General features: G+C 61.8%; 189 protein-coding genes, 3 tRNA genes, 1 pseudogene and 1 riboswitch (2 of these 194 cut by a window edge). Of the genes and pseudogenes, 81 read left to right on the forward strand and 112 right to left on the reverse strand.

Annotation, left to right across the window (positions count from 1 at the left end):
- The 5 genes in view from GBB11_RS02005 to GBB11_RS02025 are tightly spaced (at most 4 nt apart) and all read left to right on the forward strand, a layout consistent with a single transcriptional unit that may run on beyond the window.
- Nucleotides 1-92 carry the 3' portion of a polysaccharide biosynthesis tyrosine autokinase gene (locus tag GBB11_RS02005; RefSeq protein WP_151550446.1) on the forward strand. 1,327 nt of this gene lie to the left of the window's left edge, so 92 of the gene's 1,419 nt are visible here — the last part of the coding sequence; the start codon falls outside the window, past its left edge; the stop codon is at nt 90-92.
- 4 nt (nt 93-96) lie between these two features.
- Complete coding sequence (locus GBB11_RS02010; RefSeq protein ID WP_151548830.1) at nt 97-1,368, forward strand: polysaccharide pyruvyl transferase family protein; 1,272 nt, start codon at nt 97-99, stop codon at nt 1,366-1,368.
- Nucleotides 1,369-1,371: 3 nt separating this feature from the next.
- On the forward strand, nt 1,372-2,889 hold the full coding sequence (locus GBB11_RS02015) for a hypothetical protein (protein ID WP_151548831.1): 1,518 nt from the start codon (nt 1,372-1,374) through the stop codon (nt 2,887-2,889).
- Entirely contained in the window at nt 2,886-3,698 is an 813-nt protein-coding gene (locus GBB11_RS02020; protein WP_151548832.1) for a WecB/TagA/CpsF family glycosyltransferase, read from the forward strand. Before GBB11_RS02015 ends, GBB11_RS02020 begins: the two co-directional genes overlap by 4 nt.
- Before the next feature lie 4 nt (nt 3,699-3,702).
- Complete coding sequence (locus GBB11_RS02025) at nt 3,703-5,145, forward strand: Coenzyme F420 hydrogenase/dehydrogenase, beta subunit C-terminal domain (RefSeq protein WP_151548833.1); 1,443 nt, start codon at nt 3,703-3,705, stop codon at nt 5,143-5,145.
- A gap of 8 nt (nt 5,146-5,153) precedes the next feature.
- Here the strand turns inward: GBB11_RS02025 and GBB11_RS02030 are convergent, their stop codons facing one another.
- Complete coding sequence (locus tag GBB11_RS02030) at nt 5,154-6,455, reverse strand: hypothetical protein (protein WP_151548834.1); 1,302 nt, start codon at nt 6,453-6,455, stop codon at nt 5,154-5,156.
- Nucleotides 6,456-6,534: 79 nt separating this feature from the next.
- Here GBB11_RS02030 and GBB11_RS02035 point away from each other — a divergent pair, with 79 nt between their 5' ends.
- Entirely contained in the window at nt 6,535-7,080 is a 546-nt protein-coding gene (locus tag GBB11_RS02035) for a hypothetical protein (protein WP_151548835.1), read from the forward strand.
- Between the two features lie 136 nt (nt 7,081-7,216).
- On the opposite strand, the gene GBB11_RS02040 is transcribed toward GBB11_RS02035, so the two are convergent.
- Nucleotides 7,217-9,019, reverse strand: coding sequence for a DUF262 domain-containing protein (locus tag GBB11_RS02040; protein WP_151548836.1), 1,803 nt, complete (start codon nt 9,017-9,019; stop codon nt 7,217-7,219).
- A gap of 38 nt (nt 9,020-9,057) precedes the next feature.
- Nucleotides 9,058-10,143: a redox-regulated ATPase YchF gene (gene ychF / locus GBB11_RS02045; protein ID WP_151548837.1), complete on the reverse strand. Its 1,086-nt coding sequence runs from the start codon at nt 10,141-10,143 to the stop codon at nt 9,058-9,060.
- Between the two features lie 122 nt (nt 10,144-10,265).
- On the opposite strand from ychF, the gene GBB11_RS02050 reads away from it, so the two are divergent.
- The 3 genes from GBB11_RS02050 (at nt 10,266) to GBB11_RS02060 (ending at nt 14,255) form a co-directional block, all read left to right on the forward strand.
- The gene (locus GBB11_RS02050; RefSeq protein ID WP_151548838.1) at nt 10,266-11,663 is read left to right on the forward strand and encodes an AI-2E family transporter; all 1,398 of its coding nucleotides are present in this window, start codon (nt 10,266-10,268) and stop codon (nt 11,661-11,663) included.
- A gap of 36 nt (nt 11,664-11,699) precedes the next feature.
- Entirely contained in the window at nt 11,700-12,863 is a 1,164-nt protein-coding gene (locus GBB11_RS02055; RefSeq protein ID WP_151582259.1) for a DNA recombination protein RmuC, read from the forward strand.
- Nucleotides 12,864-12,950: 87 nt separating this feature from the next.
- The gene (locus tag GBB11_RS02060) at nt 12,951-14,255 is read left to right on the forward strand and encodes a DUF6542 domain-containing protein (protein WP_369408534.1); all 1,305 of its coding nucleotides are present in this window, start codon (nt 12,951-12,953) and stop codon (nt 14,253-14,255) included.
- A gap of 84 nt (nt 14,256-14,339) precedes the next feature.
- Here the strand turns inward: GBB11_RS02060 and GBB11_RS02065 are convergent, their stop codons facing one another.
- Nucleotides 14,340-15,341 (reverse strand): 4-hydroxy-3-methylbut-2-enyl diphosphate reductase, encoded by a 1,002-nt coding sequence (locus tag GBB11_RS02065; protein WP_151548841.1) that lies wholly within the window; start codon nt 15,339-15,341, stop codon nt 14,340-14,342.
- A 167-nt stretch (nt 15,342-15,508) separates the two neighbouring features.
- Here GBB11_RS02065 and xseA point away from each other — a divergent pair, with 167 nt between their 5' ends.
- Entirely contained in the window at nt 15,509-16,753 is a 1,245-nt protein-coding gene (gene xseA, locus GBB11_RS02070) for an exodeoxyribonuclease VII large subunit (protein WP_151548842.1), read from the forward strand.
- A gap of 19 nt (nt 16,754-16,772) precedes the next feature.
- Nucleotides 16,773-17,015 carry an exodeoxyribonuclease VII small subunit gene (locus GBB11_RS02075; RefSeq protein ID WP_151548843.1) on the forward strand — a complete coding sequence of 81 codons (243 nt, stop codon included), beginning with the start codon at nt 16,773-16,775 and terminating at the stop codon, nt 17,013-17,015.
- Nucleotides 17,016-17,025: 10 nt separating this feature from the next.
- On the opposite strand, the gene GBB11_RS02080 is transcribed toward GBB11_RS02075, so the two are convergent.
- Nucleotides 17,026-17,607 (reverse strand): DUF4245 domain-containing protein, encoded by a 582-nt coding sequence (locus GBB11_RS02080; protein ID WP_151548844.1) that lies wholly within the window; start codon nt 17,605-17,607, stop codon nt 17,026-17,028.
- 273 nt (nt 17,608-17,880) lie between these two features.
- Between GBB11_RS02080 and glpX the strand changes: the two genes are divergently transcribed.
- Nucleotides 17,881-18,888 (forward strand): class II fructose-bisphosphatase, encoded by a 1,008-nt coding sequence (gene glpX / locus GBB11_RS02085; RefSeq protein WP_151548845.1) that lies wholly within the window; start codon nt 17,881-17,883, stop codon nt 18,886-18,888.
- 161 nt (nt 18,889-19,049) lie between these two features.
- On the opposite strand, the gene GBB11_RS02090 is transcribed toward glpX, so the two are convergent.
- Together GBB11_RS02090 and betT are read right to left on the reverse strand one after the other, a co-directional pair.
- A complete protein-coding gene (locus tag GBB11_RS02090) occupies nt 19,050-20,639 on the reverse strand; it encodes an aldehyde dehydrogenase family protein (RefSeq protein WP_192796285.1) in 1,590 nt (529 codons plus the stop codon).
- A 131-nt stretch (nt 20,640-20,770) separates the two neighbouring features.
- Nucleotides 20,771-22,861, reverse strand: a complete 2,091-nt coding sequence (betT, locus tag GBB11_RS02095) for a choline BCCT transporter BetT (protein WP_255441551.1) — start codon at nt 22,859-22,861, stop codon at nt 20,771-20,773.
- A gap of 421 nt (nt 22,862-23,282) precedes the next feature.
- On the opposite strand from betT, the gene betA reads away from it, so the two are divergent.
- Nucleotides 23,283-25,049 (forward strand): choline dehydrogenase, encoded by a 1,767-nt coding sequence (betA, locus tag GBB11_RS02100; protein WP_192795881.1) that lies wholly within the window; start codon nt 23,283-23,285, stop codon nt 25,047-25,049.
- Between the two features lie 85 nt (nt 25,050-25,134).
- On the opposite strand, the gene GBB11_RS02105 is transcribed toward betA, so the two are convergent.
- The 7 genes from GBB11_RS02105 to GBB11_RS02135 all read right to left on the reverse strand — a co-directional run bounded on the left by GBB11_RS02105 (nt 25,135) and on the right by GBB11_RS02135 (nt 43,699).
- Nucleotides 25,135-27,498, reverse strand: a complete 2,364-nt coding sequence (locus GBB11_RS02105; RefSeq protein ID WP_151548848.1) for an ATP-binding cassette domain-containing protein — start codon at nt 27,496-27,498, stop codon at nt 25,135-25,137.
- On the reverse strand, nt 27,495-28,427 hold the full coding sequence (locus GBB11_RS02110) for an ABC transporter permease (RefSeq protein WP_192795857.1): 933 nt from the start codon (nt 28,425-28,427) through the stop codon (nt 27,495-27,497). The genes GBB11_RS02105 and GBB11_RS02110 overlap by 4 nt, the downstream gene beginning before the upstream one ends.
- A gap of 98 nt (nt 28,428-28,525) precedes the next feature.
- Nucleotides 28,526-30,064, reverse strand: coding sequence for an ABC transporter substrate-binding protein (locus tag GBB11_RS02115; RefSeq protein ID WP_151548850.1), 1,539 nt, complete (start codon nt 30,062-30,064; stop codon nt 28,526-28,528).
- 90 nt (nt 30,065-30,154) lie between these two features.
- Complete coding sequence (locus GBB11_RS02120) at nt 30,155-39,049, reverse strand: type I polyketide synthase (RefSeq protein ID WP_192796284.1); 8,895 nt, start codon at nt 39,047-39,049, stop codon at nt 30,155-30,157.
- Nucleotides 39,046-40,170, reverse strand: coding sequence for a class I SAM-dependent methyltransferase (locus GBB11_RS02125; RefSeq protein ID WP_151548852.1), 1,125 nt, complete (start codon nt 40,168-40,170; stop codon nt 39,046-39,048). Before GBB11_RS02125 ends, GBB11_RS02120 begins: the two co-directional genes overlap by 4 nt.
- Complete coding sequence (locus GBB11_RS02130) at nt 40,167-41,933, reverse strand: ABC transporter ATP-binding protein (protein WP_151548853.1); 1,767 nt, start codon at nt 41,931-41,933, stop codon at nt 40,167-40,169. The genes GBB11_RS02125 and GBB11_RS02130 overlap by 4 nt, the downstream gene beginning before the upstream one ends.
- Nucleotides 41,930-43,699 (reverse strand): ABC transporter ATP-binding protein, encoded by a 1,770-nt coding sequence (locus GBB11_RS02135; protein WP_192796283.1) that lies wholly within the window; start codon nt 43,697-43,699, stop codon nt 41,930-41,932. The genes GBB11_RS02130 and GBB11_RS02135 overlap by 4 nt, the downstream gene beginning before the upstream one ends.
- A gap of 89 nt (nt 43,700-43,788) precedes the next feature.
- On the opposite strand from GBB11_RS02135, the gene GBB11_RS02140 reads away from it, so the two are divergent.
- Together GBB11_RS02140 and GBB11_RS02145 are read left to right on the forward strand one after the other, a co-directional pair.
- Nucleotides 43,789-49,593: a non-ribosomal peptide synthetase gene (locus tag GBB11_RS02140; protein WP_151548855.1), complete on the forward strand. Its 5,805-nt coding sequence runs from the start codon at nt 43,789-43,791 to the stop codon at nt 49,591-49,593.
- A gap of 78 nt (nt 49,594-49,671) precedes the next feature.
- On the forward strand, nt 49,672-50,727 hold the full coding sequence (locus GBB11_RS02145; protein ID WP_192796282.1) for an NAD(P)/FAD-dependent oxidoreductase: 1,056 nt from the start codon (nt 49,672-49,674) through the stop codon (nt 50,725-50,727).
- On the opposite strand, the gene GBB11_RS02150 is transcribed toward GBB11_RS02145, so the two are convergent.
- Nucleotides 50,724-52,157, reverse strand: coding sequence for a YeeE/YedE thiosulfate transporter family protein (locus GBB11_RS02150; RefSeq protein ID WP_151548857.1), 1,434 nt, complete (start codon nt 52,155-52,157; stop codon nt 50,724-50,726). The genes GBB11_RS02145 and GBB11_RS02150 overlap by 4 nt on opposite strands.
- 334 nt (nt 52,158-52,491) lie before the next feature.
- Here GBB11_RS02150 and GBB11_RS02155 point away from each other — a divergent pair, with 334 nt between their 5' ends.
- From GBB11_RS02155 to GBB11_RS02165, 3 genes are all read left to right on the forward strand, one after another.
- Nucleotides 52,492-53,889 (forward strand): class II fumarate hydratase, encoded by a 1,398-nt coding sequence (locus GBB11_RS02155; protein ID WP_151548858.1) that lies wholly within the window; start codon nt 52,492-52,494, stop codon nt 53,887-53,889.
- Between the two features lie 203 nt (nt 53,890-54,092).
- Entirely contained in the window at nt 54,093-54,695 is a 603-nt protein-coding gene (locus GBB11_RS02160; RefSeq protein ID WP_192796281.1) for a TetR family transcriptional regulator, read from the forward strand.
- A 2-nt stretch (nt 54,696-54,697) separates the two neighbouring features.
- On the forward strand, nt 54,698-56,389 hold the full coding sequence (locus GBB11_RS02165) for an MDR family MFS transporter (RefSeq protein WP_151548860.1): 1,692 nt from the start codon (nt 54,698-54,700) through the stop codon (nt 56,387-56,389).
- Nucleotides 56,390-56,472: 83 nt separating this feature from the next.
- Here the strand turns inward: GBB11_RS02165 and GBB11_RS02170 are convergent, their stop codons facing one another.
- Nucleotides 56,473-57,063 carry a GNAT family N-acetyltransferase gene (locus GBB11_RS02170; protein WP_151548861.1) on the reverse strand — a complete coding sequence of 197 codons (591 nt, stop codon included), beginning with the start codon at nt 57,061-57,063 and terminating at the stop codon, nt 56,473-56,475.
- A 69-nt stretch (nt 57,064-57,132) separates the two neighbouring features.
- Complete coding sequence (locus tag GBB11_RS02175; RefSeq protein ID WP_151548862.1) at nt 57,133-57,828, reverse strand: LysR family transcriptional regulator; 696 nt, start codon at nt 57,826-57,828, stop codon at nt 57,133-57,135.
- On the opposite strand from GBB11_RS02175, the gene GBB11_RS02180 reads away from it, so the two are divergent.
- Nucleotides 57,827-58,219 carry a DUF5997 family protein gene (locus tag GBB11_RS02180; protein ID WP_151548863.1) on the forward strand — a complete coding sequence of 131 codons (393 nt, stop codon included), beginning with the start codon at nt 57,827-57,829 and terminating at the stop codon, nt 58,217-58,219. The genes GBB11_RS02175 and GBB11_RS02180 overlap by 2 nt on opposite strands.
- Before the next feature lie 72 nt (nt 58,220-58,291).
- Here the strand turns inward: GBB11_RS02180 and glyA are convergent, their stop codons facing one another.
- Complete coding sequence (glyA, locus tag GBB11_RS02185; RefSeq protein WP_151548864.1) at nt 58,292-59,590, reverse strand: serine hydroxymethyltransferase; 1,299 nt, start codon at nt 59,588-59,590, stop codon at nt 58,292-58,294.
- Nucleotides 59,591-59,790: 200 nt separating this feature from the next.
- On the opposite strand from glyA, the gene coaA reads away from it, so the two are divergent.
- The gene (gene coaA, locus GBB11_RS02190) at nt 59,791-60,717 is read left to right on the forward strand and encodes a type I pantothenate kinase (RefSeq protein ID WP_151528453.1); all 927 of its coding nucleotides are present in this window, start codon (nt 59,791-59,793) and stop codon (nt 60,715-60,717) included.
- A gap of 53 nt (nt 60,718-60,770) precedes the next feature.
- Here coaA and GBB11_RS02195 read toward each other — a convergent pair whose 3' ends face one another.
- The 4 genes from GBB11_RS02195 to mca form a co-directional block, all read right to left on the reverse strand.
- Nucleotides 60,771-61,277, reverse strand: a complete 507-nt coding sequence (locus GBB11_RS02195; RefSeq protein ID WP_151548865.1) for a flavodoxin domain-containing protein — start codon at nt 61,275-61,277, stop codon at nt 60,771-60,773.
- Between the two features lie 2 nt (nt 61,278-61,279).
- Nucleotides 61,280-62,071 carry an isoprenyl transferase gene (locus GBB11_RS02200; protein ID WP_151548866.1) on the reverse strand — a complete coding sequence of 264 codons (792 nt, stop codon included), beginning with the start codon at nt 62,069-62,071 and terminating at the stop codon, nt 61,280-61,282.
- Between the two features lie 153 nt (nt 62,072-62,224).
- Nucleotides 62,225-62,497, reverse strand: a complete 273-nt coding sequence (locus GBB11_RS02205; protein WP_151528450.1) for a hypothetical protein — start codon at nt 62,495-62,497, stop codon at nt 62,225-62,227.
- A gap of 5 nt (nt 62,498-62,502) precedes the next feature.
- Entirely contained in the window at nt 62,503-63,363 is an 861-nt protein-coding gene (mca, locus tag GBB11_RS02210) for a mycothiol conjugate amidase Mca (RefSeq protein WP_151549010.1), read from the reverse strand.
- 236 nt (nt 63,364-63,599) lie between these two features.
- On the opposite strand from mca, the gene GBB11_RS02215 reads away from it, so the two are divergent.
- The 3 genes from GBB11_RS02215 to GBB11_RS02225 all read left to right on the forward strand — a co-directional run bounded on the left by GBB11_RS02215 (nt 63,600) and on the right by GBB11_RS02225 (nt 65,148).
- Nucleotides 63,600-64,049 carry a DUF4307 domain-containing protein gene (locus GBB11_RS02215; protein WP_151548867.1) on the forward strand — a complete coding sequence of 150 codons (450 nt, stop codon included), beginning with the start codon at nt 63,600-63,602 and terminating at the stop codon, nt 64,047-64,049.
- Nucleotides 64,050-64,139: 90 nt separating this feature from the next.
- The gene (gene greA / locus GBB11_RS02220) at nt 64,140-64,664 is read left to right on the forward strand and encodes a transcription elongation factor GreA (protein ID WP_151528448.1); all 525 of its coding nucleotides are present in this window, start codon (nt 64,140-64,142) and stop codon (nt 64,662-64,664) included.
- 16 nt (nt 64,665-64,680) lie between these two features.
- A complete protein-coding gene (locus tag GBB11_RS02225; RefSeq protein ID WP_151548868.1) occupies nt 64,681-65,148 on the forward strand; it encodes a hypothetical protein in 468 nt (155 codons plus the stop codon).
- A gap of 95 nt (nt 65,149-65,243) precedes the next feature.
- Here GBB11_RS02225 and GBB11_RS02230 read toward each other — a convergent pair whose 3' ends face one another.
- Together GBB11_RS02230 and GBB11_RS02235 are read right to left on the reverse strand one after the other, a co-directional pair.
- Nucleotides 65,244-66,671: an HNH endonuclease signature motif containing protein gene (locus GBB11_RS02230; protein WP_151548869.1), complete on the reverse strand. Its 1,428-nt coding sequence runs from the start codon at nt 66,669-66,671 to the stop codon at nt 65,244-65,246.
- Nucleotides 66,672-66,987: 316 nt separating this feature from the next.
- On the reverse strand, nt 66,988-67,857 hold the full coding sequence (locus GBB11_RS02235; RefSeq protein ID WP_151548870.1) for a Bax inhibitor-1/YccA family protein: 870 nt from the start codon (nt 67,855-67,857) through the stop codon (nt 66,988-66,990).
- A gap of 208 nt (nt 67,858-68,065) precedes the next feature.
- Here GBB11_RS02235 and GBB11_RS02240 point away from each other — a divergent pair.
- Nucleotides 68,066-68,139: transfer RNA gene (locus GBB11_RS02240), tRNA-Leu, on the forward strand.
- A 63-nt stretch (nt 68,140-68,202) separates the two neighbouring features.
- Here the strand turns inward: GBB11_RS02240 and GBB11_RS02245 are convergent.
- The 6 genes from GBB11_RS02245 to GBB11_RS02270 all read right to left on the reverse strand — a co-directional run bounded on the left by GBB11_RS02245 (nt 68,203) and on the right by GBB11_RS02270 (nt 73,385).
- Entirely contained in the window at nt 68,203-69,168 is a 966-nt protein-coding gene (locus GBB11_RS02245; RefSeq protein WP_151548871.1) for a Ppx/GppA phosphatase family protein, read from the reverse strand.
- Nucleotide 69,169: 1 nt separating this feature from the next.
- Entirely contained in the window at nt 69,170-69,724 is a 555-nt protein-coding gene (locus GBB11_RS02250; RefSeq protein ID WP_151548872.1) for a DUF501 domain-containing protein, read from the reverse strand.
- 33 nt (nt 69,725-69,757) lie between these two features.
- The gene (locus tag GBB11_RS02255) at nt 69,758-70,369 is read right to left on the reverse strand and encodes a septum formation initiator family protein (RefSeq protein WP_151548873.1); all 612 of its coding nucleotides are present in this window, start codon (nt 70,367-70,369) and stop codon (nt 69,758-69,760) included.
- Nucleotides 70,370-70,484: 115 nt separating this feature from the next.
- A complete protein-coding gene (gene eno / locus GBB11_RS02260; RefSeq protein ID WP_151548874.1) occupies nt 70,485-71,762 on the reverse strand; it encodes a phosphopyruvate hydratase in 1,278 nt (425 codons plus the stop codon).
- Between the two features lie 252 nt (nt 71,763-72,014).
- A complete protein-coding gene (locus GBB11_RS02265; RefSeq protein WP_192796280.1) occupies nt 72,015-72,803 on the reverse strand; it encodes a lytic transglycosylase domain-containing protein in 789 nt (262 codons plus the stop codon).
- 6 nt (nt 72,804-72,809) lie between these two features.
- Entirely contained in the window at nt 72,810-73,385 is a 576-nt protein-coding gene (locus GBB11_RS02270; RefSeq protein WP_151548875.1) for a MazG nucleotide pyrophosphohydrolase domain-containing protein, read from the reverse strand.
- Nucleotides 73,386-73,458: 73 nt separating this feature from the next.
- On the opposite strand from GBB11_RS02270, the gene GBB11_RS02275 reads away from it, so the two are divergent.
- On the forward strand, nt 73,459-74,967 hold the full coding sequence (locus tag GBB11_RS02275; RefSeq protein ID WP_151548876.1) for an amino acid permease: 1,509 nt from the start codon (nt 73,459-73,461) through the stop codon (nt 74,965-74,967).
- 93 nt (nt 74,968-75,060) lie between these two features.
- Here GBB11_RS02275 and mfd read toward each other — a convergent pair whose 3' ends face one another.
- Together mfd and GBB11_RS02285 are read right to left on the reverse strand one after the other, a co-directional pair.
- The gene (gene mfd / locus GBB11_RS02280; protein WP_151549012.1) at nt 75,061-78,828 is read right to left on the reverse strand and encodes a transcription-repair coupling factor; all 3,768 of its coding nucleotides are present in this window, start codon (nt 78,826-78,828) and stop codon (nt 75,061-75,063) included.
- Nucleotides 78,829-79,064: 236 nt separating this feature from the next.
- On the reverse strand, nt 79,065-79,841 hold the full coding sequence (locus GBB11_RS02285; RefSeq protein ID WP_225979097.1) for a TetR/AcrR family transcriptional regulator: 777 nt from the start codon (nt 79,839-79,841) through the stop codon (nt 79,065-79,067).
- A 580-nt stretch (nt 79,842-80,421) separates the two neighbouring features.
- Between GBB11_RS02285 and GBB11_RS02290 the strand changes: the two genes are divergently transcribed.
- Nucleotides 80,422-81,279, forward strand: a complete 858-nt coding sequence (locus tag GBB11_RS02290) for a GDSL-type esterase/lipase family protein (protein WP_192796279.1) — start codon at nt 80,422-80,424, stop codon at nt 81,277-81,279.
- A 120-nt stretch (nt 81,280-81,399) separates the two neighbouring features.
- Here GBB11_RS02290 and GBB11_RS02295 read toward each other — a convergent pair whose 3' ends face one another.
- The 4 genes from GBB11_RS02295 to GBB11_RS02310 all read right to left on the reverse strand — a co-directional run bounded on the left by GBB11_RS02295 (nt 81,400) and on the right by GBB11_RS02310 (nt 87,849).
- A complete protein-coding gene (locus GBB11_RS02295) occupies nt 81,400-82,359 on the reverse strand; it encodes a nucleoside hydrolase (RefSeq protein ID WP_151548878.1) in 960 nt (319 codons plus the stop codon).
- Nucleotides 82,360-82,413: 54 nt separating this feature from the next.
- Nucleotides 82,414-83,211, reverse strand: coding sequence for a MetQ/NlpA family ABC transporter substrate-binding protein (locus GBB11_RS02300; protein ID WP_151548879.1), 798 nt, complete (start codon nt 83,209-83,211; stop codon nt 82,414-82,416).
- Nucleotides 83,212-83,215: 4 nt separating this feature from the next.
- Complete coding sequence (locus tag GBB11_RS02305; protein ID WP_151548880.1) at nt 83,216-84,265, reverse strand: isopenicillin N synthase family oxygenase; 1,050 nt, start codon at nt 84,263-84,265, stop codon at nt 83,216-83,218.
- A gap of 158 nt (nt 84,266-84,423) precedes the next feature.
- Entirely contained in the window at nt 84,424-87,849 is a 3,426-nt protein-coding gene (locus GBB11_RS02310; protein WP_151548881.1) for an exonuclease domain-containing protein, read from the reverse strand.
- 311 nt (nt 87,850-88,160) lie between these two features.
- Between GBB11_RS02310 and GBB11_RS02315 the strand changes: the two genes are divergently transcribed.
- The 3 genes from GBB11_RS02315 (at nt 88,161) to GBB11_RS02325 (ending at nt 92,042) form a co-directional block, all read left to right on the forward strand.
- Nucleotides 88,161-89,423 (forward strand): MFS transporter, encoded by a 1,263-nt coding sequence (locus tag GBB11_RS02315; RefSeq protein ID WP_151548882.1) that lies wholly within the window; start codon nt 88,161-88,163, stop codon nt 89,421-89,423.
- A gap of 144 nt (nt 89,424-89,567) precedes the next feature.
- A complete protein-coding gene (glmU, locus tag GBB11_RS02320) occupies nt 89,568-91,040 on the forward strand; it encodes a bifunctional UDP-N-acetylglucosamine diphosphorylase/glucosamine-1-phosphate N-acetyltransferase GlmU (protein ID WP_151548883.1) in 1,473 nt (490 codons plus the stop codon).
- A 24-nt stretch (nt 91,041-91,064) separates the two neighbouring features.
- Nucleotides 91,065-92,042 carry a ribose-phosphate diphosphokinase gene (locus GBB11_RS02325; RefSeq protein WP_151530107.1) on the forward strand — a complete coding sequence of 326 codons (978 nt, stop codon included), beginning with the start codon at nt 91,065-91,067 and terminating at the stop codon, nt 92,040-92,042.
- A 147-nt stretch (nt 92,043-92,189) separates the two neighbouring features.
- On the opposite strand, the gene GBB11_RS02330 is transcribed toward GBB11_RS02325, so the two are convergent.
- The 9 genes from GBB11_RS02330 to GBB11_RS02370 form a co-directional block, all read right to left on the reverse strand.
- Nucleotides 92,190-93,044 (reverse strand): alpha/beta fold hydrolase, encoded by an 855-nt coding sequence (locus GBB11_RS02330; protein ID WP_151548884.1) that lies wholly within the window; start codon nt 93,042-93,044, stop codon nt 92,190-92,192.
- A gap of 76 nt (nt 93,045-93,120) precedes the next feature.
- Nucleotides 93,121-93,537, reverse strand: a complete 417-nt coding sequence (locus GBB11_RS02335) for a PaaI family thioesterase (RefSeq protein WP_151548885.1) — start codon at nt 93,535-93,537, stop codon at nt 93,121-93,123.
- Nucleotides 93,534-93,857 (reverse strand): hypothetical protein, encoded by a 324-nt coding sequence (locus GBB11_RS02340; RefSeq protein ID WP_151548886.1) that lies wholly within the window; start codon nt 93,855-93,857, stop codon nt 93,534-93,536. The genes GBB11_RS02335 and GBB11_RS02340 overlap by 4 nt, the downstream gene beginning before the upstream one ends.
- Nucleotides 93,850-95,493, reverse strand: a complete 1,644-nt coding sequence (locus tag GBB11_RS02345; RefSeq protein WP_151548887.1) for an AMP-binding protein — start codon at nt 95,491-95,493, stop codon at nt 93,850-93,852. The genes GBB11_RS02340 and GBB11_RS02345 overlap by 8 nt, the downstream gene beginning before the upstream one ends.
- The gene (locus GBB11_RS02350; RefSeq protein ID WP_151548888.1) at nt 95,490-96,320 is read right to left on the reverse strand and encodes an SDR family NAD(P)-dependent oxidoreductase; all 831 of its coding nucleotides are present in this window, start codon (nt 96,318-96,320) and stop codon (nt 95,490-95,492) included. The genes GBB11_RS02345 and GBB11_RS02350 overlap by 4 nt, the downstream gene beginning before the upstream one ends.
- Before the next feature lie 30 nt (nt 96,321-96,350).
- On the reverse strand, nt 96,351-96,908 hold the full coding sequence (locus tag GBB11_RS02355) for a 3-phenylpropionate/cinnamic acid dioxygenase subunit beta (RefSeq protein WP_151548889.1): 558 nt from the start codon (nt 96,906-96,908) through the stop codon (nt 96,351-96,353).
- Between the two features lie 30 nt (nt 96,909-96,938).
- A complete protein-coding gene (locus GBB11_RS02360) occupies nt 96,939-98,156 on the reverse strand; it encodes an NAD(P)/FAD-dependent oxidoreductase (RefSeq protein ID WP_151548890.1) in 1,218 nt (405 codons plus the stop codon).
- Between the two features lie 53 nt (nt 98,157-98,209).
- Nucleotides 98,210-98,554, reverse strand: coding sequence for a non-heme iron oxygenase ferredoxin subunit (locus GBB11_RS02365; protein WP_151548891.1), 345 nt, complete (start codon nt 98,552-98,554; stop codon nt 98,210-98,212).
- A gap of 51 nt (nt 98,555-98,605) precedes the next feature.
- On the reverse strand, nt 98,606-99,931 hold the full coding sequence (locus tag GBB11_RS02370) for an aromatic ring-hydroxylating dioxygenase subunit alpha (RefSeq protein ID WP_151548892.1): 1,326 nt from the start codon (nt 99,929-99,931) through the stop codon (nt 98,606-98,608).
- A gap of 498 nt (nt 99,932-100,429) precedes the next feature.
- Between GBB11_RS02370 and GBB11_RS02375 the strand changes: the two genes are divergently transcribed.
- Nucleotides 100,430-101,227, forward strand: a complete 798-nt coding sequence (locus GBB11_RS02375; protein ID WP_151548893.1) for an IclR family transcriptional regulator — start codon at nt 100,430-100,432, stop codon at nt 101,225-101,227.
- A 144-nt stretch (nt 101,228-101,371) separates the two neighbouring features.
- On the opposite strand, the gene dmpG is transcribed toward GBB11_RS02375, so the two are convergent.
- The 4 genes from dmpG to GBB11_RS02395 are packed head-to-tail and all read right to left on the reverse strand — an operon-like array spanning nt 101,372 to nt 105,032.
- Nucleotides 101,372-102,376: a 4-hydroxy-2-oxovalerate aldolase gene (dmpG, locus tag GBB11_RS02380; RefSeq protein WP_151548894.1), complete on the reverse strand. Its 1,005-nt coding sequence runs from the start codon at nt 102,374-102,376 to the stop codon at nt 101,372-101,374.
- A 17-nt stretch (nt 102,377-102,393) separates the two neighbouring features.
- The gene (locus tag GBB11_RS02385) at nt 102,394-103,299 is read right to left on the reverse strand and encodes an acetaldehyde dehydrogenase (acetylating) (protein WP_151548895.1); all 906 of its coding nucleotides are present in this window, start codon (nt 103,297-103,299) and stop codon (nt 102,394-102,396) included.
- Nucleotides 103,299-104,087 (reverse strand): 2-keto-4-pentenoate hydratase, encoded by a 789-nt coding sequence (locus tag GBB11_RS02390; protein ID WP_151548896.1) that lies wholly within the window; start codon nt 104,085-104,087, stop codon nt 103,299-103,301. The genes GBB11_RS02385 and GBB11_RS02390 overlap by 1 nt, the downstream gene beginning before the upstream one ends.
- A 9-nt stretch (nt 104,088-104,096) precedes the next feature.
- Nucleotides 104,097-105,032, reverse strand: a complete 936-nt coding sequence (locus GBB11_RS02395; RefSeq protein ID WP_151548897.1) for a 3-carboxyethylcatechol 2,3-dioxygenase — start codon at nt 105,030-105,032, stop codon at nt 104,097-104,099.
- Between the two features lie 192 nt (nt 105,033-105,224).
- On the opposite strand from GBB11_RS02395, the gene GBB11_RS02400 reads away from it, so the two are divergent.
- Both GBB11_RS02400 and GBB11_RS02405 read left to right on the forward strand, forming a co-directional pair.
- On the forward strand, nt 105,225-105,617 hold the full coding sequence (locus GBB11_RS02400; protein WP_151548898.1) for a (deoxy)nucleoside triphosphate pyrophosphohydrolase: 393 nt from the start codon (nt 105,225-105,227) through the stop codon (nt 105,615-105,617).
- On the forward strand, nt 105,614-108,463 hold the full coding sequence (locus GBB11_RS02405; RefSeq protein ID WP_151548899.1) for a DEAD/DEAH box helicase: 2,850 nt from the start codon (nt 105,614-105,616) through the stop codon (nt 108,461-108,463). The genes GBB11_RS02400 and GBB11_RS02405 overlap by 4 nt, the downstream gene beginning before the upstream one ends.
- Nucleotides 108,464-108,467: 4 nt before the next feature.
- Here GBB11_RS02405 and GBB11_RS02410 read toward each other — a convergent pair whose 3' ends face one another.
- Nucleotides 108,468-108,899: a bifunctional 3-phenylpropionate/cinnamic acid dioxygenase ferredoxin subunit gene (locus tag GBB11_RS02410; protein ID WP_369408526.1), complete on the reverse strand. Its 432-nt coding sequence runs from the start codon at nt 108,897-108,899 to the stop codon at nt 108,468-108,470.
- 131 nt (nt 108,900-109,030) lie between these two features.
- On the opposite strand from GBB11_RS02410, the gene GBB11_RS02415 reads away from it, so the two are divergent.
- The 10 genes from GBB11_RS02415 to pth (GBB11_RS02460) all read left to right on the forward strand — a co-directional run bounded on the left by GBB11_RS02415 (nt 109,031) and on the right by pth (GBB11_RS02460) (nt 120,681).
- Complete coding sequence (locus GBB11_RS02415; protein ID WP_151548900.1) at nt 109,031-109,864, forward strand: fumarylacetoacetate hydrolase family protein; 834 nt, start codon at nt 109,031-109,033, stop codon at nt 109,862-109,864.
- A 243-nt stretch (nt 109,865-110,107) separates the two neighbouring features.
- The gene (locus tag GBB11_RS02420; protein ID WP_151548901.1) at nt 110,108-110,764 is read left to right on the forward strand and encodes a 50S ribosomal protein L25/general stress protein Ctc; all 657 of its coding nucleotides are present in this window, start codon (nt 110,108-110,110) and stop codon (nt 110,762-110,764) included.
- 145 nt (nt 110,765-110,909) lie between these two features.
- Nucleotides 110,910-112,418 (forward strand): ABC transporter substrate-binding protein, encoded by a 1,509-nt coding sequence (locus tag GBB11_RS02425; RefSeq protein ID WP_151548902.1) that lies wholly within the window; start codon nt 110,910-110,912, stop codon nt 112,416-112,418.
- A gap of 456 nt (nt 112,419-112,874) precedes the next feature.
- Nucleotides 112,875-113,525, forward strand: coding sequence for a class II aldolase/adducin family protein (locus GBB11_RS02430; RefSeq protein WP_151530097.1), 651 nt, complete (start codon nt 112,875-112,877; stop codon nt 113,523-113,525).
- 427 nt (nt 113,526-113,952) lie between these two features.
- Entirely contained in the window at nt 113,953-115,710 is a 1,758-nt protein-coding gene (locus tag GBB11_RS02435) for an L-fucose isomerase (protein ID WP_151548903.1), read from the forward strand.
- Between the two features lie 73 nt (nt 115,711-115,783).
- Complete coding sequence (locus GBB11_RS02440; RefSeq protein WP_192796278.1) at nt 115,784-117,124, forward strand: rhamnulokinase family protein; 1,341 nt, start codon at nt 115,784-115,786, stop codon at nt 117,122-117,124.
- Between the two features lie 11 nt (nt 117,125-117,135).
- On the forward strand, nt 117,136-118,482 hold the full coding sequence (gene fucP / locus GBB11_RS02445) for an L-fucose:H+ symporter permease (RefSeq protein ID WP_225979099.1): 1,347 nt from the start codon (nt 117,136-117,138) through the stop codon (nt 118,480-118,482).
- 66 nt (nt 118,483-118,548) lie between these two features.
- On the forward strand, nt 118,549-118,977 hold the full coding sequence (locus tag GBB11_RS02450; RefSeq protein WP_151548905.1) for an RbsD/FucU family protein: 429 nt from the start codon (nt 118,549-118,551) through the stop codon (nt 118,975-118,977).
- A 99-nt stretch (nt 118,978-119,076) separates the two neighbouring features.
- Nucleotides 119,077-120,072 carry a LacI family DNA-binding transcriptional regulator gene (locus GBB11_RS02455; RefSeq protein WP_225979119.1) on the forward strand — a complete coding sequence of 332 codons (996 nt, stop codon included), beginning with the start codon at nt 119,077-119,079 and terminating at the stop codon, nt 120,070-120,072.
- Nucleotides 120,073-120,138: 66 nt separating this feature from the next.
- A complete protein-coding gene (pth, locus tag GBB11_RS02460) occupies nt 120,139-120,681 on the forward strand; it encodes an aminoacyl-tRNA hydrolase (protein ID WP_151548907.1) in 543 nt (180 codons plus the stop codon).
- On the opposite strand, the gene GBB11_RS02465 is transcribed toward pth (GBB11_RS02460), so the two are convergent.
- Together GBB11_RS02465 and GBB11_RS02470 are read right to left on the reverse strand one after the other, a co-directional pair.
- Nucleotides 120,678-122,174 carry an FtsX-like permease family protein gene (locus tag GBB11_RS02465; protein WP_151548908.1) on the reverse strand — a complete coding sequence of 499 codons (1,497 nt, stop codon included), beginning with the start codon at nt 122,172-122,174 and terminating at the stop codon, nt 120,678-120,680. The genes pth (GBB11_RS02460) and GBB11_RS02465 overlap by 4 nt on opposite strands.
- Nucleotides 122,171-122,917 (reverse strand): ABC transporter ATP-binding protein, encoded by a 747-nt coding sequence (locus tag GBB11_RS02470; protein ID WP_151548909.1) that lies wholly within the window; start codon nt 122,915-122,917, stop codon nt 122,171-122,173. The genes GBB11_RS02465 and GBB11_RS02470 overlap by 4 nt, the downstream gene beginning before the upstream one ends.
- A gap of 130 nt (nt 122,918-123,047) precedes the next feature.
- Between GBB11_RS02470 and GBB11_RS02475 the strand changes: the two genes are divergently transcribed.
- From GBB11_RS02475 to GBB11_RS02490, 4 genes are all read left to right on the forward strand, one after another.
- Complete coding sequence (locus GBB11_RS02475; RefSeq protein WP_151548910.1) at nt 123,048-123,812, forward strand: sensor histidine kinase; 765 nt, start codon at nt 123,048-123,050, stop codon at nt 123,810-123,812.
- Complete coding sequence (locus GBB11_RS02480) at nt 123,809-124,462, forward strand: response regulator transcription factor (RefSeq protein ID WP_151548911.1); 654 nt, start codon at nt 123,809-123,811, stop codon at nt 124,460-124,462. Before GBB11_RS02475 ends, GBB11_RS02480 begins: the two co-directional genes overlap by 4 nt.
- 22 nt (nt 124,463-124,484) lie before the next feature.
- Nucleotides 124,485-124,985 carry a thiol peroxidase gene (gene tpx, locus GBB11_RS02485; protein ID WP_151530087.1) on the forward strand — a complete coding sequence of 167 codons (501 nt, stop codon included), beginning with the start codon at nt 124,485-124,487 and terminating at the stop codon, nt 124,983-124,985.
- A 414-nt stretch (nt 124,986-125,399) separates the two neighbouring features.
- On the forward strand, nt 125,400-126,881 hold the full coding sequence (locus GBB11_RS02490) for a sodium/glutamate symporter (protein ID WP_151548912.1): 1,482 nt from the start codon (nt 125,400-125,402) through the stop codon (nt 126,879-126,881).
- Nucleotides 126,882-126,982: 101 nt separating this feature from the next.
- Here the strand turns inward: GBB11_RS02490 and GBB11_RS02495 are convergent, their stop codons facing one another.
- The 3 genes from GBB11_RS02495 to GBB11_RS02505 all read right to left on the reverse strand — a co-directional run bounded on the left by GBB11_RS02495 (nt 126,983) and on the right by GBB11_RS02505 (nt 129,958).
- On the reverse strand, nt 126,983-128,437 hold the full coding sequence (locus GBB11_RS02495; RefSeq protein WP_151548913.1) for a glyceraldehyde-3-phosphate dehydrogenase: 1,455 nt from the start codon (nt 128,435-128,437) through the stop codon (nt 126,983-126,985).
- 187 nt (nt 128,438-128,624) lie between these two features.
- Nucleotides 128,625-128,804, reverse strand: coding sequence for a hypothetical protein (locus GBB11_RS02500; RefSeq protein ID WP_151548914.1), 180 nt, complete (start codon nt 128,802-128,804; stop codon nt 128,625-128,627).
- Nucleotides 128,805-128,956: 152 nt separating this feature from the next.
- Nucleotides 128,957-129,958 carry a nitronate monooxygenase gene (locus GBB11_RS02505; protein ID WP_151548915.1) on the reverse strand — a complete coding sequence of 334 codons (1,002 nt, stop codon included), beginning with the start codon at nt 129,956-129,958 and terminating at the stop codon, nt 128,957-128,959.
- Between the two features lie 31 nt (nt 129,959-129,989).
- On the opposite strand from GBB11_RS02505, the gene pth (GBB11_RS02510) reads away from it, so the two are divergent.
- Nucleotides 129,990-130,655, forward strand: coding sequence for an aminoacyl-tRNA hydrolase (gene pth / locus GBB11_RS02510; RefSeq protein WP_225979101.1), 666 nt, complete (start codon nt 129,990-129,992; stop codon nt 130,653-130,655).
- Nucleotides 130,656-130,671: 16 nt separating this feature from the next.
- Here pth (GBB11_RS02510) and GBB11_RS02515 read toward each other — a convergent pair whose 3' ends face one another.
- A complete protein-coding gene (locus tag GBB11_RS02515) occupies nt 130,672-132,060 on the reverse strand; it encodes an anaerobic C4-dicarboxylate transporter (RefSeq protein ID WP_151548917.1) in 1,389 nt (462 codons plus the stop codon).
- A 591-nt stretch (nt 132,061-132,651) separates the two neighbouring features.
- Here GBB11_RS02515 and GBB11_RS02520 point away from each other — a divergent pair.
- Nucleotides 132,652-132,795, forward strand: coding sequence for an excalibur calcium-binding domain-containing protein (locus GBB11_RS02520; protein WP_151548918.1), 144 nt, complete (start codon nt 132,652-132,654; stop codon nt 132,793-132,795).
- A gap of 33 nt (nt 132,796-132,828) precedes the next feature.
- Here GBB11_RS02520 and GBB11_RS02525 read toward each other — a convergent pair whose 3' ends face one another.
- Entirely contained in the window at nt 132,829-133,779 is a 951-nt protein-coding gene (locus GBB11_RS02525) for a Sir2 family NAD-dependent protein deacetylase (protein WP_192796277.1), read from the reverse strand.
- Between GBB11_RS02525 and GBB11_RS02530 the strand changes: the two genes are divergently transcribed.
- A complete protein-coding gene (locus tag GBB11_RS02530; RefSeq protein WP_151548919.1) occupies nt 133,778-135,412 on the forward strand; it encodes a peptide chain release factor 3 in 1,635 nt (544 codons plus the stop codon). The genes GBB11_RS02525 and GBB11_RS02530 overlap by 2 nt on opposite strands.
- Before the next feature lie 303 nt (nt 135,413-135,715).
- On the opposite strand, the gene GBB11_RS02535 is transcribed toward GBB11_RS02530, so the two are convergent.
- Nucleotides 135,716-136,099, reverse strand: coding sequence for a DUF4282 domain-containing protein (locus GBB11_RS02535; RefSeq protein ID WP_151548920.1), 384 nt, complete (start codon nt 136,097-136,099; stop codon nt 135,716-135,718).
- A gap of 444 nt (nt 136,100-136,543) precedes the next feature.
- On the opposite strand from GBB11_RS02535, the gene GBB11_RS02540 reads away from it, so the two are divergent.
- Both GBB11_RS02540 and pnuC read left to right on the forward strand, forming a co-directional pair.
- The gene (locus tag GBB11_RS02540) at nt 136,544-137,599 is read left to right on the forward strand and encodes a hypothetical protein (RefSeq protein ID WP_151548921.1); all 1,056 of its coding nucleotides are present in this window, start codon (nt 136,544-136,546) and stop codon (nt 137,597-137,599) included.
- A gap of 36 nt (nt 137,600-137,635) precedes the next feature.
- A riboswitch (FMN riboswitch) is annotated at nt 137,636-137,761 on the forward strand.
- A gap of 149 nt (nt 137,762-137,910) precedes the next feature.
- Entirely contained in the window at nt 137,911-138,618 is a 708-nt protein-coding gene (pnuC, locus tag GBB11_RS02545) for a nicotinamide riboside transporter PnuC (protein WP_151548922.1), read from the forward strand.
- Nucleotides 138,619-138,786: 168 nt separating this feature from the next.
- On the opposite strand, the gene GBB11_RS02550 is transcribed toward pnuC, so the two are convergent.
- From GBB11_RS02550 to GBB11_RS02580, 7 genes are all read right to left on the reverse strand, one after another.
- Nucleotides 138,787-139,875, reverse strand: a complete 1,089-nt coding sequence (locus GBB11_RS02550) for a 3-hydroxyisobutyryl-CoA hydrolase (RefSeq protein ID WP_151548923.1) — start codon at nt 139,873-139,875, stop codon at nt 138,787-138,789.
- Between the two features lie 178 nt (nt 139,876-140,053).
- On the reverse strand, nt 140,054-140,956 hold the full coding sequence (gene ppk2 / locus GBB11_RS02555) for a polyphosphate kinase 2 (protein ID WP_151548924.1): 903 nt from the start codon (nt 140,954-140,956) through the stop codon (nt 140,054-140,056).
- Nucleotides 140,957-141,062: 106 nt separating this feature from the next.
- Nucleotides 141,063-141,389: a putative quinol monooxygenase gene (locus tag GBB11_RS02560; protein WP_151530073.1), complete on the reverse strand. Its 327-nt coding sequence runs from the start codon at nt 141,387-141,389 to the stop codon at nt 141,063-141,065.
- Between the two features lie 41 nt (nt 141,390-141,430).
- Nucleotides 141,431-143,227 (reverse strand): ABC-F family ATP-binding cassette domain-containing protein, encoded by a 1,797-nt coding sequence (locus tag GBB11_RS02565; RefSeq protein ID WP_151548925.1) that lies wholly within the window; start codon nt 143,225-143,227, stop codon nt 141,431-141,433.
- Nucleotides 143,228-143,291: 64 nt separating this feature from the next.
- Nucleotides 143,292-144,239 carry a 4-(cytidine 5'-diphospho)-2-C-methyl-D-erythritol kinase gene (locus GBB11_RS02570; protein ID WP_151548926.1) on the reverse strand — a complete coding sequence of 316 codons (948 nt, stop codon included), beginning with the start codon at nt 144,237-144,239 and terminating at the stop codon, nt 143,292-143,294.
- A complete protein-coding gene (gene rsmA / locus GBB11_RS02575) occupies nt 144,236-145,156 on the reverse strand; it encodes a 16S rRNA (adenine(1518)-N(6)/adenine(1519)-N(6))-dimethyltransferase RsmA (protein ID WP_151548927.1) in 921 nt (306 codons plus the stop codon). The genes GBB11_RS02570 and rsmA overlap by 4 nt, the downstream gene beginning before the upstream one ends.
- 143 nt (nt 145,157-145,299) lie before the next feature.
- Nucleotides 145,300-146,439 carry a resuscitation-promoting factor gene (locus GBB11_RS02580; RefSeq protein WP_151548928.1) on the reverse strand — a complete coding sequence of 380 codons (1,140 nt, stop codon included), beginning with the start codon at nt 146,437-146,439 and terminating at the stop codon, nt 145,300-145,302.
- A gap of 457 nt (nt 146,440-146,896) precedes the next feature.
- Between GBB11_RS02580 and GBB11_RS02585 the strand changes: the two genes are divergently transcribed.
- On the forward strand, nt 146,897-147,769 hold the full coding sequence (locus GBB11_RS02585; protein ID WP_151548929.1) for an HAD family hydrolase: 873 nt from the start codon (nt 146,897-146,899) through the stop codon (nt 147,767-147,769).
- On the opposite strand, the gene GBB11_RS02590 is transcribed toward GBB11_RS02585, so the two are convergent.
- The 5 genes and pseudogenes from GBB11_RS02590 to rsmI form a co-directional block, all read right to left on the reverse strand.
- Nucleotides 147,754-148,578: a TatD family hydrolase gene (locus GBB11_RS02590; protein WP_151548930.1), complete on the reverse strand. Its 825-nt coding sequence runs from the start codon at nt 148,576-148,578 to the stop codon at nt 147,754-147,756. The genes GBB11_RS02585 and GBB11_RS02590 overlap by 16 nt on opposite strands.
- Before the next feature lie 4 nt (nt 148,579-148,582).
- Nucleotides 148,583-150,415, reverse strand: a complete 1,833-nt coding sequence (gene metG / locus GBB11_RS02595; RefSeq protein WP_151548931.1) for a methionine--tRNA ligase — start codon at nt 150,413-150,415, stop codon at nt 148,583-148,585.
- Between the two features lie 96 nt (nt 150,416-150,511).
- The gene (locus tag GBB11_RS02600; protein ID WP_151548932.1) at nt 150,512-151,774 is read right to left on the reverse strand and encodes an alpha/beta fold hydrolase; all 1,263 of its coding nucleotides are present in this window, start codon (nt 151,772-151,774) and stop codon (nt 150,512-150,514) included.
- Between the two features lie 124 nt (nt 151,775-151,898).
- The gene (locus GBB11_RS02605; protein ID WP_151548933.1) at nt 151,899-153,779 is read right to left on the reverse strand and encodes a BCCT family transporter; all 1,881 of its coding nucleotides are present in this window, start codon (nt 153,777-153,779) and stop codon (nt 151,899-151,901) included.
- Nucleotides 153,780-154,100: 321 nt separating this feature from the next.
- A pseudogene (gene rsmI, locus GBB11_RS02610) lies at nt 154,101-154,976 on the reverse strand (16S rRNA (cytidine(1402)-2'-O)-methyltransferase); the annotation flags it as partial.
- Between the two features lie 140 nt (nt 154,977-155,116).
- Between rsmI and GBB11_RS02615 the strand changes: the two are divergent.
- Nucleotides 155,117-156,787 carry a dolichyl-phosphate-mannose--protein mannosyltransferase gene (locus GBB11_RS02615; protein WP_151548935.1) on the forward strand — a complete coding sequence of 557 codons (1,671 nt, stop codon included), beginning with the start codon at nt 155,117-155,119 and terminating at the stop codon, nt 156,785-156,787.
- Here GBB11_RS02615 and GBB11_RS02620 read toward each other — a convergent pair.
- The 12 genes from GBB11_RS02620 to GBB11_RS02675 all read right to left on the reverse strand — a co-directional run bounded on the left by GBB11_RS02620 (nt 156,784) and on the right by GBB11_RS02675 (nt 167,662).
- Entirely contained in the window at nt 156,784-157,497 is a 714-nt protein-coding gene (locus GBB11_RS02620) for a zf-HC2 domain-containing protein (RefSeq protein WP_151548936.1), read from the reverse strand. The genes GBB11_RS02615 and GBB11_RS02620 overlap by 4 nt on opposite strands.
- Entirely contained in the window at nt 157,494-157,898 is a 405-nt protein-coding gene (locus GBB11_RS02625) for a DoxX family protein (RefSeq protein WP_151548937.1), read from the reverse strand. Before GBB11_RS02625 ends, GBB11_RS02620 begins: the two co-directional genes overlap by 4 nt.
- A 106-nt stretch (nt 157,899-158,004) precedes the next feature.
- The gene (locus tag GBB11_RS02630; protein ID WP_151548938.1) at nt 158,005-158,784 is read right to left on the reverse strand and encodes a fructosamine kinase family protein; all 780 of its coding nucleotides are present in this window, start codon (nt 158,782-158,784) and stop codon (nt 158,005-158,007) included.
- Between the two features lie 76 nt (nt 158,785-158,860).
- Nucleotides 158,861-159,247: a hypothetical protein gene (locus GBB11_RS02635; protein ID WP_151548939.1), complete on the reverse strand. Its 387-nt coding sequence runs from the start codon at nt 159,245-159,247 to the stop codon at nt 158,861-158,863.
- Between the two features lie 318 nt (nt 159,248-159,565).
- The gene (locus GBB11_RS02640; RefSeq protein WP_151548940.1) at nt 159,566-159,985 is read right to left on the reverse strand and encodes a hypothetical protein; all 420 of its coding nucleotides are present in this window, start codon (nt 159,983-159,985) and stop codon (nt 159,566-159,568) included.
- An 11-nt stretch (nt 159,986-159,996) separates the two neighbouring features.
- Nucleotides 159,997-161,238 (reverse strand): Na/Pi symporter, encoded by a 1,242-nt coding sequence (locus tag GBB11_RS02645; RefSeq protein WP_225979103.1) that lies wholly within the window; start codon nt 161,236-161,238, stop codon nt 159,997-159,999.
- Between the two features lie 737 nt (nt 161,239-161,975).
- Nucleotides 161,976-162,260: a hypothetical protein gene (locus tag GBB11_RS02650; RefSeq protein ID WP_151548942.1), complete on the reverse strand. Its 285-nt coding sequence runs from the start codon at nt 162,258-162,260 to the stop codon at nt 161,976-161,978.
- Nucleotides 162,261-163,140: 880 nt separating this feature from the next.
- A tRNA-Ala gene (locus GBB11_RS02655) sits at nt 163,141-163,213 on the reverse strand.
- Nucleotides 163,214-163,248: 35 nt separating this feature from the next.
- Nucleotides 163,249-164,415: a gephyrin-like molybdotransferase receptor GlpR gene (gene glpR / locus GBB11_RS02660; RefSeq protein WP_151548943.1), complete on the reverse strand. Its 1,167-nt coding sequence runs from the start codon at nt 164,413-164,415 to the stop codon at nt 163,249-163,251.
- A gap of 208 nt (nt 164,416-164,623) precedes the next feature.
- Nucleotides 164,624-165,193, reverse strand: coding sequence for a GNAT family N-acetyltransferase (locus GBB11_RS02665; RefSeq protein WP_225979105.1), 570 nt, complete (start codon nt 165,191-165,193; stop codon nt 164,624-164,626).
- A 169-nt stretch (nt 165,194-165,362) separates the two neighbouring features.
- Entirely contained in the window at nt 165,363-166,655 is a 1,293-nt protein-coding gene (glp, locus tag GBB11_RS02670) for a gephyrin-like molybdotransferase Glp (protein ID WP_151548944.1), read from the reverse strand.
- 80 nt (nt 166,656-166,735) lie between these two features.
- Nucleotides 166,736-167,662 (reverse strand): UTP--glucose-1-phosphate uridylyltransferase, encoded by a 927-nt coding sequence (locus GBB11_RS02675; protein ID WP_151548945.1) that lies wholly within the window; start codon nt 167,660-167,662, stop codon nt 166,736-166,738.
- Nucleotides 167,663-167,731: 69 nt separating this feature from the next.
- Between GBB11_RS02675 and GBB11_RS02680 the strand changes: the two genes are divergently transcribed.
- The 3 genes from GBB11_RS02680 (at nt 167,732) to mscL (ending at nt 169,813) form a co-directional block, all read left to right on the forward strand.
- The gene (locus tag GBB11_RS02680; protein ID WP_151548946.1) at nt 167,732-168,334 is read left to right on the forward strand and encodes a 5-formyltetrahydrofolate cyclo-ligase; all 603 of its coding nucleotides are present in this window, start codon (nt 167,732-167,734) and stop codon (nt 168,332-168,334) included.
- Between the two features lie 68 nt (nt 168,335-168,402).
- Nucleotides 168,403-169,089 carry an SAF domain-containing protein gene (locus tag GBB11_RS02685; RefSeq protein ID WP_151548947.1) on the forward strand — a complete coding sequence of 229 codons (687 nt, stop codon included), beginning with the start codon at nt 168,403-168,405 and terminating at the stop codon, nt 169,087-169,089.
- Nucleotides 169,090-169,345: 256 nt separating this feature from the next.
- On the forward strand, nt 169,346-169,813 hold the full coding sequence (gene mscL, locus GBB11_RS02690; RefSeq protein ID WP_151548948.1) for a large conductance mechanosensitive channel protein MscL: 468 nt from the start codon (nt 169,346-169,348) through the stop codon (nt 169,811-169,813).
- A gap of 112 nt (nt 169,814-169,925) precedes the next feature.
- On the opposite strand, the gene GBB11_RS02695 is transcribed toward mscL, so the two are convergent.
- From GBB11_RS02695 to GBB11_RS02725, 7 genes are all read right to left on the reverse strand, one after another.
- Entirely contained in the window at nt 169,926-170,186 is a 261-nt protein-coding gene (locus GBB11_RS02695; RefSeq protein WP_151548949.1) for a hypothetical protein, read from the reverse strand.
- Nucleotides 170,186-170,785 (reverse strand): molybdenum cofactor biosynthesis protein B, encoded by a 600-nt coding sequence (locus tag GBB11_RS02700; protein ID WP_151548950.1) that lies wholly within the window; start codon nt 170,783-170,785, stop codon nt 170,186-170,188. Before GBB11_RS02700 ends, GBB11_RS02695 begins: the two co-directional genes overlap by 1 nt.
- A gap of 45 nt (nt 170,786-170,830) precedes the next feature.
- Nucleotides 170,831-172,273 carry a S1C family serine protease gene (locus GBB11_RS02705; RefSeq protein WP_151548951.1) on the reverse strand — a complete coding sequence of 481 codons (1,443 nt, stop codon included), beginning with the start codon at nt 172,271-172,273 and terminating at the stop codon, nt 170,831-170,833.
- 95 nt (nt 172,274-172,368) lie between these two features.
- Entirely contained in the window at nt 172,369-173,946 is a 1,578-nt protein-coding gene (locus GBB11_RS02710) for a HAMP domain-containing sensor histidine kinase (RefSeq protein WP_225979106.1), read from the reverse strand.
- Nucleotides 173,943-174,635 (reverse strand): response regulator transcription factor, encoded by a 693-nt coding sequence (locus GBB11_RS02715; RefSeq protein ID WP_151548952.1) that lies wholly within the window; start codon nt 174,633-174,635, stop codon nt 173,943-173,945. The genes GBB11_RS02710 and GBB11_RS02715 overlap by 4 nt, the downstream gene beginning before the upstream one ends.
- A gap of 287 nt (nt 174,636-174,922) precedes the next feature.
- Complete coding sequence (gene rpmF / locus GBB11_RS02720; protein WP_151530045.1) at nt 174,923-175,096, reverse strand: 50S ribosomal protein L32; 174 nt, start codon at nt 175,094-175,096, stop codon at nt 174,923-174,925.
- A gap of 15 nt (nt 175,097-175,111) precedes the next feature.
- Nucleotides 175,112-175,378, reverse strand: a complete 267-nt coding sequence (locus GBB11_RS02725; RefSeq protein ID WP_018019288.1) for a type B 50S ribosomal protein L31 — start codon at nt 175,376-175,378, stop codon at nt 175,112-175,114.
- A gap of 646 nt (nt 175,379-176,024) precedes the next feature.
- On the opposite strand from GBB11_RS02725, the gene rpmB reads away from it, so the two are divergent.
- The 6 genes from rpmB (at nt 176,025) to GBB11_RS02755 (ending at nt 178,821) form a co-directional block, all read left to right on the forward strand.
- Nucleotides 176,025-176,261 carry a 50S ribosomal protein L28 gene (gene rpmB, locus GBB11_RS02730; protein ID WP_151530044.1) on the forward strand — a complete coding sequence of 79 codons (237 nt, stop codon included), beginning with the start codon at nt 176,025-176,027 and terminating at the stop codon, nt 176,259-176,261.
- A 3-nt stretch (nt 176,262-176,264) separates the two neighbouring features.
- The gene (gene rpmG, locus GBB11_RS02735) at nt 176,265-176,429 is read left to right on the forward strand and encodes a 50S ribosomal protein L33 (protein WP_151530043.1); all 165 of its coding nucleotides are present in this window, start codon (nt 176,265-176,267) and stop codon (nt 176,427-176,429) included.
- A 3-nt stretch (nt 176,430-176,432) separates the two neighbouring features.
- Complete coding sequence (gene rpsN, locus GBB11_RS02740; protein ID WP_151530042.1) at nt 176,433-176,738, forward strand: 30S ribosomal protein S14; 306 nt, start codon at nt 176,433-176,435, stop codon at nt 176,736-176,738.
- A 13-nt stretch (nt 176,739-176,751) separates the two neighbouring features.
- Nucleotides 176,752-176,997 carry a 30S ribosomal protein S18 gene (gene rpsR / locus GBB11_RS02745; RefSeq protein WP_026161376.1) on the forward strand — a complete coding sequence of 82 codons (246 nt, stop codon included), beginning with the start codon at nt 176,752-176,754 and terminating at the stop codon, nt 176,995-176,997.
- Between the two features lie 259 nt (nt 176,998-177,256).
- Nucleotides 177,257-178,150, forward strand: coding sequence for a putative nucleotidyltransferase substrate binding domain-containing protein (locus GBB11_RS02750; protein ID WP_192796275.1), 894 nt, complete (start codon nt 177,257-177,259; stop codon nt 178,148-178,150).
- Nucleotides 178,150-178,821 carry a TetR/AcrR family transcriptional regulator gene (locus GBB11_RS02755; protein WP_151548954.1) on the forward strand — a complete coding sequence of 224 codons (672 nt, stop codon included), beginning with the start codon at nt 178,150-178,152 and terminating at the stop codon, nt 178,819-178,821. The genes GBB11_RS02750 and GBB11_RS02755 overlap by 1 nt, the downstream gene beginning before the upstream one ends.
- Here GBB11_RS02755 and GBB11_RS02760 read toward each other — a convergent pair.
- The 4 genes from GBB11_RS02760 to GBB11_RS02775 form a co-directional block, all read right to left on the reverse strand.
- Nucleotides 178,818-179,669 carry a CoA ester lyase gene (locus GBB11_RS02760; RefSeq protein ID WP_151548955.1) on the reverse strand — a complete coding sequence of 284 codons (852 nt, stop codon included), beginning with the start codon at nt 179,667-179,669 and terminating at the stop codon, nt 178,818-178,820. The two genes, GBB11_RS02755 and GBB11_RS02760, sit on opposite strands and share 4 nt — an antisense overlap.
- 93 nt (nt 179,670-179,762) lie before the next feature.
- A complete protein-coding gene (purH, locus tag GBB11_RS02765) occupies nt 179,763-181,349 on the reverse strand; it encodes a bifunctional phosphoribosylaminoimidazolecarboxamide formyltransferase/IMP cyclohydrolase (RefSeq protein ID WP_151548956.1) in 1,587 nt (528 codons plus the stop codon).
- Between the two features lie 82 nt (nt 181,350-181,431).
- Nucleotides 181,432-181,983: a phosphoribosylglycinamide formyltransferase gene (gene purN / locus GBB11_RS02770; RefSeq protein ID WP_151549018.1), complete on the reverse strand. Its 552-nt coding sequence runs from the start codon at nt 181,981-181,983 to the stop codon at nt 181,432-181,434.
- Between the two features lie 60 nt (nt 181,984-182,043).
- Entirely contained in the window at nt 182,044-183,582 is a 1,539-nt protein-coding gene (locus GBB11_RS02775) for a DUF6350 family protein (RefSeq protein WP_151548957.1), read from the reverse strand.
- Between the two features lie 471 nt (nt 183,583-184,053).
- On the opposite strand from GBB11_RS02775, the gene GBB11_RS02780 reads away from it, so the two are divergent.
- The gene (locus tag GBB11_RS02780; RefSeq protein ID WP_151548958.1) at nt 184,054-184,770 is read left to right on the forward strand and encodes a M23 family metallopeptidase; all 717 of its coding nucleotides are present in this window, start codon (nt 184,054-184,056) and stop codon (nt 184,768-184,770) included.
- Nucleotides 184,771-184,893: 123 nt separating this feature from the next.
- On the opposite strand, the gene pcrA is transcribed toward GBB11_RS02780, so the two are convergent.
- Nucleotides 184,894-187,389 (reverse strand): DNA helicase PcrA, encoded by a 2,496-nt coding sequence (gene pcrA, locus GBB11_RS02785; protein WP_225979108.1) that lies wholly within the window; start codon nt 187,387-187,389, stop codon nt 184,894-184,896.
- A 134-nt stretch (nt 187,390-187,523) separates the two neighbouring features.
- Here pcrA and GBB11_RS02790 point away from each other — a divergent pair, with 134 nt between their 5' ends.
- Nucleotides 187,524-187,823, forward strand: a complete 300-nt coding sequence (locus GBB11_RS02790; RefSeq protein WP_151548959.1) for a chorismate mutase — start codon at nt 187,524-187,526, stop codon at nt 187,821-187,823.
- Nucleotides 187,824-187,966: 143 nt separating this feature from the next.
- Here the strand turns inward: GBB11_RS02790 and GBB11_RS02795 are convergent, their stop codons facing one another.
- A complete protein-coding gene (locus GBB11_RS02795; protein WP_151548960.1) occupies nt 187,967-189,448 on the reverse strand; it encodes an NAD-dependent succinate-semialdehyde dehydrogenase in 1,482 nt (493 codons plus the stop codon).
- Between the two features lie 262 nt (nt 189,449-189,710).
- On the opposite strand from GBB11_RS02795, the gene GBB11_RS02800 reads away from it, so the two are divergent.
- From GBB11_RS02800 to GBB11_RS02815, 4 genes are all read left to right on the forward strand, one after another.
- On the forward strand, nt 189,711-191,762 hold the full coding sequence (locus tag GBB11_RS02800) for a fructose-specific PTS transporter subunit EIIC (protein WP_151548961.1): 2,052 nt from the start codon (nt 189,711-189,713) through the stop codon (nt 191,760-191,762).
- 143 nt (nt 191,763-191,905) lie between these two features.
- Nucleotides 191,906-192,628: a DUF1707 domain-containing protein gene (locus GBB11_RS02805; protein ID WP_151548962.1), complete on the forward strand. Its 723-nt coding sequence runs from the start codon at nt 191,906-191,908 to the stop codon at nt 192,626-192,628.
- Nucleotides 192,629-192,883: 255 nt separating this feature from the next.
- Nucleotides 192,884-194,524: a glucose-6-phosphate isomerase gene (pgi, locus tag GBB11_RS02810; RefSeq protein ID WP_151548963.1), complete on the forward strand. Its 1,641-nt coding sequence runs from the start codon at nt 192,884-192,886 to the stop codon at nt 194,522-194,524.
- A 167-nt stretch (nt 194,525-194,691) separates the two neighbouring features.
- Nucleotides 194,692-195,924 carry an MFS transporter gene (locus tag GBB11_RS02815; protein WP_192796274.1) on the forward strand — a complete coding sequence of 411 codons (1,233 nt, stop codon included), beginning with the start codon at nt 194,692-194,694 and terminating at the stop codon, nt 195,922-195,924.
- Here the strand turns inward: GBB11_RS02815 and GBB11_RS02820 are convergent.
- Together GBB11_RS02820 and GBB11_RS02825 are read right to left on the reverse strand one after the other, a co-directional pair.
- Nucleotides 195,921-196,748, reverse strand: coding sequence for a DNA-formamidopyrimidine glycosylase family protein (locus GBB11_RS02820; RefSeq protein ID WP_151548965.1), 828 nt, complete (start codon nt 196,746-196,748; stop codon nt 195,921-195,923). The two genes, GBB11_RS02815 and GBB11_RS02820, sit on opposite strands and share 4 nt — an antisense overlap.
- 109 nt (nt 196,749-196,857) lie before the next feature.
- The gene (locus GBB11_RS02825; RefSeq protein WP_151548966.1) at nt 196,858-201,744 is read right to left on the reverse strand and encodes a DEAD/DEAH box helicase; all 4,887 of its coding nucleotides are present in this window, start codon (nt 201,742-201,744) and stop codon (nt 196,858-196,860) included.
- Nucleotides 201,745-201,778: 34 nt separating this feature from the next.
- Here GBB11_RS02825 and GBB11_RS02830 point away from each other — a divergent pair, with 34 nt between their 5' ends.
- The 4 genes from GBB11_RS02830 to GBB11_RS02845 all read left to right on the forward strand — a co-directional run bounded on the left by GBB11_RS02830 (nt 201,779) and on the right by GBB11_RS02845 (nt 204,263).
- Nucleotides 201,779-202,537 (forward strand): 3'(2'),5'-bisphosphate nucleotidase CysQ, encoded by a 759-nt coding sequence (locus tag GBB11_RS02830; RefSeq protein WP_151548967.1) that lies wholly within the window; start codon nt 201,779-201,781, stop codon nt 202,535-202,537.
- A 105-nt stretch (nt 202,538-202,642) separates the two neighbouring features.
- Nucleotides 202,643-203,443 carry a thymidylate synthase gene (locus tag GBB11_RS02835; protein WP_151548968.1) on the forward strand — a complete coding sequence of 267 codons (801 nt, stop codon included), beginning with the start codon at nt 202,643-202,645 and terminating at the stop codon, nt 203,441-203,443.
- A gap of 24 nt (nt 203,444-203,467) precedes the next feature.
- Nucleotides 203,468-203,971 carry a dihydrofolate reductase gene (locus GBB11_RS02840; RefSeq protein ID WP_151548969.1) on the forward strand — a complete coding sequence of 168 codons (504 nt, stop codon included), beginning with the start codon at nt 203,468-203,470 and terminating at the stop codon, nt 203,969-203,971.
- Between the two features lie 46 nt (nt 203,972-204,017).
- On the forward strand, nt 204,018-204,263 hold the full coding sequence (locus tag GBB11_RS02845) for a mycoredoxin (protein WP_151548970.1): 246 nt from the start codon (nt 204,018-204,020) through the stop codon (nt 204,261-204,263).
- A 77-nt stretch (nt 204,264-204,340) separates the two neighbouring features.
- On the opposite strand, the gene cobF is transcribed toward GBB11_RS02845, so the two are convergent.
- Nucleotides 204,341-205,093: a precorrin-6A synthase (deacetylating) gene (gene cobF / locus GBB11_RS02850; RefSeq protein ID WP_151548971.1), complete on the reverse strand. Its 753-nt coding sequence runs from the start codon at nt 205,091-205,093 to the stop codon at nt 204,341-204,343.
- 14 nt (nt 205,094-205,107) lie between these two features.
- Nucleotides 205,108-205,389, reverse strand: a complete 282-nt coding sequence (locus tag GBB11_RS02855) for a hypothetical protein (protein ID WP_151530022.1) — start codon at nt 205,387-205,389, stop codon at nt 205,108-205,110.
- 399 nt (nt 205,390-205,788) lie between these two features.
- Here GBB11_RS02855 and GBB11_RS02860 point away from each other — a divergent pair, with 399 nt between their 5' ends.
- A complete protein-coding gene (locus GBB11_RS02860; RefSeq protein ID WP_151548972.1) occupies nt 205,789-206,604 on the forward strand; it encodes a hypothetical protein in 816 nt (271 codons plus the stop codon).
- Between the two features lie 134 nt (nt 206,605-206,738).
- Here GBB11_RS02860 and GBB11_RS02865 read toward each other — a convergent pair.
- From GBB11_RS02865 to GBB11_RS02895, 7 genes are all read right to left on the reverse strand, one after another.
- Nucleotides 206,739-206,811, reverse strand: a tRNA-Arg gene (locus GBB11_RS02865).
- Between the two features lie 135 nt (nt 206,812-206,946).
- Entirely contained in the window at nt 206,947-208,305 is a 1,359-nt protein-coding gene (locus GBB11_RS02870) for a cation:proton antiporter (protein WP_151548973.1), read from the reverse strand.
- 158 nt (nt 208,306-208,463) lie between these two features.
- On the reverse strand, nt 208,464-209,309 hold the full coding sequence (locus tag GBB11_RS02875) for a hypothetical protein (RefSeq protein WP_151548974.1): 846 nt from the start codon (nt 209,307-209,309) through the stop codon (nt 208,464-208,466).
- Nucleotides 209,310-209,458: 149 nt separating this feature from the next.
- The gene (locus GBB11_RS02880; RefSeq protein WP_151548975.1) at nt 209,459-211,123 is read right to left on the reverse strand and encodes a cation acetate symporter; all 1,665 of its coding nucleotides are present in this window, start codon (nt 211,121-211,123) and stop codon (nt 209,459-209,461) included.
- Nucleotides 211,124-211,138: 15 nt separating this feature from the next.
- Complete coding sequence (locus GBB11_RS02885) at nt 211,139-211,498, reverse strand: DUF485 domain-containing protein (protein ID WP_151548976.1); 360 nt, start codon at nt 211,496-211,498, stop codon at nt 211,139-211,141.
- 332 nt (nt 211,499-211,830) lie between these two features.
- Nucleotides 211,831-214,245 (reverse strand): HAD-IC family P-type ATPase, encoded by a 2,415-nt coding sequence (locus tag GBB11_RS02890; protein WP_151548977.1) that lies wholly within the window; start codon nt 214,243-214,245, stop codon nt 211,831-211,833.
- A gap of 157 nt (nt 214,246-214,402) precedes the next feature.
- Nucleotides 214,403-215,251, reverse strand: a complete 849-nt coding sequence (locus GBB11_RS02895) for an aldo/keto reductase (protein ID WP_151548978.1) — start codon at nt 215,249-215,251, stop codon at nt 214,403-214,405.
- 163 nt (nt 215,252-215,414) lie between these two features.
- Between GBB11_RS02895 and GBB11_RS02900 the strand changes: the two genes are divergently transcribed.
- From GBB11_RS02900 to GBB11_RS02910, 3 genes are all read left to right on the forward strand, one after another.
- On the forward strand, nt 215,415-216,332 hold the full coding sequence (locus tag GBB11_RS02900; protein WP_151548979.1) for an ABC transporter ATP-binding protein: 918 nt from the start codon (nt 215,415-215,417) through the stop codon (nt 216,330-216,332).
- Entirely contained in the window at nt 216,329-217,495 is a 1,167-nt protein-coding gene (locus GBB11_RS02905; RefSeq protein WP_151548980.1) for an ABC transporter permease, read from the forward strand. Before GBB11_RS02900 ends, GBB11_RS02905 begins: the two co-directional genes overlap by 4 nt.
- A 282-nt stretch (nt 217,496-217,777) precedes the next feature.
- Entirely contained in the window at nt 217,778-219,256 is a 1,479-nt protein-coding gene (locus GBB11_RS02910) for a carboxyl transferase domain-containing protein (protein ID WP_151582261.1), read from the forward strand.
- A 107-nt stretch (nt 219,257-219,363) separates the two neighbouring features.
- Here GBB11_RS02910 and fkpA read toward each other — a convergent pair whose 3' ends face one another.
- Both fkpA and GBB11_RS02920 read right to left on the reverse strand, forming a co-directional pair.
- Complete coding sequence (gene fkpA, locus GBB11_RS02915) at nt 219,364-219,723, reverse strand: FKBP-type peptidyl-prolyl cis-trans isomerase FkpA (RefSeq protein WP_018019335.1); 360 nt, start codon at nt 219,721-219,723, stop codon at nt 219,364-219,366.
- A gap of 336 nt (nt 219,724-220,059) precedes the next feature.
- Nucleotides 220,060-221,361, reverse strand: a complete 1,302-nt coding sequence (locus GBB11_RS02920; RefSeq protein ID WP_192796023.1) for a citrate synthase — start codon at nt 221,359-221,361, stop codon at nt 220,060-220,062.
- Nucleotides 221,362-222,308: 947 nt separating this feature from the next.
- Between GBB11_RS02920 and serC the strand changes: the two genes are divergently transcribed.
- The 3 genes from serC (at nt 222,309) to GBB11_RS02935 (ending at nt 225,491) form a co-directional block, all read left to right on the forward strand.
- Nucleotides 222,309-223,424: a phosphoserine transaminase gene (serC, locus tag GBB11_RS02925; protein ID WP_151548982.1), complete on the forward strand. Its 1,116-nt coding sequence runs from the start codon at nt 222,309-222,311 to the stop codon at nt 223,422-223,424.
- Nucleotides 223,425-223,553: 129 nt separating this feature from the next.
- On the forward strand, nt 223,554-224,453 hold the full coding sequence (gene sepH / locus GBB11_RS02930) for a septation protein SepH (protein ID WP_151550501.1): 900 nt from the start codon (nt 223,554-223,556) through the stop codon (nt 224,451-224,453).
- A gap of 6 nt (nt 224,454-224,459) precedes the next feature.
- Nucleotides 224,460-225,491: a hypothetical protein gene (locus GBB11_RS02935; protein ID WP_225979314.1), complete on the forward strand. Its 1,032-nt coding sequence runs from the start codon at nt 224,460-224,462 to the stop codon at nt 225,489-225,491.
- Here the strand turns inward: GBB11_RS02935 and GBB11_RS02940 are convergent.
- From GBB11_RS02940 to GBB11_RS02950, 3 genes are read right to left on the reverse strand one after another with little or no spacing between them, the layout of a single operon-like run.
- Nucleotides 225,488-226,336, reverse strand: coding sequence for an RNA methyltransferase (locus GBB11_RS02940; RefSeq protein ID WP_151550354.1), 849 nt, complete (start codon nt 226,334-226,336; stop codon nt 225,488-225,490). The two genes, GBB11_RS02935 and GBB11_RS02940, sit on opposite strands and share 4 nt — an antisense overlap.
- Nucleotides 226,337-226,355: 19 nt before the next feature.
- The gene (locus GBB11_RS02945; RefSeq protein WP_151550353.1) at nt 226,356-227,009 is read right to left on the reverse strand and encodes a LysE family translocator; all 654 of its coding nucleotides are present in this window, start codon (nt 227,007-227,009) and stop codon (nt 226,356-226,358) included.
- 6 nt (nt 227,010-227,015) lie between these two features.
- Nucleotides 227,016-228,509 (reverse strand): NCS2 family permease, encoded by a 1,494-nt coding sequence (locus GBB11_RS02950; RefSeq protein WP_151550352.1) that lies wholly within the window; start codon nt 228,507-228,509, stop codon nt 227,016-227,018.
- A gap of 548 nt (nt 228,510-229,057) precedes the next feature.
- Between GBB11_RS02950 and GBB11_RS02955 the strand changes: the two genes are divergently transcribed.
- Nucleotides 229,058-229,675, forward strand: coding sequence for a hypothetical protein (locus tag GBB11_RS02955; RefSeq protein WP_151550351.1), 618 nt, complete (start codon nt 229,058-229,060; stop codon nt 229,673-229,675).
- 27 nt (nt 229,676-229,702) lie between these two features.
- Here the strand turns inward: GBB11_RS02955 and GBB11_RS02960 are convergent, their stop codons facing one another.
- The gene (locus GBB11_RS02960) at nt 229,703-230,320 is read right to left on the reverse strand and encodes a DUF3027 domain-containing protein (RefSeq protein WP_192796403.1); all 618 of its coding nucleotides are present in this window, start codon (nt 230,318-230,320) and stop codon (nt 229,703-229,705) included.
- Between the two features lie 221 nt (nt 230,321-230,541).
- On the opposite strand from GBB11_RS02960, the gene GBB11_RS02965 reads away from it, so the two are divergent.
- Nucleotides 230,542-230,686, forward strand: the start of a protein-coding gene (locus GBB11_RS02965) for a glutaminyl-peptide cyclotransferase (RefSeq protein WP_192796402.1). It continues 707 nt past the right edge of the window; the window shows 145 of its 852 coding nt (coding positions 1-145); its start codon is at nt 230,542-230,544; its stop codon lies beyond the right edge, outside the window.

Below are 230,686 nucleotides of genomic sequence, written 5' to 3' on the forward strand. Positions count from 1 at the left end.
ACCACTACTACGACCGCGTGGACGAGGCGAAGGACACGGCAGAATCCAGCAAGGAATCCTCCGAGTCCGCCACCACGAAGACGGAAAGCTAGGCCTGTGGCATCCACCAAAGACCGCATCATTAGCGTGCTGCCCCAGCCCGTATTCCAGCTGCTTCGCCGTGGCCGAGCCACGGCGCTGAACTTGCGTGATCACGACCGGGCCCTGGCCAGCTATAGTGCCAGTGATCGGCGCGTCTTGTCCGCCCACCAGGCATGCGCATCGCAGCAACACCGGCGCGGCACCGTACTCATCGCCTCGACGGGTGTGGCCAATATTGGCGATCAAGCCATGCTCAACGCCGCCCTGCAGACAGTGCCTGGCCCAGTGACTGTGGTGGCCAAGTCGGAGTCCACCTACACGATCGAGCGCGAGGACGTCACCGTCGTCCACGCTGCCGAGGCCTTCTATGGCTATGGCGGCGCCCGCGCCGCCGCGGTGGAGACTCTCGCCGAGTACATCGCCCAGGCGAACCACCTCTGCATCATTGGCGCCGACATCATCGACGGCGGCTACCAGCGCGGCGTGGCATATAAAACATGGTCGCTGGCCCGCGCCGCCGCCGAGGCCGGCTATGACACCCGCATTCTCGGCTTTAGTTGGGGCACTGCAGTAGACGAGCAGGTTAGCTCCATCGCCCGCGCCGCGCTCGCAGCCGGCGTACAGGCCTGCTGCCGCGACAGCATCTCCTATCAGCGCTTCCGCGCCGACACTCAGGAGATTGGCGACTGCGACCATGTGGCCGATGTGGTCTTTACTCTGCCCACCGCCACTGCGCCGGCAGCTGCCGCACCCACCCAGCCCTATACGCTCATTAATGTCTCGGGCCTGATTTCTCATCGCATGGATCAGGTGCAGGATTATCTGCAGGTATGCCGCTATCTATCGAGTCACGGCCGGGAGCTCGTCTTCATCCCGCACGTGGCAAATCGCGGTGGCGACGACCGGCAGGCTATTCGCGAGGTCACCACGGTCCTAGACACCGAGCACATCCCTTATCGCGTCCTGCCTGATCTTCTCTCTCCCGCCGAAGTGGCGCAGTGGGCAGCCGGGGCAGAGAGCGTGGTCACCGGCCGGATGCACCTCTCAATTCTCAGCTTCTCCAACCTCACTCCCGCGGTAGTGCTTGGCACCCAGGGCAAGGTGGAGGGCTTGGTTTCCGACCTCGAGCTGCCGTGGCTGCTGGTGGAACCGCGCCCTGGTATGGTCGGAGCCATCTGCGCCGCTCTGGAGCGCATTGCCAGCGACCCCGAGGCTGTCCACGAAACCCTGCGCACCACGGTGCCGCAGCTACGAGAGCGAGCGGCTGAGAATTTTAGGGGGCTATAGACTGTGGCCCAGCACACCTCCGTACTCGTGAACCGCGAGGAGCAGAACATCACTAGCGTGGTGGCGCAGGAGCTGCTCCGCTTTGGTGGCTCCCTCGCGCTCGTTCTGGTGCTCTACGGGGTACCGATGCTGCTGTTCGCTAACGGAACCATCATCGAGTCTGCGGTGATGTCTTTGCTCTTCGTCAGCATTGTCGCGCTGATTCTCTCGCTGCTCTCGCCGGTGACGGCGCTGCTGGTGGCCATTTTGGCCGCGGTGTTTCAAAATGCCATTCTGGGAATGATGCACAACGGCTCCGGCAATATCACCGTAGTGATCAGTGAAACCAAGACGATCATTGCTTTCATCTTGGCTGGGGTGCTGCTCCTCAAGGCCGTCTACCTCCAGCGCTCCACGATTCCGCTCTTCATCACCGCTGTGGTGTTCGGGCTGTACACCATCGGCCACAACGCGGGCCTCGACGCCAGTTTCGCAGCCAATGCCCGCAATTTCCTCGGACCTGTTCTCCTCATGCTCGCCCTAGCCACCTACACCCCCGTGGCCCGAGCGCTGCCGCGCGTGCAACTCTATGTCATGGTCTGCACCCTGTCGGCGGTGCTGGTGCTCGGATCACTGTTGGAGTACGCCATCGGCTCGCGGCACTGGAAGGCGCTGCTCAATGTGGAGCACATCGCGGGACTGAACGCGCTATCGGAGCAAACTATTGTCTTCGGCCGCACCGCCACCCGCGTCGGAGGCTTCCTCGTGGAACCCATCAACGCCGGCTATGTAGCCAGCTTCGTATTGATCTTCGCGCTGATCGAAATCATCCGGCAACTCTTTGTCTGCGAACACCCGAACGGGATGGCCGTCAGCGCGCTGGGAATCTCCGCAGTGTTTTTGATCATCACCATTTCTCTGGCCGCCACCAAGAACTCCATTCTGGTGGTCGCCACCGGCATTATCACCTATGTGCTGCTGCTCTGGTGGCGCAACCACCGACACTGGGCTTTTTGGGCCTCGGTGGCTATTGGTACAGTTCTCACCTTCGGCTACACCACCATGGTCAAAGGCCCCTCCTACATCGTGAATGTGTGGACGAACCCGGTGGGCACCTCCGGTGGTGAATCCTCCAGTATTCACATCGCTGGGCTGCTCAGCGGGCTGTACTCGATCGCCGATAATCCCCTCGGTTTCGGTGTGGGCAGCGGCGGTAATTTCTACCGTCTCTACCATCCCGAGATCCCCCGCCAATTGTGGCTGGAATCCGGCGGCGAAAGCGCCATCGGCACCTTAGTGTTCCAGATGGGCGTCATCGGCCTGCTCCTGCTGGCCTACGCGATCTATCTCGTCCTGCCGCGGCTGGATACAACCGGTGTTGCAGTACTCGCCGCGTGGTTTGCCGCCGCGCTCTTTTCCGAGGCCACCTTCGGTTCTATCGTGACCGTTCCGGCACTCGCCTTCGCCGCCTATCTGTCGGCCCACTCTGATCCCGCCCTTCCACAGGGCGCATCCACAACGCAGAACGGAGATCCAGCATGACCGTCCTCCGCCGCCTTTGGGAGCGTATTCCGCGCGTTGCCGTCGATAAGCGCTCCGAGCATTCCCCCAGCATCAACGGCATCGCTGTGTTCCGCGGCGATCTGGCCGCGGCCACCACGATGCTTCTCGACGCCATCCGCCCCTCTTCTCCCCTGCTGGCGATCACTCCCAACGTGGATCAGCTCAACCGCCTGATCACCGATGAGCACTGGCGCGAGGAATTTGGCTCCGCCGATGCGCTCTTTGTCGACGGCGCCCCGCTGCTCGCTCTTTTCCGCCTCCTCAAGGCCCATGACGTTTACCGCGTTACCGGCGCGGACCTTTTGCCCGCGGTGGCTGCTGCGGCCGCCACGCAGGATCGCACCATCGCCGTACTTGGGGGACGTGATGATATCCGCGAGGCCGCGGTGCGCCAGCTTCGTGCAGATAACCCAGGAGCGTCGATCCATGGCGTCTCTATTCCTTTTAGCGAGGATCTCACCGCTAACCCGGCCACCATCGCCACGCTGCGCGAACTCCAACCGGATGTGTCTTTCGTGTGCTTGGGCAGCCCGAAGCAGGAGCGCTGGGTGCTAGCCAATATCGAGCAGCTGCCCGCCGGCTGGTATGTTGGCGCGGGCGCAGCCGTGGACTTCGCGGCGGGCACCACCCAACGCGCCCCACAGCTGCTGCAAAAACTCGGCCTCGAGTGGGCCTATCGCCTCTCCCAGGAGCCGCGCCGCCTAGCGAAGCGCTACCTGGTGGTGGGCCCACTCTTCCTCGTTGTTATCGCCCGTGCCCTTGTCCAGTCAGCCCGAAAGAATAGCTAAATCTATGTCTACGCCCCGCACAGCTTTTAGCATCCGCGATGTCACCCAACGCGACTTCTGCATCGGGTGCGGCGGCTGCTCTATCGCCACCGAGGGCAGCATTCCCATCACGCTGTCTCGCGATGGACAGTATCGAGCAGGCGATCTCTCCGAGCACGCTGAAAATGTATCCGGGGTGTGCCCCTTCAGTGATGACTCCCCCACCGAGGACGATCTCGCCGCACCGCGCTATGCGGAGCACTGCAGCTACACCACCGCGATCGGCTATCACCGCGCCCTCTACGCCGGCCGGGTCCTCAGCGATGATTATCGCCTCGGTTCCTCCTCCGGCGGGCTGGTGTCTTTTGTCGCCGGCGCGCTGCTGTCTGCCGGCGCTGTCGATGGCATCATCCACGTCAAACGCACCTCCACAGACGAGGCGGATCAACCGCTCTTTGCCTTCGGGATCTCCACCACCCTCGAGGAGCTGCGGGCCCACCGCAAGTCTGTGTACTACCCGGTGGAGTTTTCCCAGGCGCTCGCCAGCGCCCAGCGCGCCGGCGGCCGCTATGTGTTCATTGGTATTCCCTGCCACGTGCGCGCTTTGAGGCTGCTCCAGCAGCGCGATCCGGAGCTGAGTGAGCTTGTGCCCTACACCATCGGTTTGGTGTGCGGGCATATGAAGACCACCGGCTTTGCCGAGTCGCTGGGCTGGCAGCTCGGCATCGAGCCGGCGAATCTGCGGGCTGTGGATTTCCGGGTAAAAGATCGCGTCGGCCCAGCCAATCGCTATGCCACCTCGGCCACCGATCGCGCCGGCCGCACCCGCACCAAAAAGACCTTCGAAATGCTCGGCACCAACTGGGGCCATGGCTTCTTCCAGCCCAAGGCCTGCAATGTCTGCGATGATATTTTCGCCGAGACCGCCGATATCGCCTTCGGCGACGCCTGGCTGCCCCGCTATGCCTCGGATCCGCTGGGCCACAATGTGGTGGTGGTGCGCAACCCTGAGCTCCACGAGCTGCTCCTGCGCGCCGAACAGACCGGCGAGGTGTTCTTAGAGGAGCTCTCTGAGGAGGACACTCTCAAAACCCAATCCGGCAATGTGCGCCACCGTCGCATCGGCGTGGAGGTGCGCCTCGCCGACGATATCGCGGCAGGGCTTCCCGTGCCCCACAAGCGGGTCGAGCCAGGCTATGAGCACGCCGATGACAAGCGCGTCGCCCTCATCCGTCGCCGCCGCGCGCTCAGCGAGCTCTCCATTTCCAGCTTCCGAGAGGCCCGCGAGAAGAACTCGTGGCGTCACTTTCTCGCAGCCATCGGCCCCAGCGTGAAGGCCTATGATGCCCAGGGCGCACAGTCGCGGCTGGCCCGCATTCTGGCGCCGCTGCCGCTGAGCATGCAGCTGCGGCTACGCACAGTATTAATGGGTACGCGCACCCTGATTTCTCGGTTTCGCCGTAGGTAGGTACGCCGTTAGCGGGCACCCTTGCGGTGCTTCGGCTGGTAGCTCTCCGCGCCGGAGAGCTTGTGGATTGCCCGCCAGTACAGCACGGCGGTGGTAACACGGCTGAGGAGCCGACCAATGAGCACGCCCACCACGCCGATGACGCTAAACAGCCCGAGGCCCACCACCACCATCACGGTGATGGAGACCAGCGAAGCGGGCACAAAATAGCGCTGCCCGTTGAGCATCACCAGCAGGCGCATGGCGGCAAAGACGTACACGATCGGCAGCGTGGCTACCAGCAGCACGGAAGAATAGGCGGCGACCGAGCCCACGGCCTCTGGGCCAATTCCACTCATGGCCACCACGAGGGCCACGCCCGCCCCCGGCAGGGCAATGGCGGCGACGGCGGCGAGGAGGCGTCGAACATCGCGGGTAAAACGCGCATAGGCCTCGCGATAATCCGACTGCCCAGCGGCATCCGCCCACCGCTTCATGCGCGGCAGAATCCCCAGCGCATAGGCTGCCTGGATGATGATGTAGGCAATCTTGTCCGCAAGCTCATAGAAGGTGATAGCGCCCTGGCCGACAGAGGAGATCACCGAGCGCTCGATCAGCACCGATGCTTGAGTGATGCCATTGGAGCCGAATTGCTGATACAGCGACAGCGCGCCACCTGTGGCCTGCGGGGAAGAATCGGTGTTGTCGAGCCCAGCGGCTGTGGCCCTATCGATGGGTTCATCGGCGAGGAAGCGTCGTTGCGCTAGGGCGAGGACCACGACACGTAGGATTTCCCCGAGCAGGAAGAACACCACCAATTCTCCGCCCTCGAAAGGCAGTACCAGCACCGCCACGATGAGCACGAGATAGCGCAAGCCCTGCGTGCTGAGGGGAATATAGCTGCGGTCTTCCAAGATCAGACACGCCGACAGCGGGCTGGCGAAACAGGCCACCAACACCGCGATGGCCACCACCAGCAGCCACACGCCCTGATCAGCGGGCAAACCACCGGTGAAAAGGAAAGCGATAAACGTCACCGCAGCCACCACTGTCACGCCGACCGCGGCGGGCACCGCCAGCGCCCGCACACAGCGCAGTACCGCAGCGCGCACCGTCGCCCCCGCGGTGAGAGAGCGGGACAGCTCCGCCACGGCATAGGCTTCCGCGGCCTGGGTGACAATAGCCGTGCCCAAGATGCTCACGGTGAGCAGCACAATGACGCGGTCCGAGTCCGCGGCGTCGAGGCGCAGCGCCAAGATAAAAGGAAGAAGCAACCCGGGGCCGAGCCCAAGCCCCATCGCGATGAGCTGGCGGAGCTTAGAAACTGTCACTGCGTCGCCTCGCTAGTCGCCACGTCTGCATACCTCCACTACTGCTGGCCGCATTGAAGAGCCGTGTTCTAATAGGCCTATGACTCTCAAGATTCTGACAGTGTGCACCGGAAATATCTGCCGTTCCCCGTATATCGAGTATCGCCTCGCCCACGCGGCCGCAGCCGCCGGGCTCGAGGTACAAGTAGATAGTGCGGGCACCCAAGCAACTAATGGTACCCCCTATCATCCGCATACCTTAAGCCTGCTTGAGAAGCAGGGAATAGACGCCAGCCAGGGAAGCTCGCGGTATCTCACGGCAGCCATTGCCAGGGACTATGACCTCGTTATCGCCGCAGCTGAGGACCATATTCCAGCCATCGCACGCACCGCGCCGGCGGCGTGGCGGTCCTGCATTACCTTGAGGCATCTCGCGAGCCTCAATCCGGAGGAGATCCGCCCCAGAACACCCATCATGGGCCAGCCGGAGACGAAACGAGTAGCCCAGAACGCCTCGGCTGGATCATTCAGCATCAGCGACCCCATCGGCCAGCCCCTCGCTGCTTTCGAGGCCATGGCCGCGAGCGTCGACGCCGCCCTCCCCCACGCCCTGCGGGTGATCGAGAAGCTAGCCGCGGAAAAGTAGAGCGGCATGGGAGCGGGCGGGGGCGGCTGAGGTGTGCTGGAGTTCCTCGGCGATCGGGACGGGAGTTCACACGCGCGGCGAGGCCGCCAACGAGATCGGCTGCATATCCGCGGCCAAGGCACACATCGGCAGCCTCCTAAGAGGTTGCTTGGCCCCTCCCTTTGGGAAGTGGGAAGCGCTCCAATGCCTTCAACGCCAATTCACGGGTGCGTTGTTCGATGTCCTCACCGGTCCACGAGTCCCGGTCCTTCAAGTCGGCGTTCAGCGCAAGCCCATTTTTGTAACCAATGGGGCGGTCCTTGGCGTCCGTGCGATCACGCTTTTCCACGAATGACTTGTTGCCAAGGTTGCTGTTGTATGCGGTGATAGTGAGATTTCCCAGCCGGTGTTTGTGAAGTTCCTGCTTTTCGGCAGCACGTTCCTTACCACCGAGCATCTCCGTCCACGACGCCGGCAAATTCTCCCCTTGCGGAAGGATGTGCTCGATGGTCCACACGAAGTGGGTTTTATCTTGACGCCACAGATCAACCCACGACTCTCTGGTCATGGCATCCTCGGCTAGTGTGGCCAAGATAAATCGTGCGACGTCAGTATTTTCCTCATAAATGCGGCCTAAGAGCCGTTCATGGAAATCTGTGTCGGAGGCCGAAACCGCTCTGATTTTCTCACCGATAATCTCAAGCACATCATTGCCTCTAGCATCACCGATCTCAGAGATGGTTGCCATGAACAACCTCGCTAGCGCGTGGGTGGGCGGGTAACCAGTGAGGTTTCGGCGGATGAAAAAGTTCGTGAGCACATCCACGACACTCTCGAGCTGATCATCACTGAGCTGCAGTTCATCCTGCTTCGTCATGAGCCACAGCAAAAGAACATAGGACGGTGCGCCTTGCGCACGCATGAGCCGCTGGAACGCTCGGTCCAAAGATGTTGACTCCTCAGGCACAGCAACGCAGTTGATGCGGCCGTACACCTTGCTGGCGTTGACGAGAGCATCAACAACAGGTACGAGATCCTGCTCTAAAATTTTCTCGTACACCCGTATCAAGTTGGACTTCATCGCAACGTACGCTTTGGGCACCTCTGGGAGGTCCTGTTTGAAGGCGTTGTAGTAATGCCTGAGGAAACGCTCCTGAGTGGAGTAGCTATCGCCAAGATTGACCAGCATCTCGTTCCAGCGCTTGAAGGCCTTATCGACATCCATGATCTTGCGCTTTTCGGACTCAGCTAAGAGTTGATTTTTGATCAAATCGACGGGAGAAAGCGGCAAGCCACGGTTATTCAGTGACTCGAAGAGAATGAATGCATCGGCGTTGCTATCAACCTCGATTTTTACGATGACTGCCTGGAGTGCTGCCTCGCGCAGCTGAAGCGCCGCCGTCGTTTCACTCAGTCCTTCCGTTTCGGCGAGCTTCTGAATAGCCGAACGAAAGTACTCCCAACATTTAGAGATCCTGCGGAGGCGGTAATACGGTTCCTTGTGGCTCTCAACTGATAATCCAGCGTCCGAGAGAACCTGGAGAAAATCAGCGAGGTTATGGCCCTGTTTCTGGGGCGTGACCCGCGGATGCTCGTCGGCTTTACGCACCAACTGGCGACGGAGATTATTAACGTCGGTCCGAGCGTCCTCGTCGAGCTCGTCGATGTGTTCCTTGAGAACCGAGTAGACCGCCGCTAGAAGCAGCGTCAGCGTTGTGAGTCGCTGTTGCCCGTCGACCACTTGGAGAATGTTTCCCTCAAGGGCGTCCGTAGTTTGGTCGAGCGTAATGATAGTGCCGAGGAAGTGTGACCCTTCGGCATTGATCAAGTCTTCGAACAAGTCCTCCCAGTGGGCCTTGCTCCATGAATACTCACGCTGATAAGGCGGAATTTTATAGAGCACATTGCCCTCGTGACTGAAGAGACTATGCACCGCATACTGGCTAGCTGACTTGATCATTACAACGGTTCCTTACTTGTTGCTGCGAGCTTCACGCCCTACACGTTGAACTTAAACTCCACCACGTCGCCGTCAGTCATGACGTAGTCCTTGCCCTCTTGGCGCACCTTGCCGTGAGCACGGGCTTCTGCCATCGATCCGGCGGCAGCGAGGTCCTCGAAGGAGACGACCTCAGCCTTAATGAAGCCCTTTTCGAAGTCGGTGTGGATCACGCCAGCGGCCTGGGGCGCGGTATCGCCCTTGTGGATGGTCCAGGCGCGGGCTTCCTTCGGGCCGGCAGTGAGATAGGTCTGCAAACCAAGGGTCTCGAAGCCGGCGCGAGCCAGCGAGGCCAGGCCCGGCTCGTCTTGGCCGACGCTTTCGAGCAACTCGGCTGCTTCTTCCTCATCGAGTTCGAGAAGCTCCGCCTCGGTCTTAGCGTCAAGGAAGACGCAATCGGCGGGGGCGACGAGCTCGCGCAACTCCTGCTTGCGGGCGTTATCGCTGAGCACGTCTTCGTCGGCGTTGAACACGTACAAGAAGGGCTTAGAGGTCAAAAAGTGCAGCTCGCGGAGAAGGGAGAGGTCCACATCCCCAGATACGGATGCGGCGAAGAGCGTGCGGTCATCCTCGAGGATCTCCTGCGCCTTCTTCACCTCGGCCACCATCGGGGCCTTGTCCTTATCCTTCTTGGCTTCCTTCTCCAGACGCGGCAGGGCCTTCTCAATGGTCTGCAGGTCTGCCAAGATCAGCTCGGTCTCAATGACGGAGATATCCGAGCGTGGGTCCACTGCACCATCCACGTGGATCACGTTCTCATCGGAGAAGGCGCGCACGACCTGGCAGATGGCGTCGGCCTCGCGGATGTTCGCGAGGAACTTATTGCCAAGCCCCTCGCCCTCAGAGGCACCCTTGACGATGCCGGCGATGTCCACGAAGGACACCGTGGCGGGGAGAATGCGCTCGGAGTGAAAAATCTCCGCGAGGGTGTTCAGGCGTGCATCGGGAAGCTCCACCAAACCCACATTGGGCTCGATGGTGGCGAAGGGATAGTTCGCAGCTAGCACGTCGTTGCGGGTCAGGGCATTAAACAGCGTGGACTTGCCCACATTGGGCAGGCCGACGATTCCAAGTGTAAGGCTCACGAGGCCTAATCCTAACAGCCGCGAGGCTGGGTCTTGGTGAGGTGTGCGTCGATAAGCCTGCTCCACCACGGGCTGAGCGTTCGCGGTTTCGCACGAGAGGTTTTTTGGGCAAGATAAATGACGTGAGCACTTCCACTAACGACGGCAGCGACTCCGCCCGCCCAGAACAGGACCGCGCGGCGGAAACCACCAGCCTGAACGATGAGGCGTCCAGCACCTTCGAAGCACTGGAATCCGATCCCATCGATCGCTCCGTGGTGATCTCGGATCTGATTAAGGACTTCGCATGGTGGTGCGTGCGCATCCTCATCATCTTCGCCACTGCGCTCGGGGCGGGCTGGCTGGCCACACAGTTCTGGAAAGGCCTGCTTCCCCTCATCCTCGCCCTGCTCGTCTCCTCGGTGCTGGTGGGGCCCACGAAGCGGCTCCGCAAGCTCGGGGTGCCCGCCGGGCTGGCCGCGATTCTTGTGTTATTAGCGGCGGTGGCGCTGCTCGCCGCGATTGTCTCCTTGATTGCGCCGTCGATGATTCGGCAGTCCCAAACGCTGTATCTCCAAACCTTGGAAGCGGTGCAACGCTTCCAGCTCTGGCTACAAGGGCCGCCACTGAACCTGCAAGAAAAGGACCTCACCGAGGCCTTTCAGTCCGGAACCAAATGGCTACAGGAGCAATCGGGCAATATCGCCGGCGAGCTCTTCGCCGGGCTGGGCGCGGCCGCATCCGTGATGCTCACACTCGTCGTGGTGTTGGTGCTCACCTTCTTCTTCCTCAAAGATGGCGAGCGCTTCCTGCCCTGGATGCGTAGCTTCACCGGCCGGCGCGTGGGCTGGCATCTCACAGAACTGCTGTCTCGTATCTGGGTCACGCTCTCCGGCTATATCCGGGTGCAGGCGGTGGTGTCCTTCATCGACGCCTTCTTCATCGGCCTCGGGTTGATAGTGGTGGGCGTTCCGCTGGCGCTGGCCCTTGCCGTGCTGACCTTTCTGGCCGGCTTTATCCCCATCGTGGGTGCTTTTGTCGCCGGGGCGCTCGCCGTTGTGGTGGCGCTGGTCTCACTGGGTATCAAGCAGGCCATCATCATCCTCATCATTGTGCTGGCAGTGCAGCAGCTTGAGGGCAATGTGTTGCAGCCGATGCTGCAGTCCAAGGCGATGAACCTGCACCCGGTGATCGTGCTGGTATCCGTAACCATTGGCGGTAGCCTATTCAACATTATCGGCGCCTTCCTCGCCGTGCCGTTCGCGGCAACCGTGGCCGTTATTTTGCGCTATATCTCGGATGTGGTCTCGCTCCGCTCCGGCGAGAAGCGGGCCGAGGATATTTCCTTCATCACGCAGCAGGGCTCTATCTCCGGCAAGCACACCGAGAAAGAAGCCCGCGAGCGACACACCCGCCTGCTCCTCCCACTGCGCTTCAGCAGCGATGCTGGCAGCGACAACGCCGACGACGACGCGAAGCGCTCGCACCGCGACGCCCCGAACTTTATCGCTAATTTGTTCGACAATCGCTCTAAAAAGTAGGCCCCGTGTCCGGCTCTGCCTCTAAGGTGGGGAGCCATGACTAGCTTTGCCGCGATCCTTCTTGCCCTCATTGCGCTCGTGGTCGGCCTGGTGCTCGGCTGGATAGCCCGCGGCAACGTTGAGCGGGGCGCAGATGGGCAGGCGCGCCCGACGGATCCCCAAGCACTCGAAGCACAAGACCAGCCGGCACTCTCCCCTGCCCCAGCCCTAGAGTCTCATCTGGCGTCGCTGCAGGCCACGATGTCTGCGCTCAACGAGCACCTCAACCAGATGGAGCGCCGCCAAACCCAGGCCCATGCCGAGTTCAGCGGCCACCTCCACACCATGTTGCGTACCTCGGCACGGCTCTCGGATCACACCTCCAAACTCGTCACGGCATTACAAAACCCCACGGTGCGGGGCCGCTGGGGCGAGGTACAACTCGAACGGGTGGTGGAACTTGCCGGCATGGTGAAGCATGTGGACTTCGATACCCAAACCACCGTGAGCGCACAGGGCAGCCGCGTCCGACCAGATATGCTCATCCACCTCTCCGGTGGGCGGCACATCGTGGTGGATGCCAAGGCCCCTTATAGCGCGTATTTGGATGCGCTTGAAACCACCGATCCGGAAGAACACGCCGGCTATCTCCGGCGGCACGCGCATCTGCTGCGCAGCCACGTCACTGCCCTGTCCAGCAAGGACTACCAGTCAGCGTTTCAGCCCACTCCCGAATTCGTCGTGCTTTTTGTTCCCGCCGATCCTTTCCTCGACGCCGCCCTCGGCGCCGATCCGGAGCTGCTGGAATACGCCTTTTCCCGCGATATCGTGCTCGCCACCCCATCGACATTGATGGCGTTGCTGCGCACTGTGGCGCTGGGCTGGCAACACTATGAGGTCTCTGAGCAGGCCGCCGCCATCCAGCAGCTCGGCGATGAGCTCTACCGCCGCCTCGGCACAATGACCGAGCATTTCACCCGCATGGGCGCCAGCCTCGAGAAATCAGTAGACACCTATAACGCGGCCATGGCCTCCCTCGACTCGCGGGTATTGGTGAGCGCGAGGAAGCTAAAAGAAACATCCTCGGTTGGTGGCACTGCACGGCCGATCACTGCCCCCGCTGAGATCCGCACCTCCCCCGCCCGGCCGCGGCACGCAGCTCAGCCAGATTATCCTCATGCGCAGGGGATGCGCGCTCGGCACGAGGGGTTGACAGACTAGATCGCCGTATTCTGAGAAGCCTGAGAACACCGCCGCGGCGGCGTTCCTCGTGGATTAACACATGGTGAATAGGTAAGATATCGGTTCGTGCCAACCCAGCCACGACATAATCCCTCAGCTCACCGCCATTCGTCACCGCGCGGTGGTTTTTCGGGTTTGCCCACGTGGTCCTCCACCTCGATCCTGATCGCATCCCTTTTCACCGGGCTTGTGATCAGTCTCAATCAGCAGTCCTTGGGCGCCTTATACCTCATGGCCTTCGCCGTGGGTGCCCTTGCGACGGTGCTCTGGGTGGAACCCCGCGGCCTGACCCTCACCGTGGCGCAGATTCCTGTGATCTTCGGTATCGCCACCCCGTGTGCGGCGCTTTTGCTGGGCAAGTCCAATTCCGTCAACGGCGGCGATGGGCGATTATCCAAGACGGAGCTTTTGACTCTGATCTATCCGCTCGCGCAGTTCTTCCCCACTCTCATCGTGGTCACCCTCAGCGCTGCGGCGATCGCGGTGCTGCGCTATCTGCATCATCGCCGCACCAATGTGAAACTCGAGCGCAAGCTCAGCGCCCAGCGCAAACGGGCCAGCGATTCGGATCGCCGCAATCTCAGTACCACGGCCCGCGCCCGGGAGGCGGCCAACCGCTCCCGCCGCTATCGCGGCGAGTCGGGCAATTCCGAGGTCACCGTCGAAGACTTGTTGGAGCGCAACCGCGGGGATCGTAAGCGCTCGAAGAAGCGTGGCTTCCCGCGGGAGCACAAGCCGGCCAGCGAGCACTCTAGTCCCCTCGAACAGGGCGCGCCTCACCATCCCGAGGCACCGGCCCGCCCCGAGGCGCCGACCCGTGCCGGCGACTATGAGGAGATCCGCTCCCCGCGTATTCCTCGCCCGCACACGCCGAGCGCACCGCAACCGCCTGCTCCCACGCCCGGCGATCCCGCTGCGGCGGCACCCCGCGGTAGCGCCCAGCCGCACACCGGCCCCCGTCCGAAGGACACGCCCCGCCCTGGTGCCTCGAACGACGGCACATACCCGCGCCGTGCAGATGCACAGCAGCATCGCACGCCACGCATCCGACGGCCGGACCACGAGAACCGTTTCCGTCGCCTCAAACGCGATGAGCGCGGCCGGCTGAGCGGCCGCCTGGACTCTCGGGGGATGCGCGAGCCACGCGCCTCCCGCGACTTCAGCACGACCCGAGGCGGCGATATGCCCCCGCGCACCCACACGGAAGGCTATCGCTCAGAGCAGCGTGGCGCGCAGGACAAGCAGCGCAGCTATCGCGGCTCCCGCGCACCCCATAATCCGCGCCGCGAGCCCCGGCGCGAACCCTTCCCTGGGCGCCCCGACGATCCCGACTCCTACGGCTTTCGTACACCTCCCCGCCGCGGGTACTAAACGCCCACACAGAGCAGAAGCACAAAGAACAGCGCGGTCCCGACACCTCCGTCGGGGCCGCGCTGGCCGCTATCTCGTCGTGCGTTAGCGCTTCTTGGTGCGATCGCTGGGACGCAGCACCCGCGGCAGAGAAAAGACGATCTTCTCCTGCGCGGTGGTTACTTCCTCGGCATCCCCAAACCCGTATCCCTCGAGGTACTCCACCACCTCTTGAACCAGGATTTCCGGCACGGATGCACCGGAGGTAATGCCCACCGTGCTCACGCCCTCTAACCACGCGGGATCAATTTGGTTGGCGTAGTCCACCAGATAGGAGTTGGCGGCACCGGCATCGAGGGCGACCTCCACTAGGCGCTTGGAGTTAGAGGAGTTCTGTGAGCCCACCACGATGATCAGTTCCGCTTGTTCGGCCACCTTCTTCACCGCCACCTGGCGGTTCTGGGTGGCATAGCAAATGTCATCGCTCGGCGGGTTCTCGAGATTGTCGTAGACCTCATGGAGCTTGTCGACGATTTCCATGGTTTCATCTACCGACAAGGTGGTCTGCGATAACCAGATGAGTTTTTCCTCGTGCAGAAACTCGGGCAGGGCCTCGATTCCTTCGAGTCCATCCACAAGGTGCACCACATCCGGGGCTTCGCCCGCGGTGCCCTCCACCTCCTCGTGGCCTTCGTGGCCAATGAGGATGATGTGATAGCCGGACTTGGCGAAGCGCTTGACTTCGTTGTGCACCTTCGTCACCAGCGGGCAGGTGGCGTCGATGGTGTCGTGGTTGCGCTCCGCGGCGGCCGCGTGCACCGCCGGGGACACGCCGTGGGCGGAAAAAACGAGGTGGGCGTTGGGCGGAACCTCGTCGGTGTCGTCGACGAAGATCGCCCCCGCCTTAGCTAGGGTTTCGACCACGTATTTGTTGTGCACGATTTCTTTGCGCACGTACACCGGAGCGCCATATTTCTCCAGCGCACGCTCAACGGTTTCGACTGCCCGGTCCACGCCCGCGCAATAGCCGCGCGGCGAGGCCAGCAGAATTTTCTTCACGCCAGCGGCGTGGGGGTTCGTCGCAGTTGAGGTAGCAGGTGAACTCATGCGCTCAACAGTACTTGCCTTGCGTGCATGCACACCACACAGCCATGCCTAGCCCGCTAGACTGAATGTCTGTTCTTTTCCTCGCCGCATCATCGACGCTCAGGGCGCTGCCCATGCGGTGAATGTGTGGGGAGGCGACGTCGATAAGCGCATAGGCAAAGAAGACTATGAATCAACAAGCGGCAAGCTCGGCAGAGAGCCCCTGGTCCGTCAGTCTGTTGAACTCCAAGGTCAAGGGCTGGATTCAGCGGCTGGGGCACGTGTGGGTGGAAGGCGAGCTCGCACAAATTAGTACGAAGCCCAGTTGGAAGCTGTCCTATCTCACGCTGCGTGATGTGGAGAAAGAAACCTCGGTGCAGCTCACTGTGCCCACGCAGATGGTGCTCAACCATGAACCGCCGCTGACCACCGGCGACCGGGTGGTGTGTTATGCCCGCCCCGCGTTTTATGAGGGCCGCGGCTCCTTTTCCCTGTGGGTGACGGAGATCCGCCACGTCGGCATCGGCGAGCTGCTGGCGCGCATCGCCCAGCTGCGGGAGACGCTGCAGCGCGAGGGGCTTTTCGCCCCAGAACGCAAGCAGACGCTGCCCTTTTTACCCAACCGGATTGGGCTGATTACTGGCCGCGGCTCGGCCGCCGAACGCGATGTGTTGGCAGTGTCGAAAGACCGCTGGCCCGAGGTGGATTATCGGGTGATCAATACCGCCGTTCAGGGCTCGCGCGCGGTGCCGGAGATTATCGACGCGCTCCGCACCCTCGACGAGGACGAGAGCGTGGACGTGATCATCATTGCGCGTGGCGGCGGCTCGGTGGAGGATCTTCTGCCCTTTTCTGAGGAGTCGCTGCAGCGCGCCGTCGCCGCGGCCCGCACCCCTGTGGTCTCTGCGATCGGACACGAGCCAGACACCCCCATTCTGGACAATGTGGCCGATCTGCGCGCCGCAACCCCCACCGATGCCGCCAAGCGCGTGGTGCCCGATGTGGTTGCCGAGCGCCAGCTCTTGGCCGAGGCCAGTAGCCGTTTGGCCCAGGCGCTGCGGGGCTGGGTGGCCCGCCAGGAGGAGGCGCTGCAGGCGCTGCGCAGCCGTCCGGTGCTCGCCGATCCTTATCTGCCGATCACCCAGCGCGAGGAGCAGATCACACAGGCGCGCGAGCGGATTCGCCGCACCATAGAGCACAGTCTTTCTCGCGCCGAAACCCAGACCTCCAGCCTGCGCGCCCAGGTGACGGCGTTGGGACCGGCCGCCACTTTAGCCCGTGGCTATGCGGTGGTGCAGGCGCTGCCTCGGGATGGCTCTGATCCGGAGGTGGTCACCTCCATCGAGCAGGCTGGCCCAGCCACCAATATGCGCATCAGAGTGGCCGATGGTTCCATCGCCGCAGTGTCCATGCAGACCTTCCCCAAAGACTAAAAATTCCAAGGAGATTTCCATGTCCAACCCCAACACCTATGGCCACGGCACCCCAAATGATGACAGCTTCACTCCCATCGAGGAGTTGAACTACGAGGCCGCGCGCGACGAGCTCATTGAGATCGTGCGCATCCTGGAGCTCGGGCAGATGTCGCTCGACGAGTCACTGAAGTACTGGGAACGCGGCGAGGCCCTCGCCAAGCGCTGTGAACAGCAGCTGGCGGGGGCCCGCAAAAAAGTAGAGGATGCGCTCTCCGAGTAGCGCTCGCGCATTAAGGCTTATCGACGCTGACCTCAATCGGTGTTGCCGCCGCATAGGCTTCAGCGAGCGTGGCAAAATCCTCGGCATCGGCGCTACCGGCTAAGACTATGCGCACGTCTCCGAGATCCGCTCCCCAGAGGTCACGCCCGTGGCGATCCTCCTTGATATAGGTGGTGAAATCCATGCCGGCCACGCTCACGGGCTCGCCCTTGGTTTTTAGACCCGAGTCATTGGCTCGCAGCACATCCTCCAAAGGCTGATTGCTCTGCATCAGCTGAAGATAGGCGCCGCCTGTGGTCACCCATCCTTGAATCACCGCGGGCTGGCCATTGACGCTGCCGCGGCGCGCCGAATTAGTGATCCAGCCCTCGGGGTCAGCGGGCTGGCGCAGCTCAAAGTCCACGGCCCGCGCCTCCATGTGCAGCACGGTGGAGGCATCGACTTCCTGCACCGGGCCGTTTTCCGGGGCGCCGGTATTAAAGGTGCACAAACCGGTAAACGCCACCGACGCTGCCGCGATGCCCATGATCACCAGAAGGGTCATGCCGATATCTCGGCTGTCTTGGAACAATTTGGGTTTTTCGCTCGCCACGGGCTCAAGTATGGCAGAGACGTAGAGGCCACTCCCAATTGCTCCGGCCGACGAATGCCCGCTTGGGCATGACAGCCGCCACAGAGCCCCATTTCGGGTGCATAAATCGCCGCACGCGCTGCACAAGAGTGCAACAATAGACAGTGTGGGTTGTGCAGCTGGGTTCTCATTCCCACTCGGTGGTTATGCGCCACCGCCACCCACGCTCACCTAACCGGCTCTCACATGATGATGTGAGCGAAGCGCTACTTGCCTGCAGGAGGCTTTACACCTATGTCTAACCATTCTTTGGAGATCCCCGATCGGAACCTGGCGTTGGAGCTTGTTCGCGTGACTGAGGCGGCCGCGCTTGCCTCCGGCCGCTGGGTTGGTCGCGGCCAGAAGAAGAAGGGCGACGGCGCCGCTGTGGACGCCATGCGCAAGCTCATCAACTCCGTGCAGATGCGTGGTGTCGTGATCATCGGTGAGGGCGAAAAGGATGAAGCCCCCATGCTGTTCAACGGCGAAAAGGTGGGCACCGGTGAGGGCCCTGAGGTGGATATCGCCGTCGACCCGGTGGACGGCACCACCCTGATGGCCGAGGGCCGCCCGAACGCCATCGCTGTTCTCGCCGCCGCCGAGCGCGGCACCATGTACGATCCCTCCGCAGTGTTCTACATGCGCAAGATCGCCGTGGGCCCCGAGGCCGCCGGCACCATTGACATCGAGGCGCCGGTCAAGCACAACATCCACGCCGTAGCCAAGGCCAAGGGCATTGATCCCACCAACGTCACCGTGGTGGTGCTGGACCGCCCCCGCCACAACGATCTGATCCGGGATATCCGCGAGGCAGGCGCCAAGGTGCGCCTCATTCGCGACGGCGATGTGGCCGGCGCCGTGGCCGCCGCCCAGGACACCAACTCCGTGGACATCATGATGGGCACCGGCGGCACCCCCGAGGGCATCATCACCGCCTGCGCCATGAAGTGCATGGGCGGCGAGATCCAAGGCATCCTGGCCCCCACCGATGACGCCGAGGTACAAAAGGCCAAGGACGCCGGCTTGGAACTCGATACCGTGCTCACCACCGACGATCTGGTGTCCTCGGACAACTGCTTCTTCGTGGCCACCGGTGTGACCAACGGTGACATGCTGCGTGGCGTGAGCTACCGCCGCAACGGCGCCACCACCCGTTCGCTGGTGATGCGCTCGAAGTCCGGCACCATCCGCTTCATTGAATCCACCCACCAGCTTGCCAAGCTGCAGGAGTACTCCGTGGTGGACTACACCAAGCTGGACTAAGACTCACCCCACTGCTGCCCTCTACGGACGACTGGGGTAAACAGACACCACCCCTCTGGCGGGAAACTCGGATGATCATCCGGTACCGCCAGAGAGGTGGTGTTGTCTGGTGTGCGGGCTGCGCCGGCGCTACCGAGCGCTAGTCGGCTGCTGACTGGACACTACTCGGCGAACCAGCCAGTCACTGCGGGAGCAATGTTGTGATACACGTGCTTCTTTTCCTGGTACTCCTCCAAGCCGGTCGGCCCCAGCTCGCGGCCGATGCCGGACTGTTTCATCCCGCCCCACTCTGCCTGCGGCAGATACGGGTGGAAGTCATTGATCCAGATGGTGCCGTGGCGCATGCCGCGGGCTACCCGCTCGGCGCGACCGGCGTTGCTGGTCCACACCGCACCAGCCAAGCCATAGGTGGTGTCATTGGCAATGCGTACAGCCTCGTCTTCCGTGGTAAACGTCTCGATAGTGGCCACGGGTCCGAAACCCTCATCGTGTACGCAGTCCATGCTCTGATCGCAGCCGGTGATGATGGTGGGCAAGTAAAAATAGCCCGCGGCGAGATCGGTGGCACCAGTGCCATTGCCTGCGGAGGAATCCTCCGCGGTAGCGCGACGGCCACCGCAGGCGATAGTGGCGCCCTGTTCCTTGGCGCGGTCCACATAGGCGGAGACCTTGTTCAGATGCTCCTCCGAAATCAGCGCCCCAGTTTCGGCGGCCTCATCCCGCGGGCCACCGAGCTTGATGGCGCTGGCGCGCTGCACCAGCGCCTCGGTGAAGCGCTCGGCGATGGATTCCTCCACGATAATGCGGGCACCTGCGGAGCACACCTGACCGGAATGGACGAAGGCGCCATTGAGTGCGTTATCCACGGCGGCGTCGAAGTCCGCATCCGCGAAGATCACATTCGGGTTTTTACCCCCCAGCTCGAGAGCGATGTTCTTAATCGTCTCTGCGGCGTTGCGGGCGATGAGCTTGCCGGTCTGCAGCCCGCCGGTGAAGGAGACCATATCGACATCGGGGCTCTGGGATAGCGGGTTGCCGCAGGCCGCACCGGCGCCGGTGACCAGATTGGCCACCCCATCGGGAAGCCCGGCCTCCCGCAGCACTGCCATAAGCAGCATCGCGGTGTGCGGAGTGAGCTCGGCGGGCTTGAGCACGAAGCTATTGCCGGCTGCCAGCGCCGGGGCCACCTTCCACGCCACCTGCAGCAATGGGTAGTTCCAAGGAGTGATCAGGCCACAGACACCAATGGGCTCGACATCGACGCGCGAGCGCACATTCTCATTTCCTGGGTCCACTACCCGACCCGCATCATGCTGTGCCAAGGTGCCGAAGTACTCGAAGCTGGAGATGATGTCATCCATATCGGCCTCGGCCTCCACGACGCGCTTGCCAGTATCGGCAGCTTCGGCGCAGGCGAAGGTGTCCTTATTGTCACGGATAGCGGCAGCAACGCGCAGCAGCAGGGCGCCGCGCTCCACCGCGGGAACCTGACTCCACACCTGGGCGTCGAAGCTCTCGCGCGCAGCAGCGATAGCCCGCTCCGTATCCGCATCGGCGGCTTCCGAGACGTCTCCTACGACGCTGCCGTCTGCCGGGCAGCTGATCGTGCGGGTCTCGCCGGACGCTGCTGGCTGCCAGCGGCCGGCAATAAACAACGAGGCGGGTCCCTCAGCCCCGTGCACTCCCTCGAGGAGAGCGCAGGTGGTGGGGTCGAATACGGGCTCGGACGGGGTTGTGGCCACGTCGAACACACTCCTTTTTCATCGGGGAATATTTCAGAATGGTTTATGCCAACAGTCCACGCTACCTATCTTGTTCCGGTGGCGTAGGGACGCGGACTATCGGACACTGTGGTGCGCCTGCCCAGCGGGCAGGCTCGTGGCTAGTTCTCTTCCCACACACGGGCAGGGGCGGCCCCATCGGAGACGTCGGTATTGCCGCGGTTTCCTTCCTGCATGTGCAGGAACTCTAGGTGACGTTCGAAGAGATCGAGCACGCTATTAAGAAGCTGCTCTTCGCTATAGCCGTAGACGTCATAGCCCAAGGATCCCTGGAGGTCGTGCACCTCGAGCCGGTAGTAGCACTCGGAGTCCGCGGTGGCCTTGCCGGCATAGGAGGGAACCTCGCCCACCACTGGGTAGATCTGGAAGCGGAAGTCCTTCTCTTCGCCGAAGCTGACGGTGAGATCCAGCTGGCTGACCTCGGAATCGGGAACCTCGGAGTACAGCAGCAGGCTAGCGAAGCCGAGATGGCGGATTTCTTGTGTCACCTTCTCCATGGCCGGCTTCGCCACATCCACCATGTAGCTTTGTGCATCCTCGGCCGAGGGCCAGTTGATGGCCCGCTCGAGGCGGCCCTGCCAGCCGCCACGGCTGCGCAGGCGGCCCGACATCGCGGAGTGGATGGCCACCATGCGCGCCTCAGATTTATAGGCCTCGATGCGCAAGGACTTCCACAGGCTGTACATGATCAAATAGATCACCACGGTAAACGGCAGGCCCATCACGATGGTGGCTGATTGCACGGTCACCACTCCATCGATGGCCAACAGCACGAGGGTGAGCACACCGACAATGGCCGACCACACGATGCGCGACCAGCTGGGGCCGTCTTGGCGGCTATTTTCGATTTTCGAGGTGAAGTTCGACAACACCAATGCCCCCGAGTCCGCCGAGGTGATGTAGAGCAGCAGCCCCACAGCGGTCACCAGCACCACCAGGATCATGCCGGCGGGATAGGACTGGATGAGGTCATAGAACCCACGCTGGGGTTCCGCCATGGCCACGGCGCCAAACTCGTCGTCTCCACCGATGATGCGATCCAAGGCGGAGTTACCGAAGAAGCTCATCCACATCACGATGAAGAGGAACGGGATGGTGAGCGTACCGAACACAAATTGGCGGATAGTGCGGCCACGGGAGATGCGAGCAAGGAAGAGCCCCACAAAGGGCGCCCAAGCCACCCACCATGCCCAGAAGAAGAGAGTCCAGGAGGCTAACCAGTCGCGGGTAGCCTGCGGGGTTTCCGAGAAGGCGTAGGTATCAAGTGTCCAATCCACGAAGTTCGCGGCGTAGTCCCCCACGTTCATCACGAGCGAATCGAAGAGGAAGGCGGTGCGCCCCGTGAACACCACGAAAAACATGAGCACCAGCGCGATGACCACGTTCAATTCGCTGAGCCGCTTAATGCCGCGATCCACACCTGATACGGCGGAGACGGTGGCGACCGCCACGGCGATCGTGACCAAGATGATCTGCGCGGCGGGCCCTTCTTCGATGCCAAAGACCATCTTCAAGCCGTAGTTCAGCTGCACCACGCCGATGCCGAGGGAGGCCGCGATGCCGAATACCGTTCCGAGGGTGGCGGCAATGTCTACCGAGTCGCCGATGGGGCCATGTATGCGGCGCCCGATGAGCGGATAGAGCGCGCTGCGCAAGGCCAGCGGCATGTTCAAGCGATAGGCGAAATAGCCAAAGGCCATGCCCATAAGCGCATAGAGGGCCCAGCCACTAATGCCGTAGTGGAAGAGCGCGAACACCACCGCGTCCTCTGCGGCCTTGCGGGTTTCCGCATCCCCTACTGGCGGGTTGTAGTACATGGTCACCGGTTCGGCGACGGCGAAGAAGATGAGGTCCACGCCGATACCGGCGGCAAAGAGCATTGAGGACCAGGAGAAGAGACCAAATTGGGGGCGCGAGTGATCCGGACCGAGGCGCACCGTGCCGGTGCGGGCGAGTGCGATCACCAGAACAAACACCACCGCCGCGGTGGCGGTGAGAATATAGAACCAGCCGAGATTCACCGAGATCCAGGCGGTGATCGATCCCAGCGCGGACTCGGCGGACTCCGGCGCGAGAGCAGCCCACAGCACCATGGCGAATACGCCCAGCACAGAGATGGCGAAGACCGGCATGTTCACCTTTGGCTTCTGCGCGATGCCGTCGCTGGTGCTGCGCTCTTCTGCGGCTGCCACGCCAGACGAATCCTCGGCTTGGCGCTCGTCACTTCTTTCTTTTCTATTTGTTGATCTGGACTCTAGGCTCACGCTCTCACTTCCTTAAAAATATGTTTGTCCACACACGTACTTATGAAAGGGAGTTAAACATGAAAAAACCTTCCACGTGCTTTCGAGGGTGCATTAAACTTCCCCAGAAAACAACCGACTAAGCCCCCTTGTCGAGGTATTCCCCCGCCCCTCCTGCCTGCCGAATCGACACTCATTACTCCAGCGTAGGGCACTGTAGGACGCCGCTGACATGCTACGGAACACTGTGTGGTAGCCAGCGGGACACGAAAGTCATTAGCATTAGTTCGGTAGGTTGTGATCATTTGTCAGACTTCTGTCAAGAGGAGGATTGTTCATCTTGGGTTTTAGCGACAGCCTGAAGAACGGTGTGAAAAAGCGTCTCGGGCTCGCCGAGGACACTGTGGAATTCGTGCAGGAGAAGCGACGCGATGTGATTGTGGTGGGCGGTGGCTCCGCCGGTTCCGTGATTGCTGCCCGCCTCAGCGAGGACGCCGATACTGATGTGCTGGTACTCGAGGCCGGCCGCATGGATTCACTGTGGGATCTCTACGTGCATATGCCTGCCGCGTTTTCCTTCCCCATCGGGAACAAGCACTATGACTGGCAGTACGAGTCCGACCCCGAGCCGGAGATGAACAACCGCCGCATCTACCACGCCCGCGGCAAGGTGGTGGGTGGATCGAGCTCCATCAACGGCATGATTTTTCAGCGCGGCAACCCCATGGATTATGAAAAGTGGGCGGATTCTGAGGGGATGCAGGACTGGGATTATGCCCACTGCCTGCCCTATTTCAACCGCATGGAGACTGCCCTCGCGGCGGATGAGGATGATCCCCGCCGCGGCCACAATGGCCCGCTGAAGCTCACCCGGGGCCCCGCCCAGACCCCGCTGTTCCAAGCGTTTTTCCGCTCTGTGCAGGAAGCCGGCTACACGCTGACCAATGACGTCAACGGCTACCGCCAGGAGGGCTTCGCCCCCTTCGACCGCAATATTGTTGGCGGCACTCGTCAATCCGCGGCTCGCGCCTATCTGCACCCCGCACTCGACCGAGACAATCTCGAGCTGCGCACCCGCGCCTTCACCCGCCGTGTCCTATTCGAGGGCACCAAGGCCGTGGGCGTGGAATATGAGTGGAAGGGCCATACCCGCCGCGTGTACGCCGACAAGGTGATTCTGTGCGGCGGCGCCATCAACACTCCGCAGCTGCTGCAGCTCTCGGGTGTCGGCCCGGCGGAGCTGCTCCAGGAGCACGGCATCGACGTGGTGGCCCCGTTGCCTGGCGTGGGCGAGAATCTGCAGGATCACCTCGAGGTCTATGTGCAGTACAACGTGACCAAGCCGGTGTCGATCATGCCGGCTCTGAAGATGTGGAAGCGCCCCTTCATTGGGGCGCAGTGGCTGGTGTCCAAGAAGGGCCCGGTCTCCTCTTCCCACTTTGAGGCGGGTGGCTTCGCGCGCTCGAATGAGGGGGAAAAGTATCCCAACTTGATGTTCCACTTCCTTCCGGCGGCGATCCGCTACGACGGCACCACTTCCGGCGCCGCCCATGGCTTCCAGTTCCATGTGGGCCCGATGTATTCCGATGCCCGCGGCCACGTGCGCATCACCAGCGATGACCCGCACGCCAAGCCCAGCATGTTGTTCAACTACCTGAGTACGGACCAAGACAAGCGCGAGTGGGTAGAGGCGATCCGCGTGGCCCGCGAGCTCTTGGACACCGAGGCCATGCGCGAGTACACCGACGGCGAGATCTCCCCCGGCCCCTCCGTCCAAAGCGACGAGGAGATCCTGGAGTGGGTGCGCAACGACGGCGAGACCGCGCTTCACCCCTCTTGCACCGCGAAGCTGGGGCCCGCCTCCGATGAGATGGCGGTAGTCGATCCGGAGACCATGCAGGTCCACGGCACCGAGGGGCTGTATGTGGTGGATGCCTCGGTGATGCCCGGTATCACCAACGGCAATATCTACGCGCCGACCATCATGATTGCGGAGAAGGCCTCCGATCTCATCGCTGGCCGCGAGCCGTTGGCGCCCAATAACGCGCCCTTCTACCGGGCCGATGCGGACATGCCGCTCTACGCTGAGGGCGAGGTAGCGAAGGACCACACGGACACTCCCCGCGGCGGGATTTAATCGCCCCGAGATGGCGTCGATAAGTATCGTGCTTATCGACGCTTTTCTCTGTCCTACCGTGCTGCACGGGGTGTATCTGCAGCGTCTAGGAATCCACGCTCCAACGGCTGACGTCGATCACGTGATCGGCGCGGTGCAGCACAGTGGGATCGTGGGTGATCGCCAGCACCGTAGTTCCCTGCTGCGCCAGCTGGTCGAGCAGATCCACGACTTCCGTGGCGTGCTGTGCGTCGAGGCCGGTGGTGGGCTCATCGACCACCAGAATGGGCCGGCCGGCGGCGAGAGCACGGGCAATGCTGGCGCGCTGGCGCTGCCCGCCCGAGCATGCGGCTGGCTTGTGATCCGCCACCGCGCTCAGCCGCACCGAGGCAAGCAACTCGTCCGCGTACGCCTGCGGATTCGGGTGCCCGCCGCAGACCGCGGCGCGCCGAACCTGATGCCGCAGGCTAAACATAGGATGCAGCGCCTGGGCGGCGTCTTGGGCGGCGTAGGCGCACTCCGCGCGAATCGGGCCGGGTCCGAGAAGCCCCAAGATATAGCGGATGAGCGTAGTTTTCCCGCAGCCGCTCGGGCCGCTCAACACAGTGAAGCTGCCGGCGGGCACGCGGAAGTGGACGTCGTGGAGAAGCAGCTCCCCCTTCGCCGTGTACACCTCCATGCCCTGCACGCTCAGGCCACCATGATCTTGGAACACAGTGCCCTGCCCCGCCTCCCGGCGCGGCGACACCTCAGCGGAACCGCTGCCCGCATGTGGCGGGTGTTCGTGCCGCTCTGCTGTGTCTCCGCAGGGCAGTTTAGCCACGGTTGAGGGCCTGATGATGGTGCGTGTGTCCTGTTCTTCCACCACCACAACCTGATCGCACACTCGCCGCAGAAAGTCCGGGTCGTGGCTGCTGAGAACAATGGCAACCCCGCGGGCTGCCGCATCCTCGAGCACGCGCGCCACCGCATCGACGGCGGCGGAGTCAAGACCAGTCGTGGGCTCGTCCAAGACGAGAATCTCTGGCGCATGGGCCAGGGCACGCACTAGTGCCAAACGAGTGCACTGCCCGCCGGACATGCGCGCCAAGGAATCAAACTTTTCTGGATCGAGGCGCACGCTCCGAGCAACCGCATCCACCGCTTCCCTATCGATCGCGCGCCGAGGCCGGCCGTCTCGAATAATCGACCATTGGGAACGAGCCGTATCCACGGTAGTGGCCGCGTCTTGCTCGACGAGACCGCAATGCTCGCGGCGCCAGCGTCGCCACCACCTACCGCTGTGCTCGCTTGCGTGCGTATCAGTAGGAAAGCGCCTACCGCCCAGCCACACCTGGCCCGTCACCTGCAGGGCGGGTGCGGGACAGGCGGCGAGCAGCGAGAGCAGCGTGGATTTTCCACTGCCAGAAGCACCACTGATCCCCAGGATCTCGCCCGGTTGGACACGCAAGGACTGCACCTCGATGGGCGTAGAGCCCGGATATGCTAGGCGCAGCTGCTCCACCGCGATGCGCGCAGAGGGCGCGGTCTCGTGTGCTGCCGCAGGCCCGTGTTCCGGCGCCGCGGCGGCCGCAGTGTTGGTTCCGCGACGCTGCGGGGTGTGCGCAGAGCGCAGAGTTGGCGGCTGCACGGCATTGACCAGCACATCGAAAAACAAGACGACGACGAGTAGCAGCGCAACGATAGCGCAGGTCGGGGCAATAACCGCTGCTGGATTCAGCATGACCCCAGAGAGATTCTCTCGGATCATGAGCGCCCAATCTGCCGTGGGAGCCGTGGGCCCCAGCCCGAGGATATGAACGCTCACCATCAACTGCATCGCGGCCAGACACCGCACTGCGGCATCGGCAACGATGAGGGGAAACAACGCCGGCACCATCTCCCGGAGAGCAATAGCGGCGGTGCTTTCGCCGCGCACCCGAGCAGATTCGATAAAGCCCGCGGTCGTTAGCGGCGCCGCCGCCGCGCTGAGCTGGCGCATGCCCTGCGGCACCCCGAGTAATAACATGGCCGCTGATACCGCGATCCACGCCGGAAAGATACTCGCCGCCGCAAGCACCACCACCATTGCCGGGATCGCTAACAGAGATGTGGACAGACGGTTGGCCACCCGTCTCCACCGCGGGCGTTGCACAGCGAGAAGGGACAGCACAGTGATGAAGAGGGTGGTCACAGCACCAATCGGCAGCGCCACCAAAAGACGAGCACCGCCTGCCAATAATCGCTGTCCCACGTCACGACCCAAGGCGTCGGCGCCCAGCAGCCCCACCTGTTGGTCATAGGGAAACGACACTGGGTGCACCGTATCGCCGGCCCGCACTGGCCCGTAGAGCACCAGCGCGCACACCAGCGCCATCAGCAGGCTGACTACTACAGCTGCTATCCGGGTTCCTGGCCACCGCCTGCTGCGGCGGGACTCGGCGCCGGCCACGCTGGTGCGTGGCTGCTGCCGCATTCTTTTCCCGCTCATCGCTTCACCCGCCTCTCGAGGGCAACGCTGAGCACATCAGCGCTGGTGTAGACCACGACTGCGATGCAGGACAGCACCAGGGCGATTCCCTGCACCACCGGCATGTCGCGTGCCCCGAGGGCGCTGGCGAGCAGCCCGCCCACACCGGGATAATTCAGTAGCGCTTCCACCACCACACCAGCTCCCAGCAGACCGACGGCACTAATCGCCGCAGTGTGGAGCACCACGGGTGCCATCCGGATTGCCACGCAACGCCAGAGCCGCTGCAGCAACGGCATGCCGCGTCGTTGGGCCGAGACATACAGGGGCAAAGCGAGCAGCTCCTCTGCGGGGCCGCGCAGGATCCGCGCCACCCAGGCAGCAACGGGGATGGCCAGCCCGAGCACTGGGAGCACGAGCTGCTCGGGCGATCCCCACGGTGATTCCCCGAGAGGGATCATGGTCACAGCCGGTAGTAGCCGCCACTTCACCGCGAAAAGCAGGACGAGCAGCACCACCACAATGGCCTCTGGGATCGCAGCGCAGGCCGCGACGAATGCGCTGAGCACAAAAGCGCTCGGGCGACCGCGCAGCACGGCCTGAATCAGTGCCCCACCGATACCGAAGGTCATCGCCAAGATCCACGCGGGCAGCACGACGGCAGATGAGGCACCCAATCGATGGGTGACAGTACTGAACACATCGGTGCCCCCGATCCAACTCGTTCCCAAATCGAGCTGCAGGGCGCTCCACCACCAGCTAGCCAGCCGGTACACCAACGGCTTGTCGAGGTCATAGTGGGTGCGCAGGCGCTCGGCGGCATCCTGGTTCGCCCCAGCGAGCTGGGAGGCGAAGTCTCCAGGAAGCCACGCAGTAATCAGGAACACGATGCTCACAACGACCAGCAAGGTCACAAATGCAGAGCCAACATTGCTCAGCACACGGCTCATCACCGCTGCACCTTTCGGCGCCCTGCTATCGGCGGTGGGTGGGGCTTTTTTCATCGCGGCTCCTGTTTAGCTGACTAGCTGATTAGCGTCGTGCGGAATTAGGCGGTTTCGACCCCATCGAGGGTGTAGCGGGCGGAGCCATCCCGCCAGCCGCTGACTCCATCTGCCATGCAGTCCAAGCCGCTACCGAAGCCCCACACGACCCAGCCGCCTTCTTCTGCCATACGGTGGTGCAGCTTGCCGAGGGCCTCGTTACGCTCCTTGTCGTCCTGGATGCTCATAGCGTCAGCGAAGTCCTTGTCGAACTCTGGGTCCTTAAAGCCCGTCTCGGAGAAAGCAGCGGAGGAGAGCACCGTCTGGCGCACGGTCACCGCAAAAGGAGTGTTGGTGTACATGCCCACAGTGAAGGGCTCCACGGTGTAGGCGGTGGACCAATAGGTGTCAGGGGCGTGCTCTTCGATCGTGACGCGAATGCCCGCCTCTTCCAGTTGCGCTGCGGCAACAGTAGCGGTTGTCATCATCCCGGGGTAGGACTGGGTGCTGTGCAGCGTCAGATCCAGGCCATCCGGGTGTCCCGCCTCGGCCAGCAGCTTCTTGGCCTTCTCCACATCGCGCTTGATGGGGGTGACATCCTTCGGCACCGAGGGATCGTTCTGCTTGATCATGTCATAGCCCACAGATCCATAGCCTAGGAAGACCTGCTCAACGAGCTTCTCTCGGTCCAGCGCGAGCTTGATGGCGTCTCGAACTTCCTTCTTGTCGAAGGGGGCAGTATCAACGCGGAGCAGCAGCGGATAGGTCTCGTAGCCGGGGCGCTGCCGGATGGTGTAGCCGGACTGCTGCTCGAGAGACTTCGCGGCTGCTGGGGCGAGCGAGGAGGCAACCATGACTGCGCCGGTGGATACGGCGTTTGCCATCGCCTGCGGATCGCTGAAGCCGTTGATCTCCACTCGTTGTGCCCGAGCATCGCTACCCCACCAGTGCTCATTGGGGCTCAGGACGGCATTGGTGCCTTCCAGCGCATCCTGCACGAATGGGCCGGAAGCGATCGGCGAATCGAATTCGGTCGTTCCGTCCTTGACCACGAGGATGAAACCCGCCAGCATGCGCGGCAGCTCCGCATCCGGCACGGAGGTCGCCAGCTCGATGGTGTAATCATCGACAATGCGCGAGGCCTTAATGTCCACGGTGCCCAAGCGCACACCGTTTTGTTCCTTCATTTCGTCGATACGGTTCAGGCTGTAGAACACGTCTTTCGCGGTGAGCGGGGAGCCGTCCGCGAATTGGGCGTCCTCGCGAAGATCGAACACCCAGCGGGTGGAGTCCTCGTTCGGGGTCCACTTCGTTGCAAGGCGCGGCACGAGGTTTCCGTCATCGCTGAGGAGCAGCTGATCGTACACGCAGCTGAGGCGGAACCAATCGGACTCGGAGAACAGCGAGCCATGGGGGTCGATGGAGGCTTGGCTGCCTGCAGCAACGGAGGCGAAAGTCAGGGTCGCGTCCGCGGAATCGGCGGCACCGGAGGACGAGGACTGTGCACTGCTGCTGTCGCTGTTATTAGAGCCACAGGCTGCGAGTACGGCACCGGCGATGCTTAATCCGGTGACAGAGAGGAATCGGCGGCGGTTCATTGCCATGTCAGTCTCCTATGAGAGTGGGCTTTCGCGCTCGGGCGAAAGGATAGGTGATGAGAGGGATGGAATGTGCTAGGCACGATCAGCACCCCATCAGGGAGGCTTATCGCCTTCTGCAGCTGCGGCGGCGCGCGAGCACCGCGCTCGTCCCGTTGTATGGGTTCCCGTGGCGTGGGTGCGCACTGCTTGCGAGAGCAGCGTGGCCACTCGGGCTACCTGTGGTTGCCGAAGAATCGAATAGTGGTGTGCCGACACGCCATGTACCTCGAAGGGGCCATCGATCCAGGAATCCCACCCGAGGTGCTCGTCCGTGCAGTCGTCGACGCCCATACCTTCCCCGCTGTTTCGGGGGGAGCGCTGATCCGCCCGCACCAGAAGAACAGCTACTTCTTGGTCCAGCAGGTGCGCATGATGATCATAAAGCGCATGAATATGGCGAGAAAATATGTCGTTTCGCACTTGTAGCGCCTTCGGGGACACGTCTACACCGTGCGCTTCGAGTTTGTCGCACAACGTGTCTACATCGGAGTCGGGGCCGCTATCACCGTCGAGGCCAAGATAGGCTTCGATAGAACGCAGCTGCCGCAACATCATGCGATTATCGCTACACTCTTGACGCTCTTCTTCGCTCAGAGACCGCGCTTCGCCTTGATTGAGAATATCGATAATTCTTTCTGGAGAATTAGAATCCACCATCCACACAAGATCAACCGAATCCCCTTGCTTGCGAAGAGCACACGCGATTTCGTGAGCCAATGTTCCTCCCATTGACCAACCGCCAATCGTGTAGGGGCCATCCGGTGATATTTTTTTGATCAAACTATAATAAAGATCAACCATCTCAGCGATACTCGCGCCGAGAACGTCGTGTCCGGCAATCTGCGGATCCATAATCGCCACGCATGGACGATCCGTCTCTAGGCGTCTCGCTAATTCTAGATAGCACAATGCGTCGCCTCCAGAGGGGTGAATGAAAAATATTGGCCTTCCCTCGCCTCGGGTGAGATGCAGACAACAGTCTCGAACCACACTCGCGATATCAATCTCTTTTACCCGAGCCGGCTCTGCAGACACGTTGTGCGAATCTGCGGCGCTTTCATCGCCGTCGGAGGTTCCTTCTTCCCCCTGCGCAGCGGCAGATATATACGCCTGCGCCAGTCCTTCCCGAGTGGGGTGCGCAAAAAACTCTGGGGCCACTTCTGCCATTGATAGCTGGTGGCTGTCCACGCACTCCAGCGCTGTGGAACACAACCTTTGTATAAGTTGCACGGCCAGCAAGGAATCGCCTCCGGCCCTAAAGAAGTGTTCTTCGCTTGCAATAGGAACGAGCTCGTTCCACAGCTTTTCAATGCACTTCTCTAGCTCAGCGGGGATCTCACGCACGTGTTTCTGCGGTGAGTTATGAGAATTCTCATTCTCCCCTGCCGTGAGATAATCGCTCAGAGCCATGCGCTCTTGAGGGATCTCGACAGTTTTGTGCCATGCGGATTCGCTGCCCAGTTCCAATAAGAGCTCATGTACTCGATCGAGAATCAACGATGGCGCATCCCCAAACCGCTCCGGGAGAGCGGCCATGGACAACACACATTCCCCGTAGAGCTCGAAACAACGCAGTTCAAGCTCCACCTGAGGCGTGCGAACCTGCTGGAAGTACTCCGAGATATCTATCGTTCCCAAAGGGCCAGCATTGGTACTCAAGTCACCGCCCAACGCTGCGTCCATTCCGAGTGTGGACTGGAATACAATTGGCGCCACAGATCGCGCGCGGCCCATGTTCTTCAGCAGCATTCGGCTGATGTCCACTGCGCTTATGAGGTTGTGGGACAAGCACTCACCAGATTGAGCAGCAATTGACCGTGCCACTTCTCGCATCGTCGGCTGCGCGCCAGAGGAATCATTCCTCCCAAGTTCGAGGGACACTAAAGCTGTGCGCGAGAAGGGTCCCATCAGGTTCATCACATCTGGGTGTATGCCGTGTCGATTGTGCTGCAGCGTATTGAGTAGCATCGCACCACGGTGAGTGCGCTCTGCTAAAGCAAGCGCGAAAGCCGTCATTGCTGCCGTGGTAGCAGTAACACCTTCTTTACGTGCCCGTTGGCAGATGCGTGACCACGTCTCTGCAGAAATCCTGCGTTCTAGCATGAGCATCGAACCAGCGCTGTTAGCCACAGTGGCAGAACCATCTGCGGGGTTAAGCACTGGAGGCGCAGGAAGAGTGGGAAGCCGTTCGCTCCACCATTGCCGGTCCGTATCCACGGCATCTTGTTCATACTCCTGCACAGAAAGCGCGTAATCCGCGAAAGTAATGTCGAGTTCAGGTAGCGGCTCTTCACTACACAGTGCCTTCAGGAGTGCCCGGTCAAATAGTGACGCAGACCAGCCATCGAGAACGAGGAGGCTGGAGGAGACGAAGAAGCGACCATGACCGCCAGGCAGAAGTAGTGCCCCGACTATCGCGGTAGCTCCACCGTTTACTGGATTCGGTCCTTGGTGAGTCATAGTGTGGCGGTGCTGCTGCAGGGCTGCCTCGAGTTCTTCCGGCGCAGTCAGCCCACGCATATCGACAACACGCACCTCCACGCATGAATCGATAACGTCTGCCGACGTTGGCCGGAAATATTGGAGTGAGTCTTCATCAATGCTCACACGCAGCATTGGGTGCGCCACAGCCACACGGCGGCAGGCAGAACGCAGGATTCTCGTCACCTCCGCTGGGTCGGTGATCTGCATATTCCACAGCGGAACGTCGGTATAGACGTGCGCGGTCGGATACGACACGTCGAGCGCCTGCGTCTGGCCCACAAAATATGCCTGTTGGAGAGACATCAGCGGGAAACGCTGCTGAGGATCGGCACGCTTGAGCTCGATGCTGGCTTGGCCTTCTGGGTGCTCTGCTGGGGACGGTGCGAGCAGCTGTGCGAGCTTGTCCACTACCTCGCTGACGGTGACATCTGCCCTCATCAGTGGCGCCGGAAGGGTGCACCCCAACTGGGATTTCAGGGTGTTCGCGATACGAACAGCCAAGAGTGAGTCTCCCCCGATATCGAGGAGGGTGGAGTCTCGTTGAATGGACTCAGCAGGCACGCCGACAAGATCGGCCCAAGCCTGACGCACGACCTCTACAAGGTCAGTGGCATCGCCGCTGAGCTGTTCCTCCTCCGCAACCGAGGATGCCTGCTCGTCCGCCGCGGTGTCCTTGGACGAGGAGGATTCGAGCCGGTCCTGATTGTGCTGCTGGCCGTCCTGAGCTTGCTGCGCTGTGATGTCGGTGGTGCCGCCGAGGATCCGAAGATACTTCTCGAAGAAGATTTCTGCTTCATCGATGTCCACGACATCAGCAACATCCCATTGCAGTACAAGCTCACCGCGATGAAAGAATGCCTGGTGATCCAGCCACACCTGCGGAGTTTGGGAGATACCGGTGACATACTCGCCCAGCCAACTGTGGTCATGGTCTTGTTCGAAGTCGACCATGCTGGTGAATACCACCGGAACGCTGACGACGTGTCCGCGCGCACGAGACAGCGCATGAAGCACTTCCACTCCGGACATCGCGCGATGATCCAAGGCATCAAAAAGTTCTCGGTTGGTCGCTCTCAGTCGATCGTCCTGCAACGCTTCTCCAGCATCAGCGTGACTGCGCAGGAGCAGCATGGAGGAGAATTCCCCGACCACCGAGTCGACCTGCTCTGCCCATTCGGCAGGAAGCGCACTCCGGCGATCAAAATGGGTCACCGAGACAGCAATATCTTCTTGCTCTGCATAATCGTGAAGCACGTGGGTATAAGCGCTGAGTAGCAGGCTGGTGAGCGACACTCCCGCTTGCTGAGCACGCTGACGCAGTTCTGCCAGGGCTTGGCCCTGGACACGGCCGCTCAATCGTGTGAAGCGAGGCGCACCATGAGCGGGATGGCGCGCAATAGCAGGTGCGTCAGGGAATCCGTCGAGCTGAGAGTCCCAATAGTCGCGGGCTCGCCGACGCTGTGCGGTCTCCGTCGGTTGGCTGGCGTGGAAACGCTGAATATCCTCAAATGTCAAGGGCAGCGGGTCCAGAGCTACCTCGGGGTGCTCGTAGTAGTGCTGCACACAGGAGTCGACGATGAGCCATGATGCGGAATCCACCATGAGCACATCGACCGCGATCATTACATGATCGCCGGCATCGGTGCGCACAATTTCCACCAACACTGGGAAATCTACGGCGGGATCAGACACTCGGCGCGAAACGCGCTCGCGGGTGCGTTCCACGAGCCTGCGCTGCGTCTCAGCCGAAGTGGCTCGTGCATCATGCACGTCGATCGTGGGAGCTCGGCGATCACGAATGCACTGCTCTCCGCTTTCCACGACGACAGCGCGAAGCATGGGATGGTGTGCCACTGTGGCATCCCATGCCGCCTGATACCGCGCGATATCGAGCTCCTGCGCACGATACTCGAGGTAGAACTGGCACGCCACCCCACCAAGTTCATAGCCATCGCCTCGGCCCACCCAGTAGGCGTGCTGAATACGGGTCAAGGGAAATGGTTCGTGAGCAGTGCCGAGGGTGGAAGCCACAGCTTCCGTGGGGGCTGGGTCCGGAGCATGCGCGTCGCGCTTATCGACGCTATGTTCCCCGTGGTCGAGGTGGTCTGCGAAGGTCCGTACCGTTGGATAATCGAGAAGATCGCGCAGCCGGGCGTGTATGCCGTGCCGCTGTTGCAACAACGAGAGCACTCGGGTCGCGAGGAGCGAGTGCCCGCCCGCGGCGAAGAAATCGGTGTCAAGATTGAGGTCACGTGCACCTAGAACCTCCGCCCACACTTCTGCTACTGCGCGTTGCTGAGTTGTCCATAGTGCAGCTTCTTCTTGCTGCTCCATGCACGCTGGCGTGGTCGATCGACGCGTGACCAACGTGCGGGAACGAGCGTTGAGCTCACCAGTGGATAGCGCGAAGTGTAATCCGGTGTCAGACGTACTTTCTTCCCGCACAACCTTGTCAATGACATTCAAAGCATCATCGATATCGATAGCGTGACGCAAAGAGACTTCCGAGGCAGCGGTGTTTTCCTCTTCACTTCCCAACCGGAAACGATCGAAGTCGATCACCGTCCATCCTCGGGCGGTAGCACAGGTATCAATGAAGGCACTGGCAGCAACATATCCACCTAGCCCGAAACCACCGATAGTTACTGCTGCAGAGGACATCACGAGGACACGTGGGCTGCTGCCGCTGTCTTGAATGGCTGTGGCCAAACACTCCAGACCTGCAATCTTGGCCGACATGACGCGGCTGAGCCCGTCCTCATCCATCTCTTCAAAGGTGAGCAGATCAATCTCCGCCGGAGCGAAAATGCACACGTCGTAATCTTCGTGGGCCAATATCTCCTGCACCTTGGCTTCATCGGTGACATCTGCGGCTTCCCACCGCAGCTCCCCGGCAGCGATCGCCGCGGCCAGCCGAGCTTGATGCCCCTGTGCCGTCGGCGCCGTACGCGAGCACACCGTTACCTCGTGGCCGTGGCCGAGTAGGTGCAGACACACGTTGCTACCGACACGGCCTGTGCCACCAAGCACTAAGACCTGCAGCGCCGGGGCCGACGCTGCAGCGCCGTCGGTGTGCGTGTCCTTGTGCAGCACAGCATCCAACGCTGGATTATCTTCGGCACTAACCCAGCTTCGTTGGAGCAGCACACCACCGCGCTGCGCATAGTGGAATCCACCGCCCGCGCTGCGGTTGAGCATCCTCGCGAGAAGATGTGGGTGTGCCTGGGTTCCCAGCGGTTCCTCGAGATCCACGGTGGCCCAGGCGATCCCGCCATGCTCCTGAGCGAATACTCGAGCGGCCGCTATCGTGGCCGCGCGATGAGCTTCGGGGCTATCTGCGGAAGTGACTGCGGCGCTGGCGTGAGAGACAACGAGCAGCGCTGGACCACTCTGCTGAGACTCTGACGGCTGGCTCCATAGCTTGTGCAGCTCAACGTAGGCCATTAGCTCCGCTCGCACCCGATCGAGTGCGGGCGCAGTCTTCTGCGTGGACAGCAGCGTTGGGAAGAACACCACACCATCGAGGTCGGCCCACGATGCGTGGTCCTGTGCACCATAGTCCACCCACTGCACACTCGGATCGAGTGTGGCAGCCTGGTGGCGAGCCTCAGGGGGCCAATAAGCGAACACGTACGAGCGTTCGGTGTCCCCAGCCTCGGGCGTATCGACCAAGCAGTACTTGGGAATTTGGGCCTGAACCGTGCGCGATCGGCGGCTGGCCTGGGTGCTGCTGTGGCTCGGTTTCACCGTCGGGGTGCGTCGATAAGAAAACCCCATCTCTGCCACTAAGTGGGGAGCAAAGCCCTCGTCTGTGACGAGTTCGGAGGCTGCAGAGTCGCGGCCGGCCGCCCACACATGTCCGCGCACCAGCTGGTGTGGAGTAATACCTGGGTTCTGCTGTGCTGGGGCAAGACTGAGACTCGCCTTGCAGATGGGCCTCCGGGCGACCATTTTCGCAAGCCCCAAACCGGGCCCGATATGGCAGGCGAGTACACCGTCATATCCTTGGCGCTCGAGTGCGTCGATGGCTGTGTCCACCGCCGCATCGAAACGCACCGGCTGGCGCAAATGCTGCACCCAATACTCGGGGTCAATCTTCTCCCCAGCACCGTGGACCTGCGTGTCGAGACAGCTCACCATGGTTCCTTGCCCAGTGGGTGATCCGACAGTGGTGGCTACCTCGCGAAACGCCGCCAGTTCTCCTTCGATGAGCCGAGAATGGCTGGCTGCCGCAATACCGACATTTCGGGTCGTTGCGCCCGCTTCTTCCACAGCGTGTCGAAGCACAGCGATGTCCCGACGCGGCCCACTCAGCACCACGGCATTGGGCGCATTGATTGCAGCAATATCGCAGGCCTGAAACGCTGCACGAACAGAAGCGTCGGTGGCGGAGTCACGACAGAGTTCCTCTAGGGCTGTCGCGCCCAGCCCCACGCTGAGCATCTCTCCTTCTGGTGCGTTCTCCATTGCTTGTGCACGGGCGCACACCAGTGAAACGGCGTCATCAACCGAGAGCGTGCCTGCGATCGTTGCCGCAGCATACTCGCCGGCACTATGACCAAGCATCACGTCCGGCATGATCCCTTCCGCCTGTGCGGCACGGGCAAGCGAGACGCTGTAGGCGTAGAGAGAAGACAAGAGGAGAAGGGGTGCAACAGGCTCATGTTGGGCCTGCTCGGCAGCAACGTCCTCGGTCAAAAATGCGAGACAATCTGTGCCGGTTTTTTCGTGAAAGCGCTGGCACAAGTCATGCAGGTGCGTCCAGAATTCTTGCTCACCGGCATGCCCTAGCTCGGCACGATGCAGCCCCGCTGCAGCTCCCCGCAGTGGCACACCAGCACCGGGGAATACCCACAGTAGGGCGGGGTTATTCCCACTATCGACAACGGTGGGCTCGGCGATGGCATCGTCGTGTGTATCGGATGCACGTGCACGCAGCTGGGAAAGGGAATAGACCGCCCGATAGCGTCGCTGCAATCGATGCACGGCCAGCATCCCAGCGAGTTGATGGCTGCAATCAGGATGAGTAGCGAGAGTGATTCCAACACGCCGCGCCATGTCTCGCACGCTGTCTGCGGTATGCGAACTGAGCAAAAATAGAGGATCTTCCTGCGGTTTCAGAGAAACACTGTCCCGCTCCGCCTCAGTGTTTTGCACCGGCGTGCAGCGCTCATCATATCCGGCGATAACGTGGCAATTCACGCCCCCGATGCCCAGTGCACTTACTCCTGCCCACCGTTGCGCTGCATCCCACGTACGCGGGGAAGAAAGGAGCTTAAGGTTCTGTGTGCGCGCAAGCGATGGGTGTGGCGAATTCGCGGTGTGCGCAGGCGGCTGAATACCAGTAGCCGCGGCCTGAATCGAAGCAATGAGGCTAGCGATGCCCGCTGCACTATCAGTGTGACCAATGTGGGCTTTGATCGAACATAGAGGGAGGTCATCGTCGTGACGTTGCCCGTATGCTTGGGAAAAGGCCGCAATCTCTACGTCGTCGCCTAACACCGTAGCTGTGCCGTGACCGTGCAACAGCCCAATATCTTGTGTTTCAAGACCGGAGACTGCCAAAGCTTCTTCAATGGCGGCGACGTGCCCTTCTACTGATGGGGCGCTAAAGCTGGCTCGGCCATACCTACCATCATTAGATACAGCGGAGCCTGCGATCATTCCCAGCACGGGCTGGTTCGCACGCAGCGCGTCTGTCGTTCGCCGCAATACGATAACGCCCGCGCCTTGGGTGAACACGGTTCCATCGGCGTCACTGCCATAGGAGTGGGTAAAGCCAGACGGCGAGTATGGCCCATCAGGAACAGCGACATAGCCGCCCAGATGCGCCCCCACGTCTTTCAGGCTCACGCCAACGACGATGGCGGTATCACACTCATGCACGTGCAAGCTATTGAAGGCTTGATGAACAGCCACCAAAGACGATGCACACGTTGCGCCGATACTCATCGTTGGACCAGTGAGGTTGTACCGGTACGCAATGCGTAGAGGCAGATAATCCGCAACGTTGCGGGAGTGCAGATCGAGGCTGCGGACAGGATCCGTGCCGCCCCTCGGATCGAAATCATCAGAAAGGTTGTCGTGGAGATATACCGATTCTGCGCAGGAAGAAAAAACACCGGTAACTCCCCACTCTTCTTCCCCTGTAAAACCGGCAAGATCAAGCGCTTCACCAACCAATTCCATCGCCAGCAGCATTTGCGGGTCAGTAGACTGCGCGGCGCTCTCACTCAATCCGAGTGCCTCAACATCGAATGCGTCCATGTGGCTGAGATCGCCGACGACGGGAACAAAATGCGGATGGCGATGTAGTGCGGAGGCACCTGCGTCCTGCGACGGTGTGCGGCGACCATAGCCGAATTCACCGTCTACTTGGAGGCCAAGGAGTTGCGCTGGGGTGTCGGCACCGGGGTACCTGCACGTCATAGATACGACGGCGATAGCGGGGTTAGCCCGAGTCACGAGACTGATTCCTCCTTGATGAGCTCTAGGCTGAATTGGTCCAGCCATTCCAGGGGGTGGTGTTTTTCTGGGTACCGGCTTTTAACGGTGAGACCCGCTGCCGTGGCTGCCTCTACCCATTCCTCACGGTTGAGAAAAATGCGTCCGCTGCTTCCGCGGGCATCCTGAAATTCTTGGCGCGGCCCATTCGGATCTGGCGCCATCAGAAACCTCATCGAGATCTGCAGGGGAAGATGTTCTGTTCCTGTCTCGATGAGATACATGCTCCCTTTCGGCCGCAGTTGTGCGGACAACTCCGAGAGCAGTTGCACAGGCCTCAGTGCGTTATGGGCAACGTTTCCACAGGCGATTACATCGAACCCCGAGCCTGAATGGAGGGAATCCAAAGCCTCACCAGGGGCATCATTGATATCGACGATGCCGAAGTTCATACCGGGACGTCCTGCGTAGCGCAGCTTTGCACGATGCAGGAACCACCGCGAGACGTCGCTAAAGGTGTAGTCCACGTGTGTGTTCCGGAGAGCATCAAGAACTGGGTCAGTGAGCGCGCCTGTACCCGCGCCTATCTCTGCCACGGCGAGCCTGGATGGGCAGCGCGCTGCGCGGGCAGCAAGCTGGGTCGCCACGTTGGTATTGATGGCACTACTGATCGGGTTGTTCTGATACATAGCCGACGCGGCACTGAGTGCATCGTTGTCGAAAAGTATCTGTCGCACGGTGTTTTCTCCCACAATGAGCGACTCGAGTTCGGCATCACAGGTGGAGAAAAATGCGTCAAGATTTTTTTGATTGTCGATGGTGCTCTCGTCCCACCCAGCTTCGGAAAGTAGCTCCTCGCCACGCACGCGGACTTCGGCCCACGAACATGACTGGGGCACGTCACCGGCGTCCTGAGCAAGCAATTCCCTCCATCGTTTCTGCTGGGCGTCGGGGTTCGAGGTAATGCTTTCCCAGCGGCGCAGAATCGGTGTGAGATGCGCCGGTACGTGAGCGTGATCGACATTCCTCAGCACTCGAGATATCGAGTCATATGCGGCCTGCTCTCGGTAGACATGGTGCACTTTTAACGCGTGGACGCGCCCGGCTGTGAGATCAGGGGAGACTGGATCCATACTGGTCATGACCGGCTATCCCCTCCTCGCTCCGCAGAAGACGAGTGCATCGCTTGGAATGTGGAACAGCGCGACAGCAGTTCGCTGTAGGTGCCGGCATCGACGATGCGTCCAGAATCCATGACGACGATGCAGTCGGCTGACACGACTGTGCTCAACCGGTGTGCCGCCATCACAACGGTGGAATCTTGCCGCAGCTGCTCGATGGCCTGCATGATGATCCGCTGCTGGAAGGCGTCGAGCGCGGAGGTGACCTCATCAAGCAACACCACGGGTGCTTGTTTGAGTAGAGCGCGGGCGATGGCCACACGCTGTCTTTCTCCACCCGAGAGCCGCTCGCCGCCTTCGCCCACGACGGTGTCAACGCCATCCTCAAGATGCCGCGCGAGATCCTCTACCCCGCACATGTCCATGACGTGCTCGATCTCTGCAGCGCTAGCGCTGGGTCGAGCAAGGACAATGTTGTCACGAATACTGGTATTGAGCAGGTAGGTGTCCTGAAAAACCACGCTGACGTGAGCGGAAATATCCTCGACGCTCATCCCGCGCACGTCCCGCCCCATAAGGTGCACTGTTCCGGAATCAACATCCCCGAAGCGTGCCAGCAGGGACAGCAGGGTGGTTTTCCCGGATCCTGACGCGCCGACAACCGCAACCAGACCCGGTCCGTCGAAGTCCAGGGTGAGGTCATCGACCCCAGAGGTGGAGCTCGGGTAGTACATGCTCGCGTGTTCCAGCGAGAACGCCGCGGGCTTTCCCGTCTCGGGGTTGATTTTGGGTGGCTGAGCAGCACGCTCAGGGTCCTGCTGTAGTTGTGGGGTAGCGAAGAAATCCAGCAGCCGCTGCACTGCATTCCGGGCCATGCGCAGCGCTGCTGCGAGTTCAGCGACACCGCGTAGAGGTTCGATACACCTCAACAGCAGCAGAATGTTCAGCACAATTGCTATACCGCTCTGCCCACTGTGAACTCCGTGCACAACGGCCACCACCAGGCTCAGCGCAATGGTGAGCTGCACCATGAAGGCGAATACAGTCACGCCTGGCAGGACCAAGCGGATCATGCGTGCGGTGTCGTCGCGAACGCGATCGAGTGCGGTATCGATGCGCTGCCGGCCGAAGCTTTGGGCAGAAGCCAAGCGCAGAGTCGGTTGCAGGCGAGCAAACTCGATCACCGCGCTAGCGGCTAGTTCTTGGGCTTCATGCAAGCGACCGTCGCTGGCGGCCACCATAGCGCGCCCCCATACTGCCGCGCCCCAACAGAAAAGCAAGAGCACCCAGAGGATCCCTCCAAGGAGGAGATCACGCGATGTCAGCAGCACTGCCAAGGAACACGGCACGATCACCGCTGGAATGAGACGCGGGAGAAGATGCGCTGGAATCGACATGGCCTGCATCACGTCCCCCGTGGTCAGAGTCGCGAGATCGCCCCTGCGGTCCGTGCGGAACCAGCCATAAGGAAGCGAGATGAGAGTGCAGCGCACCCGCTCTAAGAGTCCTTCGGCCAAGGAATATCCTGCGCCCCTACTCGCCATGACGCCCAGACTGGAGACGAGCACCCACACCGCAGCGAGCAGAAACGCCGGCCACAGCGGAGCGTCCTCGGTCAGTGCCACGGTGGCCATGACTATTGCCGCGACCTCCACCAGGCTGGCAGCGGCTACCACGCCGATCGCTATCCCGACGCGGCGGCGATCACGAGCGTCAAGAGAGAGCACCAGTCCGCGAAATGTGGACCGTGCTGCGGCATTCGAATGTGTGCTGTGAGTACTCATCTCGGACCTACAATCCCCGCACAAAGCTGGCTGAATACCGAGTCGCGCTGGGCGCGTAAGTCCGCCGGACTACCATGTTCGACAATGCTGCCGCGGTCCATCACCCACACCTGTTGCGCCTGTGTGGCGAAGGTGAGTCGGTGGTCAATCCTGATAATGGTGACTCCTTGTTGGTGGTGTTCTTCCAACCCCTGATCGATGCGTCGCTCGCCGAGCACATCAACTGCAGCGGTAGGTTCGTCGAGAATGAGTACGGGCTTTCGCTGGTAGAGAGCGCGGGCGAGAGTGAGCCTTTGGCGTTCACCGCCACTAAAAGAGGCTTCCCGGCCAAGAATGGTGTGCGTGCCCTCTGGCAGGGCGTATACCCGCTCATCGAGTTGCGCCTGCTGCAGACAGGAATCGATGCCGGCGCTGAGTGCTTCGCGCCCCATGGTGACGTTGTCTGCGATGCTCGCCTGCAAAATTCCTGGGTGTTGGCCTACGAAGGCGACATGCGTACCGATTGCTCCCAGCGGTAGTTGCGTAATGCTCACCGCTCCCGAGGGGGCATGGATGATGATGTCGCCCTCATCGAGGGAATACAGCCCCGTGAGGACCTGCGCGAGTGTTGATTTTCCGCCTCCAGAAGGTCCAACTATGGCCACGCTTTCCCCGCGATGGATGATCCCGCTTACCCGGTTGAGGACGCGATGCCCCTGCCGCGAACAACTCACCTCACGCAGCTCGATGGACTCCCAGTCTTCAGGCCACTGGCTGTGTACGCCGTGAGTCTCATCGCGGGGGCTGTCCGTTGCGCGTTGTCCCAGCGCCGCATCTAAGCGTTGCGCTGCGGCCAGCCCGGCGCTGATGTGTTGTGCGGCATAGGCCAGCGGCAAGATGGGAGCTCCCACCATCGGCGCGAGCAAGGCGGCATAGGCGATCGCCGCAGTGCCGACGTCGAACAGCAGCCCAGCCCCAATGGCGGTCACAAAAGCGGGAACGGGGCTCAGGAAGATCTCCGCCGCCGTCATTTTGCGCCCTACATCCATCGCCCATGCGTGGACGAAACGGCTATAGCGGGTCGCAGCCTTCCTGAATTGATCGGCGGATGCCGTCTGATCATCAACAGTGAAAAAGACTTTCGAGACAGCAACACCTTCCACGGCGGCGACACTTGCACTGTCGAGGGCGGAAACGTGTGCGAAATACTCGTCCATCTTCGCCATCGCGGTTCGTCCGTGATGGAGTTGAATGCCGGCCCCGATCAGAGCTGGAACACAGGCGATAAGTCCAGCTTGCGGGGAGAGAACCGCTAGGGCGATAAGAGCGAATACTGGTGTGAGAATCGAGGCGACTGCGTCGATAAGAGCATGCGCGACGACGTTGTGTAGGGCCCCGACATCATCTGTCAGCATCCGTTTTACTGCCGCTGAGTCTTTTTCAGCGAACTCGTCCATGGGCTGCCGTTGGAGATAATCTGCGATATCCCCGCGCAGCTCACGCTGGAGAAAAGTATCGGCTAGGTGACTCACCGTGGTTGCCGCGCCCAGAAAGATCGCTTGGCCGAGGAAACCGAGGATGGCTCCTATCAACAGGGGCCACGGAAGAGACACAGTCCCGACTTCAGTGACCAGCCATCCAGCCAGTGCCCCGGCGCAGAGCATTCCCGCCACAGCGCTGAACGAGGACAGCGCCTGCAAGACAGAAGCGCACAGGAGACGGCGACGGATTGGGGCCACGATGCGCACAAAAACTCCATAGTCCACGCGCCCTCCAGAGCTGCTCATCGTGAATCTTTTCCCTCCATCACGCTTCATTGGGAAGAACTTTTAACGAAGCCTAGGCAACCTTCAATCTTTAAGGTAGAAATCTAACTATGAATTCTCTAATTGGCAACGTTGCCCATTACGCACTGAGATCCCTGCTCACTGCCCTCGACAGTGAAAACCTCACTGAGAACGTTGGTGCACTGCCCAATCCCGAACTCCTCACACTGCGTGAATGCGGAGTCACATCCTTTCAGGCCCTTAAAATCCAACAAACCTTGCGCCAGGACTTAGGGATACAGATCCCTCTCAGCGAGCTTCTTGGCACACTCACCTTGGGCGAGCTCGCACGGCGCTACCACCCCCAAATGGGAGCAGACTCCAGCGCTCAGGTGCAGGCCGAAGATTCCTCACCCCTTCCTTCCTCCGCGGACGCTGCCGAAGAGATGCCACTCACCGCTCTTCAGACTGCGTATTGGGTTGGGCGCTCCCACGAGTTTGAACTTGGTGGGGTGGGATCCCATTGGTTCAACGAGTACATTCTCGATATCGACGCCATCACCCGCAGTCCCGCAGCCCGATATCTCTTAGATGACGCGCCGGATACCACCCCAGCTGAACTCGCAATTGACGTCCTTGACGTCGCCTTTCGTCGAGTGCTCGCCTCAGAAATCACTCTGCGTAGCGCGGTCACAGCTGAGGGCTGCCTGCGGGAGGCGGTGATCGACTGCCGCGATTTTCGGATTGAACGCGTCGACCTACGTGCCAGCGATCAGCAGACTGCGCAGGAGCGCTTGATGATGCTGCGCCGCAGCCATTCGCACCTTGTCTTCGACCCGATGCGCTGGCCGATGTTCGCGATCACGGCGGTCCTCTTGCCTGACCACACCGTGCATCTTTTACTCAGCACGGATGCAGTTCTTCTCGACTATGCGTCTTTTACCACCCTACTCACACGCTGGAAGGAGGCAGTGTATATGCCGTTTTCTGAGATGAGCGCTCACGATACATTTCGCCAGCACTCTCCCTTGCCGGAGTCGCACGATGCCCAGGCATGGTGGGAGAAACAGGAACTTAGTCCCCCACCCACCTTGGCTGTCGCTCCACAGGACGCCGCAGACACCACTACTCGATACCAGCGTCGCATTGATGGGAAGACCTGGGCGCGGATAGTGGAGCAGTGCGAACGTCACCATGTCTCCCCCACGGGATTGCTCTTGACGGTATATGCAGTGCTCTTAGATAGATTCCGGGTGAACGATGAGGATTTCTCCATTAACCTCACCGTCTATGATCGTCCTCCGGGACAATCGGATGTCATTGGCGACTTCAGCAGCAATGCCATCTGTGATGTTCCTACGTTGAACTACACCGTTCCTGCAGAGCACACGATTAAAGAAATCACCGATCGGCTGTGGGAGTGCGTTGATCACCGCGCCTACCCTGCCAGCGCCGAGCGCAAGCGTCGGAAGCTGCACGAACACGCTTCGCCTTTTAGTGCAACCGATCCCATCGTGTTCACCTCTACTCTCGGCGTAGGAACAACTGATGCCGAAGAGTGGCTTGGGAACAAGCAGCTCGGATTGTCTCAAACTCCGCAGGTTTTGGTCGACCATCTCGTATTCACCGCAGGTGATGACCTCGTGCTCGTATGGGATGTGCGCGACGGAGAATGGCCAGAGGACATGTGGGCGAGCTTCGCAGATTCTTCTCTCCGAGCAATGTCCCAATTCGCCACGAGCGATGCGTGGCATCGACCGAGTCTAGGATGGATGCCTTTCCACATCGAGATGGATGCCCCAGCAGATGCCGGTGTCCCCGAGGACGACGGTCTGCTCCATACTCCTTGGATGCGAGCCGCCAAGCGCTATCCAGAGCGTCCCGCAATCATCACCACTAGCACTACTCTGACGCACAGAGAGCTAGAAGAGCGCGTCTCCGCACTGCGCACGACCCTTGGCACACAGGTCAATGCTGGTGACCGTGTCATCATCGCTATGCCAAAGTCAGCCGCTCAAGTGGTCTCTGCGCTGGCTGTATGTGCCAGCGGGGCGGCCTATGTGCCCGTTGACCCCGCGTGGCCAGCAGCTCGAATCGAGGCAGTCGTGAAGCGGGCGACACCATCGACGATCCTCACTCTGTCCGATGAATCTGAAGCTCTCCGCGCCCTGGCAGAGACCTATTCGCTGAGTCAGGTCGCGCTCCGCCACGACGGGACGCTGGACACCAGCTGCGCTACTGCTCTAAAGGAAGAACACTCTTTAGCGCCAGCACCGAGCCACACCAGCCCCGACGATCTGGCCTACATCATCTTTACCTCGGGTTCCACAGGAGAGCCCAAAGGTGTCGCAATCGAGCACCGTCACGCCCGCGTAACCATTGATGACGTTAATGACCGATTCAACATAACCGCAGATGACAGCGTGTTGGGGGTGTCGTCGCTCAGTTTCGATCTGTCTGTGTACGACGTGTTTGGGATGCTCGGTGTCGGGGGATGCGTGATCCTTCCAGATCCCCACGAGGCCATCGACCCCACCTACCTCGCCACGCTCATCGAGAAGCACGGAATCACAGTGTGGAATTCCGCTCCCGCCACCTTCGAGCTCGTTATCGATGCACTGGAAACCAACCCTCAGCCACCGTCGATTCGCAGCCTGCGGCATGTACTTCTCTCTGGTGATTGGCTTCCCATCACGCTGCCCACACGTATGTGGTCTCTCAGCCCCTCTACCTATATTCATAGCCTTGGTGGCGCGACCGAAGCGGCTATCTGGTCCATCACCTATCCCATCACAGCGGTGCACGAGTCGTGGAAGAGTATTCCCTATGGCCGTGCCCTCCGTGGCCAAGAGTTCTTGGTGCTTGATGAAGACGGCCTACCCTGCCGAGTGGACCAACCCGGAGAGCTACACATTGGTGGACACGGAGTGGCCCGCGGCTACCTAGCGGATGAAGAAAAAACGAATGACCGCTTCATCATTCATCCCGTACTGCAACGACGTTTCTACCGCACAGGCGATATCGGTAAATGGCGGAGTGATTCCACCATCGAATTCTTAGGTCGAAATGATCGCCAAGTAAAAATTAATGGTTTCCGTATCGAACTTGGCGACGTCGAAGCAGCACTGCAACGCATGCCCAATGTTCGCGGTGCTGTCGTCACCGCAGTTCGAGGACCAGACAATCGGCAAAGGCTGATCGCCTATGTTGCGCAACATGACAACTCAGCCGCCTCTGACTATTACCAGCAGCTCAAAGACTCGCTGCCCAACTACATGGTGCCGCACCGCATCGTCACACTAGACGCCCTGCCGTTGACCGACAATGGAAAGGTTGATTTCTCCGCACTACCCGATCCCTTCAGCACCTCCCGAAAGAAAAATGCGGCGCCAACTCAGCACTCCTCCACGGGAGAGGTGTCCACGGAGAGCGAAAAGGAATCGCCTGCCCCCGCAGAGAGCAACCTCAGCACGGCGACCGCGGTGGATAGCGCAGCCCACTGCACCCCACGACCTATCCGTACGGAAGAAGAGACAGAAGAACAGAGCGAAAGCCCAGATTTCGACGATGCAGTGCATGCATTCATTTCCGCCCGTACTGACCACGAGCACTGGAAGAACCTGCCCTTACTCGCTCTCGGTTTCGACAGCGTCGGCCTCGTCCAGCTAGCGCTGCTCATTGAGGAGCACACCGGAACGCGCCCCTCACTCACGACGTTGACCAAGGCTGAAACGACAGGAGCGCTCATAGAATCTCTCAGGAGTACGTCCTCTGAGACTGATACGACGACTCCAGAGGATGCACCACGCCCTCGTCATTCGGCCGACAGCCCCTTACAACACCCATCAACGGTGGACTCACCCCCAGAGCGCAGCGTCCTTTACTCGCCTTCATCGAACAGCGAGCACGCGGAGGAAGGGGCGCAACGTGGCCAGACGGCGGAACCACTGTCGGTACGTATGCACCGTATTGCCGATGCCTTAGCACGCATCGAAGAGTGTGTTTCTGCTGTCGACCAACTAGAGCAGCTCCTTGGTCTCAAGAACGCGGAAAACCCGCAGACATCTGATCGGACTGCGTGTGCCCCAGCGCCGCAGAGCACGATGGCGGAGTTGGTCGAAGTGGACGACGCTGCGCTCGACGCTATCGGTAGAACAACTCCTCCCAGTACGGCGCGTGTAGACGCTCATGACGCTGACAACTGTGATGTGCCGTTTAACGAGATGCAACTTGCCTATTTCATCGGCCGTCAAACACCGTTTTATGGTGCCAAGACAGCCGCGCATTACTACACAGAGCTTCACTGTTCGGAGCTAGACCCGCAACGGCTCCAGGCGGCGTGCACACGCACGGTGGACGTCTTCGACTGCCTTAAGCTGTACGCAACGGCCAACGCAACGGCCCGCCGCGACCCTGATGCTGGAATCGACGTCGCTACCCTTGACCTCAGCGATCTCTCCGAAAACGAACAGCAGCACCGACTCTCGGGCATTCGCGAGGAGCGTGCCACTCGGGTTCTTGACTCCAGGCACGCGCCTTTGATCGAGGTGCTTGCCATCCACACCGGTCACAGACAGTGGCGAGTGATTGTCGATGTGGATCTCTTGTTCTTCGATGCGCCCACTGCCCTACGCATCACCCGTGTCATCGAGCAGGAGTATCTTCAGCCTGGGTGCACACGGGAATGGGATCGTGTCCCCCTCCCCGCCGCGGCTGCCCCCATTCGGCAGGCGGAACCGGGAGCCCCCATTGCGCCATCACCGGCCCTACCCCTCACCGCTGTCGGTGCCGCCTCCGAACCAACGGACCCACACCACCCGGCGGGAAGTCGCCACTGTTGGCACAGGCTACGCCATGTTGTACCGGCACACCTGGCCTCCACATTGGAGGAGGACGCGATGCACCACTCTGCCTCTTTGACCCAGTACATCATCTGGTGTGTCGCCCAGACTCTTTCTCCCGAGGAGGACTGCAGTCTCATTGTGACGACAAACCCTGCAGCTATCACGGATCCTGATGGCCCAGCGGGAGAACTCACCCATACCGCAGTTCTGACGGTGCCGTGTAGCCAAGGCGAAGCGGCAGCGAAGGCGGCATTGCATACGCAGTATTGGGAGAGCATGGATGCGAGAATCAATGCGCCACACGGCATGGCCCATGGCAATGACCAATTGCGCGCTGCCAGAAACGCCGGTGTAGCTCTGCCTGTCGTTTCGATATCGAGTGCGTTGGGCAGCGCCCCTGGTGACGCCTCGCAGCTGTTCACCGCTCTCGGCGAGACCGTCTATGCCATCTCTCAAACCCCTGGGATGTTGCTCGATGTCCAGGCGTTCCGTACAGAAGAGCAGGGAGATCTCGTAATTAACTGGGATTTTGATTCCACCGTCGTCGACGCAGCTACCTTGGGTCGTCTCTTCGATACTTTCCTCTCGCTGCTGAATCGTTCGCACATCACACCAGAGTCCAGGCACAGCGAGACTAGTGCGCAGCGGTATCCCGACTCTGCGGCAATCCGGGAGCTTGTGCACTCCACACTCAGCGACACCGCGAGCCTCGACGATCTTGATCCACAGCGTCCCTTCTTCGAGCAATCCATCACTTCGCTGGACTTAGTTGCCGCGCAGCAACGATTGCAGGCACAGGGCATGAATGTCACGGTCGTGGATCTACTTACCAATCCCACAGTCGATGCGCTCGTAGCGAAGATCGTCGATTCTTCTTCAGCATCCGAATCCAGCACCGCACCTGATGCTCGGCGCCTCGTTGCCGACACAACGAGCAATCACACGGTCACTGCCGACAGCCCCACTCGAGCAGAGCGCGGAACTGAGCAGGCTCCCCGGCGCGAGAGCCTCTCGCGTCGGGCCCGCGGGCACCGGCGTGCCGCTATCCTTGCGAACTATCACGATGCATAAACCCCATCCATACCTAGGCGAGGACGAGACTCGCATGCCCACGATGAACACTGCACTCACGCTATGGAGGTACACACGATGACAGACACCACCCAGCTGCCCGCTATTGACGCCGAGGTGATCGTGGTGGGAGGAGGGCCTGCGGGCATGACCGCGGCGCTGCTGCTCGGCCGGCAACAACGGCTCACCATCCACATCGATTCCGGCGATTACCGCAACGCCCCCTCCCCTGCCATTAATATGCTCGCCGCGAACAACGGGATCGCTCCCACCGACTACACCGCACAGGCGCGCGCGGCGGTCGCTGCCCTCGACACTGTGATTGCCCTACAAGGCCACGTGCGTTCCGCCCGCACCCTTCGCGCGCTCGACGATTCCGGCGAGGAAGTCGATGCCGTGGAAGTCACCCTCAGCAATGGCCGCACGATCACCGCCCAGCGCCTCATCCTTGGCACCGGCCAGCATGACCACCCCAATCTGCTGCCCGGCGCCGCCGAGCTGTGGGGCACCGAGGTGTTGCATTGCCCCTACTGCCACGGCTACGAGGCCAAGGATTCCGCCATCGCAGTGGTGCACATTCAGCAGCCGGATACCCCCATGGCTGGGCTTCTCGCCTCCTACCAAGCGCTCTATCTGCGTCAACGTCTCAGCGATCGCGTCACCCTCATCACCGAGGAGCTCCCACCCGCGGAGCATCGCACTGCTCTCGAGGCGCTGGGAGTGCGGGTGTTTCATGCCCGGGCACAGCGCCTTCAGGCCGGCGACACCGGCGGTTGTGTGCTGCACACGGACGCTCTCGACTCTTCCTCAGACGAGCTTGCGCAGGAGGAGCATCATCTCGATCACGTCTTCTTCCAGGCCCCCACCAGCGCCAGCCTGGATCTCAGCGCCGATCTCGAGTTGGAAACCCAGGGCCCCTACATTCTCGTCGACGCCCAGCAGCGCACCAGCAATCCTCTTGTCTTCGCTGCGGGCGATACTGCGCTTGCGCGCACGATGCCGCAGCCGCTGACCTTCGTCGCCCAAGCGCAGGCCCAAGGCCAGACCGCCGGGTTGTGGGCGGATCAGGATCTCTTTTTCGCCCACCCGCACACCCCGGCCCTGCCCACTATGTCGGATCCTGAGTCCGACTAAGCCTTCGGCGCGCCTACGTGCAGGGTGATCTCCCACTCTGCGGCGCGACGTTGCACGAAGTCGAGTACGCTATGGCCGTTTTCCGCAGCCCACGCAGGAATGGCATCAGTTGCTTGGGTGCAATCGAAGGTGATCGTGATCTGGTCGCCGGTATGAAGCTCAGCAACCGCGTTTTTTAGTTTGAGCAGCGGGAAGGGGCACACGTCGCCGCGGCTATCGAGGGCGTAGTGCCCCTCGCCGATCGATTCGACAGTGCGGGTGGACGTTGCGGCACGAAGCCCCACATCGACCGCTGTGAAACGGGGTGCGGGACGGGTAGCGAGGGCTACCTGCCCGTGCCCAGCGTCGACAAGCGGAGCGGAGAGACGCTCAGAGGTGGCGGGGAGGGAATCCCCACTGGTGGCTGGTGCCTGCTGTGTGGGGGAAGTGAGATAGAACTTCGCTGCCAGCCATACCCCGAGGGTGGTGAACAGAAGCGCGACCCAGCCTTGGTAGCTGAACAGGCTGGTTTGCACCATGCCATTGCCCACGGTGCAGCCCCCAGCCCAGCTGGCGCCCACACCCATGAGCACACCGCCAGCCAGGGAAGCCACGGCGGTGCGACCATCCGGCACGCGCACGCGGAACTCGCCACTGAGAGACGCGGCGATAATCGAGCCGAGAAGAATGCCGAGCACGAGTAGCGCTCCCCAGTCGAGGAAGGCGCTATCGCCAGTGACGAGATAATTCATCACGTTTTTGGATGGGCCGGTGATTCCCAGACCATCATTGCGCCCGGCGGCAGCCGATAAAGGCCACGCCACCACTCCGATGAGACCGACCAGCACGGCCGCGCGATAGACCGGAATGGGTGCAGACAGCACGCGCGTCAATCGCGGTGTATCAGTACGTACGGCTCGGGTCGGCTGCTGCGTCGTGGTCGAGCAGTAGTGCCAAACAAGGACGGCGGTGACGACGCTGAGTCCCAGGGCCAACACCCACGTCGCAATGTTGAAGTCTTCGGCGATGGAAACATGCTCAGTCTGCAGGCTCCGCCCCCAGTCGTTCAGTCCACGCAGGGCGCCCGTTTTCATCGCTGCCGCGGACAAGGCATAGGCGATGAGTGCAATCCATGATCCCACCAGCCCTTCGCCAGCGCGGTACCAGGTACCGGAGGCGCAGCCGCCGGCGAGAACAATGCCGATACCGAATAGCAGGCTGCCCACGATCACCGCCACCGGCGCGAAGGGATCAAATTCGGGCTGGATGAACCCCATACTGGTGAGAAGCTGCACTCCGAGGGCTTGCACGCTGATAACAACCAGCAGTGCTACGAAAGGACGGAACGTGCGCCGGAGGTAGATATCTCGCAGGAAGCCGGTAACGCAGAAGCGTCCGCGCTGCAGAACTGCGCCAAGAAGTGTGCCGAGCGCAAGGCCAGTGATGATCATGGTCGAACCCCTTGTGTCTATAACTGGTGTGCGGTGAACGCACAGCGGATGAGGTACTGCTTTTCTCCCGCGCATGCCACGACGGCACTACGGGCGATAGACCACCCGATAGTAGACATATCTGTCTATAAATAGTAAACCGCTCTGTACGTTAGTGAAGAAGCTCACATAAGCTCGGGGGATTCTTGGCGGCCACAGACCTACCCGCGGCAGAAAAATCAGTCATACTTAAAAGCAGTGCCTGCACTACCCCCTGCCCCGCGTCTGCGTGTGGCTGAGGTACCGGGCAATTCGCACGACTGACACATTGTCACCAACTTTTAAGGTGGTTTTTATGACTGAGTACCGCATCGAACACGACACCATGGGCGAAGTGAAGGTCCCCGCCGACGCTCTCTGGCGCGCCCAGACCCAGCGCGCAGTGCAGAACTTCCCGATCTCCGGCCGCGGTCTCGAGTCCGCTCAGATCCGCGCCATGGGCCTGCTTAAGGCAGCCTGCGCCCAGGTGAACAAGGACTCCGGAGACCTCCCGGCCGAGCAGGCCGATGCCATTATTGCCGCCGCGAAGGAAATCGCCGAGGGCAAGCATGACGCCGAGTTCCCGATCGATGTCTTCCAGACCGGTTCCGGCACGTCGTCGAACATGAACACCAACGAGGTCATCGCCTCGATCGCCAAGAACAATGGCGTGGAGGTGCACCCCAATGATCACGTGAACATGGGCCAGTCCTCCAATGACACCTTCCCCACCGCCACCCACGTGGCCTCCACCGAGGCGGCCGTGAAGGATCTCATCCCCGGCCTGAAGGTGCTGCAGGAATCCCTGGAGAAGAAGGCTAAGGACTGGGAAGAGGTCGTCAAGTCCGGGCGTACCCACCTGATGGACGCTGTTCCGGTCACCCTGGGCCAGGAGTTCTCCGGCTATGCCCGCCAGATCGCGGCCGGCATTGAGCGCGTCGAGGCCACCCTGCCCCGCCTGGGCGAGCTGCCGATTGGTGGCACCGCCGTGGGCACCGGCCTGAACACCCCGGCCGACTTCGGCGAGAAGGTCACCGCCGAGCTGGTCAAGCTCACCGGTGTTGAGGAGCTGCGTGAGTGCGTCAACCACTTCGAGGCTCAGGCTAACCGCGATGGCCTGGTGGAGTTCTCCGGCGCTATGCGCACCATCGCCGTGTCGTTGAACAAGATCGCCAACGATATCCGCTGGATGGGCTCCGGCCCGCTCACCGGCCTTGGCGAGATCCACCTGCCGGATCTGCAGCCGGGCTCGTCCATCATGCCGGGCAAGGTCAATCCGGTGCTGTGCGAGACCGCCACCCAGGTCGCCGCCCAGGTGATCGGTAACGACGCCGCTGTGGCATTCGGTGGCGCCCAGGGCGCCTTCGAGCTCAACGTGTTCATCCCGATGATGGCCCGCAACGTGCTCGAGTCCGCCCGCCTGCTGGCCAATACCTCCCGCGTCTTCGCCGAGAAGCTGGTGGATGGCATCGAGCCGAACGAGGAGCGCATGCAAACTCTCGCGGAGTCCTCCCCCTCCATCGTCACTCCGCTGAACTCCGCTATCGGCTACGAGGCTGCCGCCAAGGTAGCCAAGACCGCGCTGAAGGAAGGCAAGACCATTCGCCAGACCGTGATTGATCTCGGCTACGTCGATGGCGAGACGCTCACCGAAGAGGAGCTGGACCGTCGCCTGAACGTGCTCGATATGTGCAACACGGATCGCGACTCCTAAAACACTCCCTTCTCACATCACCCACAGGCGCGCCTTCGGGCGCGCCTTTTGTGCGCCCCCATGTCCGATGCAATGAGGACGAACGATAAGGCGCGGGGGCTAGAGGTTGGCGTCGACAAACGCTCCAGCTCTGCCGCAAGCCGAGAAAAATGCGTGAGGTGCAAGTTTGCACCGAGTGTATTTTTAGGAGTTAAATGGCGGGCATGACACACGAAAACCTCAGAGACAAGAAGCGCCGCGAAACTCTGGCGGCCATTTATTGCAGCGCGGCGCAGCTGGTGGCCGCGCGCGGCTTTGATGCGGTCACGGTGGACGAGATTTGTGCACAGGTCGGCATCTCGAAGCGCACCTTTTTTAATTACTGCGACTCCAAGGAACAGGCGGTGATCGGCCCCGGACCACGGCCGCTGTCAGCGGAGGAACGGGCCAAGTTTCTGGCCGCGCCCCATAGGAATCTGCTCGCCGATCTCCTCGAGCTGCACCTCAGCACCGTCATCGACGGCATGGGGGCGGATGAGGATGCTTTAAGGCGGCACCGCAAACAAATTATGCACCGCAATCACGATTTAGCCGCCCAGCGCAGCGCCCAAATGATGGCTGCCCTTGGATCGCTGACCGAACTCACCCGCGAGGTACTAGGTTGCGAACAAGAACAGGCGGAGGCCACCACCGCCTTGGTATCCACTTCCCTGTATTTAGGGCATCACCGCTGGCTGCAGCGTCCGCACGCAAACTACACCGCACTGCGTAAGGAATGCGCCCGCGCATTAGAGCAACTCGCCGGAGCCATGAAGGAGTACGCCTAACCATGAAGAAACCCCAGAAAGAACGACGACCCTCATCACTTTCTCCTGAAGAGCAGAAACGCGTCTGGTGGGTGCTGTCCGCACTCATGGTGGCAATGTTGCTCGCCAGCTTGGATCAGATGATCTTCGCTACTGCCCTGCCCACCATCGTCGGCGAACTCGGCGGGGTGGACCACATGATGTGGGTGATCACCGCCTATCTGCTCGCAGAAACCGTAATGCTGCCCATTTACGGCAAGTTGGGCGATCTCATCGGCCGCAAACAGCTCTTTATCGCGGCACTCATGATCTTTCTCCTCGGCTCTGTCATGGGCGGGCTGGCCACCGGCATGGCTGTGCTCATCGGCGGACGTGCGGTGCAAGGCATTGGCGCCGGCGGCTTGATGATTCTCTCCCAAGCGATCATCGCCGATGTGGTACCGCCCCGCGAACGCGGCCGGTATATGGGCGTCATGGGAGGCGTATTTGGTCTCTCCGCGGTGCTGGGCCCGCTGCTCGGCGGTTGGTTCACCGAAGGCCCCGGCTGGCGCTGGGCATTCTGGATGAACCTGCCCCTCGGCGTCATCGCGATCGTGGTGGCCGCCGTGGTGCTCAGGCTCCCCGCACGCTCGACGACGCTGCGCTGGGACTATCTCGGCACGCTGTTCATGGTCAGCGCGGCCACCACGCTGATCCTCTTCACCACTTGGGGAGGCTCACGCTATGCGTGGTCCGATCCGATCATCGTGGGACTGATCATCGCTTTCTTGGTCTCCGCCCTTGCGCTGATCGCCGTGGAGCGACGCGCCACCAACCCGCTGGTGCCGCTGGAGTTCTTCGCCAACCGCAACTTCGCGCTCACCACCACCGTGGGCCTCGTGCTGGGCATCACCATGTTCGGCGTGCTCGGCTACCTGCCTACCTACATGCAGATGGTGCACGGCTTCAACGCCACTGAGGCCGGCTTCATGATGATCCCCATGCTGGTATCCATGCTGAGCGTCAGCGTCTGGACCGGCATGCGTATCACCCGCACCGGGCGCTACCGCATCTACCCCATCCTCGGCATGATGATCGTGCTCGCCACCCTAGTGCTCTTCCACTCCATGCAGCCCAGCACCCCGGTATGGCAGATCGCCACCTACCTCTTCCTGCTCGGCTTCGGCCTCGGGCTTTCCGTGCAGGTGCTGGTGCTCATCGTGCAAAACACGCTACCCGCCGCCGTGGTGGGCACGGCGACCGCGGTGAATAACTTTTTCCGCCAGATCGGCTCCGCCTTGGGCTCCGCCCTCGTCGGCGGGATCTTCGTTGGCAATCTCTCTTCCCTCCTCGCCACTCGAATCCCCGAGGCCAGCCGACAATTGTCGCCCGAACAGCAAACTGCGCTCGCCCAGCACGAGGGTGTGGACACCAATGCGATCACCCCTGGGATCGTCGGAAACATGCCGGGGCCGGTACGCGAGGCCTTCATTTCCAGCTACAACGACGCCCTCACCCCAGTCTTTATGTACGTGATGCCGATGGCAGCGCTGTCCTTGCTGCTTCTGCTCTTTATTAAGCACGAGAAACTGCGGGAGACCCTAGACGCTGACAGCGATGCTGGGGCTGTCCCCACCGTTGCGACGCAAGCGCCACCGAGTACCCGCATCGTCGAGCACTCCGAGCCAGCCAACAAGTCCGAAAACACCCCTGAGCCTGGGCCCGGCTCGCGCTAGCTGCGACACACTGAGCCAATAAAAACAGCCCACCGGATGCGCTACGCGTGTACCGGTGGGCTGTATGCGGTATGGCCGTCGTATTAGGCCTCGGTGTCGTCGTGATCGAGGCGGTCGAGGGTTTCGTGGGTGTGATTGTCCGGATCATAATCCTCCGGCTTATCCAGCAGCCGCTCGTAGAGATCCACGTTGCGCCACTGCCCCTTGAGCTCCCCATAGGTCATGCGCCCCATGTGGTGCATAGTGCCCACGCGCTCGAAGCCGCGGGACTCGTGCAGCCGCTTGGAGCCTTCGTTCTCGGGGAAAATCCAGGCGTGCAGCGACCAATAGTGCAGGCTGTTGCACACATCGATGAGCTTATCCATCAGCGCGCCGGCGATACCGCGCCCCACGGCGTCCGTGCCCACGTAGATCGAGTTTTCCACCACGCCGTAGTACACCGAGCGCGAGGATGCCGGTGCCCCGGACACCCAGCCGAGCACCTTCTCATCATCGTCTTCTTCCACCGCGACGAAGCAGGTTTTGAGCAGCTTCTTCTGTGCGAATTCCTCCCACGTAGGACCGCTGGTCTCGAAGGAGGCGTGACCGCTGTCTAGCCCCTGCTCATAAATCGCGCGGGCCTGCGGATAGTCGGCCTTCGTCATCGGCCGGATACGGAAATCTCGCTGTGCCATGCGCATTATCTTCTCTCATTGCGGAATTGCGCCGCAAAATATGTCTGTGAGCTTGCGCTTTTCTCGCGCTTATCGACGCTTTCTCGCACGCCGTGCTCCCTTTCTTTTGGCAGCAGCCCCTGGCCGCTGTCCACGCCGCTGCTGCTTGGCACGTGTTTTTTCCCGGGCCGAACGCTTCTTCTGCTCCCCAGCAGCAGAATCCTGGCGGGTACTGCGCGGGGTGCGGCCGCGGGTGATGCCGATGAACTCTTGGATCTCTTCGCAGTCATCTTCCTTTTTCCATATGACAGCGATCTTAGTCGGATCTCCGCCACGGAAGTCGCGGTGCGCACAGGACTTGACGTTGAAGGAACGCAAGAGCGGCCGCGGGGCGCGGGCTACGCCCACATTCGCGCCGACCACATCGAGGGCCTGTTTTACTGCGGCGACATCCACCACGCCCTGCTCATCAGGGGCGGTAATGGTGATGATCTCCTCGGCGATGTCCTCGGCGTCGATCTCATCGAGCAGGGTGAGCTCGGAATCCACCGGCACGGCGATGCCGGGCTGCTCCTCGTAGAGAATGACCACGTGGTAGGGGTCGAGACTGGCGGGCGGGGTGGCGTCAACAAGCCGCGCCAGCGCCACGGTGGCCTCGCCAGAGGCGACGTCGGCGAGCGCATCATAGGATTCGAAGGAGCGGAAGCTGATATCGGTGCGCTCCCGCATGCGGGCAAACCATTTTCCGGGGGCGGTGCCCTTCACATACGAGATCACGAGTTCCATGACGATAAATGCTACCGTGAACCCTGTGAACGAAGAATCTGCACGCACCCCGATCCAGCCCTCCGGCACAGCAATGAAACCGGAGACTGCCGCCAAGAAGCTGGGAATCTATTTTCCCGCCTGCCCAGAGGAGTTCCGCATGACCGCGATCACGCACGCGGAGCTGAAGGCCCTGCGCACCACCCCACCCGCGTGGCTCAACGAGTTGCGCGAGACGGGCCCGCATCCGCGCCCGGTGGTAGCGGAGAAGCTCGGCATCACCATCGCCGCGCTCAAGCGCCATGACATGGACGCGGCGCTGACCACCGCCGAGATCGAAGAACTGCTCTCGACCATGCCCGCGTGGCTGGCCGAGGAGCGCGAGAAGTTCCAGGAGAATACGAACTCCTAACCCCCGAGCACACAACAACCACCATCTCAGCCCAGCGTGGAGCGAGATGGTGGTTGCGGCGTTTCGCGGCGTTTAGGCGAGCTTCCAGTCCTCGAGGCCGTCATAGAGCGGATAGTTCGCGGCCAGGGCATCGACGCGCTGGCGCAGCGCCTGCACATCGGCGTTCTTGCCGGCCGCCAGGGCGCTGCCGATGATATCGGCGACCTCGGTGAAGGCAGCGGCATCGAAGCCGCGGGTGGCCAATGCCGGGGTGCCGATACGCAGACCCGAGGTGACCATCGGCGGGCGCGGATCGAAGGGCACAGCATTGCGGTTGACGGTAATGCCCACCTCATGCAGCAGATCCTCGGCCTCCTGGCCGTTGAGCTCGGAATTGCGCAGATCCACCAGCACCAGGTGCACATCGGTGCCGCCGGTGAGCACATCCACGCCGGCGGCGGCGCAGTCCTCGCCCATCAACCGCTCGGCCAGGATCTTCGCGCCCTCAATGGTGCGGGCCTGGCGATCCTTGAACTCGTCGGTCTGGGCCACCTTGAAGGTCACGGCCTTGGCGGCGATGGCGTGCATCAGCGGCCCGCCCTGCTGGCCCGGGAAGACAGCGCTGTTGATCTTCTTCGCATAGTCCTGCTTAGCCAGGATCACACCCGAACGCGGCCCACCCAGGGTCTTGTGCACCGTGGAGGAGACCACATCGGCGTGCGGCACCGGGCTGGGGTGCAGCCCCGCGGCCACCAGACCGGCGAAGTGCGCCATATCCACCCACAGCTTCGCGCCCACCTCATCGGCGATCTCGCGGAAGGCCTGGAAGTCCTGGTGGCGCGGATAGGCGGACCAGCCACCGATGATCACATCGGGGCGCTCGGCCAGGGCCTGCTCGCGGACCTTATCCATATCGACGCGGAACGTCTCCGGATCCACCTCATAGGCGGCAACCTCGTAGAGCTTGCCGGAGAAGTTCAACTTCATCCCGTGCGTGAGGTGACCACCGTGGGCCAGAGACAGGCCCATGATTTTGTCCCCTGGATTAGCCAAAGCCATGAGCACCGCGGCATTCGCCTGCGCACCCGAGTGCGGCTGCACATTGGCGAACTCGGCACCGAACAGCGCCTTGACGCGCTCCCTCGCCAGGTCCTCGATAATGTCCACGTGCTCGCAGCCGCCATAGTAACGGCGCCCCGGGTAGCCCTCGGCGTACTTATTCGTCAGCACCGAACCCTGCGCCTGCAGCACCGCACGCGGCACGAAATTCTCCGAGGCGATCATCTCCAAGGTGTCGCGCTGGCGGCCTAGCTCGCCGCCAATAGCGGCAGCCACATCGGGATCGAGCTCGGCAAGTGACTGGTAGCGGATGTCCGGGGTATTTTCGCTCATGAAGGTCCTTCCCTATCACGGTGATTGTGCGGCAGCGGGGTGGCGTCGACAAGCCAGTAGTGCCGCGAGCGTACTTCTAACCGTAGCTAACTCTCGGGGCGAGACTAAAGCCACATACATCTAGTACCCTACTCCGATCACACGCCTAGACAGCGGGGTTGATGTTTTCGCCACGCCGCCAAGAGGGCACAATAGAGACTATGGTCCGCGCCAACGATTCCAGCCCCTATCTCGACTTCGACCGCAACTCATGGCGCACGCTGCGTAAATCCATGCCGCAGGTGTTGACGGAAAAAGAAGTCATTCAGCTGCGCGGTATCGGCGAATCCATCGACCTGGACGAAGTCGCCGAGGTGTATCTGCCGCTCTCGCGTCTCATCCACCTGCAAGTCGCCGCCCGACAGCGCCTACACCAAGCCACCGCCGAGTTCCTCGACGACCCCTTCACTCGGGTGCCCTATATCATCGGCGTCGCCGGCTCCGTCGCCGTCGGCAAATCCACCACGGCCCGCCTGCTGCAAGTGCTCCTCTCCCGCTGGGACAGCCACCCCCGCGTCGACCTCGTCACCACCGACGGTTTCCTCTACCCCAGCGCCGAACTCCACCGCCGCGGCCTGATGAGCCGCAAAGGATTCCCCGAATCCTATGATCGGCGGGCGCTGCTGCGCTTTGTCACCAATGTCAAAGCCGGCAAAGCCCTAGTCCAGGCGCCCGTTTACTCCCACACCCTCTACGACCGCATCCCTGGCGAAACCATCGACGTTGAACGCCCCGACATCGTCATCCTCGAAGGACTCAACGTCCTCCAAACCTCCCCCACGCTCATGGTCAGCGACCTCTTCGACTTCTCCGTCTATGTCGACGCCGCTACCGAGCACATCGAAAGCTGGTACATCGAGCGCTTCCTCAAGCTTCGGCACTCCGCCTTCCAGCAACCCAACGCCCACTTCTCCCATTACGCCAACCTCGACGACGACTCCGCCCGCGACGTCGCCCGCGAAATCTGGCAATCCGTGAACCTGCCCAACCTCGTGGAAAACATCCTGCCCACTAGGGTGCGGGCGTCGCTGGTGCTCCGGAAGAATATCGATCACTCCGTCCAACGAGTGCGGATGCGTAAACTATGACAGCGATCGCGGTATGAACATGGTTCAGTGAAGGCCGTGGCTCTCGCCTCGTGCTAGTTGGCGCGCAGCCACGCCTCGATCGGGGCAAGCTCGGAGAAATCTATGTGGGAGATGTCCTTGCCGTAGCCATCGACAATCGCCTGCTCAGCAATACTCAACGACGGCTTCGCCCGCAGCAGCTTCGTCATCGTCCACATCGTCGCCCGATGCACCCGCGACAGCTCCGAATAGGCCAAACGCCCCGGCAAATAAAAACGCGCAATCTCCGAGCATTTGACGACGCCGCGCAGCTGGTCCTTCTCCCGCGCCTGCGGCAGCGGAGTCATCCCCACAGCAACAAACGCCGTCGCAATCCCCTGCTGAGACAGCGAACGTGCCCACTCGACACCCCGGAACTGGCCGCCAAAATTCGGCGACAAGACCACCACACAGCCGGTGTGCTCACCGAGCTGGGAGGTGGCGTCGTCAAGCGTCATGCAGGGGGCAGCAACGCGAGCAGCAAGCTCGCGGGCATAGCGCTCAGTGGAGCCATAGGTGGAAGAAAAAACGATCGCAGCCATACTCACTTCCCAAAACGACGCGAACGCGAAGAATACTCACGCAACGCCCGCAAGAAATCGATACGGCGGAAAGCCGGCCAATAGGTATCGGTGAACCAAATCTCCGAATAGGCCGCCTGCCACAACAAAAAGCCCGAAAGACGCTGCTCGCCAGAAGTACGAATCACCAAATCCGGATCCGGCTGGCCCTTGGTGTAGAGATGCGTAGAAATAGCATCCACCGTGACCGCCTCCGCCAACTGGTCACTCGGGGTGCCGGCAGCGAGCTCATCGCGAATCAACGCCTGAACAGCGTCCACAATCTCTTGGCGGCCGCCATAGCCCACCGCCACATTGACCACCACGCCCGTGTGCTCACTCGTCCGCGACTCGGCCTCCCCCAGCGCCGCAGACAGCGAATCCGGCAACAAATCCGTGTGCCCCACCAAACGCACCCGGCAATTAATATCAGGATCCGACAACTCGCGCGCCACATCCGCCAAAATCTCAAAGAGCTGCTCCAGCTCCGAGGAGGAACGCGCCAGATTCTCCGTGCTCAGCAAATACACCGTCACCAAGGTGATACCGAGCTCATCCGCCCAGCGCACCATCTCAGCAATCTTCTGGGCCCCCACCCGATGGCCATGGCTGACATCAGAAAAACCCGCCTCGCGCGCCCACCGGCGATTACCATCCGCCATCACCGCGATATGCTTCGGCAAACGGGCGCCGCGCAGCTCCTTCGTGATACGCCGAACGTCCCGCTCGAGACGCTTCTCATAGAGCGGGTACAAAACCTTCGGCACAATCCTCACAAAACCCTAGTTTATCTCCACGAGACAGCGATCGCGATTCTCCGCGCCCGCTGTCTCCAACAAAAAGCCGCTGCCGTGGGACCACGACAGCGGCGGCGCACCCGCGGGCCCGGCGAATGGGGCCGAGAGGTGTGCGTCGATAAGCGAAAACAGCTAAAACCAAGTGCGCTTGGCTTGGTCGTAAAGGCCAGCCTCCTTGAGGGCCTTATCGATCGCCTCCGTATCGAAAACATCGAGGCCATTGTCCTCAGCGAAACGCTGACGACGGTTCAACCGAGCAATGCGGCGCGACAGGCGCCAACCAATGAACAACACCGCCACCAGCGACACAACCAGCACAAACAAGCCGATCGGCGAAGCTTTACCGAATTCGGGGCCGAGCGGGCCCTCCAGCTGGTCAGCCTGGGCGAGAATCTCGTACAGCACGTCAGTTAATCCTTATCGATCCCAGCGAACAAATCATCCTCTGGTAGTTCAGTCTTCACCCTCGTACGGGCCAATTCAAATTCCTCCGTGGGCCACAACTCGCGCTGCAACTCCACTGGGGTCGCAAAGAACGTGCCCGCCGGATCAATCTGCGTCGCATGCGCGCGCAACGCATCATCACGGCGCTCAAAATACTCCGCCGCATGCACCTGCGTCGTCACCCGCGCCAACGTATCGCCCCTATCCGAACGCAACCGCTCCAAAAAACCACCATAAGGCGACGGGCGGCCCTCCGCGACCAGACGATCATGGAACATCTGCAAACGCTGTCGGATAAAGCCGTGGGTGTAATACAACTTCAGCGGCGTCCACGGCTCCCCCACCTCCGGATAAAAGTTCTCATCACTAGACAGCGCCCACGCTTTCATCGACACCTCGTGCACCTTCAGGTGATCCGGGTGGGGGTAGCCGCCATTCTCGTCATAAGTAATGATCACGTGCGGCTTAAAATCACGCATCACGCGCACCACCTCGCGGGTGACCTCATCGCTGTCAGCGAGAGCAAAGCACCCCTCCGGCAACGGCGGCAAAGGATCACCCTCCGGCAAACCAGAATCCTCATAACCCAACCAGATATTAGAGGTGCCGAGCGCACGCATCGCCGCCGCCATCTCCTCGCGACGCACCTCGGCGATATTCTCCAACACGCCAGAGCGGTTCATATTCGGGTTCAAAATGCTCCCGCGCTCACCGCCAGTGCAGGTCAACACCAGCACATCCGCGCCCTCATCCACATAACGAGCCATCGTGGCCGCGCCCTTACTCGACTCATCATCCGGGTGGGCATGGATAGCCAAAAGACGCAAACCCTCCTTGGGGCGAGGCCGCTCAGCAGCGGCAGCACGATCCGTGCCCGGCTCAGATACAGCATCCGAAGGAATAGTCACGTGACAGTCACTCCCGTAAACGTTGAGAAAATAAAATTCATTCGCCTGCGCTAAGGCACAAGCATCCCACCATCGTAATAGCTGAAGCCAACAAGCTAGAATGACAGCGATCAACATTTTGATATCGAAGGCCTCGACACCCCAGAAAGCACGCCATGCCCAGCCCCACGTCGCAGTCGCACAACCAGAGCACAGAGCCCACCGCCACCTATGACAGCAAGCGCGGAACGATCTCCGGAAAGATCATCGCTGTCGGCGCGGTCATCTTCGCCATCGTGACTGTCATCGTGATCGTGCAATACTCCCAGAAACTGCAGGCGGGAAGTGTCGACGGGCAAATCACCAAGTTTGAACGAGTCGAGGACAACATGATTGCAGCGACGGTGGATATCACGCGGGATGACGTCGATAAGCCTGCATACTGCATAGTGACAGCGATGAACTACGACGCCGTGGAAGTGGGGCGGCGCGAAATCTACATCCCCAGCGGCGGCGAGCACACCACTCGGCACAACACCACAATCACCACCCGCGACATTCCCGTGGTCGCCGACATCTACGGATGCTCCAACACCATCCCTGACTACCTCAAAGGCGAAGACTAGGGCGTCTGATACTATGGCGACCTAGAATTTCTCGCTGACAGCGATGCACCCAACCCACCACCCAACGACGGGAAGGTATAAAGGCTAACTATGTCTGACGCCCGAAAGCAGTACATCACCCCGGAGACCAAGGCCAAGCTCGAAGCCGAGCTCAACGAGCTCATCGCGCACCGCCCCGTCGTCGCCGCCGAAATCAACGAGCGCCGCGAAGAAGGCGACCTCAAGGAAAACGCAGGCTACGACGCCGCCCGCGAGATGCAGGACCAAGAAGAAGCTCGCATCAAGCAAATCTCCGAAATTCTCGCCAATGCCACCACCGAGCGCTCCGCCGTCGAAGAAGGCGTCGCCAACGTCGGCTCCGTCGTGCACGTCTACTACAACGGCGACGAAAACGACAAAGAAACCTTCCTCATCGGCACCCGCGCCGCCGCCAGCGAAAACCCGGACCTCGAAACCTACTCCGAGCAGTCCCCCCTCGGCGCCGCAGTCCTCGGCGCCACCGAAGGCGAAACACGGGAATACACCGCCCCCTCCGGCGTGAGCATCAGCGTCACCGTGATCTCCGCGGAGCCCTACAACTCCGAGAAGTACGCCACCCTGCGCAACCAACGCTGACAGCGATCCACTTTTCATGCGTTCAACGATCCTCGCGATCGCAGTGACCTGCACTGCGGTCGCGCTTTCGGCTTGCACGCCCAGTCTCGAGCAGGACTCACCACATAAAATCGCCACCCCAGACAGCGATGCGATTCCGGTGAACCTGCCGCGCTATATAGACTGCGTCTCCACCCCAGAAATACGGCCCAAGCGGATTTCGCTCAACTGCGCTACAGACAGCGACTACGTAGACGACATCACGTGGGAGGAATGGCTCATTGATGGCGCCACCGGAACCGCGAGACTGCATACCGCATCGCTGTCTAGTAAAAAGAAGCGTACTGAGGCCGCCCGTAAGCAGCGCGGGCGCACGCGGGACTCTGCTGATCGCTCAAAAAAGGAAGTAAAGCGCGTCGCTGTCACTCTTGGCGATCCCGTGCACACTCCTTTTGGGCTCGCTTTTACGTCGCTGTCTATCGATGGCAAGGAGCAATCGCCCTAAGGGGCTTCCACCACGACTTCTAGCCTGGTCACCTCTTCTGGTGGCCAGGCTTATGGTGTATGCCGGCGGGGACTAGCGCTGTGTGGGGCTCGACGCTAGGGGTCGTCTCTTGTCGGTGGGGCGCTGTCGGGCCAGTGTTGGCGGCGGATTTTTGCCGCGGCTGATTGTTGGGAGAAGGTGCTTCTGTTGAAGCGTTTCTCTGGGTAGGGTTCTTCTGGTGTGGCGGCTTTGGTGTGATAGACGATGCCGCTGTCGGGGTCTCGTTCTGCGTGATATTTGTGCGGATGGATGCCGCTGTCATCTGTGTCCGAGTGGTGTTGCGGGCACATGAGTGTGAGGTTGTCTAGGTCGGTGGGGCCGCCCCGTGAGAACGGGTCGATGTGGTGGACGTGGCACGCCGTGACCGGTTGGTTGCATCCGGGGTGGGAGCACACCAGCTCGGTGGCGAATAAGGCGATGCGTTGGGCGACATCGGCGAAGCGTTTTTCGGTGCGCAGGGCTTTGATTTGGCCAGAGGTAGCGTCGTGAAGCGCGACGTGCCCAGTGGCGTCGATGCCGAGGAAGCTCAGGTCTAGGGCCGAGAGTTGAATACCGCAGGTGGTATGGAAGAGGGCGTTGGCGCCGGCGCGGGGTGGGAGTTCGAGGTCCTTGGCAGACAGCGACACGAGAACGTGGGCCAGCGGGTGTTTCGGTTCCTGGGATGACGCGGGGCGGCCGAGGATGGCGAAAAACGCGTCGGCGAGGCGTTGGCGCTTGGTGCGGTGGCAGGTGGTGTCGGTGCGGAGGGGTCGCGCGGTGGATTGGGCGACATCGAGTTGGGTTTTGAGCATGGCGAGGGCGTAGGGCGGGATGTAGCCGCCGATGCGGGCACCACCATCGCTGTCTTGGGGGCCGATGAAGAAACCGCGGTTGCGGTGGGCGCGCAGGGTGTCGCGGGGGAGCTCGTCGTTGCGTTCGTTGACGAGGCTCATCACGAATGCCTTGAGATCCTCGACGCTGCAGTGGGCCGCGCGCTCGACAGCGCGGAGGCGGATCGCTTCCCGCGGGACCGCGGCCTTGGATCGCAAGCACTTCAGGCCGCGCTCGATGGTGAGGCGCTGCTCGGCGGTGAGGCCCTGGCGGTTGGCGAGGTCCCGGGCGCGGGCGCGAATGCGTTCTGCTTCTTCCCGCCGCCTAGTGACAGCGATGCGGTTGTCGTCTGTGCTTGCGGGCTCGTCGATAACGCTGTCGTACCAGCCGCGGCCCTGAGCTCGCAAGTCCTTTGCTTTGGCTTTGGACCAGCCATAGGACTCAGTGAGGTACAGGGTGGATTTGTTCGAGCCGCAAAGCTCGGTGGTGCTGCAGGTATCGGCGGCGCGGGCGAGCTGGAGCTCGAAACGGGCGAAGGCCGTGAGCACGGATTTGAGGCGATCACGATGTTGATGAATCGCGGCGAGCTCGATGTCGCCGGATTCAAGGCTCGCAGAGTGGTGTTCGAGCCATTGCGCAGCGCTGTCTAGCGCGTGCTGATCCCCCGAGTACATTGATTTTCCCCCGAATAAAACGTACTTCTGTTCAACCAGCCCCCACTTTAACCCCTCCCCCGCCCGTTGCGCTCGCTGAAACTGCACGTCTTGGCGTGCTTCTTTGGCGTGCGATCCGGGCTCTGATGGGTTATGGGGGCTTTTCGGGGCCGCGAAATCTACCGCTGCCGGGCCTCGCTCAAACCCAGCCTCAAACACAGCCTCAAACTCAGCCACCCACACCCCAGCCCCACAAGCCCAAACCAACCAATCACCCCCACTAAGGCACGAAAAAACCCACACATGACGTCGCCGCCACGTGTGGGTTGGGTGTGTCTTAGTTACGGAAGTAGGACAGCAGGCGCAGGATCTCGGTGTAGAGCCACACGAGGGTGACGGCGAGTCCGAGCGCGACGCCCCAGGCCATCTTGGCGGGTGCGCCTTGGCGCACGAGCTGGTCGGCCATGTTGAAGTCGTTGAGGAAGGAGAAGGCGGCGAGCCCGATGCACACGAGCGAGAAGATGATGGCGAGCGGGCCACCGTCGGTGAGCGGGTTGTTGCCGGTGAACATGTAGAGCAGCATGTTGCCGATGGCCAGCACGACGACACCAATGAGGGCGCCGGTCATGATGCGCTGGAACTTCGGGGTGACCTTCACTGCGCCGGTTTTGTACACGTAGAGCATGCCGATGAACACACCGACGGTGCCGATGACGGCTTGGCCGATCATCACGGCGGCGTTGGTGTCGGCGACCACCATGTTGGTGAACATGAAGGAGATGCCGCCTACGAAGAGGCCTTCGAAGGCTGCGTAGGTCAGGGTAATGGGGGCGGAACCGTATTTCTTTCCGAAGGCGGAGATCAGCACGGTGATGAGGCCGCCGATGGCGCCGATGCCGGCGAGCATCATGGCGAGGCCTGGATTAGCAACACCGATCGCGTAGGTGATGATGGCGCCGACGATGATCACGCCGAGGGTGATGCCGGTTTTAGCGATGACATCGTCGACGGTCATGGGCCGCTCAGCGCCTTGGGCGGTGGCTTGGTTGAAGCTGGGATCTTGGTAGTAGCCCTGCATCGCGGCTTGCTGTGCCGCCTGCTGGCCGCGATAGCCCTGCCCATAGGGGTCGTTCTGATAACCGGGGGCTTGGCCGCCTCGCTGTCCCGATTGGGTGAGAGAGCTAAATACTGGATTGCTGCTACGCACTAGTTTGCCCGTGTCCTTTCATGGCTTTCTTAGCTTCGTTTATCTGCGATTGTTGTGTCACGTTATCGCGCTTACGTCCTATTCAACGTTTCCGCCCCCGTGTTAGTTCCCTCGGACCCCACTTTCCTTTCCCGACCCGCGGGCAGGGCAAATTCGCTCGCTGTGCGCGCGATGTTTTACACTGGTTCGAGCGCGCGCAGCGCGTGAGCCCCCTATAGCCCAATTGGCAGAGGCGGTGGACTTAAAATCCATTCAGTGTCGGTTCGAGTCCGACTGGGGGGACGTTTTTCTGTCTCCGCCCCTTCGCGCTTATCGACGCCACCTCCCCGCCGCTGCAGCGCTTCTTTATTCGAGTTCCCCGCGCTGCCGTGCGAGCTCATTGATGATCCCGTCGAGGATGTCTTTTTCGGAAATCATGATCTCGTGGACCTCTGTTTCCTCTTCGATCATGGTGGTGATGCCGTCGACGACCATCGCCCCGCCGGAGATGACATCGGCGCGGCCTTCGTGGATCACGGGGTGGGCGGCACGCTGGGTGGAGGTTTGTGCCAATAGGTCCCCGCAGAGCACGCGGAGGGCGTCGAAACGCAGCGTGCTGCCGTGGATCGCGGTGGCTTCATAGGCTTCGAGTCCTTGGGCGAGGGCGGAGAGCGTGGTGAAGGTGCCGGCGCAACCCACGAAGGTGACGGCGTCGCTGATGGGCACGATGGCGCGTACTTCGCTGAGGCGTTCGCGCACATAGTCGGCGGCGATGTCGATTTCGGTGCTGGTGGGCGGGTCGGAGCGCATGATGCGTTCGGTCAGGCGCACACAGCCCATCTGGCTGGAGTGGGAGCCGAGGATCTCGCCGTCGCTGGTGCCCACCACGAATTCTGTGGAGCCGCCGCCGAGGTCGATCACGCAGTAGGGCCCTGGGAGTTCTTTGAGGTCGCTGACTGCGCCGCTGAAGGAGAGCTGGGCTTCTTCTTCGCCGCTGATTACTTCGGCGCCGCGGTTGGGTGCTACCTGGTTGAGCAGCTTGCTGGTCATGGTGAAGAACTCATTGCGGTTGCCGGCGTCGCGGGTGGCGGAAGTGGCCACCATGCGCACGGCTTCGACGCGCTCGATCTTCATGATGTCCACGTAGCGCTCGAGCACGATGCGGGTGCGTTCGAGCGCCTCGGGATCGAATTCCCCGGTGGCGTCGACGCCTTGGCCGAGGCGCACGATTTCCATGCCGCGGTAGATGTCGCGGACGTGGCCGTCGCGGACTTCGGAGATGAGCAGGCGCAGGGAGTTGGTTCCGCAATCGACGGCGGCGAGGCGGGTCATGTTATTTCACCTCGGCGTTGGAGAAGTCGAATTGCTCGAGGTCGATGCCGAGCTCGGCGCAGGTGGGCCAGTCGGCGGGGATGGCGGTGCCGCGCAGTTTCCCGTGGTCGGCGGCGATCGCTACGGCCTCAGTGCCGAGGCGCACCCGATCGGGACCTTCCGATAGCGCATAGGCGATGAGCACGTGGACGCACTTGACGCGATCGGGCATGCCGCCGCCGGAGAAGTCGGTGCCGAGATCCTCGATAGCGTTGCGCTTGGCGAGATAAAACTCGTGGGCGCGGCGATAGTCCGCCGCGAGGTCAGCGTCGCTGTCGAGCCGCGCGGTCATCCATTTCATCACGTGCGCCACCTCGAGCCGCGAGGCCTCTGCGGTCAAGCGCGGGTCGGTGAGGTAGTACAGGGTGGGAAAGGGAGTGCCGTCTTCGAGTCGCGGCGCGGTTTCGATGACCCCGGGGGCGCCATCGGGGCAGCGGTAGGAGACGGCGCGCACGCCGCGGGGGCGGCGGCCAAGCTGGGTCTGGATCTCGTCTAGATCTGCATCGCGTACGCTCATGCGCTCTAGTGTCTCACGATCCAGGGCGCGGAGTTAATTCTGTGGCGGTGCGGCGGGCTCGGCGTCGGCGGGCTGAGGTTGTTGCTGTGGTTCGAGGGGTTCAAGCGGCAAATTAGAGATATTGGGCTCGTCCGCGCGATCGCTGTCTACGTCGTGATTGAGCTCCACTAGGGTGGCGCGGGGGTCGGTGACGCTGTGCCACAGATCGGTGTACCAGGTGTGGTTCTCGGCGCGCTCTTCTGCGCTTGTCGACGTCACCCCGTCGCTGGGTGTGATGGAGGGATCGAGAATACGGAAGGGTGTTTCCCCTTCTGCGATGGCGCCGAGGCGGCGGCGAATCTGCTCGTCTTGGTAGGCCGGAGAGTTGTTTTTCTCCAATTCGTCAAGCAGGCGCTCCTTTTCGGCTTGTTTGGCCGCGATGGAGGAGTTGAGATTGGAGATATCGGAGCGCTGGTCAAAGTAGGTGCGCAACGGCAGCACGATAAGCCAGAGCGCGAGCAGCAGGGCGACGACGAGCACGACGATCCCGACAGGGCTCATGCCGCGGGTCACCGAGGTGCGGGGCAGGCTGGCGCTGCGTGTGGGGGTGGCGAAGTGTGCCTTGTTTTTCACCGGTACCGATCGCGGGGTATCTCCTGTGGCCATAATGCGCCTAAGTTTAGCCCCACACAGCACACCGCGCCCCACGCGACACCCAGTGTGGGTGCCGGCCGTGGGGCGCGGTGGTGATCAGCGCGGGTGAGCGCGCGCTCTGCGGCGTTTATGCCTGGAAGCGCGGGAAGGCGCTGGCGCCAGCGTAGACAGCGGCGTCGCCGAGGATCTGCTCAATGCGCAGCAGCTGGTTGTACTTAGCAACACGCTCGGAGCGAGCCGGGGCACCGGTCTTGATCTGGCCGCAGTTGAGGGCCACAGCCAAATCGGCGATGGTGACGTCCTCGGTCTCACCGGAGCGGTGGGACATCATGCAGCGGTAGCCATTGCGGTGGGCCAGCTCGACAGCGTCGAAGGTCTCGGTGAGGGTACCGATCTGGTTCACCTTCACCAGCAGCGCGTTGGCGGCCTTCTTGTCGATGCCCTCCTGCAGGCGCTGCGGGTTGGTGACGAAGAAGTCGTCGCCGACGACCTGAACCTTCTCGCCGATAGTGGCGGTGAGGTTGGTGTAGCCCTCCCAGTCGTCTTCCTGCAGCGGATCTTCGATGGAGACGATCGGGTACTGCTCGATGAGCTCCTCGTAGACCTTGGCCATCTCCTCGGCGGTGTGCTCGCCGCCCTCGAAGTGGTACTTGCCGTCCTTGAAGAACTCGGAGGAGGCAACGTCCAGTGCCAGGGCAACGTCCTTGCCCGGGGTGAAGCCGGCCTTCTCGATGGCCTCGACGATGAGGTCGAGGGCAGCCTTGGTGGACTCGACGGAGGGAGCGAAGCCGCCCTCATCTCCCAAGCCGGTGGACAGGCCCTTCTCCTTAATAACCTTCTTCAGAGTGTGGTAGACCTCGGCGCCGATGCGCAGGGCCTCGGAGAAGGTCTCGGCACCGATCGGGGCGATCATGAACTCTTGGACGTCCACGCCGGAGTCGGCGTGAGCGCCACCGTTGAGGATGTTCATCATCGGCACGGGCAGAACGTGGGCGTTCGGGCCGCCGACGTAGCGGAAAAGCTCCAGCAGGGAGGAGTCAGCGGCAGCCTTAGCCACTGCCATGGACACGCCCAGAATGGCGTTGGCGCCTAGACGGGACTTGTTGTCGGTGCCATCGAGCTCGATGAGGGTCTGGTCGATCAGGCGCTGGTCATCGGCCTCGAGACCAGCGAGAGCGTCAGCGATTTCCTCGTTGACGTTCTCCACTGCCTTCTGCACACCCTTGCCCAGGTAGCGGTCACCGCCATCGCGCAGCTCGTGTGCCTCGTGCACACCGGTGGATGCACCCGAGGGCACATCGGCGCGACCGTGCGAGCCATCATCCAAGATGACCTCGCACTCAATGGTGGGGTTACCGCGGGAATCAAGGATCTCGCGTGCAAATACGTGCATAATCTCAGCCACTATGGCCTCCTAAGCCGTTAGACAGATTGCTGGGGTGTGGAAATGCGTGTGCGATCTTTCCACCAACATGCCCGATTCTAGCGCATTTTTGTGACATACGGACCCAAAACCACATGTTTGATGTCCGATAGCCAACATTTCTGCAGGATAGGCTGCGAGATGGTTGCGAAAGTCACGCTTCACCGCTCAATTGTGGCACGAAATGCGCGCCCCTGCCGTCGCAGGCGGCAATGTGGGAACAAACTCACACCGCTAGAGCGCCGGCTGCCCCAAGGCATAGGAGGCGGCGGCATCGCGCACCCGCACCAGATAGTCATTGGACATGTTGTAGGAGCGGATGCCATCGACCCAACCCTCTGGGGTGGCCAGATCGCGGCCATTCGAGCAGAGCAAGGTGGCCGAGCCGAGAGCGGCGTCGTCGATCTGATGCGGATCCGCTACCCCATCGCCATTGGCGTCGCGCCCATAGCGGCCCCAGGATTCGGGAATGAATTGCATCGGGCCCACGGCGCGATCCCACTGGGCATCGCCGTCGATCTCGCCCTGATCGGTATCGGGAATCTCCGCGAAGCCGGGCGAACCATCGAGCGGCACGCCGATGATCGGCGGGGAGACCACGCCATCATCGCCGATGCTGGAGCCGCCGAATACCTTGCCGGAATAGGTGCCGTGGCGGGTCTCCACAAAACCGATACCGGCGAGGGTATTCCACTTCAGGTGGCACTCCGGCCAAGAGGCGGCAGCGATCAGCTCCGCATTCGCATAGGCGCGCAGCGCCGGGGCGGGAATGGACATCTCCGCGGCCAGCGGATCGGCCCAGTAGCCGAGCTTGTCGGAGGTGCGCCCGGCATCATCGATATTGATGGCCGGCACTTCCGCCCCAGCGGCCGGCGGGACGTTATCGGGCACGGGCCGCAACTGGCGGATGGGGCTGGCACCCTCCAAGAGCGATAGCGCCCACCCCACCACGGCGATCACCATGATGATCGCCAAAACCGTGCTGCAGCCGCAGCCGAGCGCGCGTCGTCCTCCAGTAGCCATGGACGTTTAATATACAGAATCGCCCCGCTCGCGGCGCTGCTCCGTCTGCTTACCCTGCTCCCACAAGTTCTTCTGTTCTTCCACGGCAACGATCTCGGTGGTGCCATCGAAGAGATAGGGGGCGCGCCCCTGTAGTTTCTCCACGAAGGCCTGGGCTACCTCCACCATGGAAAAATCCCCGCGGCGGCGGGCCAGCTCGGCGTGGAACAGGACTTGGAGGTAGACATCGGCGAGTTCCTTCTTTAACTCCTCCGCGCTGGCCTCGCCACGCTCCCAGGCGACGACCGCGGCGATGAACTCCTCGCTTTCCTCCCGCAGATAGGGCACCAGTGAGCTATGGCTTTGGCTGCGCTCCCACTCTCCAATATCGAGCGCCCGCTCCATCACGGCCATGGCGTGCGTGCTGGGGCTGGCGCACACCCGCACCGGCGCCTCCGCTGCGGGCTCCGCGCCGAGGGCGCAGAGCTGGGAGCGAACGCTGCTGGGCAGATGTGCGTCGATAAGCACCGGCCCTTTCAAATCTGCGATGTACTCCAGCGGTACAGCAAAACCATTATCGGCATCGAGAACAATAGTGCGCATGGCCTCACCGTACCGCGTTACCCCCAGACGGAAACCCGATGCTTCTTAGTTTTCCGGCAGCGTGTTTTAGGGTATGTGCGTGACCAATACATCTCAGCCCGTGGTCTCGGGCACGAACTCTCATCGGCCGACCGTGCGCGTGTGGACGCTCGTGTCGCTCATTATCGGCTCCACGATCGGAACCGGCATTTTTGCTCTGCCGCAAAATGCGGGTTCTGTTGCGGGGCCCGGCGCGATGCTCATCGGCTGGGCAATTGCGGGCGTGGGCATGCTCTCGATTGCCTTTGTGTTCCAGATTCTGGCCGTACGTAAACCACATCTTGATTCAGGCGTGTATTCCTACGTGCGTGCCGGTCTCGGCGATTTCGTCGGCTTCGCCTCGGCATGGGGATATTGGCTGGGCTCCGTGATCGCCCAAGTGGGTTACGCCACGTTGTTTTTCTCCACGATCGGCCATTACGTGCCGATCTTTAATGATGAGCACCGGTGGATTCAAGCGGTGGCCGTATCCATCATGACCTGGGTGATCTACTTCGCCCTCACTCGCGGCATCAGACAGGCAGCGGTGCTGAATATGGTGACGACGGTGGCAAAATTGCTGCCGATTGCCGCTTTCATTCTGCTGGTGGCGTTTGTGGGCTTTAGCTGGGACACCTTCACCCTCGATATCTGGGCACGCGAGGGCTCGGTGGGGTCCACCATGGATCAGGTCAAGGGCATCATGCTCTTTACCGTGTGGGCCTTCATCGGCGTCGAGGGCGCCAGCGTCTATTCCAAACAGGCCCGCACCCGCTCTGATGTGGGCAAAGCCACCGTCTTCGGCTTCTTCACGGTGCTCGCCCTGCTAGTGACCGTAGCGACCCTCTCCTATGGCGTGTTCACCCAGGAGGAACTGGCGGCGCTGCCGGATAACTCCATGGCCAGCGTGCTGGAGGCCGTGGTGGGCCCGTGGGGTGGAGCGCTCATCTCACTGGGACTGTGTCTGTCGGTGCTGGGCGCCTATGTGTCGTGGCAGATGCTCTGTGCCGAACCGATCGCACTCATGGCCACGGACGGGCTGCTGCCCAAAAAACTGGGCGCTGTCAACGATCAGGGTGCCACGGTGTGGGCGCAGCTCGTATCCACCGTGGTGATTCAAATCTCGGTGGTTATCTTCTTCGTTAATAAGACCACCTACGTGTCCATGGTGCAGCTGGCCACCATGATGTACATGCTGCCCTACGTGTTCTCGGCTATCTATTTGCTGCTGCTGACCACCCGTGGCCGCGGCGTGGCACACCCGCAGGCCGGTATCCGCTTCGATGATTCCGGGCCGGATATTGCGGCACACGCGAACAGAAAACATCGCATGGTGGCGCTGATTGCCACCGTGTATTCGCTGTGGCTGTTCTATGCCGCCGATGTCACTTACGTGCTCTTCGGCGCGCTGCTCGTCATCCCTGGGCTGGTGCCGTATGTGTGGACCCGAAAAGCAAGCGGCGATCGGGTGTTCAACCCCGTGGAATGGGTGATTGTGGCGCTCGTTATCACCGGTGGCGCAATCGCCATCTACGGGCTGTCCACCGGCAGCCTTTCGCTCTAGCGCTGCCCCACCGCGCTTATCGACGCCTCCCCGCAGGAACACATATCCTGCCGGGGAGGCTTTTCCCTGCTGCCGGTGGCGCGGCGCCGCTTCTCAGCGCAAACGGTATTTCCGCCGCCTAGCTTCGCGCTTATCTTCGATATCCATCTGCTCATCGATCTCGGCGGCGGTGCGCGTGCCGCCCCGGCCCGCCCGGCGCCGCCGCGTCCCGGCCGCGGGGGCACCGCTACGTGCAGCACGGCCGCCCTCTGCGGTGGAGCTGCTCACCACCGGAGCGACGGTCTCCATGGCGGATTCCACGCCTGTGCTCACATTCACCCGATCCAGCTGGAACATGGTGGAAAGGAAATCCGCCACCCATTGCACAAGCTCGACATCGCGCAGCTGCGGATCGGTGATGGTGCGCCCCGCCTTGGGCAGCGGCACCATCACGGCCTTGGCGGCGGCGCGATAGGTAGAACCACCATAGAGCCGCTTGAGCCGCACCTGCTGGGAGTCTTTGAGTTCCACGGGGTGAATCTTGATGCGATTGCCCTGGACCACGATATCGGCCACCTGCGCACGGGCAGCCACCCGGCGCAGCCGTGCCATGGTGAGCAGGCGCTGGACCTCCACCGGCGGCTGGCCGAAACGATCGCTCATATCGTCTACGGCGCGGCCCAGCTCCTCCTCGGTGTTCGCAGCGGCAATAGTGCGATACATATCGAGACGCAGCCGCTCGGAGTTGATATAGCTATCGGGGATGTGGGCATCCACCGGCAGGTCGATGCGGATTTCGGTGGATTCCTTCTCGGTAGCGTCGAGGGGCTGACCGGAGGCGAGAGCACGGAAGGTCTCCACGGCCTCGCCCACGAGCCGCATATACAGATCGAAGCCCACACCGGCGATATGCCCGGACTGTTCGGCGCCGAGCACATTGCCCGCGCCGCGCATCTCCAGATCCTTCATCGCCACGGCCATGCCCGCACCTAGGTCATTGTTGTGGGCGATGGTGGAGAGCCGGTCATAGGCGATCTCAGTGAGCAGTACTCCCTTGGGGTAGAGGAAGTAGGCATAGCCGCGCTCGCGGGAGCGCCCCACACGCCCGCGCAGCTGGTGCAGCTGCGACAGGCCCATATGGTGGGCGTTTTCCACGATGAGGGTATTGGCATTGGCGATATCGAGGCCGGTTTCCACGATCGTGGTACACACCAGCACGTCATAGTCGCGATTCCAGAAGCCCTGCACGGTTTGTTCCAGCAGCTGCTCGCTCATCTGGCCGTGGGCAACCACGATCCGCGCTTCGGGCACGAGATCACGCAGCTCGCTGGCGCGCTTATCAATATCTTTGACCTTATTGTGCACGAAGAACACCTGCCCATCGCGCAGGATTTCGCGCCGAATCGCCGCCGCGATCTGCTTGTCCTCGGCCGCGCCCACATAGGTCAGAACTGGGTGGCGATCCTCGGGCGGGGTGAGGATGGTCGACATCTCCCTGATGCCGGCCATGGACATCTCGAGGGTGCGCGGGATCGGGGTGGCAGACATGGTGAGCACGTCCACGTGGGTGCGCAGGCCCTTGATATGTTCCTTGTGCTCCACGCCGAAGCGCTGTTCCTCGTCCACGATCACCAGCCCGAGGTTCTTCCAGGTCACACCGGTCTGCAGCAGGCGGTGGGTGCCGATCACCACATCTACCTCGCCGCTGGCCAAGCCGCTGATGATCTCCTTCGCCTCCGCGGTGGAGGTAAAACGCGATAGCCCACGGATGGTCACGGGAAAGCCCGCCATGCGTTCTTCGAAGGTGGATAGATGCTGCTGCGCCAGCAGCGTGGTGGGCACCAGCAACGCCACCTGCTTGCCATCTTGCACGGCCTTGAAGGCGGCGCGCACCGCCACCTCGGTTTTGCCATAGCCCACATCGCCGACGACCACACGGTCCATCGGCACCGGCTTTTCCATGTCCTCCTTCACCGCCTGAATGGCTAGCATCTGGTCCTCGGTTTCGACGAAGGGGAAGTTATCCTCCATCTCCTTTTGCCAGGGCGAATCTGGGGCGAAGGCATAGCCGGGGGCGGCCTGGCGCTTGGCATAGAGCTCAATGAGTTCGCCGGCGATCTCGCGCACCGCGGCGCGCGCCTTGCGCTTGGTGTTCTTCCAGTCCGAGCCGCCCATCTTCGACAGCGTCGGGGTCTCCCCGCCCACATACTTACTCAGCAGGTCGATGGAGTCCATGGGCACATAGAGCTTATCGGCCGGCGCGCCCCGCTTGGAGGAGGCGTATTCCAACACCACATACTCGCGCCGCGAGGTGCCATCGCCGGTGGTGATAGTGCGCTCGGTCATCTCCACAAAGCGGCCGATGCCATGGGTGTCATGCACCACATAGTCGCCCTTTTTCAGCGCCAGCGGATCCACCCTATTGCGCTTTTTCGCTGGACGACGCTTCGCCCCAGCAATATCCCCCACGCGGTTACCGGTGAGGTCTGTCTCCGTGATCACCACCAGATTCGGGCCGTCAAAGACCACACCGTTATGGGCGAAGGCCTGATAGAGCGTCACCTCGCCATCGCTCGGCTGCCAGCCGGGGGAGGCCACGGTGGTGCGGATTCCCTGCTCCTTAAACCGCTCCCGCATGCGCTTAATCGCCCCCTTGGCCGGGGCAATATAGGCGACCTTACCGCCGGCGAGGGTATGCGCCAGCAGCTTTTTCATCATGGACTCAATCTCTTTGAGATCACCCCGCGGCTGCGGCGGCAGCGACAACTCCACAGGCAGGGTGAGATCCTCGCTGGCCTCCAAAATCCCCGGTTCTGCCGCGGTCCAGTGCGGCTGGGAGTGAGCGAGCATGGCGTCGTGAAGCGCATCGATGCCCACATAGGAGCCTGCCGAGAGGTCCAGATCGGCGCTGGCCACCGGTGCTGTGCCGCCCATTGCGGCCACCTCCCACCCGGCGGCCAAAAACTCTTCATCCGTGGCGATGAGATCGCTGATACGGGCCATGATTTTCTGCGGCGCCAGCTCCAGCACATGCCAGCCACTGCCCAAGACCTGCGGCAACGGCACTAGCTCATGCGGGCTAAGCACCGGCAGCAGCGCCTCCATGCCATCGGCGTAGGTGTGGGTAGAGATCTTATCCAGCAGCTCCCCGAGGGCCGGGTGATGCGCATAGGTGCGCGCCAGCTCACGGGCACGACCCGCCACCGCATCGTCGATGAGCAGCGTGCGCGCGGGATAAATCGAGAGCTGCTCGAGCACGCGGTCGGCAATGGCGCGCTGATCCGCCACCGCGAACTCGCGCATCTCGCTAACCTCATCGCCCCAGAACTCGATGCGCACCGCCTGATCGGCTGTGGTGGGAAACACATCGATAATCCCGCCGCGGGTGGCGAACTCGCCGCGGCGAGAGACCATATCCACATGCGAGTAGCCGAAAAACACCAGCTGGGTGCGCAGCTGCTCAAAATCGCATTCCGCATCGGCCTGCAGGCGAATCGAGCGCTGCTCGGTATTCAGCACCGGCTGGCAATAACTGCGCGCCGGGGTGACCACCACGCGATAATCCTGCAGGGTGTCTAGGGTGTGGGCGCGACGGCCCACGATGTCCATCCCGGGGCTCAAGCGCTCGTGCGGCAGCGTCTCCCAAGAGGGCAAAAAGGCCACCTTCTCCCCCAGCATGGCCTTTAGCTCAGCGGTGAGATCCTCGGCCTCGCGGCCATTGGCGGTGACCACCAACAGCCGTGCCTTGTGCGCCAATGCCGCTATCGTCCACGGCCGGGCCTGATCAACGAGCGAGAGGTGCAGGCGCGGATCGCCCACATGGGTGAGTAATCCAGCGAACTTCTTATCCTCTGCGGCCGTGCGGGCCAAGCCGCTGAGCATGGGGGTGGATGATGCGGACGCCTCGTGAGTCACGGCTGGGCGATGCCTTCCTAAAAACGGTGGATGAATTCTACACAGCGCGGTCGCCGACGAGCGCCGCCGTGGGCGCGGCAGGCCAGTCCCCTGCGCTGCCGTGCACCTTACCGCGCTGATACTACTCGTAGGCGAGGTGTGGGCAGCAGCAGAGCCGGCGCGACAGCGCGCCGGTAGCAGGGGGGGGAGTTTCAGGTATCGGGTTAGTCCGCAGCTGGGGTGGAACCTGCCGCAGAGTCTCCACCTGCCGGATTCTGGGCGCCATCGCTGTGGGTACTGTCGTCCTGGGCGGTGCGGCGGCTATGGGCGCGCTGCAGAGCCTCGGGGGTTTCGGTGGGCTGATAGTACTTGGCGTTTTCGCCGACCGTCTTCAGCTCCGGATCGCGCAGGCTGGGATCAGCCACCATGCCGGCCAGGCCATTCCAGCAGAGATTAACGATGTGCGCGGCCACCACTTCTTTACTGGGCTCGCGCACATCCAGCCACCACTGCGCCGTGGAGGAGGCCATACCCACCAGCGCCTGGCCGTAAAGTACCGCCACATCGGGGTTGAGCCCCGACTTTTCGAAAGCACCGGCCAGAATATAGGAGACTTTGCCCACGGTGTCATTGAGCAGCGTGGAATAGGTGTTGTGCTGCTCGGGGTCCACATCGCGGGTAAGGATGGTGAACTCATCGGTGTGGTCTTCCACGAAAGACAAGAAGGCCATCACCGCGGATTCCACCCGGCGGCGGTAGCCGGAACAGTTCAGGGCATTTTCAATCACCGAGCGCATCAGCTGCGTATCGCGGTCCACGACCTCGGCATAGAGCCCCTCTTTACCACCAAAGTGCTCGTACACCACCGGCTTGGACACCCCTGCGCGAGAGGCAATCTCCTCCACGCTGGTGCCCTTGAGCCCGCGCTCAGCAAATACTGTGCGTCCTACTTCTACTAGTTGCTCGCGGCGCTGCTTGCCGGTCATCCTCCGCTTAACCATGCCGTAGAGCCTATACGCTTATGCATCTCTCAGTCTCATCTTTCCCCTCATACCTCCCCCACCAACGATTGGCACGCCCCCGACGCTATGTTGTAGGATTTCTAGCGCACGGCCGTAGGGCATGTGCGTTTCCCCATGGTGTAATTGGCAACACTACGGTTTTTGGTACCGTCATTCTAGGTTCGAGTCCTGGTGGGGAAGCTTTTTTATTTCCCCACCTGAACTGCACATAGTCCGCCAGTCGGAACACATTATGCACCCCCGATCGAGAGGGTTTACCCCCTTTCTTCGCAGAGCTGCTGCACTGCTGCCTTTAGCCGGTGACAGGCTCGATACCTGCCCGGCATGCCCGCGCGGTCCGCACCCCCACGGGCACCACTCACCCATCCCCCCATTCGGGCATAGCTCCCGCTCAGCATCGAGACATATTTTTGCGGCCCTACACACCCACTCTGTAACCTCTGTGACAAGAGTAAAGTCTCATTGAGGTAACACCTGATAAGCTCCCCAGCGATATAGATCAGTGATGCCGCCGACGGGCGGTGCTGATGTTTTCCGTGACCCGATTGGAAAGAACTTCATGAAGTCTGCATCTCAGACCCGCACTAAGGTGCTGTCTCTTGTGACCGCCGCCGCCGCTGCTATGGGAATCTCCGCCGCCCTGCCGGCCCCCTCCCACGCGGCCCCCGGCAATGTCGTCGTGGTTGGCGATTCCATGCCCGCCAATCCGAGCATCGAGGACTTCGTTGCCTCCAAGCTCCCTGAGCAGGCTCGCGTCATCACCCCGAACGCCCACCTCAACCAGGTGGGATGCGGCAGCGATGGTCTTTTCTCCGGCACTTATGCCCGCGTCTCGAACAAGCCCGTGGATGATTTCACCTGCCCCGGCGCCAGCTTCATGAGCGGCGGCATGCGCGTGGACTTCGCCATTGACACCGCGGCACGGCGCGGCAAGCTCAACAACGGCACCTCCGAGGTGGTCATCTTCGCCGGCGGCAATGACACCTACTCGCGGATGAGCAGCCAGTCCCTGCCCGATATTGAGCGCGATCTCTACGGCGCGATCCGCCACTCCATCGCCAAGGCCAAGCGCTTTGCCCCGAATGCCCGAGTGAAGGTCGTCGGCATGCCGCATGTGGCCAATGCGGAAGGCGGCGTGTGCCTGATCAACGTGATCCCCAATGTGCCGCTGGGCATTCCTGCCCGCACCGTCAATGACGTCGAGCGCCACCTGCAGTGGGCACAGGTGAACGCCTCCCGTGATGGTGGCGCCACCTTCGTAGACACCAAGCCGATCTCCGATGGCCACGAAATGTGCTCCAATGATCGCTGGATCACCGGCATCGTGGACACCACCGCCCGCAGCCCGCACAAGCTCATGTTCCACATGACCGATGCCGGCCTGAACGCGGTCGCTAGCCACACCGCCCGCTCCTAATACCCGCACCGGCCCCGCGCGGGCTACGGGTTCTATACACACCAACGCCCAGCCTCTCCCCTGCTCTATCGGGGCGAGGCTGGGCGTTGGCGTATCTTGCAGGCTGCAAGCGCCGAGCGGCTAGAGCTCGGGCTTGTCCTCTACGGCCGCGATGGCCTCGGTAACCAGCTGCCAGAAACGGCCATGGTCCAAGGTGGTCGCGACCTGGGTGGGGCACTCGGGGCCGGCGGGGGCACGGAAATCCACCACGGTCATGCCGGTGGTGAGACTGCCCTGCAACTCGACGTCGATGGGGGCACGGCGGGTGGCCACACACTCGGGATCGATGAGATAGGCGATCGTGCAGGGATCGTGCACCGGCGGATCGTCGAAGCCTTGGTTTTCCCTATAGGCCTCGCGGAAGAAACCGCATAGATCCACCACCAATTGGGAGCAATCGGTGCCCAGCTGCGCGATCTGCTGCTCGACCTCGCGGGTCGCGAGCGCCTGGTGGGTGAGATCCAGGCCCACCATGGTCACCGGCCAGCCGGCGTTGAACACGATATGTGCGGCTTCCGGGTCCACGTAGACATTGAACTCGGCCCAGGCAGTGCGGTTTCCGGTGTGATAGCCGCCGCCCATGAGCACCACCTCGCGGACCTTGGGCACAATGCGCGGCTCTTTGCGCACCGCGAGAGCGATATTGGTCAGCGGGCCGGTGGGAACGAGAGTGATCTCGCCGTCCTCACTGGCCATGATGGTGTCAATGATGAAGTCCACGCCGTGTTGCTCGCCGAGCGGCACCCGCGGCGTGGGCAGGGTGGCCCCGTCTAGGCCGGTCTCGCCGTGCACATCGGCGGCGACGCTCAGCGGCCGCACCAGCGGGCGGTCGCAGCCGGCATAGACCACGGTGTCCAGCCGAGCCGCGGTGGCCACGGAGCGGGCGTTGTGGGTGACCTTCTCTAAGGTCTGGTTGCCGCCGATGGTGGTAATGCCCACCAGGTCGATGGCGGGGTTGCCGCCGGCGAGGATGATGGCCACGGCGTCATCGTGGCCGGGATCGCAATCGAGAATGATTTTCCGTGGGGTATCTGCGCTCATAGTCTCCAGTGTAGGAGTCCCCGCTGCCCCGCGCGGGCGGCACGGGCCACAGTGTTAGTGCGCGGGCAGCACTGCGCTCTGGTACTCGGCGCGGATAAAATCGGCGACTTCGTGGGACTCAAGCGCCTGGGCGAGGGCCTGTACCGCCGGCGAGTCTGCCTTATCCTCCGGCGCCACCAGAATATTCACATAGGGGTTATTCTCCGGCTTCTCTGAGGCAAGACCATCCTCTGCGTAGTTCAGCCCGGCTTCGAGTGCGAAGTTGCCATTGATCACCGCTGCGGCCACATCCTCATCCTCGAGCGTCTGCGGCAGCAGACGGGCGTCGACGGGCGTGATGGTCAGATCGCGCGGATTAGCGGTGATGTCCTCCACGGCCGTCTCGGCGCCGCGATCATCCACCTCGATCAGCCCAGTATCGGCAAGTAGCGCCAGGGCGCGGGCACGATTCACCGGGTCATTGGGGATGGTCACCGTGGCGCCGTCGGGCAGCGCCTCGAGGGAATCAATGCTGGTAGAAAACAGCGTCAGTGGCTCGAGGTGGACGCTAGCGACACTGCGTAGGCTGTGATCGTCGTTTTCCTCGCTCCATTCCTCTAGGTAGGGCTGGTGTTGGAAGAAGTTGGCGTCGGCATCGCCGTGGGTGGTCACGTGATTGGGGTCGATTCCCCCTTGGATCACCTTCACATCCAGCTCCACTCCCTCCGCGAGGCCCTCGTCTGCGATATATTCCAGAATCCGGGCATGCGGCTCGGGCGAGGCGACAACGGTGAGTGTGTTCTCATCCGGCTGGGCGCTACAGGCGCTGAGGCCCAGGACGCACACTGCGGCGGCGGCAATCTTCTTAATCATGGTTTTAGGCTGCTTTCTTGTGCTTATCGACGATATCCGCGAAGTTATCCGCGAGGTATTGGTGATATTTCTGGGTCACATCAGGGTGGGCGCGCAGCCGAGACTTCAGGGCGTTTAAGCCATTGGTGCTATAGATCTGCTCGCCATCGAGATCCACGCCCACCTCCGTGGGGGAGTCACGCAGCTCCGGCGGGAGGCTGATGCGGGGCACCTCGGCATCGAGCGCGGGGCTATAGAAGAAGGGAATGGAGAAGCGGTCCGTGCCCGGCGCGGAAGGCAGCACCCGGTGCGGGGTGGCCTTAAGGTAGCCGCCGGTGGCCACGCTGAGCAGCTCGCCGATATTGACGATGAGGTAATCCTCCACGGCGGGAACATTCACCCAGCTGCCGTCGACAAGCACCTGCAGGCCGCGCGAGCCCTCCTCCACCGTGAGCAGAGTGATAAAACCGGCGTCGTGGTGCGCGCCGACGCCCTGGCGGGTGGCCGAGAGATCGTGGCCGGGATAGTGCACGATCTTCAGCAGCGAGTGCGGGGCGCGGAAGGCCTCGGCGAAAAAGTCCTCCTCCTCGCCGAAGGCCACCGCCCATGCCCGTAGCAGGCCGGCGCCGATCTGTTCGAGCTGGGCAAACCACGCCAGCGCGCGGTCTTTGAGCTCGGGTTGATCCGCAGGCCATTGATTGGGCCCTTGCAGGATCTTCCACGGCTGCTCCGGCACCTTCTCGAGCTCGGCGGGCAGCTCAGGGCCGATATCCAGCTGCTCGCGCCAATCGCGCAAGCCCTGGGTGCGTTCGGTGCCGGTGGCGGTATAGCCGCGGTAGTGCGGGGAATGTATTTGGGAGATGCGCCGCTTTTGCGCTGCGGGCTGGGCGAAAAAGGATTGAGCCTCGGCCAAGAGCCCCTCGCGGGCGCGGGGGGCAATGCCGTGGTTGGCAAGGTAGAAAAAGCCCACCTCGTGCGCCGCCTGGAGCAAGGCATGAAGCTCGTCTTCATATCCGGGATGCTCTGGGTTGCGTAGCCGAGAGAAGTCAATGACGGGAATAGTTGGTGTGTGCATGCCGCCATCATAGACACCTCTGTCTATTTATTTCGCGCACTACCCCCGATAGATGGCCATCATATTGGTTTGATAGTGCGCCTAGCTGGCATTTTGAGATAGACCGCTCGGTACGCGGGGGAGGCTCGGGGCGGTACGGACAGAGCGTCCCTGCGGCCCTAGAAGGTGCGGACCAGCTCGGCCAGCTCATCATCGCCGCGATCCCGCAACCGGCGCACGGTTTTCCGGCGAGCACACTCCGCCGGCAACCCCATCGCGAGATTGAGCGCGGCGATCACCACCTCGGGGCACGCCCAGTCCACCAGCGCACCATCGGCATCGAGGAACTCCTCGTCGAGGCCGATGCGGTTGATGAGCAGCACCAAGCCCTCGGCGTCCTCGCGCTCGGCGGGGGCGCGGGTGATGTCGAAGCTCTCGCCAAAGCGCAACCACATGCGCTCGCCCTCTTCGAGTCCGAGATCCTGAATAAAGCGGGAGATCGTGCCCAGCGAGGCAGTGGTTTTACCCCAGGTCAGGCGCTGCTCCCCCAGCCGGCTGGGAATCATTCGCGTCTCACCGAAGGCCACATCATAGATGGCGAGCACGCCGAGGCCGATGCCGGTGCCGGAGCCGCGCACGTGATCGTGACTCACGCGCAGCAGGAGATTCCACTCGCCGTCGCGGAGGTAGAGCCCCTTGGTCTCCTCGGGCAGGACGTGATTGACCAGCGCCTCCTCCTCAGTGCGGTAGCGCACCTGGCCGTGCTCGACCACGAAGTCGCCGGTGGCGGCAAAAGCCCGCACCGAGTTTTCCGCCACCCCATATCCGGTGGCCTCGGCGATAAGCTCCCGCAGCGGCACCGATGTGCGACGCTCGGGATCGGCCGCATTCGCCTGCGCCAGCCGCGCCCCGATGAAATCCGAGATCGTGGTCCACTCTTCTTTACCCCACTCGCGCAGCGCCCATGTGCGCGCCCCGCAGCGCTGCACATGCTCGGCACTGGATAGGCTGCCATCGATAGAGCGGCTACTGCGATCAGACAGCACCGCGTGCAGCTGCTCCGTGCTCATGGGCTCGCCCTCAATGCGCAGCACCGCACTGGCCCGAGCGACCACCGATCCGGTGTCGCTGAGCACATGGTCTTTATAGAGCGCATAGGGGGTGTGGGTGTCTATCCACTCCCGCATCAAGGCAGTATCCGCACCCACGGCATTCGCGAGTTCTTCTAGTGTGAGCACGCCATAGTTATCGGCAGCGGCGGCAATGGCCTTGTCCACCGCGGCGGCAAAGCCGGCCCGGACAAGCCAGCGGCCGGTGCCCGCGCCTGCGGACTCGGAGCCGTCAATACACTCCAGCCCCCATGATCCGGGCGCACCCACCATGGGCAGGATTGTCAATAGGTCCGTCTCCACTCCTGCGGGAACGGAACACAGCGCGGGCAGCAGCCGATAGATCTCCTCTACCGGTCGCGCGATGCCCACGCGCTCGCGCACGGCGGCTTGTACCAGCTCGCACACCGGCCCGATAGCGCCAAGCCCCGCGCAGAGCATGCTCTCGAGTTGCCGGACTCGCTCACGGCTCACCCCAAAGCGATCCCCTAAGGTCTGCAGGGACGCCGGTCCGGCTAGGCGTTCATCGAGAATTGGGGCAAAGCGCGCATCAGCGGCCACCACCTCCGCGATCTCCACGCAGGCAGCCCATGCCACGGTTTCTGTCCGTCTATCCAGGGCGGCCGCCGCGGCTGTGACGCTTTCGGGAATATTCTCCTTTTCTCCCAAGAGGTCCGCGGCCGTGCCAGTCAACGCCAACCAATCCAGCAGCACGGAGGCATCGCCCTGGGCAGGATCCTCATAAAGCAGCTGCTCCACCGGATGATCAGCGACCGTGGGAGCCTTATCGTCTTCTGCTTCGTCCTCCGATCCGCCCGTCTCATACTCATCCAGCGCTAGGAGCACCACCTCATTCAGCAACTTCTGCAGGCGCACCCGCCCAATCCCGGGCAGATCCGCCAGCTCCTCGACGGTAAGCTCGGTGATACCCACCTCGGACGGAATGCCCAGCCGCCGCCGCACTTTTGTCCACAGCGCGCTCTCCGGCACCAAACCGGGCCGAAGATAAGGTGAGAGCTGCCCCAAGGCGGTGGTGCTCCCCCGCCCCAGCCAGGCCTCCACCACAGCCATCGTGTCTGGCGCATCGGCGGCATTCGCCGTATCCAGCCAGGGAAACACTGCCGCTACAAGCTCCGCGTGGCCGTGGGCCTCGGTGTCCTTTTCTGTGGCGTTGATCGACGCCGTCATAGCCGCCAACGACCGCGCGAAGCTTACCTCATCAATGATCTCCACGCCGAGGGCACGCGCTTTCTTCGCCTTGCCGGACATGGTGTGCACATCGGCGGCCACCACGAGCCGCGAGGATGTGATCACCCCGCCCACACTCAATCCAGCCTCGCGGGCCCGCGCCTCCCAAGTTTCGCGCGGCAGGGCCATGGCCCCGGTGAAGGTGACACGATCTCCCGGCGCGAGCGCGCACACTTCCGCCGCCACCGGGGCCTGCCCGTCCTGGCCCTCCTGCTCATCTGGCTGGGCGAGCAGCTGCCGAAAGCGCGCGTGCTCAATGCTCAGCTGTTCGGCGATACGGCCAAGCCAGAGGCGCTCGCGCTCGGTGACCACCCCATCGGCCCAGGCCTCAATCACCAGCTGCTTCAGATAGTGCTCATGCAGTTCGCTGATGTCCTCGGCCTCGAGCCCATAGCTCTGCGCCACCCGACCCAGCTGCTCGAGCTCTTCCCTAGTGAGCCGCCCGTCCACCATCGCCTGTGCCAGCGCCGCGCAGTAGCGATCGGATTGCGCATCGCCAGTGGAGGGCATGGCGGTGGTCAGCCGCCGCAGCCACGCGGACTCCGCAGCAAAGGCGGCGTCTGCACTCACCGCAGCCCACTCGCTGATCGGGCCGGAGGGTGCGCTGCCGAAGAGCCCGTCCACCCGAGCGATGCACGGAGCAGGCGACTCCGGCAGGGCGTCCAGCTGCGCAGCAGTGAATACCAGCGGTGCGGCATCAGCACCCAGCTCGGGGTGCCGGCGCAGCAGCTCAATAAAGAGCTCGGTGGTGGCGGCGGCATCGGCGAGCGCGGTGTGGGCGGCGAGGTTATTCACACCAATCACCTCAAGACAGGCAGATAACTTGCCCGGCGCCCCAGGCAGCAGCCGGCGCGAGAGGACGCAGGTATCGAGTGTCCACGCAGTGCCCGGCAGCTGCACCCCTACTCGTGCGAATTCATCGCTGAGAAAGCGGCGTTCAAAGGAGGCGTTATGGGCCACCACAATGCGCCCCTGCAGCACCTCGGCGAGGCGGCCGGCCAGCTGCTCGAAGCTAGGGGCATTCAGGAGATCCCTAGGCTCAATGTGGTGAATATGGGAGTTGTCGAAACCACGATTCGGCTGCACCAGGCTACGCCAATAGCGTTCGGGCTGCGCCTGGGTATCGAGCACAACGATGCCGATCTCGAGGATCCTGTCGCTGCTGCGCACCCCCGTGGTCTCAAGGTCGAGGACGGCGAAGCCGCGGAATGCCTGATCGGTCTCTGTGTTCCTGCTCGGTGTGCTCATACATGTCTCCCTGCGCGCTGCTGCGATACGTCTGTAGTACGTCACTTAGTCTAACGACGCCACGGACACCTCCACTGCACTTTTCGCACACTCTTTCCCCGCTTTCCCAGCGTCGACAATTCCCCTCTGAGCTGCATAAAAAGCACGTACCACTTAGTACAGCCGCATTTTTGACAGTGCGGCCTTAGCGCTGCGGCGCTATAGCCCAGGGCTTAGCATCACATGAACTACTACCTCGCAGCGCGTGGATGTATCCCGCGCTCGCAGCCCGCACGGCTACCCCGCCCCGACGCACCACAGGGAGAACCACGATGTCCACGCAGCGGACTGAGGACGCCACAGCAGCGTCCGCGCAGGAAAAGGCCAATGGTCGCCGCCTCATTGCCGCCAACAGCCTGCAGAATGTGGGCGATCAATTCGTGGCGGCTAAGACCGTGCTGCCGTGGCTACTCGCCGCCGCCGGCACTCCCGCGTTCTTTATCGCGTTGCTGGTACCCATCCGCGAGTCGGGGCCGATGCTGCCGCAGGCGCCGCTGACCCCGTGGGTGATGCGGCACGAGCAGCGCGCCGGTATCTGGGTGGCGGGCGCACTTGGCCAAGCGGTGAGCTCCGCCATCATCGGCCTAGGCGCCCTGCTGCTCGATGGCTGGGGGCTGGGGTTGTGCGTGATCCTCGCGCTCATCGCCTTTGCGCTCTCCCGCTCTCTGTGCTCGATCGCCTCCAAGGATGTGCAGGGGCGCACCATCCCCAAGGGCCGCCGTGGCCGCATCAACGGCACCTCCACGATGATCGGCGGCATGGTGGCCATCGCCGTCGGTGGCGAGGTGCGGCTCATGCGCGATCGCGCCCCCGACTGGATATTGGCGGCACTTATCCTCCTCGCCGCCGGGCTATGGCTGATCAGCGCGCTGGTATTCCACCGCATCCAAGAGCCTGCGGTTGCCGCCGATCAATCCCAGCGCCCCACCGCCGGCTGGTTCAGCGATGTGCGCACCCTCCTCAGTGGGGACCGGGACTTCCGTAACTTTGTGATTCTGCGCTCATTGCTCTTGGTCTCCGCGCTATCGCCGGCGTTCATTGTGGCGCTCTCCGAGGAAAGCACCGATCTGCTTGCCGGTCTCGGATCCTTCCTCGTGGCCTCCGGGCTGGCCGCGGTACTCGGTGGCCGGATCTCGGGGGTCTGGTCGGATCGTTCCTCCAAAAGGGTGATGACGCTCGGCGCCGCCGTCTCCTCGCTGGCCTTGGTGGCTGTGGTCTCCTGCTATTGGTGGGCGCCCACCAGCTGGCACCCCTGGCTATTTCCCGCACTGTTTTTCGTGGTCACCCTCGCCCACACCGCGATCCGCGTCGCCCGCAAAACCTACATCGTGGACATGGCCGAGGGCGATGTGCGCACCCGCTATGTGGCCGTGGCCAACACCACCATGGGCATCATCTTGCTGTTCACCGGCGTGATCTCCGGGCTATTCGCCTACTTCGGTGAGGAGTGGGCGCTGGTGTTCCTCGCGGGCTTGGGCGCGCTGGGAGTGCTCTTTTCCCGCAGGATCGCCGATGTCTCCAGCCCATCCTCCTAGCCCCGGCAGTCTCCTCTCGCTTGTCGACGCCGCCACGCCGACACCACACCCCAGTGCCTCGAAGTCACCCGTTTCTGGGCTCAGCTAATGGTACTTTTAGAGCCGTACACGAAACGCTATCGAGACAAAGTTGCCTAATCTTTTATGTCAGATACTTCCCATACTTCCGCCGCCACCGCAGTGATCATGCTCGCTGCGGGCGCTGGCACCCGCATGAAGTCCGCCACTCCGAAAATGCTGCACCATGTTGCCGGCCGTTCCATGCTGGCGCATGGCCTGCACGCCGCGGCGGGCATCAACCCCGCCCATCTCATTGCTGTTGTCGGCCACGGCCGCGAACAGGTGGTCCCCGCCATTGAGGCCGAGACCCCGGCCCTGCCGCACTCCCCGACCGTGCACACCGCGGTGCAGGAGGAGCAAAACGGCACCGGCCATGCTGTCGGCGTCGGCCTAGAGGCCCTGCCGGCAGACTTCGCCGGCACCGTGGTTGTCACCACCTCCGATATCCCAGCGCTTAATGCTGAGACCCTGCAGCAGCTCGTGCGCACGCACACCAGCGCCCCGCAGGCTGCGGTCACCGTGCTGACCACCGCGGTGGATAATCCCCACGGCTATGGCCGCATCATCCGCGATGAGGATGGGCGCGTCACCGAGATCGTGGAGGAAAAGGACGCCACCGACTCCCAGCGTGCCGTCACCGAGATCAACTCGGCCGTCTACGCCTTCGATGCCGCGCTGCTCCGCCAGGCGCTCACCCAGCTGGACACCAACAATGCCCAAGGCGAGCTGTATCTCACCGACGTGATCAAGATTGCCCGCACCTCCGGCAAGCTGGTGCGCGCCCACAAGCTCGCCGACCCCTACTACGTGTCGGGAGTCAATGATCGGGTGCAGCTGGCTGCGATGAGCAAAGAATTCAACCGTCGCCTCTGCGAGGCCGCCATGCGCGGCGGCGCCACCATCGACGATCCCGCCACCACCTTCATCGACTGCACCGTGCAGATCGGCCAAGATGTGACCATTCACCCCGGCACCCAGCTCAAGGGCAGCACCACCATCGCTGATGGCGCCGAGATCGGCCCCGACACCACGCTGAGCAACGTGGAGGTGGGCGAAGGCGCCCAGGTGGTGCGCACCCACGGCTTCGACTCCCGCATCGGCGCCGGCGCCTCCGTAGGCCCGTTCACCTATCTGCGCCCAGGCACCGATCTCGGCGAGAACGGCAAGCTCGGCGGCTTCGTCGAGTCTAAAAACGCCCAGATTGGCCGCGGTTCCAAGGTTCCGCACCTCACCTACATCGGCGATGCCGAGGTGGGCGAGGACTCCAACATCGGCTGCTCCTCGGTGTTCGTCAACTACGACGGCGTGGACAAGCACCGCTCCGTCGTTGGCAGCCATGTGCGCCTCGGCTCCGACACCATGATCGTCGCTCCGGTGACCATTGGTGACGGCGTGTACTCCGGGGCAGGTACAGTAATTAAAGATGATGTACCTGCAGGTTCGCTCGTAGTCTCGGGCGGCAAACAGCGCAACATCGAAGGGTGGGTAGAGCGCAAGCGACCAAACACCCCAGCTGCCGACGCCGCAGCTGCCGCCCGCAAACCCAAGCAAGCATAAGGAAAGGTAAGGCATCGAATAACGATGACTGGCCAGTGGACAGATAACCAAAAGAACCTCATGGTGTTTTCCGGCCGGGGCAACCCGGCCCTCGGTGAGGAAGTGGCACGTGAGCTGGGTACCGAATTGACCCCCACCACCGCCCGCGACTTCGCCAATGGCGAGATCTTTGTGCGGTTCGAGGAATCCGTACGCGGCTGTGACGCCTTCGTGATCCAGTCCCACACGCAGCCGCTGAACAAGCTGCTGATGGAGCAACTGATCATGATCGATGCGCTCAAACGCGGCTCCGCCAAGCGCATCACCGCGATCCTGCCCTTCTACCCCTATGCCCGCCAGGACAAGAAGCACCGCGGCCGCGAGCCCATCTCCGCTCGTCTGGTGGCTGATCTGCTCAAGACCGCCGGCGCGGACCGCATCGTGTCCGTGGACCTGCACACCGACCAGATCCAGGGCTTCTTCGACGGCCCCGTCGATCACATGCACGCCATGCCGATCCTCACCGACTACATCAAGAGCAACTACGAGCTCAACAACATCTGCGTGGTTTCTCCCGACGCTGGCCGCGTGAAGATGGCCGAAAAGTGGGCCAATATCCTCGGCGACTCCCCCATGGCCTTCGTGCACAAGACCCGCTCCGTGGACGAAGCCAATAAGGTCACCGCGAATCGCGTGGTCGGCGACGTCGAAGGCCGCACCTGCGTGCTGCTCGACGACATGATCGACACCGGCGGCACGATCTCCGGTGCCGTGAACGTGCTCAAGGAAGCCGGCGCCGGTGATGTCATCATCGGCTGCACCCACGGCGTGTTCTCTGACCCCGCCCGCGAGCGCCTCTCCAAGTGCGGTGCCAAGGAAGTCATCACCACCGACACCCTGCCGCAGAACCCCGAGGGCTGGGACAACCTCACCGTGTTGCCCATCGCCCCGCTGCTGGCCAAGACGATCCACGAGATCTTCGAAAACGGCTCGGTGACCACCCTCTTCGAGGGCGAGGCCTAAACCCGCTCCGGCGTCTAGGACGGCCGTCTCCTCACTTTCGAGGCGACGGCCGCTTCTGCGCTTATCGACGCCGTCTGCTGCTGGTCCAGACACAACAACTCGCCCCGCGCCGAAGCGCGGAGCGAGAAGTGAGAAGGGCGATCCGTCCTAGAGACGTTCAGCGAGCCACTGCTTAATTACTCGGTTGAACTCATCAGCACGTTCCACCTGCGACCAGTGACCACACTGGGAGAAGATATGCACATCTGCATGTGGCACAACATTCAGCAGGTCCCAGGTGCGCGACACGGGAATCACCTTGTCCTGGGTGCCGTGGATCAGCAACACCGGAATGTCCAGTTCAGCGAGTTTGTCGAAATCTAGCGGCAACTCATTACGGTCACGATCACGGGCAGCAACAACCTCCTTGAGACGGTCGCTGGCTGTGTCATTGAGTGCGGAGTTGTAGCGCAGTTCCACAAGTTCCTCGGTGATCAGGCTCTTATCCACCACGAACAGTTCGAGGGTGTCACGGATGCCTTCCCGGGTCAGGGTGGGGTTCGAATGCCCCTTGAGTGCACCGGTGAGCTTGGCTCCCCCGGTACCCATGGAGATGATTCCAGCGAGGCGCTCCGGATGATCGATAGCGAATTGGAAGGCGAGCCAGCCGCCCAAGGAGTTACCCACAATCCAAGTCTTTTCAATGCCCAGTGCATCGAGAACGCGGATCGCATGCTCTACCCATTGACGAATGCCATACTCGGTGCCCTCTGCCACCACGGTTTGGCCATAGCCAATCGAGTCGATCGCGATGCAGCGGCCAAACTCGGCGATCTGAGGGAGGTTAAGCCACCAGTTCGCGGCGGCGGTAACCCCGGTTCCGGAGCCATGCAGGAAGAGGATCGGGGTGCCCTCACCAAGCTCGTGGTAGTGGGTGATCTCACCTGGTGCGGTCTCAAGCCACTTATCTTCCAGACCGAAGAAGGGATCTGTCTTAAAATCAGGGATCTGTGTCTCAGTCATAGCGGTTACTGTATCCTTCATCACATTCTTTAGGTGGGTGTATGTTCCGCTGAGCGGGACAATCCGGTGTGGAGGATTAGTCCCGCGGCCGCGGCACCGAGTAGGTGGTCAGGAACTTTCCGAGCAGAGTGCCATCCGCACTGGAATGAACCTCGGTATCGGTGACGATGATCGTCTTCCCGGCGCGGACGATCCGTGCGGTGGCAATCGCATCGCCCTTCCTGGTGTTCGCCACGACGTTCACCGTCGATGACACTGCAAGAGGGAACACGCCTTCCGCCACGTTGTGCATCGCCAACCATGTGGCGGTGATATCCGCGAGGCCAAAGAGCGCGGGAGCGGCGAACATTCCGGCCGGCTGCGAGACTTCCTTAGTCAAGGGCATCCCCACCTTGACGCACTCAGCCGAGCCTTCTATCGGATAGAGCCCGAGGGTGATGGCGATGTCATCCACACGGGAGTAAAAGTCGTTCCACTTTTCTTCAAATGTCATGTCAGCTCCAATGAGTCAATATCTGTAGCTTGCTGCTTCACCCGGTCGGGTTCGGCGACCATGAGATTCAGCTCCTCGCCGTCACGAGTCTCGACATCCACGACGAAATGCATCCCCGCCGCTTCGCATGCTCTCACCCCATCGAGATCGTCGATAGCCACTCCCACAATCACGCGGCGGCAGCGGGGATTAGCTCGAAAGGCTTCCGCAATGCCTGCCCGCATACGTTCCGTGGTGCCCAGCGACATCTCGACATCGTCCGCGCCATAGGGATACGTGTGCTTCAAAGACGAGCGAACAATGGGCGTGATCTTAAGCATCGGCATCCTCTCGTGTCGCAGCTGCGTCTCGAGCACGTTCCACCGCAAACACTTCTCGCACGTGTTCCCGGATAGCGATTTTGTTTACCTTGCCGGCTGAGTTGCGGTCGATGGCGTCGACAAGCACCAGCTTCTTCGGCAGCTTGTAGCGAGCAAGGTGATGCTCGCAGTGCTCCCGCAGCTGCTCAATCGTCAGGGTCGCACCCTCATCCAGCTGAACAACCGCCACCACAATTTCGCCCCAATCGGGATCAGGGTGACCAACAACCGCATTGGCCAGCACTCCCTCGGCTCCAGCGATCACACGCTCAACCTCTGCCGGATACACATTCTCGCCACCGGAGATAATAAGGTCCTTGAGACGATCCACCACGTAGTAGAAGCCGTCTTCGTCGCGAATACCGATGTCCCCAGAATGGAACCATCCCGCGGTATAGGCGGTATTCGTGACTTCGGGGTTATTCCAATATCCTGTGGCCACATTAGGTCCGCGCACCCACATTTCACCCGAAACGCCGGGCTCTTTCACCTCTTCCCCGGTGTCAGAGTTCATGAGCTTCACCTCGGTATAGGGCATCGGAATGCCACAGGAACCGATTTTGGACACAGTCATCTCTGGCGGAAGGTAGGTGGCAAAAGGCGAGGTTTCTGTGAGCCCCCACGCCTGCTGAATATTGATCCCTTTGTCCATATAGCGATGGATCAACACGGGCGGAACCGGCGCTCCGGCACAAATCGTGGCCCGCATCGAGTGCAGATCCGAGGAACCGAAGTTCGGGTGCTTGTACATGGCCTCTAGTTGGGCGGGCACAAGAAACGATGTGGACACAGAGTACTTCTCTATATCCTCCAGCACTCGGCCCGGATTGAATTGGCGGTGAATCAACACGGTATTGCCACGCACAAGAGACCGGATGGAAAAGGAGTTCAGCGCACCCACGTGGAAAAGAGGTGCCGTGGCCAGCGTGACATCACCTGGGCGCACATCCACCATGGAGTCCACGTTGATCTGGTTCCACCAGAGATTGCCGAAGGTGAGCTGCGCCCCCTTGGGCAATCCGGTTGTGCCGGAGGTGAAGAGCAACAGCGCAAGATCCTTCATCCCCATGGGCCGAATCTTTGGCGCGGGATTGGTCTCATCCGGGCTGATGAAAGCTGACGTGGAATGCCAATAAACAGGGACCGTCTTATCCGGTGGGCTGAGCTCATCATCGTCGACGGCCACAATATGCTGCCGCTCGATTCCGTAGACCGTCATGGCCTTTCCCACATATTCGCCTTCGACAACGACTGTGTGCGGAGTCCCCTGCATCAGCAGCTTTGATATCTCCGGCGCTGAGAGCCGGAAATTGAAGGGCATGAACGTCGCGCCCAACCACCATGTGGCGAGCATGGTGTAGAAAAAGCTCGCGGAGTTCACACCGACATAAGCCACACGATCGCCCTGACGCACACCTGCCTCATCGAGGTGCAGAACCCAACGCTGCAGAGTCTCGTGTAGCTCCGCGTAGGTGATATTTCTGTTTTCATAGACCAACGCTACGGCGTCGGGCCTGTACTGGGCATGCCGTGCGATCTGTGACACGGGGTTGATGTCCAGGGAGTCCGGATTGTGGACTACGCCGGTAATCATCATAAGGAATCGCCTCCTGCGGCAGTCTGGAAGCCGCGCGCGGCGATGCCTCCGTCGATCTGAACTACCGAACCAGTTATGTTGGCCCCGTCCTCGCGATCTGCGAGCATGATGTAGGGCCCAGTGAAACTGCTTGGGTCTGTCGAAATGTCGTGCAATGGGATGTAGGGGTTGCCGCCTTCTGGTCGGCGATCAATGGTGTCCTTGAAGCTGCGGCTGTCCAAGCCCGCGGCCGCCGGGCCACGAAGGTCAGTACGCATTCCACCGACCGCCACGCCATTGACGCGGACCTTTGGTGCCAGTTCGTGTGCGAACTGAAGCATGAGCCCTCTATCGGCGAATTTGGCTGCGGTGTACACCGGACCGCCGCCGGCAGCGTAGAAGGAGGCATTGGACAGGGTCATAATGATGGAGCCACGCGATTTCACAAGTTCTCGCCACGTGGCCTCAACGGTGAGGACATAGCCCTTGACATTGATGCCGAAAACTTCGTCGCATACCGCGGCTAGTTCCGCTCCGTTGAGCTTCGTGAGCGAGCGGTTGTAGTCCCAGATGCCGGCGTTGGGAATCACGGTGTCGATCCCGCCGAAGGCACGGCATGTCTCCTCCACCGCGGCATGGAGTGCTTCCGGCTGTCGCACATCGGCGCTGCAGGCCAACGCCCGGGATGTTCCTAATTCATCAGCTACTGCCTGTGCCCGCTCCAGCGACACATCGACCAAGGACACATTCGCGCCCTGTTCGTGGAATCGACGCGCGAGCGCTGCTCCCAATCCGGAACCCGCACCGGTGATAAAGACTGTCTGATCGTGAAACCTCTGTTGCGCCATAATGAATCCTCTCCTGTCCGTGGCTGCCAGCTAGAAGAACGTCGAAATGTTCTTCGAGGTCAAGACGTTGATGTCCAGGAGAATGCGCCGATCGAAAATCTTGTATCCCTCGTCAGTGGAACGAATGAGATCCGTCCGGGTACCAGCGAAGACATCCTTTTCTTCTTCCAACCGAGTACGCCACACGAGAAAGTTGCTGCGGGCTTCAATAACTTCCTCGCCGTCGACCTCTGCGTGTCGGAACACGAGATTGGTGATCAGATGCCTCGTGCGTGAAGGCGGGTCTTCGGCCCACGCCATGCCCGAGTCGAAGCGCCGGATTCTCCATGCCAGCGATTCTTTGGTTTCGTCATAGAAGGCTGCCTCCCCATAAGCGGCGATCGACAGCGCCTGCTGCCGCCGCAGGCGGTTAGATCGGGTTGGCGCCCAATACAGCAAGTCATCATCGAAGCGCTCCAACCAATCGGTGTAGCGGCCATCGTCCAGGAGATCCGCCTCACGATAATAAAAGTTCTGCAACTCATAGGCGCGCTGGATGTCCACCAGCTCCCCCACGACCGCATCGTCCCTGCGTAAATAGTCAGTCATTACATGTCTCCTCTTACAATCCCCGGCTACTTATCGAGCCAATTTCTTGAGATTCTCGCCGGGGTCGGCGAGCTTGTCCGGATCGGGGCTTAAGCCTCGATCAATCATTCGTCGTGCTGCACGCACCGCCATCGAGTCATCAACGGCAGCGGCGCCAACGACGCGACCGTCGTTAGTGATTCGGAACGCCACCGCGGGATGCCCGTTGCTGTCCTTGCGAACGACCGTGCTTCCAGGAAGGCTCATGTCCCCTACTCCCTCGACATGAACGCCATAGCGATCCGACCAGAACCAGCCCGCACCATGCTGCGGAAGATCCGTCCCTGCAATCGCGGCGGCGGCAGTCTGTGCAGTGTGTACCGCGTTCTCCCAATGCTCATGGCGCCGTTCGAGCGCTCCATCCTCGCGCCGTGTACGAGCACAATCACCGATAGCCCAGATCCCCGGCACGCTGGACTGTTGTGCTTCGTCCACCAGAATGCCGTTGTCGAAATCAAGCTCTGCTGAGCGAGCAAGCGCTTCCTCTGCGGTGATTCCCACTGCGACAACGACGACATCCGCGGCCAGGGAGTCGTGCCCCTTGATCTTCACGGTGAACGCGTGATCACCATCGTCGTGGTAGTTGATCTCTTCAGTAAGCCCATTGATATAAGTGACGCCATGATCGTCATGCATGTTGTGCAGGCGAGTAGCGATCTCTTCGCCCACCGCTGGCACCAGAGCAACGGGTGCTGGGTCAATAAGCGTGACCTGCGCTCCCAGATCGACAGCAGATCCAGCGAGCTCCGCACCGATCAAACCCGCGCCGACGATCGCGAGATCAACCCCCGGGCTAAGCCTGCTCTTGAGAGTCTCCGCGTCCTCGATGGTGCGCAGAGAGAGAATCTCGGGGTGGTTGAAACCAGGCAGGGGCAGCACCCGGGGCACGCCACCGGTGGCGATAACGAGATTGTCGTATCCGAGTTTCTGCGAGTCCTTCAGCGTGACGGTCTTATTGACGCCGTCCACGGCAATAGCTTCTCCTTGGACTACCTCAACTCGGTTTTCCTCGAACCACTCAGCCGGGGCGAGCAATAGATCGTCATGCTTTTTCGTGCCCTGCATGATCTCCTTAGACAGAGGCGGGCGATCATAAGGCAGGCCATGAGGGTCCACGATGGTGATGAGCCCATCCCACCCCAGCTTGCGCAGCGACTGAGCGAGGCTGAACCCGCCGATTCCGCCGCCGATAATGAGTGTGTGTGCCACGAGTTCTCAGCTCCTTGAGTATGAAGACAATTCTTTATGCCGATGAGCGGTATCTACTCAGCGGTAGCGGGAGTACCGGGATAGATCCAGATCTCTTCTCCGCGCAGCTCGAGCTTGTGGCTTGCCACATCTTCGGTAGCAGGCATACATTGCACCGCACCCGTTTTCAGGCAGAACTTCGCAGTGTGAATTGGGCACTCCACTTCGCAGCCTTCAATCCAACCGTCGGCGAGCGAGGCGTCTTCGTGGGAACAGGTGTCATTGAGCGCGTAGAACTCATCATCCTCAGTGCGGAACACTGCGATGGGCTCCGAGAAACCGGTGACATCGGTATCGACGACGATGGCCTCTTCAGGCTCGATATCGTCCATGACGGCGACTTTTACTGCTTCAGACATGGGTGAACCTTTTCTAGTGACATAGATAGTGGTGGGTGAACCGGCGCGGTCTTAGTTTTCGTGCCAGGCCGGGGTGTTCATGAGTTCCTTCCAGCGGCGGTAGAACCCTCGACCGGCAGCATCGGAATAGAGCTCCGAGGTGGTGCCGGGGAAGCCTTCGTTGTGCTTCTCGGTACCGATTCCCATCTGGTAGTTCAGAGCAGTTCCCTGAATCATGAAGCCATGGGCGTTCGCCTGTACTTCCGACCAGTTCTCTCCGTCGTCCTGCTCGAAAATTCCAGATGGCCCGAAGGTGCGAAGGTTATACAACCGCTGGGCCTTTTTGACGTCCTCCGGCATCGATTTATCCAGTACCGTCCACGCCCATACCTCCATCTTGTTTGGCCCCTTGGGGTGCCACACCCTGATCGAGCCGTTGACGGGAAGATAGGAGAAGTTAGGAAATACGTTGCCGTGCCCATTGGTCATCGGACCCGTGACTTGTTCCGGCGACAGGCGATCGCGCAGGAACTCGTAGTCGTAGTACTCGTGCACGGGTTGGGCATCAAAGCGGTTCTTCGGATGCACCGGGAAGCCGGCACCATGGCCTGCCTCGCTGGTGAACTGCTTGCCAGTTCGCTCTGCGATCGCTTTCTTCGGCCCCTTGCCCGATGGCGACATCACCATCAACGCCGAGGCGTGGGACATATTGACGTGGTACCAGTCCGTGGCGAATTGCTCCGCCGCGAGCTTCCAGTTGCCCTCGAGGACCCACTTGGTCACTCCCCCAACAACGCAGGTGCCTTCTGGGTCGCGGTCGAGAAAAGCATCGAGATACCAGGTGAGATCACCCAGCGCTTCTTCGAGCGGCTCTGCATTTTCGTCCCAGTTAGCGAAGATGAGTCCCTTGTAGGACTCCACGCGAGGCGCGGTAACTAGTCCCCAGTCGGCTGCGCTGAAGGAAGAGTCATAGTTGTCCTTACCAGGAAGGTTGATGAGCTCGCCGTCGAGATCATACGTCCAGCCGTGATAAGTGCAGGTGAAGTTTTTCGTGCGCCCATGGTCAGCACGGCACACGCGCGCACCTCGGTGGCGACAATTATTCAGCAGGACCCGGATCTCCCTCTTTTTGTTCATCGAGGCGATCACCGGATCCTCTCCCATGTAGGTCTGGAAGAAGTCGCCCGGCTTTTCGAACTGGTCCTCGTGTGCGATAAACAGCCACGAGCGTGCGAAAATCCGACGCATCTCCTGCCGGTAAATTTCTTGGTCGCTGAAAATTCGGCGATCAATCAGTCCTGCGTCCGGGTCGACCATTCCGCCAATGTCTGTATTGGCATCAAGGCCTTCGGGGCGCTGCAGCCCAGCAAGAGGCCTCGGGTTGTTCGGAGTTGCCATTTTCTCCGTCCCTACTTTCCTTGTCCTGTCGTGTCACACTGCGGAAACCATGCTCGGCGTCGCCATCCCAGGGGATAGATCGAACCCGAAAGACCACAACCGCTACGGCATGGTTTTCCACTGTGCTGAATCAACCCACTGGCGCCATCACGGTCCGTCCCCCCAGTGCAGAGGGTGGCCAACAACCATCCAGGCATTGCTATGTGAGCTGATTCATATGTTGTGTGCTTAATTATGTGACTGGTGTCAAACTTTTCTAAAGAGTCCGTTCCGCCCTCCGGAACGTCGCCCAGGGAGTACAGTTTCAACTAGATGCTCACCCCACCGACACCCCGAACCCTAGCCACCCCCTCATAGGGGCATTTGAAGGTATTTAAAGTAGAAAAGATGACACTCTAAACGTGGCCACTGTTCACCACGCCACCCCGCACCCACCCAGTGCTTAAAGATCGCAGTACGTCTCCTACGTACATCATTTACTCATGAGGTCAGCCCGCTATGACAAGAGAACAGCCAACGAAAGACACTCGCGGAGCAGTAGACAAAGCGATGAGTCTGTTGAGATGCTTCACCACCCACGACGCGATGGGCATCGGACTCAGTGAACTCGCCCGACGTGCCGAGCTCTCAAAAACAACGACACACCGCCTCCTTGGAACGCTGGTAGACAACGACGCGCTTGAACGCTCCGGCGATGTTTACCGGCTTGGCCCGCTATTTTTCGAACTCATCACAGAGCGAAGCAGTAAGCATTCAGAGCTCGTCAGCGAGCAGCTCACGCCTTATCTCGCCGCACTCTTTGAACACACTCGGCACACCGTGCACCTGGCTTATCTCGACAGCACCGAGGTCGTGTACGTCAATAAGCTGTTTTCTGCGCGTGGAGTTGATGCCCCATCCCGTATTGGTGGCCGGGCACCAGCGCACTGCACAGGCGTCGGCAAAGCGATGCTCGCTTTTGATGAAGGTGCCACCGAAACTGTCTTGGCCTCGGGGCTGCGCGGCTGGACCCCGTTCACGATCACGGATCCTGCGGAATTTAAGCGTGAGCTCGCCACAATTCATGACACCGGAATCGCCTACGACCGCCAAGAGATCACACTAGGCCTGAACTGTGTAGCAGCGCCTATATTCGGCATACACAATGTGCCGCAGGCGGCAATGAGCGTGTCTGGCCCCTCGGATTCTTTTGATCCGACAAGGGTTCTTCCTCCCCTCAGGAAGATCTGTGTAGCGGCAAGCCGCGTTGTACAACAGTGGCAAAGAAAAAACCGTCCCGAGATTTTCGACGACTAACCCCGACAGGCAGGCGCTTTCCTGCTTCGCGATACGCGCCTGCAACCGCTATCGCCGGGATGCACTGGTGCACACACCACGTGTGGCCTCCCACCTGAGTTCTTCTCAGGTGGGAGGCCACTGTAGAGCATTGACTCTATGCTTCTAGCCGGCTCGCTTGAGGTCGACAGCAACATCGATAATCATGTCCTCTTGCCCACCGACGTATCCTCGGCGCCCCACCTCCGCGAGGATGTCCTGCGTAGGCACTCCATAGCGTTCCGACGCGCGCTCGGCGTGGAGCAAGAAGGAGTTGTACACGCCCATCTGCCCCTGAACGATGGACCCGCGGTCCATAGCAGGCAGTCGATCCACCATAGGTTTGAGTACGTCCTCCGCGGCGTGCAGGATTTCCTTGCTCTTCACGCCAGTATCAATTCCTAGCCGCTCGAATGCTACGGCAAGGACTTCCGTCGGCGAGTTGCCGGCCCCGGCACCTAGCCCGGCGAGAGAACCATCAATTTGGCTCGCCCCTGCGCGAACCGCGAGGACAGAGTTGGCCACGCCGAAAGACATGTTTTGGTGACCGTGGAAGCCCACCTGGGCATCGTCACCGATCTCGTCCACGAGCGCCTTCACGCGGTCTGATGCCTGCTCCATGATCATTGCACCGGCCGAGTCCACGACGAACACACACTGGCAGCCAGCATCCACCATGATCCGCGCCTGCTGTGCGAGAGCAGCTGGCTCCGAGCGATGCGAGAGCATGAGGAAGCCGCTTGTTTCGAGTCCCAGCTCGCGGGCCGCTTGGAAATGAGAGATCGACACGTCGGCTTCGGTGCAGTGGGTGGCGACGCGAATCACGTCTACCCCTCGTGCTTGTGCTTCCTTGATGTCATCTACGCGCCCGACGCCAGGTAGGACGAGAGCAGCGATTTTGGCATTTTTCGCTTCATCGCGCGCGGCCGCGATCAAATCGAGTTCATTGACTTTGGAGAAGCCATAGTTGAAGGATGATCCGCCCAGGCCATCGCCGTGAGTAACCTCAATCATCTCTACATTGGCATCATCGAGGGCTCGTACGACTGTGCGCACCTGCTCCTCGGTGTACTGATGGCGCACCGAGTGCGAGCCATCGCGCAGCGTTGTGTCATTAATACGAATACTCATGGGTGAAAATTCCTCTCCTAGATCAGGCTCGCGAGTCGTTCGCCTGTGGCCACAGCTGCTGCAGTAATGATGTCCAGATTGCCTGCGTACTCCGGCAAGTAATCGCCGGCACCGGTTACCTCAAGCAACACAGTGACGCGACCCCAGCCATTCCATTCCGGTCGTGCTTCATCGAACTGCGGAGTAGCGGTGACGTGATAGCCGGGAACATAGGAACTCACGCGTTCAACCATGGTCTCGATTGCAGCGAGAACCTTGTTTTGTAGTTCGCCTTCCTGTGCCGCCTCGGCCGGCAGCGAGCAGTAGACGGTATTGCGCATATTCATTGGCGGCTCAACGGGATTCAGCACGATAATGGCCTTGCCACGCCGCGCCCCGCCCAGCTTTTCCAGCGCGGTAGCTGTAGTTTCTACAAATTCGTCAATATTGGCACGCGTGCCTGGTCCTGCGGAGCGAGAGGAAATCGAGGCAACGATTTCCGCGTATTCCACGTCAACAACGCTGGACACAGCAGAGACGATAGGGACCGTAGCCTGTCCGCCACACGTGATCATATTGACGTTGTCGAGGTCTTTGATCTCGTCCAGATTCACACTGGGAGAGAAGTAGGGTCCCACAGCCGCGGGGGTTAAGTCGATTGCCCGGATTCCCGCTTCTCGATAAAGCGGGGCATTTGCGAGGTGCGCATTGGCGGAGGTTGCCTCAAAGACAATATCCGGCAACCTGTCCTGCTTGACCAGCCACTCGACACCTTCGGCCGATGTAATCAAGCCCTTGTCTTTTGCCTTCTTGAGCCCTTCCGATTGCGGATCGACTCCCACCATGTACACCGGCTCAATGACCTCTGATTTTAGGAGTTTGTACATGAGGTCGGTGCCGATATTTCCCGGACCAACGATAGCTGCCGTGATCTTTTTACTCATTATTGTTGCCCTTCACTAAAAGTGGCTGTCAAAGTTCCATATTTGCCGTAATCCACGCGAACGCTTTCTCCCGCATGTACCGGTGCGGCGCCGCAGAAACTACCTGTAAGAATGATTTCTCCTGCCTGGAGCGGGGTTCCCTGCTCAGCGAGCACACCGGCTAGCCAGACGAGGGGCTTTAATGGATGCCCCATAACTGCCGAACCGATTCCTGATTGTGGCGCGCCTTCTCCCACCGTCATCTCGGCTTCAACCTCGGCCAACTGCCCGATAGGTATGTCAACCGGATTGGAGCTCAAAATGACTGCCGCACACGAGGCATTGTCTGCCACTGTGTCAACGAGACGGATATCCCAATTCCGAACGCGGGAGTCGATGATCTCTACTGCGAGATAGGCTTCCTCCACTGCGTCGACAACCTCGTCAAACGTGGCATCAGCGCCCAGATCGCGATTGATCTTAAAAGCCAATTCAGGCTCCACTTTTGGAGCGATAAACTGGGAGACATCAATGTGGTCCCCATCGTGGAATAGCTGCTGATCGGTGAAAAAACCAAAATCGGGGCTATCAACGCCAAGCTGCTGCTGCATCGCGATAGACGTGAGACCGATCTTCCTACCGAGGATGGTGCGCCCTTGCTCCTTCAGTGCACGTTCTTGCCACTGTTGGATGGCATAGGCACCGTCCAGATCTAGATCAGGAATGGTGTTGCGCGGCGGCTCAATGGCTTCTTTAGTGTCATAAGCTTCGAGCAGTGCTGCGGCAACCTTTTCTTTCGCATCATTCATAGCTGCGCCCTATCCTTTCGCCATAATTCCGAAGCCCGCGATGAACTCCTTGATTGGCTTGTAGTACTGGTAATGGACTTCCGCCTCGGGATTGGCGGCCGCAAGTGCGGAAAACGCCGCCACCCAGGTGCGTACCTCGTGGGAGGAGTGGCCTGCTTGTTCGTCCATCTCGTCAGCGATGTAGCTATCGAATCCAGTCGGATCCTTGCCGGCACACACCTGCATAAATGCTGTGTCCCACTCCGGGTTAAGGTCCTGAATAGGGGCCTCACCTTTGGCAAATGCGACAGCGTTGTTGATGACGTTCTGCTCTCGAGCGTGCCGGGCTTCTTCCGTGGGATGACGGCCGTTGAGCAAGAGTTTCTTTTGTTCTTCGGTGGCCGTAGCCCATTGCGGCACCGGAGGATCGTGGGACAAACCTCCCGATGCCATGAACAGCACCCGTTCATCGCGATCCGCAAAGAAGCGTCCCACAGCCTCACCCAGGTGCCGCACACGTTCCATTGATACGAAGGGGCGAGCGACTCCATTGACGAAGATTGGAATAACTGGGATTCCCTCGATGTCGCCGTAGATCACCTCTAGCGGCTGCACTCCCCCGTGGTCGATTTCCATGCGACGCGAGATAGCGACGTCGATATCACTGGAAATGATGAACTGCGCGAGTTCCTCCGCCAACTCGGTGGGCACAGTGAGCTGCCCAACCTGGCCGCCCCAGTCTCCAACGCTCACGCATTCGTAGCCCACACAATAAGGCGGCATCAGATCATAGAAGAATCCGTTGTAGTGGTCGGGCCAGAAGAGGACCACAAGCTCCGGGTCGTAGGACTTCACGTAGTTTCGAGCCTGTTCGAAAGCGTTGTGGAGTTCTTCGAGCACGTCCTTCGGTGGCTCAAGAACATTGAGCAATGGACTGTGCGACATCGCAAGCAACTGTGTAGACATGCCCCTATCGCCCCTCTTTCCTATTAGCGTCCTTACGTTCCAGTCCACAATATGGTTCAGGTCACTATGGCCGACAGTTCTCGTTCCGATTGATGGAACACTCCGCACGAGCCAATATCAGGGTCTGGTGTCCGGGGCGATTGCTACAATTACAGCGTCAAACAGCACTAACCCCCGATGACGCGAGGCGTGATGAAGAAGACCATTCGAGTGACCGGCGCCGTACTTCAACGAGACGGAAAGATCCTTGCCGCCCAACGAGGACAGGGAAAGAGCCTCGGCGGCTTCTGGGAGTTTCCGGGTGGAAAGATTGAAGAGGGAGAGACACCGGAGGCATCCCTCGCCCGCGAGCTCAAAGAAGAGCTACTGATCGACGCCCGGATCGAAGAACACATCACCACCACGCGGCATGAGTATGATTTCGCGATCATCGAACTGGCCACATACGTGTGTTCTCTGCCCTCCGGAGAGGAGCCCACACTGACCGAGCACGAACAGGTCCGCTGGCTCAGCAAAGAGGAGCTGAACGACGTGGAATGGGCGCCGGCCGATGTTCCTACCGTGGAGATCCTGTCACACGCATGAGCAACACCAATCCCACACCGCAGCTGCTGGACGATCTTCACCATGGCTTTATTGATCAGGACCATGCACCACAGGGTGATGGAACCCCTCATCTGATCGATAATCGCGATCCCAACACGATGCTGGCCGCTATCACCCGAGAGATGGAGCGGTGTAGTTCCTTTATTTTCTCGGTGGCGTTTATTACCCCGGGCGCTCTTGCCCTCCTCAAGCCGTACCTACTCAAGTACACGGGTAAGGCGACGATCATCACGTCCACCTACCTGGATTTCAACTCGCCGGAAATGTTCGAGGAGCTGCTCCAACTTCCGAATATTGAGGTTCGCGTGGTGGATGACCACGCTTATGGATTCCACGCCAAGGGCTATATTTTCTCCACGGTTTTCGGTGTCACCGCCATTGTCGGCAGTGCGAATATGACCCGTAAAGCACTGATGAAAAATCAGGAGTGGAACGTCAAATTCAGCGCGATGGAACACGGGGACATCGCTTATCAGCTACACGACGCCACGACCTACCAACGTGGTATCTCCGTTCCTTTGACTCGGGACTGGATCGAGGAGTATCGCTCGCGCCGCCAGGCGCCAGCTTTTCCTGAGCGGGACATCCAACTACGCACGAGAGAGCGCATCACCCCCAATGACATGCAGCTTCATGCGTTGGAAGAGCTCACTAAGCTGCGCGGCACCGGCGCTCAGAAAGCACTGATTATTTCCGCCACAGGCACCGGTAAAACCATTCTGGCCGCACTTGCCGCACGTGCAGCGCAACCGACTCGCCTCTTGTTCCTTGCTCATCGGGAACAGATCGTGCGTAAAGCGCGCGAGGAGTTCAGTCGCGTGATTGACGCAGGGGATGACGAGTTCTCTGTATTCCTCGGCAATGAACGGAATGCTACGCCTCGCTACGTATTCTCCACCGTGCAGACGATGTCTCGCCACAGCAGCTTAGACAGCCTGAGCCCCGATCAGTTCGATTACATCATTATCGACGAGGCTCACCGTTCAGCTGCTGACTCCTACCGCCGGATCATGGACCACTTCACGCCTGATTTCCTCTTGGGACTCACTGCGACTCCCGAGCGTACGGATGATCGCAGCGTCTATGAGCTCTTCGATTTCAACGTGGCATTCGAGATCCGCCTCGGCACTGCGCTGGAGAACGATATGCTGGCGCCCTTCGACTATTACGGTGTAGCTGACTATGTCGCGGAAGACGGCAACACCGTAGATGACGTCACAGATTTGAAATATCTGGTCGCCAAAGAACGCGTGCAGCATCTTCTGGAGAAACTACGCGTCTATGGTCGCGTGCGGGATGTGTGTGGTCTTATCTTCTGCAGTCGCACCGAAGAGGCGCAGGACCTTTCTCACATGCTCAATGAGTCTGAACTATTCGGGCGGCGCCTTCGCACTGTGGCTCTCAGCGCGACCGACTCACACGAGGAGCGCGAGCGCATGGTGCGGCGGCTAGAGTCCGGCGAGCTGGATTACATTATTACGGTGGATCTCTTCAATGAGGGGATCGATATCCCGAAGGTCAACCAGATCGTAATGCTGCGTCCCACGCAGTCAGTCATTGTATTTACGCAACAGCTCGGTCGCGGCCTACGGAAGTACCCGGGCAAAGAGAATCTTCGTGTCATCGACTTCATCGGTAACTACAAAAACAATTATCTGGTACCGATGGCTCTCAATGGCGAGACCAGAAAAAGAGATGTTCTTCGAGACGGCGCGCGTGCAGCGAAAGCAGTGTCCGGACTCAGTCATATCTCTTTCGATAACATCGCCCAGCAACGCATCCTCGACGCTATTAGCAAGGCAACAATGGACAACTTCTACCTGTTGAAGCAGGATATTGCAGATCTTCGCGCTCGACTCAACAAAGTACCCACGCTTTATGACTTCGCCCGCTTCGACAATGTTGAGCCGGAGGTCATGGCTCTCAAGAAGAAGAATTATTGGTCGCTGTTATATTCTGCGAAGTTCTGCAAGGAGAGCCCCAGCGAGACTCAAGAAGGCTTGCTCAATCTGCTCTCTCTGAGGATTCTCGACGGTAAGCGCCCGCACGAGCCGCTCCTGCTTCGTCGTCTCATCTATGGCCCCACAACAACCGACGAGACCCGCGCTTTGTTTGCCGATTACGGCACAACATCCGATCGCGCCACCATTGATAGCGCGGTCCGCGTGCTCACCGGAGAGTTCGACTGCTGGAAAACCGAGCCAGAGTTTCCTGTCATCACGCGAGAAGGCAACGGCCTCAGGCTTTCTTCGATGTTCCTGGAGAACTATCGCTCATCCGAGCTGTTCAAGGCTCATGTCGACGACATCATCGAAACGAGCTTATTCCTCAACAAGGAGAAGCATTCCATCGACGGAAAGATGATCGTAGGCAAGCTATACAACCGCGAAGATTTCTGCCGGCTTTTCAACTGGAGGCGCAATGAACGCGGCGTGATTAACGGCTACAAGATAGATAAAGAGACGAACACCTGCCCGATCTACATCACCCACCACAAGGGTGATGCGTTCTCTGAGAGCACCCGCTACGAAGACTATCTCGACTCCCCGGAGACCATGACCTGGTACACCCGTGGACGACGAACCCTGCACAGCAAGGAGCTCATACCGATCATCGACAACTCTGTCGACCTCCATATGTTCGCTAAGCGGGATGACCGGGAAGGCACTGATTTCTTCTACCTTGGCCCAGTGACCTCACGCGACGCGACTCAAGAACGGATGCCGGTGAAAGATGGCAACGTTGACATTGTGCGCATGAAGTTGGATTTTGAGATCCCCGTGAATCCCGCGGATCTGAGCTATCTCCGCGGAGCCGAGGCCTAGCCCCTCACTCCCCTAGCAGCACCCACACGTGCCCGTCGTTGAGCCGTACTGGGTAGGTACGCACGGGCTCGCTGGCGGGTGGGGTGAGCGCGTCCCCAGTTTTAAGACAGAAGGCTGCCACGTGCACGGGGCATTCCACCTCGCAGCCTTCCACCCAGCCTTCAGCGAGCGACGCATCCTCGTGTGTGCAGGTGTCGTCGATGCAGTAGAACTCGTCATCCTCGGTGCGAAACACGGCGATGGGGGCATCGAGGCCGGTCACCGCGGTTTCAAGGACGATCGCGGATTCGGGTGCAATGTCTGCCGCTGCTCCTGCATCGCACCAGTGGCCGGCGCCACTGTGCACTCGGGTATCACCATCATGAGCGGTGTCGCGCTTCTCCGCCTGGCTGTGTTCTGCCGCGGAGGTCGCTGTTTTCTTTCTGAAGAACCGCACCCGCTTCCTCCTTCCTCGCACCTGTGTGTGTCCTTTCAACTTTAAACAACCGCTGGCCCCGCTGGTGGGGCCTACCCCTTCCGTGCCGGCCGCACTGCACCCCAGCCATGGGACAAGTAGCCTCGGTGGATATGAAGCTTGCTACCTTTCGCTCCCCACTCACCCCAGATCGGACTCGCGTGGGACGCGTCGACGATGACCACTCGGCCACTCTTGTCGGTGAGTTTGCCGATGTGGCAGAGCTGCTCCACCAGCCCAATTGGCGCGAGCTTGCCGCACACGCCTCGGAGCTGACGGTCGAGTTTGAGCAGCACACCCTGGCCCCGCCGATTCCGCGTCCCAGCAAGATTATTTGCGTCGGTCTGAACTACGCGGCCCACATCGAGGAAATGGGCCACGAACGCCCCGATGTGCCCACCTTGTTCATCAAGTTCCCCGAGGCGCTGATCGGCCCCTTCGACGATATCCAGGTGCCGTCTTTCGCTCAGGACACTGCAGACTACGAGGGTGAGTTGGCAGTGATCGTCGCTAAGCGCACCCGCAATGTCACACCAGAGGAGGCCACAGATTCCATCGCTGGCTTCTCGGTGATCAATGATTTCACCTGTCGTGAGCTGCAAAAACGCACCCAACAGTGGCATCAGGGCAAGTCCTTGGAGCGCACCAGCGGTTTCGGGCCGTGGCTGGTCACCCCAGATGAGTTGGACGCGGAGGCGCGGCTGCACACCGTGGTCAATGGCGAAGAGCGCCAGAATGCGCCGCTATCGGATCTAGTGTTTAGCCCAGCGGATCTCGTCTCCTTCTGTTCACAGCTGTACACGCTCAATCCTGGCGATGTGATTGCCACCGGCACCCCGGCGGGTGTGGGGCATGGTCGCGGCGAGTATCTCTCCCATAATGATGTGGTTCAGGTCTCCGTGGACGGGATCGGCCGCATCCGAAATCGGGTTGTCTTTGGTGGATAACCTGCGGGTTGTGCTAGACTTCCGTTCGTCTCGGCGAGGGGGTTTGTAACCCAAGCCCCGTTATCGACGCGATCCAAGAGCTCAGCCCCACCTATTGGGGCTTCTAGCCTGCGGCGATGCGAGATGCCACGCACTGCCTGCGGGCTTTTTTCGTGTCGTGGACCTGCACATGGTTCCGGCGCGATCAAGCACAATCCGTCTGCGGTGCGCTGACCACTAACACAAACTTTTAAGGAGATAACAATGGCTACTAAGGCAATTGATATCAAGGCAAGCGCTCGCACTGAGTTCGGTAAGGGCGCTGCCCGCCGTGCCCGCCGCGACGGCCTGATCCCCCTCGTGGTGTACTCCAAGCACCTGGAGGCCCCGGTGCACGCCACCGTCGACCGCATCGAGTTCACCGCCATCGTGCGTAACCACGGTGTGAACGCGATTGTGAACGTCAACGTCGATGGCGAGGAGCACCTCACCATGATCAAGCACGTTGATCAGAACCCGCTGAGCTTCGACATCGACCACATCGACCTCTACGCCATTTCCCGCGGCGAGAAGGTCGAGGTCGAGGTGCCGATCACCTACACCGGCGAGCCGGCTCCGGGCACCCTCGTCTACCAGGATGCAGACACCCTGCTCCTGCTGGCCGATGTGCTCTCCATTCCGGAAGAGATCGAGATCGACATCGAGGGCCTCGAGGTCGGTACCCAGATCCTGGCCAAGGACGTTGCTATGCCCGGCAACTGCTCCCTGGCTGCCGATGAAGACGTGCTGGTTCTCAGCGTTGTCTACCCGGAGACCGAGGATGTCGAGCCGGGCGAGGCCGAGAACGAGGATCCGGAGGACGTCCCGACCGTGGACGAGGACGATGCGGACTCCGAGGAGGACTCCGAAGACAAGGAGTAATCCCCTCATACCGTGGCGCGATGCTTATCGACGTCACCTCGCACCACCACCCTAGGCGCCCTCTGTGCGTGCCTAGGGTGGTGCTGTATCTGGGCGCGCTACCATGAGGTGAATCTCGGTGCTTATCTAGAAAGCTTCTTGCCTCATGAACGTTGCCACCACCACTGCTCTTGCGGCAGTGTGTGCCCTATCGATTGGGCTTGTGTCCTGTTCCGCCGATTCCGGCACCCCCAACGCCAACTCTGCCCGTCTCGGCGTGGCGTTTTCCCCTGTCGCCGGCTTCGCGCCTTTTAGTGCGGATGCCTCCATTGCGACGCGTTTAGGTTCCTCGGAAACGCTCGTTCGCATCGCCCCCGACGGCACTCCCGAAGGCTGGTTGGCCTCGTCCTGGGAGCAGCCCAGCTCCACCACCGTGGTGTTCGAGCTGCGCTCTGGGGTGGATTTTCATGATGGCACCCGCATGGATGCCGATGCCGTGGCCAACTCGCTCAACGAGGCTTTTGCCTCTCCTTTCCGTCCGCGCGGGCTCGGCTCGGCGGCGCTGCGGGCCACCGCCACGGACACTCTCGAGGTGACGGTCACCTCCGATCGTCAGGATCCGATCTTGGCGCAACGCTTCGCGGATCCGGGCACCATGATTCTTTCTCCTCAGGCCTACACCACAGAAGATGAGCGTCTGGTGATCACCCCGATCGGCTTCGGCACAGGCCCCTATGTGTGGAAGGACGCCACTCCACGGCAGGCCCACCTTGAGGCCAATGCGGACTACTGGGGCGATCAGCCCGCGGTGCCGAGCGTGGATGTCACCTTCTCCGCCGATCCGGCCGAGCTGGCCCGCGAGGTGGAAAGCTCCCGGCTCGATGTCGCGGCGGGCCTGCCAGCCGCGAGCCTGAGCGATGTGAGCGAGCGCGCCGAGGTGATGACGGTATCCACCCCGCGCACCAGTCTGCTGTATTTCAATACGGGCAAAGGCATCTTCACCCGCGCCGATGTGCGCAGCGCGGCGATTGAGGCACTCGATATGCCAGCGCTGGTCCGCGATAGCTACCCTGCGGATACGAATGCGCTGCAGAATATGCTCTTCCGCGCCGCCGAACGCGGCGATGGCACAACGAAGCCGATCAAGCTGAACACCCCGGCTATAGACGACCTAGAGGATGGCCCCACCCATATCACCATGGCCACCTACTCTGATATCCCCGAGCTTCCCCAGCTCGCATCGGAGATCGCCGAGCAGCTCGAGCAGGCTGGTTTCCAGGTCCAGCTCAGCATTGATAGCTATGGGGCGCTGGAAAACCGGATCCTGGACGGGCGTTTTGATCTTGTTCTCGGCTCGCGCAACTACATGAGCGGCGCCGCGGACACACTCAGCTATCTCGCTTCCGATGCCACCTGCGGCAAGCGCTATAACATCGCCCGCTATTGCGATGAGAGCGTGGACGCAGAGATTGCCACCGCATTAACTACCACAGACACCGAGAGCCGCGAGACCGCGGCCGCACAGATCGCTCGGGAGATCCTCGCCAGTGGTGCGGTGCAGCCCATCGCCGTCGAGCAGGTCCATCTCAGCAGCCGCGGCTTTACCGGTCTAGCCGAGGATCCCTTCGAAGTGCAGCTACTCACCTCGGATTTCCGAGCAGAACCCTCCGCCTAGGCCACTACCCCCGCACGGGCCGCTGGCGACGCCCTACCCTGCGCCGCTCCAAGGGAGAGCCGCCGCGCTGTGCTGCGCTGTGCCCAGGCGCTGCCTAGGCAACAATCGCCTGTGTGCAGCGTGTTTCTACCTTCCACTGCTCAGGCGATGAGACTGCGGAATAGTGCTGCGCTGTGCCTAGGCGCAGCGAACCGCAGCGAACCGCGGTGGACATGAACACAGCCATATCTGCCATATCGCCCCCGTTAGTGGGTGTTTGTGTCGTACTTGTCATAGCTCACTTTATTTCACGTACGCTATGCCGATCGTTAAGAAGAGTAGTAACATGACAAATGAGAGCGCTATCATTTCTCGTTTTATAGCCTCTAGCTGCATATATCGCTAGTCATCACATAGACACGACAGTGATAGACACCCACGGCTTCTACTCGCAGACCCAATCGCCAGGAGGACACCATGCTTCTCTCAGAAGAGAGAACACTCATCGCCGACTACTGCCAGCACTTCGCATCCGACGGACTGGTCGTGGGAACGGCCGGAAATATCTCTATTCGCGCAGGTGAGCTCGTAGCCATCACCCCCACCGGACTGCCCTACGTCGGGATCACCCCAGAAGACATCTGCGTGGTCAATTTCGACACCGGAGAGCAGGTCGAAGGTCAGTATCGCCCCACCAGTGAGATACACCTCCACCTCCAGGCACTGCAGACGACCGGCCTCGATTCGATCGTGCACACGCACTCCGCCTATGCCACCACCGTGGCCAGCCTTGAAGGAGTAACAGAGCTACCCAATATCCACTACATCACCGCCACCATGGGCGGAGCGATCCCCGTCACGGAATACGCCCGCTATGGCAGCCAATTGCTCGCCGACAACGTCGAGGCCGCACTGCAGAGCAAAACCGCATGCCTGCTCGGCAATCACGGCTCCGTAGCCGCAGGTAAAGACCTAGCCGAGGCCTACACCAAGGCACAGTCCATTGAATGGCTGTCCAAGGTCTACCTCAACGCCCGAGCTGCGGGCACCCCGCGTATCCTCACGCCCGAGCAGATGGAAGAGGCCAGCGCCGCCATCGCCACCTACGGCCAGCCGCACAAGCGCTAAGCCGCACAAGCGCAAAGCGACATACCTAAGAGCCCACCATCGTCATGGTGGGCTCTTTTGTGCTGTCACGTGTGAGCGTTATCATGCTGCGCTCTCCTTTCCGGCCACACACCGTCGGATAGCTACCCCCATTGGGTGACCCTTCTCTCCAGCCTTTCCCACCCTCACGAGTCAGAGTGACGACCGTCTCAGTCGTCTTTACGCTGGGCTAACGCCACAAAACCCACCCCGTACGTGCGGGGCCGGCGGGAAAGATACCGAAAGCCCTTCCCCGCCTGTAGGGCCGGTGTTAGACTTTTGATAGCGCTAACATACGGGCATGAGACAGTGCCCACGGACCGATGGCTAGGCCCATTCGCCCCCATCGGCCACGGCGCTCCAGATCCCCCATACTGGGGTGACATTACCTCCCGAAGGAGAAGTACTCATGGTTCATCATCCGAAGATTGGCATCCGACCCACCATTGACGGCCGTCGTCGCGGAGTCCGCGAATCACTCGAAGATAAAACGATGTGGATGGCCCACGCTGCCGCCGATCTCATCACTAAGAATCTCCGTTACCTCGACGGCGAGCCCGTTGAGGTCGTCATCGCCGAAACCACCATCGGCCGCCCCGGCGAAGCAGCTGCCTGCGACGATCTTTTCGCTGGCCAGAACGTCATCGCCGAACTCACCGTGACTCCCGCCTGGTGCTATGTCACGGAAACCATGGACATGGATCCCAACCGTTTCCACGCCATCTGGGGCTATAACGGCACCGAGCGCCCCGGCGCCGTGACGCTGGCCGCAAATCTCGCCGCCTACGCTCAGTACGGCATTCCCGCATTCAGCATCTATGGTCACGACGTTCAAGATGCTGATGACACCGACATCCCCGAAGAGGTCTCTGACAAGATCCTGACCTTCTCCCGTGCAGCCGTTGCTGCGGGCCAGATGCGCGGTAAGGGCTATCTGCAGATGGGCTCGACCTGCATGGGCATCGCTGGTTCCTCCATCGATCGCCACTTCTTCCAGGACTATCTCGGCATGCGCGTGGAGTCCGTGGACATGACCGAGTTCATTCGCCGCATCAACGAAGGCATCTTCGATCCCGAGGAGTATGAGAAGGCACGCGCATGGGTGCGTGAGAACGTCCAGATCGGCAAGGATTTCAACCCCGAGCCGCGCGAGGACGTCGAAGAGCAGTGGGACTTCATCACCAAGATGGCTCTCATCGGCCGCGACATGATGGAAGGCAACCCCAAGCTCGCCGAGCTGGGCTTCGAGGAGGAAGCATGCGGCTTCAACGCCATCGCCTCCGGCTTCCAGGGGCAGCGTCAGTGGACCGACACCTACCCCAATGGTGACTTCATGGAGACCATGCTGAACACCACCTTCGACTGGAACGGCGCCCGCCGCCCAGTGGTGTTGGCCACGGAGAATGACACTCTCAATGGTGCCAGCATGCTCCTCAACTACCTGCTCACCAACCGCACGCAGATGTTCTCCGATGTGCGCACCTACTGGTCTCCTGAGGCCATTGAGCGCGTCACTGGCGAAAAGCCCACCGGCGGGGCCGCGAATGGCTTCTTGGACCTGCGTAACTCCGGCGCCACCACTCTCGACGCCACCGGCGTGATGAAGGACGCCGACGGTAATCCGTGCACCAAGCCTTTCTGGGAAGTCACCGAAGAGGACCAGAAGGCTGTCATGGAGGCCACCACCTTCCATGCGGCAACCCACGAGTATTTCCGTGGCGGTGGATTCTCTACCCACTTCCGCACCGCTCCGAACATGCCTGTCACCATGATTCGTCTGAATCTGGTCAAGGGCGTCGGCCCAGTGTTGCAGATCGCCGAGGGTGAGACCGTCACCCTGAGCGAAGAGGCCACCACAAAGATCGAGAACCGCACGGACCGTACCTGGCCCACCACGTTCTTCGCCCCGCGTCTGACGGGCAAGGGCGCATTCACCTCGGTGTATGACGTGATGGACAACTGGGGCGCGAACCACGGCGCCATCGGCTTCGGCCACTTCGGCAAGGAGCTGATCACTCTCGCCGCCATGCTCCGTATCCCAGTGAACATGCACAACGTGGACGATGCAGAGATCTTCCGTCCGCGCGCATGGGGTCTCCTTGGAACCGCAGACAAAGAAAGCGCCGACTTCCGCGCCTGCGAAACCTATGGTCCCTTCTTTGCCTAATTGCGCAGTGTACTGAGCGACAAGAGATAAGGATCACATAATGTCACGGGTCATCAGGACTTTGGCAATCGACATGGGCTCGTCCTCTGTTCGTGGAATTGTTGGTGCATGGGACACAGGTTCCAAGAAACTGACAAGGTCGGAAGTGTTTCGTGCAGAACACCACGTCTGCACCGATGAACAGGGAAACCTGTACTGGGATTTGGATGCGCTCAAAGACGCAGCCACCCAGGCACTCCACGCGGCCGGAGAAATTGATTCAGTTGCTGTCGATGGATGGGGAGTCGATTTCGTCGTCGTTGACGAAAACAATAATCCTCTGTCGCAGGCACGCTCCTATCGGGATAGTGCCGGCGCCCGAGGTCGAAGCCTGATGGCATCACGAATGCCGGAGACGGAGCAATACCACGCCTCCGGCGTTCTCCCCCAAGACATTAACTCTGTGTATCGCCTCGCACTGCAACCGCCCAGCACAGGCACGGTGATGTTCCTCCCGGACTTCATCGCCCGCTGCGTGCTTGATCAGCCCACACAGGCGTGGGCGTCGCGAGGAATCGCCTCTACCTCGGGGCTTCTCGCGGCAAGTCATGAGGATTGGTCCGAGGAGATACTCGCCACAGCGGGTATCGACCGGCAACGACTCCCCTCTATCACCAGCGAGCGGCGCGTGATCGGCACCCGTTCTGATGGCGTCCGCGTCATCGCCGCTGGCTCTCATGACACCGCCTGTGCACTCTCATCGCTATCTCGGGAATGTGGTTATCCCGAAGACGCCATGTTTATTTCCTGCGGATCATGGTCCGTTGTTGGCGCACAAACCGCACAAGCGGTGGTGACAGAGGAGGCCTACTCCCGAGGGGTCACCAATGAAGCCACCGCACGGGGCGATAACAGAGCCGAGCTCAACCTCACTGGGCTCTGGGTCGCCCAAGAGTGTCGGCGCGCCTGGGGAAATCCAAGCTACGAAGAACTCAACCGGCTGCTAGCGGACGCCTCAAATCCAGGCGCCATCATCGATGTGTGCGACCCGCGCTTCAGCGCCCCTGGAGACATGCCGGATCGCGTCGTGCAGGCAGCACGTGAACACAACGTCACCCTTTCGACACGAGGCGAAATCCTGCGCGTCGTATTTGATTCCATCGCCCGAGCCCAAGCAGATGCGATCCACACGCTTCGCACTCTGACCGGATCCACGGGGAAAACCTATGTCATGGGAGGCGGAGTAAAGAACCTCTTCCTCATGCAAAGGACAGCCGCCGCCCTCGGCGAAAGCATCCACGTCACGGATCCTGAGGCCACGGCCCTAGGAAACATCATCAACCAGCTCCTCACCCTGAACGTTCCCCCTGCAGATCTAGCGGAATGGGTTCGCAACGCTGGGGTGATCACCACCGTCTGTCCGACGGACGACTGAAAGAAAAGATCATGACTGACACTTCCGTTAGCAGTCCACAATCAACGCCCCCGAAGAAGGAACGTAAAAAGTACCTGAACGATGGAATGCTCGTTCCTTTCATCCTTCTGGTGTCCTGCTTCGCAGCCTGGGGTATGTCCACCGACATGACCGCGCCTCTCGTCAAGGTGTTTGGTTCGGTCTTCTCGATGTCGACGTTCCAATCCTCGCTCGTGCAGTTCTCCTATTATGGGGCATACTTCCTGCTTGCCATTCCGGCGGCCTTCATTAACTCGAAGTTGGGCTACAAGGGTGGCGTATGTATCGGCCTCTTCCTTGCTGCTGCCGGTGCCTTTGCGTTCTACCCCGCGAGCCTGAGCATGACCTTCGTGGCCTTTATCGGGGCCCTGTTCTCCCTCGCCGCAGGCCTGTCTATCCTCGAGACCTCCGCTAACCCGTTTGTTATTGCCATGGGTCCGGAAGAGACCTCGACGCGGCGCCTGAACTTCGCCCAATCCTTCAACCCCATCGGTTCTAACTTGGGTGTGCTGGTTGCGGCCATCATGATCCTGCCCAATATCCACGAGCACACGGCAGAAGAACGAGCATCGCTGCCCCAGGAGGAACTCACCTCTATGGTCTCGGGCGAGCTCAAGGCCGTGATGATTCCCTTCGTGGGCCTCGCCATCCTGTACCTGGTGCTCGGCATTGCTATCGCGCTGGTCAAGATTCCTGACCGTTCCCGGAGTGCCGGAGACGACGCAGTCGCTCTTCCGGTACCGAGCTCGGGACGCCTGGGCCGGTTGATCAGCAATCGCCGCTACTCCTTCGGTGTGGTTGCCCAGTTCTTCAACATTGGCGCCCAAACCTGTATCTGGACCTACGTCATCCACTACGCCACCAATGTCGTCGGCAAGACCAACGCCGAGTCGGGAATCTGGCTCCAGGTCTCCCTGATCTGCTTCCTCGTTGCCCGCTTCGTCATGACCGCCCTGATGGGCATCATCGACGCCCGCCGACTCTTGATCATCATGTGCTCCTTGGGTGTCGTCCTCACCTTGATCGGTATTCTCACCGGAAACATCATCGGTTTGATCGCTATCGCTTCTCTCTCCGCCTGTATTTCCTTGCTATTCCCCACTATCTATGGCCAGGCACTCACCGGACTCGGAGAAGACACCAAATTCGGTTCGGCTGGACTTGTTATGGCCATCGTCGGTGGCGCTCTTCTTCCCCCAGTACAAGGCCTGCTCGTCGATACTATTGGCACCGCCCACTCGTTCATTGTTGTTCTCGTCTGCTTCATTGTGGTGCTGTCCTACGGAGTGTTTACGCTCCGCTTCAAGAACCCTGGCGAAACCGCGCCGGCTGCCGCATAAGAGGCTGAATACATAATCATTATCACGCCTCCTCATCGTCACCTCTTTTCACACTAAGGAGAACACATGCTCCGCAATATCCCGGAGAAGATTTCACCGGAACTCCTCTACACTCTGGCCCGCATGGGACATGGCGATCGCATCGTCATTGGAGATGGAAATTTCCCAGGCTACACCCTCAATTCCACGGTCATCCACGCAGATGGTCACACCGTGGCTGACATGATGGACGCAATCCTCAAGCTGATGCCCTTGGACCCCTATAATCCATGGCAGATCGGCCTCATGGAAACTGTGGGAGACGATCCAGAGCCTCCTGTATGGAGCGAATTCGCAGAGATCGCCGAACGCAGCTATCCGGGCCATACCGTGAAGCACTTTGAGCGATTCGAGTTCTATGAGCAAGTAAAGAAGTGTTTCGCAGTTGTTGCGACCACGGACACCGCTCTCTACGGAAACATTATTCTCACGAAGGGAATTGTCATTCCCGAATAGATTCACGAATTTCGACAGACTGTATGGCGCCTAGGCCACCCGCATTCTCGGGTGTCCTAGGCGTCATGTACACTTACCGGCGTGCGTAAAAAGGCAGTTATGCAGGATGTGGCACAGTTAGCGGGGGTATCCACGCAAACTGTGTCTCGAGTGGTAAATAACCATTCTTCCGTGCGACCAGCCACCCGTGAACGCGTCTATGCCGCGATGCGCGAGCTCGACTACCGGCCCAACGCAGCGGCCCAAATGCTTGCCTCCGGCTCCTCCCGATCCATTGGTGTCCTCTCTGTAGGCACTATGTCTCACGGCTTGATCACCCTCTTTGCCGAGCTGCAGGCCCACGCCAAACACCGGGGATGGCATGTGCTCACCTCCTCCTCGGCCAATGCCGACTTCGCGGAGGCGCAATCCGCCCTTGACTATTTGCGCTCCCGGCAAGTGCTGGCGACGGTCATCCTCTTCCAACATCGCAGCCTCCTGCCCCTCTTCGAGCATTGGACGGGCGCGCCTGGGGTGATGATTAGCTCGGTCGACCACGGCATTGAGGGCATGTCCACCATCGGCATCGACCAAGTCTCCGGTCTCCACTCCGCCCTAGACCATTTGTGGGACCAAGGCGTGACCGATACGGCCATGATTACCGGCGATCGGGAATATATCGACGCTCGGGAACGTATGGTCATCTATCAGCGCTATAGCCGTCTGAAGAAGCACTCCTTCTCGCTTTTTGGCGGCAAGGGCTGGGGCGCCTGCGATGGCTACGCTGCCGCGCAGGAGATCCTCAACGTTGGCCTCCCCGAGGCCGTCATTGGTGGCAATGACAAAATCGCGGTCGGGTGTGCCCGCGCCTTCGCCGAGCACGGCTTCACCGCGGGGAAGGATTATAAGCTCATCGGGATTGACGATGATGAAGTCAGTTCCTACCTAACTCCTCCCCTCTCCTCTATTCGCCAGGACTTCGCCGAGCTCGCTGGTGTGGTCATTGATGAACTTGCTGGGTTGATAGATGGCAAGCCCCACCGCAAGCTCCTGCTGCCCTCCCATTTCATTCCCCGCGCGTCATCGCTGCCAGAGGATGCGCCCGAGCTCGGCTAGAACCCACAGCAGCTGATCCTAGGCTCGGAAACCGCGGCGGTATCGCTGCTACTAGGGTGAGGAAACATGGAAAGTTTTATCGTGGTTGGGCTGGGAAACTCAGGCTCTAAATACGCCGAGACCCGCCACAATATCGGGTTCATGGTGGCCGATGAGTTGGCGGGCCGCGGGATGGCGTCGTCACGCTTTAGCGTGCATAAAAAATCCGGCACGCAGATCGCGGAGCTGCGTCTGGGCCAGCAGCGGCTCATCGTGGCCAAGCCACTGTGTGCGATGAACTTCAGCGGCCGGCCGGTGCAGGCCTTGGCGCGTTTCTTCTCGCTCCCCCCGAGCAAGATCCTGGTGGTGCACGACGATATGGAGCTCGATTTTGGCCAGGTCGCGCACAAGATGGGCGGCGGCATGGCCGGCCATAATGGGCTGCGCTCGATCGCCCAAGCGTTGGGAACTCAGGACTTTCCGCGCATTCGGGTGGGCATCGGGCGCCCGCCGGGCTCCCAGGCACCGGCGAGCTTTGTGCTCAAGCCCTTCAGTACCCGTGAGCGCCGCGAGCTGCCCTTTGTGTGCAGCGATGCAGCCGATCTGATCGAGCAGAGCGTCACTGGCTAGTCGGCACGGCGCACCCGTTTCGCCCCGGCGAGCACTCGCGAGCGCACCGGCAGAGTCACACTCAGTGCCACCACCATCACCACCACACCGGCAACGACAATAGCGATCCATGAGGCGGGGTGTTCGAAAACGGTGGGATCGGTGTCAGTGAATTCCTGATAGCTGGAATAGGGCAAAAAGAGGATGCGGCCGAAGATGAAGGTCATCACACAGGTACCCACGAGGGGGCCGAGCATCTCGAGCCACGAGACAGCCAGCCCGACGCGATTGGGCACGCCCATCTTGTGCAGCGCCAGGGTTTGGGGCGCGCGTTCGAACTCAGCGGAGCATTGATTCATCATCGCGGAAATACCGGCCAGAATGAAGGTGAAGGAGATGGTGAATATCACGCCGGTCGTGATGTCCCTGTCAAACTCAACAAACATCTGCGTGACTGCGTCTTGGATATTAGGGTCGCTGGGGTTCTGAAAGGGTGCGGAGGCAAGAACCGCCACGATGAGCGAGACGGCTGCCACTCCGGAGACGCGTCGCCAGGCTTTTACCGGTTCCAGCGCTATCCGGCGGGCCGGCCAGCTGACCAGCAGCCACGGGGCTCGGGCGAATAGCCGCGACGCCAGCTGCATCACCAGCGGCATCACCAGATCCACGCTGAGCAGGAACACCACAATCACCGCCACAGATTTGGCGTATTGGGCCGGACCAGAACTCAGCCGCGGTGCGGGCGTGAGCAGGAACAATCCGATGGCGGCAATAAGCACGGCGATCCGCCAAAAACGCAGGGCCCGCGGTGTGGAACGACGCGATACCCCCAGGGGCGAAATATTGATCCGTACCAGGCTCCACCACGCCGAGAGCGTGACAAAACCTAGCAGCGCAATATCGAGCAGTGCATAGAGCCACAACGGCGCCAGGATTTCCTCATAGCGCACCGTATCTCCTTGAAAGGACAGGCGTTGAAAGAACGGCAGCAAGAGCAATGTTCCGCCCGTGCCCAGCACCACACCCACCGCGGCCTGCACGAGGGTATCGATCAGGCCCATGCGATTGACTTCCGCGCGGGAGAGCCCGAGCAGGCGGAAGCAGGCCAGTCGGCGTTCCCGCATCCGGGCCCCCAACAGGGTGGCTGAGCTGGTAAGCGAGAGTACGGGGAAGATCAGCAGGGCGCAGGCGAAACCAGCGAGGAATACATAAAACCCGAGGAGCGTCGACATCGTCGAATCCGCAGCGATGGCTTGGACCGCGAGTTCGCGCGGGTGCTGTTCGCGATAGACAAACATCCACGTGCCGGAGGCCACGATCATCACGATTGCGGTCACCGCGGTAAACGCTGCGACCGACAAGAGCGTCAAGAGCCCTGAGCCATCGCGCCGGCGCATGCGCGCGGAAAATACCTGGTAGGCAATCGAGCGCAGATTCGCCGCGCCACGATACACCCGCTGCGGCTGTGGGGCGCTGGTGGGCGCCGTGGAGGAGGCTGTGGTGGGGTTCATCATTGCCCCTCCCCGGCGCTGCGTCGCAAAGCCGCGTGGGCGGTGGCGGTGCGGGTACGCGAGCCATCGATGGGCCGGTCCGTGTGTACCCGCCCATCGCGGATCTCGATGAGCCGGTCGCACCACTGCGCCACATTGCTGTCATGGGTCACCGTGAGCAGGGTGGAGCCGCTGCGTTCTACCAAGGCGGTGAGTAGCTGCATCACCTCGTGTCCGGTGGCTTGGTCGAGAGCGCCGGTGGGTTCATCGGCGAAGATGATCGTCGGTTCACCGGCGATGGCGCGGGCTACGGCCACGCGCTGGGCTTGCCCGCCGGAGATATCGCCGGGCAGCTTGCCGCCATGGCCGCTCATGCCCAGCTTCGCCAGTAGTTCATCGGCCTGGCGCAGCGCTTCGCGACGCGAGCTGCCCCGCAGCTGTAGCGGCATGGCCACGTTTTCGCGGTTGCTGAGCTCTGGGATGAGCTGGCCGTCCTGGAATACGAAGCCGAAATCGTGCAGCCGGATGCGTGAACGCTCGGTGTCGCTGATGGTGGTGATATCACGCTGGTTGTAGATCACCGATCCCGCATCCGGCACCAGCACCCCAGCGAGGCAGTTCAGCAGTGTCGATTTACCGGAGCCGGAGGGACCCATGACGGCCACTGCCTCGCCGGCGCCGATCTCGAGGGAGATGTCGTGGAGTACATGTTCGGCGCCAAAGCTCTTAGACAGATTCTGCGCGCTGAGTAGTGAGTGTGTTGTCATATCTCTAATTCAAGGCTCTACGCTGGCATTTCCCAATACCCTAGAGGCTAGTTTTCCACGTAGTCCTAGCACTACCCCCACCGCCGCCAGCACGGCGATCGCAGCCGGCGGCCCTTTTAGAATGGGAGCCATGGCAGGTTTGTTTCCCCGATTCCGCACCCGAGCCGCTGCGCCTCGACGCGGCCGCGATGAGGAGATCCGCGAGCTGATTGATTCTCGTCGCACCATCGTGGATGCCTATGAGGTGGAGCGGCGGCGCATTGAGCGGGACCTGCACGATGGTGCCCAGCAGTCCTTCGTCGCGGCGGCGATGGCGCTGGGAGAGGCCGAGCTGGATCCCGCGGTGGAGAATAATCCGCAGCTGCGTGCCCTCTTAGAGCAGGCCCACCGCAATCTGGATGAGGGGCTGGCGGCCTTGCGGAATACGGTGCGCGGGATTCATCCGCACATGCTCAGCGACGCCGGCTTGGTGGCTGCGGTGGAGGAGCTGCTGCAGTCGATGCCGCTGCGTTCCTCGCTGACCTGCCCACATCCGCTTCCCACCCTGCCGGAGGGGGTCTTGGCCTGCGGGTATTTTTTTGTGTCTGAGGCGTTGAGCAATATCGGCAAATACGCCCCCGAGGCGCGGGTGGATGTGTTGATCACGGTCGATTCCGGGCTGCGGATCTCGGTGCTAGATACCGGCCCAGGTGACGCCCATATCGTGCCCGGTGGTGGCCTGCACGGTATCAAGGAACGTTTGGCGGCATTCGGGGGCACGATGGAGGTGAACTCGCCGCCGGGCGGGCCCACCCAGGTGGTGGCGGATGTGCCGCTACTGCTGCATCGCGGGGAGTCCGGCATCGTGCTCGGCACCCTCAGCTCTACTGCGGAGAGAAAGGATCACTCGCTATGAATATCGTCTTAGCCGATGATTCCGGCCTGCTGCGGGAGTCCTTGGCAGCCATGCTGGAACGCCAGGGCTTTCATGTGCTCGCGCAGTGCTCCTCGGCCGAGGAGGTCATGCCGCTTATCGACGCCCACTCCGCGGAGATCAGCCTATTGGTCACGGATGTCCGCATGCCGCCGTCGATGAGCGATGACGGCCTGCACGCGGCCGTGGCGGTGCGACAGCGCTACCCCGAGCTGGGCATCGTGGTCTGTTCCCAGTATGTGGCGCCGGCCTATGCCCGCACCGTGCTGGAGATGGCTGGGGGCGTGGCCGGCACCGGCTATGTGCTGAAGGATTCGGTGGGGCATGTCGCTGATTTCATCCGTACGCTGCGCACGGTGGCCGCCGGTGGCATGGTGATTGATCCGCAGGTAGCCCAGGCCATGGTGCATTCCCAGCAGGGCATGAGTGATCTCACCGCCCGGGAAAGTGAGGTGCTGGCGCTCATGGCTCAGGGATTATCCAATCCGGAGATCGCCAGCCGTCTCGTGGTCTCAGGCGCGGCGGTGGCGAAACATATTGCCGCGATTTTTCAGAAGCTGGGGCTCTCCCCCGAGGAGGACAACCGCCGCGTGAAAGCGGTGCTGCGTTATCTCTCGGACGTCGGTGTCTGAGGTATTCGGGTACAAAGGAGACATGACTCTTCATACTGCTTTTAAAGGAAACCCCGTCACCGTCTCCGGCGAGCTGCCCGAGGTGGGCTCGCGTCTCGGCGAGTTCTCGCTGACGAATGACTCGCTCGAGACTGTCACCAATGCTGATTTCGCTGGGCGCCGCGTGGTGCTCAACATTTTCCCCTCGGTGGATACCGGCGTCTGCGCCGCCTCCGTGCGCCAGTTCAATGAGCTCGCCGCGGGGCTGGACAACACCGTGGTGGTCAATGTCTCCCGCGATCTGCCCTTCGCCTTGGCTCGCTTCTGCGGTGCCGAAGGCTTGGAGAACGTGCAGGTGGCCTCGGACTTCCGCCGTGGCTTCGGCGATAACCTCGGCCTGGTGCAAACCGATGGCCCGCTGGCCCAGCTGCTGGCTCGCGCCGTGATCGTCGTAGATGGCGAGGGCACCGTGCTGCACTCCCAGCTGGTAGAGGAGATCGCCACCGAACCGGACTACGAGGCTGCTCTCGCGGCGCTGCGCTAAGCACGCTTTCGGCGCAGTGCCCCGATTCTACCCGCCTTATTCCAGCCTGCCGTGCGAGGATGAGGCGGGTCTTTGTGTCTCCGGCTTCGCCGAGCACGGAATCACAATAGCCACGGTGTTCACCGACAGCGGCGCAGCCACGGGGTGGAAAGCATGCACCACCTACAGTGGAATGGCCGCTCACCCATACGCCCTCCGCAGCACGCAGTGCGTACGCCTGTCGCCTCATCGACGCGGGTCTCAGTGGCCTTGTCGACGGAGACGTTGCAGGGACAACACCCCTGCGTTCTCGTGGCCGTATCAGCTTTTCTATTCATTCCGCACAGCACAGGCTAAGGTACTTCATAACTCTCATGTTGTGTGCGGTGCGCCACATGTGCACCCTGGAAAATAGAAAAGGAGATGTCCTCAGCCATGACCCCCAACTCCGTTGGCTTTGCGCTCGTCGTGCTCTTAGTCGTGCTCTTCGTGGGCAAGGTCGTGCGTATGCGCGTTCGGTGGACGCAGAACCTCTTCCTGCCCAGCTCTATCATTGCTGGCACCCTCGCCCTGCTTCTCGGCCCCGAGGTGCTGGGCACCATCGCTGGCTGGTTTGGCGAGACTACCGCCACAGAGTATCTGCAGGCGGGAGGCCTCTTTGGCGAGGACATGCTCAGCGTGTGGAAGACCCTGCCGGGGCTGTTGATCTCTGTCGTCTTCGCCACCCTCTTCTTGGGCCAAAAGCTGCCCAAGCCCAAAGAGGTCTATCACTTGGCCGGCCCGCAGCTCTCGGTGGGCGTGGCCTTCGCCTCTGGCCAGTATGTGGTGGGCATGCTGCTTGCCATGCTGGTGCTGGCTCCCCTCTTTGGGATGTCACCCATGGCGGGTGCGCTCATCGAAATCGGCTTTGAGGGCGGGCACGGCACCGCCGCCGGCATGATCGACGTCTTCCACGAGGTGGGTTTCCCCGAAGGCGGCGATCTCGCCGTGGCCGTGGCCACCGTGGGCCTCGTGGGCGGCATCGTGATCGGCGTGGGCGTGATCAACTGGGCTATCCGCACCGGCCGCACCACCATCGTCACCGAGGTCAAGGACCGCTCTCTCGAAGAACAGCGTGGCCTCTTCCGCCGCGATGAGCAGTACACCGCTGCGATGATGACCTCTCGCCCCTCCTCTATCGAGCCACTGTCCCTGCATGCCGCGTTCATTGGGTTGTCCATCCTCATCGGTATCTGCATCCTCGAGTTCCTGCAGTGGGTGGAGCAGATGCTGTGGGCAGATCAGGTGGAGCTGTTGCGCTATGTCCCGCTGTTCCCGATCGCTATGATCGGCGGCATTATCGTGCAGATCCTGCTGAATAAGACCGGCTATGACTACCTGGTGGATTCCAATATGATGCTGCGCCTGCAGGGCTTGGCGCTGGATCTGCTCATCGCGGCCGCCTTGGCCACCATTTCTTTGCAGGCGATCGCGGATAACTTCTGGCCCTTCGTGCTGCTGTGCGTGGGCGGCATCATCATCAACGTCGTCATCTTGCTGTGGCTGGTGCCGCGCGCTATCCCCTCCTATTGGCTCGAGCGCGGTATCGGCGATTTCGGCCAGTCCATGGGTGTGACCGCGACGGGACTGATCCTCATGCGCATCGCCGACCCTGATAGCGAAAGCCCCGCATTCGAGGCCTTCGGTTATAAGCAGCTGGTATTCGAGCCCTTCTTCGGCGGCGGCGTGATTACTGCTCTCGCAGTGCCGATCATCTACCAGTTCGGCCCCGGCTGGATTTTAGGCCCCATGCTGGCGCTATTTATCGCCTCCGTGGCGTGGAGCTTGCTCTATTGGGCTAAAAAGAGCAAGGACCCGCATGCTGCGAAGCTGGTGCAGCGCAAGCAAGAATCTGGCTCCTCGCCCGAGCCGGTCTAGGCCATGACACCTGCCGCGGTGCAGAGCCCGCCGAGTGAGCATCGATAAGCGCAACAAGCGCCCCACCCGAAACCGAAGGTGGGGCGCTTATTTCTGCGGGGCTAGTCCAACTCAGAGAGCTCGCGACGCGGAGGATAGACGCGCGGACGGGTGCCGGCAATCTCCTCCACGATGCGAATCACCTGGTTAGAGTAGCCGAACTCGTTGTCGTACCACACATACAGCACCAAGTGATTGCCGGTGGCGATGGTGGCCAGACCATCGACGATGCCGGCATGAGTGGAGCCGATGAAGTCATTCGACACCACCTCAGGGGACTTGATGTAGTTGATCTGTTGACGCAGCTCGGACTTCAGCGACACGGTGCGCAGGTAGTTATTCACCTCATCGGCATCCACGTCCTTCTTCATGGTGAGGTTCAGCACCGCCATGGATACATCCGGAGTAGGCACACGAATGGCATTGCCGGTGAGCTTGCCCTCGAGCTCCGGCAGGGCCTTCGCTACGGCCTTCGCCGCGCCGGTAGAGGTGAGCACCATGTTCAAGGTGGCGGCACGGCCGCGGCGCTCGCCCTTGTGGAAGTTATCGATCAGGTTTTGATCATTGGTGAAGGAGTGCACGGTTTCCACGTGACCAAACTCCACGCCATAACGGTGATCGATGGCCTTGAGCACCGGGGTGATGGCATTGGTGGTGCAGGACGCGGCGGAGAGGACCTCGTCCGAGTCCTCGATATCGGTGTGGTTGATGCCGTAGACGATGTTCTTGATATCGCCCTTGCCCGGGGCGGTGAGCAGCACCTTGGATGCACCCTTGGACTTGAGGTGCTGGGACAGCCCAGCGCGGTCACGCCACACACCGGTGTTGTCCACCACGATGGCGTCGTTGATGCCATAGGCGGTATAGTCCACCTCTTCGGGGCTATTGGCGTAGATCATCTGAATGGGGGTGCCATTGGCCCAGATGATTTCCTTCTCCTCATCGATGGTGATCGATCCCTCGAAGGCGCCATGGATGGAGTCACGGCGCAGCAGCGACGCGCGCTTGGCGATGTCATCCGCACACTTCTTACGCACCACCACAGCGCGCAGGCGGGTGCCACGCCCCTGGGCCTCACGGGCCACAAGGATGCGGGCCAACAGCCGACCAATACGGCCGAAGCCATAGAGCACCACATCGCGCTGCACATCGGTGCCTTTATCACCGATCACATCCGCCAGCTGCTCCTCCAGATAGGCGCGCAAATCGCCACCGTGCTTCTTGTGCCCGATGGCTAGGCGGGCCACGTCAATGGAGGCAGTACCGAGATCCAGCTCAAGCAAGGTCTGGAAGACGGGCAAGGTGTCTTCCAAAGGCAGCTCGCGCTCCACCACACGGCGCGCATAGCGGTGCATCTTGATGATCTCGATGTCCGACGGATTCACCAGCAGACGGCCGAAGATCGAGGTAACCACATTCTTCTCGCGGTGTAGGCGGCCGATCAGTGGGATCATCTGCTCCGCGAGCTCGATGCGCTTGCTCCAGTCGCTGGGGTTGGGGGTGTGGGCGTCGGGCATAGTGAAGTTCTTATCCTCCGCTAGTGATGGGTGAATGGTTCAATGTCCACCTCAAACGGTAGCGAAGATGTGGTTTTCAGGGGGCCGTTTTCACCCCACTTTCTCACCCCTCGGGGGAGATTTATGTCTGTTTTCCCCTATCCGGACGCTCGGATGTGAGCCACCCCCTACTCGGCTGTGATCCGCACTACCACTTACGCGCCTTGGCGATCGCCTTCTTCAGCGCCTTATCATCCAAATCCAAGGCATTGTCCTTGCGTAGCCGATGGCACACCACCGGACACGAGCAGCAGCGCTTCTTAGAACGGCAACACTTCTTCTTCGTCTTGCCCTTCTCCAAGTTGCGGCGAACCTTCTCCAGCTTCATACTTGCCCTCCTCCGCGCGTATTGACGCTTATCGACGCCATCTAGCGCCACGTCCCCGCGATTCACAGACAACCGGCCTAATTACCGTAGCCTTAACTAGTGAAAGTGTAGCTGACCTTAGTGACACAGGATGCGGGAATCAACCAGCGGTCTTAGCGGGGGATGGCGAGGGAAGTAAGCTGCCGCACGATCTCGGCGGCAGGGGCCTCGAGGCAGTCGTTCGCTCCTTCCCCTGCGAGGCAATAGGCCCAGGCCCTGTTCGCCTTCTGCCCCACTGGGGCAGGAGCGAGGTGCGGGAACACCGGCGGCATGGTGACCGCAGCATGTTCGTTCACACCAGTTATCACCCCACGGGCCACTCGCCCAGTGAAGGCGCGAGTTGCAGCGGTGCGCAGCTGGCCCTCGCGCAGAATCGCACGATTACTCTCGGAAGTGCCGGCTTCCTCGGCCAAGAGGAAGGCAGTGCCACAGGACACCGCCACCACGCCATCGAGCGCTAGGGCATCCGCCACAGCCTCTGGGGTACTCAGCCCACCGGCGGCGATGAGCGGCAGCTCGCAGACGGCCGCGACGGCGGAACATAGCTCCGGCAGGCCCATGGTGGTGGGCTCGTCCTCCTGATTCCACGTGCCGCGGTGGCCGCCGGCGGCGGCTGCCTGCACGATCACCGCATCCGCGCCCACCGGCTGAGCTTGGCGGGCTTCGTCGGGGCTGGTCACAGTCACCCACGTTTCAATCCCGCGCTCCCGGGCCTGCTGCACCTCCGCTGCGGAAAAGTAGCCAAACATGGAGCTCACCACCAGCGGCCTCGCCTCGAGCACGGCCGCGAATTTCTCCTCCCAGCCGAAGCTGTAGTCCACCTCAGGCTTCCAACGGCTGCCCAGCTCGGCGACGCACTGCTCTTCTGAGTGGGTCTCGAGATAGCGCGGCCGCGGGTGCGGGGCGAAAAGGTTGACGCCCACGTTCAGCCCGCCGGCTAGCTTTGCGGCAGTGCGCATATCCTCCCGCAAGGCCTCAGCACTGGCGCGCCCCGCCGCGAGGAAGCCGAGGTGACCCGCAGTCCACAACGACGCCGCCAGCTGTGGGGTCGATGGCCCACCCGCCATGGGCGCGGCAATGAGGGTGATAGTTCGATCGTGCAGGAGGTAACTCATAGCCGTTGAGCCTATGTGCAAGAATCGATGCGTGCACGGATTTGAAAACCTCAGCGACTCCCTCCGCTCCTTCTTCGCTCGCCTCGGCTCGCGGACTCCCACCCCCACCACGAGCCTGCCCGAGCGCATCGATTACCTGATTCTAGGACTAGGCAACCCCGGTAGTAACTATGAGGCCACCCGCCACAACGTGGGCTACATGGCTCTCGATGACATCTTGGCGCAGCGCGGCGATATCCTCACCCCGGTCGCCGGTGCCCCCTTAAGCATCGCCGCACTGGAGCATGAGGGCCGCAGCATTGTGCTGGCCCGCTCGCATACCTATATGAATAACTCGGGCGAGGCTATCGAGGCTCTCCAACGCCACCTGGAGCTGGACGCCGACCACGTGATCGTGATCCACGATGAGCTGGATCTTCCCGCTGGGACGGTGAAAATCAAACGCGGAGGCAATGAAAACGGCCACAACGGGCTGAAATCGCTCAGCGCCACTTTGGGTACCCGGGACTATGTGCGGGTGCGCATCGGCATCGGCCGTCCGCCACAGAGCGAACCGGTAGCCATCCCCGTGTGGGTGCTGGGACCTATCGATCCGTCTCCAGAGATGGAGCAGGCCATTGCCCGGGCCGCCGAGGGGGCCTGGTTGGCAGCCACCGACTCGCTCAGCGCCGCGCAGAATACGACCAACCGGCGCTAGCGTGGATCTCCACCGTCTATCCGAGGATGAGTTGGGCAAGCAGCGAGCCCACCACACAGGAGGTAGCCACACTGATGGCACCCGGGATGAGGAAGGAATGGTTAATCACGAACTTCCCGATCCGAGTGGTGCCGGTGCGATCAAAGCCGATGCACGCCAGATCTGATGGATAGGTGGGCAGGATCCAGTAACCGTAGGCCGCCCCGTAGAAGCCGACGATGAGCACCGGATCCACTCCGAGGCTCAAGCCCAAAGGCGCGATAGCCACCAACGCCGCAGCTTGGGAGTTGACCAGTTTGGACACAATGAGCAGCACCAAGGCATAGGTCCACGGCGCGGACGCCACTACATCGCCTAGGCCGTCTTTGAGTGCGTCGATGTGAGTACTGAAGAAGGTATCCGCCATCCAGGCCACACCGAAGACGGAGAACACCGCCGTCATACCCGCTTTGAACACGGTGGTATTGGCGATCTTCGTCTTATCCACCTCGCACCACAGCAGGATGATAGCACCGGCCACCAGCATCACCATCTGAATCACGAGATTCATCGATAGCGGTTTCATCACCCCATCCTCGGTGGGGAAACTGGGCCGTAGCCCCTCAACGGCACCCAACAGCACCACCACAGTAATCGCAGAGAAGAACACCGCCACCGCACGGTAGGCGCTTGTATCGAAGGTTTGCGAAAGCAGCGAGGTGTTGCCGCTGCGCATCGTCTCGGCGAACTCGGGATCTTGTAGCCGCTGCTGGAACTCAGGATCATCATCGAGGTCCTTGCCGCGGCGCGTGGACCACAACGCGGCCAGCAACACACCGCTCAGAGAAGCCGGCAGCGCCACCGAGAGGATTTGCGGGATGGAAAAAGCCTGATCGATTACCCCAGCTTTCTCGGCCAAGATTGAGGCAAGAGATACCGTGGCCACCGAGACCGGCGAGGCGGTGATACCCATCTGCGCCGCAGTGGACGCCGCAGCCATGGGCCGCTCGGGACGGATCTTCTTCTTCACCGCGATGTCTTCGATGATGGGAAACATCGTGTACACGACGTGGCCGGTGCCACACAGCACTGTGAGTGTCCACGTGGTTAGCGGCGCAAGAATCGTGATCAAGTGCGGCTTGGTGCGCAACAGCCGCTCGGCGAATTGCATCATCACATCCAAGCCCTTGGACTGTTGCAAGGTGGATGCGCAGCCAATCACCGCGATAATCGTGAGCATCACCGATACAGGTGGCTCGCCAGGCACCAAACCAAAAAGGAAGACCAGCACCATCAGCCCGAGCCCAGAGATCAGGCCGAGCCCGATTCCGCCGTAGCGGGTGCCGAGAAGAAGACAGAAGAGAATGATCGCGACTTGCAACACGATCGCAAGAGTGGACGTGGGATCGAGGAACCCAGAAAGCATGACACTGCCTCTCACTAGGGGATGAACAGCTTCTACACGCACCTTCAATCCCACGATCAGACCTGTGCACTCTCGTTTTCTAGGCCCAGCTGTGAGATAACAGCGCAACCTCAAGGCTAGGCCAGTAGGAGGTGGGATGTCTAGGCGTGAGTCGCCTACCTGCATCCGGGGGCTCGCTGTGCCACCGTTCTCGCTGCCCTGACCGGCGTCAGTGCTTGCGGCACCGGCGATGCGGCTGATCACATAATCCACTCCTGCGGCCATCAAAGATGGCCGCGTTAACGTGCATTGTCTGCCGTGCCCGTGCCGGCCCCTAGAGAATAGTGAGACGACTTTCGTAGCGCTCTATGTCAGCGCTCGATCGACATCCACAACATATCTGCCCGCTGAGGTGTTCCGACCGCCCCACCCGAGTGTCTCCCCCAGCTCTTTATAGTGCGGGCATCCTAGAAAATGCAGCCGCTAACAGCAGCCCATTCCATGAGGATGAAAGTAGCGACTTCGACGGTAACCAGCTCATTGGATACGGAGACGAGTACCACCCATCTCGCACGCCCGCAAAAACACGTCCCCAACACCAAGAAGTAGAGTGTGAACCACATCAGCACCCAGGCCCGTTCCCGCACAGGCGACTACACAGTAGCTCGGGCAGCCGGCGCCGCGCCACTGTGCAAGGGCGATCCGGGATACAGTCCCAAGCTTGACCGCGAGGGAGATGGCATCGCCTGCGAATAGCAGCAGCACTCTGCCTCTACGTAGATGAAGGCTCTAGGCCAACCCCGTGGCGTCAATGAGTGTTGCGAAGGCTTGCTGCACATCGCTGCGCCACAGCACCTCGGCGCGATCATCGGCTCGCCCTGGCCCGCCATTAATCACCACTACCGGCTTCCCGGCGCGCTGCGCCTCGATGGCGAAACGATAGCCGCTCATCACCGCCAGAGAGGAGCCAGCCACCAGCAGGAAATCGGCCTCCTCCACTAGGGCATGGGCCGCCGCCTTCCTCTTCGGGTTCACCGGTTCGCCGAAGTAGACCACATGGGGTTTGAGCAGCTGAGACCCACAGTGGGGGCAGCCCACGAGATGGAAACTCCCGACGGTCTCCTCTGCAAGAGCCACATCGCCATCGGGATTCACCGCGCCGCGGCTAGCCTCGGCGCGCTCAATATAGCCAGGATTAGCGGCCTGCAGGCGAGCGTCGATAAGCGTTCGTGGCATGATTTCCCCGCAGCTCAAGCACTCGATGCGGGAGAGATCGCCGTGGAGTTCCACCAGGCTTGTGCTGCCGGCGGCGCGGTGGAGGCCATCAACGTTTTGGGTAATCACCCCAGTGATCAGGCCCGCAGCTTCTAGCTCCACCAGCTGATAGTGCACCGAGTTCGGCCGAGCTGCGGCCATGTGCCGCCACCCCACAAAGGCCCGCGCCCAGTAGCGGTGCAGGGCGGCGCGATCATAGCGAAACTCCTGATAGGTCATCGGCCGCGAGCGGGCGAGCGAGCCCTGCGGCCCGCGATAATCCGGAATGCCAGAGGGCGTGGACACCCCCGCGCCGGTGAGCGCAGCGGCGCGCCCGCCGGCGAAGAGCTCCGCGATCTGTGCCACCGCCTCCGCAGGCGGGGTGGGCGGAGCCGTCTCATCCACTACGCGCTGAATCGAACGCACCGCGGAGGCATGTGTGCGAGCGATTGATTCAGACACCGAGGCGTTAAGATGAAACACCATGAGCAGAGTAGTTGACGAGGCCTCGCGCCGCAGAACCTTCGCCGTGATCGCACACCCCGACGCCGGTAAATCCACCCTGACCGAGGCGTTGGCGCTGCACGCGCACATGATCGCCGAAGCCGGCGCGGTGCACGGCAAGGCTGGGCGCAAAGCCACCGTCTCCGACTGGATGGATATGGAAAAGGAGCGCGGCATCTCTGTCGCCAGCTCCGCTCTGCAATTCGAGTACGCGCCCGAAGGCCACCAGGGCGAGCCCTACATGATTAACCTGGTGGACACCCCCGGCCACGCCGACTTCTCTGAGGACACCTATCGCGTGCTCACCGCCGTGGATGCCGCGGTGATGCTTATCGACGGCGCCAAGGGCCTCGAGCCCCAAACCCTCAAGCTCTTCCGCGTGTGTAAGGCCCGCGGCCTGCCCATTGTGACCGTGGTGAACAAATGGGACCGCGTGGGTAAAGAGCCGCTGGAATTGATGGATGAGATCGTCTCCGAAATCGGGCTACAACCCACCCCCTTGTTCTGGCCAGTGGGCGCTGCCGGTGATTTCCGAGGTTTGGCCCGCATCAACTCTGATGGCGAGGCGGAGGAATACATTCACTTCCTGCGCACCGCCGGGGGCTCCACCATTGCCCCCGAGGAGCACTACAGCCCCGAGGAGGCCGCCGCCAAGGAAGAGATGGCGTGGGAAACTGCTGCCGAGGAAGTAGAACTCATGGCCGCCGATGGCGCGGTGCATGATCCCGAGCTCTTCCTCGAGTGCACCACCTCCCCCACTATTTTCGCCTCGGCGATGCTCAACTTCGGTGTGCACCAGATCCTCGACGCTCTCTGCGCCTTGGCGCCGCAGCCCGCACCCCGTTCCGCGGACCCGGCCGTGGTGGCCGCCGCAACCTCTGCCATCGACGATCACCGCGATCTGGACAGCGACTTCGCCGGTGTGGTCTTTAAGGTGCAGGCCGGCATGGATCGCAAGCACCGCGATACCCTCGCCTTCATGCGCGTGGTCTCCGGCGAATTTGACCGCGGCATGCAAGTAACCCACGCCCAGTCCGGGCGCAGCTTCTCCACCAAGTACGCGCTCACCGTCTTCGGCCGCACCCGCGACACCGTGGACACCGCCTATCCCGGCGATATTGTCGGCCTCGTCAACGCCGGCTCGCTCGCCCCGGGCGACACCATCTACGCCGGCCGGAAAGTACAATTCCCGCCCATGCCGCAGTTCGCCCCCGAGCACTTCCGCACCCTGCGGGCGAAAACCCTGGGCAAGTACAAGCAATTCCGCAAAGCGCTGGAACAACTGGACTCCGAGGGCGTGGTGCAGATCCTGAAAAACGAGGCCCGCGGCGACGCCGCCCCCATTATGGCTGCTGTCGGCCCCATGCAGTTCGAAGTGATGCAGGCCCGCATGGATGTGGAATACAACGTGGAGACCATCACCGAGCCGGTCCCCTACTCGGTGGCGCGACGCACCACCGCCGCCACCGCGCCCGAGCTGAATAAGCAGCGCGGCGTGGAGATCTTCACCCGCACCGACGGCGAACTCATCGCGCTCTTTGGCGACAAGTGGCGTCTGAGCTTCATTGAGAAGGAACACCCCGAGTTCGAACTCTTCCCGCTGGTGGCAGACTAGCTCGACACCGAGGCTAGGGTACAGGGACGCTAGTGAGCCTGGCTCTCGTGCTTACCATCGCACCACTGCTCCGGCGGCACCGTCGCCTTTACTTGGGCGATATGCTCACCACACCCAGCCCACGTAGTTTTACCACAGGTGGGACACGGCACAGGACGGCACATAGGGGCACTCCTTTATCCTCGACAGAACTCGTTCTCCCTGCGATAATACCCCGTGCGTGCAGGGAACGAGCAAAGATTGGGTGCCGCTGCTGGACGGGGCACACCCAGAGTCGCAGCCCCCAGTGCGGGATGCGTTTCTTTAGCGCCCCAAGGTGGCTTCGCGCAGCGCAGAGGTGTTCTGAGCCGTACGCACTAGGGCGATGTTCATCTCTAGTGCCAGGCGCACGCCCACGATTTGCAGCAGCGCCGGAACCCACCCGAAGAGCAGGGCGATGATAGCGAAGAAGGTCGCCATAGCGCTCACATCCGAATCGCCAATATCCGAGGCCAAGAACAGCCAGATAAACACCCAGAACACATAGCCCAGAAGCGCCAGAACGATATTGGCCAGGTGGATGGCCTTGGCGAACTTGATGGTGATTAAGCTCGAAAAGCTGAAATCAAACAGCGCCTGCAGGAAGTTCTTCGACTCCGCCCCTACGGCGTTGAGTTGCGGAAAGCCAGTGGAGTCTGAACTAGCCACCGGCCCCTGCTGGGTGGCGTTGGGCTGCTGGTTCCCAGCGGAGGGGTAGAACGGGGCCGCGCCCTGCTGAGTGCTCTGCTGGGCGAAGGGCTGGTTAGGCTGCTGATTGGCCTGCTGGTTGGTGTTCTCCGCCGAGAACGCGCCCTGATTCTCCTCGCCCTGGTTGTGCTCGCCCTAGTTGTCGTTGGGCGAATACTGGTTATTCATGGATGGATGATCCCCTCTGATTCTCAGATCGAATGAATGCCAGCGGCGCGACATTGCCGTTCATGGCGTATATATACGCGCGCTTAGGCTAACGAACATAGTCAGTGGGTCAATCATTTCCCGCCGCCTTCACTCTCACGTGGGGGCTGTGCTTCTGCTACCGCGGCGGTGGTGAGGGGCGGGGTGGCGTCGATAAGCATCCCGCTCGGAGACGGAAGGTAGGTAGAATGCGGGCTTGTGACTATCCCCGCACCTCGCAGCATTGCTGAACTCCGCGCCGACGGCTACTTTCATCAAGCCTGTCTCGACGCCGCCTTCCTTCCCGCCCTATCCACGGCGATTGCGGTGGAGGCCGGCGATACAGACGGCGAGAACGTGCAGATCCGGCTGAGCTTCTCTGGGCACCGCCCCACTGAGATCACCGGCCAGCGCCTCGCCAGGATCCTGCCCACTGGTATGTGGCAGTGGCTACACCCGCGTATCGCGGAGGCGGCCGAGGAGTTCGCCATCCCCGAACTCGAGCACGAATGGGTAGCGCCCCGGCCACCAGGGCTGGATCTTGAGACCGCAACACGGCTGCTCACAGACGAGACTGAGGCCGACGCCGCCGCTGCACCACGCGTCTATCGCAGCCTCGCCACCGCGGAAGAACTCGCGGCGGGGATACGCACACTCTTTTCTAATGACCCCGTGCTCTATCTGCCCACCGCCGATGGCGCCACCATCATGGCGGCCGTTCCCGCTCCCACAGCCGCAGATTTTCATCGCACACTCTTTCACGCTGGAGCTTTCATGCCAGCCTCACCGGATATGGAACGCAGCATCGATGGGCTGGCTCGGCTGTTTGAATGCGACTATCGGCCCTGCGGCGAGGGCCACTATGAGCTGCGGGTGGCTGGACAGATCGTGGGAGTAAGCACCCGTGAGTCCATCGTGGTGGATTATGGCCGCGGCATGAGCTTCGCCGATGTGCTGCGCGACGCCCAGCAAGTGCCAACCGACTACCCGCCCGCCACGGATCCTTCCGTGACTGCTCATCCGGCGATCGTCCAAATGGCACAGACCAACGGCATCCCTGCGCTTCTGCGCGCCGAAGGCGCCCAGTCCGCGGCGCTGACTGGGGATCTCCACACCGCTAGGCGGTGTGTGCTCTATCGCAGCGGGGCGATGCCACCGCGGCCGGCGGCACCTGGATTGGCAACAGACAGACCAGCGTCACAACGCCCACAGAACCCTTCGGGTACCCCTAGCAGCGATGGAACTACCCCCGTGTCCCAACCTCCATCCACCTAGTTTCTGTGCCCGCCCTCGCTCGCGCGCTATAGTAAGAGACGTTCTCAGGGCGGGGCGTAATTCCCCACCGGTGGTGATAGTCCACGAGCCGCAGCTTCGGCTGTAGCAGACTCGGTGAAACTCCGGGACCGACGGTAATAGTCCGGATGGAAGAGAACCTAGGCGCTGTGCACGCCGCGCTAAGCGAGACTGCCACTTATGCTGTGGCTTTTAGTCTCGGGGCGCGGTTACTGCGATGCTGACCTATGTTGTGTTTCACCTGAGGATTTGTTTTCTGCTCAACCGAAACATGAAAGCGTGTAGGTCAGCGAATGAATCCTATAGTCGAGCTTCTTGATGCCACCGTCATCATCGGTGGTGCTCCTATTCTGTGGCGCGAAATCATCGGCAATGCTTTTGGCATTGGCTCCGCCATTTTTGGTTTGAAAAGGCGCGTATGGGCGTGGCCGGTGGGCATCATCGGCAATATTTTGCTCTTCACCGTCTTCCTCGGTGGCGTGTTCCACACACCGCAAAACCTTGATCTCTATGGCCAGGCGGCTCGCCAAGTGATGTTCTTGGTGGTCAGCGCCTATGGCTGGTACGGCTGGCAGCGCAACCTCAACAAGCGGGATCGCTCCACCGACCAAGCCGCCGTGGAGCCTCACTGGGCCACACCGCGACAACGCCTCGCCATCCTCACCTTCATGGTGATCAGCACCGTAGTCTGCGCCCAGATATTCTCCGCGCTTGGCTCGTGGGGGCCGTGGGCGGATGCGTGGATCTTCTCCGGCTCTCTTCTGGCCACCTTTGGCATGGCCAAGGGCTGGATCGAGTTTTGGCTGTTGTGGCTCAGCGTGGACATCGTCGGTGTGCCGCTGCTGCTCGCCGCAGGCTACTACCCCTCGGCCGTGCTTTACCTCGCCTATGGCGGGTTCGTGGCATGGGGCTTCGTGGAGTGGTCCCGTATGGAGCGTCGTCGCCGCAACCAAACCCGTGCGGCTTCCACCGAGACAGAACTCACCCACAGCGCAGCCTGACTCTGCAAGAGCAGGGGGAATTCCCTTACTCTGCCCTGTGCAGTCCCATCAAACAGTGGCCCACCGTAGAGGCGAACGCAGCCGGTCAGGTTGGTAGTACCCGGCCGGCTGCATTCTTCGTATTCAGCAGTGGAGACGGCGACCGCTGTATCCACCGTAATCTTGGGGCTACTTCACGACAGCGCGGTATTTCTCCACATCCACCTCGGCGGTCGTGGCCGGATCGAAGACGGCATCGCGGCCCTTATCCACCAGCACGGCACGCACGCCCTCGACAAAGTTCTTGTCCTCGCGCAGCACCTTGCCCACGGCGAACTCATTGGCCAGTGCCGCCTGCACATTATCCACGCGCTCGTTGGCATCCATCAGCTCCATGGTGGCCACCAACGACGCGGGGTTGGCTTGGGACAAGTGGCCGCGGACGAGGTCCCGGAACTCCTCACTGGGGCACTCCTGCAGCTGTGTCACTACCTCTTCCCACGAGGCAGCATCAAAGACCGTCTCGATATGCTCCATGAGCTCGGCCAGCTGGGATTCGCCCTCAAGCGGCTCAGCGAAGCTATCGATGACCGCGTTCATGCCGTCGGCATCGGCGGCCGATTCCAGTGCCTCGCGGAGCTGCTCGAACTTATCCGAGGGCACATAGTCGGTGGCGAGACCAGACCACATCATGTCCTGCGGGCTCAGTCGCCAGGTGGTGAGCACGAGGAACTTGGCCAAGGGGAAGGAGTGGGAGCCGGTGGCATTGACCATGCGCTGGAAGGCGTAGGTGACGCCTACATCGGGACAGAAGCCGATCGCCATCTCCGGCATGGAGGCCCAGGAGCGCTCCGACACCACGCGCCGGCTGCCGTGCACGGATACGCCCAAGCCGCCACCCATGACGATGCCATCGATGAGAGCGATATAGGGCTTGGGGAAGTCCACCACCGCCGCGTTCATGGAGTACTCGACGTCTAAGAAACGATCCCCCACCTCTGGCTGGCCATCGAGGATAGCCTCGCGGATGACCCGCACATCACCACCCGCACAGAAGGCCTTGGGGTTATTGGAGTAGATCACCACTCCGGACACGGCGTCATCCTCGCGCCACTCGTCGAGGGCGTCGTGAATGATCTGACACATCTCTGTGTCGAGGGAGTTGAGGCTCTTCGGGCGGTTGAGTTCTAAGAAACCGACCGAACCACGAACCTGCGCGATTACTGTTTTTTCTGCTGCGGCACCTTGGGTGCCTGTAGTGGAATCTCCTGTAGTCATGTACACAGTGTGTCACAAAATGCCAAAAGATGTGGCGGTGAACACTAATTTTGGGCTGAGGTCGAATCGCCCGTACCTGCGGGTTCTACTCCCCGAGTGCCTTTGTCGCAGGACGTAAAACGCGCATCCTCCCCATTGATTCCGGAGAGAATGCGCGCGAGATTGAGATCGGCGAGCGCTATTTCTTGTCTTTTTTGGACTTCTTCGACTTCTTGCTCTTCTTGTCCTTCTTCGAGCCGCCCTCGAGCTTGCGCTTTTCCAGCTTCGCGGCCACATCTGGCACATAGCGGAAATCGGAGCGCGGCGGCCGGTCGTAGTTGGTTTCCGACTCTGGGCGCTCGGGGATCTCCGGCAGCTCGCGGTCGATCTTCTCATAGGGAATCGTGGACAGCAGGTGGCTGATCACGTTAATGCGGGAGCGCTTCTTATCCTCGGATTCCACGGTGTACCACGGCGCGGAGGGGATGTCGGTGTGGATGAACATCTCGTCTTTGGCGCGGGAGTAGTCCTCCCAGCGGGTGATGGACTGCAGATCCATCGGTGAGAGCTTCCAGCGGCGCAGCGGATCATTGCGACGCGACCGGAAGCGCTTCACCTGCTCCTCATCAGAGACGGAGAACCAGTACTTGCGCAGCATGATTCCGTCTTCCACCAGCAGCCGCTCGAAGATGGGGGCCTGGTGCAGGAAGCGACGGTACTCAGCGGAGGTGCAAAAGCCCATCACGCGTTCCACGCCGGCGCGGTTGTACCACGAACGGTCAAAGATCACGATCTCACCGGCGGTGGGCAGGCGCTCAATATAGCGCTGGAAGTACCACTGGCCCTGCTCGCGGGAGTTCGGCGCGGGCAATGCCTCGATGCGGCAGGTACGCGGGTTGAGGTACTGAGTGATGCGCTTGATCGCGGAGCCCTTGCCGGCAGCGTCGCGGCCTTCCATGACGATCACCACGCGGGCACCGGTTTCCACCACCCATTGCTGCATATCCACCAGCTCAGCTTGGAGGTGCTTCAGCTCTTCCTCATAGGCCTTTTTCGATAGCTTCGGCGGGTCAGTGAAATCCTTTGTGTCCTTCTTGCTCATGAACACCAGAGTACCTTAAGAATCGCTGAAAAAATCACTCTATTCAGCATTAAGGGGCCAGTCCACATCGCGTGTCCTAGCCCCTAACGCCGCTACCCTTCGGCTATTACTCCTCCACGGAGAATTCAGCCATCTTATCCCACTCGGTTTTGCCCTCGATCAGGGTGTTGATGATCTCCGGGGTCTTCACCAACAGGCGCGGCATATCCACACATGCCTTCTGGAAGTGATCGGAGTTCACGTGCGGCTCCGCAGCGTCGTCCTTGAAGCCCTCGATGAGGATATAGCTGTTCGGTTCGTCGGTGGAGCGGTACCACTCAAAGAAGAGATTGCCCTCCTCAGCCCGGGTGGCCTCGGTGAACTCGGCGACTTCCTGGCGGAAGGTCTCCACGTACTCGTCCTTGACGGTGAATTTCACATTGATCAAGATCATGGCCCCAGCCTACGAAAAATCCGCCCCCACGGCCACCAGCGCTAGGCTTCCATCTGCTCGCCCAACTCTAGCCACTGCATTTCCAGCTCCTCAGCGCGCGCTGCCGCGTCTTTGAGCTTGGCGTCCAACCCGATCATCGCCTCTTGATCCACCGCCTGCGCTGCGGCAGCCATCTGCTCATTGAGGGAGTCGATCTCCGCGCGCACCTTGTCCAGCTTGCGCTCGGTGGCGGACAACTTCTTCGACAGCGCCCGCCACTGCTTCTGATCCACCTTCTTTTCGCTTGACGACGCCTCCTTCGTGCCCACATTCAGTGGCCCCGAACCTTCCGCCGCTGCCATCTCATCGCGGCGAGTGAGATACTGCTCAATTCCGCCCGGCAGGTTGGTGAGCGCACCATCTCCGAACAGCGCCCACGTGGAATCCGCGATGCGCTCAATCAAGTAGCGGTCGTGGGAGATCACCACCAAGGTGCCCGGCCAGGAGTCCAACAAGGATTCCAGCTCTTGCAGGGTATCGATATCGAGATCGTTGGTCGGCTCGTCGAGAAGCAGCACATTGGGTTCCGCCATGAGCACGCGGGTCAGTTGTAGCCGCCGCCGCTCGCCGCCGGAAAGATCCTTGATCGGAGTGCGCTGGCGTTTGGCGGAAAAGCCTAAGCGCTCCGCGAGCTGCGAGGCCGAGAGCTGTTTTTTGCCCAGCTCCACATAGCTGGCCACATCCTCCACCGCATCAAGCACGCGGCGCTCGGGATCGAGGTCATCTAATTCTTGGCGCAGCCAGCCCAGCCGCACCGTTTTGCCCTCGATGCGGCGCCCAGCATCAAGCGCATGCTCCCCCGCAAGGGCCCGCAGCAGGGTGGTTTTGCCCGAGCCATTCACCCCGACTAGGCCGATGCGCTCGCCCGGCGCGAGCCGCCAGGTGAGATCCTGCACCAGCACCCGGCCATCGGGGGTGGAGATCGTGGCATCTTCGAGCTCAATGACCACTTTTCCTTGGCGGCGCTTGGAGAAGGCCATGAGCTCCACGGTGTCGCGCGGGGCCGGCACATCGGAGATCAGCGCCTCGGCGGCCTCAATCCGGTAGCGCGGCTTCGAGGTGCGGGCCGGTGCCCCACGACGCAGCCACGCCAGTTCCTTGCGGGCGAGGTTGCGGCGGCGCTGTTCCATCGCATCCGCCTGGCGGGCGCGCTCGGCGCGAGCGAAGGTCCAGTCGTTATAGCCTCCCTCATACACGTCCACGGTGCCGTCGTGGACCTCCCAGGTGTGGGTGGCCACGGTGTCGAGGAACCAGCGATCGTGGGTGACCACCACCACCGCGAGATTGCGCTGGAGCAGATGATCGGCCAACCAACGCACGCCTTCCACGTCCAAGTGGTTGGTGGGCTCATCGAGCACCACCAGATCCAGCTCGCGCACCAGCGCGGCAGCTAGGTGGGTGCGGCGACGCTCACCGCCCGAGAGCGCAGAGACTGGGGTATCCAATCCGAGATCCACGATCCCGAGACCCGAGAGCACGTCACGCACCTTGGCATTAGAGGCCCACTCATAGGTTTCTAGCCCCAGCTGCTCCAGCACGACCTCCCCCACGGTGCGGGTATCGTCCAGCTTGGCCCGCTGCGTCACCACGGCAAGGCGCAGCTCCTTATTGTGGGAGACCCGTCCCGAATCCGGGTCGAGTTGCCCGGAGAGGATCTCAATGAGGGTGGTTTTACCACCTCCATTCAGCCCCACCACGCCGATCCGATCGTGCGATTGCACGCCAAGGCTCACGGAGTCGAGCAGGGTCTTCATCCCGAAGCTCTGGGTGACATTTTCTAGGTTGATCAAATTAGCCACGTCGGCAGGTATGTCCTTCTCACTAGTCGGCGTCGAAAGGTGGGCGAACTACGTTGTATACGGCTTAAGACTCGAGTGTTTCTATACCGCGAGCCACGGTGTGTACGGCGAAGGCATCGAAAACGGTGCCCGAATCGCGCAGCTCCTCGGCCACGGCCTCGGACGCCTCGGCGCTCTCGCACAGAAATGCCATAGTGGGTCCCGAGCCGGAAACCATACCGGCGAGTGCACCCGCGGCCGTGCCGGCGGCGAGGGTGGCCCGCAGCGTCGGCATCAGCGACAGCGCCGCCGGCTGCAAGTCATTCTGTAGCTGCCGCGCCACCGCGGCCGGATCACCGCTGAGTAAAGCGGTAGCTAGGGCGCTAGTGTCTGTGCTGGGCGCACCGGCCTTGCCGGCTTGGCGCATCTCATCGAGCTTGCGAAACACCTCAGGGGTGCGCAGCCCCTGCTTCTGAATCCCTAGGGCCAAGTGATAGGTGCCGCGGCTGAGCATCGGCACCAGCTGCTCCCCGCGGCCGGTGCCTAACTGCGTGCCACCTACGAGGCTAAAGGGCACATCCGAGCCGAGCTCGGCGGCGATCTCTAGCACCCGCTCCTGTGGCAAGGGTCCGTAGCCCTGGAGCGCATGCAGCACGGCGGCAGCATCCGCGGAGCCGCCGGCCATGCCACCAGCGGTGGGGATACCTTTGTGGATGTGGATATCTATCACCGGCAGGGTGATATCCGAGTTCTGTCTGCGTAGCTCCTGCAGATAGCGGGTGGCGGCGCCCACCACGAGATTGCTGGCGTCAAGCGGCACCGCGCTAGCGGCCAGGCCCGAGGCGCTCACCGCGCCCACATATTCGCTCAAGCGCGCCGGCCCCGCAGCGGGGCTGAGTCGCACCACATTGTGATTGGACAGAGATTGAAAAACGCTCGTCAACTCGTGGAACCCATCCTCGCGGGCCGCCCCTACTCCGAGAAAAAGGTTGATTTTGGCGCAGGCCCGCACCGAGGTGCTCGCTAAGCTCATTCCGCGGCCTCCTCTCGGGCGGCCAGGGCGATATCGACGAACTCACGCACCCCGAGGCGTTCGCCGCGCAATGTGGGATCGATGCCGGCGCGGCTAAGGATCGCCGCGCTGCGCTCGCCTGAGCCGAAGTGCCCCGAGAGTGCGGCCCGCAGGGTTTTGCGGCGCTGGGCGAAGGCGGCATCCACGATGGGAAATACCTCCGCGGCACTGGCCTGCCAGGGCATATTCTCGCGCTCATAGCAATCGATACGCACCAGACCAGAGTCGATCTTCGGGGCCGGCCAGAACACGTTCTTGCCCACCAGCCCAGCGCGGCGCACTTGTCCGTAGTAGGCGGCTTTCACACTGGGCACCCCATAGATTTTGCTGCCCGGCGCGGCGGCGAGCCGATCGGCCACTTCCTTTTGCACCATCACCAATACCCGCCGCAGGGAGGGAAACTCCGCCAAGATGTGCATGAGCACCGGCACGGAGACGTTATAGGGCAAGTTCGCCGCCAACACCGTCGGCGCCACGGCGCAGTCACTGCGCTGGAACTCCAAGGCGTTGCGATTGTGCACGCTGAGGGTCGCTGCGGCGGCACCGGCGCGAGCGGCCGCGGTGGCCGGTAGCTCTCCGGCGAGCCGCGGATCGATCTCCACGACCGTCACCGAGCGGGCCACCTCCAGCAATCCGAGAGTGAGCGAACCAAGCCCTGGGCCGATCTCGATCACATCGTCCGCGCCGGTGATCTCGGCGGCGGCGATGATCATCCGGACGGTGTTGGGATCGTGCAGGAAGTTCTGCCCCAGCTTCTTCGTCGGGCTCACATCGAGTTTCTCGGCGAGCTCGCGAATCTCCTTCGGGCCAAGCAGCTGGACGGCGCTGCCCTGCGGGGACACTCCTCCATCCTCGGCATGCGGCGGTGCGGTAGTCATAGTTTCTTCAGTGTAGTGGCTGATCCATTACCTCCCACTACCGAGGCGGCGGAGATAGCACGAAGCGCCCACCACAGAGGGCGGGCGCAGCAGGCAGCGGACGCGAGCAGGAACTCGCCGACCCACCCGAGCGAGCAGGGTGCTTAGCGAATGCCCAGCTTAGCGGTGCAGGCGGGCCATGCGCCCCAGCCCTGCGCGGCCTGTACCCGCTGGGCCACGGCGATCTGCTGCTCGCGGGTGGCCTGGCCGGCGGTGGGGGCGTACTCGCCGCCGCCATAGGCCTGCCAGGTGGAGGGGGCGAACTGCAGGCCACCGGAGTAGCCATTACCGGTGTTGATGCTCCAGTTGCCACCGGACTCGCACTGGGCGAGCTGATCCCAGACGCTGCCATTGGCCACGGCCGGAGCGGCCGGCTTCACGCCACGCTTGATGGTGGCGGGAGTGGAGGGGCGCAGTTCCTTCGTCTTGATCGTCACGGAGGCCACCTCCTTGCCATTGACGAGGGTGACCTTGCGGGTGATCTCTCGCTCGCCCGGGGTGGCTTCGCGCTCCACCACTTCGCTGCCCTGTTCCAAGTTGGCATCATCAACATAAACCGGATCGGCGGTGAAGGACTCGGTATCGGTCACTTCCTTTTCTTCCACCCGGGTGATGTCGATGGTCATTCCACGCTTCAGCGGTGTATCGAGTGCGGGGCTTACCTCATCCTTATCGCCCAAGGTGATGCCGCGCTCCTTGAGCACATCCCCCACGGTGCGCTCGGCCACCTTGGAATAGGTCACGGAACCGCCATCGTTAATGGTGATGATCTTGGACTTCACCACGTCCACAGTGAGCCCGTCGCGGGGAATCACGGTGGTGCCGTCGAGGGAGATGAGATCAGAGGGATCCACCATGCCGAGCTCGGCCAGCAGCTCATCCACAGTCAGCGCAGTGGAATCAACGGTCTTTTCCTCGCCGTCGATCACCAGCGCAACCTGCCTGGCGCTACGCACGGTGATCGTCTGATCATCAGTGATCGCGCTCTCCGGGCTGGGGCTAACAAGATCGCGGTCGGCGGCGGGGATATCGGCCTCATCCAGCACGGCACCGACAGTATCGGACGCGGTGGCGAGATTAATGGTCTCACCATTGAAATTAATGGTGACATCATTTTTGCTCACCGCATTGGCGGAGACCACACCGCCCACCAGCAGGGTGGCCAACATGCCGCCGGTGGCGACCCTGAGCGGAGTCGAGCTAGAGCCGGTGCCATTGATGCGAGCCTTGGTGCGGTGTCCCATGAAAGCTAGTGTTCCCTTCACCCTTAAGGTGTCGTGCGATCGTCATGTCGTGGCGCTCAGGCGGCGAGATACACAGGGTGCTTCTCCCCCGCTGGCGCAATGGATGTAACAGTACGGTAACAATTCTGTGATGTCTAGAGAATGTAGCCCCTAGAGCGAGCGAGTCTTGTATTTCAGACCACGCAGCTGAGACACCTATCCTCAGAGAAACCACAGCCGTCACACCCGCCCCTACCCCCTCAGCTGTACTGCTGCGGCGAAGAAAAACCCCCTCTGCACGGCCGTGCCGCCACCCCCGCTATCTAGGAGTGTTCTTGGACACAGCCGGCGCTCAGGCATGTGGGCTGCACCGGGTGGGCGCGCGTTAGGATGAGGATTCTCCCCTTAAGCTCCGCTGCGAGCAGACATGAGGGAAGAAACGCCGCCCGGAACGATACTCCCCTAAGACAAGGACGTTATGCCCAGCCCCACTGATATCCCCGCCGGCCTACTCCGCGAGCACAGCATCGCACTTGTCGTCGCCGATATGGATGGCACCCTGCTGGGCGATGATCACATGATCCCAGAAGGGTTCTGGCCGCTGCTCAACCGCCTGAACCGCGCTGGTATCAGCTTTGCCCCTGCCTCGGGGCGGCAATACGCCACCTTGCGCGAGCAGTTCGCCCACCCCGCCGCAGACAACCCGCCACGCAACTTCATTGCAGAAAATGGCACCAATGTGGTGCTCGATGACACCACGGTGTCGAGCAGCACGATCTCCCCAGACATCGTGGGCAAGGTACTGGACACAATCGCTCGGCTGCGCGACCGCGGCCACGATATCGGCATTGTGGCCTGCACCCCCGAGGTGGCCTATGTCGATCGCGGCGATGAGGCTTTTCTGGAGCAGACGCGGCGCTACTACGCATCGATGCAGCAGGTGGATGCAGTATCCGAGCTCAACCCGGAGGAGATCATCAAGATCGCGGTATTCGGCTTCGACTCGGTGGAAGAGAGCATCTACCCGCATCTGTCTGAGTTCTACGAGCAGGCACAGGTGACCGTATCCGGTAAGCACTGGATCGACATCATGGCGGCTGACGCCGATAAGGGTCACGGCCTGCGGGAACTCTGCGCCCAGCTGGGGATCTCGCCCAGCCAGACCTTAGCCTTCGGCGACTACCTCAACGATCTCGAACTGCTCCAGCAGGCCGGCATCGCCGTGGCCATGGCCAATGCTCACCCGCGCATCGCCGAAAGCGCAGACTTTATCGCGCCCTCCAATAGCGAGCAGGGCGTGCTGCAGGTGCTCCGCACACTACTCGACGCCCACGATCAGTCCGCGAGCTGATACACCCGCCGGAAGTTCGCCGCCACTGCAGCGCTAAACTCCTCGAGCGCCATGCCGCGGGTCATGGCGATGCACTGGGCGGTGTGGCCGATGAAGGCCGGCTCATTACGGGCGCCGCGGAAAGGCTCGGGCGTCATATAGGGCGCATCCGTTTCATAGAGAATTTGCTCCATGGGTGCCAAAGCCGCCGCCTGGCGTAATTCATCATTGCGTTTGAAGGTGACATTGCCGGCAAAGGAGAGCACATAGCCGCGCTCGATGGCCTCGCGGGCGACCTCCAGCGGCGAGGAAAAGCAGTGCAGAATCACCGTCTTAGGCTGCGGGGAGCTATCGAGCACCCGCAGCAACTCCGCGTCAGCCTCGCGATTGTGAATCATCAGCGCCTTGCCGCTGCTCACTGCGAGGTCAATATGAAAGCGCAGCGCTTCTTCCTGCGCCTCCAGCGGGGCGCACCACTCTTCTTTGCCGATCCAGTAGGTATCAAGCCCGGTCTCACCGATGGAGACGCACAGGGGATCGGCGGCCAGTTCGCACAGCCGGGCGCGGGCGGCGTCGTCAAGCTCACGTGCTCGCGTGGGGTGAATGGCGCACGCCGCCCACACCTGATCGAGCTGCTGCGCCACGGCCAAGGCGGCCTCGGCTTCCGCCAGGCCATCGCCGACGGTCACCATGGCCTCTACCCCAGCAGCGCGGGCGCGCTCGACCACCGCGGCCGGCTCATCGGGGCAGGAGGTGAGGTGGGTGTGGGCGTCGATAAGCCCCGTTGCCCCGGCGAGCGGGGTGGGCGTAGGTCGCTTCTTCTTTCCCATGGCTCTAGCCTGCCACCGGGGCCCAGGAGGGGCCCTCCTCGGCCAAGGCCGGGTCGAGCTTCTGGATCAGCGGCTTCGGCTTGGACAGCGGCGTGCCGGGAACACACTCAACGCGCTGCCACGCCGCCTGCTGCTGGGTGTAGTCGCCCATGATCACTGGGTAGGTCTTGTTCTTCTCCGGCAGGCCCACACCCACCGGCTCCACCGGCATATCGTCGGCTACCTCGCGCACCTGCGGGGTGGCGGCCCACTCACCCTCGCGGCCCAGGGTCTCGTGCACCTTTTGTGCGGTATGCGGGATGAAAGGAGTGAGCATGGTGTTGCAGTCGGATACCACCTGCAGCGCGGTCCACAGCACAGTGGCGAGGCGCTCCCGCTGGGTCTCGTCCTTCGCCAGCTTCCACGGCTCATTCTCCGCGATATAGGCATTGGCCTCGCCCACAATGTGCATCACCTGGTTGATCGCGGCCTTGAACTTGGAGTGCTCAAGGTTCTCCCCAGCCTCCACGAAGGCCCGCTCGGCCTGTTCCAAGAGCGCCTGCTCGGCGGCGGTGAGCTCGCCCGGGGTGGGGATCTCGCCAAAGTTCTTATAGGCCATGGACACGGTGCGGTTGACCAGATTGCCCCAGCCATTGGCCAGCTCGTTGTTCACGCGGCGCACAAACTCGTCCCAGGTGAAGTCGGTGTCATTATTCTCTGGGCCGGCCACGGCGATGAAATACCGCAGCGGATCGGGGCCGAACTCCTCGAGGAAGTCCTTGACATAGATCACCACTCCCTTGGAGGAGGAGAACTTCGAGCCCGACATCGTCAAATACTCCGAGGAGACCACCTCGGTGGGCAGATCGAGCTCGCCGAGCGGGCCGGCCTCACCGCCCTTAGCGCCCTGGCCGCGATAGCCCAGCAGCTCCGCCGGCCAGATCTGGGAGTGGAAGGTGATGTTGTCTTTGCCCATGAAGTAATAGGACCGGGTCTCTGGGTTGTTCCAGAACTCGCGCCACGCCTCCGGCTCGCCGATGCGATAGGCCCACTCGATGGAGGAGGACAAATACCCCACGACCGCGTCGAACCACACATAGAGCTTCTTGGCGTTGTTCTCTTCCCAGCCCTCGATGGGAACGGGCACGCCCCAGTCGATATCGCGGCTCATGGCGCGCGGGCGGATGTCCTTGAGCAGGTTCATCGAGAACTTCAGCACATTCGGGCGCCAGTCTTTGCGCTCAGTCAGCCACGTCTCCAGCGCCTCGGCGAGGGCAGGAAGATCGAGGAAAAAGTGCTCCGTCTCGCGGAACTCCGGGGTCTCCCCGTTGAGCTTGGACACCGGATTAATCAGATCCGCTGGGTCCAGCTGGTTACCGCAGTTATCGCACTGATCGCCGCGGGCGCCATCACAGCCGCAGATCGGGCAGGTGCCCTCAATATAGCGGTCGGGCAGGGTGCGCCCCGTGGAGGGAGAAATTGCCCCCTGGGTGACTTCCTTGACCATATAGCCGTTGTCATAGAGCCCGCGGAAGAGCTCCTGCACCGTGGCGTAGTGGTTGCGGGTGGTGGTGCGGGTAAACAGGTCATAGGTCAGCCCCAGCCCGGCGAGATCCTGCACAATCTGGCGATTGTAGCGATCAGCGAGCTCTTGGACGGCCACGCCCTCCTTCTCCGCCTGCACAAGTAGCGGCGTGCCGTGCTCGTCCGTTCCCGAAATCATCAACACGTTGCGGCCACGCATTCGCTGGTAGCGCGCAAATACATCGGACGGTACGCCAAACCCTGCCACGTGACCGATGTGGCGGGGGCCATTGGCGTAGGGCCAAGCTACTGAGACGAGCACAGATTCAGACATGCCTACGAGCATAATTGATAGACAGCTAAGTCTAAGACTTAGGCGTCATTCGCTTATCGACGCCACCCTCACGCCCCGTACCCACCGCCACGGCGCTTAGCGCACCCGCTGGCCCGCGGCGAGCTCGAAGAGATGCCGCAGCACCGCGCCGTTCTGGCTCGTGCGCAATCCACCGTGCTCATATTCGCTGGTGATATAGAGTGCGACATTTTCCAGCAGCTCCCCGGTCTCGAGGGAGAAGTTCAGGGGCACGAATACGTCATTGGCGTAGACCGCAGCTGCCCCCTGCACCCCGGCGTTCCGCAATGCCTCGGCGTCGTAGAGCGTGGGCCACTCATGAGCAGCGAGAATCTCGGCCACCTCTGCCCACGGCTGGAAGGCGGGCACTGTCTCGGACCACTCTTGGAACACATGCTCGCCGAGCAAGAGCGTGGGATCCTCGCGGAACTCCTGCGGCAGACAGCGTTGCGCCGCCCAGTTGGTGGCCCCGCCATCGGCGTAGGAGGATTCGTGCAGCACATAGTAGAGCGGGTTGCGGCCCCCATAGGGCAGCAGGCCAGCAAGATCATAGGCGAATTGGCTGGACTGGGGATCCAACTGCAGGAGCTGATAGAGCTTCAGCCAGCCGTCATCGGAGCCGAGCAGGTGCCCCAGCGAGCGTAACCGAGTCTCAGAGACCACCTCGCCATCGGGCAGCACGATCTCCCCGGCACGGGCCGCCTCGAGCAGCTGGCGCATGGTCTCCCGCAGCTCGGGGAAGCGTCGATAGAACTCCTCCGAGTTGCGGCGCATCCGGCGATAGCATTCGGAATACACCTCATCCACGGAGTGGCCCACCGCGGACAAACCGCCGGTGAAATAGCAGGTATCCAGCGACTCGGGGTAGGTGCTGAGGTAGTGCAAGGTGGTGAAACCACCGAAGGACTGCCCCAGGGTGCACCAGGTATCCACCTGGAGAATCTCGCGCAGGGCCTCCGCGTCACGAACGATGCCATCGGCGCGCAGGTGGGTGAGGTATTCGGCCACCTCGGCGGCGCTATTGCCGGCAAGAATACGCTCATCGACGGGACTGGACTGGCCAGTGCCGCGCTGATCTAGCATCACCACTTGATAGCGTTCGAGGGCCGTGGGCAGCCACGAGGGCTCGGCAGGCTGAGCACAGGGGCGGGGTGCTTCCACTCCCGGGCCGCCTTGCAAGAACAGCAGATAAGGCTTGTCCTCGCCACCTGGGGCTGTGACCACGCGGGCGAACACGTCGATGGTGCGCTCGTCTGCGGGGTCGGCGCTCAAAGGCTGCGTGAAGGTGATGTTGCTGAGAGTCAGCTCACCAAGGTGCTGGGTAGATATCGTATGGCTCATAGAGCCACAGTCTACTGCCACGTCTGGACACCATCGTCCAGCCCGAGGCGCCCGCCCACGACACACAGAAAACCGCCCTCCCCTTTTTTAAGGAGAAGGCGGTCAGGAGCCAGTGGCGAAAAGATTAGATCATCTTGCGCGCTTTGCGACGCACTTCGGAACGGCGCTGTTGCGCCTGCTTCCACTCGTTGTACACGCGGCGCTCGCGGGCCAGCTTCATAGCCCAGCGCTGCTGCTCCTTGTGATCCAGATAGAGCTTGTCATTGCTCAGGTCCTTATGCAGGGCAACCATGAGCAGGATGATCACCACGAGGAAGGGCGAGGCAGCCACAATGGTGACGTTCTGCAGGTTCTGCAGGGAGTCCTGGCCATCGCCGATGAGCAGCAGGGTCAGGCCAATGCCGGCGGTAAGAATACCCCAGGCGGCAGAGACGAAGCGGTTGGCCTCGATCGCGCCGTTCTGGCTCAGCGAGCCCATCACGGTGGAGGCGGAGTCCGCCGAGGTGATGAAGAAGGTAGACAGCAGCACCATCGCTACGAAGCCGGCAATGAAGCCGCCCGGCAGCTGATGCAGCAAGTCGAAGAGCTGACGCTGGCTGTCGCCGTCACCCCAGATGGATTCACCGCGCTGCTCGAAGGTGATGGCGGTGCCACCGAAGATCGAGAACCACACAGCGGACACTGCGGTGGGCACCAGCAGCACGCCGAGAATGAACTCACGCACGGTACGGCCGCGAGAAATGCGGGCCAAGAACATGCCCACGAAGGGGCTCCACGAGATCCACCATGCCCAGTAGAAGATGGTCCAGCCGGAGACCCATGCCGCGGCCTCGGGGTTGCCGTTGTTAGCAGTGCGGGCGGCCATCTCAAAGAACTGGGAGAAGTACGAGGACACCGAGGTGGGCAACATGTTGAGCACGTTAACTGTTGGCCCCAAGACGAACACGAAAATAGCGAGAAGCGCAGCCAGCACCATGTTGGCGTTAGAAATGTACTGAATGCCCTTGCCCACACCCGACATTGCGGAAATGATGAAGCAGACGGTCAGGATCAGCACGATCACAACCACGGTGGAGTTCTGCGGATCCTCGATCACACCAGAAGCGTCCAAGCCGGATTTGATCTGCAGCGCGCCAATACCCAGAGACGCGGCGGTACCGAAGACGGTCGCAATCACCGCGAGGATGTCGATCATCTTGCCGATTGTGCCGTTGGCACCGCGCTCACCGATCAATGGGATAAAGGCCGAAGACAGCAGCTGCTTACGGCCAAGGCGGAAGGTGGAATAGGCGATAGCCAAGCCCACGATCGCGTAAATCGCCCACGGGTGCAGGGTCCAGTGGAACAGGGTGGACGCAAACGCCGACGAGGCTTGGTGGTCTGGGTGCCCAGGCACACCATTACGGAAGAAGGTCAGCGGCTCGGAAGTACCGAAGAACATCAGGCCGATACCCATACCGGCCGCGAACATCATGGCGATCCAGCTAGGCGTAGAAAACTCCGGCGCATCATCATCGGCGCCGAGGTTGATATGTCCGAACTTGCTCAGAGCCACGTACAGGATGAACGCGACAAACACGGTACCGAAGAGCACGAAGGCCCAACCGAGCTTGTCAATCACCTGCGCGAAGGCATCATTAGCGAAGGCTGCGAAGCTATCGGGCAGGGTCAGACCCCACACCACGATAGCGATCACCACAGCCATCGAGGGGATGATGATTCCCCAGCTCAGAGGGGCATTCTTGTCTTCGTAGGCGCCGTAATCATTAAATTCGGCGGCTGCTTCCTTGTAGTTGAATTCGTCCTCGGAATCGAGAAGTGAGGCGAACTCGCCCGCGGCGGTCGTGCCGCTGGAGTCCTCAGTACTTCCCGAGGTGCGTTCAGCCCCTGCGGAATTCGGGGCCGCATTAGCCGTCGCGTTTACCACGTGGGCATCCGCACCGGTTCCTCCGGTCTCGTCTGCGGCAGGAGTGCCTGCCGCGTCATTCTGGTCAGAAGTGCTCATACTTCTAGCTTGGTGAAAACTCACCTCATTGCCAAAAGGAGAGAGCGCTTCGCTGGGCAGAAAGTCGCAGCATAGGGTTTCTCCCCTCTCCTCAGAGCTAGCTCAGCATTGGCTTAGAAGCTCCACAGATAGCAGCTTTTCCCCTGTTCAGGGGTGAGTTTGAGCATGCCTGAAGGGCAGCGTCGATAAGCGAAATGTCACAAGACGATAACAATTCGCTCAGACTGAGGCTGATCCACGCTCAGTTGTTGGCTCACTCCCATTATTAGCATCCGCAGCAGAGCCTTCAGCCGCGGCGCTGGGCCCAGTCTTCCTCGCATCGCGCTCGGCGATCACGGCATCATAGAGCTCGTTTTTGGACACCTTATGGCGCTGAGCCAGCTCCTTGGTCACGTTTTTCACCCGCTCTCCCGCGGCAACGCGCTGCACTGCCTGGGCTACCAGCTCCTCCAATGGGGTCGCCGCCGCCCCGGTCGCGCCGGCGATCACCACCGAAATCTCGCCCTTGACACCATTACTCGCCCAGTCGGCAAGCTCCGCCAAACCGCCGCGTTTGACCTGTTCATAGGTTTTCGTCAGCTCCCGACACACCGCCGCCTGCCGCTCGGGGCCGAGAATCTCCGCGGCCTCCTGAAGAGTCGCGGCGATGCGATGCGGGGATTCAAAGAAGCACACCGCCCGCTCTTCTGTGCGCAAACTAGCAAGCCAGGTGCGGCGCGCGCCCGCCTTGCGCGGGGCGAAACCATCGAAACAAAACTTGCCCACCGGCAGACCCGACAGAGCCAAGGCGGTGGGTACGGCCGAGGGGCCGGGCAGACAGGTCACCGCTATGCCCGCATCGTGAGCGGCTTGCACGAGGGGAAAGCCGGGGTCGGATACCGCGGGCATGCCGGCGTCGGTGACCACCAGCACCGAGTGGGCCGCAGCGGCGGCAATCAAGTCCTCCACCCGTGCGCTTTCATTGTGATCGAAATTAGAGATCACCTTTCCCTTGATCTCTACCCCCAGCGCCGCCGCGAGGGAGCGGGTGCGGCGCGTGTCCTCGGCGGCGATAATATCTGCCTGCGCCAAGGCGGCGACCAAGCGCGGCGATGCATCGTAGATATTGCCCAGAGGCGTAGCCGCAATAATCACCCCGCGGGGCAGCGAGTCAGCATAGGTCGGTGGTGCAGGGTGACGCGCGGAGGAGATGCTCATGAGCTCTAGCTTCTCACATCCCGGCGAGCGCCGAGGAAGGCGTACTCTGCCGGGCGCGGCGGCACCGAGCGAGAGGAGTTGGCGGCAATCCCTTTAGCGCCCTTTAGCGGTGTCCGGCTCAACATTTAGACTAAGTAGCCATGAGTTCAGCTTCGGCGAGTGCGCATGGCGCTGTAGAGCCGCCCTCCGATTCCCCAGACCGGCCTCGTGCTGCGGCCCCGCTCATCAATCGTGAGCCCCATGTGGGCTCGACAGCGGTGCGTGGGCGCGCCTGGCGCGGCGGCTCGCTGAGCTCTGAGCTGGTGTGGCGCCGCTGTGACACCCTCATCTTTGTCATCATCGCGGCGTTGTCTTTTTTCACTCGCTTCATCGCCCTGAGCGCCCACACCGCCAGCGGCACCCCCGTGTTCGATGAGAAGCACTATGTGCCCCAGGCATATGACCAACTGCGCAGCATTCACGGCCAGCTCGGCCTGCTCGCGGGCGGCGGGATCGAATCCAACCCGGGCTATGGGCTCGTAGTGCACCCGCCCTTGGGCAAGCGCCTCACTGCGCTGAGCGAAGCGATCTTTGGCTACTCCCCCTTGGGCTGGCGCGTGATGGCTGCCCTCTGTGGCAGCGCCTTGGTGCTCGTCATTATGCTGCTCGCCCGCCGTATCTCCCGCTCGTCTCGCGTGGCCCTCTTCGCCGGAATCATTGCGCTGTGTGACGGCGTCCTCTTAGTTATTTCCCGCTTCGGCATGCTGGACATCTATCTGGTGTTCTTTGTTCTCTGCGCCTGCTACGCCTTTATCCGCGATCGCGAAGAAGTGACCACACGGACCCTTCAGCCCGGCTCGGCACCGCTGCGCTTTGGGCTGCGCCCGTGGCTGCTCGCCTGCGGGCTGTTCTTTGGCTTAGCGCTATCCGTGAAGTGGTCGGGGCTGTACTACATGGCCTTCTTCGGCGTCATCACCGTGTGGTGGGATGCGTGGGTTCGTGCCGGGGCCGGCGATAAGAAGGCCGTGACCCGAACACTATTTCGCGATGCCCCGAAGGCCTTTGTCTACCTCGTCATCCTCCCCGTGGCCTGCTATATCTTCAGCTGGCGCGGCTGGTTCGCCGCAGAGACCTCCTCTTTCCGGCATGCCGCCGAGGAGGGGAAGATTGAGGAGGGTGCGTGGTATGCCTCGCTTCCCGATACCTTGGCGAGCTGGGTGTACTACCACGACAAGATGCTGAGCTTCCATTCCTCGCTCACCAACTCCAATGGCCACGAGCACCCTTGGGAGTCCAAGCCCTTGAGCTGGTTGGCCGCCCTGCGGCCGGTGCTCTTTTATTCCGACACCGATATCGCGTGCGGCGATTCCACCTGCCGGCGCATGATCTTTCTTTATGGCACGCCGATTATTTGGTGGCTGACCGTCCCCGTTCTCGTGTGGGCGATCGTGCAGTTCTTCCTGCGTGGCCGCGGCACCTATCTCATGGTGCTGCTCGGCTTCAGCGCCGGCTATGTTCCATGGCTCTTCTCCTATGATCGCCAAATGTATTTCTTCTACGCCGTGCCGCTCATCCCGTTCATCATCATCGGCTTAGCGTTGATCCTGAATCAGATGTGGGGCGCAGGCACCACGCTGCGACGGCACCCCCTGGCCAGCTCGCATCCGATGGCGCGATTGCGGCTGCACACCTGGCATGTGGGCAGCGTGCTTGCGGTGAGCTATCTCGTTGCGACAGTCGTGTTCTTCGCCATCTACTCCCCCATCTTCTACGGGATGTTGATCAGCGATGACTACTACTTCACCATCATGTGGCTGCGCAGCTGGCGTTAGCGGAGATCGGTGCTCTGCATGGGCATGGCGGATAGTTGCCGCCACGCCAATTCCAGCGCCACCAGTCCTCGATCAGCCAGCCAGTAGCACAGCAGCACCACAGCACTGAGCCCCACCAGTAGCAGCCAGTACACGCTGTCACGATCGATCGCCCCCAACACCATATCGCGGGCGCCAAAGCCGAGGCTGAAGGTAAATAGCGCCCCGTAGACGGGTAAGAGCCCCATCGCGATGCGGGAGCGCCACACCGCGAATACGAGGCCAAAGGCTAGAGCAAACCGCACGGTGGCGCCTTCGACAAGCATCCGCGCGAGATAAGGATCGAGCTCGCTTGCCTCCCATGTCTGTTGCACGGAAGCGGCGGCGGCGAAGAGTTGGATGCCCCAGAACAAAAACGCCAGCGCACAGATCGCCAACAGCACGCGGCTCATGCCCACCCCGATTGCGCGACGTGATGCTTGGCGACGCCGCTGCGGCTCCACCCCAGCGAGAATCATCTCAGAGAGATCGGGAGGGGTTACCCCCGCCCCATCGGAGTCGTCGGCAACACAAAAATTCAGGCTGCGCTTCAATGCCGCGGCCTCGTTGAGAAAGGCCCGGCAGTCGCTGCACTGGGACAGGTGCGCATCGAGCGCGTCATCATTGATGCCGGTGGGTTCGCCGTCCAGACGGGCAGATAGCGCCGCTTGGACTTGTGCGCAGTCCATCATCTGGTGAGCACTCCGTCAATACTGGCCCGGCCCGAGCCAAAGACGATCACCATGATGAGGGCGGTGATGAGCAGCAACACGTATTCAAACCCGCCCGTGCCGACAAATACCCCCGAGTCGAGGTGCACGAAATACAGGGCACCAGCCATGACCAGAGCTAATACGGCCGCGGCGATGGTGGTGAGAAAACCCACCACCAATAAACCACCGCAGGCGAGCTCCGCCATCATGGTGATATAGGCGGAGAGCTTGGGCTGCGGCACGTGCATCGCGCTGAAGGCGCCGATGGTCTCATCCATGCCGTCGATCGCGACCTTCTGCCAGCCATGGGCGATGAAGAGGAAGCCGAGCACGGCGCGCAGGAGAAACAGCGCTGCGTCCCTCATTGCTGGTCTATCCATGGTTTCTAAGACTAACACCCCAGCGCGGCCACGACCGTCTCAATAAAGCCGCGCGATCACAGCGCGCCGCAGTGCCCTCGCGGCGAGGACATAGGGCGCATCCACTTTAGTTCCATAGCGACATCACTGAGCGTGCCGCCTCGCCCAGCTCGCGGCCATAGGACGGGCCGTGGGTGGCTGCGTGGACGGCGAGCGGGTGCATCTGGTGCAGCGGGATGAGCTCCCGCCAGTTCTCCTCGAGCGCGGAGATGCTCTGGTAGCCCTGCACAATCTGATCGAAGAAGGGGGCACCGAATAGCGCCAACATGGCTATATCAGTCAGTGCGGCGCCACCATGTGCGGCGGGATCGATAAGGATGGGACCCTCTGCAGAGAAAAGCAGATTACCAGCCCAGAGATCACCATGGATCCGAGCCACCGGCGGATTATAGTCACTCGCCTCAATGCGCTGGCAGGCGACGAGCACGTCGCGATAGTCCTGCTCAGAGAGAGTTCCCTGCTGCCGCGCGGTCTCGGCAAAGGGCAGTACGCGCTGCTGAGTGTAGAAGCTGCCCCACCGCTCACAGGGCGTGCAGTCTTGGGGTTTCGTGCCGATGAAATTCTGTCCCCGAAACGCCTCGCCACCTGGGGCGGGTGGTGCACCATGCGCTGCTGCTCCAGCGCGGTGCATGAACGCGATCTGCCGGCCCGCCTCATACGCCGCCTCTGCGGTGGGGCGCACCTCGGTGACTCGGGCAGTCACGATGGCTGTTTCTGAGGCATCGAGCACCTCCACGATCGCGGCGGGCGCGCCTTCTTTGAGCCACCTCAGCCCAGCGGCTTCAGCGAGGGCCGCCCCGTGCTCGTTAGGTCTTTTGATGAATACATCGTCTCCGTACGAGTCCATGCCTCCAGCATGCCAAAGATGCACGGCCGGGGTGTGGCGAGCTGTCCCCACCCTCACCTAGCAGCCACGAGTCAGACTAGTCAGTCTCCCCATTGGACGGCTTTGGCGGCAACGTGTTGAGCAAAGCGTCTTCGGCGGACACCCGCGGCTCCTCGCTGGATTCGCTGGATCGCTCGCGATCACGTCGCAGTTCCGCGATCGAGTCTTCTAGGAATTCCAGCACGGAACGCCACTGTACGGCGGTGCGCTGCATGTACTTGTCGAGCTCATCAGTAGCAGCATGCTGATCGGCCTCGCGTAGTTCTTCTTCGGCGGCCTCAACTATGGCGCGCTCTGCCTGAGCTTGGGCCTTGCGTGAGCGCAATTCCGCCAATTCCTTGCGTAAACGGCTTACATATTCCTCAGCCTCGGCAAGTTTGACTTCCAGTCGAGCTTCCAGTTCGGTATCACTTCGTTCACTCATGGATCCGTCTTCCTCACAGCCACCGAGCAGGTGACCTCTCACTGCAATGAAGGCCTGCGCGGCGCGTGGTGCCAGCGCGAACCCTTATTACACAGTTTCGTTCCTGCTTTGATGTTTTTATTCACTGGGAAAAGTGGGGTGCAACCAAGGATACTCCCTCGGTGCCTGATGAGCAGTCCTCATGCCGAGATACTAAGGACCACACACTCGATCGTGTTATTCGTCTCCGCTATAGGTGTTCGTGTCCTCGCGCCTACACCGGCCCCTGAACGGCCAAACCCCAAGCGCTCGTCCATCGCTTGGGGTTTCCCTCAGGTATCAGGGCTCGTGCGTATCGTCGGGGGCAACGTTATCAGTATCGGTGCGAGGCACAGACTGCACCGATGGTGCCTTCTCCGCTGTGCTGCTCACAGCGCCGCTCTCGACGCTTGTCGACGCCGCCTCGTGGTCATCTGACGCTAGCTCCGCGTCTTGGCCCTCGTGGCCAGCGCGCAACTCTGCAATGGCTTCTTCCAGAAACTGCAGCACGGTGCGCCAGTGCACGTGCGTCTGCTGCGCGTACTCATCGAGATGATTGACTGCTTCATGTTGCATCTTCCGTTCAGCAACATCGTCAGGATCATCAGATTTCTTCACAAGAGCAGCGATGTCCTCGCGGATACTTGCTGCATATTTTTCCGCTTCGACGAGCTTGGCTTTGAGCCTTGACTCAAGATCAGGCGCGCTATGTTCGGACATGAATCAGCTCCCTAGAAGAGATTAGTGGCCAAGATCAGCAAGAGGGGGACCACAATGAACACGCCCACGGTCCACAGCACGGCCCAAATCTTGCGTTCTGCGGAGACCCGTGCCAGCGTTTCCGCTCCGCGCGGAGGAAGCCCGCGCAGGAAGGGAAGGCCGAAGATAATCAGGGTGGCGAACACATTGAACAGCAAGTGCACGAAGGCGGCCTGCATAGCCAGGGTGCCCTCCGCGCCAGTGAAGCCGAAGGCGGCAATCAGCGCGGTGATGGTGGTTCCGATATTGGCGCCGATAGTAAAGGGGTAAATCTGTCGCAGCGTGAAGGTGCCGGAGCCAGCCAGCGGCACTGCCAGAGAGGTGGTGGTGGAGGAGGACTGCACCATGATCGTCATGAGCGCGCCGGAGAAAATACCGGTGATGGGGCCACGTCCGATGGCGTTGTGCAGCACATCCTTGGCCTTACCCACCATGAGTACCTTGAGCAGCTTACCGATGTTGTTAATCACGGCGAGGATCAACACAACACCGAGCACAATGAGCAGACCGCCGGTCCACACATCGTTCAAGCCGAGAGCACCAACACCACTCTTGAACAGGTCCGCGAGCGGGGTCGTGATGGTCTTGACGAAGGAACCGATACCACTGAAGACTGCGGCAACGATACCGCCATCCGAACCATCAGTGTGGGCAGCCATCCAATTGGAGCTCTTCTCCAATATGCCGAACATCAGCTCAAGCGGAAGCAGAATAAGCACGGCCATCAGGTTGAAGAAATCATGCACGGTGGCTGCGGCGAAGGCGCGTCGGAAAGCATCCTTATCTCGCGCCATACCCAAGCTGACCAAGGTATTGGTCATGGTGGTTCCGAGATTGGCACCCATCAGCATGGGAATAGCCACTGCCATGGGCAATCCGCCGGCCACAAGACCAACCACGATGGAGGTGGTGGTGGACGAAGATTGAGTCAAGGCAGTGGCCAAAAGACCAATCATCAGGGCCACAAGCGGGTTAGAGGCGAAGGAGAACAGGGCCTCCGCCTGATCACCGGTGGCAATTTTAAAACCGGAACCGATGACCTTCACGGCCGTGATCAGCACGTAAATACCGAGGACCACGCCAATCCAGTCGCGGGCATTGGCTGCGGCCCCCTTCAGCGGAATGAAGGAGAGAGGACTGCGCGGGATAGCGGCATCGCTCTGCACCGCTTCGGAAGCTTCCGTAGCGGTATGTTCACGACTCTTGGTCTGCATGTAGTTCACATATCTCCGTGTTGAGCATGGACGAGGATCTGCACAGAGTAGAAACAACCGACATAACGGCCTCAAGAACCAAAGATGAACAAAGGATGAACACCCGGCAGGATCGGAACTAAAGCACCTGATAGAAGGCTGAAAATAAATTTTCTGTGATCTTAGACGCACCCGCATCGCAACCAGCTCTGCCTACCCCATCAAGTACACCCGTGCCATTAAACTTTTCTCAACCCGCACCCCGCTCACGTGGCGAAAGCCCGCTCACACTCACACACCGGGTGACCTTCTCCGCCTCATGCGGGGACAAACACACGGCCCATGAGCCAAATAAGCGTACCCTAAGAGCCCCCATTCAGTATGCATAACCGTGGGCTCCCCCAGCTGACGCCTTCTCGGGTGTCATTCCAGCGCCTTGTGCGGCCACTCGCCAGATATCTCTGTATCAACGCGGTGCACAATCGTCGTTGTTGGCGCCACTGTGAACGGATAGCTGAACTGGATGCGCATGCTCAATAACCGACATCTTCCCGGATGTTCTCGGTCGCGTGGCCGGCAGAACTGTAATTCCTAGCCCCGGGGAGGCAGCGATCAGTGTGCCTCCACCCTACCGGCGATCGATCCACAACCAAGCACTGCGGGACTCTTAGCCGCAGGTGGAATCAAGCCCAGCTTCACCCACATAGGAAGCCAACGCCACCACGCCCAAAAAGGAGGTGGCGTACAAGAGCGATGGACTAGCACACCGTCATGGTGTCCGGATCAACAGACAACAACTGAGCAAGCGTGGGAAAACCGTAGTCTCCTCTGAAAAGCTGAAGGTTTTCCCGCACGGTATAGGGGATATAGTCGTCCATGCCGTAATCTTTTGCCATAAGCATGTAGAGTTGCACGGCGAAGGTGTAATCACCGTCATCGGCCTCTTCTTGAACCCGAGCCATATCCTCTGGAGATAGCTGAGGGCCCGCCGACATTACGTAGTCGTACACGCTTTTCTGATCATCAAACTTCGGAAAATCCATCAGCGCTACCTTCCCCACGAATCACTCTGCCCCTGCGCTCAAGCCTGCACATGCCGGCGGTCGCCGCCACGTGGTCAGCTCACCAGCAGAAACCTCAAATATCAACCTAGCTCTCTAGCAGTGCCGAGGTGCTCGCTCAATGAGTACCACGTGGCCCCAGCATGCACGTGGGGCGGTGGGGACTCTCACCCCCTGTGGCTCCTTCTTCGCTATACGTGCGAGATCGGTATTAATGAGCGCCGTGCTCTCGTGAGCTCTGATACTCAGCCCACGCACGATCCTCTGCTTCGCGCTCCGCAGCGAGTTCACTAGCGACGTCCTCTTCAGTCCGTTCCACACGGCCACTAAGGTTCAGCTCCGCGTAACTTCGCGGAATGCACGTTGGTGCCGCACTCCCGCTCATAGTTGACCCATCAGTCTCCCATACAATGACTACGGGAAAATCACCAATAGATAGCGGCATGCTGTCAGTCTCCTCGCCATTGTCGACATTGGCATCGAAGAATACGAAGCGGCCCTCACCATGCAGCACTCGATCTTTGAGCTCATGTCCACGAGGGATTAAGCCTTGGGCAATCCTCGTTGCCTGTCGTAGATCTATTGCCATTGCTCTAGGTCACCTCCCACGATATCGAGCAGACCGGCCGTTGGCTCACAATCGTCAATTCTAGAGATCCAAAAATGACGAGGATTCAGATCAGTGGTGTGCTGCTTCGGAGGAATATGGTTCTGCTTAGGTGTGGATCGTGGAACGCACTGCCTTCTGCTCTTTCTCTCACGCCCATATATGACCTTCCCCTGTATGCCACGAAAAACGCCCTCAATCAGCGTGAACACAACAAAACCCCTAGTGGATAACCACTAGGGGAAATGTACTCTGTGGAGCCAAGGAGAATCGAACTCCCGACCTTCGCATTGCGAACGCGACGCTCTACCAACTGAGCTATGGCCCCAGACTGCGTCACAGCAGGGTGAGAGCAAACATACTCTAACTTACGCGACGCGGCTGACCGCCATTGTAGGCCGTTTCGTACTCATCGTAGTAATCGTCGTAGAAATCGGCGCTGACATCCCTGGTGTCGAGGTATTCGAAGTCAGGGCTCTCATCGTCCATGTCGAGGACAACAGCGCCGGGATGGCGCAGGCGCTCGGGCACACCCATCTCTTCGTCCCGGTCCGTGCGAACGCCAAGGCGGGCGCGGCGCAGATGGCGCAGTCGGTGCTGGCGGAGTTGTTGTTCGGCACGTACTTGTTTACGCAGGGCAGAAAGGTAGAGCACAGTCAAGAGCACTGCAGCGACGCTCCACAGCCAGGCCCAGCCCCCAGCAACGACGCCGAGCACAACGCCCAAAAGGACTGCCACGCCTAGGCCGATCGTGGTGCGCTGGCGGCGCTGGTAGCGGGCGTGGGCGAGATTGGCGTCGGCTTCGGGGTCGTACCAGCCGCGGCCGCGTCGAGAAGCAGCAAACTCACGATCCTCATCAGTGGCTTCTACCTCGTGCTCAACGGTGTCATCGGCAGGCGCTTCGGCCTCCGACACCTCGTCTGCGTCCTCATAGTGAGCTGCTGGGTGTAGCAGATCGGAGGGGCCGGTATAGGAGCTGTCGAACTCATAGGCGTCTTCGGCCACAGGAGTGTCCTCCTCGACCTCATCCGTCTCAGCCTCCACAGCGGACTCCTCGGCGGCAGGGGCCTTTGCTGCTACGGTGTCGACGCTTAGTGCCTGCTCGTCCTCGTCGTTGGCAGTCAGCTCCGCATCGGAAGTGTCCCCGCCGGAGGTGTCCTCATCCACCGCTGCATCCGCCTGGGTGTTCCGTGCTGGCTCCAGCTCTCGAACCACGTCGCCATCGACTTCATCCACCACGGGCTCTGCGGTCACGGTGGTGCGACGGGGAGAGTCATCAATTAGGATGTCGTCGGGATCGATTTCCTCTGCCTCCACAGCGGGCTGCGGAGTTTCGGGACGGATATCACGACGCGACCAGCGGGGTCTGGTGGCGCGAGGCAGCTCGCCGGAGCCACCCTCGTAGACCACGCGGGTTTCATCGAAGGCCTTATTGGTGCGACGGATCGGCTTTTGACCTCGGAGTGCAAGAGGTGCAAGAACGAAAAGCCACACCACCACCATGACGGCGATCGCGACTGTACCTGACACTGTTTGAGGACCTTCCTAGCTGAGAATAAGCGTGGAAATCATCGGTGCACCACACAACGATGCGAGTGCACACAAAGCGCACACGGACATCACCGGCGAGCGGAGAGGGGATCCCACTCTTGTCGATACTTAACACTAGTTGTGAATGCTATTGCGGCTGAGACAGCCACGCCGAGTCAGCCCATTATTTATTCCGTACCTACACTGTTTAGAGCACCCGGCGGAGGCGCCGTAGACGCTCTATCGCCGGCACCGCATAGTCCTTGCGCAGGATTGCCACGAGCCAATGGTCCTGCCAACGACCGTTGATATGCAATGCCTCGCGCAGATATCCTTCCTCGCTAAAACCACAATGCTCGAGCACGGCAGCAGAGGCGGGATTGTGGGGAAGGTAGGTGGCGGTCACCCTATTCAACTGCAGGTGGCCGAAGGCGTAGTCCACTCCGAGTGCACAGGCCACGGTGGCGATTCCTCGTCCGGTGTAGTCGCTATCCACCCAATAGCCAATCCAGCACTCGCTCAGGGCGCCCCGTTGAATATTGCCGAGAGTCATCTGCCCCACGAAGCGTCCATCGAGTTCGATCACCATGGGCACGATTTCACCGTTCATGCCGGCCTCTTCCAATATGCGGAAGGTGTCCTTCCACGCGCGAGCGGAGTGCGCCTGCTCCCATGTGCCCTCGACCGTTGGCTCAACCGGCTCAAGAAACTCGCGGTCTTTGATGCGCAAAGCACGCCAGTGTGGACCATCGCTGTAGGCCACGGGACGAAGACGCACCTGCTCGCCTCCAGGTAGGCGAACGGCGATTGTCGCCCGCGGCTCACAGCCACTGGGCGCCACGTGCGCCCGCACGCTATGTCGAACGCGCGTGAACAAACCGAACATAGAGATCGTGTGCTCTTTGAGATCGAAAACTGAGCTGCCGTGGAGTAATGATGCTTATGTCCTAGCGGCCTTGGGCGAGGAAGATCACGTCCACAATATCTCCGGGGCGGATCTCGGTGACGTCTTCCGGAATACGAATAATGGCGTTCGCTTCACTCAACCCTGCCAGCAGGTGCGCTGGGGCACCCCCAGCGCCGGCGAGGCCTTCCACGAGATAGTCCTGAGTCTGAGCATCGCGCATCAGCCGCGCCCGCACGAAGCCGCGACGGCCTGGACGGGAATCCACGTGGTTGAGGGCTCGCGCCCGCACAAAACGACGCTGCGTACTGGTTTTCCCGAGGCTGCGGCGAATCCACGGGCGGATGAAGGTCTCGAAAATCACCAGCGAGCTCACTGGGTTCGAGGGAGTTAAAAATACCGGCGTGCGCTCCTCGCCGAGAACACCAAAACCCTGCACGGAACCTGGGTGCATGGCCACTCGAGTGGTGTCGATATCGCCGAGCTCTCGCAGTACATCCTGGATAGTGCGAGAACTGGCTCCGCCGACAGCGCCAGAGATCACAATCAACTCCGAGCGCAGCGTTTGGCCTTCAATAATCTCCCGTAAGCGGCGTGGTTCACCCGCGGCGATACCCACGCGATGCACCTCGGCTCCCGCTTCCTTTACTGCGGCGGCGAGGGCATAGGAGTTGATGTCATAGACCTGTCCTAGCCCCGGTTCACGGTCGATATCAACGAGCTCCGCGCCAACGGAGATCACCGATACCCGCGGCCGCGGGTAGACCAGCACCTTGGAGCGTCCCACCGCCGCCAACAAACCGATCTGAGCGGGGGCGAGAGTCACCCCGGGGGCGACGGCCACGTCTCCGGGCTGGATGTCTTGGCCCACGCCGCGCACAAATTCGCCCGAGCGCACCGGGCGGGTGGCCACCACGCGCTTCGATCCACGATCGGACCACTCCAACGGGAGCACGGCGTCGGCAAGCGTAGGCAGGGGTGCGCCCGTGTGCACGCGCACTGCTTGTTTGGGCTGGAGGCGCAGCGGACGCTGGGAGCCGGCGGGAACCTCGCCAACCACGGGCATGGATGTTTCCGCCACGGGCTCAGGCGCGAGCTCCGGCACGTCCTCGCCGCCGCGTGAGGGGCGTCGGGATAGCCCGCGCTCGCCGCCAACGTCCACGGCCCGCACCGCATAGCCATCAATAGCGGCCTGCGGGAAGCCCGGAAGCGGCTTGGTGGCCTTGATTTCTTCGGCGCACATCATGCCGAGGGCTTCCGCGATAGCGATCCGCACCGGTTCCGGGGTGGCCGCAAGCGTGGTTATTAGCTCGAGCTGTTTCTCAACCGATCTCACAAGCTCACTAACTCCTTCGGTATCGCGTGTACGGCCAGCGCGGCAGGGCTTATCGGCCCCGTGCTGTGTAAAGAATTATTCTAGCCGCGTCGTTTCTTAGATTCCCGCTCCGCAAGCATCTCTTTAATGGCGCGCTTGAGACCAGGACCGTACTCGGGGTGGTCGAGACCAAAATCCACGCAGGCTCGGATAAATCCGCCTGGGTTACCCAGATCATGGCGCTTGCCTTCGTGAATCACGATGTGCACGGGGTGGCCTTGCTCAATAAGCAGCTCGATGGCATCGGTGAGCTGCAACTCCCCGCCCTTTCCTGGGGGAATGCGGCGCAACGCATCAAAAATCGAACGATCCAGCAAATAGCGGCCCGTGGCCACGAAGTTCGACGGTGCTTCATCAGCATCGGGCTTTTCCACCATGCCCACTACCTTGCGCACACTGCCTTCGCCGCACTCCTCGACGTCGAAGACACCATAGTTCGACACTTCATCGTGCGGCACCTCGAACGCGCACAGAACCGAACCGCCCTTGTCCGCGCGGACCTTCGCCATGTCCGCCATCACGCCCATGGGCATCACGATGTCGTCGGGCAGCATTACGGCCACCACGTCTTCGTCATCATCGAGGACGGACTCCGCCAAGCCCACTGCATGCCCCAATCCCAGGGGTTGATCCTGTTCCACAGGCACGGCGTCGATCAGGGTTTCCGCACGCTCCACCTTGCGCAGTTGATCCATTTTGCCGCGTTCGCGCAGCGTGCTCACCAATTCGGGATAGGGCTCGAAATGGGCGAGCACATCGGATTTTTGTGGCGCGGTGATAATAGCCAATCGAGAAGCGCCCAGCTGGGAGGCCTCTTCAGCGATTAACTCGATACCGGGGGTGTCCACTACCGGCAGGAGTTCCTTAGGGACGCGTTTGGTTGCGGGCAGGAAGCGGGTGCCTAAACCCGCAGCCGGCACAACCACAGTCTTAACAGAGTGTTCGTGATTCTCGATTGGCACGGTCATAACTTTTAAGACTACCTACCTCTGTCCTCACTTCCATGCTTTGACTCTCCGCGTGCCTATGCTGGGGCTATGAGCGCAGAGTCCTCCCCCACCGAGCATGCCCCAGAGAAATCCCGTATCCGCCGCGAGATGATCGCTCGACGCCGCGCGCTGAGCACTGTCGCACGCGAGGCAGCCAATGAAGCCCTGTGCACCCATGTGTCCAATCTCATGATGTCCATTGGTGCCCGACGCGCTGCCGCCTATGTGCCGCTGGCCACCGAGCCAGGCGGCGACGCGCTCGTCCCAGTTCTCGCCTCGTGCCTCGAGCAGCTCTATCTGCCCATTTCCGAGCCGCAAGGACAACTGAGCTGGGCGGAGTTTCGTGGTTTCGAGCACACCCGCACCGGCCCCTATTCCATCCCGGAGCCCACCGGCCCGCGCCACCCGAGCAGTATATTGAGCGAGCTCGACGTCATGCTCGTGCCCGCTCTGGCGGCTACCCCGCAGGGGTGTCGTTTAGGCAAAGGGGGCGGCTACTACGATCGCGCGCTGGCCACCCGCGCGGCGCTTCACCCCCTCGCCGCTGTGCTGCTTTTCGACGATAATCTGCTGCCGCAGCTGCCTACCGAGGACCATGACGCGCCCGTGGACATCATCATCACGCCCTCGGCGATCCGCAGCGTGGAATAGCGCGCTGCTAGCTCACCTGCGGCGAGAATGGGGAACCTAGTGCTAGCGCTGCTGCGTCTATTGGAGATATGAGCTCCTCTCTTGATTCTCGATTACGTTCTTTTACTCAAGCCCTCCACACCCCGAGCTATCATCGCGCCCGCCTGCTGCGCTGGTGTATCGCCGGTCTTTGCCTCGTGGTGGCTGCCGTATCTGCGCTGGCGCCTCTGCGCAGCAGCGACCCCGCCGCGGTGGTACTCAGCCGCGATGTGGCCGCCGGTGAGGAGATCGCCTCTGCCGATCTCATAGTGATCTCCGTGCCCGATCGGCTGCGCCCGGAGGGCGCCTATGCCGCGGTGGAGGATGTCAGCGGCCTTGTGGCGGCCTCAGCACTCCGCACGGGGGAGATCCTGCACCCGGCGCGGGTGCTCGGCCCCGAGCTCACAGCACAGCTCGCCACGGGCTCACCGACTATCCCCGATGCCACGATGGTTCCGATCACCGTGGCCGATCCCGCCGTGGCCGGCTTGCTCCAGCACGGCGATAGCATCAGTATTCTCACGTGGGCCGATAATCGCGAGGAGACGGTGACCATCGCAGAGCACGCTCGGGTGGCGCTGACCCAACCCCCAGTGGATACGGACGCACAGCCGGGCACCATCCTAGTGGTGCTTTCCCAACCAGAGGCGCACGCGGTGGCGGCTGCGGCACTCCACGGCCCCCTCACTGTCGTGGTCACCGGAGCCCGCGCCCGAAAGAACACAGGGATTCCCTAGCAGAGGCGGAACACACGGAGCCTTCATATCCACCCGTAGCGGAAAACCGGCCACTTAACGTATGGATGGGAAACTGGGCTAAAGTACAACCTTGACTTTAAGGCGGTCCCCTAGCGCCCACCACGTACTGCACGCCGGTAGGAACTGGCACTCGCCAAGGGTTCTTGTGTCTATTGCCTTTGCTGCATGCAGTGACGCTTCCTGACACCTGTGCTTTTCGCCCACTCCATCTCTTTATTTTTTAAGGACGCTTTCTATGTTCAAGGGTTTCCGCGACTTCATCCTGCGGGGTAATGTGATCGATCTTGCTGTGGCGGTCGTGATCGGCTCCGCTTTCACGGCCTTAGTTACTGCCTTCTCCGATAACATCATCGAACCGGTGCTGGCGTTATTCGGTTCCACCGATGTCCAAGGTTTTGCCTTCCAGCTCGACGACGATAAGCCCGGTACCGTAGTGAATGTGGGCAAACTCATCACGGCAGCACTGAACTTCCTGATTATGGCAGCCGTAGTTTACTTCCTGTTCGTTGCTCCTATGAACAGATTCCGAGCTCTGCAAGCCGCCCGTAAGGGAGTAACTGAGGATGAGGAAGCTCCCAGTTCTGTGGAAGCAGAGCTACTCGGCGAGATCCGCGATTTGCTCAGAGCTCAAGCCTCGTCCCCCACCGCAGCTCTCGACGGTAGCGTCGAAACGCAGAGCTCTTCTCCAAAGGAGAAGCACTAACACACGTGAGTATTGCGCCTCTGCGCAACTGCTTCTATCACGACGCCGCCACAGCCTAGCACCCTCATGGTGCCGGCTGCGGCGGCGATTGTGTGTGTACTGCGGTTCGGGACTACTCCCCGTGATGCGGCGGGCGGTTCTGCGTCCAGAACTCGGCGCTGAGCCGCCCATCTGCGTCTATGGGAGCTCCTTCTTCCACCACGCCGTCGCTATCGACATCGACGGTGCGGTCACGATCTCCGCGGTTATTCTCGGCCCCAGTGATGCGGCGATAGAAGTCAATCGAGTCCACGCTACGATCAATGTTTTCCGCATCGGAGAGACGACGGGTGCGGCGGCGCGGCCGCGATTTTCTCGACGGGGGCTGTGCCACTAGTCTTCCAAACTCCAATTCTGCAGCTGCTCGATCACGTGATCCACCAGCGGCAAGAGCGTGGCCATGCCGTCGCGAATCGCCGCCCGAGAGGGGGCGATATTGACCACAACAGTGGAGCCAGACACCCCAGCCACGCCGCGGGAGACGCACGCATCCACGGCTCCGCAGGCCAGCCCAGAGGAGCGTAGTGCCTGAGTGACCCCGTTGAGTTTTAGATCCAACACCGCCTCGGTGGCTTCTGGGGCCTTATCGCGCGGCCCCACCCCAGTACCGCCGATGGTGATCACCAGATCGGCGCCACCGACCACAGCGGTTTCAATTGCGGTTCGGATCTCGGATTCATCCGACCGCACCGACACGACCGCATCGACCGCATAGTTGCCCTCTTCGAGCAGCTCGGTCACGAGGCGGTCGGTGTCTTTGCCGCTGGCAATGACGTGATCGGTCACCAACACCACGAGGGCGTGGTGCACGGTGTGCCGGCCCGCAACTTCTTCCCGTTCGGAGGCCTGCAGAAATTCTGCCGATGGTTCCTCGATGTCGGCGAGGCGTTGCGCAGCTCGATCAGCTGCGGAGTTGAAATTTTCGTCAACCATGTCGACCTTTTCTGATCGGGGAATCTACGAGTGCTGGATATCAATCTACTCGCTCGGCAGCGTAACCTCGACCATTCGCGAATTCTCGCCATTGTCATCGACAATTTCCAGCTTGATCGTCGCCCCGAATTCTTGGGAGCGCACCGCTGTGATCAGCGCATCCGCGCTGTCGATGGAGCGATCATCGACCCGCGAAATAATATCTCCGGGCTTCACCCCAGCGGCCTCAGCGGGGCTACCCGGCTCCACGTCGGCCACCACGGCGCCATAGGGCGAGGGGCTCCGCGATACCCGCGCACCGATAATCGGCTGCTTCACCTTGCCGGTATCCACCAACTGGTTGGCCAAGCGGCGTGTCTGGTTAGAAGGAATAGCAAAGCCGACGCCAATGGATCCTGCACTTCTGCCGCCACCGGTGGAGGTGGTGGCAATCACTGAGTTCATACCTACGAGATTGCCCTGCATATCCACGAGCGGGCCGCCGGAGTTACCGGGGTTGATCGCCGCATCCGTTTGGATGGCGTCGATAAGCGAGGACTCGCCGGCGCGATTGCCTGCGGCTCGGATCGGGCGGTTCAGGGCGGAAACAATACCGCTGGTTACCGTGGCCTCGAGCCCGAGGGGCGAGCCGACGGCCACCACCTGCTGGCCTACCTTGAGATCATCGGAGTTACCGAAGGTCATAACGGTGAGATCGCGGGCGTTGCGCAGCTTAATCACGGCCACGTCGGTATCGGAATCGCCGGCGATGAAGTCGGCCTGATAGTGCTGGCCATCGTGCATCGTCACGACGATCGGGGAATTCTCGCTGCCGGCCACCACGTGGTTATTGGTCAGGATGAGCCCGTCTTCGGAGATCACCGAGCCCGAGCCTTCCGCGGTTTCGGTGGTAATCGATACCACGGCCGGCAGCACCCGGCTGGCGACGTCTTCCACGCTGCCCTCCGCGGCAGTGCCCGTGCGCTCCACGGGCTGTTCGGCGAGCGCGTTGACCCGATCCGAGCGCGACGAGCTGCCCGTACCGGAATTAGCCACCACCAGGCCGGTGATGCTGCCGGCGGCGACCGCGCCCACAAGCATCATGGCCATCGCCGTGACAAAGCCGACTTGGCGCTTCGGTTTCTGCTGCGGCGCGGCGGGATCGCTATATCCACCCTCCGGCGCCGCGTTCGGGCCGGGCTGTTGGGCACCGGGTTGCGGGGCGTGCGGCTGCGGGTTCTGCGGCTGCTCGGCGCGCGGCCCAGCCCACGGGGTGCCGGCTGCGTACTGCTCCGGCTGCCCAGGCTGCGCCTGCTGCGGCGCCGGCCCATCGGCGGGCCCGAATTGCTGGGTAGGTTGTTCCTGCCAGCGGCCATAGGGATTAGTACTCGGAGACTGCCAGCCCGACTCGGCGCCGTGAGTCTGCGCCGAGTCGGCGGGGCCTGATCCGTTCTGCTGGCCCCACGAGGGAGACTCGGAGGGACGGGGCATGGTGTTGTCTTCGTTCATAAATCCTTATTATTCACCTTGATTGTGGGGAATGACTGGCGAAGAATATCGCGCTTACTGACAGTTGTCTGTCAGTTTCCTTGGAAGCCCGCCGCCTAATTTTCTCGGTTGCGTTCCCACAGCGCGCCGAAGATTTCTTCGCGCGAGCCCTGCTTTGGAAATTCCTTTATGGGGTTCTCGCGCTTATCGACGTCGCCCTCCGCCGGCTCCATCTCATCCTCCTCGGCTTCCGGATTGCTTGGCTCTCCCGGCAGCTGCACGCGCATCAGCGCACCGCCGCTCTCGGACTCCTCGGCAACGATCGTGCCGGCATGGCGTTCGATTACCTGCTTGACGATAGCCAGCCCCAACCCAGAGCCGGGCATGGAACGCGACTGCACCGAGCGATAGAAACGCTGGAATACCTTCTCGCGATCTTCCACCGGAATGCCTGGCCCAGAGTCCGCGAAGGTGAGCTCCACTAAGTCCTCCCGCACTGGGGTCATGGCAATGCGCACCACCCCATCGGAGGGCGACCACTTGGCCGCATTATCCATCAGGTTCAAGGTGGCGCGCCCCAGCGCGAAAGGATCACCATAGAGGAACCAGTCGGTGGTCTGCATCTCAAAGACCACATCTGGGCGGCGCCGCTCCACGCGGGACAGCGACTCCTCCATGACCTCGGCGAGGTCGACCAGCTCCACTACCTGCTGAGGGCCATCCTCGCGGGCCAAATCCACGAGATCACCAATGAGGGTGGACATCTCCTCGATCTGGGCCACCACATCGCGCTCCAGATCGTTGCGGTCCTCCTCGCTGATCGCCGCCCCATTGCTGCGGGTGACCATCATCAACAGCTCGATATTGGTGCGCAGCGAGGTCAAGGGGGTTTTCAGCTCGTGTCCGGCATCGGCCACCAACTCCGCCTGGCGGATGCGGGAAGCCTGCAGGGCCGCCAGCATGTCATTGAAGGAGCGGGTGAGCTGCGCCAGCTCGTCATCGCCGACCACGGGGATCGGGCGGAGATCATCCGTGCGGGCCACATAGTCCACGGCCTGCTGCAGCCGGCCCACAGGCCGTAGGCCGGTGCGAGCAATCACCATGCCGGTGGCAATGGCGATGAGCACGCCCACACCACCAATGGTGAGCAGCATCAGCCCAAGACTGGTGATAATGCGGTGGGTGTTTTCGAGGTCTTGGGCCAGAATCACCGTGGCGCCATAGTCATTGCGCACCGCCACCACGCGCTCATCGCCATTGTTGCGGCGGCTCAGCTGCTGGGCGCCATTAATCACCCGGATTTCATCGAAAAGCTGAATCTGATCGCCCACCCCCGAATGCGAGCCTGGCGGGAAATACGCCACACGCATGGAGGGGTTGTAGTTCTTAAAGCGCAGGATCTCGGCTTCGGGGTTGTAGACAAACACCGGATCGAGACTCTTCGACAGCAGGGTCCCCGCTTTACTCTCGAGCTCACGGTCGACCGAGTTCGTCATCGCGGTCGATACCGTCCAGTAGGCGGCGATGGTCATGATTCCTACGGCGACGGCCACCATAAAGGCCGCGACCATAGACAAACGCCACCGCAGCGGGGAGCGATTCCACCCGCCGAGGCGCCTATCCATTTCAGCATCGGTGCCCGAGTCGGCGATATCACCGTCCTCGGGCACTGATGTGGACTGCCGCAGAATCACGGTGCAGTCTCACGCAGCACGTAGCCGACACCCCTCACCGTGTGAATCAGGCGCGGCTCGCCATCGGCCTCGGTCTTGCGACGCAGATAGCCGATATACACCTCGAGAGCGTTGCCGGAGGTGGGGAAATCATAGCCCCATACTTCCTCGAAGATCGCGGAACGGCTGAGCACATGCGTCGCCCTAGAGAGCAGCAGCTCGAGCAGCGCGAACTCGGTGCGAGTGAGGCTGATCTGACGCTGGCCGCGGAACACATCGCGGGTTTCGGGGTTCAGGCGTAGGTCGGAATAGACCAAATCGGCGGTGGTTTCTGGCCCGATGGCCTCGGCGGCGGCGCGGCGCAGCAGGGAACGCACCCTGGCCAGCAGCTCCTCGAGTGCAAAAGGCTTGGGCAGGTAGTCATCGGCACCCGCATCCAGCCCGGCCACTCGGTCCGAGACACCATCGCGTGCGGTGAGCACCAGAATGGGACGATCATCGCCGCGGCTGCGCAAGGTGCGACACACCTCGAGACCATCGACGCGCGGCATCATCACATCCAAGATCAGCAGATCAGGCTGCTCCTGTTCGGTGAGGTCCAGAGCGTCTTGGCCATCCTCGCCCATGACTACCTCATAGCCATTGAACGTCAGGGAGCGGCGCAGCGACTCGCGTACCGCCTGTTCGTCATCAACTACCAGAATTTTCATGAACTCTATTGTGCCCTATGTATCGCCAAACATACCTACGATGACGCCAATTTTAGACTCTTTACAGAAAGCTTTTTAGCCGCTGACAGCGAACCCACAGCTTTGCTGTGACCTGCCTCGCCACCGCCCCACAGACGGCGCCACCCCGCCCCTACTCCGCGGCGTAGTGCCGTGGGCGGGGTGGCGGATACACACGAACCCACCGCCGTGGGAGGCGATGGGTTCGTGATTGTCTCAGCTGGGCACTAGGCGCCGCAGCGGAGATAGGTACAAGGTGTTATTCGCGCTTAGAACTGCTCGAGGTCCACCAGGCCGAGCTTGGCGGCCTTCACCAGACGCTTCGGAATGCGGTAGGTCTGGCCGTCGATCTTGACTTCCTGGAGTGCCACGTTGTTGGCCTTCCACTGAGAGCGACGGGAACGAGTGTTGGCACGCGACATACGACGCTTTGGTACTGCCATGATGTATTCCCTCCTTTAGGCCTTCTTGTTGCGGCGAACTCGGTTGCCGTAACGACGTTGGAACTTCTCGACTCGACCAGCGGTGTCCATGACACGCTGAGCGCCGGTCCAGAACGGATGAGACTCGCTGGTGACGTCAACGACGATAAGCGGGTACTCGTTGCCGTCCTCCCACTCGACGGTGCGAGAGCTACCGGCGGTGGAGCGGGTCAGGAACTTGTGGCCCGTACCAGCATCCTGGAAAACTACCCAGTGGTAGTCAGGGTGGATGTCCTTCTTCATAAACTTCGATTCCCTCAGGGTTGAACTTCAGGTCGGTCGCGCACATCACGCCGGCATAGTCCTCAAAAAGATATAAGCGGCCAGCCGTGGCGCACGTCGTGCCTGAGTTGGGTTTCTTTAGGTGTGCAGTTCTGCGCGGCAGCCACGGCCACCGACAAGATGACAATGTGCTGCTGAGCGCGGTTCGCTCATCGCCACCACCCATGCAGTGCGCGCAGCGCGCATAGGCGTGCACGATGGCACTCGAAACATCCTACACACCGGCATTGTTCCTGCAAAACTCCCCCAACCTCGCACTAGCTCCACGCCCCGGTGGCGCCCCAAGGGTGCGGCGGCGATAAGGGTGGCGTCGATAAGCCACGCACAGGGCTCTAGATATATAGAGCCTCCTGGGTTGTGACACCGCATCTGGGCGCCACATCCACCCCACACATCCCAGCAGTGGCCGATACGACAGCAAATGAGCAAGCGATTAGGGATTTCACGCGAAAACATGTATTGTTATCGCTTGCTGTTGTCGAAGTATTCGTTTACGCCCCGTCGACGTGGCTGTGAGCCGCGCCCCGATGCCTTTTTTATTTTTAAGGCCTTGTGCGAGCAGCGGCTCCAGAAGAGTCAGACGTGGGCGGCTAGGAGAAGGAAACCCATGTCGGCTATTTGCCAGGTAACGGGACGCAAGCCGAGTTTCGGCAAGTCCGTCTCGCACTCGCACCGACGCACTAACCGCCGTTGGAGCCCCAACGTGCAGCGTCGTCGTTTCTACGCCCCTTCTTTGGGTCGTACCGTAACTCTTAATGTGTCCACCAAGGGCCTGAAGATCATCGACCGCGATGGTATCGACGCCGTTGTTACTCGTCTCATCGCACGTGGGGAGAAGATCTAACTTATGGCACGTAATGACATCCGCCCGATCATCAAGCTGAAGTCCACCGAGGGCACCGGCTACACCTATGTGACTCGGAAGAACAAGCGCAATAACCCCGATCGCATCACGCTGAAGAAGTATGATCCGATCGCCCGCAAGCACGTCGAATTCCGCGAGGAGCGATAATCTATGGCTAAGAAGTCTAAGATCGCCAAGAACGAGCAGCGCAAGGAAATCGTCGCCCGCTTTGCGGAGCGTCGCGCTGAGCTCAAGGCCATCATCAAGAACCCGAACACCTCTGACGAGGACCGTTTGGATGCGCAGTACGAGCTGAACCGTCAGCCCCGCGACGCCTCCCCGGTCCGCGTGCGTAACCGCGACGCCCACGATGGTCGTCCCCGCGGCTACCTCCGCAAGTTCGGCCTGTCCCGTGTCCGCGTTCGCGGCATGGCTCACCGTGGTGAGCTTCCGGGCGTCCGTAAGTCCAGCTGGTAATTAGGGAGTTTCAATGAAGCGTAATTTTAAGAAGGCGCGGATGGAACAGTCCCGCCGCCCCAAGAAGAACCCTCTGAAGGCTCTGGGTATCGAGAAGGTTGACTACAAGGAAGTCAACACTCTTCGTACCTTCATCTCTGACCGCGGCAAGATCCGTTCCCGCCGCGTCACCGGGCTCACCCCGCAGCAGCAGCGCCAGGTCGCTACCGCTGTGAAGAACGCCCGTGAGATGGCCCTCCTGCCGTTCACCAGCCGCTAAGCCGACTGGGACGCACTCTAATCGCTTACGCGATGACAGCGCACTGTTGCCGCTGGCATTCGTGACACGGCAAGAGTTTTCAGCAGTACAAGGCGCATATCTCCCACATTCGGGAGCTATGCGCCTTTTGCTTATCTCCAGGCTTGGTAGTCTTTTGCTAACCGTCCACCTCGCACAAGAAAGCCCACCTGTGCCCACTTCACTGCATCCCTCCCTCCGCCAACTACTCGAGCAAGCGCCCCAGTGTCACAGCCTCGCCATGGCTCGCGACATCCTCGAGGAATCCCATATTCTGCTGCGCAACGCTATCTCCCACGAGGACAAGGTAGATGCGTGGTCGCTCACCCGGTGGTTCTCCGATGTGGTGCAGGCCGTACTGCACTCCCCTGCCGTGTCGCAGCTCTGCGGTGGCGCCACCATCGTGGTCACCGGCGCCTTTGGCCGCGGCCATGGCCTGCCCACCTCGGGGGTGCAGTGGCTCAGCGTGCTCCGCGAGGGGCAGAGCAGTGACGACGCCGCCCTCGCCCACTTCTGCGAATCGGCCGGTCTTACCGTGCACGCCACCCCCGATAGCTTCACCCCCGCGGATAAGAAGGAATGGATCCGCCGGATCCACGCATCGGTCGAGAGCGGCGATGGCGAAGCCATGGGGCTTTTCGCAGATGCCGGCACCTGGGTGGCCGCCGAACTCGCCGCCGCGGTAGCCAGCGATGCCGAGCTGAGCACCCCGCTGCTCAGCCACGCCGCGAAGGTGCGCCCGCCGGCGATCGAAGTCATCGATGGGCTACCCAAACGTGACCGCGTCGTGGATATGCACGCTGAGCTGGTGGTACCACTAGCCAAGTTGGCCCGGTGGGCGTCGATGCGCGCCGGCAGTACCGTGACGGAAACGGATCGCCGCATCGCCGCCGCGGAGGTAGCGGGCGTGCTCAGCCATCACGAAGCCGCCTATGCTCGGGAGGCTTGGACGGCGGCGATCACCCTCCAGCTGCACCGCTGGGCGGACCGCGCTGGCGGGCACGTCATGCGCTGGGATCTGCTCCCGCAGCTGGACCGTTCCGCCTTTGGCGCAGCGTCCCGACTACTATCGGATGTCTTTGCGGCCGTAGATACTCGCTATAATCAGGCGCACAGCGTCGAGGAGGGAAAATAATGGCCGGAGCAGTAGGACGTCCCCGCAAAAATAGCGATCGTCGGCGCGGCAACAATGCCCGAGAGGAAATCCTCGACGCCGCCGCCGAGCTGTTCACCACTAAGGGTTTTTCCACCACCTCCACCCACGAGATCGCGGATGCGGTGGGCATGCGCCAGGCGAGCCTGTACTACCACTTTCCTTCCAAGTCGGATATCTTTCTTACTCTGCTGAAGTCCACGGTGGAACCGTCGATGGTGGTGGCCGCGGAACTCGGTGCCTCGGATATCACTCCCGAGATGCGCTTGTGGGCCCAGGTGGCCGCCGAGACACGGCATTTGCTGTCCACGAGGTGGAATGTGGGCAAGCTCTATCAGCTGCCGATGGCTTCCTCTGAAGAGTTCACGGAGTTCCACCGCCAGCGCGGGGACCTCTCCCAAATTTTCCGAGACCTCGCTGCGGAGATCGTTGGCCCCGATGATCCTCGCACCTTCTTGCCACGGCATATCGCCCAATCGGTGGTAGATATGCGCCCCAATGATGGCACTATCCCCTTCCCGCTGGCGATCGATAGCCTGCCCGAGCCCACGGTAATCTTGGCCGACGCCGCCCTGGCTGTGCTCAACGCCGAGCTGCCAGAGCGCCGCGAAGAAACGGCCCTTGAGCTCATCACCAAGGTACAGACCAGCTAGTCCCCGCCCTCGGTTATAGCCTCGCCGCTGCGCTCGAGGAGCCGGTGCGCCAGGGTAATCAGCGGGGTATCGACCATTTCCCCATCGAGGGAGAAGGCGCCCGGGTGCCGACGGCTTTCCGCCGCGATGCGCCGGGCCCAGTCCAGCTGTGCCGCACTCGGGTGAAAAGCTCGGCGCACCATCTCCACCTGGCTGGGGTGGATACAGGGATAGGCGGCAAAACCCATGCGCGCCGAGTCGAGCGCCTCGGTATAGAGCCCCTCGAGATCCGTGAAGTCTTGATACACCGCGTCGATGGCGAACTTGCCCGCCACGGCGGCGTGGATAAGGGTGTGGGAGCGCAGATAGTCCAGTGGCGCCCGATAGCGGCCCGGATGGGGCTCATCGTCGTGCTGGCGCGAGCTCGCCCCGCCGAGGCCGATAGTGAAATCATCGGCGCCCCAATACAGGCCCACCACCCGCTCGTCGCGGGCGATCTCGGCGGTATGCAGCAGCGCCTCGGGCAGCTCAATGATCGGCACAATATCGAGTCCGTCGAGCAGCGGGGAATCCGGCAGCGGCCCGGTGACCTTCGGGATGATCACCGAACGGTAGGGCGTCTCTGCGACGCAGCGAAGATCATCCTCGTGGTGCTCATCCTGCGGGCCCACCACCCGCACGAAGGTACGAGCCGGATCGAGATTGGACTCGCGAATGGTGGCGTAGGCGCTCGCCCGATCCACCGTCCCAGCACCATCTTCTAGATCGAGGATCACCATATCCGCCCGCGCGGCGGCCTTGGGAATGATCTCTGGGCGATTAACGGGGGCGAAGAGCAAAGCGGGCCCTGCGAGATGGAAAGTGCTCATGCCAGATCAGTCTAGCTGTCACAGTCCTACTCGCAGGGCCCGCAGCCCGCAGCCGCACCGCGACTGCGACCATAGCCGCTCTCAGCGCCAGGTTTAGTGCGCGAAGTGGCGGGCGCCGGTGAAGTACATCGTCACGCCGGCCTTGGTGGCGGCCTCGATCACTTCATCATCGCGGATGGAGCCGCCGGGCTGCACCACGGCACGAACTCCAGCCGCAGAGAGCACTTCGAAGCCATCGGCGAAGGGGAAGAAGGCATCGGAGGCGGCCACGGCACCGCGGGCACGCTCCTGCTCCCCTGCCAGAGTATTGGCGCGCTCGACCGCGAGCTTGGCTGCGTCCACGCGATTGACCTGCCCCATGCCCACGCCCACGGTAGCGCCCTCGTGGGCAAGCAAGATGGCATTGGACTTGGTGGCACGCACCGAGCGCCATGCGAACTCGAGATCGGCTAGGGTGTCCTCGTCCACGGCCTCACCGGCAGCGAGGGTCCAGCCGGCCGCGGTGTCGCCCTCAGCCTGGAGGCGATCGCGCTGCTGCACGAGCACACCACCGGAGATCTCGCGGGTCTCATACTGCTGCTGCTCGGGGGCGGGGCAGAGCAGGATACGAATATTCTTCTTCTGCTGCAGGATCTCTACCGCACCGTCCTCATAGCTGGGAGCGATAATCGCCTCGGTGAAGATCCCGGAGACGGTCTCTGCCATCTCCTTAGACACGGCACGGTTGGCGGCAATGATGCCGCCGAAGGCAGACATCGGATCGCAGGCGTGGGCGCGGCGGTGTGCCTCCGCAATGGAGTCCTCCGATACCGCGATGCCGCAGGGGTTGGCGTGCTTGATGATCGCCACGCAGGGACGCTCGTGGTCCCAGGCGGCGCGCCAAGCGGCGTCGCCATCGGTGTAGTTGTTGTAGCTCATCTGCTTGCCGTGTAGCTGGGTGGCGCGCGCCAGCCCCTCGCGCTCGGCGTCGTTGAGATACAGTGCTGCGCTCTGGTGCGGGTTCTCGCCGTAGCGCAGGGTTTCCTGCAGGGTATAGCTGGCGCCGCGCCATGCGGGGAAGGTGTTGTCGGCATCGTCCTGCTGGTGCAGCTGCTCGCCCATCCAGGTGGCCACGGCCACGTCATAGGCGGCGGTGTGCCGGAACGCCTCGGCGGCGAGCTCGGTGCGCTCGGCCCGGCTAAAGCCGCCGTTGGAGAGCGCCTGGGAGATGGCGTCGTAATGCGCAGGCGAGGTGACCACGGCTACCGAGGGGTGGTTCTTCGCGGCGGCACGCACCATGGAGGGACCGCCGATGTCGATCTGCTCCACGCAGGCGTCGAAGTCTGCGCCGGAGGCTACGGTCTCGCGGAAGGGGTAGAGATTCACCACCACCAGCTGGAAGGCCTCCACGCCCAGCTCCTCGAGCTGGGAGAGGTGATCGTCCTTGCGGGTGTCGGCGAGGATGCCTGCGTGCACCTTCGGGTGCAGCGTCTTAACCCGCCCCTCAAGACACTCGGGGAAGCCGGTAATGGCCTCCACGGGGGTCACGGGTACCCCGGCCTCCTCAATGCGGGCAGCGGTGGAGCCGGTGGAGACAATATCCACGCCGGCCTCGTGCAGATCACGCGCGAGAGACTCCAACCCAGTTTTGTCATACACGCTGATCAATGCGCGCTTAATAGTCTTGCGATCCTCGCTCATATGAGCTTGTTCCTAACCTTTCGCAGTATGTCTTTCGCCAACAATGGTCTCTGGTGCGCAGCGCCTGCCGTAGCGGCGCAGGCTAGCCGCGGGACAGAGTGTGCAGCACATCAACGATGGCCTGCCGCTCTACTACTTTGATGCGCTCATGCAGGCTGGCTTCCGTGTCATCGGCGTGCACCGCAACGGGGCGTTGCTCGATGATCTCGCCGGTGTCCACGCCCTCGTCGACGTAATGAACCGTCGATCCGGTGACTTTCACCCCGTAGTTCAGCGCATCCCGCACCGCGTGCGCGCCCGGGAATGCGGGCAGCAGCGCTGGGTGGGTATTAATGACCCGCCGCGGGAAACGCTCGAGAAACTCGGGGCTGAGGATGCGCATAAAGCCCGCTGAAACAACAAAATCTGGCTGCAGCGCCGCTACGGCCCGCGCCAGATCAAGGTTCCAGTGGTGTCGCTCCGCGCCGCCACGAAAGGGCACGAGCTCTGCCTGCACTCCAGCGGTGCGGGCCCGCTCCAGGGCCTGGCATTCGCAATCCGCCACCAGTCCACACACGCGATACGCCTCATCCTGGGCGTCCATGATGGCCTGGGCGAGGGTGCCGGAGCCCGATGCCAGAATGACGATGCGCATGGGCTGCAGATCAGGGCTCGGGGTAGTGCTATGGGGTGAAGTCACGAACACATACTAACGCTAACGCGGTTCACTACTGTCTTCTTCCCCCTGCGATCGCCCAGTTTCGACCTCCTCTACCCCCGTTTGGTTGTTCTCATCCGCACTTTCTGTGCTTTCGCTTGTCGACGCCATCTCGGCGCCATCCTCCGCAGCTACCGGATCCGGATCCTGCGGGTGCTCCTCGGCGGCGACAGTCTCCTCCGCAGCAGCGCTCTCTGTGGTCTCCGAGGTCTCGTCCGGCTCCTCTTCCTGGTCCGGCTCCTCTGTCTCGTCCGGCTCCGCGCTCTCCTCTACAGGGCTGGCGGCAGGCTCGCCGATGGCCGGAATGTCCGTGAGCTGTTCTTCGTAGTCTTCGTTGTGCTCCACATCGTCGAAACCGCCGACGAAGTCCTCTTCGCCTTCCTCGGTTTCTTCGCTGTACTCCTCCTCGGAGTCGGTCTCGCGGAATTCCTCGGGAACCGCGGCGGCGGCGCGATACGCCAGCAGGCGGTCGAGGCCCACCATGGCGATGCCGAGTACGAGCATCCACGCCGCACTCACGCCGGCAAAGAGAGGCACATGCACTCCGATGGAGCCATAGAGGCCCACCTGGCCACTCAGCAGCCATGCCAGCACGGCGGCGATCGCGGCAGTCCACAGCGCAGACAGCGCCACACACAGCCACGGGCGTTCGGCACGGGCGGGGATGTGCCAGCCGATCTCGAGGGCGATGAGCATGGGCACCAGCAAGAGCAGCCAGGCGTAGTCCCAGATCGAGGCCGGCCACGCTGTCAGCAGCGGCAGCGGGGGCATGGGCACGAGGGTGGCGTCGAAAAGGCTCACAAACCCCTCACCGAAGCGGGCCTCGCTCCCGCTGAGCACCGCCATGGCAGCGACCACGCCATTGACTGCGTAGAGCACAGAGACCCCTACCACCCCGAGGAAGCCGGAGCTGCCCTCGAAGGCGCTGCGGATCTCACCGAGCGCTGCATGGTGGGCGGCAATGCTCACACCCACGACGAACACAGCGACGGCGGCCATCGCGGTATGGAAACGCGTCGCCGCGTCGAAGCCGCTGAGTACTTCGCTAGGGACGCCGTATTTCTTACACAATGCCCGCCACAGGCGCGGGCCCATGCCAAAGATCAAGGCCAGGAGGTGAATGGCGAGCACACGGCCCAGAAGGTTAGGCAGCTGCAGGGTGAACTCGGCTGGACGCAGCACGGCCCAGATCGCCACGGCAAATAGCAGCGGCACGATCATGGTGGCGCCGGTGAGATAGGCGATGTCCACCACGCTCACCTTTTTATTCACGTTGTGCCGTATCAAGGCGGCCATTCCGGCGATCACCACCACCGGCCCCAGAAGCGGCATCGCGGAGAATGTGACGGTCTCAGCGTGCACCGCCGCCGTGTGTGCCCCCGCCCACACATAGGCGGTGGCGTCCAGCAGGTACCCCAGAGGCTCATTACTAAAGAGAATTGAGGCGAACGCCACCACGACGCAGAGTGCGAGCACAATCACGTTGGCGATCACCGAGGCCCCGCCGAAGCGGAGCAGACGTGACCGCCACGTCACGGGAGCGGGCGCTTGATCAGCCGCGCGCTGGCGACGTTCGGCGGTGCTGGCGCTAACCTTGACACGCCTCGATTGTCGCGTTTTCCTCGAGGAATGGCTTTGTGGCGACGTCGTTTTACTCACACGACCACTTTGCCATGAATCAGCTAAAGATAGGTCAAGCGACACCAGCACCGAGCCCCACCCCCTCACGGGTGGGAGGGCAGAGTCACGCCTGTAACGTTCTCCCCCGTTGTCACGTATAGAAACATTTTTCACAACATGCTCGATTGTGCTTGACCAATTCGTTATAAAAGGCTAGCGTTACTACCTGTTGATAACGGGATGGTTACATTTTTGTACACTTCTTAAGAATCTAACGATTCCGTAGCTTCTGGATGTCCACAGCTTCTGTATGCATCCAGCAGCGTTGGGACAATCCAGATCCGCGGTTCCCCCTCGGAACACTAGTTAGGCACAGAAAGAAGGCTCATGCAGACTCAGACTCGGGCACACGCCAAGCACCGCACCACTGCGATGAGCGCAACCGCTAAGGGACGCGTCGCCGCAGTGGCTTTTGCTACTGGCTCCGTCTCTATCGCGGGAGCCGGTGGCGCCGCCGTTGCCGCTACCACTGCTGATTCCCAGCCTGAGACCGCCGCTTTCGAGCTGGCCGCCGATCCGGCGACCACCATCCCTGATGCACAGCCGCAGATCCTCGCTATCGCCGAGTACAAGCCTGTGGAGGACCTGAGCAACCAGGTGCAGACCGCCCTGAAGTTCACCAAGGATCGCCTCGCCGCCGACGCTGCGGCTCGCGCCCCGAAGGCCGCCAAACCGGCCGAGGGTACCTTCACCTCCCCCTTCGGCCCCCGCTGGGGCACCATGCACAACGGCATCGACATCGCCAATGCCGTGGGCACCTCCATCGTCGCCGTGCTGAACGGCACCGTGATCGATGCCGGACCGGCCTCCGGTTTCGGCAACTGGGTGCGGGTGCTGCACGATGATGGCACCATCACCGTCTACGGCCACATGGAGACCGTCGAGGTCGCCGTCGGCCAGAAGGTGACCGCCGGGCAGCGTATCGCCGGCATGGGTTCCCGTGGTTTCTCCACCGGCTCCCACCTGCACTTCGAGGTCCACCCCGGTGGCGGCGGCCCCATCGATCCCGTGCCGTGGCTGGCTAACCTCGGCATCCACGTCTAAATAATCTTTAGAACATAAACATCAGCCCGCAACGTGTGTGATCACGCTGCGGGCTAATTTCGTGTGTCGTCCTGCGACCGGGGCGCGGGGCAGGCGCGCCCCGGCTGCTAGACAGAGTGCTTCTTAGAGCTTCTCCATGGGCACACCGCCGAGCAACATCAGGCGAACGGTGCCGCTCGAACCGAAATCGATGGTGGCGGTGGCACGCACCCCCACCCCTTCCACGGCCACCACGGTTCCGAGGCCGTATTTATCGTGATTGACCCTATCCCCTGCCTGCAGCGAGAGATTCTTATTCAGATGGCGCTTCGGCGCGGGGCTGCTGGGGCGCGGTGTCGATTGCTGCGGCGAGCCATAGCCCGAGCCATAGCTGGAACCGGAGCCATAGCCCGAACCGGACCACGACCCGCCGCCCATTCCTGAGCCGCTGCCCCACGCGGAGCTGGGCTGCGGTTCTTCTCGCTCCCACTCGATCAGCTCAGAGGGGATCTCGTTGAGGAAGCGCGAGGGCGGATTATTCATCGGCTTACCCCATGCCGAACGCACCATGGCCCGGGTGAGAAAGAGCCGCTGCCGCGCGCGGGTAATACCCACATAGGCCAGACGCCGTTCCTCAGCGAGTTCGGACGGATCCCCGAGACTACGCATGTGGGGGAACTGCCCGTCCTCCCAGCCGATGAGAAAGACCATCGGAAACTCCAAACCCTTGGCGGTGTGCAGCGTCATGAGCGTCACGACACCCTCGTCGCCATCGGGCAGCTGATCGGCATCGGCCACCAAGGAGACGCGCTCAAGAAAAGCCTGGAGGCTACCCGGCGCGGGCTCGCCCTCCTCTACCTCAAGGGCGCCGCCGTCCATCTCCGCATAGGCCTTCTGGTTCATGACTTCGGAGGTGAACTCGCGGGCGACGGACACCAGCTCGTTGAGATTATCCAAGCGGGTCGCGTCCTGGGGATCATTGGATTTCTCGAGTTGATGCTTATAGCCGGTGACGTCGAGAACCTCGGAGATGATATCGCCAATAGCCGGGATCTCTTCCTCGGCGACGATCTCCTCCATCCGGGCGCGCAGCCCGTCCATCATCTCGTTGTAGCGGGCAATTGCATTGCGGCCGCGCCCGCCGAGCAGGTCAATCATGCCGTTGCCGGCGTCGATAAGCGCCTGAGAAAAGGGGATCTGGTTATTCGCGGCGTGCAGATCCACAAAGGCAAGCGCCCTGTCGCCGATACCGCGGCGCGGGGTGTTGATGATGCGCCGAATGGAGACGTCATCATCAGGATTATCCAAGACGCGCAGGTAGGCGACGATATCGCGGATCTCTTTGCGCTCATAAAACCGGGTGCCACCCACCACTCGGTAGGTGATGCCACAGCGCATGAACGCGTCCTCGAGGGCACGTGAGGCATTGTTGGTGCGATACATCACCGCCACCTCATCGGCGCTGTGGCCTTCATCGAGCAGGCGGTTGATTTCCGAGGCGATATAGGAGGCCTCATCGTGCTCATTATCGGCAACATAGCCGATGATCTTCGGGCCGCTGCCCTCCGCAGTCCACAGCTTCTTCTCCCGGCGCCCCTCGTTTTGGGAAATCACCGCGTTCGCCGCGGTCAGAATATTCTGCGTGGAGCGATAGTTCTGCTCCAGCAGCACGGAGCGGGCCTGCGGGAAGTCGCGCTCAAACTCCTCGATATTGCGGATAGTGGCGCCGCGGAAGGCATAAATCGACTGATCGGCATCGCCTACCACACACAACTCGGAGGGGTGCTCGCTCTCAGCGCCGACGAGTTCCGCAACAAGCGCATACTGGGCGTGGTTGGTGTCCTGGTACTCGTCCACGAGGACGTGGCGGAAACGGGAACGATAGTGCTGGGCCACCTCGGGGTGCTGACGCAGAATCGCCACCATCTCGAAGATGAGATCATCGAAATCCACGGCATTAGCCTGCCGCAGCCGGCGGTTGTATTCCCGATACACCGCAGAGTGGGTCTCCTCATAGGGGTTATGCGTCCTCTCCGCGGCGGCCGCCGCCTCCTCCGGGCGCAGCAGCTCGTTTTTCCACGAAGAGATGGCATTGGCCACCTGGCGGGGCGGGAAACGCTTGGCGTCGAGCTGCATGTCCTTGGCAACAAGGCCGATCAAGCGGCGGGAATCATCGGCATCATAAATGGTGAAGTTGGAATTCAGCCCCGGGACCAGATGCGCATTCTGCCGCAGCATCCGCACGCAGGTGGAGTGGAAGGTAGACACCCACATCTGTTGCGCCGCTGGGCCCACCAGCTCCAACACCCGCTCGCGCATCTCGGCGGCGGCCTTATTAGTAAAGGTAATAGCCAGCACCTGCCACGGAGCGACGCCGCGTTCCGCCAGTAGGTAGGCGATACGGCGGGTCAGCACCGCGGTCTTGCCCGAGCCCGCACCCGCCACAATCAGCAGCGGCGAGCCACTATGCAGCACAGCCTCGCGCTGTTGCGGATTCAGCCCCTCGACAATGGCCTCCGAGCGGGCCTGCGGCGGGCGCGACGCTGGCGCTTCGGCAGCGCCTGGAAAAGCCGCCACGCGGGCGGCGGGAGACACGGCGGAGGACTGGGTGCTACGCGGACTAAAGGGAGAATTCGACATAGTGTCTTCTAAACTACTCGTTCGCTCGGACACTGCTCAGCGACGCTCACCCAGGCGTTCGATAGACGCAGCACTCGCATGCATTATCCCAGCGCATACCCCGCGATGTGGTGGGGGTGTGGCACAATACTGCTATGAGTGATGCTGAAGATTTTGCTATTCGCATGCCGTCGGGCACTGATGATCCGCTCTCTGACGCCGAGATCCAGCAGTATCGCAAGGAAATCGATCGTCTCGACAAGGTCATCATCGAATCCATCCAGCGCCGCACCGCCATCTCCCAGGCCATTGGGAAAACCCGCATGGGCTCCGGCGGCACTCGCCTTGTCCATACCCGCGAGGTGTCCATCATCAACCAGTTCCGCGAGCAATTGGGCGAAGAGGGCCCACAGCTCGCCGGTATTCTGCTGCGCCTCGGCCGCGGCAAGCTCTAGCCCCTCCACCGGCGCGAGCAGATCGCGAGCGCGGCGCGAGCTCCGGGCTTGTCGCGATCACACCAAAAAACAGTTACAGGGCGGCGCACCCCACCATGAGTTCATGATGTGGGTGCGCCGCCCTTGATCCGTGTGCGTTGCTCTTAGAGGCTGACCTCCGGCAGCGCCATGAGCTTGGTTTCGAGATACTCGTCAATACCTTCGAAACCGCCTTCGCGGCCCACACCGGACTGCTTCACTCCACCGAAGGGGGCGGAAGGGTCAGAGATCGCGCCCTTGTTGATGGCCAGCATGCCCACCTGCATCGCCTCGCCCGCGCCGAGGGCGCGCTCGAGATTCTCGGTGAATACATAGCCTGCAAGGCCAAAGAGGGTGTCATTGGCAAAGTCGATGGCGTCCGCATCGGAGCTGGCCTTATAGATTGCCACCACGGGTCCGAAGATTTCCTCGGTGGCGATGCGCGCCGAGCGCGGCACATCGGCCAGCACGGTCGGCGGGAAATAGGAGCCCTTCTCCGGGAGATTCTCGTCCAGCTCGTAGACGCTGCCTCCGGCGAGCACCCGCGCTCCCTGGGCGATGGCGTCATTGACCAGTTCGGAGACGGTTTCTACTTGGTCATCACCAGAAAGCGGCCCCACGGTGACGCCCTCATCGGTGCCGCGCCCCACGGTGTAGGTGCCGATCAGCTCGGTGACGCGCTCACAGAAGGCGTCGTACAGCTTCTCATGCACGATGAAGCGGTTCGCAGCGATGCACACCTGGCCGGCGCCGCGCATTTTCGCCACCTTCACGGCCTCCACGGCCTTGTCGAGATCAGCATCCTCACAAACGATGAAGGGGGCATTGCCGCCCAGCTCCAAGCTGGCGCCCAAGGTGTGCTCGGAGGCCTTCGCGTGGAGTGCCTGGCCCACCTCGGTGGAGCCGGTGAAGGTGAACTTGCGCAGACGGGGATCCTCCAGTAGCGAGGACGCCGCCGAACCGGAGCCGGGAATGATATTGATGACGCCATCGGGCAGCCCCGCTTCCTTGAGAATGCGGGCCAGATAGAGCATGGTCAGCGGGGTCTTCGAGGCCGGCTTGAGCACCATCGTGCACCCAGAGGCCAACACCGGGCCCATCTTGCGGGTGCCCATCGACAGCGGGAAGTTCCACGGGGTGATGGCCAGCACCGGCCCCACCGGCTGCCGGATAGTGATGACGCGACCACCACCAGCGGGCGTGATGCGGTAATCGCCGCTAATGCGGACGGCCTCCTCGGCGAACCAGCGGAAGAACTCGGCGCCATAGGCGACCTCGCCCCGAGAATCCGGAAGGGCGCGGCCCAGTTCGGCGGACATGATGTAGGCCAGTTCCTCACTGTGCTCGGTGAGTAACTCGTAGGCTCGGCGTAGAATCTCGGCGCGTTCGCGCGGGGCGGTGGCCGCCCACTCTTTCTGCACTGCAACGGCCGCATCCAGTGCTGCCACGGCGTCCGCCTCGCCGGCCTTGGCCACCGTAGCCAACACGCTGCCATCCGAAGGGTTTTCTACCTCGAAGGTCTCGCCGGAGCGGGCATCAACAAATTCACCATTAATAAAAAGCTGCGTGGGGCAATCAGCAATGACTGCGTCTAGATCAATACTCATAGCCACTACTATGCCCCCGAACCAGAAATGACGCCACTATCACAATGCCCGCGCTGGTGAGAGTTAGGGGTGGGCGAGGTTTTCTGCGCCTTCAGGTCACGGTGCGGACTGAAGCGCGGCTGCAGCGAAAGGGATGAGAGAACTCACTGAGGACCACGCTGAACTACAGGCCCGAACGAGGGCGAAAGTACCGCGCTGAACTAGATGTTTGGCCCTACTCGCTCGCCGACGTGGGCCCACGGCCGGTGGTACTCTCGCCTATATGAGAGATGCGCGCGACATAGACACGGCACGAGTGCTAGCCATCACAGCCTGCCCCACCGGAATTGCCCACACCTACATGGCCGCCGAGAATCTCGAGGCCGCTGCACAAGAGATGGGCATCGACCTGCGCGTGGAGACACACGGCTCGGTCGGAATCGAGGGCACTTTCACCGCTGAGGAGATTGCCGCCGCCGATGCCATTCTGATCTCCGCAGACACGGTGATCGACAAACAGCGCTTCGATGGGAAACGGCTACTCAGCACGTCTGTCGACGCCGCCATTAAGGATCCAGCCACAGTGCTCGAGCGCGCTCAGTCTGCCGCGGTGTGGACAGCCAGCGGCCGCCAAGAAGACAGCGCCGACACCGCCAGCACCGATGAACCACTGCGACGCCAGCTCTACCAAGCTCTGATGAACGGCGTGTCGCACATGGTGCCCTTCGTGGTCACTGGCGGTTTGCTCATCGCCGTGTCGCTATCGCTGGGTGGCAAACCCACCCCCGAAGGCTTGGCCATTCCGGAAGATTCCTTCTGGTTCTTACTCAGCTCCATCGGCGCCCTCGCTTTTGGCTTGATGGTGCCGGTGCTCTCTGCCTATATCGCCTCGGGTATCGCCGGCCGCCCCGGCCTCGCACCGGGTTTTATCACCGGCATGATTGCGGTGACGGGAACGCTGTATAACTCCGATTCCGGTGCCGGCTTCATCGGCGGCATTATCACCGGTTTCCTCTCCGGATATGTTGCCCTAGCGATTAAGAAAATACCGGTGGGTAAATATGGTGCCACGATCATGCCGGTGATCGTGATCCCCATCTTCACCACTCTCATCGTGGGCCTGCTCTTTGTCTACGTCCTGGGCGGGCCGATCTCCTCGCTCTTCGAAGCGCTCTCCACCTGGTTGGCCTCGCTCGATGGCGCCTCGGTGATTGTGCTCGGCGCCATTCTGGGAGCGATGATCGCTTTCGATATGGGTGGCCCCTTTAATAAGACCGCCTTCCTGTTCGGCGGTGGTATGATCGCCAGCGGCAACGCCGCCCCGATGGGTATGGTGGCCGCAGCAATCGCGGTGCCGCCGCTGGCGGTCGGGCTTTCCACCCTGCTGCGCCGCAGCTGGTTCAACAATTCCGAGCGCGACTCCGGCATCGCCGCGCTCTTCATGGGTTTCTTCGGTATCACCGAGGGCGCCATTCCCGTGGCCGCCGCACGCCCGTTACAGGTCATCCCCGCCAACGTGGCCGGCGGCGCTGTCGCCGGTGCCGTCGCCGGCCTGCTGCACGTGGAAGACAATGTGATGCACGGCGGTCCCATTGTGGCGGTACTCGGCGCGGTGGACAATACCCTCGGATTCTTCCTTGCTTTGGCCGCCGGCATCGCCGTCACCACTGGCCTGGTAATCGTGCTGGTGGGCATTTCTCGACGCCAACAGAACGATACCTCCTCCGCAGCCGCGACAGCCGCGCCTGCAGAGCAGACTGTCGCTTCTACTCCAGCTCCTGCCGCAGCTGGGGCCAGCGCCGCGGGAGCCGGCACCACTGCTGCCTCAGTCACCGCGGCCGCGGCCACCGATACCGACACCGCCACCACCGCCGAGGCCGAGGAGCTCATCACCGCGTCCTTGGTTGCCCTCGACACCCTCGCACCTGCCAGCGGCCAGCAGGAGGTACTGCGCACTCTCGTGCACGCCGCGAGCGAGCAGGACAGAATCACTCACCCTGAGCAGGTCATCGATGCGGCTCGTTCCCGCGAGGCCCACGCCTCCACTGCGGTGGGGCACCACGTGGCGATCCCCCATGCTCGATGCTCTGGGGTGGCGCGTCCCACCCTGGCTTTCGCACGCATTCCCGAGCCCGGGATGCAGTGGGATGAGGATGCTGAGGATCGCGTTCGTATGGTCTTTTTCATTGCCGCTCCGGAAGATGCCGGCAAGCAGCATCTGCGGATCTTGTCGAAGCTGGCCCGTGCCACTATGCGCGATGATGTCCGCACCCAGCTGCTTAGGGCCACCACGGCACAAGAAGCGGTGGCTGTGATTCGCAGCTGCATGCAGTAGCAGCGGCGCGGCCGCACCAACGGTCGGGTACTTCCTCTCCCCGCGCCGGCGCTGCTGCGCGCCGTGCGCCGGCATGTTTCACCGCACCGGACTTGCGCACCTGTTTCGCCCTTGAACGCGAAAAACTGGATTACACTGAAGTTATGACTTCCGAGTCCTCCTCGCATGATCGACAGCCGCCACGACTGCGTGCAAGCGACCACGATCGTTCCCGTGTCCTTGACTACCTCGCCCAAGCCTATGCGGATGGACGGCTCGACTATTCCGAGTTCGACGAGCGTTCCTCGGCTGCGTCCACCAGTCGTTTCGTGGACGAGCTCAGCCCGCTCCTCGAGGATCTCGGCGGCACCCCAGAGCTGCCCGCTACATCCCCCTCTCAATCTCTGTCGCCACGCCCGGATTCTGCCCAGTACGCGACAGAGCAGTGGGCGCCACGGCCGGAACAGCAGCGCGCCATCGCCCGCATCACTCGCCGCGTCGTGGGCGGGACGGGCTCGAAATATTCTTTGAGCCTCTTCGGCGCCAATTCCTTTTCCGGGGGTAGCACCCTTGCGACCCGCCATGACGCCATCGTGCTATTTAGTGGCGCCAGCCTCGATTTGCGCCACACCCAGCTGGAATCGAAGAACATCACCATCACCCTGAATGTGATGTTCGGCGGCTGCGACATCATCGTCCCCGAGGGCATGCGCGTGATTATGAACCCCGTGACCCTGTTCGGCGATAGCACAGTAAAGGTAAAAGACGGCGTCCGCGTGGACCCCAGCGAGTTACCCTCCTCCGCCCCGTCTGTCACCATCAACGGGTTCGTGTTATTCAGCGGCTGCGATGTCATTATCGCCCCAGATAAGTACGCACAACCCTAATCGGGTTTTTGGGTTCCCACGTTTCCCCCATCCCAATGTCCGATTATGTTGGGACTTTCACCACAGCTGAGAAGCGCCACCTGCGCGCTTGCGCTGACACGTCCCGCACACCCCAGCACAACGGGCATAGTCTCGCTAGCATTACCTCTAGAGTGGCGAGCCGATGAGCCGCACCATGGATCTCTATGCTGTCGGCCTGTGTAACTCGCCCACACTTTCCCAAGATCCCATATATCAAGGAGCGTTAGAGAAAAAGTGTCGATGGATATTACCAAGACTGAGACCTGGAGCAAGCTGTCCGCTCATCGCAACAAGCTGAGCGAGACCAGCCTCCGCGAGCTCTTCGCCGGCGATGCCGAGCGCGTCTCTAAACTCACCTTCTCTGCTGCTGACCTGCACGTGGATCTGTCCAAGAACGTGATTGATGATGAAGCCTGTGAGCTGCTGGTGCAGCTGGCCCGCGAGGCAGGGCTGCCGGAGAAGATCGAGGAGATGTTCTCCGGTTCGCACATCAATAACACCGAGGACCGTGCCGTGCTGCACACCGCGCTGCGCATGCCGGTGGAAGACTCTTTGGAGGTCGACGGCCAGGATGTGGCCGCAGACGTGCACGAGGTGCTCGGCCGGATGCGCGACTTTGCGCAGGCGCTGCGCTCGGGTTCGTGGCTCGGCCACACGGGTCACACCATTAAGACCGTGGTCAATATCGGTATCGGCGGCTCGGATCTGGGCCCGGCGATGGCCACCAAGGCGCTGCGCACCTACGCCACCGCCGGTATCAACGCCTACTTCGTCTCCAACGTGGACCCCGCGGATATGAGCGCCGTGCTCGACGAGGTGGATCCGGAGTCCACCCTGTTCATCGTGGCCTCGAAGACCTTCACCACCCAGGAGACTCTGGCCAATGCCCACGCCGCGAAGCGCTGGCTGCTGGAGAAGTTCGATGGCGATGAGTCGGCTGTGGCCAAGCACTTCGTCGCCGTGTCTACCAACGCCGAGAAGGTCGCCGAGTTCGGTATCGACACGGAGAACATGTTCGGCTTCTGGGATTGGGTTGGCGGCCGCTACTCGGTGGATTCCGCCATTGGTCTGTCGCTCATGGCCGTGATCGGGCCCATGGACTTCATGCGTTTCCTCGAGGGCTTCCACGCCATGGACGCCCACTTCCGTACCACCCCGCTGGAGAAGAACGTGCCGGCCCTGATGGGTCTGCTCGGCGTGTGGTACACCGATTTCTTCAGCGCGGAAACCCACGCGGTTCTGCCCTACTCCGAGGATCTCTCCCGCTTCCCCGCCTATCTGCAGCAGCTCACCATGGAGTCCAATGGCAAGTCGGTGCGCCACGACGGCACCTCGGTGACCACCAACACCGGCGAGATTTATTGGGGCGAGCCCGGCACCAATGGCCAGCACGCCTTCTATCAGCTGATGCACCAGGGCACCCGCATGGTGCCGGCGGACTTCATTGGTTTCGCCCGCCCCAAGGAGGATCTGCCCACCGCCAGCGGCGAGGGCTCCATGCACGACCTGCTCATGGGCAACTTCTTCGCCCAGACCAAGGTGCTTGCTTTCGGCAAGACCTATGAGGAGCTGCTCGAAGAAGGCGTGCCCACCGAGCTCATCACCCACAAACTCATGCCCGGTAACCGCCCCACCACCACCATTCTGGCGGAGGAGCTCACCCCCTTCACCCTTGGCGCCCTCATCGCGCTCTACGAGCACATCGTGTTCACTCAAGGCGTGATCTGGGATATCAACTCCTTTGATCAGTGGGGCGTGGAGCTGGGTAAGCAGCAGGCCAATGACCTTGCCCCCGCTGTGTCCGGTGAGCAAGAGCCCAACTCGGGTGATGCCTCCACCGACGCCCTGATCGCCTTCTACCGTTCCAAGCGCTAGCGCTCACTGCAGTCGCACTTTCCTCGCCCAGCACGTGCCCCGTATCACCGCGGCCGCGCTGGGCAGCGGCGCCTTTGCCCCTCTATACACGGGAAAAGTACCACTAGGTGGGAGATATTCTGGACCTACGTTCCCACGAGGTGACGCCCTGGCGTAGTGTGACTGCCGTGACTGCCACCACTACATCCCAGCCGAATCGCCGTATAGCGTTCATCGCTGCGACAGCAATTGTATTGAGCGCTCTCAACCTTCGCGCCCTCGTTACCGCACTGCCGCCACTGCTGCCGCGTATCGATGCCAGCTTAGGCCTCAGCGGTGTGATTCTCGGTGTCATTGGCATGGCCCCCACCGTCACCTTCGCCTTGGCAGCATTGTCGACGCCTCGCATGTTGCGCAGGTTCACCTCCGCTCAAACCTTATGCATCGCGATGCTCGTCACGGCCAGCGGTCAGCTCTTGCGAGTGCTGGGGCCTTCGACCCTGCTGCTGCTTGCGGGTACGTTTGTGGCTCTTTTCGCCATTGGTCTCAGCAATGCTGTGATCCCCGTGGCTCTTCGTGCCTTCTTTCCGCGGCGTGTGCCCCAGCTATCGATCGTGTACATGGTGTGCATGCAGATCGGTATGATGATTGCCCCCTTGCTCTCTGAGCCGCTGGCAGAGTCCCTCGATGGCCGTGGTGGCGTCGCAGGCTGGCAATTCGCACTCAGCGTATGGATTATTCCTGCTGTTGTCGCCGCAGCCGCGTGGTCGCCACTGTGGGGCTTGGCCCGCAGCCAGGCCGCCGCAGAAGCAGCCAAGCGCCGGAGTTCGCTGCCCGTCCATCGCACTTCCATCGGCCGCGGGCTGGTGGTGATGTTCGGCATGACAAGCTTCTCCACCTTCTCCTGCATGCTCTTCATTCCCCAGATGTATATCGACGGCGGCGCCAGCGTACACTTCGCAGCACTCATGCTCTCTTACTGGTCCGGGCTGGGGCTGGTGCTTTCGATCATCGGGCCGTGGATCGCCGCTCGCCTACGCGATCCCTTTCCCGTAGTGGCGTTTTTCCTAGTCTGCTTCATGGTCGGCAATGTGGGAATGGCGCTGCACCCCATGTCGGCGCCGTGGCTGTGGATCACACTATCTGGGGTGGGGCCTATTTCCTTTCCCATGGCGCTCACTCTCGTCAACTTGCGCGCGCGCACCACCGCCGGCACCACCGCTCTATCGAGTTTCGGCCAAGGCGGCGGCTACACCATCGCCGCCGTGGGTCCGTTGTTATTCGGCACGCTTCACGACGCCACCTCTAGTTGGATCGTGCCCGTGGGTATGACGGTGATCGCAACGGTACTTGTCATAATCGGCGCGTTCTTCGCTACCCGCAATACTTTTGTGGAGTCACAGCTCGGCGACATCGATTAGCCACTACCCAACAGCGGCTGGCAGCGGGGGCACCACCAGATGACCCGCTCCAGCTCTCCTTCATCCCCACCATGGTCCACCCCGCCAAGGAAGCCCTTCTCGATACGGCTGCCACAGCGGCGACAGGGGCGGGCATAGCGGCCAAACACATAGGCGGTCTCGCCAACCCGGTTAACCCCCGTGCTCACCCGCTTGGTGGCAAGGCGATTGGCCCACATGAGGCGACGGGTTATGCGCACCACCGCGGCCACATCCACCTTCGCCACGGGTGTAGCGGGATGGAGGCCGGCGAGAAAGCAGATTTCGGCCCGGTACTCGTTGCCCACGCCCGCGAGATTGCGTTGATCCAGCAGGGCCGCGCCGATGGCGCGCTCGGGGCGGCGCTGAATCCTCGCGCAGGCCTCAGCCTCATCCCAGTTCTCCCCCAACACATCTGGCCCCAGATGCGCGATGGCCTGCAGATAATCGGCGCTGCGTAGTACGTGCACCAGTCCCAGCTCGAAGCCCACTACCTCGATGGGGCGGGGATACTCGGGCGCGCCGTCGAGCTGCAGCACCACCCGCGCTTTCCAGCCCGGTTTCGACCAGCGATCCCCTCTGAGGGTTATTCGCCACGTGCCCTCCATTTTCAGGTGAGTCTGCAGGATCTGGTGCCCAAAATCCATGAAGAGATACTTGCCATAGGGCCACACCTGCTGCACGGTAGAGCCGCTGAAGTCCGTGGTGGCCCAGCGCGGCACCCGCAGCGAGGAGCCCACGACTTCCCGCCCAGTCATAAACTGCAAGCGGCGGCTGAGCTGAAATACTGAATCGCCCTCAGGCATGCTGTGCTCTCTTCCTCGTATCGCTCGGGGCGACGCTTCCACTAGGCACCTCGGATGCGCAGTGCGCTGCGTGGCAGTGTAGCAACCCCAGCCAGTGAAACCGGTGCCCCTAGCGCCGCCGACCCCCGGCACCGAAGGGGCCCCAGCGCCCGCCCCCAGAGCCCGCAGAGGGACGTCGAAAAGCATTCTTGTCCACCGCCTCCACGGCATCGGCCAACCCCCTGCCCCGCCGCTTCGTCTCCTCAGCGCTGCTGCGGCTAGAGCCAACGCGCACCCCCTTGGGCGTGATGCTCAGCCCCAGTGCTCGCACGGCCGGCAGAAGCGGCGACTCCCACACCGAGACCCCATTAATCTTTTCCACCACCACGGGTGTCACCGAGGTCAACTGGGTGGCGTGCTGCACGGCGGCGTCGATATCGCGTAGCGCGGACTCCACATCCGCCACCTCCTCGGGAATCCGGAGGGTCTTGCCGCCGCGGCTGAGATAGCCCAGCAAGACCCCGCCCCGCAGCACCACCATGGCTCCCGCCGCGCGAGAGTAACCACTACCCGGCCACTCGAGAGCGGCCCCATAGGGATTGGCGGGATCCGCGGCGGCCACAAGATAGAGTGCCTCCTCCCGGGTGGCGCGCACTCGATCCACCACCGCAGAGGTAGAAAACTGCGCCCCACCCAGACCATCGATGATGTAGCCGCGAGTGGCCTTTCCGGTTTCTTCAAAGGAACGCAGCACCTTATAGGCCAGCGCAAAACCGCCGAGAACGTTCTCCGCCTGGATCGAGCCGCGGGTGACCACCCCATAGCGATCCAGCCACGCCTCGCCATGCGCCACGGCGCGGGCAGTGGCCTCCGCCACCGGATCAGCGGGCCGGACGGCACGGGAGAAGCGACCCGGCACATCGACTGGCTGGCTGGCGTTCCCGGCGCGCCGGGCGTTGGCGCTCTGGGCGAAGCTGGTGCGCCCCATGCGCAGGCGCGAACGATTGGGGCGGCGGGTGGCGCGGTGTGCGGTTGCGCCTTTCGTGGAGGTGCCGGCGAGCCGGGCCCGCAGCGGGGCGAAGCTTTCGGGGCTCACCAGTGTTTTCTCCATCAGCGACCACAAGCTATCGCGCACCACCTCGGGGCTGTGTTCGGCTGGGGGCAGCGGCACTCCGAGTTCATCGGTGTAGCTCTCAAGGTAGCTCTGGAGTTCGCTGAAGAGGAAGGCACCGCCGGTGTCGAGGGCCTGCAGCAGCGCTGTCTCCGTGGTGGAGAGGGTGTGCTCGGCACCCTCCTCTAGCAGTTGTGGTGCGTAGTCGGCGGGGATGAGGCTCACCCACGGGTCGCGGGCGCCGGCGAGGCCGCGACACACCACGAGGACCTCGCCGTTTTGGGTGAGCTCGTCGAGGTCGGTGGGGGTGTAGTTGCTCACCCGCAGCGGAAAGACGAGAGACTCCCAGGCGCTGGCGGGAAGAAACACCCCTGCCAGTTGCTCGCACACAGCGAACACGCCATCGGCGCCGCGCAGCGTCGGATAGTCGCCGCAGGCGGCGAGGTTATGCCACTCGGGAAGGAAGGCGGCATAGGCCTGCCGGCTCACCGGCTCGATCTGGCTGTGCACCTTCGCCAGGGTGCGGGTGCGGAGTATTTTCAACACCCCGCGATCGACGTATTCGCGCTCCTCGATCTCGGCGCGGTAGCGTCCCTCCACAGCGCCATTGCGGCTGGCGGCAGTAGCGGCCACGCTGATCCCGATGCCCAAGGCGGTAGCGAGTTCCCGGGCGGTAAAGGGGCCACGGCTGCGGGCGTAACGGCGTACCAGCTGATCGAGGGCGTCGTCGATGGTGTCCGGATCCGCGCCGACCCCGGGCGGGACGGGGATGCCGAGGCCATCGCGCAACAGCGCGGCGTCGAGCACCAGCGCCGCATGAGCCTGCCCCTGGATACGCACCTCCATCACCTGCTGGCTGCGGGCGAGCTGAGTCCACGGCTCGGGGAAATCGGCGTGGCGCTGCAGCTCCGCCAGCGGGATGGGGCCGGTTTCGCGGAGCACGTCGATAAGCGCATCGGGGGTGCGGGCCCGCCAGCCCTCGGCGGTGTGCTGCAGCTGGGCGTGGACCTCGGAGATGATGTCTTGATCCAAAAGCTCTCGCAGCTCCACTGTGCCGAGGAGGCTGGCCAGCAGCTCGGGATCGAGGGATAACGCGGCGGCGCGTTTCTCGGCGAGTGGAGTATCGCCTTCGTACATGAACGCGCCGGTGTAGTTGAACATGAGCGAGGAGGCGAAGGGGCTGGGCTGCTCCACGGTGACCTCGGCGATCCGCACCCGGTGCTGCTCTATATCGCCCATCAGCGCGGTGAGCGCGTCGAGGTCATAGACATCCTGCAGGCATTCGCGCACCGTCTCCAAGATGATAGGAAAGGAGGGGTATTTGCGGGCCACGTCGAGCAGCTGGGCAGCGCGTTGGCGCTGCTGCCACAAGGGGGCCCGCTTGCCGGGATTGCGGCGCGGCAGCAGCAACGCCCGGGCCGCGCATTCGCGGAAGCGGGAGGCGAATAGCGCCGAGTTGCCCACCTGTTCGGTGACCAGATCGCTGATCTCGTCCTTATCGAAGCGAAAAAGCTCCGGCCCAGGGTCGGTATCCATGGCGGGCAGGCGCAGCACGATGCCGTTATCGCCGGCCACAGCCTGGGCGTCGATGCCGCTGTGCTCGGCGATGCGCGCCCCGACGGCCAACGCCCACGCGGCATTGACGCCGCGACCGTAGGGCGAGTGCAGCACCACGCGCCAGTCCCCGAGCTCGTCTGTGAAGCGTTCCACCAGCAGTGTGCGTTCATCGGGAACCATGCCGGTGGCCTGCTGCTGCTCGCGCACAAAGGCGCGCACATTATCGCGGGCCCACTGGTCGAGATCCGAGTTCTCCAGCACCTGCGGGTCATCGGCCACACGGCGTAGAAACTCGCCGATCATCACCCCCAGCTCCGCGGGCCGGCCGGGGCTATCGCCGCTCCAGAAGGGCAGCCGGCCGGTGTGGCCGGGGGCGGGGGTCACCAGCACCTGATCGCGGGTGATCTCCTCGATGCGCCAGCTCGACGCTCCCAGGGTGAAGACGTCGCCCACGCGGGACTCGTAGACCATCTCCTCATCGAGCTCCCCCACACGCCGCGGCCCATGCTCGCCGCCAGCAGCCAAAAACACCCCAAACATGCCGCGATCAGGAATGGTGCCACCGCTGGTCACCGCGACCCGCTGCGCCCCCTGCCGAGCAGAGAGCAGGCCGCTGACGCGATCAAAGTTCACCCGCGGTTTGAGCTCGGCAAAATCCGTTGAGGGATACACCCCGCTGACTAGGTCCACCACGGAGTCGAAGACGGTGCGGGCGAGATGGTGATAGGGATAGGCGCGGCGCACCATCTCATACCACTCGTCCACGTGAATATCGCCGTTTACCGTGACCGCAATGGTCTGCTGTGCCAGCACGTCGAGCGGATTCTGCGGCACGCTCAGCGCCTCGATAAACCCGGCGCGCATCTTGTCGACCACCACGGCGGAGTCCACCAGATCACTGCGATGCGTGGGATAGAAGGTGGCGCGGGATACCGCGTTGACACGGTGCCCGGCCCGGCCAACGCGCTGCAGCCCCGAGGCCACAGAGGGCGGGGATTGCACCTGGATCACGAGATCCACCGCGCCCATATCGATACCGAGTTCCAGCGAGGAGGTGGCCACGACGCAGCGCAGCTCGCCGCTTTTCAGCGCCGCTTCGGTGTGGGCGCGTTCATCCTTGCTCACCGAACCATGGTGGGCGCGGGCGATGATCGCCTCGGCCTCACCGGCAATATCCGTGGACTTCATCATCTGGGCGGGATCACGCCGGCGGGCGGCACTGAGCGCCTCGGGCTGGTGCTGGGCGGCATAGAGCTCATTAATGCGGGAGGTCAGCCGCTCCGCGCTGCGCCGAGAATTGACGAATACCAAGGTGGAGCGGGCGTTCATCACCTGCTCATAGAGTTGTTCCTCGATGAAGGGCCAGATGCTTCCCTGCTGCGGCAAGGCTGATTCCACGGCGGCATCGTCGAAGCTGGGCAGGCTCGGCGCGGACTTTTCATCGTTGTCGCTGCGCTGGCTGTGATCGTCAATAAGCGGAGAGGCGATCCCCAAGGGATCGTCGATGGTGGCCTCCCCGATGTTTGAGCCGCGCTCCGGCACAGGAAGATCCGACATATCGGGCACCGGCACCCGCACGCTCAGATCCCATTCCTTGCTGCTGTGCGGTGCCACGATATCCACGTCGCGGTCGCCGCCGAGGAACTGGGCGACGGTGTCAATGGGGCGCACCGTGGCCGATAAGCCGATGCGCTGCACTGGGCGCTCGCTCAGGGCCTCCAGCCGCTCCAGGGAGAGCGCCAGATGGCTGCCGCGTTTCGTGCCGGCGAGGGCGTGGATCTCGTCGATGATCACCGTATCGACATCGCTGAGAATCGACGCCGCCTTCGAGGTGAGCATCAAATACAGGCTCTCGGGCGTGGTGATTAACACATCGGGGGCGTTGCGTACCTGCCGCGCCCGCTCGGCATGCGGGGTATCGCCCGAGCGCACGCCCACGCTCACTCCGTGCAGCCGCACCCCATCGCGCTTGGCGGTCGTTTCAATTCCCGTCAAGGGCGCCCGCAGATTGTTCTGCACGTCCACTCCCAGCGCCTTCAGCGGGGAGATATAGAGCACGCGCACGCCCGTCTCGCTGACCTCCACCCGGCCCGGCGCGGGCACCCCCTGCAAAGGCAGCGCGTCTTCGCTGCGCTTATCGACGCTGTCCTGCTGGCTCACCAGCGTGTTCAGTGCCCATAAGAAGGCAGAAAGTGTTTTACCCGAACCGGTGGGCGCCACCACGAGCGCATGGTGTCCTGCGGAAATAGACTCCCACGCGGCGGCCTGCACGGCGGTGGGAGCGGCGAAGACATCAGTAAACCAGCGCGCCACCACTGGGTGGAACTTCTGCAGGATCTGAGCGGTCATGTAACCATCAAACCAAACCATTAAGCTAAAGGGCATGACTGCGCACATTGATGATGCCATTTTGACCCACCGTCTCGCCCAAGGAACCGGAGAGATCCTCAAGGGCGTCCGTAATGTCGGCGTGCTGCGAGGCCGCAACCTCGGCGATGCCGGCGATGAACTTGCCCAGAACTGGATCGCGCGTGTGCTCGAGCAGCACCGCCCCGAGGATGGAGTCCTCTCCGAAGAGGCCGCGGATAACCCCGCCCGTCTCGGCAAGGACCGCGTGTGGATCATCGATCCACTCGACGGCACCAAGGAGTTCGCCACCGGCCGCCAAGACTGGGCGGTGCACATCGCGCTAGTGGAAAACGGCACCCCCATCCACGCCGCCGTCGGCCTGCCTGATCTGGGCGTGGTCTTCGACTCCTCCGATGTCAAGGCCGTGATGGGCCCGCGCCCCTACAACATCGTGCTGTCGAAGAACCGCCCGCCGAAGGTGGGCACCTTTGTGGCCGAGAAGATGGACTGCAGCATCACCCCGATGGGTTCTGCCGGCGCGAAGGCGATGTCTGTGCTGCTCGGCGATGCCGACGCCTATATCCACGCCGGCGGCCAGTACGAGTGGGACTCCGCCGCGCCGGTGGGTGTGGCCCAGGCTGCGGGGCTGCACTGCTCGCGCCTCGATGGCTCCGAGCCCACCTACAACAACCGCGACACCTACATGCCGGACATGGTGATCTGCCGTCCGGACGTCAAGGATGAGATTCTGCAGCTCGCCGCGCAGTACCTCGAGGAGAACGGCTCCTACTAACACCGCCCCACCCCGCGCCGCCGGCATTCTTAGGCCGCGCGGGGTGTGTCTTTTTCTCTAGCTCCCCGTCGGCGGTGTCTACCGCCCTAGGTATGCTTAGCGTCTGTGAGTATCGAGACGCCTTATGAAGATCTTCTGCGCACTATTCTGCAGCAGGGAACCCGCAAGGATGACCGCACGGGCACGGGCACGATCAGCCTTTTTGCCCAGCAGATGCGGTTTAATCTGGCGGAGTCCTTTCCGCTGATCACCACGAAAAAAGTGCATATGAAATCCATCATTGGGGAGCTGCTGTGGTTCTTGCGCGGCGATTCCAATGTGGGCTTCTTGCACGAGCACGGGGTGAGCATCTGGGATGAGTGGGCCGATGAGAACGGCGATCTCGGCCCCATCTACGGCGTGCAGTGGCGCAGCTGGCCCACCCCCGATGGCCAGCACATCGATCAGATCTCGCGCGCTCTCGAGACGCTGCGCACCAACCCGGATTCCCGCCGCACCATTGTCAGCGCCTGGAATGTCTCGGAGCTCGATGCCATGGCCCTGCCGCCCTGCCACCTGCTCTTCCAGCTCTATGTGGCCGAGGGCCGGCTGTCCTGCCAGCTCTATCAGCGCAGCGCCGACATGTTCCTCGGCGTGCCCTTTAATATCGCCTCCTATTCCCTGCTCACCCACATGTTCGCCCAGCAGGCGGGGCTCGAGGTGGGCGAGTTCGTGTGGACTGGCGGCGACTGCCACATCTACACCAACCACCTCGAACAGGTGCGCACCCAATTGGAGCGCGAACCCCGCCCCTACCCGCAGCTATCGCTGCGCAAGGCGGAGTCGATGTTCGACTATGACTTCTCCGATATCGAAATCACCGGATACGATCCGCACCCGGCTATTCGTGGCCAGGTGGCGGTCTAGCCCGCCGAGGAAAGGAGTAGGTGGATGATCGGCGCTATCTGGGCGCAGTCCCGCGACGGCGTGATCGGCGATGGTCACTCGATGCCGTGGCATATTCCCGAGGATCTCGCGCATTTCAAGGAGATCACCTCCGGCCACCCCGTGCTCATGGGGCGCGCCACCTGGGAGTCCCTGCCGCCGACCGTGCGACCGCTGCCAGACCGCCGCAATCTCGTGGTATCCACCCGCACGCCCGGGCCGTGGTCCGCCGGGGCCGAAGTGCTGCCCGATCTTGGCACTCTGCCCGAGTACGACACCCTGTGGGTGATGGGCGGCGGCAGCATCTACGAGGCTCTTCTTGATCGCTGTGAGCGGATTGAGATGACGCTTGTCGACGCCACCCTCGCCACCGAGCTCGGCGACGCCGCCGTATATGCGCCCACGCTGCCTGCAAATGTCGAACTCGTCTCAGAAAGCGACTGGCACACCTCCCGCACGGGCACCCGCTATTGCTTCCGCAGCTATCGCCGGCGCGAGCCGCGCGCGTGAGTTTTCTGGGTGCGCTGAGAGCCACGGGTGTGGCACAGTGGAGGCTATGGCTAACGTAACTTTGTACACCACGTCGTGGTGCCCCTTTTGTCAGCGCCTGAAGAAGGCTTTGAACCGTACCGAGACTCCTTTCGATGAGATCGATGTGGAGCAGGATGCCGAGGCTGCCGCGTGGGTGGAGTCGGTTAACGATGGCAACCGTGTGGTTCCCACCGTGAAGTACTCCGATGGCTCTACCGCCACCAACCCGGCTGCATCCGAGGTTCGTGCGAAGCTCGAGGAGCTTAGCTAACTATCCGCTCAGCACGAGAAAGGGGCTCCTACCAGTGATCTGGTGGGAGCCCCTTTGCGCGTGTTTTCTGCCCTGTATTAGGAGGCGGGCTCCTCGCGCAGAAGGTAGATATCCATAATCCAGCCGTGTTCGGCGCGGAGCTGCTTTTTCAGCTCCGCGATCTCGGCACCGATCTCGCAGACCTTGCCGCGGCGCAGCACCTGCCAGTCCGTGGAGAGATACGCGCCCCAATAGATCACGGTGTTATCCGTGTAGTTCTCCATCCAGGCCGCTCCCCCATCGAGCATCACCACACAGTTCGCGCGGTCCGCCTCGCTGGTTTCTGGCAGCTTGCGCGCGGTGGTGACGTGGATGGCTTCACCGATGCGGTTCAGCAGCATCCCATGAGCCGCGGTGAGGGCCTGAATAGCGGTGATACCTGGGTAGATCGATCGGGTATGGGGTGTGTGCAGCCGGTCCAAGATCCGCAGCGTGGAGTCATAGAGCGAGGGATCGCCCCAGACGAGGAAGGCGGCTGTGCCGCCGCTGGGGAGATGCTCGCCCAAGGCGGCGTCGATACGCTGCGCGCGCGCCTGGTGCCAGCGTTGTACCTCTGCTGCGTAGTTCTCGGGATGGCGATCGCGGGGCGGATCGGGGATAGCGACGAGCTTCACCTGCGGCGCATGAGCCGCAATGATGCGCTCACGGACGGCACGCAGCTCCGCCTTGTCTTCTCCCTTATCAAGACTCAAGACGCAATCTGCGCTAGCAAGCGCCGCGATTGCGTCTTGAGTGATGTGCCCGGGGCTACCGGCCCCTATCCCGATCACACAAATGTGTGTGTCGTTCATGGTGGCAGTGATCTTTACTCGTCTTCTTCGTCGTGGGAGCCGAAGAGATCGGCCATCTCCTGCGGGTCCAAGCCGGTGTGCAGCTCGGAGAAGGAGGCCGAGAAAATCTGCTGCAGGTACAACTCACACGCAGCGGCGAGCTGCTTGGAGTCAAACTTGTTCAGCAGCAAGAGACGCTTAGAGGAGCCATCCTCAAGAATCTGATCTACGGCGAGAACCGGAACATCGTGATCAATGACAGTGTGCACACGAATATCGCGGCGCTGAACGTCGGTAAACGTCGGTCGTGCAGACATGGGGAACCTACCTATACAGTCAAGAAAATCTGAATACATACAACAGTAGGCGTTTCCTCCTACTTATGTGCGTCTTTAGTGCAATACACCCCCGCTGTGGGCCGTGGAGCTTCCTTGCATAAGGGTGCATCCACCCCCAAAAGTAAGCGCTAGCTGCGCTTTCGCTCTCTGTAGACGGACACCGCAGGCAGCCCTAGCAATCCAGAATGCGTCCAGCCCAACATGCGGCAATAGCGGCTAGCGCGCTATATCGAGGTGGCAACACGGCCACTAAGCGGGGAGAACTATCGACCACCTAGCCCCCCTATTCTCCCGAAATGAGCACCTGGCAGCGATTAAAATAGACCTGAGAATCCCAGCGGGAGCTGGGCCGAGGTAGTCGCCACGAAGGGAGCACACGTGCCTTCTCCGTCCCGTCTCAATAGAGGGGCAGCCATCACAGCCATTCTCGGAACCGCGGCCCTGGTGCTCGCAGGGTGCGGCGCAGACGATGCCGCACCCAACGGCTCCCCGAGCACCACCACGGTGACCGAAATCGAAACCGAAATCGTGGACGAGACTGGCGCTGATACGGAGTCGGCACCGCGCACCGAAGATGCCTACCTGCGCTATGAGGCGGGGCCCCACACCTCTGAGCTCTTTGCTAAAAGCGTGCGCGATGCCTTCGCCGCCCAATGGGTGCGTACGGGCAACACAGATGTGAGCGTGGAAGCCAACTCCTTCGTCACCGGAGACACCTACACCATGAAGTGCAGTGGCGAGCACATTGTTCACTGCACCGGCGGCAACAATGCGCACGTCTATCTCTACGACAAGACGGTGACCGCCGGCGAAGAGGGCGCGCCCGCATACCCCGAGTTAGACGATAACGAACCCCAGACTATCAGCGGTGTGATCCGCGATCTCTCGGGCGATGAGTTCCTGGAGAAATACGGGGAGCTCTACCCCTTTAAAACCCAAGTCACCGGCCGAGTGCGCTATGTGGAACTGGACGAGCCCACAGTGCTGCGCGGCACCTACGCCTACAGCGAAGGCAAGACTCGGGAGGATCAGACATACCGTGTAGCCATCGGCTCGACCCCCAAGGATTCGGCCGATAGCAGGTTGGCCGGCAGGGATGGCGAACACATCACCGAGGATGTCTCCCCGAGCCAGTGCTGGTGGCCTGGCGATCCGAACCCTCCAGGATGGGCCCTGCGCTGCAGGTTCGACTAGCTAGCGAAGCCCCAGCCGCTGGGCCGGCGCCCCCAGATACAGCACTATCCCCGATTCCTCGTCCGAATCGGGGATAGTGCGTTGTGGGCCTGAAAACAGGGCCCTCATGTGCCAGGCGCGGCACGGTTTTTATGTGCCCCAGAGAGGAATCGAACCTCCGACACCGGCTTTAGGAGAGCCGTGCTCTATCCACTGAGCTACTAGGGCTGCTACACGACGCGCACATTCTATGGCTGGGTGGCCACAGCATGTGGGGCGTGTCGTGATTAGGCTACCGTAGCCGCGGGCTAGCGGTGAAATTTGGGGTTATGCAGCAGTGATACGTCGATAAGCGGGCGGCGGCTAGTCGGTGTCGATGGTCACTTCTTCCTCGGCGACCGTGCGGGACTGCGGCTTGCGGGCGGCGGGGGCACCCTGGCGGGCCTTTTCCTCCTGCTGCTTCTTGGACTCAAGATATTCGCGGTGCTCGTCCTCGGCGGCGGCCCGCTTGGTCTTTTGTTCCTTCGGCTCCTTCGGAGAATCCATCTCCGGCCAGTACTGGTGCACCAGATAGGCGGCGAGCGGGAAGGCGAGCACCGTGATCGCGCCAGCACAGACCAAAATGGATGCGAGCTCTTCGCCAATGAGATCGCGGTGCGCGGCCACCTCGGTGACGGCAACGATGATGGGGAGACCAGTGGCCGCGTAGAGCCCCAGCTCCACCTTGTCGCGGGGCTCCTTCAACCCGGAGTCGGTATCGGTGAACATCTCGGTGAGGAACACTGGGATACCGCGGGCGACGAGGATCACGGCGACGAACAGGAAGATCAGCCACCACCGGCCGGCCACAGCGGAGATATTGATGGCCATGCCGGAGGTAATGAAGAACACGGGAATGAAGAAGCCATAGCCCATCACGTTGAGGCGGGCCTCCACGGTCTTGTGGAATTTCTCCGGCACCAGCGAGCGCAAGATAATACCCGCGGAGAAGGCGCCGAGCACCACGTCGAGCTCAAATACCGCAGCGGCCGCCATGAGCACCGTCAACAAGGCCATCACCGAACGCATCACCGTCTGCGAGGTATTACCAGCGCTCTCGTGGATTAGCGATCCCACCCGCGGCACAAGGGCCTTCACGGTGCGCGGGATAAAGGCGGTGATCAGCGCGATCGTCATGAAGATGAGGAGAATGATCAGGGTCAGGCCCATCGAGCGCGCCGAGAGCAACAGCGACATCGCGAAGATGGGGGCCATCTCGCCCACCGCGCCGTGCACGAACACCGTCTTGCCCACCTTGGAGGAGTCCATGCCCACGGACTTCAGAATGGGCAGCAGCGTGCCGAGCGCCGTCGAGGACACCGCAATCGCAATCGTGACCGCCCACAGCGGGTTTTCGGGTTGGGCAATAAAGTAGACCACCACGAACGCCACGGTGATACTGATCAGCCACGTCCGCAGCGCCCACCGGCCGGTGCGCCCCTTCATCGTCTTCGGATCGATCTCCCAGCCGGCGAGCAAGAAGAGCAACCCGAGACCGAGCTCACGGAGCATGCTCACGCCGCCATCGTCGACGGCGAACTCCAGCACCTCTGGACCGATAATCACGCCGATTCCCAGCATGAACACCACGGCGGGGATGTGGTTCTTCGTCATAAACGCGAGGAACTGCGACGCCAGTGCGGCGAGCGTAATCCACATCGTCGACACAATGACTGTGGTCATGGGCTTTACTCCAGAATTGTTTCTTCAACGGTGATGCGCGGGCGTGCCGACAGCTCTAAGGCTATAGGCTGCGGTATCCGCATGCGAATGTCACAGGATATACAACCGACAGGGGTTTTCGCTTATCGACGCTTTCCCCCTGCCTCTCCCCCGCTCTGCTAAGTATCCGAGGATTGCTCGGCTACCAGCCCCGCGAGCTGCTGCTCCACGAGGTCGGTGAGATCCTCAGGGGAGCCGGCGATGGCCGCGGCAGCCACGTAGTCCGAACCGAAGGTGACGGAGGAGTGGAGCGTGCGGCTATTCGACCATCCCCACTTAGATCCCTCGGCTCTGGGGAGAGTGCTGGTGCCGAAGTTCTGCTTATAGCCATCCGCCGCCACCGGCTTCGCTGTGCGCATGGCGTGCAGGAGCGGCGAGTTCGGATCCTCCTCGAGTTTCTGGGCGAGGAAGAAACACACGTCATAGGTAGAGGTCACGCTGTAGCCCCACCTAGAGTTTGCGCGGGTGGACTGCAAGCCATAGCGGGCGGCAGTGGCGTCGATGGCCTCCGGATAGGACTCATAGAGCGAGGCGGCAATGCTATCGCTGGAATCTCGCACCATGGTGAGCGCCTTCTTTTGTTCCGTGGCGCTACCGTGGTCGAGCACATAATCGGCAATGTAGAGCTTGATCAAGCTGAGCGCGGGGCGCGCGAAGCGCTCATTGGCGGTGCCGTGGTGCTCGCCATCGGAGAGCCGCACGAAGCTCACCTGCGAACCGGCCGCATGGGTGCCAAAGACATCGTTGTCCAGCGGCAGTGGCGCCGGCTCCACGGGGTAGCGATAGATAGGCGCCGTGGGCGCAGCTGGCGCGGTGGGCTCGGTGGCATAGTGCAGCGGCTCTGGGCTGCGTGCCGCCCCCACCGAGGGAAGCAGGAAAAGGGCGCCGACGAGAAAGAACGCTGGTGCAACCACCAGCGTGTGAAACCACGATGCGGGGCCTGAGCCGTGGGAAGTCGACGACATGGGTGACATTCTAAGAAACCCCAGCACATACCCACAAATACTGCGGACATGACGACAGCCCCGCCGCGAGCACGGACGGTGCTCAGCGCGGGGCTGCGAATCAGCGGTGTACCGGTAGGCCTCGTGTCACCGAGGCCGCGGCAGGAATCTTAGTGATCCACTGGGGCTTCGACGCCCACACCGGTGAGGGAACGAACTTCCATCTCTGCCTGGAGGTCTTCCATATTGTCCGACTTACCCAGGTAGGTGCCGATGATGCCGGCGAGGAAGGCGGCTGGGATGGAGACCAGACCCGGGCTCGTCAGCGGGAACCACGACCAGTCTGCATCGGGGAACATGGCGCTCGGGGCACCGGAGACCGCCGGGGAGAAGAAGATCAGCACCAGCGTGGCAATCAGACCGGTGTAGATGGAGGCGCAGGCACCCACGGTGTTGAAGCGCTTCCAGTACAGCGAGTACAGGATGGTCGGCAGGTTCGCCGAGGCGGCCACCGCGAAGGCCAGGGAGACCAGGAAGGCCACGTTCTGGTTCATCGCGAGGATACCCAACACGATGGACAGGACACCGATCGCCACCACGGTGATACGAGAGACGCGCACCTGCTCGGCCTCGGTGGATTCACCATTGCGGATCACCGAGTGATAGATATCGTGCGCCACCGAGGCGGAGGCGGTAATAGCCAGACCAGCGACCACGGCCAGCACGGTAGCGAAGGCCACAGCGGCGATGGCGGCCATGAACAGCGGGCCGGCCAGCTCCAGTGCCAGCAGCGGTGCAGCGGCGTTGGCGCCACCTGGGGCACTGAGGATCCGGTCCGGACCCACCAGTGCGGCAGCGGCGTAGCCGAGCACCAGAGTCATCAGGTAGAAGGAACCGATGAGTACGATAGCCCAAGTCACGGACTTACGAGCTTCCCGTGCGGTCGGCACGGTGTAGAAGCGCATGAGCACGTGCGGCAGACCAGCGGTACCCAGCACCAGAGCCAGGCCCAAGGAGAGGAAGTCCAGCTTGGTGGTGATGGAGCCACCATACTTCAGACCCGGATCCAAGATCGCGCTGGCTTCATAGCCCTTCGAGGCGAGAAGATCCGAGCCGGCGTGGGCCGCAACAGCGGAATCGAAGAGGTCGGACAGACCGCCCTTGATGTTGAAGAAGATGAGCACCGTCATGATGCCCACGCCACTCACCAGCAGCACGGCCTTAATCATCTGCACGTAGGTGGTGCCCTTCATACCGCCGATAAGCACGTAGGCGATCATGATGACGCCCACCACGGCAACCACAACGGCCTGGGCCGTGGGGTCATGGATATCGAGAAGGACGGACACCAGAGAGCCGGCGCCTGCCATTTGAGCGATGAGATAAAACAGCGACACGAACATGGTGCCGAAGGCTGCGGCGAGGCGCACGGGGCGCTGACGCAGACGGAAAGAGAGTACATCGGCCATGGTGAAGCGACCGGTGTTACGCAATGGCTCGGCCACCAGCAGCAGAGCGATCAGCCATGCCACGAAGAAGCCGATGGAGTACAAGAAGCCGTCGTAGCCGGAGATCGCGATCGCGCCCACGATACCGAGGAAGGATGCGGCGGAAAGGTAGTCGCCGGCGATGGCGAGACCATTTTGCGTACCGGAGAAGCTAGCGCCACCGGTGTAGAAGTCGCTGGCTTCCTTCGTGGTTCGACCCGCCTTCACCACCACGGTCATGGTGACCACGATGAAGAGTGCGAAGATGCCGATGTTCAGAATCGGGTTGCCAGTACTAGTTGCTTCTGCTGCGAGATGTGACTCGCTCGCTAAATAAGTGATGTTCATAGAATCTTCGCCTCCTTAGCCTTCCATGAGTTGACGGATATGAGCGGCCTTCGGCTCGATGTTCTTATTCGCGTAGCGCACATAGATCCACGTGATCAAGAACGTGGTGAAGAACTGAAGTGCGCCGAGAACGATGCCGAGATTCACCGCTCCATAGACCTTCACAGCCAAGAGGCTGGGAGCATAGGTGGCCAGCAGCACAAAGGCGACGTACCACACGAGGAAGGCCACAGACATGGGAAAGGTGAAGGACCGGAAGGTAGAGCGCAGCTCTTGAAACTCTGGGTTCTTCTGCATCTCGCGGAACTCTTGAGCGGTGGGTTCGTGCTTTCTCCGAGGCTGTTGGGCCTCTGGTGGTGGTGCGGTATTAGTCATGCTTTTTCCTATCTAGCGCCTAGCGCAAGCGGTGATGAAGCTCAGTGCTTTCTTTCAGCGCCCTCTCAGATTGGAACGCCCTAGCAAACAAATTACCTAGCTCACATTGCAATGTGTGATCTACGAAGCATTTTTTATCTACAGAGCGCTGAATCACTGCCCCCACTACCGGATCACCTGCACCAAGAAAGGTCCTACCACCACCCCCGACAAGGCAGACAGGATCCTTCTGTTAAGTTTGCGAACCTTTAGATTGTGAGCTTCGCTAGCTTTTCACGCGCACACAGAGAGGCTGCCGCGCCGCGACAGCCTCAGGTAAATGTGATGTTTCTTCAGCTTAAGCCGGTTTTCTGGAGTTCCGGAGGTCGGTGACGCTCGCGATCACGCTGTGCCTCACGCCGCGAGGCCGCCTGATTCACCCGCCACAGCAGCTCCACCAGCACGGCCCCGGCAACGCCGACCGCCACGGATTGCAGGAATAGTGGCGAGAGATGGGCGTCGAGAAGCAAAATATGGGCGCTGAAGGGCACGGCAAAAAGCGCCACATAGGCCAAGCCGGAGACCCCGATGAGCAGCATCTTCCACCAGTTCAGCGGGCGTGAGACCACCACGAGCACCCACCAGGCCATGATGAGCAGGGCGGCCAGCGCCGCGGTGGCCTCGTGCTGATTCACCCCCGAGCCGTGTGGCGAAGAAGAAATCACCATCCACCACAGGGAGACTCCGAGCCCGATGACCACCCCGGAGGGCATGGCCAAACGCAGCACACGGCTCGCGAAGCCGGGCCGAGCGCGCTCGTGGTTGGGAGCCAAGGACAGGATGAAGGCGGGAATGCCAATGGTGAACCAGCCGATCATTGTCACATGGATCGGCTGGAAGGGGTACACAACGCCAAATATGCCGGTGACCAGTGCCAAGATCACGGAGTAGACCGTCTTTGTGAGGAAGAGATTGGCCACGCGCTCAATATTGCCAATCACCCGGCGGCCCTCGGCCACCACATGCGGCAGCGTGGAAAAGCGATTATCCAGCAACACCAGCTGGGCCACCGAACGGGCCGCCGGCGATCCAGACCCCATGGCGATACCAATGGAGGCTTCCTTCAAAGCCAGCACATCGTTTACGCCATCGCCCGTCATCGCTACCGTGTGCCCGGATTCCTTGAGCGCGAGCACCATCTGCTTTTTCATCTCTGGAGTCACGCGGCCGAACACGCGGCCACGCTCCACGGCCGCTCGAAACTCCTCGGGATCGGTGGGAAGCTCGCGGGCATCGATGGCCTCGGTCGAGATACCAAGGGACCGGGCCACCGCCCCCACCGATACCGCATTATCGCCGGAGATGATCTTCAGCTGTACCTTTTCCTTGGCGAAGTAATCGAGGGTGGCACGAGCCTCGGGTCGGATCACCTGCTCCAGAATCACCAAGGCATGCGGCTCAAACTCCGTCTCTGTTTTCCTCCCGAGCAAGAGCACGCGCTGGCCGAGCTGCATATGCTCATCGGCTGCGCGCGACTCGGGAGCCAGCACATCGGGCGCCCCCAGCAGCCAGCACTCGCCGGAGGCCAGCTCCACACCTGAGTACTTCTTGGTGGAATCGAAAGCGATATGCTCACTCACCTGCGGCAGCGGGCTGGGCTCTCCCGGCGCGTCAGCACGGGAGTGCTGCAGCGCCTCGGCGATGGCCTGCATAGTGTCATTGGGGCGTTTATCGGCCTTGGCCATTGCGAGCAGCGTGGCCTCATACTCGGCCTCGGGGCGGCGACGTCCAGCATCCGCCACCACATCAAGGCCGGTATAGCCCATGCGGTTTTCCGTGAGCGTTCCGGTTTTATCAGCGCACACCACATCCACCCGCGCCAAACCTTCGATGGAGGGAAGCTCATTCACCAGCGCTTGGCGCTTGCCTAAGCGCACCACGCCGACGGCAAAGGCAATCGAGGTCATCAGCACGAGCCCCTCGGGCACCATCGGTACCAACGCCGCCACCATCGCCAGCAGGGACTCGCGTATTGGATTGCCGGTGCGCACCAGCTGGGTGTAGATCGCGAGCAGCCCCGTGGGAATAAGCAGCCAAGTGATGATCCGCAAGATCTTGTTGATCCCGTTTTGCAGCTCGGAGTCGGTGAGGGTGAAACGCCCGGCATCGCGTATCAGCTTGGCGGCATAGGCATCCTCACCGATGCCGGTGGCCTGGAAGGTGCCAAAGCCCGCGGCCACAAAGGAGCCGGAGTAGAGCGGATCTCCCACGGATTTCTTTATCGGCTCGGACTCGCCGGTGAGCATCGATTCATTGATCTCGAGCCCTTCGGAACTGCGCACCACGCCGTCCACCACCAGCTGGTCGCCGGCGCCAATATCGATGAGATCGTCGAGCACAATAGAATCGCGCGGAATCTCGGCTGTGGCCCCATCGCGGATCACCTTCGGATCCTCTTCGCCGAGGATCGTCAGCCGGTCCAGGGTGCGCTTGGCCCGCAGTTCCTGAATGATGCCAATGCTCGAGTTGGCGATAATGAGCAGACCGAAGGCACCATTAATAAAAGAGCCCGTCGTCGCCACGATAATGAAGAGCACCCCGAGGATGGCGTTGATCCGGGTGAACACATTGGAATAAATAATGTCGCGGGTTCGCCGACCGGTGCGCCGCAGCGTCACGTTCACCTGGCCGCGCTCGCGCCGCTCGACCACCTGCGCCGAGGTCAAGCCTGCGGCGGGAGTGATTGCCCGTGTGGTGTCTACCTCCATGAGCTCCGTAGTCTACCCCCTGTGTCCGGCGTAACTGAGCCGCGTGAGCACCCAAGACGGGGATTCACAGCGCTTTCCCAGCTGCGCCCTTGTCGCCCCCCCCCTCCTGCCAGCAGCGAAGCGGCGCTGCGCCCGGCTGGAGGCAGGGCCGTGGCGCTTAGCTAAACTCGCGGGGATCGGGCCCCACACGGCCGGCCCCCTCGCCCTGATCGATGGCGGTGATCCGCCGCAGTTCCTCCTCGCTGAGGGTGAAGGAGAAGACATCGATATTCTCCCGAATCCGCTCAGGCGTGCGCGAGCGCGGAATCACGATGCGATCCTGCTGCAGGCTCCAGCGCAGCGCCACCTGGGCAGGGCTGACCCCATGGTGCTCGGCGATCTCTCCCAAGATGTGATGGCTGAGGATCTCGCCCTGGCCCAACGGCGACCAGCACTCAGTAACGATGCCGTGGTGGTGGTGATAGTCCACGAGCTGGCGCTGCGAGAACCCGGGGTGGAGCTCGATCTGATTGATCGCGGGAGTGATGCCGGTATCGGCGATGATGCTGTCGAGAGTCTCCTCATAGAAGTTACAGACGCCCACGGTCTGTACCCTTCCCAGCCCTTGGAGCTGGGCAATCGCCTCGAAGCTGGCGCGGTAGGTGTCTGTATCCGGGCAGGGCCAGTGCACCATGTACATATCGAGATAGTCGAGGCCGAGTCGCTGCAGACTCTGATTGAAGGCCTCCCCTGTTTCCTCAAAGCCCTGTTGGTTATTCCACACCTTCGACACCACGAAGAGCTCATCGCGTTCCACATCGCCGGCGGCAATCGCTGCGCGCAGGGCGGCGCCGACGGCCTCCTCATTCTTATAGATCGCTGCACAATCAAAGTGGCGATACCCTGCCTCGATGGCAGTGCGGATGACTGTGTCGCATTCATCCGGGTCGATCTTCCACAAGCCCAGACCGAGCTGCGGAATAGGGGTGGCGTCGTTGAGGGTGATGGCGGGAACGCAAGTAGACATAGTTCCCATTGTGCCCCTGCCCCGCGCTCAGGGCTATAGCCAGTACCTAGGTGTCCACCGTGGCAGGCGTCCAACCCGTCTATTAAGGTAGGCCTACGTGATTGTTGGAAAATATGTCCGTGTGTGAGTTCACACCATGACTATGAGGAAAGAACACCAGAGTATGCACGACACCACACTCCACATAGATGGATTGACCAAGCGCTATGGCGATGTCGTCGCGCTGCAGGACATGAGTTTTTCCGTCGCCCCAGGCGAGATCTACGGCTTTGTTGGCTCCAACGGCGCTGGCAAAACCACCACGATGCGCATCGCGCTTGGCGTGCTCACCGCCGATTCTGGCGAGGTGCGCTTGGGCTCACGGGCAGTCGACGACGCCCTGCGCCGCAGCTTTGGCTACATGCCCGAGGAACGCGGGCTCTACCCCAAGCAAAAGGTGGCAGAGCAGCTGCACTATTTCGCACGACTGCACGGGCTCGATGCTGCCGCTGCCAAGCGCAATACCGCCGAGCTGCTCGAGCGGCTGGGTCTCAGTGACCGCGCGAAGGACAAATTGGAGCAGCTGTCTTTGGGTAATCAGCAGCGGGTGCAGCTCGCCGCGGCGCTCGTCTTTGATCCGCAGGTGCTGATCCTCGACGAGCCTTTTAGCGGCCTCGATCCCGTGGCCGTTGAGGTGATGTCCAACTCGCTGCGGGAACGCGCCCAGCAGGGCATTCCGGTGGTGTTTTCTTCGCACCAGCTGGATCTGGTGCAGCGTTTATGCGATCGCGTGGGCATCATCAGCGGCGGCCGCATGATGGCTCAAGGTAGCGTCGATGAGCTGCGGCAGTCTGGGCCGGTGCTCTATGAGATCACCAGCCCAGCCACCACCGCGTGGTGGGAGGCGCTCGCCGGTGTGGAGCTCGTGGAACGCCACCAGGACACGGTTGTGCTGTCGATCTCCGAGGAGGCCACGCACGGCCCTGGCGGCTTCGATGATCAGGAGCTGCTCCGGGCGGCGCTGGACGCCGGCCCCGTGCACCACTTTGGCCGTCGCCTGCCCTCTCTCACCGCGCTCTTCCAGGAGGTTGTGTCGCAATGAATTCCTATTCCTCTTTCTCCACGATCGGCCTCGTGATCAGGCGCGAGGCCGCAAAGCTGCTGAAATCGAAGAGCCTCTGGGTCATGCTCGGCGTGATGCTCGCCATTTCGGTGGTGGGCGGAGTTGTGGGCTATATCAATTCCGACGATGAGGACACCGCCTCTGATTCTCCGGTGGTTGCCGTGCTGGGCGAAGATCCCAGTATCCCCGACCGCGCCAGCGCCGAGGAGGCGCTGCGGGCCTCCGATGAAGAGGACAATGCCCCACGTCTTGATGCCGTGGTGGTACCCGCGGAGTCCGGCTCGGAGCTGCTCTACACCGGGGAGCTTCCCACCGGGCTGCTGGAGCAGCTCAACGCCACTCGCGCCGAGGTGTTTTTAGAATCCCAAGGCGTCGACCCCGCAGCCATGGCAGCCACCCAGCTCATCCCGGTGCAGGTCGGCGACGGCGACGCGGGATTCTTCGGCGATCCCGACACCTTGGGTAACCGAGTGGTCGCGCTCGTAGGCGTTTTTCTTCTCGTCCTCGCTATTTTGATGTTTGCCGCCATGATCGGCACCGCCGTGATGGAGGAGAAAAGCTCGCGCGTCATCGAGATCATTTTGGCCACGGTGCGCCCCCTCGATTTCCTCTGGGGCAAGGTGCTGGGTATCGGGCTCGTCGCCTTAGGCATGGTCACGGTGCTCTTTTCCGCAGGTATCGGCGCCGTGTGGGCCGCGGGGCTGACGGATGACCTCGACTTCGACCTCTCGATCATTCCCATTCTCGTGCTCTTCTTCATCCTCGGTTTCATCTTCTTCGGCCTGGTCTACGCCGCCGCAGGATCACTGGTATCGAGCATGGAGGACTACCAGTCGGCCCAGCTGCCCGCGCTGCTGCTGGCCTTGGCTATGACGTACACCCCCATGTTCGGCTTTTCCAAGCTGGACAGCACGTTCATGGAGATCGCGACATGGATTCCACCCTTCTCGGTGGGCGTTGCCCCGCTGCAATACGCCGCGGGTAACCTTTCCGCGCTGCAGCTGGCGGCCAGTGCCCTGGTGCTGGTGCTCACCACCTTCGCCGTCAGCTGGCTCACCTCCCGTATCTACCGCAACTCGGTACTGCACTCTGGCAGCGCCATCTCGTGGCTCAGCGCAGTCAAAAACGTGCGTTCGGCTTAGCCGGCACACGCTTATCGACGCCGACCTCCCCGCCTCGTCGCGGTGGCGGTCGGCGTTATTCGCGTTCGACGGACACACCTTGGGGTGTGATCATTGTGGCCTCCCGCTACGGCCCTCTCAGCGCCCCCGCTGATACTGCTTGCACAGCCTCGATACTGCCACCGCAGTCCCGCGCAGCCTGCTACCACCACACCCGCACGTGGGTGTAACTCGGCGGCGCGGTGCAGAATTTTTGCGTCATTGGGCCCCGCTTTGGGGTGGGTGCGGATAAGCTCACCCAGTATGGGACATACGAGCGCGCAGCAGCTGATTGATGAAGTACTCGACCCCGATTCTTTCCAGAATTGGGGCACCACGCCGAACTACGGCGATATCGACGATGCCTATAAGGATTCGCTAGCGCGGGCCCGCGAGAAATCCGGGGTGGACGAGGCCGTGATCATCGGGGAGGGCAGGGTCGCCGGCCACCGCGTAGCCTGCGTGCTCGGAGAGTTCCGCTTCCTCGGCGGCTCGATCGGCGCCGCCACCGCACGCCGCATCATCGACGGCATTCACCGCGCCACCGCGGAGAATCTGCCGCTGCTGATCTCCCCCTCCTCCGGTGGCACCCGCATGCAGGAAGGCACCCCCGCGTTCTCTTTGATGGTCTCCATCACCACCGCTGTGTATCGCCACAAGGACAAGCACCTGCCCTTCTTGGTGTATCTGCGCAACCCCACCACCGGCGGCGTGATGGCCTCTTGGGGTTCGGCCGGCAATCTCACCTTCGCCGAGCCAGGGGCACTCCTCGGTTTCTTAGGCCCGCGGGTGGTGGAGCTGACCACCGGCAAGCCTATGCCGCCTGGGGTGCAGACTGGGGAGAACCTCGCCACCCACGGGGTGATCGACGGCGTGGTTAACCCCGCGGAGCTCCGCACGAGCGTGATCAAGCTCATCACCACCCAGCAGGGCTATGAACCGGAGCATTCGGCCTGGGATTCGATTGTGGCTACCCGTCGCAGCGATCGACCTGGCCTACGGGATGTGCTCACGGTGCTCTCCGATAGCTATATCGAGCTCAATGGCACCGGCGATGGCCGCCACTCCCCTGCCGTGCAGGTAGGCATAGCCACTCTCGGGGGCCGCCCCGTGGTGATCATGGGGCAAGACCGGCACGCCCAGCCGCCGCACGCCGTCAGCGAGCTCGGCCCCGCAGCGCTGCGCTTCGCCCGCCGCGGCATCCAGCTGGCGCACGAGCTCAATATTCCTTTGATTTCTTTCATCGACACCCCCGGCGCGGAGCTCTCCCGCGAAGCCGAGGAGGCGGGTATGGCTGGCTCCATCTCTCGGACCTTGAATGAGCTGGTCAGCGTGGATGTACCCACGGTGTCCGTGATTCTGGGCCAGGGCTGCGGCGGCGGCGCGCTGGCGATGCTGCCCTCTGATGCGGTGATCAGCGCCGAGCATGGCTGGCTCTCCCCGCTGCCGCCCGAGGGGGCCTCGGCGATCATTTACCGCGATGTTCACCACGCGGCCGAGATGATGGATGCTCAAGACGTCAGCGCGGTGTGTCTGATGAACGCCGGCATTGTCTCCGGCATTGTTCCCGAGGGACCAGATGGCGCCGCGGGCGGGGACGCCGCCGACAACCCCGAGGAGTTCATCACCCGCATCTTGGAGTCTGTGGATTACACGCTGTGGAATCTGGAGCACAACGTGAAGCTGGTCGGCCGCGAACACCGCTTCCAAGGCTATGAGAAGCTCGCCGAGATGCAGCCTTAAACTCGGCGCACGCGGATCGCACACAAACACCGCCGCGGATACGCTCTCCCCGCGAGGAGAGAACAGTATCCGCGGCGGTGTTGCACTCTTTCGTGCCGTGGTGGTGATTAGCCGACAGAGAGCAGGTCAATCACGAACACCAAGGTTCGGCCGGAGAGCGGGTGACCGCCACCGGCGGGGCCATAGGCGGCCTCCGGCGGGATAGTGAGCTGGCGACGACCGCCCACCTTCATCCCGGGGATGCCCTCCTGCCAGCCGGCGATGAGGCCGGACAGCGGAAATTCGATAGCCTGGCCACGATCCCACGAGGAGTCGAACTCCTCACCGGTCTCGAAATCGACGCCCACGTAGTGAACCTCAACTAGGCCGCCCGGCTGAGCTTCATCGCCATCGCCGACCACGAGGTCCTCGATCACGATGTCCTCAGGTGCAGGCCCCTGTTGAACGTCAATCTGTGGCTTGTCCATGAATTCACTCCTGTTACATATGTATGTGCACTCGCGCCCCAGACACACGTGCCGCACCCGACGGTGCGTACCCGCGTGAGCGGTGGGGCGCCAGGCCGCGCACAATGAGTGGCCTCGCCCCCGCTTGCATGCCAGCAGCGGGCGGATGACCGCACGCGTGATGGCAGCCTCTCGGGCTGGGTTACGCACCCAGTGTACCTAAGAAATAACTCAACCCCGAATAATTTCTTGCCGTGGAGGCCTCCGGCGCCGACTGTCCCCGAGCGCGCGAAACCGCCGCCCCTCAGGCGAAGGACGGCGGTTCCTAACGCTTATCTTGCGCTATAAGGCGGGTTATTAGCCGCGCTCAGAGCGGGGCACGAACTCACGCAGCGGCTGGCCGGTGTAGACCTGACGCGGGCGGTAGATCTTGGAGGCCGGGTTCTCCACGAGCTCGCGGTACTGGGCGATCCAGCCGGGCAGACGGCCCATGGCGAAGAGGACGGTGAAGAAGTCCGTCGGGAAGCCCATGGCGCGATAGATGAGGCCGGTGTAGAAGTCCACGTTCGGGTAGAGCTTGCGGGAGATGAAGTAATCGTCGTTGAGGGCGATCTCCTCCAGCTGCATGGCCAGCTCCAGTGCCTCGTCGCCGCCGGTCTTCTCCAGCAGCTCGTGGGCGGTGTCCTTGATGATGGCGGCGCGCGGGTCGTAGTTCTTGTACACGCGGTGGCCGAAGCCCATCAGGCGGACGCCCTTTTCCTTGTTCTTCACGCGGTTCATGAAGTCGGTAGCGTCGCCGCCATTGTTCTCCTTGATGTCATCGAGCATCTCGAGAACAGCTTGGTTGGCGCCGCCGTGCAGCGGGCCGGACAGGGCGTTGATACCAGCGGCCACGGAGACGAACATGTTGGACTGCGCGGAGGCCACCATACGTACGGTGGAGGTGGAGCAGTTCTGCTCGTGATCGGCGTGCAGGATCAGCAGCTGATCCAGGGCCTTGACCATGAGCGGGTCGATCTCGTAGGGCTCGGTGGGGAAGCCGAACATCATGCGCAGGAAGTTGGCGCGGGCGTTGAGAGAGTTGTCCGGGTACATATAAGGCTGACCGTGGCGGGCGCGGTGAGCATAGGCAGCCAGCATCGGCACCTTAGCCATGAGGCGCACGGTGGCCTTATCGAGGTGATCCTCATTCAGCGGGTCGAGCTCATCCTGGTAATAGGTGGAGAGGATGTTAAGGGAGGAAGCCAGCACTGCCATCGGGTGGGCGTTGCGCGGGAAGACGTTAAATTGCGCCTTGAAGTCCTCGTCCAGCAGGGTGTGGTGACGAATGTCGTCATTGAACTTAGCCAGCTGCTCCCGGGTGGGAAGCTCGCCGTGAATCAGCAGGTAGGACACCTCGTTGAAGGTGGCCTTGGCGGCCAGATCCTCGATGGCGTAGCCGCGGTAGCGCAGAATGCCCTCGGCGCCATCGATGTAGGTGATGTCAGAGGCGGTGGAACCGGTAGACACATAGCCTGGGTCATAGGTGACCAAGCCGGTCTCCTGCAGCATCTTGCCGAGGACAACACCGTCGTTGCCTTCGGTGGCCTTGATGATGTCCATCTCGAATTCACCACCGGGGTAGTGAAGAACGGCCTTGTCCTTGTTTTCTGTAGCCACAGTATCCCTTTCAATTAAGTTGATATATCGCACCGGCCGCGATCGATAATGGGCGCTGGCTCTCTCCTCTATTAGGAGGTAAAAGAGTGATGCTCGGCGTGTGCGGATCATCATCGACGCTCGGAACCGAGCATCCTCCGCCTCACGCGAGACCGCGACCACATCAACACGTGAGCTTTACTACCCACGGCCGAAAGTGCTCCTGTACGTCACACTATACGTTTTTGACTGCATGCGTGCCCGCGCTTGCCCACCCCTCACACCCGCCCCACCTCCGCATAGGGGCAGAGACCGAGTAGCCGCGGGGATCGACCCACATAGTCACGCTTCCACGGCGAGGACCACAGCCTCGCCCGAACCGCATGTACTGCTCAGGGGGGCCACCCCTGAGTCGGCGCACTGCTCTCACGGTGCTGCTAGGTCAACATTTATGACCTTGCAGAAAGCTGGGGCCAGCGTTCTCACTATTGGGAAGCGTCGCTGACACACATGTCCGGTACTGGCCCATAGCCGCTGTTCAGCAGCTATTTGTCGCACCGACGGCAACAGTCTACCAGCGTCTGTGACGCGGACAACAAATTCTCCCGCTCCGCAGCCGCGCCGCCACCCACACACACCTGCGCCGTACTGCGAGGATGCCCATCCCAGCACCCAGCACTCCCCCTTTTTCTCGCCTGAATCATCCACCGGCGCCTCCCCCTAGTGCTACCCCCGCCCAGCGTGATCTCGCATCACCCACAGTGGGGAGCGCGCACTGGGTGCCCCTCACCTCGTGCCCGACGGGACACCCCCGCCGCAGGTGTCTGCACGTCACCCCCTTTTGTGAAAGCCCTGCCCGCCGCCGTCACTGGTTGGTTAATCTAAACAGGCAGAGCGCGCGCCGCGCTGCAATTTTATTGTGTTTTCTCGGTGCCCATCGTGGCAGTCATTTAAGGATCAAAATATTTATGTCTGAGGCCTTTACTACTCTTCCCGCTGAACTTATCCCCGCCGATGGCCGTTTTGGCTGTGGCCCCTCCAAGGTGCGCCCCGAGCAGCTGCGCGCCATCGTCGATGGCGGCAGCAGCATTGTGGGTACGTCCCACCGCCAGCCCGGCGTGAAGGATGTGGTGGGTGATGTCCGCACCGGTTTGGCAGAGCTGTTCTCCCTTCCGGAGGGCTATGAGATCGTGCTGTCCTTGGGCGGCGCCACTGCCTTCTGGGATGCCGCCACCTTCGGCCTCATCGAGCAGCGCTCGGGACATTTCACCTGCGGCGAGTTCTCCGGCAAGTTTGCCGCCGCTGCCGCCGCCGCGCCGTGGCTGGAGCAGCCCGCCATCGTGGAAGCCGAACCGGGCGATACCCCAGAGGTGCAGGCCATCGACGGCGTCGACGTGCTGGCGTGGGCGCACAACGAAACCTCCACTGGCGCAATGATGCCGGTGACCCGCCCCGATACCGACGCCCTCATTGCCATCGACGCCACCTCCGGCGCCGGCGGTTTGCCCGTTGATATCGCCGAGGCAGATGTCTACTACTTCTCCCCGCAGAAGTGCTTCGCCTCCGACGGCGGGCTGTGGCTGGCTGCCATGAGTCCCCGCGCCCTGGAGCGCATCGAGAAGATCAATGCCTCCGATCGCTTCATCCCCGCCTTTTTGAATCTGCAGACTGCGGTGAACAATTCGCGCAAGAACCAGACCTATAACACCCCGGCCGTGGCCAGCTTGCTCATGCTGCGCGACCAGGTGCAGTGGATGAATGACCAGGGCGGCTTGGACGCCATGGTGGCGCGCACCTCCGCCAGCTCCCGCATCCTCTATGACTGGGCCGAGTCCCGCCCCGAAGCCACCCCGTATGTCGCTACCCCGGAGAAGCGTTCGCTGGTGGTCGGCACTATCGACTTCGATGAGAGCGTGGACGCCGCCCAGCTGGCAAAGACGCTGCGCGCCAATGGCATCGTGGATGTGGAGCCCTACCGCAAGCTGGGACGCAATCAGCTGCGCATCGGCATGTTCCCCGCCATCGACTCGGCAGACATCACGCTGCTGACCAAGGCCATCGATTATGTCCTCGATGCCCGCTAGCCGCTCAACTAATCCCCTCTAGCAGCGAATAAAGCTAGAGAACACGCGCACGTGAGTGATCCACCACGTGCGCGTTTTCCATTAAGGTTGGACGTGTTAGTTAGTCCCACAACGACGCAGGGAGCGTGCATGCGCGAGCTAGAACTCAACGCCGCGGAGTCCAATCGGAACTCGCTCGTTTTTCACCTCGACGAGGAACAGGTGTTCTTGGCCGTGAGCGATGAGCTGCGCACACAGCTTATCGACGCCCTCTCCTCGTCCGAGCCCACCCCAGCTGCCCCTCCCGCTCCCGCCCCGCCGGCGGAGGCGCCCGAGGAGTCGGCGTCGACAAGCGTCGATCCCCGTTTGACTACCCCGCTGCGCATGCGACCGCGGGAGATTCAGGAACGGGTGCGCGCTGGGGCGACGATAGCGCAGCTCGCGGAAGAAAATGATGTCACCGAATCCCGCATCGAGCCCTATGCGCACCCCGTGCTGCTCGAGCGCGGCCGGATCGCGGAGATGTCCAAGCAGGCGCACCCGGTGCGCGATGATGGCCCCGCCAAGCTCACCCTGTGGGAAGTGCTGGCCACCGCCTTCGCGGCCCGCGGCAACAATGTCAGCGACGCCGCCTGGGACGCCTATCGCGACCCCTCTGGGCAGTGGATTATCACCGTGACGTGGACGGTAGGCCGCAGCACCAATGTGGCCGAGTACTCCTATCTCAATCACATGACCTCCTCGCCTACCGCGGTGGCGCGCAACCAGCTGGCCTCGGAGCTGATTAATCCGGAATTTTCGCAGCCCAACCGCGCGCTCAGCTCGGTGCGCGATACGGAGGAGGACGCGGATTACGATGATCCCGCTGACTTCGCCGATGCCGAAGAATTTCGCGGCCCCGAGCGCAGCGCCGACGGCGAGGGCGAGGATTTCTTGCAGCATCCGCCGGAGGAGCAGGCCCCGAAGCGGCGCCGCCGCAAGGCCAAGACACCGCACTGGGAAGACGTCCTTTTGGGTGTGCGCTCGAATACGAAACGACCGAGGAGCTAAGGCGCCATGGAGCGGCCCGCAGTAGTGACGTTTTTCTTCGTCAACACCGATACCCCCGCCGAGGTCATCGCCACCGAGCCTCGGGCGAATCGCGGCTTCGGCCGCAAATACCTCGCCCAGATGAATCCCCGCTGGCCCATCACCCCGATCGGGCAGTTCTCCTTGAACCGCTCCACGGATGTGTCCGAGAACGAGTTTTATATCGCCGGCTTCCCAGGGTTGTCGCTGGTACAAACCTATCTGCCCGATGTGCGCAGAATTTCCGATATCGATGCCGCCCTGCGTTCCTCACTGCCGGCCCGAGAACTGATCGTGACCGCCTATAACCGCGAGCGCGGCTATGGTGCTTTCGCCTACTGGCGCGGCGACACCCTGCTCCGGGCGTTTGCTGCCCGGCGCGACCGCGTCTACGAGGACGAGGGCATCCCCCAGCCCTTCGAACGCCCCTTCTGGGCGGGCGAGCGTAGCGAGAACGTGGGCGGTATCGCCTTGCCCTTCGAGCCGATCGATCTGGTGGCGGCGGCCACCCGCGAGTGGCTGGGCATCTACACGGGCGGACCGGATGTGAATGTGGTGGGCTATGCCACCGATGGCCGGCCCGAGCCCAAGGTGGAGCCCGCTCCGCCGAGTTCCCGCAGCATCGCCGATATTGTCTCGGCGGCGTCGTCGAAGCTGGGTCTGGGCGCGGCCGATCGGGATTATGACGACTACGCTCTCGATTCCACCCACAGCGAGGAGCGTTCCACCGGCGAAGAGCTGGGCGCGGTCGTGCGCTCTGGCTGGTCGTGGATGCGCAAGGCCGGCTCCACGGTGCGCGATGTTGCCGAGACGGTCGGCGAGCAGCTCTCGGATAAACTGCGTCACACCGACCGGCCCCGCAACAGCGGAACATTGCAGCTGCCCCGCTCCCGCTCGACGGCACAACGCGCGCCGCGCGACACCGAGTCCACCCCGCCGCCGCGCCGCGGTGAGCCCACTAGGCCGCAGGTCGAGAACACGGAGGCCGCCGAAAGCCCCCTCATCGAGGACGAATCCTAAGACAGGCTGCGGGCCCGCTCGTAGAGTGCCACGGCTGCGGCGGTGGCCACGTTGAGCGAGTCCGTGCCCGCAGCCATGGGAATACGGGCGCGGATATCGGTGGCGCGCATCGCGTGTTCTGTCAGCCCCGGGCCCTCGGCGCCGATGAGTAGCGCCACCTTCTCATAGGCTTGGCCCGTCTCGTCCACGAGGGCATCCTTGAGCAGCGCCGCCTCTGGGTTGGGGGTGAGCGAAACAATGTGGAATCCGGCCGCGCGCACCTGCTCGAGGCTGCGCTGCCACGTGGTATAGCCGCCGGCAAGATGGGCGAAAGGCAGGCGCAGCACATGCCCCATGGAGACGCGCACCACGCGCCGGTAGAGCGGATCGGCACAGCCGGCGCCGAAGAGCACCCCATCCACACCGAGTCCGGCAGCGTTGCGGAAGAGGGAGCCGATATTTTCGTGATCCCCCACTCCCTCGGCGATGACGAGGGTGCGCGCGCTGTCGACCACCTGCTCCACGGCCAGAGGCTCGGGCCGATCCGCGGCTGCCAACAGCCCGCGGTGGAGATCAAAGCCCGCCACCTCGGCGAGGGTGTCGCGGGTGGTGGCGTAGACGGGAATATCCCGGCGCGCGATCTCCTCCTGCACCCCAGGGATAGCGAGGAAATTCGATAGCTTGGGCTCGAAGCCCACAATGGAGCGCACGGGGAAGCGCGAATGCAGCAGCCGCTCGCTCACGAGATTGCCTTCGGCGATCACCAATCCCTTGCCGCCGCGCGCATCGGGGCGGCGGTCGGAGGAATTGAGATCGCGGTAGTCAGCGAAACGGGGATCTGCGCTGGAATCGAGAAAAATGGCCACGCTGTCCCATACTAGTGGGCTAGGCGGCGCCGATATGCAGCAGCTCACGCAGCACCGGCACGGCAACGCTGGCGCCAATGAGCACAAAGACGGTACCGGAGAGCATATCGATCTGGGGACTATAGCCCAGCATAGAGCGGCTGATCCGCGGCGTGGAGAGCACGAAGGCAATGCTTAAGAACCAGATCAGAGCCGACAGCCCCACCGCCCCGATGTAGATCAGCTGCACTCCCATGCTGGCGCCCACCGGCAAAAACTGGCTGAGCACGGCGGCCATGAAGAGCACAATCTTCGGGTTCGAGAGATTGGTGGCCAACCCCGTGAGATAGGCGCGGCGCATCTTCACTGGAGCCACCGCGAGCTCAGGGGGCTGGGGCGCGGTGCCACGTGCTAGCCAGCCGGCGCGGGCAATGGCGGCGCCCAGATACATGAGGTAGCCGCCGCCCACGAGCTGCAGCGCTTCGAGTAGCTCCGGGAAGCGCTGCAGCAGCTGCGCCATGCCGGCCACTGTCAGGGCCGTCCAGAAGGTGGCGCCGGTGACTATACCCAGCGCCGCGGCCAACGCCCGCTGCCGGCTGCGGCTCGCTAGGCGCAGGATCAGCAGCGTGTCCGGCCCCGGCGAGACCATGCCGATGGTGTTGGCCACCAAGAAGGGAAGAAGCGATCCAAGCATGGCCCGCTAATGTACGGCCGCCAGGATGGGATCGATGGCGAAATAGACCAAGAACAACGCGGAGATCAGCCACAGCAGCCAGTGCACCTGCTTGGCCCTGCCGGAGGCCACGGCCATGGCGGTATAGGCCACAAAGCCCACGCCGATACCGTTGGCGATCGAGTAGGTAAAGGGCATGGCCACGATGGTGAGGAAGGCCGGCAGCGCGACATGGAACTCGGTGAAGTCGATCTCGCGAATCTGTCCCATCATCAGCGCGCCGACGATCACCAGCACCGGGGCGGCAGCCTCGATCGGCACGACCTCATAGAGCGGGGTGAGAAACATCGCCAGCAGGAACATGATGCCGGTGACCACATTAGCCAACCCAGTGCGGGCACCATCGGCGATACCGGCAGCGGAGTCGATATAAACGGTGTTAGAGGAGGCGGAGCAGCCGCCGCCCACGACGGCGCCGACGCCCTCCACCACAAGTGCCCGCTTCATATCGGGCAGGTTGCCGTTCTCATCGCTCAGGCCCGCTTGGCGGCCCAGCGCCGTCATGGTGCCCATGGCGTCGAAGAAATTCGCCAGCACCAGGGTGAACACCAGCAGAGACGCCGAGAGCGCCCCGATCTGGGCGAAGGCGCCAAAGAGATCCACGGCGCCCACCAGGGAAAGATCTGGAGTGGAGCCGATGGATTCCGGCAGGGTGGGCACGGCCAGCGACCAGCCGGTGGGGTTGGGCTTGCCGTCGACGAAGGAGGGGCCGGAGCTGGTGAGCGACTCCACGATCATGGCGATGATCGTGGTGGAGACGATGCCGATAAACAGCCCGCCACGCACATTGCGCGCCACCAGCACGCCACAGATGAGCAAGCCGAGGACGAAGACGAAGGTGGGCCAGGACGCAATCGAACCGTCGATGCCGAGGGTCACCGGCACGGTCGTTCCCGCGGCATCGGGGATACGGCGGACGAAGCCGGCGTCCACCAGGCCAATCATGGCGATGAACATACCGATGCCCACGCCCATCGCGGCTTTGAGCGAATGCGGGATGGCGCGGAAGACGGCGACGCGGAAGCCAGAGACGGCGAGCACCACGATGATGATGCCGTCGATCACCACCAGCCCCATTGCCTCCGGCCAGGTCAGCCCCTCGGCGGAGACTAGGGTCACGGCCACTAGGGTGTTGATTCCGAGGCCGGTGGCGATGCCGAAGGGATAGCGGGCAAAGACGCCGAAGGCGATGGACATCACGCCCGCGGCGAGGGCGGTGACGGCGGCTACCTGCGGGATCCCGAGGGATACCCCGTTGCGGTCTTCGATACCGCCGAGGATCAGCGGGTTCAGCAGCACGATATAGGCCATGGCCAAGAAGGTGACCAGGCCGGCGCGGACCTCAGTGCCCACGCTCGAACCGCGTTGAGAAATAGAGAAGAAGGAATCGAGCCAGTTCTTCGGCTCGCGGGCGGCGCGAGGCTTCTGCTCGGCGACCTCAGAGTGTTGCGGGGCTGTCATGGCCTGCCTTTTCTTAAGTTGCGCTTTCCGTTGGCACGGCGCCTCAGCGCGGCTTTGCCCCCGGTGAGTGGTGGCCGTTGATAACGGCGCACACTTTCCAGCGGCGAGCACGCGTGGCGACGTGGTGTCGTGCACAGCAGCGTTGAAGGCGAGTAGCTAGACGCCGCTCTTCAACAGCCGCGTTTATGTTACTCTCAGCTGCTTGCAGAAGGAGAAATAACTCCCCGCAGTGCCGTCCAGCAGCGGCCCCAGCGCCACCCCTAGCGGCACCGCGGAGCAGGCGCCGCGGTGGGTTAAGCTAAAAAGCACTGGTGTTTATCACGCATCATCCTCGCCCAGATGAGGCTGGGTGCGCACACGTCAGCCCCGTATGCCGCACCCAGCCGTCGACGCCGCCCGAGTGTGCGCGATGCGTGCGACGCCGCATGCGAGAAACCGGCTTCACCCTAGTAGCACAAAGGAGCATGTCACCCGCGGTGTACAGGACTAGTTTTAGGCAGGTCGACGGGCGCGTCCGACATTTAGGGGAACATCTCAACCGTCTGGGCATGCATCTCAGTGCGAGCGATCATGAGGCCATCCGCGCCCGACTCCGCAGCGCAGGTAAGGGCAGCTTCTTTCCGCTCATTGAGGCGGAACGCTCCTATTGGAATGTGCGGCTGCGCCCCGATGTACCCACCAGCGATCACATTTGCGTCTCCACCCAGCTGCTGCGCGATCAACGCCGCGCCCCCGCCAGCTATGGGGTGGACTATCCCTGGCTCAAGCACCACCTCGATCGGCTACAGCACGAGGGCGCCGATGAGGGGCTTCTCAGCGACGGCCACGGCCGCGTGCTACAGGGGATTTTCGCCACGATCATCGTGATCACCGGAGCCACCGCGCATATTTCCACCCATCCAAGCTCGCACGCCTCGGTGCTGCGCGAACCCGTATTGGACTATCTCATCTCCCGCGGCGTGGAGGTACACCCCCACGTTAAGGGGCTGCCCCCCTATCTTTTGGGGCGCGGTGAAGTGTGGTTCGTGGATTCGCTGTCCGGGGTGCGCAAGGTGGAGCATTGGATGGAATATGGCACCACCCGCACGGCGCGCACCCACAGCTCTCCGCATATTGATGTGGCGGATGCCAATAGCTGGCTGTGGGCCACTGCGGAGCCCGTCTAGCGCCACCTGCCCCGCGGCGCCGCTGGCTTAGAGCTCGATGGCTTTTTCATCGTCATAGGGTGTGGCCACCGGCGCGCCGAGCTGTTCCTTCGGCGGGGTCAGCGAATGTGCCCCGCAGCCATAGGCGGCGTGCACCACGTGCCCATCGGCGGAGTATTCATTGGCGCACACGCCGAAGTTGCGCCCCACCTCCTCGGGGAGCTGCAGGTAGAAGGCACAGCTGCCGCATTCGAGGCTCGCCTTTTGCGCAAACTCGCTGCCCGGGCCGAAGGAGCCGCGCCCCCAGCGCTGCCGCGCCTCGGATAGCCCCGCCGCAGAGATCTCGAGATGAGTGGTGCCGTCCTCGTCGGTGGTGTCCACCACGCGGGGATCGCCCTCCTCGAGTGGCAGCTGCGTCTCCGGGTCCAGATCGCCGGGCCGGATGCGCTCGGAATAGGGCACCCATTCGGGCGCGGTCAGGGCGCTGCGGCCGGCGATGAGGGAGACATCATTGACGGTGATATGGTCCGAGCCGGGTGCGGCCGTGACACTCACATGCCATTGCCAGCCTCGGTAACCCGGCACCTCTGCACCGAAGCGATGCACGGCCAGGGTGTCGTCGATAAGCTGCGCCCCGATATGCTGCCCCACCGGTCCCTCATCCATCTCAGCGGCGGCGCTGAGTGCGATGCTGCGAGCCTGTGAGCTCAACAGCACGTGCGTGCTGCCGCTCGAGCTCGTGCTGCTCGGGGCGCTGGCGGCAACGCGGGGACGACGGCTGCGGCGGCGACGCCGCGCGCCGCTACGGGCGGATGGGCGCGAGGATCGGGAAGAGTCTGACTGTGTCACGATTACCATTATCCCCAACGTGGTGCAGAATACGAGGTATGAGGTTTGCTTCGCTCACATCTACCCTTGTCATCGCGGCCCTCGGAGCGTGTGCGCTCGGCGGATGCGCGTCTGAGCAGAACGGCCCGACCTACACGGTTTCCCAGAACGGCAACTCTGTCGATACCCCCACTGCTCCCAAAG

This window comes from Corynebacterium sp. 74A (assembly GCF_008930665.1).
Lineage (GTDB): Bacteria > Actinomycetota > Actinomycetes > Mycobacteriales > Mycobacteriaceae > Corynebacterium > Corynebacterium megadyptis.

Bases quoted from the DNA above. Each gene is read 5' to 3' on its own strand.
- GBB11_RS02020 (WP_151548832.1), top strand. From the start codon at position 2,886: ATGACCGTCCTCCGCCGCCTTTGGGAGCGTATTCCGCGCGTTGCCGTC.
- GBB11_RS02025 (WP_151548833.1), top strand. From the start codon at position 3,703: ATGTCTACGCCCCGCACAGCTTTTAGCATCCGCGATGTCACCCAACGC.
- GBB11_RS02035 (WP_151548835.1), top strand. From the start codon at position 6,535: ATGACTCTCAAGATTCTGACAGTGTGCACCGGAAATATCTGCCGTTCC.
- GBB11_RS02040 (WP_151548836.1), bottom strand. From the start codon at position 9,019: ATGATCAAGTCAGCTAGCCAGTATGCGGTGCATAGTCTCTTCAGTCAC.
- GBB11_RS02055 (WP_151582259.1), top strand. From the start codon at position 11,700: ATGACTAGCTTTGCCGCGATCCTTCTTGCCCTCATTGCGCTCGTGGTC.
- GBB11_RS02065 (WP_151548841.1), bottom strand. From the start codon at position 15,341: ATGAGTTCACCTGCTACCTCAACTGCGACGAACCCCCACGCCGCTGGC.
- xseA (WP_151548842.1), top strand. From the start codon at position 15,509: ATGAATCAACAAGCGGCAAGCTCGGCAGAGAGCCCCTGGTCCGTCAGT.
- GBB11_RS02075 (WP_151548843.1), top strand. From the start codon at position 16,773: ATGTCCAACCCCAACACCTATGGCCACGGCACCCCAAATGATGACAGC.
- glpX (WP_151548845.1), top strand. From the start codon at position 17,881: ATGTCTAACCATTCTTTGGAGATCCCCGATCGGAACCTGGCGTTGGAG.
- GBB11_RS02105 (WP_151548848.1), bottom strand. From the start codon at position 27,498: ATGAGCGGGAAAAGAATGCGGCAGCAGCCACGCACCAGCGTGGCCGGC.
- GBB11_RS02110 (WP_192795857.1), bottom strand. From the start codon at position 28,427: ATGAGCCGTGTGCTGAGCAATGTTGGCTCTGCATTTGTGACCTTGCTG.
- GBB11_RS02115 (WP_151548850.1), bottom strand. From the start codon at position 30,064: ATGGCAATGAACCGCCGCCGATTCCTCTCTGTCACCGGATTAAGCATC.
- GBB11_RS02125 (WP_151548852.1), bottom strand. From the start codon at position 40,170: ATGACCAGTATGGATCCAGTCTCCCCTGATCTCACAGCCGGGCGCGTC.
- GBB11_RS02130 (WP_151548853.1), bottom strand. From the start codon at position 41,933: ATGAGTACTCACAGCACACATTCGAATGCCGCAGCACGGTCCACATTT.
- GBB11_RS02135 (WP_192796283.1), bottom strand. From the start codon at position 43,699: ATGAGCAGCTCTGGAGGGCGCGTGGACTATGGAGTTTTTGTGCGCATC.
- GBB11_RS02140 (WP_151548855.1), top strand. From the start codon at position 43,789: ATGAATTCTCTAATTGGCAACGTTGCCCATTACGCACTGAGATCCCTG.
- GBB11_RS02145 (WP_192796282.1), top strand. From the start codon at position 49,672: ATGACAGACACCACCCAGCTGCCCGCTATTGACGCCGAGGTGATCGTG.
- GBB11_RS02150 (WP_151548857.1), bottom strand. From the start codon at position 52,157: ATGATCATCACTGGCCTTGCGCTCGGCACACTTCTTGGCGCAGTTCTG.
- GBB11_RS02155 (WP_151548858.1), top strand. From the start codon at position 52,492: ATGACTGAGTACCGCATCGAACACGACACCATGGGCGAAGTGAAGGTC.
- GBB11_RS02160 (WP_192796281.1), top strand. From the start codon at position 54,093: ATGACACACGAAAACCTCAGAGACAAGAAGCGCCGCGAAACTCTGGCG.
- GBB11_RS02165 (WP_151548860.1), top strand. From the start codon at position 54,698: ATGAAGAAACCCCAGAAAGAACGACGACCCTCATCACTTTCTCCTGAA.
- GBB11_RS02170 (WP_151548861.1), bottom strand. From the start codon at position 57,063: ATGGCACAGCGAGATTTCCGTATCCGGCCGATGACGAAGGCCGACTAT.
- GBB11_RS02180 (WP_151548863.1), top strand. From the start codon at position 57,827: ATGACGATAAATGCTACCGTGAACCCTGTGAACGAAGAATCTGCACGC.
- GBB11_RS02175 (WP_151548862.1), bottom strand. From the start codon at position 57,828: ATGGAACTCGTGATCTCGTATGTGAAGGGCACCGCCCCCGGAAAATGG.
- glyA (WP_151548864.1), bottom strand. From the start codon at position 59,590: ATGAGCGAAAATACCCCGGACATCCGCTACCAGTCACTTGCCGAGCTC.
- coaA (WP_151528453.1), top strand. From the start codon at position 59,791: ATGGTCCGCGCCAACGATTCCAGCCCCTATCTCGACTTCGACCGCAAC.
- GBB11_RS02195 (WP_151548865.1), bottom strand. From the start codon at position 61,277: ATGGCTGCGATCGTTTTTTCTTCCACCTATGGCTCCACTGAGCGCTAT.
- GBB11_RS02215 (WP_151548867.1), top strand. From the start codon at position 63,600: ATGCCCAGCCCCACGTCGCAGTCGCACAACCAGAGCACAGAGCCCACC.
- greA (WP_151528448.1), top strand. From the start codon at position 64,140: ATGTCTGACGCCCGAAAGCAGTACATCACCCCGGAGACCAAGGCCAAG.
- GBB11_RS02225 (WP_151548868.1), top strand. From the start codon at position 64,681: ATGCGTTCAACGATCCTCGCGATCGCAGTGACCTGCACTGCGGTCGCG.
- GBB11_RS02230 (WP_151548869.1), bottom strand. From the start codon at position 66,671: ATGTACTCGGGGGATCAGCACGCGCTAGACAGCGCTGCGCAATGGCTC.
- GBB11_RS02245 (WP_151548871.1), bottom strand. From the start codon at position 69,168: ATGACCCGCCTCGCCGCCGTCGATTGCGGAACCAACTCCCTGCGCCTG.
- GBB11_RS02250 (WP_151548872.1), bottom strand. From the start codon at position 69,724: ATGAGCGTACGCGATGCAGATCTAGACGAGATCCAGACCCAGCTTGGC.
- GBB11_RS02255 (WP_151548873.1), bottom strand. From the start codon at position 70,369: ATGGCCACAGGAGATACCCCGCGATCGGTACCGGTGAAAAACAAGGCA.
- GBB11_RS02265 (WP_192796280.1), bottom strand. From the start codon at position 72,803: ATGGCTACTGGAGGACGACGCGCGCTCGGCTGCGGCTGCAGCACGGTT.
- GBB11_RS02270 (WP_151548875.1), bottom strand. From the start codon at position 73,385: ATGCGCACTATTGTTCTCGATGCCGATAATGGTTTTGCTGTACCGCTG.
- GBB11_RS02275 (WP_151548876.1), top strand. From the start codon at position 73,459: ATGTGCGTGACCAATACATCTCAGCCCGTGGTCTCGGGCACGAACTCT.
- mfd (WP_151549012.1), bottom strand. From the start codon at position 78,828: ATGCTCAGCGGCTTGGCCCGCACGGCCGCAGAGGATAAGAAGTTCGCT.
- GBB11_RS02285 (WP_225979097.1), bottom strand. From the start codon at position 79,841: ATGGTTAAGCGGAGGATGACCGGCAAGCAGCGCCGCGAGCAACTAGTA.
- GBB11_RS02290 (WP_192796279.1), top strand. From the start codon at position 80,422: ATGAAGTCTGCATCTCAGACCCGCACTAAGGTGCTGTCTCTTGTGACC.
- GBB11_RS02295 (WP_151548878.1), bottom strand. From the start codon at position 82,359: ATGAGCGCAGATACCCCACGGAAAATCATTCTCGATTGCGATCCCGGC.
- GBB11_RS02300 (WP_151548879.1), bottom strand. From the start codon at position 83,211: ATGATTAAGAAGATTGCCGCCGCCGCAGTGTGCGTCCTGGGCCTCAGC.
- GBB11_RS02305 (WP_151548880.1), bottom strand. From the start codon at position 84,265: ATGCACACACCAACTATTCCCGTCATTGACTTCTCTCGGCTACGCAAC.
- GBB11_RS02310 (WP_151548881.1), bottom strand. From the start codon at position 87,849: ATGAGCACACCGAGCAGGAACACAGAGACCGATCAGGCATTCCGCGGC.
- GBB11_RS02315 (WP_151548882.1), top strand. From the start codon at position 88,161: ATGTCCACGCAGCGGACTGAGGACGCCACAGCAGCGTCCGCGCAGGAA.
- glmU (WP_151548883.1), top strand. From the start codon at position 89,568: ATGTCAGATACTTCCCATACTTCCGCCGCCACCGCAGTGATCATGCTC.
- GBB11_RS02325 (WP_151530107.1), top strand. From the start codon at position 91,065: ATGACTGGCCAGTGGACAGATAACCAAAAGAACCTCATGGTGTTTTCC.
- GBB11_RS02330 (WP_151548884.1), bottom strand. From the start codon at position 93,044: ATGACTGAGACACAGATCCCTGATTTTAAGACAGATCCCTTCTTCGGT.
- GBB11_RS02335 (WP_151548885.1), bottom strand. From the start codon at position 93,537: ATGACATTTGAAGAAAAGTGGAACGACTTTTACTCCCGTGTGGATGAC.
- GBB11_RS02340 (WP_151548886.1), bottom strand. From the start codon at position 93,857: ATGCTTAAGATCACGCCCATTGTTCGCTCGTCTTTGAAGCACACGTAT.
- GBB11_RS02345 (WP_151548887.1), bottom strand. From the start codon at position 95,493: ATGATGATTACCGGCGTAGTCCACAATCCGGACTCCCTGGACATCAAC.
- GBB11_RS02350 (WP_151548888.1), bottom strand. From the start codon at position 96,320: ATGGCGCAACAGAGGTTTCACGATCAGACAGTCTTTATCACCGGTGCG.
- GBB11_RS02355 (WP_151548889.1), bottom strand. From the start codon at position 96,908: ATGACTGACTATTTACGCAGGGACGATGCGGTCGTGGGGGAGCTGGTG.
- GBB11_RS02365 (WP_151548891.1), bottom strand. From the start codon at position 98,554: ATGTCTGAAGCAGTAAAAGTCGCCGTCATGGACGATATCGAGCCTGAA.
- GBB11_RS02370 (WP_151548892.1), bottom strand. From the start codon at position 99,931: ATGGCAACTCCGAACAACCCGAGGCCTCTTGCTGGGCTGCAGCGCCCC.
- GBB11_RS02375 (WP_151548893.1), top strand. From the start codon at position 100,430: ATGACAAGAGAACAGCCAACGAAAGACACTCGCGGAGCAGTAGACAAA.
- dmpG (WP_151548894.1), bottom strand. From the start codon at position 102,376: ATGAGTATTCGTATTAATGACACAACGCTGCGCGATGGCTCGCACTCG.
- GBB11_RS02385 (WP_151548895.1), bottom strand. From the start codon at position 103,299: ATGAGTAAAAAGATCACGGCAGCTATCGTTGGTCCGGGAAATATCGGC.
- GBB11_RS02390 (WP_151548896.1), bottom strand. From the start codon at position 104,087: ATGAATGATGCGAAAGAAAAGGTTGCCGCAGCACTGCTCGAAGCTTAT.
- GBB11_RS02395 (WP_151548897.1), bottom strand. From the start codon at position 105,032: ATGTCTACACAGTTGCTTGCGATGTCGCACAGTCCATTGCTCAATGTT.
- GBB11_RS02400 (WP_151548898.1), top strand. From the start codon at position 105,225: ATGAAGAAGACCATTCGAGTGACCGGCGCCGTACTTCAACGAGACGGA.
- GBB11_RS02405 (WP_151548899.1), top strand. From the start codon at position 105,614: ATGAGCAACACCAATCCCACACCGCAGCTGCTGGACGATCTTCACCAT.
- GBB11_RS02415 (WP_151548900.1), top strand. From the start codon at position 109,031: ATGAAGCTTGCTACCTTTCGCTCCCCACTCACCCCAGATCGGACTCGC.
- GBB11_RS02420 (WP_151548901.1), top strand. From the start codon at position 110,108: ATGGCTACTAAGGCAATTGATATCAAGGCAAGCGCTCGCACTGAGTTC.
- GBB11_RS02425 (WP_151548902.1), top strand. From the start codon at position 110,910: ATGAACGTTGCCACCACCACTGCTCTTGCGGCAGTGTGTGCCCTATCG.
- GBB11_RS02430 (WP_151530097.1), top strand. From the start codon at position 112,875: ATGCTTCTCTCAGAAGAGAGAACACTCATCGCCGACTACTGCCAGCAC.
- GBB11_RS02435 (WP_151548903.1), top strand. From the start codon at position 113,953: ATGGTTCATCATCCGAAGATTGGCATCCGACCCACCATTGACGGCCGT.
- GBB11_RS02440 (WP_192796278.1), top strand. From the start codon at position 115,784: ATGGGCTCGTCCTCTGTTCGTGGAATTGTTGGTGCATGGGACACAGGT.
- fucP (WP_225979099.1), top strand. From the start codon at position 117,136: ATGACTGACACTTCCGTTAGCAGTCCACAATCAACGCCCCCGAAGAAG.
- GBB11_RS02450 (WP_151548905.1), top strand. From the start codon at position 118,549: ATGCTCCGCAATATCCCGGAGAAGATTTCACCGGAACTCCTCTACACT.
- GBB11_RS02455 (WP_225979119.1), top strand. From the start codon at position 119,077: ATGCAGGATGTGGCACAGTTAGCGGGGGTATCCACGCAAACTGTGTCT.
- pth (WP_151548907.1), top strand. From the start codon at position 120,139: ATGGAAAGTTTTATCGTGGTTGGGCTGGGAAACTCAGGCTCTAAATAC.
- GBB11_RS02465 (WP_151548908.1), bottom strand. From the start codon at position 122,174: ATGATGAACCCCACCACAGCCTCCTCCACGGCGCCCACCAGCGCCCCA.
- GBB11_RS02470 (WP_151548909.1), bottom strand. From the start codon at position 122,917: ATGACAACACACTCACTACTCAGCGCGCAGAATCTGTCTAAGAGCTTT.
- GBB11_RS02475 (WP_151548910.1), top strand. From the start codon at position 123,048: ATGGCAGGTTTGTTTCCCCGATTCCGCACCCGAGCCGCTGCGCCTCGA.
- GBB11_RS02480 (WP_151548911.1), top strand. From the start codon at position 123,809: ATGAATATCGTCTTAGCCGATGATTCCGGCCTGCTGCGGGAGTCCTTG.
- tpx (WP_151530087.1), top strand. From the start codon at position 124,485: ATGACTCTTCATACTGCTTTTAAAGGAAACCCCGTCACCGTCTCCGGC.
- GBB11_RS02490 (WP_151548912.1), top strand. From the start codon at position 125,400: ATGACCCCCAACTCCGTTGGCTTTGCGCTCGTCGTGCTCTTAGTCGTG.
- GBB11_RS02495 (WP_151548913.1), bottom strand. From the start codon at position 128,437: ATGCCCGACGCCCACACCCCCAACCCCAGCGACTGGAGCAAGCGCATC.
- GBB11_RS02500 (WP_151548914.1), bottom strand. From the start codon at position 128,804: ATGAAGCTGGAGAAGGTTCGCCGCAACTTGGAGAAGGGCAAGACGAAG.
- GBB11_RS02505 (WP_151548915.1), bottom strand. From the start codon at position 129,958: ATGAGTTACCTCCTGCACGATCGAACTATCACCCTCATTGCCGCGCCC.
- GBB11_RS02515 (WP_151548917.1), bottom strand. From the start codon at position 132,060: ATGCTTTCTGGGTTCCTCGATCCCACGTCCACTCTTGCGATCGTGTTG.
- GBB11_RS02530 (WP_151548919.1), top strand. From the start codon at position 133,778: ATGAGCAGAGTAGTTGACGAGGCCTCGCGCCGCAGAACCTTCGCCGTG.
- GBB11_RS02525 (WP_192796277.1), bottom strand. From the start codon at position 133,779: ATGGTGTTTCATCTTAACGCCTCGGTGTCTGAATCAATCGCTCGCACA.
- pnuC (WP_151548922.1), top strand. From the start codon at position 137,911: ATGAATCCTATAGTCGAGCTTCTTGATGCCACCGTCATCATCGGTGGT.
- GBB11_RS02550 (WP_151548923.1), bottom strand. From the start codon at position 139,875: ATGACTACAGGAGATTCCACTACAGGCACCCAAGGTGCCGCAGCAGAA.
- ppk2 (WP_151548924.1), bottom strand. From the start codon at position 140,956: ATGAGCAAGAAGGACACAAAGGATTTCACTGACCCGCCGAAGCTATCG.
- GBB11_RS02560 (WP_151530073.1), bottom strand. From the start codon at position 141,389: ATGATCTTGATCAATGTGAAATTCACCGTCAAGGACGAGTACGTGGAG.
- GBB11_RS02570 (WP_151548926.1), bottom strand. From the start codon at position 144,239: ATGAGCTTAGCGAGCACCTCGGTGCGGGCCTGCGCCAAAATCAACCTT.
- rsmA (WP_151548927.1), bottom strand. From the start codon at position 145,156: ATGACTACCGCACCGCCGCATGCCGAGGATGGAGGAGTGTCCCCGCAG.
- GBB11_RS02580 (WP_151548928.1), bottom strand. From the start codon at position 146,439: ATGGGACACCGCACCAAGGCTCGCATCAATGGCACCGGCTCTAGCTCG.
- GBB11_RS02585 (WP_151548929.1), top strand. From the start codon at position 146,897: ATGCCCAGCCCCACTGATATCCCCGCCGGCCTACTCCGCGAGCACAGC.
- GBB11_RS02590 (WP_151548930.1), bottom strand. From the start codon at position 148,578: ATGGGAAAGAAGAAGCGACCTACGCCCACCCCGCTCGCCGGGGCAACG.
- metG (WP_151548931.1), bottom strand. From the start codon at position 150,415: ATGTCTGAATCTGTGCTCGTCTCAGTAGCTTGGCCCTACGCCAATGGC.
- GBB11_RS02600 (WP_151548932.1), bottom strand. From the start codon at position 151,774: ATGAGCCATACGATATCTACCCAGCACCTTGGTGAGCTGACTCTCAGC.
- GBB11_RS02605 (WP_151548933.1), bottom strand. From the start codon at position 153,779: ATGAGCACTTCTGACCAGAATGACGCGGCAGGCACTCCTGCCGCAGAC.
- GBB11_RS02615 (WP_151548935.1), top strand. From the start codon at position 155,117: ATGAGTTCAGCTTCGGCGAGTGCGCATGGCGCTGTAGAGCCGCCCTCC.
- GBB11_RS02620 (WP_151548936.1), bottom strand. From the start codon at position 157,497: ATGATGGACTGCGCACAAGTCCAAGCGGCGCTATCTGCCCGTCTGGAC.
- GBB11_RS02625 (WP_151548937.1), bottom strand. From the start codon at position 157,898: ATGGATAGACCAGCAATGAGGGACGCAGCGCTGTTTCTCCTGCGCGCC.
- GBB11_RS02630 (WP_151548938.1), bottom strand. From the start codon at position 158,784: ATGGACTCGTACGGAGACGATGTATTCATCAAAAGACCTAACGAGCAC.
- GBB11_RS02635 (WP_151548939.1), bottom strand. From the start codon at position 159,247: ATGAGTGAACGAAGTGATACCGAACTGGAAGCTCGACTGGAAGTCAAA.
- GBB11_RS02640 (WP_151548940.1), bottom strand. From the start codon at position 159,985: ATGTCCGAACATAGCGCGCCTGATCTTGAGTCAAGGCTCAAAGCCAAG.
- GBB11_RS02645 (WP_225979103.1), bottom strand. From the start codon at position 161,238: ATGCAGACCAAGAGTCGTGAACATACCGCTACGGAAGCTTCCGAAGCG.
- GBB11_RS02650 (WP_151548942.1), bottom strand. From the start codon at position 162,260: ATGGATTTTCCGAAGTTTGATGATCAGAAAAGCGTGTACGACTACGTA.
- GBB11_RS02675 (WP_151548945.1), bottom strand. From the start codon at position 167,662: ATGACCGTGCCAATCGAGAATCACGAACACTCTGTTAAGACTGTGGTT.
- GBB11_RS02680 (WP_151548946.1), top strand. From the start codon at position 167,732: ATGAGCGCAGAGTCCTCCCCCACCGAGCATGCCCCAGAGAAATCCCGT.
- GBB11_RS02685 (WP_151548947.1), top strand. From the start codon at position 168,403: ATGAGCTCCTCTCTTGATTCTCGATTACGTTCTTTTACTCAAGCCCTC.
- mscL (WP_151548948.1), top strand. From the start codon at position 169,346: ATGTTCAAGGGTTTCCGCGACTTCATCCTGCGGGGTAATGTGATCGAT.
- GBB11_RS02700 (WP_151548950.1), bottom strand. From the start codon at position 170,785: ATGGTTGACGAAAATTTCAACTCCGCAGCTGATCGAGCTGCGCAACGC.
- GBB11_RS02705 (WP_151548951.1), bottom strand. From the start codon at position 172,273: ATGAACGAAGACAACACCATGCCCCGTCCCTCCGAGTCTCCCTCGTGG.
- GBB11_RS02715 (WP_151548952.1), bottom strand. From the start codon at position 174,635: ATGAAAATTCTGGTAGTTGATGACGAACAGGCGGTACGCGAGTCGCTG.
- rpmF (WP_151530045.1), bottom strand. From the start codon at position 175,096: ATGGCAGTACCAAAGCGTCGTATGTCGCGTGCCAACACTCGTTCCCGT.
- GBB11_RS02725 (WP_018019288.1), bottom strand. From the start codon at position 175,378: ATGAAGAAGGACATCCACCCTGACTACCACTGGGTAGTTTTCCAGGAT.
- rpmB (WP_151530044.1), top strand. From the start codon at position 176,025: ATGTCGGCTATTTGCCAGGTAACGGGACGCAAGCCGAGTTTCGGCAAG.
- rpmG (WP_151530043.1), top strand. From the start codon at position 176,265: ATGGCACGTAATGACATCCGCCCGATCATCAAGCTGAAGTCCACCGAG.
- rpsN (WP_151530042.1), top strand. From the start codon at position 176,433: ATGGCTAAGAAGTCTAAGATCGCCAAGAACGAGCAGCGCAAGGAAATC.
- rpsR (WP_026161376.1), top strand. From the start codon at position 176,752: ATGAAGCGTAATTTTAAGAAGGCGCGGATGGAACAGTCCCGCCGCCCC.
- GBB11_RS02750 (WP_192796275.1), top strand. From the start codon at position 177,257: ATGGCTCGCGACATCCTCGAGGAATCCCATATTCTGCTGCGCAACGCT.
- GBB11_RS02755 (WP_151548954.1), top strand. From the start codon at position 178,150: ATGGCCGGAGCAGTAGGACGTCCCCGCAAAAATAGCGATCGTCGGCGC.
- GBB11_RS02760 (WP_151548955.1), bottom strand. From the start codon at position 179,669: ATGAGCACTTTCCATCTCGCAGGGCCCGCTTTGCTCTTCGCCCCCGTT.
- purH (WP_151548956.1), bottom strand. From the start codon at position 181,349: ATGAGCGAGGATCGCAAGACTATTAAGCGCGCATTGATCAGCGTGTAT.
- purN (WP_151549018.1), bottom strand. From the start codon at position 181,983: ATGCGCATCGTCATTCTGGCATCGGGCTCCGGCACCCTCGCCCAGGCC.
- GBB11_RS02780 (WP_151548958.1), top strand. From the start codon at position 184,054: ATGCAGACTCAGACTCGGGCACACGCCAAGCACCGCACCACTGCGATG.
- pcrA (WP_225979108.1), bottom strand. From the start codon at position 187,389: ATGTCGAATTCTCCCTTTAGTCCGCGTAGCACCCAGTCCTCCGCCGTG.
- GBB11_RS02790 (WP_151548959.1), top strand. From the start codon at position 187,524: ATGAGTGATGCTGAAGATTTTGCTATTCGCATGCCGTCGGGCACTGAT.
- GBB11_RS02795 (WP_151548960.1), bottom strand. From the start codon at position 189,448: ATGAGTATTGATCTAGACGCAGTCATTGCTGATTGCCCCACGCAGCTT.
- GBB11_RS02800 (WP_151548961.1), top strand. From the start codon at position 189,711: ATGAGAGATGCGCGCGACATAGACACGGCACGAGTGCTAGCCATCACA.
- GBB11_RS02805 (WP_151548962.1), top strand. From the start codon at position 191,906: ATGACTTCCGAGTCCTCCTCGCATGATCGACAGCCGCCACGACTGCGT.
- GBB11_RS02820 (WP_151548965.1), bottom strand. From the start codon at position 196,748: ATGCCTGAGGGCGATTCAGTATTTCAGCTCAGCCGCCGCTTGCAGTTT.
- GBB11_RS02825 (WP_151548966.1), bottom strand. From the start codon at position 201,744: ATGACCGCTCAGATCCTGCAGAAGTTCCACCCAGTGGTGGCGCGCTGG.
- GBB11_RS02830 (WP_151548967.1), top strand. From the start codon at position 201,779: ATGACTGCGCACATTGATGATGCCATTTTGACCCACCGTCTCGCCCAA.
- GBB11_RS02840 (WP_151548969.1), top strand. From the start codon at position 203,468: ATGATCGGCGCTATCTGGGCGCAGTCCCGCGACGGCGTGATCGGCGAT.
- GBB11_RS02845 (WP_151548970.1), top strand. From the start codon at position 204,018: ATGGCTAACGTAACTTTGTACACCACGTCGTGGTGCCCCTTTTGTCAG.
- cobF (WP_151548971.1), bottom strand. From the start codon at position 205,093: ATGAACGACACACACATTTGTGTGATCGGGATAGGGGCCGGTAGCCCC.
- GBB11_RS02855 (WP_151530022.1), bottom strand. From the start codon at position 205,389: ATGTCTGCACGACCGACGTTTACCGACGTTCAGCGCCGCGATATTCGT.
- GBB11_RS02870 (WP_151548973.1), bottom strand. From the start codon at position 208,305: ATGACCACAGTCATTGTGTCGACGATGTGGATTACGCTCGCCGCACTG.
- GBB11_RS02875 (WP_151548974.1), bottom strand. From the start codon at position 209,309: ATGTCGTCGACTTCCCACGGCTCAGGCCCCGCATCGTGGTTTCACACG.
- GBB11_RS02880 (WP_151548975.1), bottom strand. From the start codon at position 211,123: ATGAACATCACTTATTTAGCGAGCGAGTCACATCTCGCAGCAGAAGCA.
- GBB11_RS02885 (WP_151548976.1), bottom strand. From the start codon at position 211,498: ATGACTAATACCGCACCACCACCAGAGGCCCAACAGCCTCGGAGAAAG.
- GBB11_RS02890 (WP_151548977.1), bottom strand. From the start codon at position 214,245: ATGGAGGTAGACACCACACGGGCAATCACTCCCGCCGCAGGCTTGACC.
- GBB11_RS02895 (WP_151548978.1), bottom strand. From the start codon at position 215,251: ATGTCTACTTGCGTTCCCGCCATCACCCTCAACGACGCCACCCCTATT.
- GBB11_RS02900 (WP_151548979.1), top strand. From the start codon at position 215,415: ATGCACGACACCACACTCCACATAGATGGATTGACCAAGCGCTATGGC.
- GBB11_RS02905 (WP_151548980.1), top strand. From the start codon at position 216,329: ATGAATTCCTATTCCTCTTTCTCCACGATCGGCCTCGTGATCAGGCGC.
- GBB11_RS02910 (WP_151582261.1), top strand. From the start codon at position 217,778: ATGGGACATACGAGCGCGCAGCAGCTGATTGATGAAGTACTCGACCCC.
- fkpA (WP_018019335.1), bottom strand. From the start codon at position 219,723: ATGGACAAGCCACAGATTGACGTTCAACAGGGGCCTGCACCTGAGGAC.
- serC (WP_151548982.1), top strand. From the start codon at position 222,309: ATGTCTGAGGCCTTTACTACTCTTCCCGCTGAACTTATCCCCGCCGAT.
- sepH (WP_151550501.1), top strand. From the start codon at position 223,554: ATGCGCGAGCTAGAACTCAACGCCGCGGAGTCCAATCGGAACTCGCTC.
- GBB11_RS02935 (WP_225979314.1), top strand. From the start codon at position 224,460: ATGGAGCGGCCCGCAGTAGTGACGTTTTTCTTCGTCAACACCGATACC.
- GBB11_RS02945 (WP_151550353.1), bottom strand. From the start codon at position 227,009: ATGCTTGGATCGCTTCTTCCCTTCTTGGTGGCCAACACCATCGGCATG.
- GBB11_RS02950 (WP_151550352.1), bottom strand. From the start codon at position 228,509: ATGACAGCCCCGCAACACTCTGAGGTCGCCGAGCAGAAGCCTCGCGCC.
- GBB11_RS02955 (WP_151550351.1), top strand. From the start codon at position 229,058: ATGCATCTCAGTGCGAGCGATCATGAGGCCATCCGCGCCCGACTCCGC.
- GBB11_RS02960 (WP_192796403.1), bottom strand. From the start codon at position 230,320: ATGGATGAGGGACCGGTGGGGCAGCATATCGGGGCGCAGCTTATCGAC.